This is a genomic window from Microbacterium sp. NPDC078428 (genome assembly GCF_044542535.1).
GTDB lineage: Bacteria > Actinomycetota > Actinomycetes > Actinomycetales > Microbacteriaceae > Microbacterium > Microbacterium limosum.
In genome coordinates this window covers 1-228,169 of the sequence record NZ_JBITUP010000004.1, presented here as the reverse complement: position 1 = coordinate 228,169, position 228,169 = coordinate 1, and the positions used below count along the sequence as shown (strand labels likewise).

Annotated in this window: 215 protein-coding genes (1 of these 215 cut by a window edge); 110 read left to right on the top strand and 105 right to left on the bottom strand. The window is 70.4% G+C overall.

What is annotated here, in order from left to right; translation table 11 throughout:
* The 3 genes from ACIGCK_RS09540 to ACIGCK_RS09530 form a co-directional block, all read left to right on the top strand.
* Positions 1-143 carry the final stretch of an AAA family ATPase gene (locus ACIGCK_RS09540; RefSeq protein ID WP_396665636.1) on the top strand. Its footprint begins 682 nt before the window's first position, so 143 of the gene's 825 nt are visible here — the last part of the coding sequence; its start codon lies off the left edge, out of view; it ends in the stop codon at positions 141-143.
* Complete coding sequence (locus ACIGCK_RS09535; protein ID WP_396665635.1) at positions 140-805, top strand: hypothetical protein; 666 nt, start codon at positions 140-142, stop codon at positions 803-805. Before ACIGCK_RS09540 ends, ACIGCK_RS09535 begins: the two co-directional genes overlap by 4 nt.
* 279 nt (positions 806-1,084) lie before the next feature.
* The gene (locus tag ACIGCK_RS09530) at positions 1,085-1,981 is read left to right on the top strand and encodes a hypothetical protein (protein ID WP_396665633.1); all 897 of its coding nucleotides are present in this window, start codon (positions 1,085-1,087) and stop codon (positions 1,979-1,981) included.
* 151 nt (positions 1,982-2,132) lie between these two features.
* Here the strand turns inward: ACIGCK_RS09530 and ACIGCK_RS09525 are convergent.
* Together ACIGCK_RS09525 and ACIGCK_RS09520 are read right to left on the bottom strand one after the other, a co-directional pair.
* Positions 2,133-3,027, bottom strand: a protein-coding gene (locus ACIGCK_RS09525) for an IS5 family transposase (RefSeq protein ID WP_363566422.1) whose coding sequence is annotated in 2 segments (ribosomal slippage) — positions 2,133-2,675 and positions 2,677-3,027 — 894 coding nt in all. Because the reading frame shifts where the segments join, the coding sequence is not laid out codon by codon here.
* 46 nt (positions 3,028-3,073) lie between these two features.
* Entirely contained in the window at positions 3,074-3,451 is a 378-nt protein-coding gene (locus ACIGCK_RS09520) for a hypothetical protein (protein ID WP_396665631.1), read from the bottom strand.
* A gap of 517 nt (positions 3,452-3,968) precedes the next feature.
* Between ACIGCK_RS09520 and ACIGCK_RS09515 the strand changes: the two genes are divergently transcribed.
* The gene (locus ACIGCK_RS09515; protein ID WP_396665629.1) at positions 3,969-4,919 is read left to right on the top strand and encodes a hypothetical protein; all 951 of its coding nucleotides are present in this window, start codon (positions 3,969-3,971) and stop codon (positions 4,917-4,919) included.
* Positions 4,920-5,087: 168 nt separating this feature from the next.
* On the opposite strand, the gene ACIGCK_RS09510 is transcribed toward ACIGCK_RS09515, so the two are convergent.
* From ACIGCK_RS09510 to ACIGCK_RS09490, 5 genes are all read right to left on the bottom strand, one after another.
* A protein-coding gene (locus ACIGCK_RS09510) for an IS3 family transposase (protein ID WP_396665627.1) occupies positions 5,088-6,265 on the bottom strand; the annotation gives its coding sequence in 2 pieces (ribosomal slippage) (positions 5,088-5,996 and positions 5,999-6,265; 1,176 coding nt in all).
* Between the two features lie 415 nt (positions 6,266-6,680).
* Positions 6,681-7,076 carry a hypothetical protein gene (locus ACIGCK_RS09505; RefSeq protein ID WP_396665626.1) on the bottom strand — a complete coding sequence of 132 codons (396 nt, stop codon included), beginning with the start codon at positions 7,074-7,076 and terminating at the stop codon, positions 6,681-6,683.
* 86 nt (positions 7,077-7,162) lie between these two features.
* Complete coding sequence (locus ACIGCK_RS09500; protein ID WP_396665624.1) at positions 7,163-8,596, bottom strand: ThiF family adenylyltransferase; 1,434 nt, start codon at positions 8,594-8,596, stop codon at positions 7,163-7,165.
* On the bottom strand, positions 8,593-8,994 hold the full coding sequence (locus ACIGCK_RS09495; protein ID WP_396665623.1) for a hypothetical protein: 402 nt from the start codon (positions 8,992-8,994) through the stop codon (positions 8,593-8,595). The genes ACIGCK_RS09500 and ACIGCK_RS09495 overlap by 4 nt, the downstream gene beginning before the upstream one ends.
* Before the next feature lie 2 nt (positions 8,995-8,996).
* Positions 8,997-9,257 carry a multiubiquitin domain-containing protein gene (locus ACIGCK_RS09490; protein WP_396665621.1) on the bottom strand — a complete coding sequence of 87 codons (261 nt, stop codon included), beginning with the start codon at positions 9,255-9,257 and terminating at the stop codon, positions 8,997-8,999.
* A gap of 95 nt (positions 9,258-9,352) precedes the next feature.
* Between ACIGCK_RS09490 and ACIGCK_RS09485 the strand changes: the two genes are divergently transcribed.
* Positions 9,353-9,703, top strand: coding sequence for a helix-turn-helix domain-containing protein (locus tag ACIGCK_RS09485; RefSeq protein WP_396665619.1), 351 nt, complete (start codon positions 9,353-9,355; stop codon positions 9,701-9,703).
* Between the two features lie 26 nt (positions 9,704-9,729).
* Positions 9,730-10,293, top strand: coding sequence for an ImmA/IrrE family metallo-endopeptidase (locus tag ACIGCK_RS09480; RefSeq protein WP_396665617.1), 564 nt, complete (start codon positions 9,730-9,732; stop codon positions 10,291-10,293).
* A gap of 75 nt (positions 10,294-10,368) precedes the next feature.
* Here the strand turns inward: ACIGCK_RS09480 and ACIGCK_RS09475 are convergent, their stop codons facing one another.
* Positions 10,369-10,548 carry an excisionase family DNA-binding protein gene (locus tag ACIGCK_RS09475; protein ID WP_396665615.1) on the bottom strand — a complete coding sequence of 60 codons (180 nt, stop codon included), beginning with the start codon at positions 10,546-10,548 and terminating at the stop codon, positions 10,369-10,371.
* A gap of 118 nt (positions 10,549-10,666) precedes the next feature.
* Between ACIGCK_RS09475 and ACIGCK_RS09470 the strand changes: the two genes are divergently transcribed.
* Positions 10,667-11,284 (top strand): hypothetical protein, encoded by a 618-nt coding sequence (locus ACIGCK_RS09470; RefSeq protein ID WP_396665613.1) that lies wholly within the window; start codon positions 10,667-10,669, stop codon positions 11,282-11,284.
* Between the two features lie 303 nt (positions 11,285-11,587).
* On the opposite strand, the gene ACIGCK_RS09465 is transcribed toward ACIGCK_RS09470, so the two are convergent.
* A complete protein-coding gene (locus tag ACIGCK_RS09465; RefSeq protein ID WP_396665611.1) occupies positions 11,588-12,979 on the bottom strand; it encodes a DUF2252 domain-containing protein in 1,392 nt (463 codons plus the stop codon).
* Positions 12,980-13,062: 83 nt separating this feature from the next.
* Between ACIGCK_RS09465 and ACIGCK_RS09460 the strand changes: the two genes are divergently transcribed.
* Together ACIGCK_RS09460 and ACIGCK_RS09455 are read left to right on the top strand one after the other, a co-directional pair.
* On the top strand, positions 13,063-13,506 hold the full coding sequence (locus ACIGCK_RS09460) for an SRPBCC family protein (protein WP_396665609.1): 444 nt from the start codon (positions 13,063-13,065) through the stop codon (positions 13,504-13,506).
* Between the two features lie 70 nt (positions 13,507-13,576).
* On the top strand, positions 13,577-14,242 hold the full coding sequence (locus ACIGCK_RS09455) for an SDR family oxidoreductase (RefSeq protein ID WP_396665608.1): 666 nt from the start codon (positions 13,577-13,579) through the stop codon (positions 14,240-14,242).
* A 67-nt stretch (positions 14,243-14,309) separates the two neighbouring features.
* Here the strand turns inward: ACIGCK_RS09455 and ACIGCK_RS09450 are convergent, their stop codons facing one another.
* The 6 genes from ACIGCK_RS09450 to trmB form a co-directional block, all read right to left on the bottom strand.
* Entirely contained in the window at positions 14,310-15,479 is a 1,170-nt protein-coding gene (locus ACIGCK_RS09450) for an ATP-binding protein (protein WP_396665607.1), read from the bottom strand.
* Entirely contained in the window at positions 15,476-16,537 is a 1,062-nt protein-coding gene (locus tag ACIGCK_RS09445; protein ID WP_396665605.1) for a hypothetical protein, read from the bottom strand. The genes ACIGCK_RS09450 and ACIGCK_RS09445 overlap by 4 nt, the downstream gene beginning before the upstream one ends.
* A complete protein-coding gene (locus ACIGCK_RS09440; RefSeq protein ID WP_396665604.1) occupies positions 16,534-17,694 on the bottom strand; it encodes an ATP-binding protein in 1,161 nt (386 codons plus the stop codon). Before ACIGCK_RS09440 ends, ACIGCK_RS09445 begins: the two co-directional genes overlap by 4 nt.
* Positions 17,691-18,335 carry a LuxR C-terminal-related transcriptional regulator gene (locus tag ACIGCK_RS09435; protein ID WP_396665602.1) on the bottom strand — a complete coding sequence of 215 codons (645 nt, stop codon included), beginning with the start codon at positions 18,333-18,335 and terminating at the stop codon, positions 17,691-17,693. Before ACIGCK_RS09435 ends, ACIGCK_RS09440 begins: the two co-directional genes overlap by 4 nt.
* A gap of 188 nt (positions 18,336-18,523) precedes the next feature.
* Positions 18,524-19,435 (bottom strand): CPBP family intramembrane glutamic endopeptidase, encoded by a 912-nt coding sequence (locus ACIGCK_RS09430; protein ID WP_396665600.1) that lies wholly within the window; start codon positions 19,433-19,435, stop codon positions 18,524-18,526.
* The gene (gene trmB, locus ACIGCK_RS09425; RefSeq protein ID WP_396665776.1) at positions 19,435-20,094 is read right to left on the bottom strand and encodes a tRNA (guanosine(46)-N7)-methyltransferase TrmB; all 660 of its coding nucleotides are present in this window, start codon (positions 20,092-20,094) and stop codon (positions 19,435-19,437) included. Before trmB ends, ACIGCK_RS09430 begins: the two co-directional genes overlap by 1 nt.
* Positions 20,095-20,341: 247 nt before the next feature.
* Here trmB and ACIGCK_RS09420 point away from each other — a divergent pair, with 247 nt between their 5' ends.
* On the top strand, positions 20,342-21,661 hold the full coding sequence (locus tag ACIGCK_RS09420) for a DUF222 domain-containing protein (RefSeq protein WP_396665598.1): 1,320 nt from the start codon (positions 20,342-20,344) through the stop codon (positions 21,659-21,661).
* A gap of 175 nt (positions 21,662-21,836) precedes the next feature.
* Here ACIGCK_RS09420 and ACIGCK_RS09415 read toward each other — a convergent pair whose 3' ends face one another.
* On the bottom strand, positions 21,837-22,679 hold the full coding sequence (locus ACIGCK_RS09415) for a DUF3097 family protein (protein WP_396665597.1): 843 nt from the start codon (positions 22,677-22,679) through the stop codon (positions 21,837-21,839).
* 133 nt (positions 22,680-22,812) lie between these two features.
* Here ACIGCK_RS09415 and ACIGCK_RS09410 point away from each other — a divergent pair, with 133 nt between their 5' ends.
* From ACIGCK_RS09410 to ACIGCK_RS09395, 4 genes are all read left to right on the top strand, one after another.
* On the top strand, positions 22,813-24,882 hold the full coding sequence (locus ACIGCK_RS09410) for a TPM domain-containing protein (protein WP_396665595.1): 2,070 nt from the start codon (positions 22,813-22,815) through the stop codon (positions 24,880-24,882).
* A 61-nt stretch (positions 24,883-24,943) separates the two neighbouring features.
* Complete coding sequence (locus tag ACIGCK_RS09405) at positions 24,944-25,681, top strand: PspA/IM30 family protein (RefSeq protein WP_330169875.1); 738 nt, start codon at positions 24,944-24,946, stop codon at positions 25,679-25,681.
* Positions 25,682-25,734: 53 nt separating this feature from the next.
* Positions 25,735-26,538 carry an arginase family protein gene (locus ACIGCK_RS09400; RefSeq protein WP_396665593.1) on the top strand — a complete coding sequence of 268 codons (804 nt, stop codon included), beginning with the start codon at positions 25,735-25,737 and terminating at the stop codon, positions 26,536-26,538.
* The gene (locus ACIGCK_RS09395; RefSeq protein ID WP_396665591.1) at positions 26,538-27,014 is read left to right on the top strand and encodes a Fe-S oxidoreductase; all 477 of its coding nucleotides are present in this window, start codon (positions 26,538-26,540) and stop codon (positions 27,012-27,014) included. The genes ACIGCK_RS09400 and ACIGCK_RS09395 overlap by 1 nt, the downstream gene beginning before the upstream one ends.
* On the opposite strand, the gene ACIGCK_RS09390 is transcribed toward ACIGCK_RS09395, so the two are convergent.
* From ACIGCK_RS09390 to ACIGCK_RS09380, 3 genes are all read right to left on the bottom strand, one after another.
* A complete protein-coding gene (locus tag ACIGCK_RS09390; RefSeq protein WP_330169878.1) occupies positions 27,001-27,492 on the bottom strand; it encodes an SIP domain-containing protein in 492 nt (163 codons plus the stop codon). The two genes, ACIGCK_RS09395 and ACIGCK_RS09390, sit on opposite strands and share 14 nt — an antisense overlap.
* Positions 27,493-27,558: 66 nt before the next feature.
* On the bottom strand, positions 27,559-28,269 hold the full coding sequence (locus ACIGCK_RS09385) for a tyrosine-protein phosphatase (protein ID WP_330172028.1): 711 nt from the start codon (positions 28,267-28,269) through the stop codon (positions 27,559-27,561).
* A 2-nt stretch (positions 28,270-28,271) separates the two neighbouring features.
* Positions 28,272-28,742, bottom strand: coding sequence for a carboxymuconolactone decarboxylase family protein (locus tag ACIGCK_RS09380; RefSeq protein WP_330169879.1), 471 nt, complete (start codon positions 28,740-28,742; stop codon positions 28,272-28,274).
* Positions 28,743-28,774: 32 nt separating this feature from the next.
* On the opposite strand from ACIGCK_RS09380, the gene ACIGCK_RS09375 reads away from it, so the two are divergent.
* The 6 genes from ACIGCK_RS09375 to ACIGCK_RS09350 all read left to right on the top strand — a co-directional run bounded on the left by ACIGCK_RS09375 (position 28,775) and on the right by ACIGCK_RS09350 (position 34,784).
* Positions 28,775-29,707: an alpha/beta fold hydrolase gene (locus ACIGCK_RS09375; RefSeq protein ID WP_396665588.1), complete on the top strand. Its 933-nt coding sequence runs from the start codon at positions 28,775-28,777 to the stop codon at positions 29,705-29,707.
* A gap of 147 nt (positions 29,708-29,854) precedes the next feature.
* A complete protein-coding gene (locus ACIGCK_RS09370) occupies positions 29,855-31,354 on the top strand; it encodes an ABC transporter substrate-binding protein (protein ID WP_396665586.1) in 1,500 nt (499 codons plus the stop codon).
* 4 nt (positions 31,355-31,358) lie between these two features.
* Positions 31,359-32,309, top strand: a complete 951-nt coding sequence (locus tag ACIGCK_RS09365) for an ABC transporter permease (RefSeq protein ID WP_396665584.1) — start codon at positions 31,359-31,361, stop codon at positions 32,307-32,309.
* Positions 32,306-33,184: an ABC transporter permease gene (locus ACIGCK_RS09360; RefSeq protein ID WP_396665582.1), complete on the top strand. Its 879-nt coding sequence runs from the start codon at positions 32,306-32,308 to the stop codon at positions 33,182-33,184. The genes ACIGCK_RS09365 and ACIGCK_RS09360 overlap by 4 nt, the downstream gene beginning before the upstream one ends.
* Positions 33,181-33,984, top strand: a complete 804-nt coding sequence (locus ACIGCK_RS09355) for an ATP-binding cassette domain-containing protein (RefSeq protein ID WP_396665580.1) — start codon at positions 33,181-33,183, stop codon at positions 33,982-33,984. The genes ACIGCK_RS09360 and ACIGCK_RS09355 overlap by 4 nt, the downstream gene beginning before the upstream one ends.
* Positions 33,981-34,784, top strand: coding sequence for an ABC transporter ATP-binding protein (locus ACIGCK_RS09350; RefSeq protein WP_396665579.1), 804 nt, complete (start codon positions 33,981-33,983; stop codon positions 34,782-34,784). Before ACIGCK_RS09355 ends, ACIGCK_RS09350 begins: the two co-directional genes overlap by 4 nt.
* 6 nt (positions 34,785-34,790) lie before the next feature.
* Here the strand turns inward: ACIGCK_RS09350 and ACIGCK_RS09345 are convergent, their stop codons facing one another.
* From ACIGCK_RS09345 to ACIGCK_RS09330, 4 genes are read right to left on the bottom strand one after another with little or no spacing between them, the layout of a single operon-like run.
* Positions 34,791-35,411 carry a GNAT family N-acetyltransferase gene (locus ACIGCK_RS09345; protein WP_396665577.1) on the bottom strand — a complete coding sequence of 207 codons (621 nt, stop codon included), beginning with the start codon at positions 35,409-35,411 and terminating at the stop codon, positions 34,791-34,793.
* 38 nt (positions 35,412-35,449) lie between these two features.
* Positions 35,450-36,142, bottom strand: coding sequence for a uracil-DNA glycosylase (locus ACIGCK_RS09340; protein ID WP_396665575.1), 693 nt, complete (start codon positions 36,140-36,142; stop codon positions 35,450-35,452).
* A 3-nt stretch (positions 36,143-36,145) separates the two neighbouring features.
* Entirely contained in the window at positions 36,146-36,631 is a 486-nt protein-coding gene (locus ACIGCK_RS09335; RefSeq protein WP_396665574.1) for a phosphoribosyltransferase, read from the bottom strand.
* Complete coding sequence (locus ACIGCK_RS09330) at positions 36,628-37,413, bottom strand: SDR family oxidoreductase (RefSeq protein ID WP_396665572.1); 786 nt, start codon at positions 37,411-37,413, stop codon at positions 36,628-36,630. The genes ACIGCK_RS09335 and ACIGCK_RS09330 overlap by 4 nt, the downstream gene beginning before the upstream one ends.
* Positions 37,414-37,573: 160 nt before the next feature.
* Between ACIGCK_RS09330 and ACIGCK_RS09325 the strand changes: the two genes are divergently transcribed.
* From ACIGCK_RS09325 to ACIGCK_RS09295, 7 genes are all read left to right on the top strand, one after another.
* A complete protein-coding gene (locus ACIGCK_RS09325) occupies positions 37,574-38,896 on the top strand; it encodes a bifunctional o-acetylhomoserine/o-acetylserine sulfhydrylase (RefSeq protein ID WP_396665570.1) in 1,323 nt (440 codons plus the stop codon).
* A 148-nt stretch (positions 38,897-39,044) separates the two neighbouring features.
* The gene (locus ACIGCK_RS09320) at positions 39,045-40,535 is read left to right on the top strand and encodes a recombinase family protein (RefSeq protein ID WP_396665569.1); all 1,491 of its coding nucleotides are present in this window, start codon (positions 39,045-39,047) and stop codon (positions 40,533-40,535) included.
* 513 nt (positions 40,536-41,048) lie between these two features.
* Positions 41,049-41,231: a hypothetical protein gene (locus ACIGCK_RS09315; RefSeq protein WP_396665567.1), complete on the top strand. Its 183-nt coding sequence runs from the start codon at positions 41,049-41,051 to the stop codon at positions 41,229-41,231.
* 179 nt (positions 41,232-41,410) lie between these two features.
* Complete coding sequence (locus ACIGCK_RS09310) at positions 41,411-42,865, top strand: hypothetical protein (RefSeq protein WP_396665565.1); 1,455 nt, start codon at positions 41,411-41,413, stop codon at positions 42,863-42,865.
* A gap of 308 nt (positions 42,866-43,173) precedes the next feature.
* On the top strand, positions 43,174-44,085 hold the full coding sequence (locus ACIGCK_RS09305) for a hypothetical protein (RefSeq protein ID WP_396665563.1): 912 nt from the start codon (positions 43,174-43,176) through the stop codon (positions 44,083-44,085).
* 98 nt (positions 44,086-44,183) lie between these two features.
* The gene (locus tag ACIGCK_RS09300) at positions 44,184-44,570 is read left to right on the top strand and encodes a hypothetical protein (RefSeq protein ID WP_396665561.1); all 387 of its coding nucleotides are present in this window, start codon (positions 44,184-44,186) and stop codon (positions 44,568-44,570) included.
* A 141-nt stretch (positions 44,571-44,711) separates the two neighbouring features.
* The gene (locus tag ACIGCK_RS09295) at positions 44,712-45,017 is read left to right on the top strand and encodes a hypothetical protein (RefSeq protein ID WP_396665559.1); all 306 of its coding nucleotides are present in this window, start codon (positions 44,712-44,714) and stop codon (positions 45,015-45,017) included.
* A gap of 527 nt (positions 45,018-45,544) precedes the next feature.
* Here the strand turns inward: ACIGCK_RS09295 and ACIGCK_RS09290 are convergent.
* Both ACIGCK_RS09290 and ACIGCK_RS09285 read right to left on the bottom strand, forming a co-directional pair.
* Positions 45,545-45,967, bottom strand: coding sequence for a hypothetical protein (locus tag ACIGCK_RS09290; RefSeq protein WP_396665557.1), 423 nt, complete (start codon positions 45,965-45,967; stop codon positions 45,545-45,547).
* A 182-nt stretch (positions 45,968-46,149) separates the two neighbouring features.
* A complete protein-coding gene (locus tag ACIGCK_RS09285) occupies positions 46,150-46,602 on the bottom strand; it encodes a toll/interleukin-1 receptor domain-containing protein (RefSeq protein ID WP_396665555.1) in 453 nt (150 codons plus the stop codon).
* A gap of 1,070 nt (positions 46,603-47,672) precedes the next feature.
* Between ACIGCK_RS09285 and ACIGCK_RS09280 the strand changes: the two genes are divergently transcribed.
* Positions 47,673-48,878 carry a homoserine O-acetyltransferase gene (locus tag ACIGCK_RS09280; protein WP_396665553.1) on the top strand — a complete coding sequence of 402 codons (1,206 nt, stop codon included), beginning with the start codon at positions 47,673-47,675 and terminating at the stop codon, positions 48,876-48,878.
* Positions 48,879-48,896: 18 nt separating this feature from the next.
* On the opposite strand, the gene ACIGCK_RS09275 is transcribed toward ACIGCK_RS09280, so the two are convergent.
* From ACIGCK_RS09275 to ACIGCK_RS09260, 4 genes are read right to left on the bottom strand one after another with little or no spacing between them, the layout of a single operon-like run.
* Entirely contained in the window at positions 48,897-50,189 is a 1,293-nt protein-coding gene (locus tag ACIGCK_RS09275; RefSeq protein WP_396665551.1) for an MFS transporter, read from the bottom strand.
* Positions 50,190-50,238: 49 nt separating this feature from the next.
* Entirely contained in the window at positions 50,239-50,562 is a 324-nt protein-coding gene (locus ACIGCK_RS09270) for a thiamine-binding protein (protein ID WP_330169893.1), read from the bottom strand.
* Positions 50,563-50,604: 42 nt separating this feature from the next.
* The gene (locus ACIGCK_RS09265; RefSeq protein WP_396665549.1) at positions 50,605-51,831 is read right to left on the bottom strand and encodes a glycosyltransferase 87 family protein; all 1,227 of its coding nucleotides are present in this window, start codon (positions 51,829-51,831) and stop codon (positions 50,605-50,607) included.
* A 31-nt stretch (positions 51,832-51,862) separates the two neighbouring features.
* A complete protein-coding gene (locus tag ACIGCK_RS09260; RefSeq protein WP_396665774.1) occupies positions 51,863-52,657 on the bottom strand; it encodes an NAD(P)H-hydrate dehydratase in 795 nt (264 codons plus the stop codon).
* Between the two features lie 94 nt (positions 52,658-52,751).
* Here ACIGCK_RS09260 and ACIGCK_RS09255 point away from each other — a divergent pair, with 94 nt between their 5' ends.
* Entirely contained in the window at positions 52,752-53,831 is a 1,080-nt protein-coding gene (locus ACIGCK_RS09255; RefSeq protein WP_396665547.1) for an NADH:flavin oxidoreductase/NADH oxidase, read from the top strand.
* Between the two features lie 42 nt (positions 53,832-53,873).
* Here the strand turns inward: ACIGCK_RS09255 and ACIGCK_RS09250 are convergent, their stop codons facing one another.
* From ACIGCK_RS09250 to ACIGCK_RS09240, 3 genes are all read right to left on the bottom strand, one after another.
* Positions 53,874-54,920, bottom strand: coding sequence for a hemolysin family protein (locus tag ACIGCK_RS09250; RefSeq protein ID WP_330169896.1), 1,047 nt, complete (start codon positions 54,918-54,920; stop codon positions 53,874-53,876).
* Positions 54,917-56,299 carry a hemolysin family protein gene (locus tag ACIGCK_RS09245; RefSeq protein WP_396665545.1) on the bottom strand — a complete coding sequence of 461 codons (1,383 nt, stop codon included), beginning with the start codon at positions 56,297-56,299 and terminating at the stop codon, positions 54,917-54,919. Before ACIGCK_RS09245 ends, ACIGCK_RS09250 begins: the two co-directional genes overlap by 4 nt.
* A 111-nt stretch (positions 56,300-56,410) precedes the next feature.
* Positions 56,411-57,865 carry a GuaB1 family IMP dehydrogenase-related protein gene (locus ACIGCK_RS09240; RefSeq protein ID WP_396665544.1) on the bottom strand — a complete coding sequence of 485 codons (1,455 nt, stop codon included), beginning with the start codon at positions 57,863-57,865 and terminating at the stop codon, positions 56,411-56,413.
* A gap of 136 nt (positions 57,866-58,001) precedes the next feature.
* Between ACIGCK_RS09240 and ACIGCK_RS09235 the strand changes: the two genes are divergently transcribed.
* Positions 58,002-61,763, top strand: coding sequence for a multifunctional oxoglutarate decarboxylase/oxoglutarate dehydrogenase thiamine pyrophosphate-binding subunit/dihydrolipoyllysine-residue succinyltransferase subunit (locus ACIGCK_RS09235; RefSeq protein ID WP_396665772.1), 3,762 nt, complete (start codon positions 58,002-58,004; stop codon positions 61,761-61,763).
* 60 nt (positions 61,764-61,823) lie between these two features.
* Here ACIGCK_RS09235 and ACIGCK_RS09230 read toward each other — a convergent pair whose 3' ends face one another.
* The 3 genes from ACIGCK_RS09230 to ACIGCK_RS09220 are packed head-to-tail and all read right to left on the bottom strand — an operon-like array spanning position 61,824 to position 64,095.
* Positions 61,824-63,128 (bottom strand): GNAT family N-acetyltransferase, encoded by a 1,305-nt coding sequence (locus tag ACIGCK_RS09230; protein ID WP_396665542.1) that lies wholly within the window; start codon positions 63,126-63,128, stop codon positions 61,824-61,826.
* A gap of 56 nt (positions 63,129-63,184) precedes the next feature.
* Positions 63,185-63,430, bottom strand: coding sequence for an anti-sigma factor family protein (locus ACIGCK_RS09225; protein ID WP_396665540.1), 246 nt, complete (start codon positions 63,428-63,430; stop codon positions 63,185-63,187).
* Complete coding sequence (locus tag ACIGCK_RS09220; protein ID WP_396665538.1) at positions 63,427-64,095, bottom strand: sigma-70 family RNA polymerase sigma factor; 669 nt, start codon at positions 64,093-64,095, stop codon at positions 63,427-63,429. The genes ACIGCK_RS09225 and ACIGCK_RS09220 overlap by 4 nt, the downstream gene beginning before the upstream one ends.
* A 35-nt stretch (positions 64,096-64,130) precedes the next feature.
* On the opposite strand from ACIGCK_RS09220, the gene aroA reads away from it, so the two are divergent.
* The 3 genes from aroA to bcp are packed head-to-tail and all read left to right on the top strand — an operon-like array spanning position 64,131 to position 67,067.
* Entirely contained in the window at positions 64,131-65,483 is a 1,353-nt protein-coding gene (aroA, locus tag ACIGCK_RS09215) for a 3-phosphoshikimate 1-carboxyvinyltransferase (protein WP_396665536.1), read from the top strand.
* Positions 65,484-65,505: 22 nt separating this feature from the next.
* Positions 65,506-66,561: a ribosome small subunit-dependent GTPase A gene (gene rsgA / locus ACIGCK_RS09210; protein ID WP_396665534.1), complete on the top strand. Its 1,056-nt coding sequence runs from the start codon at positions 65,506-65,508 to the stop codon at positions 66,559-66,561.
* 29 nt (positions 66,562-66,590) lie between these two features.
* Positions 66,591-67,067: a thioredoxin-dependent thiol peroxidase gene (gene bcp / locus ACIGCK_RS09205; RefSeq protein WP_396665532.1), complete on the top strand. Its 477-nt coding sequence runs from the start codon at positions 66,591-66,593 to the stop codon at positions 67,065-67,067.
* Positions 67,068-67,095: 28 nt separating this feature from the next.
* On the opposite strand, the gene ACIGCK_RS09200 is transcribed toward bcp, so the two are convergent.
* Positions 67,096-67,494: a histidine kinase gene (locus tag ACIGCK_RS09200; RefSeq protein WP_396665531.1), complete on the bottom strand. Its 399-nt coding sequence runs from the start codon at positions 67,492-67,494 to the stop codon at positions 67,096-67,098.
* Positions 67,495-67,750: 256 nt separating this feature from the next.
* Between ACIGCK_RS09200 and ACIGCK_RS09195 the strand changes: the two genes are divergently transcribed.
* A complete protein-coding gene (locus tag ACIGCK_RS09195) occupies positions 67,751-67,999 on the top strand; it encodes a WhiB family transcriptional regulator (protein ID WP_036295594.1) in 249 nt (82 codons plus the stop codon).
* A 21-nt stretch (positions 68,000-68,020) separates the two neighbouring features.
* On the opposite strand, the gene ACIGCK_RS09190 is transcribed toward ACIGCK_RS09195, so the two are convergent.
* The 3 genes from ACIGCK_RS09190 to ACIGCK_RS09180 form a co-directional block, all read right to left on the bottom strand.
* Positions 68,021-69,541, bottom strand: coding sequence for a sensor histidine kinase (locus ACIGCK_RS09190; RefSeq protein WP_396665529.1), 1,521 nt, complete (start codon positions 69,539-69,541; stop codon positions 68,021-68,023).
* A gap of 61 nt (positions 69,542-69,602) precedes the next feature.
* Positions 69,603-70,919, bottom strand: a complete 1,317-nt coding sequence (locus ACIGCK_RS09185; RefSeq protein ID WP_396665528.1) for a CpaE family protein — start codon at positions 70,917-70,919, stop codon at positions 69,603-69,605.
* Entirely contained in the window at positions 70,916-71,542 is a 627-nt protein-coding gene (locus ACIGCK_RS09180; protein ID WP_330169907.1) for an SAF domain-containing protein, read from the bottom strand. Before ACIGCK_RS09180 ends, ACIGCK_RS09185 begins: the two co-directional genes overlap by 4 nt.
* Positions 71,543-71,679: 137 nt before the next feature.
* Between ACIGCK_RS09180 and ACIGCK_RS09175 the strand changes: the two genes are divergently transcribed.
* Positions 71,680-71,961 carry a helix-turn-helix domain-containing protein gene (locus ACIGCK_RS09175; RefSeq protein WP_330169908.1) on the top strand — a complete coding sequence of 94 codons (282 nt, stop codon included), beginning with the start codon at positions 71,680-71,682 and terminating at the stop codon, positions 71,959-71,961.
* An 11-nt stretch (positions 71,962-71,972) separates the two neighbouring features.
* Here the strand turns inward: ACIGCK_RS09175 and ACIGCK_RS09170 are convergent, their stop codons facing one another.
* Positions 71,973-72,572 (bottom strand): hypothetical protein, encoded by a 600-nt coding sequence (locus ACIGCK_RS09170; RefSeq protein ID WP_396665525.1) that lies wholly within the window; start codon positions 72,570-72,572, stop codon positions 71,973-71,975.
* A gap of 125 nt (positions 72,573-72,697) precedes the next feature.
* On the opposite strand from ACIGCK_RS09170, the gene ACIGCK_RS09165 reads away from it, so the two are divergent.
* Positions 72,698-73,129: an Rv3235 family protein gene (locus tag ACIGCK_RS09165; RefSeq protein WP_330169910.1), complete on the top strand. Its 432-nt coding sequence runs from the start codon at positions 72,698-72,700 to the stop codon at positions 73,127-73,129.
* A gap of 22 nt (positions 73,130-73,151) precedes the next feature.
* On the opposite strand, the gene ACIGCK_RS09160 is transcribed toward ACIGCK_RS09165, so the two are convergent.
* Positions 73,152-74,378 carry a pyridoxal phosphate-dependent aminotransferase gene (locus ACIGCK_RS09160; RefSeq protein ID WP_330169911.1) on the bottom strand — a complete coding sequence of 409 codons (1,227 nt, stop codon included), beginning with the start codon at positions 74,376-74,378 and terminating at the stop codon, positions 73,152-73,154.
* A gap of 66 nt (positions 74,379-74,444) precedes the next feature.
* Complete coding sequence (gene secA / locus ACIGCK_RS09155) at positions 74,445-77,252, bottom strand: preprotein translocase subunit SecA (protein ID WP_330169912.1); 2,808 nt, start codon at positions 77,250-77,252, stop codon at positions 74,445-74,447.
* A 203-nt stretch (positions 77,253-77,455) separates the two neighbouring features.
* On the opposite strand from secA, the gene ACIGCK_RS09150 reads away from it, so the two are divergent.
* Complete coding sequence (locus ACIGCK_RS09150) at positions 77,456-79,066, top strand: stealth family protein (RefSeq protein ID WP_396665522.1); 1,611 nt, start codon at positions 77,456-77,458, stop codon at positions 79,064-79,066.
* Here ACIGCK_RS09150 and ACIGCK_RS09145 read toward each other — a convergent pair.
* Complete coding sequence (locus tag ACIGCK_RS09145; protein ID WP_396665520.1) at positions 78,993-79,949, bottom strand: phosphodiesterase; 957 nt, start codon at positions 79,947-79,949, stop codon at positions 78,993-78,995. The genes ACIGCK_RS09150 and ACIGCK_RS09145 overlap by 74 nt on opposite strands.
* A gap of 94 nt (positions 79,950-80,043) precedes the next feature.
* Entirely contained in the window at positions 80,044-80,571 is a 528-nt protein-coding gene (locus ACIGCK_RS09140; protein ID WP_396665519.1) for a ribonuclease H, read from the bottom strand.
* Between the two features lie 90 nt (positions 80,572-80,661).
* On the opposite strand from ACIGCK_RS09140, the gene ACIGCK_RS09135 reads away from it, so the two are divergent.
* The gene (locus ACIGCK_RS09135; RefSeq protein ID WP_330169915.1) at positions 80,662-81,258 is read left to right on the top strand and encodes a PadR family transcriptional regulator; all 597 of its coding nucleotides are present in this window, start codon (positions 80,662-80,664) and stop codon (positions 81,256-81,258) included.
* A gap of 10 nt (positions 81,259-81,268) precedes the next feature.
* Positions 81,269-82,597, top strand: a complete 1,329-nt coding sequence (locus ACIGCK_RS09130) for a hypothetical protein (RefSeq protein WP_330169916.1) — start codon at positions 81,269-81,271, stop codon at positions 82,595-82,597.
* Between the two features lie 109 nt (positions 82,598-82,706).
* On the opposite strand, the gene hpf is transcribed toward ACIGCK_RS09130, so the two are convergent.
* From hpf to mtrA, 5 genes are all read right to left on the bottom strand, one after another.
* Positions 82,707-83,369 (bottom strand): ribosome hibernation-promoting factor, HPF/YfiA family, encoded by a 663-nt coding sequence (gene hpf / locus ACIGCK_RS09125; RefSeq protein WP_396665518.1) that lies wholly within the window; start codon positions 83,367-83,369, stop codon positions 82,707-82,709.
* A 94-nt stretch (positions 83,370-83,463) separates the two neighbouring features.
* A complete protein-coding gene (locus tag ACIGCK_RS09120) occupies positions 83,464-84,153 on the bottom strand; it encodes a ComF family protein (RefSeq protein ID WP_396665516.1) in 690 nt (229 codons plus the stop codon).
* Positions 84,154-84,243: 90 nt separating this feature from the next.
* The gene (locus tag ACIGCK_RS09115; protein ID WP_396665515.1) at positions 84,244-85,920 is read right to left on the bottom strand and encodes an LpqB family beta-propeller domain-containing protein; all 1,677 of its coding nucleotides are present in this window, start codon (positions 85,918-85,920) and stop codon (positions 84,244-84,246) included.
* Positions 85,917-87,617, bottom strand: a complete 1,701-nt coding sequence (gene mtrB / locus ACIGCK_RS09110; RefSeq protein ID WP_330169920.1) for an MtrAB system histidine kinase MtrB — start codon at positions 87,615-87,617, stop codon at positions 85,917-85,919. Before mtrB ends, ACIGCK_RS09115 begins: the two co-directional genes overlap by 4 nt.
* 8 nt (positions 87,618-87,625) lie before the next feature.
* A complete protein-coding gene (gene mtrA / locus ACIGCK_RS09105) occupies positions 87,626-88,306 on the bottom strand; it encodes an MtrAB system response regulator MtrA (protein ID WP_396665513.1) in 681 nt (226 codons plus the stop codon).
* 231 nt (positions 88,307-88,537) lie between these two features.
* Here mtrA and ACIGCK_RS09100 point away from each other — a divergent pair, with 231 nt between their 5' ends.
* The 8 genes from ACIGCK_RS09100 to ACIGCK_RS09065 all read left to right on the top strand — a co-directional run bounded on the left by ACIGCK_RS09100 (position 88,538) and on the right by ACIGCK_RS09065 (position 96,957).
* Positions 88,538-89,785: a glycerophosphoryl diester phosphodiesterase membrane domain-containing protein gene (locus ACIGCK_RS09100; protein WP_396665511.1), complete on the top strand. Its 1,248-nt coding sequence runs from the start codon at positions 88,538-88,540 to the stop codon at positions 89,783-89,785.
* Positions 89,782-90,438 carry a DUF4129 domain-containing protein gene (locus tag ACIGCK_RS09095; RefSeq protein ID WP_396665510.1) on the top strand — a complete coding sequence of 219 codons (657 nt, stop codon included), beginning with the start codon at positions 89,782-89,784 and terminating at the stop codon, positions 90,436-90,438. Before ACIGCK_RS09100 ends, ACIGCK_RS09095 begins: the two co-directional genes overlap by 4 nt.
* Complete coding sequence (locus ACIGCK_RS09090) at positions 90,435-91,622, top strand: DUF4350 domain-containing protein (RefSeq protein WP_396665508.1); 1,188 nt, start codon at positions 90,435-90,437, stop codon at positions 91,620-91,622. The genes ACIGCK_RS09095 and ACIGCK_RS09090 overlap by 4 nt, the downstream gene beginning before the upstream one ends.
* Positions 91,623-91,657: 35 nt before the next feature.
* Entirely contained in the window at positions 91,658-92,614 is a 957-nt protein-coding gene (locus tag ACIGCK_RS09085) for an AAA family ATPase (RefSeq protein ID WP_396665771.1), read from the top strand.
* Between the two features lie 13 nt (positions 92,615-92,627).
* Positions 92,628-93,947: a DUF58 domain-containing protein gene (locus tag ACIGCK_RS09080; RefSeq protein WP_396665507.1), complete on the top strand. Its 1,320-nt coding sequence runs from the start codon at positions 92,628-92,630 to the stop codon at positions 93,945-93,947.
* 64 nt (positions 93,948-94,011) lie between these two features.
* Entirely contained in the window at positions 94,012-94,473 is a 462-nt protein-coding gene (locus ACIGCK_RS09075; RefSeq protein WP_396665769.1) for a Fur family transcriptional regulator, read from the top strand.
* Entirely contained in the window at positions 94,470-95,984 is a 1,515-nt protein-coding gene (locus tag ACIGCK_RS09070; protein WP_396665505.1) for a catalase, read from the top strand. Before ACIGCK_RS09075 ends, ACIGCK_RS09070 begins: the two co-directional genes overlap by 4 nt.
* Positions 95,985-96,126: 142 nt before the next feature.
* Positions 96,127-96,957 (top strand): aquaporin, encoded by an 831-nt coding sequence (locus ACIGCK_RS09065; RefSeq protein WP_396665503.1) that lies wholly within the window; start codon positions 96,127-96,129, stop codon positions 96,955-96,957.
* A gap of 11 nt (positions 96,958-96,968) precedes the next feature.
* On the opposite strand, the gene ACIGCK_RS09060 is transcribed toward ACIGCK_RS09065, so the two are convergent.
* Positions 96,969-97,958 (bottom strand): stage II sporulation protein M, encoded by a 990-nt coding sequence (locus ACIGCK_RS09060; RefSeq protein WP_396665501.1) that lies wholly within the window; start codon positions 97,956-97,958, stop codon positions 96,969-96,971.
* Between the two features lie 17 nt (positions 97,959-97,975).
* Here ACIGCK_RS09060 and ACIGCK_RS09055 point away from each other — a divergent pair, with 17 nt between their 5' ends.
* The gene (locus ACIGCK_RS09055) at positions 97,976-98,821 is read left to right on the top strand and encodes an RDD family protein (RefSeq protein WP_396665500.1); all 846 of its coding nucleotides are present in this window, start codon (positions 97,976-97,978) and stop codon (positions 98,819-98,821) included.
* 36 nt (positions 98,822-98,857) lie between these two features.
* Here the strand turns inward: ACIGCK_RS09055 and ahcY are convergent, their stop codons facing one another.
* The 7 genes from ahcY to manA all read right to left on the bottom strand — a co-directional run bounded on the left by ahcY (position 98,858) and on the right by manA (position 107,578).
* Positions 98,858-100,339 (bottom strand): adenosylhomocysteinase, encoded by a 1,482-nt coding sequence (gene ahcY, locus ACIGCK_RS09050; protein WP_396665498.1) that lies wholly within the window; start codon positions 100,337-100,339, stop codon positions 98,858-98,860.
* A 47-nt stretch (positions 100,340-100,386) separates the two neighbouring features.
* Positions 100,387-100,593 carry a DUF3499 family protein gene (locus tag ACIGCK_RS09045; protein WP_330169932.1) on the bottom strand — a complete coding sequence of 69 codons (207 nt, stop codon included), beginning with the start codon at positions 100,591-100,593 and terminating at the stop codon, positions 100,387-100,389.
* A gap of 61 nt (positions 100,594-100,654) precedes the next feature.
* Positions 100,655-101,104 (bottom strand): hypothetical protein, encoded by a 450-nt coding sequence (locus ACIGCK_RS09040; protein ID WP_396665496.1) that lies wholly within the window; start codon positions 101,102-101,104, stop codon positions 100,655-100,657.
* Between the two features lie 48 nt (positions 101,105-101,152).
* Positions 101,153-102,562 (bottom strand): DUF5719 family protein, encoded by a 1,410-nt coding sequence (locus ACIGCK_RS09035; RefSeq protein WP_396665494.1) that lies wholly within the window; start codon positions 102,560-102,562, stop codon positions 101,153-101,155.
* Positions 102,559-105,879, bottom strand: coding sequence for a glycosyltransferase (locus ACIGCK_RS09030; RefSeq protein WP_396665493.1), 3,321 nt, complete (start codon positions 105,877-105,879; stop codon positions 102,559-102,561). Before ACIGCK_RS09030 ends, ACIGCK_RS09035 begins: the two co-directional genes overlap by 4 nt.
* A 57-nt stretch (positions 105,880-105,936) precedes the next feature.
* On the bottom strand, positions 105,937-106,257 hold the full coding sequence (locus ACIGCK_RS09025) for a WhiB family transcriptional regulator (RefSeq protein WP_330169936.1): 321 nt from the start codon (positions 106,255-106,257) through the stop codon (positions 105,937-105,939).
* Positions 106,258-106,390: 133 nt separating this feature from the next.
* Positions 106,391-107,578, bottom strand: coding sequence for a mannose-6-phosphate isomerase, class I (manA, locus tag ACIGCK_RS09020; RefSeq protein ID WP_396665491.1), 1,188 nt, complete (start codon positions 107,576-107,578; stop codon positions 106,391-106,393).
* Positions 107,579-107,649: 71 nt separating this feature from the next.
* Here manA and ACIGCK_RS09015 point away from each other — a divergent pair, with 71 nt between their 5' ends.
* The 4 genes from ACIGCK_RS09015 to ACIGCK_RS09000 all read left to right on the top strand — a co-directional run bounded on the left by ACIGCK_RS09015 (position 107,650) and on the right by ACIGCK_RS09000 (position 113,401).
* Positions 107,650-109,053, top strand: coding sequence for an O-antigen ligase family protein (locus ACIGCK_RS09015; RefSeq protein ID WP_396665489.1), 1,404 nt, complete (start codon positions 107,650-107,652; stop codon positions 109,051-109,053).
* Positions 109,050-110,384 (top strand): O-antigen ligase family protein, encoded by a 1,335-nt coding sequence (locus ACIGCK_RS09010; RefSeq protein ID WP_396665487.1) that lies wholly within the window; start codon positions 109,050-109,052, stop codon positions 110,382-110,384. The genes ACIGCK_RS09015 and ACIGCK_RS09010 overlap by 4 nt, the downstream gene beginning before the upstream one ends.
* 117 nt (positions 110,385-110,501) lie before the next feature.
* Positions 110,502-112,412 (top strand): glycosyltransferase, encoded by a 1,911-nt coding sequence (locus ACIGCK_RS09005; protein WP_396665485.1) that lies wholly within the window; start codon positions 110,502-110,504, stop codon positions 112,410-112,412.
* The gene (locus tag ACIGCK_RS09000) at positions 112,409-113,401 is read left to right on the top strand and encodes a glycosyltransferase family 2 protein (RefSeq protein WP_330169941.1); all 993 of its coding nucleotides are present in this window, start codon (positions 112,409-112,411) and stop codon (positions 113,399-113,401) included. Before ACIGCK_RS09005 ends, ACIGCK_RS09000 begins: the two co-directional genes overlap by 4 nt.
* 69 nt (positions 113,402-113,470) lie before the next feature.
* On the opposite strand, the gene ACIGCK_RS08995 is transcribed toward ACIGCK_RS09000, so the two are convergent.
* From ACIGCK_RS08995 to ACIGCK_RS08980, 4 genes are all read right to left on the bottom strand, one after another.
* Complete coding sequence (locus ACIGCK_RS08995) at positions 113,471-114,430, bottom strand: CAP domain-containing protein (protein WP_396665767.1); 960 nt, start codon at positions 114,428-114,430, stop codon at positions 113,471-113,473.
* A 208-nt stretch (positions 114,431-114,638) separates the two neighbouring features.
* Positions 114,639-115,379: an ABC transporter ATP-binding protein gene (locus ACIGCK_RS08990; protein ID WP_330169942.1), complete on the bottom strand. Its 741-nt coding sequence runs from the start codon at positions 115,377-115,379 to the stop codon at positions 114,639-114,641.
* Positions 115,379-116,167, bottom strand: a complete 789-nt coding sequence (locus ACIGCK_RS08985) for an ABC transporter permease (protein WP_396665483.1) — start codon at positions 116,165-116,167, stop codon at positions 115,379-115,381. The genes ACIGCK_RS08990 and ACIGCK_RS08985 overlap by 1 nt, the downstream gene beginning before the upstream one ends.
* A 37-nt stretch (positions 116,168-116,204) precedes the next feature.
* A complete protein-coding gene (locus ACIGCK_RS08980; RefSeq protein ID WP_396665482.1) occupies positions 116,205-116,666 on the bottom strand; it encodes a hypothetical protein in 462 nt (153 codons plus the stop codon).
* 120 nt (positions 116,667-116,786) lie between these two features.
* Here ACIGCK_RS08980 and ACIGCK_RS08975 point away from each other — a divergent pair, with 120 nt between their 5' ends.
* Both ACIGCK_RS08975 and ACIGCK_RS08970 read left to right on the top strand, forming a co-directional pair.
* Complete coding sequence (locus ACIGCK_RS08975) at positions 116,787-117,275, top strand: nucleoside deaminase (protein WP_396665480.1); 489 nt, start codon at positions 116,787-116,789, stop codon at positions 117,273-117,275.
* Between the two features lie 30 nt (positions 117,276-117,305).
* On the top strand, positions 117,306-118,202 hold the full coding sequence (locus ACIGCK_RS08970; protein WP_396665479.1) for a hypothetical protein: 897 nt from the start codon (positions 117,306-117,308) through the stop codon (positions 118,200-118,202).
* Here ACIGCK_RS08970 and ACIGCK_RS08965 read toward each other — a convergent pair.
* A complete protein-coding gene (locus ACIGCK_RS08965) occupies positions 118,195-119,196 on the bottom strand; it encodes a glycosyltransferase domain-containing protein (protein ID WP_396665477.1) in 1,002 nt (333 codons plus the stop codon). The two genes, ACIGCK_RS08970 and ACIGCK_RS08965, sit on opposite strands and share 8 nt — an antisense overlap.
* A 122-nt stretch (positions 119,197-119,318) precedes the next feature.
* Between ACIGCK_RS08965 and ACIGCK_RS08960 the strand changes: the two genes are divergently transcribed.
* The gene (locus ACIGCK_RS08960) at positions 119,319-120,284 is read left to right on the top strand and encodes an NAD-dependent epimerase/dehydratase family protein (RefSeq protein ID WP_396665475.1); all 966 of its coding nucleotides are present in this window, start codon (positions 119,319-119,321) and stop codon (positions 120,282-120,284) included.
* A gap of 10 nt (positions 120,285-120,294) precedes the next feature.
* On the opposite strand, the gene ACIGCK_RS08955 is transcribed toward ACIGCK_RS08960, so the two are convergent.
* From ACIGCK_RS08955 to glf, 3 genes are all read right to left on the bottom strand, one after another.
* Positions 120,295-121,515, bottom strand: a complete 1,221-nt coding sequence (locus ACIGCK_RS08955; RefSeq protein WP_396665473.1) for an ABC transporter ATP-binding protein — start codon at positions 121,513-121,515, stop codon at positions 120,295-120,297.
* A gap of 1 nt (position 121,516) precedes the next feature.
* Positions 121,517-122,422: an ABC transporter permease gene (locus ACIGCK_RS08950; RefSeq protein ID WP_396665471.1), complete on the bottom strand. Its 906-nt coding sequence runs from the start codon at positions 122,420-122,422 to the stop codon at positions 121,517-121,519.
* An 83-nt stretch (positions 122,423-122,505) separates the two neighbouring features.
* The gene (gene glf, locus ACIGCK_RS08945) at positions 122,506-123,642 is read right to left on the bottom strand and encodes a UDP-galactopyranose mutase (RefSeq protein ID WP_396665469.1); all 1,137 of its coding nucleotides are present in this window, start codon (positions 123,640-123,642) and stop codon (positions 122,506-122,508) included.
* 118 nt (positions 123,643-123,760) lie between these two features.
* Here glf and ACIGCK_RS08940 point away from each other — a divergent pair, with 118 nt between their 5' ends.
* Genes ACIGCK_RS08940 through ACIGCK_RS08910 form a run of 7 tightly spaced genes read left to right on the top strand, consistent with a single transcriptional unit; the run spans position 123,761 to position 133,544 of the window.
* The gene (locus ACIGCK_RS08940; RefSeq protein WP_396665467.1) at positions 123,761-125,734 is read left to right on the top strand and encodes a DUF6541 family protein; all 1,974 of its coding nucleotides are present in this window, start codon (positions 123,761-123,763) and stop codon (positions 125,732-125,734) included.
* An 11-nt stretch (positions 125,735-125,745) separates the two neighbouring features.
* The gene (locus tag ACIGCK_RS08935; protein ID WP_396665466.1) at positions 125,746-126,945 is read left to right on the top strand and encodes a glycosyltransferase family 4 protein; all 1,200 of its coding nucleotides are present in this window, start codon (positions 125,746-125,748) and stop codon (positions 126,943-126,945) included.
* Positions 126,929-128,128, top strand: coding sequence for a glycosyltransferase family 2 protein (locus ACIGCK_RS08930; RefSeq protein WP_330169954.1), 1,200 nt, complete (start codon positions 126,929-126,931; stop codon positions 128,126-128,128). Before ACIGCK_RS08935 ends, ACIGCK_RS08930 begins: the two co-directional genes overlap by 17 nt.
* 4 nt (positions 128,129-128,132) lie before the next feature.
* The gene (locus tag ACIGCK_RS08925) at positions 128,133-129,251 is read left to right on the top strand and encodes a glycosyltransferase family 1 protein (protein WP_330169955.1); all 1,119 of its coding nucleotides are present in this window, start codon (positions 128,133-128,135) and stop codon (positions 129,249-129,251) included.
* Complete coding sequence (locus ACIGCK_RS08920; RefSeq protein ID WP_330169956.1) at positions 129,248-130,492, top strand: hypothetical protein; 1,245 nt, start codon at positions 129,248-129,250, stop codon at positions 130,490-130,492. Before ACIGCK_RS08925 ends, ACIGCK_RS08920 begins: the two co-directional genes overlap by 4 nt.
* The gene (locus ACIGCK_RS08915; RefSeq protein WP_396665463.1) at positions 130,489-131,388 is read left to right on the top strand and encodes a glycosyltransferase family 2 protein; all 900 of its coding nucleotides are present in this window, start codon (positions 130,489-130,491) and stop codon (positions 131,386-131,388) included. Before ACIGCK_RS08920 ends, ACIGCK_RS08915 begins: the two co-directional genes overlap by 4 nt.
* The gene (locus ACIGCK_RS08910) at positions 131,385-133,544 is read left to right on the top strand and encodes a glycosyltransferase (RefSeq protein WP_396665462.1); all 2,160 of its coding nucleotides are present in this window, start codon (positions 131,385-131,387) and stop codon (positions 133,542-133,544) included. Before ACIGCK_RS08915 ends, ACIGCK_RS08910 begins: the two co-directional genes overlap by 4 nt.
* Positions 133,545-133,552: 8 nt before the next feature.
* Here ACIGCK_RS08910 and ACIGCK_RS08905 read toward each other — a convergent pair whose 3' ends face one another.
* From ACIGCK_RS08905 to rfbA, 3 genes are all read right to left on the bottom strand, one after another.
* On the bottom strand, positions 133,553-135,490 hold the full coding sequence (locus tag ACIGCK_RS08905) for a rhamnan synthesis F family protein (protein ID WP_396665460.1): 1,938 nt from the start codon (positions 135,488-135,490) through the stop codon (positions 133,553-133,555).
* The gene (locus ACIGCK_RS08900) at positions 135,477-137,375 is read right to left on the bottom strand and encodes a rhamnan synthesis F family protein (RefSeq protein ID WP_396665458.1); all 1,899 of its coding nucleotides are present in this window, start codon (positions 137,373-137,375) and stop codon (positions 135,477-135,479) included. Before ACIGCK_RS08900 ends, ACIGCK_RS08905 begins: the two co-directional genes overlap by 14 nt.
* A gap of 78 nt (positions 137,376-137,453) precedes the next feature.
* Positions 137,454-138,326 carry a glucose-1-phosphate thymidylyltransferase RfbA gene (gene rfbA, locus ACIGCK_RS08895; RefSeq protein ID WP_396665456.1) on the bottom strand — a complete coding sequence of 291 codons (873 nt, stop codon included), beginning with the start codon at positions 138,324-138,326 and terminating at the stop codon, positions 137,454-137,456.
* 79 nt (positions 138,327-138,405) lie between these two features.
* Here rfbA and rfbB point away from each other — a divergent pair, with 79 nt between their 5' ends.
* From rfbB to ACIGCK_RS08880, 3 genes are read left to right on the top strand one after another with little or no spacing between them, the layout of a single operon-like run.
* Positions 138,406-139,404: a dTDP-glucose 4,6-dehydratase gene (gene rfbB, locus ACIGCK_RS08890; protein WP_396665454.1), complete on the top strand. Its 999-nt coding sequence runs from the start codon at positions 138,406-138,408 to the stop codon at positions 139,402-139,404.
* Positions 139,401-140,819 (top strand): sugar nucleotide-binding protein, encoded by a 1,419-nt coding sequence (locus tag ACIGCK_RS08885; RefSeq protein ID WP_396665453.1) that lies wholly within the window; start codon positions 139,401-139,403, stop codon positions 140,817-140,819. The genes rfbB and ACIGCK_RS08885 overlap by 4 nt, the downstream gene beginning before the upstream one ends.
* On the top strand, positions 140,816-141,271 hold the full coding sequence (locus ACIGCK_RS08880) for a GtrA family protein (protein ID WP_396665452.1): 456 nt from the start codon (positions 140,816-140,818) through the stop codon (positions 141,269-141,271). Before ACIGCK_RS08885 ends, ACIGCK_RS08880 begins: the two co-directional genes overlap by 4 nt.
* Here the strand turns inward: ACIGCK_RS08880 and ACIGCK_RS08875 are convergent.
* The 6 genes from ACIGCK_RS08875 to ACIGCK_RS08850 form a co-directional block, all read right to left on the bottom strand.
* Positions 141,238-141,648, bottom strand: a complete 411-nt coding sequence (locus tag ACIGCK_RS08875; RefSeq protein WP_396665450.1) for a DUF2304 domain-containing protein — start codon at positions 141,646-141,648, stop codon at positions 141,238-141,240. The genes ACIGCK_RS08880 and ACIGCK_RS08875 overlap by 34 nt on opposite strands.
* Positions 141,645-142,373, bottom strand: a complete 729-nt coding sequence (locus ACIGCK_RS08870) for a glycosyltransferase family 2 protein (protein ID WP_396665448.1) — start codon at positions 142,371-142,373, stop codon at positions 141,645-141,647. Before ACIGCK_RS08870 ends, ACIGCK_RS08875 begins: the two co-directional genes overlap by 4 nt.
* Positions 142,370-143,863, bottom strand: coding sequence for a DUF2142 domain-containing protein (locus ACIGCK_RS08865; protein WP_396665446.1), 1,494 nt, complete (start codon positions 143,861-143,863; stop codon positions 142,370-142,372). Before ACIGCK_RS08865 ends, ACIGCK_RS08870 begins: the two co-directional genes overlap by 4 nt.
* Positions 143,864-143,906: 43 nt before the next feature.
* Positions 143,907-145,817 carry a hypothetical protein gene (locus ACIGCK_RS08860; RefSeq protein ID WP_396665445.1) on the bottom strand — a complete coding sequence of 637 codons (1,911 nt, stop codon included), beginning with the start codon at positions 145,815-145,817 and terminating at the stop codon, positions 143,907-143,909.
* 292 nt (positions 145,818-146,109) lie between these two features.
* Positions 146,110-147,009 carry a glycosyltransferase family 2 protein gene (locus tag ACIGCK_RS08855; RefSeq protein ID WP_396665443.1) on the bottom strand — a complete coding sequence of 300 codons (900 nt, stop codon included), beginning with the start codon at positions 147,007-147,009 and terminating at the stop codon, positions 146,110-146,112.
* A 21-nt stretch (positions 147,010-147,030) separates the two neighbouring features.
* Positions 147,031-148,110, bottom strand: a complete 1,080-nt coding sequence (locus ACIGCK_RS08850; protein ID WP_396665441.1) for a glycosyltransferase — start codon at positions 148,108-148,110, stop codon at positions 147,031-147,033.
* Positions 148,111-148,378: 268 nt separating this feature from the next.
* On the opposite strand from ACIGCK_RS08850, the gene ACIGCK_RS08845 reads away from it, so the two are divergent.
* The 3 genes from ACIGCK_RS08845 (at position 148,379) to ACIGCK_RS08835 (ending at position 151,384) form a co-directional block, all read left to right on the top strand.
* Positions 148,379-148,894: a hypothetical protein gene (locus ACIGCK_RS08845; protein ID WP_396665439.1), complete on the top strand. Its 516-nt coding sequence runs from the start codon at positions 148,379-148,381 to the stop codon at positions 148,892-148,894.
* A 16-nt stretch (positions 148,895-148,910) separates the two neighbouring features.
* The gene (locus tag ACIGCK_RS08840) at positions 148,911-150,710 is read left to right on the top strand and encodes a DUF4012 domain-containing protein (protein ID WP_396665437.1); all 1,800 of its coding nucleotides are present in this window, start codon (positions 148,911-148,913) and stop codon (positions 150,708-150,710) included.
* Between the two features lie 110 nt (positions 150,711-150,820).
* Positions 150,821-151,384: a hypothetical protein gene (locus ACIGCK_RS08835; RefSeq protein WP_396665436.1), complete on the top strand. Its 564-nt coding sequence runs from the start codon at positions 150,821-150,823 to the stop codon at positions 151,382-151,384.
* A 96-nt stretch (positions 151,385-151,480) separates the two neighbouring features.
* Here ACIGCK_RS08835 and ACIGCK_RS08830 read toward each other — a convergent pair whose 3' ends face one another.
* From ACIGCK_RS08830 to ACIGCK_RS08810, 5 genes are all read right to left on the bottom strand, one after another.
* Positions 151,481-152,911: an LCP family protein gene (locus tag ACIGCK_RS08830; protein ID WP_396665434.1), complete on the bottom strand. Its 1,431-nt coding sequence runs from the start codon at positions 152,909-152,911 to the stop codon at positions 151,481-151,483.
* Complete coding sequence (purE, locus tag ACIGCK_RS08825) at positions 152,908-153,423, bottom strand: 5-(carboxyamino)imidazole ribonucleotide mutase (protein WP_396665432.1); 516 nt, start codon at positions 153,421-153,423, stop codon at positions 152,908-152,910. Before purE ends, ACIGCK_RS08830 begins: the two co-directional genes overlap by 4 nt.
* Before the next feature lie 71 nt (positions 153,424-153,494).
* A complete protein-coding gene (locus ACIGCK_RS08820; protein WP_396665430.1) occupies positions 153,495-154,628 on the bottom strand; it encodes a 5-(carboxyamino)imidazole ribonucleotide synthase in 1,134 nt (377 codons plus the stop codon).
* A gap of 55 nt (positions 154,629-154,683) precedes the next feature.
* Positions 154,684-155,259 (bottom strand): PH domain-containing protein, encoded by a 576-nt coding sequence (locus ACIGCK_RS08815; protein WP_396665428.1) that lies wholly within the window; start codon positions 155,257-155,259, stop codon positions 154,684-154,686.
* A gap of 102 nt (positions 155,260-155,361) precedes the next feature.
* Positions 155,362-156,150: a biotin--[acetyl-CoA-carboxylase] ligase gene (locus ACIGCK_RS08810; protein ID WP_396665426.1), complete on the bottom strand. Its 789-nt coding sequence runs from the start codon at positions 156,148-156,150 to the stop codon at positions 155,362-155,364.
* A 189-nt stretch (positions 156,151-156,339) separates the two neighbouring features.
* On the opposite strand from ACIGCK_RS08810, the gene ACIGCK_RS08805 reads away from it, so the two are divergent.
* Both ACIGCK_RS08805 and ACIGCK_RS08800 read left to right on the top strand, forming a co-directional pair.
* Positions 156,340-157,926, top strand: coding sequence for an acyl-CoA carboxylase subunit beta (locus tag ACIGCK_RS08805; RefSeq protein WP_396665424.1), 1,587 nt, complete (start codon positions 156,340-156,342; stop codon positions 157,924-157,926).
* Positions 157,923-158,159, top strand: a complete 237-nt coding sequence (locus ACIGCK_RS08800; protein WP_396665422.1) for an acyl-CoA carboxylase subunit epsilon — start codon at positions 157,923-157,925, stop codon at positions 158,157-158,159. The genes ACIGCK_RS08805 and ACIGCK_RS08800 overlap by 4 nt, the downstream gene beginning before the upstream one ends.
* A 310-nt stretch (positions 158,160-158,469) precedes the next feature.
* On the opposite strand, the gene ACIGCK_RS08795 is transcribed toward ACIGCK_RS08800, so the two are convergent.
* The 4 genes from ACIGCK_RS08795 to ACIGCK_RS08780 are packed head-to-tail and all read right to left on the bottom strand — an operon-like array spanning position 158,470 to position 162,717.
* Positions 158,470-159,492 (bottom strand): hypothetical protein, encoded by a 1,023-nt coding sequence (locus ACIGCK_RS08795; protein ID WP_396665420.1) that lies wholly within the window; start codon positions 159,490-159,492, stop codon positions 158,470-158,472.
* Positions 159,489-160,757, bottom strand: coding sequence for an ATP-binding protein (locus ACIGCK_RS08790; protein WP_396665419.1), 1,269 nt, complete (start codon positions 160,755-160,757; stop codon positions 159,489-159,491). The genes ACIGCK_RS08795 and ACIGCK_RS08790 overlap by 4 nt, the downstream gene beginning before the upstream one ends.
* Positions 160,747-161,409, bottom strand: coding sequence for a response regulator (locus tag ACIGCK_RS08785; RefSeq protein WP_396665418.1), 663 nt, complete (start codon positions 161,407-161,409; stop codon positions 160,747-160,749). The genes ACIGCK_RS08790 and ACIGCK_RS08785 overlap by 11 nt, the downstream gene beginning before the upstream one ends.
* A gap of 45 nt (positions 161,410-161,454) precedes the next feature.
* Positions 161,455-162,717, bottom strand: a complete 1,263-nt coding sequence (locus tag ACIGCK_RS08780) for a class I SAM-dependent RNA methyltransferase (RefSeq protein ID WP_396665416.1) — start codon at positions 162,715-162,717, stop codon at positions 161,455-161,457.
* 36 nt (positions 162,718-162,753) lie between these two features.
* On the opposite strand from ACIGCK_RS08780, the gene ACIGCK_RS08775 reads away from it, so the two are divergent.
* Both ACIGCK_RS08775 and ACIGCK_RS08770 read left to right on the top strand, forming a co-directional pair.
* On the top strand, positions 162,754-163,401 hold the full coding sequence (locus ACIGCK_RS08775) for a Maf family protein (protein ID WP_396665766.1): 648 nt from the start codon (positions 162,754-162,756) through the stop codon (positions 163,399-163,401).
* Between the two features lie 78 nt (positions 163,402-163,479).
* Entirely contained in the window at positions 163,480-165,246 is a 1,767-nt protein-coding gene (locus tag ACIGCK_RS08770) for a biotin carboxylase N-terminal domain-containing protein (RefSeq protein ID WP_330169984.1), read from the top strand.
* A 45-nt stretch (positions 165,247-165,291) separates the two neighbouring features.
* Here ACIGCK_RS08770 and ACIGCK_RS08765 read toward each other — a convergent pair whose 3' ends face one another.
* Complete coding sequence (locus ACIGCK_RS08765; RefSeq protein WP_396665413.1) at positions 165,292-166,740, bottom strand: NAD(P)H-quinone dehydrogenase; 1,449 nt, start codon at positions 166,738-166,740, stop codon at positions 165,292-165,294.
* Between the two features lie 81 nt (positions 166,741-166,821).
* Here ACIGCK_RS08765 and ACIGCK_RS08760 point away from each other — a divergent pair, with 81 nt between their 5' ends.
* From ACIGCK_RS08760 to ACIGCK_RS08750, 3 genes are all read left to right on the top strand, one after another.
* Complete coding sequence (locus tag ACIGCK_RS08760; RefSeq protein ID WP_330169986.1) at positions 166,822-167,655, top strand: purine-nucleoside phosphorylase; 834 nt, start codon at positions 166,822-166,824, stop codon at positions 167,653-167,655.
* On the top strand, positions 167,652-169,334 hold the full coding sequence (locus ACIGCK_RS08755) for a phospho-sugar mutase (protein WP_396665412.1): 1,683 nt from the start codon (positions 167,652-167,654) through the stop codon (positions 169,332-169,334). Before ACIGCK_RS08760 ends, ACIGCK_RS08755 begins: the two co-directional genes overlap by 4 nt.
* Before the next feature lie 186 nt (positions 169,335-169,520).
* Entirely contained in the window at positions 169,521-170,474 is a 954-nt protein-coding gene (locus ACIGCK_RS08750; RefSeq protein ID WP_396665410.1) for a hypothetical protein, read from the top strand.
* Positions 170,475-170,650: 176 nt separating this feature from the next.
* Here the strand turns inward: ACIGCK_RS08750 and ACIGCK_RS08745 are convergent, their stop codons facing one another.
* Both ACIGCK_RS08745 and ACIGCK_RS08740 read right to left on the bottom strand, forming a co-directional pair.
* Positions 170,651-170,908: an HPr family phosphocarrier protein gene (locus ACIGCK_RS08745; RefSeq protein ID WP_330169989.1), complete on the bottom strand. Its 258-nt coding sequence runs from the start codon at positions 170,906-170,908 to the stop codon at positions 170,651-170,653.
* 44 nt (positions 170,909-170,952) lie between these two features.
* On the bottom strand, positions 170,953-172,872 hold the full coding sequence (locus ACIGCK_RS08740) for a BglG family transcription antiterminator (protein ID WP_396665408.1): 1,920 nt from the start codon (positions 172,870-172,872) through the stop codon (positions 170,953-170,955).
* A 159-nt stretch (positions 172,873-173,031) separates the two neighbouring features.
* Here ACIGCK_RS08740 and ACIGCK_RS08735 point away from each other — a divergent pair, with 159 nt between their 5' ends.
* The 11 genes from ACIGCK_RS08735 to ACIGCK_RS08685 all read left to right on the top strand — a co-directional run bounded on the left by ACIGCK_RS08735 (position 173,032) and on the right by ACIGCK_RS08685 (position 183,688).
* Complete coding sequence (locus ACIGCK_RS08735) at positions 173,032-173,358, top strand: PTS sugar transporter subunit IIB (protein WP_396665407.1); 327 nt, start codon at positions 173,032-173,034, stop codon at positions 173,356-173,358.
* Positions 173,359-173,375: 17 nt separating this feature from the next.
* Positions 173,376-173,660, top strand: coding sequence for an HPr family phosphocarrier protein (locus ACIGCK_RS08730; protein ID WP_396665405.1), 285 nt, complete (start codon positions 173,376-173,378; stop codon positions 173,658-173,660).
* A 2-nt stretch (positions 173,661-173,662) separates the two neighbouring features.
* Positions 173,663-175,339 carry a phosphoenolpyruvate--protein phosphotransferase gene (gene ptsP, locus ACIGCK_RS08725; RefSeq protein WP_396665403.1) on the top strand — a complete coding sequence of 559 codons (1,677 nt, stop codon included), beginning with the start codon at positions 173,663-173,665 and terminating at the stop codon, positions 175,337-175,339.
* Between the two features lie 17 nt (positions 175,340-175,356).
* Positions 175,357-176,961 carry a PTS mannitol transporter subunit IICB gene (locus ACIGCK_RS08720; RefSeq protein WP_396665401.1) on the top strand — a complete coding sequence of 535 codons (1,605 nt, stop codon included), beginning with the start codon at positions 175,357-175,359 and terminating at the stop codon, positions 176,959-176,961.
* 143 nt (positions 176,962-177,104) lie between these two features.
* A complete protein-coding gene (locus ACIGCK_RS08715; protein ID WP_330169995.1) occupies positions 177,105-177,545 on the top strand; it encodes a PTS sugar transporter subunit IIA in 441 nt (146 codons plus the stop codon).
* Positions 177,542-178,693, top strand: a complete 1,152-nt coding sequence (locus ACIGCK_RS08710) for a mannitol-1-phosphate 5-dehydrogenase (protein WP_330169996.1) — start codon at positions 177,542-177,544, stop codon at positions 178,691-178,693. Before ACIGCK_RS08715 ends, ACIGCK_RS08710 begins: the two co-directional genes overlap by 4 nt.
* 51 nt (positions 178,694-178,744) lie before the next feature.
* Positions 178,745-179,677 carry a siderophore-interacting protein gene (locus ACIGCK_RS08705; protein WP_396665400.1) on the top strand — a complete coding sequence of 311 codons (933 nt, stop codon included), beginning with the start codon at positions 178,745-178,747 and terminating at the stop codon, positions 179,675-179,677.
* Between the two features lie 84 nt (positions 179,678-179,761).
* The gene (locus ACIGCK_RS08700) at positions 179,762-180,796 is read left to right on the top strand and encodes an iron-siderophore ABC transporter substrate-binding protein (protein ID WP_396665398.1); all 1,035 of its coding nucleotides are present in this window, start codon (positions 179,762-179,764) and stop codon (positions 180,794-180,796) included.
* Complete coding sequence (locus ACIGCK_RS08695; RefSeq protein ID WP_396665396.1) at positions 180,793-181,842, top strand: FecCD family ABC transporter permease; 1,050 nt, start codon at positions 180,793-180,795, stop codon at positions 181,840-181,842. Before ACIGCK_RS08700 ends, ACIGCK_RS08695 begins: the two co-directional genes overlap by 4 nt.
* The gene (locus tag ACIGCK_RS08690; RefSeq protein ID WP_396665394.1) at positions 181,839-182,894 is read left to right on the top strand and encodes a FecCD family ABC transporter permease; all 1,056 of its coding nucleotides are present in this window, start codon (positions 181,839-181,841) and stop codon (positions 182,892-182,894) included. The genes ACIGCK_RS08695 and ACIGCK_RS08690 overlap by 4 nt, the downstream gene beginning before the upstream one ends.
* A complete protein-coding gene (locus ACIGCK_RS08685) occupies positions 182,891-183,688 on the top strand; it encodes an ABC transporter ATP-binding protein (RefSeq protein ID WP_396665392.1) in 798 nt (265 codons plus the stop codon). Before ACIGCK_RS08690 ends, ACIGCK_RS08685 begins: the two co-directional genes overlap by 4 nt.
* Positions 183,689-183,809: 121 nt before the next feature.
* On the opposite strand, the gene ACIGCK_RS08680 is transcribed toward ACIGCK_RS08685, so the two are convergent.
* The 8 genes from ACIGCK_RS08680 to ACIGCK_RS08645 all read right to left on the bottom strand — a co-directional run bounded on the left by ACIGCK_RS08680 (position 183,810) and on the right by ACIGCK_RS08645 (position 193,243).
* Entirely contained in the window at positions 183,810-184,925 is a 1,116-nt protein-coding gene (locus ACIGCK_RS08680) for an adenosine deaminase (protein ID WP_396665390.1), read from the bottom strand.
* A gap of 33 nt (positions 184,926-184,958) precedes the next feature.
* Positions 184,959-186,272 carry a thymidine phosphorylase gene (locus ACIGCK_RS08675; RefSeq protein ID WP_396665388.1) on the bottom strand — a complete coding sequence of 438 codons (1,314 nt, stop codon included), beginning with the start codon at positions 186,270-186,272 and terminating at the stop codon, positions 184,959-184,961.
* Entirely contained in the window at positions 186,269-186,673 is a 405-nt protein-coding gene (locus ACIGCK_RS08670; RefSeq protein ID WP_396665387.1) for a cytidine deaminase, read from the bottom strand. Before ACIGCK_RS08670 ends, ACIGCK_RS08675 begins: the two co-directional genes overlap by 4 nt.
* A 1-nt stretch (position 186,674) precedes the next feature.
* Positions 186,675-187,973 carry an ABC transporter permease gene (locus ACIGCK_RS08665; protein WP_396665385.1) on the bottom strand — a complete coding sequence of 433 codons (1,299 nt, stop codon included), beginning with the start codon at positions 187,971-187,973 and terminating at the stop codon, positions 186,675-186,677.
* Complete coding sequence (locus tag ACIGCK_RS08660; protein ID WP_396665384.1) at positions 187,970-189,226, bottom strand: ABC transporter permease; 1,257 nt, start codon at positions 189,224-189,226, stop codon at positions 187,970-187,972. The genes ACIGCK_RS08665 and ACIGCK_RS08660 overlap by 4 nt, the downstream gene beginning before the upstream one ends.
* Entirely contained in the window at positions 189,223-190,743 is a 1,521-nt protein-coding gene (locus ACIGCK_RS08655) for an ABC transporter ATP-binding protein (protein ID WP_396665382.1), read from the bottom strand. Before ACIGCK_RS08655 ends, ACIGCK_RS08660 begins: the two co-directional genes overlap by 4 nt.
* 101 nt (positions 190,744-190,844) lie before the next feature.
* Positions 190,845-191,954, bottom strand: coding sequence for a BMP family protein (locus ACIGCK_RS08650; protein WP_396665381.1), 1,110 nt, complete (start codon positions 191,952-191,954; stop codon positions 190,845-190,847).
* A 176-nt stretch (positions 191,955-192,130) separates the two neighbouring features.
* Positions 192,131-193,243: a mannose-1-phosphate guanylyltransferase gene (locus tag ACIGCK_RS08645; RefSeq protein ID WP_396665379.1), complete on the bottom strand. Its 1,113-nt coding sequence runs from the start codon at positions 193,241-193,243 to the stop codon at positions 192,131-192,133.
* 173 nt (positions 193,244-193,416) lie between these two features.
* Between ACIGCK_RS08645 and sdhC the strand changes: the two genes are divergently transcribed.
* The 15 genes from sdhC (at position 193,417) to ACIGCK_RS08570 (ending at position 207,737) form a co-directional block, all read left to right on the top strand.
* Complete coding sequence (sdhC, locus tag ACIGCK_RS08640; RefSeq protein ID WP_396665377.1) at positions 193,417-193,845, top strand: succinate dehydrogenase, cytochrome b556 subunit; 429 nt, start codon at positions 193,417-193,419, stop codon at positions 193,843-193,845.
* On the top strand, positions 193,845-194,306 hold the full coding sequence (locus tag ACIGCK_RS08635) for a succinate dehydrogenase hydrophobic membrane anchor subunit (protein WP_396665375.1): 462 nt from the start codon (positions 193,845-193,847) through the stop codon (positions 194,304-194,306). The genes sdhC and ACIGCK_RS08635 overlap by 1 nt, the downstream gene beginning before the upstream one ends.
* A gap of 40 nt (positions 194,307-194,346) precedes the next feature.
* The gene (sdhA, locus tag ACIGCK_RS08630) at positions 194,347-196,173 is read left to right on the top strand and encodes a succinate dehydrogenase flavoprotein subunit (protein ID WP_396665374.1); all 1,827 of its coding nucleotides are present in this window, start codon (positions 194,347-194,349) and stop codon (positions 196,171-196,173) included.
* Complete coding sequence (locus ACIGCK_RS08625) at positions 196,173-196,949, top strand: succinate dehydrogenase iron-sulfur subunit (RefSeq protein ID WP_396665372.1); 777 nt, start codon at positions 196,173-196,175, stop codon at positions 196,947-196,949. Before sdhA ends, ACIGCK_RS08625 begins: the two co-directional genes overlap by 1 nt.
* Positions 196,949-197,707 (top strand): YqjF family protein, encoded by a 759-nt coding sequence (locus tag ACIGCK_RS08620; RefSeq protein ID WP_396665370.1) that lies wholly within the window; start codon positions 196,949-196,951, stop codon positions 197,705-197,707. Before ACIGCK_RS08625 ends, ACIGCK_RS08620 begins: the two co-directional genes overlap by 1 nt.
* Positions 197,704-198,918, top strand: a complete 1,215-nt coding sequence (locus ACIGCK_RS08615) for a YihY/virulence factor BrkB family protein (protein WP_396665368.1) — start codon at positions 197,704-197,706, stop codon at positions 198,916-198,918. Before ACIGCK_RS08620 ends, ACIGCK_RS08615 begins: the two co-directional genes overlap by 4 nt.
* 59 nt (positions 198,919-198,977) lie before the next feature.
* Positions 198,978-199,826 (top strand): exodeoxyribonuclease III, encoded by an 849-nt coding sequence (locus ACIGCK_RS08610; protein WP_396665366.1) that lies wholly within the window; start codon positions 198,978-198,980, stop codon positions 199,824-199,826.
* Between the two features lie 60 nt (positions 199,827-199,886).
* Positions 199,887-200,903, top strand: a complete 1,017-nt coding sequence (gene trpS, locus ACIGCK_RS08605; RefSeq protein WP_396665364.1) for a tryptophan--tRNA ligase — start codon at positions 199,887-199,889, stop codon at positions 200,901-200,903.
* 191 nt (positions 200,904-201,094) lie between these two features.
* Positions 201,095-201,970: an Fpg/Nei family DNA glycosylase gene (locus ACIGCK_RS08600; protein ID WP_396665362.1), complete on the top strand. Its 876-nt coding sequence runs from the start codon at positions 201,095-201,097 to the stop codon at positions 201,968-201,970.
* A 287-nt stretch (positions 201,971-202,257) separates the two neighbouring features.
* On the top strand, positions 202,258-203,310 hold the full coding sequence (gene ribD / locus ACIGCK_RS08595) for a bifunctional diaminohydroxyphosphoribosylaminopyrimidine deaminase/5-amino-6-(5-phosphoribosylamino)uracil reductase RibD (RefSeq protein ID WP_396665360.1): 1,053 nt from the start codon (positions 202,258-202,260) through the stop codon (positions 203,308-203,310).
* Between the two features lies 1 nt (position 203,311).
* Positions 203,312-203,944: a riboflavin synthase gene (locus ACIGCK_RS08590; RefSeq protein WP_396665359.1), complete on the top strand. Its 633-nt coding sequence runs from the start codon at positions 203,312-203,314 to the stop codon at positions 203,942-203,944.
* Entirely contained in the window at positions 203,941-205,215 is a 1,275-nt protein-coding gene (ribA, locus tag ACIGCK_RS08585) for a GTP cyclohydrolase II (protein WP_396665357.1), read from the top strand. The genes ACIGCK_RS08590 and ribA overlap by 4 nt, the downstream gene beginning before the upstream one ends.
* Entirely contained in the window at positions 205,212-205,685 is a 474-nt protein-coding gene (gene ribH, locus ACIGCK_RS08580) for a 6,7-dimethyl-8-ribityllumazine synthase (RefSeq protein WP_396665355.1), read from the top strand. Before ribA ends, ribH begins: the two co-directional genes overlap by 4 nt.
* Positions 205,686-205,864: 179 nt before the next feature.
* A complete protein-coding gene (locus ACIGCK_RS08575; RefSeq protein ID WP_396665353.1) occupies positions 205,865-207,322 on the top strand; it encodes an MFS transporter in 1,458 nt (485 codons plus the stop codon).
* 61 nt (positions 207,323-207,383) lie between these two features.
* Positions 207,384-207,737, top strand: a complete 354-nt coding sequence (locus tag ACIGCK_RS08570; protein ID WP_396665351.1) for a Fe-S protein — start codon at positions 207,384-207,386, stop codon at positions 207,735-207,737.
* Between the two features lie 9 nt (positions 207,738-207,746).
* Here the strand turns inward: ACIGCK_RS08570 and ACIGCK_RS08565 are convergent, their stop codons facing one another.
* Genes ACIGCK_RS08565 through ACIGCK_RS08555 form a run of 3 tightly spaced genes read right to left on the bottom strand, consistent with a single transcriptional unit; the run spans position 207,747 to position 210,408 of the window.
* A complete protein-coding gene (locus ACIGCK_RS08565; RefSeq protein ID WP_396665349.1) occupies positions 207,747-208,571 on the bottom strand; it encodes an ABC transporter permease in 825 nt (274 codons plus the stop codon).
* Positions 208,568-209,461, bottom strand: coding sequence for an ABC transporter permease (locus ACIGCK_RS08560; protein WP_396665764.1), 894 nt, complete (start codon positions 209,459-209,461; stop codon positions 208,568-208,570). Before ACIGCK_RS08560 ends, ACIGCK_RS08565 begins: the two co-directional genes overlap by 4 nt.
* Positions 209,462-209,466: 5 nt before the next feature.
* Positions 209,467-210,408, bottom strand: coding sequence for an ABC transporter ATP-binding protein (locus ACIGCK_RS08555; RefSeq protein ID WP_396665347.1), 942 nt, complete (start codon positions 210,406-210,408; stop codon positions 209,467-209,469).
* A 108-nt stretch (positions 210,409-210,516) separates the two neighbouring features.
* Between ACIGCK_RS08555 and ACIGCK_RS08550 the strand changes: the two genes are divergently transcribed.
* Positions 210,517-211,533, top strand: coding sequence for an amidohydrolase family protein (locus ACIGCK_RS08550; RefSeq protein WP_396665346.1), 1,017 nt, complete (start codon positions 210,517-210,519; stop codon positions 211,531-211,533).
* A gap of 159 nt (positions 211,534-211,692) precedes the next feature.
* Here the strand turns inward: ACIGCK_RS08550 and ACIGCK_RS08545 are convergent, their stop codons facing one another.
* Genes ACIGCK_RS08545 through ACIGCK_RS08530 form a run of 4 tightly spaced genes read right to left on the bottom strand, consistent with a single transcriptional unit; the run spans position 211,693 to position 215,610 of the window.
* A complete protein-coding gene (locus ACIGCK_RS08545; protein WP_396665344.1) occupies positions 211,693-212,796 on the bottom strand; it encodes an NAD(P)-dependent alcohol dehydrogenase in 1,104 nt (367 codons plus the stop codon).
* A gap of 13 nt (positions 212,797-212,809) precedes the next feature.
* On the bottom strand, positions 212,810-213,802 hold the full coding sequence (locus ACIGCK_RS08540) for a VOC family protein (RefSeq protein WP_396665342.1): 993 nt from the start codon (positions 213,800-213,802) through the stop codon (positions 212,810-212,812).
* Positions 213,803-213,848: 46 nt separating this feature from the next.
* A complete protein-coding gene (locus ACIGCK_RS08535) occupies positions 213,849-214,919 on the bottom strand; it encodes a PrpF domain-containing protein (protein ID WP_396665340.1) in 1,071 nt (356 codons plus the stop codon).
* Positions 214,909-215,610: a 4-carboxy-4-hydroxy-2-oxoadipate aldolase/oxaloacetate decarboxylase gene (locus ACIGCK_RS08530; protein ID WP_396665338.1), complete on the bottom strand. Its 702-nt coding sequence runs from the start codon at positions 215,608-215,610 to the stop codon at positions 214,909-214,911. The genes ACIGCK_RS08535 and ACIGCK_RS08530 overlap by 11 nt, the downstream gene beginning before the upstream one ends.
* A 169-nt stretch (positions 215,611-215,779) precedes the next feature.
* On the opposite strand from ACIGCK_RS08530, the gene ACIGCK_RS08525 reads away from it, so the two are divergent.
* Positions 215,780-217,183 carry an aminomethyl transferase family protein gene (locus ACIGCK_RS08525; protein WP_396665336.1) on the top strand — a complete coding sequence of 468 codons (1,404 nt, stop codon included), beginning with the start codon at positions 215,780-215,782 and terminating at the stop codon, positions 217,181-217,183.
* A 68-nt stretch (positions 217,184-217,251) separates the two neighbouring features.
* Here the strand turns inward: ACIGCK_RS08525 and ACIGCK_RS08520 are convergent, their stop codons facing one another.
* A complete protein-coding gene (locus ACIGCK_RS08520) occupies positions 217,252-218,184 on the bottom strand; it encodes a LysR family transcriptional regulator (protein ID WP_396665334.1) in 933 nt (310 codons plus the stop codon).
* 118 nt (positions 218,185-218,302) lie between these two features.
* On the opposite strand from ACIGCK_RS08520, the gene ACIGCK_RS08515 reads away from it, so the two are divergent.
* On the top strand, positions 218,303-219,667 hold the full coding sequence (locus tag ACIGCK_RS08515) for an aminomethyl transferase family protein (RefSeq protein ID WP_396665332.1): 1,365 nt from the start codon (positions 218,303-218,305) through the stop codon (positions 219,665-219,667).
* 61 nt (positions 219,668-219,728) lie between these two features.
* On the opposite strand, the gene ACIGCK_RS08510 is transcribed toward ACIGCK_RS08515, so the two are convergent.
* Both ACIGCK_RS08510 and ACIGCK_RS08505 read right to left on the bottom strand, forming a co-directional pair.
* Positions 219,729-220,628 (bottom strand): IclR family transcriptional regulator, encoded by a 900-nt coding sequence (locus tag ACIGCK_RS08510; RefSeq protein ID WP_396665330.1) that lies wholly within the window; start codon positions 220,626-220,628, stop codon positions 219,729-219,731.
* Positions 220,629-220,690: 62 nt separating this feature from the next.
* Entirely contained in the window at positions 220,691-222,067 is a 1,377-nt protein-coding gene (locus tag ACIGCK_RS08505) for an aminomethyl transferase family protein (RefSeq protein WP_396665329.1), read from the bottom strand.
* Positions 222,068-222,332: 265 nt separating this feature from the next.
* Between ACIGCK_RS08505 and ACIGCK_RS08500 the strand changes: the two genes are divergently transcribed.
* Genes ACIGCK_RS08500 through ACIGCK_RS08480 form a run of 5 tightly spaced genes read left to right on the top strand, consistent with a single transcriptional unit; the run spans position 222,333 to position 227,028 of the window.
* Positions 222,333-223,115 carry an ABC transporter ATP-binding protein gene (locus ACIGCK_RS08500; protein WP_396665328.1) on the top strand — a complete coding sequence of 261 codons (783 nt, stop codon included), beginning with the start codon at positions 222,333-222,335 and terminating at the stop codon, positions 223,113-223,115.
* The gene (locus ACIGCK_RS08495) at positions 223,102-223,812 is read left to right on the top strand and encodes an ABC transporter ATP-binding protein (protein WP_396665326.1); all 711 of its coding nucleotides are present in this window, start codon (positions 223,102-223,104) and stop codon (positions 223,810-223,812) included. The genes ACIGCK_RS08500 and ACIGCK_RS08495 overlap by 14 nt, the downstream gene beginning before the upstream one ends.
* A gap of 2 nt (positions 223,813-223,814) precedes the next feature.
* On the top strand, positions 223,815-224,696 hold the full coding sequence (locus tag ACIGCK_RS08490) for a branched-chain amino acid ABC transporter permease (protein WP_396665325.1): 882 nt from the start codon (positions 223,815-223,817) through the stop codon (positions 224,694-224,696).
* Positions 224,696-225,766, top strand: a complete 1,071-nt coding sequence (locus tag ACIGCK_RS08485) for a branched-chain amino acid ABC transporter permease (protein ID WP_396665323.1) — start codon at positions 224,696-224,698, stop codon at positions 225,764-225,766. The genes ACIGCK_RS08490 and ACIGCK_RS08485 overlap by 1 nt, the downstream gene beginning before the upstream one ends.
* Entirely contained in the window at positions 225,763-227,028 is a 1,266-nt protein-coding gene (locus tag ACIGCK_RS08480; RefSeq protein WP_396665321.1) for an ABC transporter substrate-binding protein, read from the top strand. Before ACIGCK_RS08485 ends, ACIGCK_RS08480 begins: the two co-directional genes overlap by 4 nt.
* Before the next feature lie 117 nt (positions 227,029-227,145).
* On the opposite strand, the gene ACIGCK_RS08475 is transcribed toward ACIGCK_RS08480, so the two are convergent.
* The gene (locus tag ACIGCK_RS08475; protein ID WP_396665320.1) at positions 227,146-227,805 is read right to left on the bottom strand and encodes a GntR family transcriptional regulator; all 660 of its coding nucleotides are present in this window, start codon (positions 227,803-227,805) and stop codon (positions 227,146-227,148) included.
* A gap of 182 nt (positions 227,806-227,987) precedes the next feature.
* Between ACIGCK_RS08475 and ACIGCK_RS08470 the strand changes: the two genes are divergently transcribed.
* Positions 227,988-228,169, top strand: a 182-nt coding sequence (locus ACIGCK_RS08470) for a hypothetical protein (protein WP_396665318.1), incomplete at its 3' end; no start/stop codon positions are given.

Sequence of the window (228,169 nt, the reverse complement as noted above, 5' to 3'; positions counted from 1 at the left end):
CCGTGATCCCGACTACGCGGCGCTCACACTGCGTCTCCGGAATGCGGGCGATCGCGAGCGTGCGCTGGTGGTTGCGGACGAGCTTGCCGGAGACGGTCACGTCGACCGAGTCGTGCATCACGACGCGGCGCGTGAGCGGATGATCGACGCGTACTTCGACTGGCACGCACGCGGCAAGCGGGTGACGCTGGTATCCGGCACGAACGCCGAGGCGGATGCGATCAACGAGGCCATCCAGCAGCGGCGCGTCGATCGGGGCGAGCTCGACGTCCGGGTCACCGCGTGGGGAATCGGGCAGCAGCGCATCCTCGTGGGCGACACTGTCCAGACCCGTCGCAACGACTGGCTCGCGGGAGTCGAGAATCGCGCACAGTGGATCGTGCGCGGCATCGGCGACGAGTACCTGTCACTTGTCTCCGTGAGCGACAGCGGCGAGGTGACGTGTGTGTCCAGCGACTACGCGCGCGAGCACCTGCAGCTCGCCTCCGCGTCCACCGTGCACGGCGTGCAGGGCGACACCGCCGAGGCGTCGGTAGTCGGGCCGGATGTGGATGCCGCGGGACTCTACGTAGGCCTCACACGCGGGCGGGTGCGCAACGTCGCGATCGTCGTCGCGCTGACGGATGCTGGGGCCCGCGAATGCCTCGCCGAGTCGATGCAGCGCGGCACTCCGGAGTTGACGATGCAGGCTGCGGTGCATGCGGCCCAGGCGGAGATGCGCCGCGCGGCGCGGAGCCGGGAGGCGGCGATGGCTGCGGGGCCGGTAGTTGAGGGGCCGAGTGCGGGGCACGGGATGGGGTTATAGAGAGGTGCTCGATGGTCGCGCGCAACCCCCACGAGATCGGGCCGGCTGCGGGTCGATCAGCGCCGGTTTCCTTCTCGCTCATCGGATCCCGCCGCTCGTCCGTATGAACGACCCCATCCGAGCGGCATATCTCGGTAGTGCCCCCGGCGCGCACAAGGTGGGCCCCGCAAAGTCGGTGTGATCGTCACGGACGCAGCGTCATCCGCTAGGGCTACAGAAGCTACGTTTTCAGCCCACGCATTCCGCGTTCTCCCCTTCCATCGCGGTACCCTCGCAGTCATGACGGCAGAGCAATCATCGCCACCTCCTACTCTGGTAGCTCTCGTCCTCCCGTCGCTGGTACCGGTGCCGCCGTATCCCGCCACTCTGCGAGAGCAGAAGATCTCTGAGATCGCCAGGGAACTCCAGAAGACATCTGGCAGTTCTGATTTGGCCGGGATGGCTGGCCTCATTCACCTCGGGCCGGAGTGGGTGGATCGGATCGCTGAGATCCTGGGTCGCATCGGATCGGCCGGCGAGCAGCTGGCTCTTGCGCTTGCGACGAACAGAGACGCCCGGCGTTGGACCGCGGCGGATGCGGCTGCCTCGGATCCGCAGCACGCAACGATGGGGGTGCGCGCGCAAGCCGAGATGACGGCCATGTGGACTCTCAGCGCCGCACACGGGTTGGCGAACGCACTTGTACGCCTTCTTCGGCTGAATGATGACGCCAGGAAGAGCATCGACGCCGTCTTCCCGAAGGCTGGAGGATTTCCACCGTTCAGCGAGAACCCGTCGGCATGGGTCTCCTTCGAACCGAATGTCATGAAGGCAACACGTCAGGCGGCGACCGCATCCGGGTCGCCTGCGGCTATCAAGGTCGCGAAGACACTTTCCGACCTGTTTGGCGACAATCGCTGGGCCAAGTTCCTCGAGCTCCGAAACGTCGGTTTCCATAGGTGGCGTCCGCAGAGCGTCGACGGCGGCACACCTAAAACGTCCTCCGTAACTGTGTCAGGCGGCAGCCACTCAATCGAAATTGGTATCGGGCCCATGAATATCGCGCCTGACATGGAGACAGTCCTGCAAGTCGCAGAGGCCGGGCTCGACCTGTTCAGCTCGGCTGCAAAGACCATGGATGATAACGTGCATGCGGCTATCAACGAGTTGACCGGGAAGCCCCTCTTCCAGGTTTGAGTGCTCCCTTCGTGTCGCGCCTACGAGCCGTCGCGGGCAGTCTCGTCGATGGAATCGCTGTCCACCGCACGCGGTGGCCACATCGAGTCGCCCACTGATGGATTGGTCTCCGCGCAGTTCGCCGCGGCTTTCAAACAGCGCGCTCTGGGGCCTAGGGCGTGTCTGATAATTGCTGGACCCATGCGATGACGGAGTTCAGGACGACGGCGGCGCGGTAGGTGACGGCGTGTTTGTCGTATCGAGTGGCGAGTCCGCGCCACTGCTTGATGCGGCAGTAGTTGCGCTCGATCACGTTCCGATGCTTGTAGTCGGCGGCGTCGAGGGCGACGGGCCGGCCGCCGCGTGATCCGCGGCGTCTCCGGTGTCCCTTCTGATCGTCAGGTTCGGGGATGACGGCCTTGATTCCGCGGGAGCGGAGATGCGCGCGGATCGCACGGGACGAGTACGCCTTGTCGGCGCGGACCGCGTCCGGTCGGGTGCGCGGCCGTCCGTGATCCCGTCCGACCCGCAGGTGCTGCATGAGGGGCATGAACATCGGTGAGTCCCCGGCCTGCCCCGGCGTGATCAGGGTCACCAGCGGCAGCCCGTTGCCGTCCACGAGCTGGTGAATCTTCGTCGACAAGCCGCCGCGGGAGCGGCCGATGCCGTGATCAGGCGGCTCTTCCTGCAGATTCTTGTAACTCGATCCAGCCCCCTGTGAGGCGGGTGGTGTTCGTCGCGTGCTGATGCGCGCGGGCGATTGTCGAGTCCACCGACAGGGACCAGTCGACCAGTCCGGCCGCGTCCGCCGCGGCCGTGATCCTCGCGAGCACTCGATCCCAGGTCCCCTCGGCGGCCATCCGGTGATGCCAGGTCCAAACCGTCTGCCAGGGGCCGAACACTTCGGGCAGATCCCGCCACGCGATGCCGGTTCGGTACCGGTAGACGATGCCCTCGACCATCACCCGTGCATCCGCGAACGGCCTCCCCTTACGCCCTGTCGGACGCGGCAACATCTCCTCGATCAACGACCACTGCGCATCCGAAAGCATCTGAAACCGCGACATGAGCCCAGGCTCTCAGCGAACCACCGAACTATTTGTCAGACACGCCCTAACTCGCCCCTTCGGCGAACTCAGCGTGTGCTCGCCGTAGCTGCTCAGCTCGCCGCTTCTCCTGCACGGCACGAAGCGCCGCCACATCGGCTGAGGTCAGCGTCACATCGTTGACCGACACGACCTCGTCACCGATCAACCAGAACGTCTTGCCTAAGCGTTGCGACGTGTCCAGCAATCGTGGCTCCATCGCGGACGCAGCCACTGCCGTCCCGCTCAGGAGGTGGATCGTCTGCACATCCCACGCACCCCGCATCCGCGGCAAGGTCACCAATACAGCCCCCTGACCACGATCGGCCCGCTGAACATACCGGCGCTCCTCCCGATCGGTGAGGTGCTTTACCTGAGCGCTGACGCGCGTGAGCCGAAGCGTCATGCGGTCGAAGATAGCGCTTCGCGCGTGCAGGGCAATCACCGAGCGGCGGCTCGGTGGCGAATGTGAAGCGACTCCGTCTCGCTGGGTACTGCGCTTGGCCAACTCCGGCGGTGTCCGCACAATGAGACTCAGCCGCCCGCTCGACGACCGCCACGCGTGCCGACTCGTGATTGCTCTCGATCTGCGGGGGACGGCCCGCGTCGAATCCATATCCCCAGCCCGCGCATTCCGTTCGCGGTGACAAAGAGCGGGGCGCGACCCGACGACAGCGCTCGATCGCGAGCCGCCAATCGCTAGCCAAGCATCCCGGCCATGGCCCGTGACGTGTGTCATACTCGCCGTATGGCACGGGGAACCACGACGACGAACGATGCACCCCAAGATGTCTCGCCGGACGGTTACGTTGAGTACCTGCGGCTAGCGGAGCTAGGGAGACAGTCGGACGACCTCCCGGCGTACTGGGCGCCGGCGCCCGATTCCTTGCTTGTTAGCGCATCGATCTGAGGCGATCTAGTACGTGAGTACCTGGAACGCTCTCGTCGACGAGAGCAATGCCGTGGAGGGCGCCGAAAAGGACGCCTGGATCAACGACAAGCTGAGCGAGTGCGTCAGGGCCGTGAGTGAGGCGCGCGAAGGGCGCAATGTCCTCGTGTACTTCTCGGCCTTCCTGCAGAAGCCAGCGGTGCCTGCGACTCACACCATGATGATGCCGGAAGACATCAATGGGTTCATGGCTGCCTTTCACGGCATGGACTGGGACAAGGGGTTGTCGGTGGTCATGCACACTCCGGGCGGTGCGACAATGGCCGTCCAGTCCCTCGTCGACTACACCCGATCAAAGTTTCGCGATGTCGAACTGTTGGTGCCGGCATACTCAATGTCGGCGGGCACAATGTTCGGGCTCGCTTGCGAGCGGATTTATCTCGGTCGACAGAGTCAGCTTGGCCCGATCGATCCTCAATTAACGATCAATGGTCGTCAGCAGTCGGCGCGCTCCATCGTGGAACAGTTCGAGCGAGCTCATGACGAGATCCTGGGCAACTCGAAGAAGAAACAATCACCGAACCCCGCGGCCGCTGCCGTTTGGGCGCCACTCCTCGGCTCCTTGGGGCCGTCCCTCCTTCAGACGGCGCAAGACCAACTCGATTTCTCCGAGTCGATGGTCGCACGTTGGCTCGCGTCCTACATGTTCGCGAACGAGCGCGACGCGGCGAAGCGTGGCAAGAAGGTCGCCAAGTACTTCAACGACGCCTCGTCTCACAAGAGTCACGACAAGCGCATCTCCTACGACGAGGCCCGCAAGCAAGGGGTCGTAGCCGTGCGCCTCGAAGACGACCAGGGATTGCAGGAAGCAGTGCTCACGCTTTATCACCTCCTAACGATCATCGTCGGTCAGACCAGCGTGACGAAACTCATCAGCGCTAACAGTGGGGTCGTTTGGGCGAAGAACTGGACCGGAACCACCTGAGCAGACGCCGCTTCATCGGACGCAAACGCCCGTGTGCGCGGAGCCCGTAGGTCGACAGCGCAGACCTGCACCGGTGGAGCTCGCCCGCACGCCGTGTGACTGCGGTCCATCACGACGGGCACTTAGACAGCGCTGGGGCGTGAGGAACGGACCGGTGACAGGTTCGGTTTAGGCCGCGAGTGTGAGCGGCTCGGTTAGCTTGGCTTCGAACTCGATGGGCGTCAAGCCGCCGAGGGTGTCCTGGGCGCGCTGGCGGTGATACTTCCGCTCGATCCAGACGACGATCGCGAGCCGCAGCTCCTGCCGCGTTGTCCAACGCTGCTGGTTGAGCACGTTCGTCTGCAACAGCGACCAGAACGACTCCATGGCCGCGTTGTCTCCCGCGGCGCCGACGCGCCCCATCGATCCGACCATGTCGTGACGGCGCAGTTCGCGGGCCATCGCCCGGCTGCGAAACTGGCTACCCCTATCGGCGTGCAGGATGCAGCCGGCGACCTCACCGCGGCGGGCGACGGCGTTTCGGACGGCGTCGACGGCGAGCTTCGCGGTCATCCGATCCGAGATCGAGTAGCCGACGATCCGGTTCGAGAACACGTCCTTGATCGCGCAGCAATAGAGCTTGCCTTCGCTCGTCCAATGCTCCGTGATGTCCGTGAGCCAGAGCCGGTTCGGCGCGTCCGCGCGGAACACCCGCTGCACGTGATCGTCGAACACCGGCGGGCCGGCCTTCTTGCCCTTCCCGCGCCGCCGGCGCTGCGCGGACGAGAGAATCCCGGCCTGCGAACACAGCTTCCACGCCGTGCGCCTGCTCATCCGCCACCCCGCTCGACGGGCTTCGTCCGCGAGGTATCGGTAGCCGAAGGTCGGGTCGTCGTGATGCGCGTCATGCAGCGCGTTGATCCGATACGCACGGAGCACGTCGGCATCCCTGACGGGGTCGTTTCGCCACCGGTAATAGGGCTGTCTTGCGAGCTTCAGGACCCGGCACGACACCGTCACGGGAATCCCCGCGTCGGCGAGCTCAGACACGAGCGGGTACGTCATTTTGGGGAGCCACCGAGTTTCAGGTTCGCCTGCGACAGATACGCCGCCGCTCGCCGGAGGACCTCGTTCTCCTGCTCAAGGAGGCGGATCCGCTTCTTCAGTTCACGAGCCTCGGCAGCGTCCGCGGCGGTCTGACCGGGACGGTTGCCTTCCTCGACGACGGCCTGACGGAGCCAGTTCTGCAACGTCGCCTCGCTGATACCGAAATCCGTCGCAATCTGCTTGATGGTGACGCCGCCCTCACGGCTACGAGCGACAGCGACGACGTCCTCGCGGAACTCTCTGGGATAGGGGCCGGGCATGATGACATCCTTCCCGCCAGCGCCTCCCGGCACTAACGATCAGTTGTCACCGATTCGTTCCTCACGCCCCTGCGGCCCCACGAACGCTGCTAGCGCCGCACATAAGGGACGTGCGGTCTCTCGTGCGATCACCTCCCGGACGGGCAGTGCGTCCGATCTTCGGGCGACTCGCCCTCAACCACGCAATGTCAAGGTCGACCTTGTCCCACCCGCCGATGCTGATCATTCTTCTCGCAGTCGAACGCTCCCAAACGGTCGCTCTCGACACCCGCACCGCGGTCGTCGCCGAAGTACGCCAAAAAGTCGTCGACGTGCGTACGGGTGACCCGACAGTCGCCCTCTGCCGATGATCACCTGGGATTCCCGGACCACTCAACTGCCTGGCGAGCTGGGGCGTACTAGCGGCCGCTATCCGTCAGTGGACCCGTTTCCACCGCCGGGCCGCACGCCCTCGTTGCCGGTGATACCGAACAAGCTCATCTTCGAACGCTCGAAGCCAGATCACCGCGCGTTCCCGGTGGGCTGAGTCACGCGCGCTGAGAATCATGGCCGGCGCCAGGGCCACCAGAACGATGACCGCCATCACAACGCTCATCGTGAGGAGGACGATCCACCCGGAGAAGGCGTCTATAGTCACACCAGCAAGAAGGGGAGGTGCCGGTACGGTCAGGGCGATCAGGAACGCCACAGCGATGCCTCCGAAGCTGAGTGACATCGCGTTGCTCTCGTCAGCCGCCGCTGCCCGCAACGTTGCGATCGTCCTCACCTGCTCCCGGTGGGTGTCTAGCGCAAAGAGCTGCAGTCGCTCCATCGTCACATCCGTGTCCGTATAGATGTGCGCGACTTCGTTCTTGCGGCTGTTTCGCGTGCGGCCATTCGTGTCACTAGCTCTCATCTCTAGCGAACCTTCGTGGGGAGGCGTTTCCCATCGCCTCGTGCGAAGCGTGCGGGGCCGCAACTGGGGCAACGCGGGTCGCGGCGTTGGCTGTACTCGACCACTTCGTCGGTGAGCGGGTGAATCGTGATCCATCGGTCCGGTTCAACGAGATCTGACGTCAGCCCAGTGACCATCATCATCCAGTCGTTCACCGCATGCGCGGCGGCGACAGCGTTGAGCGTGATGACACTCGGTGCATGAACGTCGTCGTCTTCGAGATAGCGCTGTCGGCGACGTTCGCCATGGCTCTTTGCTTCCTCTTGCAGGAGGACGGGACTTATCAGTTGCGCGCAGCGCAGACACCCGTCTCCCGGAACGCTGGCGCGGACGGCGGAGAAGATGTCGGCGATCTCGCCGGTGTCTTTCACGAGTGAGACCTTCGCACCGACCTGCGTGCTGGGAATGAAGTACTGGTGAGTAACGGCGTCGACGAGCCGACGCGCGGAGTGTGAATCCGCGGCGAGGAAGATGTGGTCGCAGTCCTTCAGCAGCTGTGCGACTTCGGGCTCGAGGACGTCGTCGAACACGGTCGTAACGGTGACGATCTTCGAGGCTTTGCGCGCCACGCGCGCCGCGATCTTTACTTTGGGCGCGGCGAGCCGCCGGCCGATCCGCCTCAGCCACTCGGGCCGACCTTCCGCCGTGAGGAGGCTCCTGGCATCCCACCGCTGGGCGCCGACGATGCGAGACAGGTTGGATATCTCGATCCGGTCGGGGTCGATCAGAAGGATATGCCCGACTCCAAGGTGCGCGAGGTACTCATTAGCCAGGGACCCCGCGCCTCCGAGCCCGATGATCGCAACGCGTTGGCTAGCGAGGATGTGCTGCCCTCGGTCGCCGAAGATCCGCGACTGACGGTCGTACGCCTCGTCGGCCCGGGCGGGGCGACGCGGCTCTGGGTGCAACTGCAGTTGCGGGCGTCCCATCACTTGGAGGCGATCGATGGGCACGCGGGTGCCATCGGCGAGCCAGATGTCGCCGGCTACGGCGTTGCGCGCGAACACCAGCGCTCCCACGGCGGGGCGCTCAGTGATATCCAGGAGGGCCGGGTAGACGCGTTCATGCGACGCCAGGTCGATGTCGGAGAATTCGACTCGATCGCTGCCGCCGTGGCAGTGCACCGAGATATAGATGAGCTCGTCATCGGCGCAGGACTCTGCCGTATTCAGCGTGAAATCCGCGGTGAGCTTGCGGTATCCCCGATCATCGGGGATGTAGTCGGTCCCGTCGACGGCGTAGACGACATCGTGTACCAGAAGCCGACTGCCTCGGGACGTTCGGGCAAGACCACAGCGGAGGACCGCGGCGTGCTCGTCCTGGTCTCCGGGGTACAGGTGCGCGGCCAAGGTATGCCAATCGTCCTGAGTGATGTGGACCGACCAGGGCGCGTTCATCCGCGCAGCCAATCCAAGATGCGGTGAAGCTTTGACGCCGCGGTGTCATTCTCGGGGTCCCAGTTCCGGCTGCTGCGGGAAAGCTGCGTGACCGGTTCGGTGTCTCCCTCAGGGCCCCAGGTCGTCTGCTGGAACCCGTCCTCAGCCCGCAACGCGGTGCCGTCAATCATGGTTAGTCCAGGCCCGCAGACGTGCGGGTATACCTGAGCGTCCGGGTAGCTGAAGGCCAGGTGGAATCCGATCCAAGATGACCGGAGATTGAACCGGTTGCCGAGCGGGAGCGGGCCGACTTTCACGAACGCTCCCCCGGCGCAGTCCTCACGATGAGTGACAACGGCGTCGGGGAAGGTCGCCACGAGCTGCTCGAGCGCCTCGGCAACTTCGTCGGAGAGCGCCATGGTCAGGAGTTGTCCTCGCCGGTGACAGCGCGGAACTCGTCGCCGGGCTTGACGGTCACTCGGTCGTCGTCGGCAACGGGATGAAACTTCGCACCCTTCTTCTCCGACAGCTGGAAGTCGAGCTGGATCGCCACGCCCTGTGCGATTGCTACCTGCTTGATTTCGAGGCCGGTGACGTGCTTGCCGGGCAGGTCAACGGGCTTGCGGTTGACGGTGACCGTAATCACCTGGTTCTTGATCTTCTCTGTGGCGGACGTGGACACTTCGGCTCCTTGCTTTAGTCTGGAACTCCTGCGATTGCAGTAGTCAAACCCTATTCTAGCATGCAATTGCACAAGTCGAATTGGACGGGACCCTAATGACCAAAGGCACCTTCGACGCCGCCGCCTTCTACGCCGCTCTCAACCAGACACGAGAAGCAAGACACCTGACCTGGAAGCAGGTCGCCGAGCAAGCCGGGGTCAGCGCGTCCACGCTGACGCGCATGGCGCAGGGTAAACGCCCCGACGTCGACGGACTGGCAGCGCTCACCTCCTGGAGCGCCCTCAAGGCCGACACCTTTGTGAACCGAGGCGAGACGGATGGCGAACCAGAAACGATGGCCATGATCTCCACCTACCTCCGCGCCGACAAGAACCTCTCCGCGGACGCCGCCAACGCGCTAGAGAGCATCATCGCGACCTCCTACAACCAATTGAGGAAGAAGTAGACCCACAACCCTGTTGGAGCGCCCCGATGCCGTCGACAGCCGGATTCGTCAAGAAGCACGTCACCGATCTCGCGTGCGAGACTCGGGTGGAGTTGGGCCTGAGCCCGTTCGACCGGCTCGACCCACATGCCCTGGCAGAACATCTGGCGATCCCCGTTCGCAAACTCTCAGAGTTGAGAGACGAGAACCCTCGGGCCGCGGAGTACTTCTTGTCGCGCGACCCAGGCGCGTTCTCCGGTGTGACGGTCTTTTACGGCACCGAGCGCATCATTATCTACAACGATGCGCACTCCCCCGCCCGACAAGCCAGCAACATTTGCCACGAGCTCGGTCACGGCCTCTTGTTGCACAACCCCACGCCGGCAGTTGACGGCTCAGGCTGCCGTGAATGGGATCAGGTGATGGAGGATCAGGCGCAATGGATGGCTGGCGCACTATTGATCCACGAAGTAGGCCTCGTCACTGCACTTCGTCGCGGGAAGGACGTAGGCGACATCGCAAGGCGATACGGCACCAGCAAAGACATGGTCACTTGGCGAATCAACATGACAGGGGCCTATCGGCGTGCACGACAGCCCGCTCGAAAATGATCGCTGCCCTCAGTGGGATCGCGACGCGCCTGCCCCGCTGCCCTTACCTTGAGCCGCATTACCCGTCGCGCACGCTCAGGCGTTGATCCCGAAATGGCGCAGCAGCGGCACGCGCGGGATCATTCGGCGCGGGCCGAGTTGGACCGTCGGGATTGTCCCATTTTCGATGCCGAGCTTGATCGTGCGGTAGTCGACGCCGACGAGCTTCGCGGCATCCTTCGTTGTCAGTGCTAGCGAATGCTGTGATCGGTTCATGGTTCTGCCTCCTGTGAGCCAGCAGTGTCAGTCTCCCTTCGTCGCAAGGTATCACATTCATGGGCCAAGATCGACAGTCTTCTTCGCGAATCTTCGATCCCCTGGAATAGTGGGCTTCATGGCAGACGTTGAGGCGTATGACTTCAGCGACGAACGCGTTGATCTCGGGAGCGGGGTAACGCTCCCGAGATCCTGGAGTGCGCGCGTGTCGGGGGAGCAGGGCGTGCCCGGCACGATCACCCTCCGCGTCGAATGGGATGACGCGCTCGGGCGCACGGCCGTCGTGTTCGCTGCGCTCGAGCGCGAGTCGGAGGGCGTCGACATTACTAGCCAGCTGCTCCGCGAGGTGCGGACGCACTGGATCATGACGAGGTCAGCGCTCGATGTCGTCACCGTCGACGTCGGTCCTGAGGATGGGCACCAGCACACCCGCATACCCGTGCGGGAGTTTCTCAGCCGCGTGCGGGAGCGTGAGGAGCGCGAGCCCCTGGAGTCGCTGTACGCCGCGATCTCTGTCTATCGCGTCGCGACCGCACTCAGCTATCCGCCGCTGAAGCTCGTCGCGGACACTCTCCAGATCAGCCAGAGCACCGCGACCCGCCTCATGAGTCGCGCACGCGACTCGGGTCTGGTTCCCGAGGTCCGCATCCAGGAGCCCCGGCGCGCGCCAGCGGTAGATCCCTATAGCCCGCACCAGGGGCCGGCTCAGCCCGGAGGTCCGTCACTCGGACGCTGAGTGTCCTGCTGCCACCTGACCCCCACCCGGCAGCAGGGTTAGTCGGCTGAGTGGCGGCCGCGCAGGGGGCGTCCACCACGAGCCCCAATTTGCCCACATTTTGCCCACACTTGGTGAGATTTCTTGTGTTTTCGGGCGAAGCCAAACGCACCCCGGACCCTCAGAAACCCGCATGATTCCGCGGGTATTGCTGGTATCTGCAGGTTTCGGAAATCGCTCTCCGACATTTCCGGTACCAAAGGTCGCGGGTTCGACTCCTGTCGAAGCGCAACAATCCCCAGCCGAGAAGCACCCGGATCCGGCTCAGACGCCGGTCTCGGCCGGGAACCGTCCGGAAGCGACGGCTTTGCGAAGCCCCTCGAAGTCGGCCTCGGCGACATCGGCGTAGGCGGCCGACCACGCGGCGGTCGCCTCGGCGAATTCCGCGGAGCGGCCGAGGTATCCCACGACCGCGGCCGAGGCGGGTGACTGCCCGTGCGCCCGAGCCAGCAGTGCGGCGCACAGCGCACCGTATGAGCGGAACTGTTCGGCGTCGAGCGTGTCCGGCTCGATCGACCCCTTCATATCTCGGAACTGCCGCCAGTAGTAGTCCACCCGGTGTCGGTCCGCGGTGTCACCGGCCCAGCCGCGCATCCATCCCACGAAGAGGTCGGAGTTGGCCTGCAGGATCCGCTGGGCGGCGACGACGCGGTGGCCCTCGATGAATTCTGTCGTGCCGGGGCGACCCGGTATGAGCGACCGCCGTCCCCCGTACGTCGACAGGACCGACGGCGGGGCCTCCTTGGCTTGAAGGAAGAGGATGTCGCCGGTGGGACCCTCGACGGCGATCAGGTAGCAGCGGGTGCCGACGCTCCCGACACCGACGACCCGCAGGGCGAAGTCGACCACGCGATACTGCTCCAGCAGGAACGCGATGTCCTCGCGCAGGGTCGCGCGGTACTGGGTGAAGAGGTCGGTGACCTCGCCCAGGGTCGCGTGATCGACGTGGCGCAGGACGGGAGGTTGGTCGACGATGCGGATGCCGCCGTCGACCGAGACCGTCGTCAGACGCTGCAGGAGCCGCTCGGACGTGCGTGCGCGGGCCTTCTTCGCCGCTTTCTTCACCGTCCGCTCGCCTTTCTTCCCGAGGTGACGCGCGACCGCCGACATGTCGACCCGCGTGTAGTAGCGCTCTCGTGTGGAGAGACGGCAATACGTCCGCAACGTCTCGCGGTACGCGTCGGCCGCGATGAAGGCGGCGTCGCGGCACGCGTCCTCGCTCAAACCGATGTCGCGCCCGCTGATGTGCACACTCGCGGTGAGCCGGCGCACGTCCCACTCCCACGGCGCCACGCCGCCCTCGTCGAAGTCGTTCAGGTCGAACACGAGCGCGCGTTCGGGCGAGGCGAAGAAGCCGAAGTTCCGGATATGGGCATCGCCGCAGGAGACGACCTCGAGGTCGGTGGTGGGTGCGCCACGCAGGTCGGCAGCCATCACGGCTGCCGTGCCCCGGTAGAACGCGAACGGCGATTGCAGCATCCGTCCCACCCGCACCGGTACGAGATCCTTCAGTCGCGACGCGTGCTGTTCCTCGAGGATGCCGAGGGGATCCCGGTCGTCGGGGAGGACCAGCTCGGCCAACCCTGACCGCGGCAGACGCTTGCGCACCCGTCGACCGGCCATGTTCGCGGCTGACCGCCGCTCACCGTCGCCCATGTGCGCAGGCTACCGCGTCCGGGCGAGCGATCGTGGGCCCCCGGCTACCGCGCAGGTGTGCGGGCAGCGCGCAGAATGAGAGCATGCCGTCAACGTTCGTGGTCGTGACCGACGCCGATGTGAGCGCCCGGAAGCTGTTCGAGATCTCTCTCGACATCGACGCGCATGTGTCATCCATGCAGCAGTCAGGCGAGCGTGCGATCGCCGGCACGACCTCCGGCGCGATCGGTCTGGGCGAGACCGTCACCTGGCGCGCACGCCACTTCGGCATCTGGTTCACGATGACCTCGAAGATCACAGAACTCGAGAGGCCGACGCGATTCGTCGACCAGCAGCTGAGCGGACCCTTCAAGACCTTCGCGCACGAGCATCGTTTCGAGTCGGTGGGCGACGGATGCCGGATGACCGACACCATCACCGTCGGTTCGCCCGTCTTCGGGCGGCTTGCCGAACGCTTAGTCCTCGTCCCCTACTTGCGACACCTCATCACCACGCGCAACCGTCACCTGCTCGCAGAACTCACCTGAAGCCGCCCGCTGTCCGACTGCCGGTCGATCCGTTCGACGGAGATGACCCGCTTCGCCCTAGCCTCGAACCATGCCCCTTGCCCTTGTGACCGGAGCCGCTCGAGCCAACAGCATCGCTGCGAGCATCGTTCCGCGGCTCGTCTCGGACGGCTGGGATGACGTCACGAGCGACATCGACACCGGCGATTATCCGTGCGATCTGTCTGACGCCTCGGCGCCGACGGCACTCATCGAGCGGATCACGCGCGAACGGGGACCACTGTCCGCGCTCGTGCTGAGCCGCGCTCACGACATCGAATCCGGCATCCTCGACACCACGGCCGAGAGCTTCGACAAACACGTTGCCGTCAACGCGCGGGCGACGCTCCTCCTCATCGCCGCGTTCGCTCGACACATCGACGCGGACGGCGGAGCGATCGTCGCGTTCACGAGCGATCACACGACCGGCAACCTTCCCTATGGGGCGTCCAAGGGCGCGCTCGACCGGATCGTCATATCCGCGGCCCGCGAGCTCGGGCCGAGGCAGATATCGGCCAACGTCGTCAACCCCGGACCGGTGGACACAGGATGGATGGACGACGACACCCGGGCGGCGCTGCTGGCGTACCAGCCCCTCGGCAGAGCGGGAACACCGAAGGACATTGCGGGAATCGCATCCTTCCTCCTTTCGACGGAAGGACGATGGATCAGCGGTCAGCTGCTCCACACCGACGGCGGCTTCTCCGCACGATTCTGAGCAGCATCCGCCCTCTGACCGGCACAAGATCCTCGCTCGGCCCGCGAATGCGGTTGCAGACCCGCGCCTAACCCGGGAGCACGACGCTGACGCGCGCACCGCCGAGGGGCGAATCGTCGATCGAGATCGTGCCTCCGTGCGCCTGCACGATGCGACGGCACGTCGAGAGACCGATGCCCAGGCCGGGAACGTGGTCGTCGGTCCCTCGGGCCATGAGCGCGAAGACGCGCTCACGATCCGATGCGGGCACCCCGGGGCCGTTGTCGTCCACGCTCATCCGCACGGCGCCGTCCACCGGTGTCGCGGTGAGCGTGACCCGCGGGGCATCCCCGTTTACCGATGCGAACTTCACCGCGTTCGCGACGAGATTCTGCACGAGCGCGCGCAGCTGCGTCTCGTCGCCGCGCACGGGCAGGTCGGCATCGACGGTCACATCGGCGCCGCTCGCGCGGATCTCGGGGCCCAGATCCTCCAGCACCGCGGCGGTCACCGCGTCGAGGCGCACCTCCTCGCAGAGGGAGACGGCTCCCCCGACCCGCGCGTACTCCAGCAGATCGTCCACCATCGTCGTCATCCGGTCGGCCGCCGCCTCCGCGCGCGCCAGGGCCTCGGCCGCGTGCGGCGCGTGCGCCATCTCGGGGCTGCCGGAGGCCAGCTCGAGGAAGCCCGCGAGCGCGGTCAGCGGGTTGCGCAGGTCGTGGCTGACCTGGGCCGCGAATGCCGCCAGCTGTTCGTTGGACCTCGCGAGCTCGGCGGAGACGCGCCTCAGCTCGAGGAGCTCGACGACCTGATCCGCCAGGAGCGCCAGGTCGGCGGACTGCTGGGGGGAAAGCTCGCCCGGCTCCTCGTCGAAAACGCACAGCGTTCCGATCGTGATGCCCTGCGGCGTGGTGAGGGGGCTCGCCGCATAGAACCGGATGTGCGCGATCTCGCCCGTGACGAAGGGGTTCGCCGCGAACCTCTCGTCGAGCCGAGCGTCGCGCACACTCACCTGCGTGCGGCGGGAGAGCACTGCCGCGCACATCGAGTCCTCGCGCTCGCACAGGGCGGGCTCGAAGCCGACCGCCGCGATCTGATGCTGCCAGCGGTCGTCGATGACGTTGATGACCGCGGTCGACACGCCGCAGATCGAGGCCGCGAGACGGACCAGCCGCTCCAGATCGGGAGAGGGTGCGTCGTCGATGAGCCGGTACGCCGCGATGGCGTCGCGACGTGCGGCGTCGTGGATGGTGCTCATGTGCTCCCCTTCTGCTCGATGGGTCCGCTTTGAAGGGATGGGTCCAGCCTATCCGGCGCCGTCGGCGCGGCGATGTCGACCCGCACGGGGCCCGTCGCGGTCTCCCCCCGGATCGTCGCGAGCATTCCTCGGCCCGACGGCAGCACCCGCACGACGACGTCGCCGTCGCGCTGCGCGCGCAGCGCCCGCGACACGGTCGCGTCGAGCAGGGCGCGCGCCGCGGCATCCATGCCCGATTCGCCCCGGTCATCGAGCAGGGTGACGTCGACGCCGCGGGATCGCGCATCTCGGGCGGCTGTGAGGATCGGCTCGGTGGCGAGCCCATCCGCCCTCAGCCAGTCGCGCAGCGTCGCCTCGAGAAGACGGAACTCCTCCCTGTCGGCATCCGTGAGCGCGGCGTCCGACGCCAGCAGGCGCAGGGCCGGGTCGGTGAAGGTGCGAAGGCGCTCGACACGCGCACGCTGCTCGGCCATGGCGGCACGCGCCGCCTCCTGCTCCCGCGAGCGCATCAGCTCCGCCTCCTGCAGACGGCGGATCTGGGATGCCGCGCCCCGCAGATATAGCGCGAAGAACGTTCCGACCAGCAGCATCGCGCCGTGCCGGATGACGAACATGATGCCATCGAGCGCCGACAGCCCCGCCGCCAACTCCCACCACACCGCGACGCCGACCATGACGGTGAACCCGGTCCACGCCAGGATGATGCGGCCGCGCAGGGCGACCATCAGCAGCACCAGCCCCGACGCCCCCCAGAACCAGGCCGACCAGCCGGGCGTGGAACCGGGCGGGATGTTCCAGGTCGTCAGCGCCGCCGTCGTCGTCAGAGCGAGCACGAGGAGGGTGAGCCGGAGGGGGTACGGGTCGGGCGCAGGCAGGAGGAGGATGAGCCCCGCGATGGTCACGCAGGCCAGGGCCAGCACGGCGATCGCGGGCGACCCGACCTCGTCGAGGGTCGCGAAGGTGTTGAAGGCGTTCGTCGCCGTGAAGACGGCGAACACGACGTACGCCGGCCACTCGGTGAGCCGGAGCATCGCGGAGACGTCGACGCGATCGCTCACGTGGCCTCCCCCACGGGCCAGCGCAGTTCGACCCGCGCCCCGCGCCCGGGAGCCGCCGTGATGTGGGCGGCGCCGCCCGCGGCCCGCATCCGATCGATGATGCTCACCCTCACGCCGAGCCGGTCGGGCGCCAGGCGGCGCAGCGAGAACCCCACCCCGTCGTCCTCCACGACGATCGAGAGGTCGCCGTGACGCATCCTCACCGTGACGCGACGGTCGACGCCGACACCCTCGGGGTCCGCGTGCTTCTCGCTGTTGCGCAGCGCCTCGGCCGCCGCCTCCACGAGTGCCGCCGCCGCCTCAGCCGGGACCGATACGCCGGGGGCGACGGAGACGTCCCACTCCACGGGCATTCCGCCGGCCGCCGACCGGATGCGCGCGGCGACCTCGTCGGCGCCGATCCGGTCCCTCTCGTCGGCGGGAGCGAGGGCGAGCAGGGCGGTCCTCGCTCCCTCCCGCACCCCGTCTCGATCCGAGTTCGCCCGCGCTGCCGCGAGGAGCACCGAGAGCACCCGGTCGTGGATCAGCGCGTTGAGACGCATCCTCTGCTGTCGCGCGCTGGATTCCCGGGCCTCGCGGGATGCCTCGGCGCGAGCGCTCGCCGCCACCGTGTCGAGGCGGCGACCGGCCGTGCGCGATACCTGGATGATGGCGACGACGATCACGCTGAAGCTCAGCGCGTAGACGAGATCGTGCGCGGCATTCAGCCACCCCAACTCCGGCGAGGAGACGTACGTGACGAATCCGGTCGCCACGGCGACCGCCACGAGGTAGACCCACGCAGCCGTGCGGTGCCACGCGATCGCCGCGGCGCTCGCCGCGATCGTGACGACGTCGAAGGTCCACGGGGGCGCGAGCCCCGGGACGCTCCGCGCCGTCATGAGCGGGAACCACAGGGCCAGGGTCAGCGCGAAGGCGATGCAGTGCGCCGTCGCGATGCCGGAGAGGAGCCGAAGCGGGGCGAACGGACCGAGCACGGCGAGCGATGTGGACAGCAGCGAGCAGATCACGTACGCGCCCACACCGAACCCCGGCACGAAGGCGCCGAACTGACCGACGGCCGACGGGATGCCGAGCAGCGTGTACGCGAGGGCGGCAACGCCCAGGGATGTGTACAGCGCGCGCTGGATCCGCGCCGCAGCGCTCGGTGTGCTCACTCCCACGGGCTCAGAAGCCGGTCCTCGGCGGCGCGACGGTAGAGGTCCACCTTCGTGGGGGCGGGCCGGCCGACGGCGGCGTACTTGTGGCGGATGCGCGTGATGTAGTTGGCGACGGTCGGGGTGGAGATTCCCATCTCGGCCGCCACCGCCTGCGCCTTCTCCCCCGCGGCGTAGAGGGCGAGCACTTCGCGCTCCCTGGGGCTCAGTCCGGCGTCGGCGAGCTGCGGGTCGGCGTCGAGCGCGGCGGCCCAGTCGACCGAGGCGACCGGCTTTCCCGCGATGGCGTCGGAGACGGCGGCCCGGATCTCGCCCTCCGGCCGCGACTTGCGCACGATCCCCAGCACGTCGCTGCGCGCCGCCTCCCGCACGAGATCCGCGCTCTCTCCCGAGGTGAGGACGAGGACCGGGATGCCGGCCGCCCGCAGCGCGGACACGTTGTCGCTCACGCTGGAGCCGTCCGCCAGACGCAGGTCGAGGATGGCGAGGGCGAACTCGCCGCCCCGATCGAGCAGGTCGCGGACGGTGGCGGCGACCTCGACGTGGAACCCGCCTCCACCGAGCACTTCGATGACCCCGAGCGCGACGAGGCGGTGGTCCTCGATGAGGCCGACCCGCGGCATCCCGCCGACACTCGCCATGGGGGTGATCCTCTCACTCTCACGTGTGGTTAGAAATACATCTATCGCGCCCCGCAGCACATTGCTTGACTGATTGAGCACATCACGTGCGATCTCACGATGGTCAATTGTTCGGCCATCTCCGTGGGGGTGGCGTTCTGGGGGGTCCGCCACCCCCACGACCATGTTCTGGCCGGGTCGGGGCGCGTTCAGACCAGGAAGAGCCCGTCGAGCAGTCCGGGGTTGTGCGCGTGCACGAGCACCGCGAAGACGACCGCGTCGAAGAGAAGATGCACGGTCACGACGTAGCTGAGCGAGTGCGTCCTGAGGAAGATGAAGCCCTGCAGGAGCGCGAAGGGGATCGTCAGGAGCGGGCCCCAGGCCTGGTAGCCGAGCTCCCACAGGAACGAGACGAAGACGATTGACTGCAGGATGTTCGCCTGCACATCCGGGAAGTGCCGCCGCAGCAGCGCGAACACGGTGCAGATGAAGAAGAGCTCGTCCCAGATGCCCACGGCACCGACCCCGACGAAGAGCCGGGCGATGAGGTCCGGAGTGTCGACGACGGGCCAGTTCGTGTACACGCCGGACGTGATGAAGTAGAACGGCAGGATCAGCCAGCCGAGCACGAGCACGAGCCCAAGCCACGTCCACTGGAAGGCACTCCAGCGCCGCCCGCCCCCGCGCCACGGGAACGAGATGGCCCGGTCGCGGTAGACGTATCGCGAGATCAGGTACGGAACCGCGACGGCGCCGCCGAGAGCGACGGTGAACCGCAGCATCGAGAGGTTGTCGAGTTCGGCCTTGAGGTCGATCACGCTCACGATGAGCATGCCGATCGCGATGAGCGAGAGGTCGCGGACGAGGCTCGGGCGCCGGCCGTTGGTGGCGAGCCCGGTGCCTTCGTCGTGTTCGCCGGCCTGAGCGTTCGCGCTGCTCCCGCCGTTCTCGCGCGAGCGCAGCAGCCAGGCCACCAGCATCCCGGCCGCCAGCAGCACCCACCCGAGCCACGCCAGCCGCACCACGAAGAACGCCGGCGCGGCGGCGCAGACGAGCAGCGCCGGGATCAGGCCGAGGGATGCCACGGGTCGCGCCACGGTGAAGGTGGCCGTCTCCGCCATCAGCGCACCCGCCGATACGTGAGGTCGCGGATCTCTCGGCCGCGTTCGATGCCCTTGCGTTCGAAGGCCGTCATGACGCGTCCCTCGTAGCGCGGAGCCCAGTCGCCGTCGAAGGCCCGCTCGAGCCCCTCGGCGCGATCGAGCACCTCCCGCATCTGCCGTGCATAGTGCTCCCAATCGGTTGCGAGGCGCAGGAAGCCGCCCTCGGCCAGCGCACGACGCGCGATCGGCGGGAAGTCGTCGTCGACCAGCCGTCGCTTGTTGTGCTTGGACTTGTGCCACGGGTCGGGGAAGAACACCCAGATCTCCTGCGCCGACGCCTCGGGCAGGTACGAGGCGAGCACCTCGGGCGCGTTGGCCTCGATCAGGCGCAGATTGCCCGCTCCGGCGCGCGCGGCATCCAGCATCGTGCGGGCGAGCCCGGCGCGGAAGACCTCGACGGCGAGGAAGTCCTCGTGCGGGCGCTGCGCGGCGGCGTGCACGATCGCGTGCCCCTGGCCCGATCCGATCTCGACGACGAGCGGGGCCGCCCGACCGTACTCTTCCGCGGGGTGCAGGCGCGCCCCGGGGTGCACCGAGGTCGCCGCCTCGGAGCGCTCGACCTCGAGGAGATACCGCGGCGCGAACTCCTCCCAGGCGCGCTCCTGGCCGTCGGACATGCGACCGCTGCGCCGCACGAACGAGACGGGCCGCGTACGGAAGCGGGAATCGGGTGGGAGGTCCGTCACCACACCAGCGTACGGGGGCGCGGTCGGGTGAGCCGCCCGGGGGTGTTGCGCGGGTGGCGACGGGCGGAGGGTGACGGGCGGGCGAGGCGCGGGGCCGCAACTCGTCGGGGCGGCCGGCGGGAGCACGCCCCGGGTGGATGCCGGGGCGATGTCGGAGGCTGGTTCTATAGTTTCGAACATGCATTCGAACCCGGTGTCGGCGCCCACCCCGTGGGGCGACGACGTGGATCTCGCGGCGCGGGAGCTCGCCGAACGGTACGTCGCGGCGCGGCGGGCGGAAGCGGTGGCTCAGGCCGCGGTGGCACGGGTGCTGGCGGAGGCGGCCGAGCTGGCGGCGTCGCGGGTGGCGGCGCTGCCCCGGGCGTCGGCGAAGGACGCCGAACTTCCCGTGCGGGCGGTGGCGGCGGAGCTGGCGGTCGCGGCGCGGGAGCCCGACGGGGCGGTACAACGCCAGATGGGCGAAGCGGCCGTGGTGGTGCGGGAGTTCCCGGCGGCGATGACCGCGTGGGGTGAGGGACGGATCGGGGCCCGGCACGTAAGGGTGATCGCCGGACTCGGAACACCACTGGCAGACCCGGTCGCGCGGGCGGCGTTCGAGGCGGAAGCCGTCCGACAGGCCGAATCGACCACTCCCCGGCGGTTACGGGCGGCCCTGGCGCCGGTGGCGGAAGAGTTGCAGCCCGGGTCGCTGACCGAGCGGCACCGGGCCGCCCGGGAACGGCGGGGCGTGTGGACGACCATGCTGGAGGACGGCATGGGATCGCTCACGATCGTGCAGCCGGCGGTGCTCGTGGACGGGATCCACGACCGGCTCACCCAACAAGCCCGAGCGGTGAAGAACCTCGACCCCACCGACCCCCGCACGTTGGATCAGATCCGGGCGGACCTCGCCGCCGACATGCTCCTCACCTCCACCCCCGACGTGGAGACCGGGGAAGGACTGGCCGACGGGTACGGCGGGTTGGGGGCGATCACCGCGATCGTCAACGTCACCGTCCCCGCCCTCACCCTCGCCGGGGTCACCACCGAACCCGGGGACCTGGTCGGGAAAACACCCATCGACGCCGACACCGCCCGCGAACTGGCCGCCCGGGCACCCGGATGGGACCGCATCCTCACCGACCCCATCACCGGATGCGTCCTCGCCGTCGACCGGTACACGCCCTCGGCGGAGATGAAACGGTACCTCCGCGCCCGCGACCGGCACTGCCGATTCCCCGGCTGCCGCCAGCCCGCCCACCGATGCGACCTCGACCATTCGATCGACTACGCCCACGGCGGGAAAACCAGCACCGGGAATCTTGCCCACTTGTGTCGAAGACACCACACGTTGAAGGGCGAAACGGCATGGAAAGTCACCCAACACGGCGGGGGCGTGCTCGAATGGACCTCACCCGGCGGACTCACCTACACCGACCAACCACCCACACCACCACGCGTACGATTCACGCCCGACGATCATCATGCGAACGCGCACGGCGAACCACCACCGTTCTGACGACGGACACCGTGCCTGACGACGGACACCGTGCCTGACGACGGACACCGTGCCTGACGACCGACGCCGAGCGTGACCACGATCGCCGAGCGTGACGACGAACGCCGTGCGTTCGCGAGAAAGGGCGCGGGTCCCGCGAGAGGCATGCGCGTTCTCGCGACGAGCGTGCAGGTCCTCAGGCGGTCACGAAGTCGATGAGCTCCTCGACGCGTCCGAGCAGGGCGGGCTCGAGATCGCGGAAGCTCGACACGCGGGAGAGTATGTGCTGCCAGGCACGCGCCTTGTCGGCCTGCGTCTGCGCGGGCCATCCGAGGGCGCGGCATACGCCGGTCTTCCAGTCCTGGCCGCGAGGCACCTCGGGCCAGGCCGGGATCCCCAGCGCCGCGGGGCGCACGCACTGCCATACGTCGACGAACGGATGCCCGACGATCAGCGTGTGGGGGCCGTGCCGTCCGGCCGCAACCGACCGCGCGACGCGCTCCTCCTTCGAACCGGGCACAAGGTGATCGACGAGCACGCCGTACCGGCGCTCGGCGGTCGGCGGCTCGGCGTCGAGAAGTTCGCCCAGCAGGTCCACCCCCTCGAGGTACTCGACGACGACGCCCTCGACACGGAGGTCGTCGCCCCACACCTTCTCCACGAGCTCGGCGTCATGCCTGCCCTCCACGAGGATGCGGCTCGGGCGTGCAACCCGGGCACGGGCATCCGCGACGGCGTACGAACCCGAGGCGGTGCGCCGCGGCGCGGAAGCGGCCGCCGTGCCCGCCTTCACGGGCGGGTCGAGCTGAACGAGCGCGCCCTCGAGGAGAAACCCCGGGCCGAGCGGGAAGAGGCGCCGCCGACCGAGCCGGTCCTCGAGTTCCACGTGGCCGCCGCGCACGTCGGTCACGGCACCGCACCAGCCGTCGCCGGCGACCTCGAGCACCATGTCGCGCTCGACGGGCACCCGCGGCACCTTCTTCGCGTTGCGCTCCCGCCAGCCGGCCGCCAGCACATCCGTCCCGTATCGATCGTCCACGACACCTCCTGCGGCGGCTCAGCCTACGGACCGCGACCCCGCACGGCGGCTCGGCACGCGCGCGCCCGCCGTTTCGCTTCCGGCGCACCGGCCCGTCCTATCGGGCATGCCCCGCCCTGCATAGACTGGGGGCGTGGGGAGAACACGGTACCTCGCAGGTGTGAATGCGACGCGAAAGACCGGATCCCGCCGAGGGCGATGGGTCGCATCCGCCGTGCTCGCCATCCTGCTCTCCGTCATCGCCGCACCCGCCCTGGCCACTCCCCCCGTGACCCTGGGTGCCGGATACGTGCTCGACGAGGCGGGCGTGCTCAGCGCAGACGACGCGAACGCCGCGCAGGAACGCCTCGAGGCATTCCGCAGCGACACAGACCTCGACCTCTGGGTCGTCTTCGTCGACGAGTTCACCGAGCCCTCCTCCGCCGAGGAATGGGCCAACGAGGTCGCGACGCAGAACGGGCTAGGCCCCACCCAGTACCTCCTGGCCGTCGCGGTGGACACCCGCCAGTACTACATCTCGGCCGATTCCGCCGGGCCCGTATCGTTCGACGAGCTCGGCACGATCGAGCAGACGCTCGTGCAGCCGCGCCTCGCGGCATCCGACTGGGTCGGCGCCGTCGACGCGGCAGCCAACGGACTCGGCGACGCCGTCGGGGTCTCCTCGGGCACCGGGGATGCCGCGTCCGGCGGTTTCCCCGCGTGGACCGCGCTGCTCCTCCTCGCCGCCGTCGCGGCCGCCGTCGTCGTCTGGCTCGTCATCCGATCGCGGAAGAAGCAGCAGCACGGCGCCGTGACAGCGGGCCCGACCGGTTCGCAGCCCGCGATCTCCGACGAGGAGCTGGCGCAGAACGCCGCGCGCGCCCTGGTGGAGACCGACGACGCCATCCGCACCAGCGAAGAGGAGCTCGGGTTCGCCCGGGCGCAGTTCGGCGAGGAGGCGACGGCGGAGTTCGTCGCGACCCTCGCGGCGGCCAAGGCGTCGCTCACCGAGGCCTTCGCCCTGCAGCAGAAGCTGGATGACGGCATCCCCGACGCCGCCGGAGCGCACCGCGCGTGGAACGAGCGTATCCTCGAGCTGTGCCGCACGGCCAGCGACGCCCTCGACGAGAAGGCGGCCGACTTCGACGCGCTGCGGGAGCTCGAGCAGAACGCCCCCGCCGCCCTCGCGCGTGTCGAGGAGCAACGACGCCAGGCCGTCGACGCCATCGACGGGGCCGACGCCTCGCTGGCCGATCTGGCCGCCCGCTACGCACCGGACGAATTCGCCGCCGTTCAGGGGAACCCCGCACAGGCACGCACCCTGCTCGCCTTCGCCGCCGAGGAGCTGAGCGAGGCGCAGCAGCGGATCGCGGCAGGCGACGGCGGTGGCGCCGCCGTCGACATCCGGGCCGCCGAGGAAGCCGTCGCGCAGGCCGCACGACTCGAGGCCGCCGTCGACGCGGCGGCCGCCGAGCTCGGAAAAGCCGAGCGCGCCGCAGCCGACCTGCTCGCCGACCTCGAGGCGGACATGGCGGCGGCCGCCGCGCTGCCCGACGCCGACGGCGGACTCGCCGCGACCGTCGCCTCCACGCGGGAGCGGGTCGACACCGCCCGCGCGCAGCTGACCGACGCCCCGACGCGCCCGCTCGCCGCCCTCGCCGCGCTCACGGCCGCCAACACCGAGATCGACGCGCGCCTCGCCGCCGTTCGCGACGCGCAGGAGCAGACTCGCCGAGCGTCCCAGGCGCTGGGCCAGACGCTGGCGCACGCGCGCGGGCAGATCGCCGCCGCCGAGGACTACGTCACTACCAGACGCGGCGCGATCGGTGCCCCCGCGCGTACCCGCCTCGCCGAGGCCGGCGCCGCCGTCGCACGCGCGGAGAGCCTGCAGAGCACCGACCCCGCCCGCGCCCTCGAGGAGGCGCAGCGGGCCTCCCAGCTCGCGTCGCTCGCCATCCGCGACGCGCAGAACGATGTCGGATCCTTCGAACGCGACGGGGCTTCCGGCGGCAGCAGCTCCATGGGCGCCGTCCTCGGCGGCATCGTCCTCGGCTCCCTGCTCGGCGGCAACCGCTCCTCGGCGGGCGGCTTCGGGGGCATGCTGGGCGGCATGGGCGGCGCAGGCTTCGGCGGCGGCTCCCGCGGTGGCCGCGGCGGCGGCTTCCGCGCCGGCAGCTTCGGCGGCGGCGGCACCCGCGGCCGCCGCGGCGGGGGCCGCTTCTAGAACCCGAGGGCGCCGCACCCGCGGCATCCCACCACCCGTCCACCCAGGAAAGGAAACCGATATGGCAAAGCAGTCCATCTTCGGCCGCATCTCGACGCTCGTGAAGGCGAACATCAACGCGCTGATCGATCAGGCCGAGGATCCGCAGAAGATGCTCGATCAGCTGGTGCGCGACTACACCAACAACATCGCCGACGCGGAGGCCGCGATCGCCGAGACGATCGGCAATCTTCGCCTGCTGGAGCGCGACCACCAGGAGGACGTGCAGGCCGCGACCGAGTGGGGCAACAAGGCCCTCGCCGCGAGCCGCAAGGCGGACGAGCTGCGCACGTCGGGACACACCGCGGATGCCGACAAGTTCGACAACCTCGCCAAGATCGCCCTGCAGCGCCAGATCAGCGAGGAGAACGAGGCCCGCGCCGCCGAGCCGCAGATCGCCGCGCAGTCCGAGGTCGTCGCCAAGCTGAAGGACGGCCTCAATGGAATGAAGCAGAAGCTCGAGGAGCTCAAGTCCAAGCGCAGCGAACTGCTCGCGCGCGCCAAGGTCGCCGAGGCGCAGACCAAGGTGCACGACGCGGTCAAGTCGATCGACGTGCTCGACCCCACGAGCGAACTCGGCCGCTTCGAGGACAAGGTCCGCCGCCAGGAGGCCCTCGCACAGGGCAAGGCCGAGCTCGCCGCCTCGAGCATCGACGCCCAGTTCGAGAGCCTCGAAGACATCGGCACCCTCACCGAGGTCGAGGCGCGCCTCGCCGCACTGAAGTCCGGCGGCTCCTCGCCGCAGGCGATCGACTCCTGACATCCCGGGGCGCTCGCCGGATACTTCGGCGAGCGCCCCCGACGGAGGTTCGCATGACCGATTTCGTGGTGGTCCCGCAGTGGCAGGGGTCCGCGTCCTCACGCGCGATGCGTCTCATCGACGGCGCCCTCGCCATCGCGGGTGACCTGCCGCGGGGCGCGACGACGATCGTCGCCGCCCCCGAGGAGGCGGGCGATGCCCTGGGCACCGGCATCCGGCGCCTGAGCGCGCTCCGGGCCGCGGCCCGCGCCCACGCCGAAGCGGCGCGCCCCGCGACGGGCCGGGTCGTCACGATCGGAGGAGACGCGGGGGTCGGGACGGTCGCCGCCCTGCACGGCGCCGGCGAGGGCTCGGCGGTGCTCTGGCTGTCCGCGCAGCCAAGCCTGCACGACGTCGCATCGAGCCCCACGGGCGCCTACGCGTCGATGGCCGCGCGCGCCCTCGTCGATCCGGCGATTCCGCCGCTGGATGCGTCGGCCGTGCTGCCGGCGACGCACGTCGTGATCGCGGGCGCACGCGACGCCACCCCCGCCGAGATCGCGTCCGCCGACACGCTCGGCGTCACGCTGCTTCCGACCGTGGAGATCGAGCCGATCATCACGGCGCTCTCCGCGGCCCGCCCCTCGTCTCTGCACATCCACGTGGGCGTGGACGTGCTCGATCCGGCGGCGATCGCGGGCGTCACCGACCCCGTGCCGTTCGGACCGGACACGGCGGCCCTGATCGGCGCGATCCGCGCCGCGCGCGACGCCGCCCCCACGGGGTCGGCGTCGCTGACGGGATTCTCCCCCGCCACACCCGACGCGGCGGCGGATGACATGGGCACACTGCTGCGCATCATCGGGGCCCTGGCCTGATGCCCGCCGAGCCCCCGCCCGGATGGCGCGAGCGCGCCGACGCGGCGGTGCGCCGCGGACGGGCCATCGACCGCTTCATCCCCGCCTTCCTGCTGGATTCCCCTCTCAGCGCGATCGGATACGCGTGGGGAACACTCGTCGGGCTGGTCTGGGGATCGCTGTGGAGCACGGGCCGGGTCGAGCGGCGCGACGGCCTCTGGGTGTTCCGCGGCATGCCCGAGTGGACGTTCGCCCGCGGGGGCGTCTGCGTCGGCCGCTGCTTCCTCACCGGCTCGCGGCGCATCCCCGCCTCGCTCGTGCGACACGAGTCCGTGCACCGCCGTCAGTGGCGACGGTACGGAGCGCTCATGCCGCTGCTGTATCTGGCCGCCGGACGCGACCCGCTGCGCAACCGCTTCGAGATCGAGGCGGGCCTGGAGGATGGCGGCTACGTGCCGCGGCGACGGCGGGCTTCCCGGTCCGTCAGCGAGCGGTGAGGATGCCGAACCGCTCGGGCGTGTGAATCGACCACGGCGAGACGCCCAGGCGCTCGACCAGGTGGTCGACGATGTCGGCGGTGCCGAGGTAACCACCCAGGAGGTGGATGCGGGTGTGGTCCTCGTCGGCGCAGAACATCTCGTCGGCCCATGCGGTCACCGCGCGGGTGACGGCGGCACCGGGCGCGCACGGGCGGCCGGAGCCGGGCTGCCCGGAGCGGCGGGACCGGTCGAGCCACGTGACGACCATGCGCGAGGGGGCCTGGACGTGCGCGAACCACGTGTCGTCGGGCACCTCGATGAAGACGCGGCCCGTCGAGCAGATCGGCAGCGTCGCGAGGAGGGCCTCGAGTTCTGCGAGCGACGTTTCGTCGGCCGTGATCAGGTGCTGCACACGGGTGTGCCGCGATGCGCGGCACGCGGCGGCGCTGTGATCTGCGGAGACCGGCGCGGAAGCGGATGACGTGTGAGTGGCCATGACGTTTCCCACTATACCCGTAGGCAAGGCACACCTAACTTCGTTGGCCGTGAAAATGCCCTGCGCTCAGCGATTCCCCACCAGCACGCGTCGCAGTTCGACGATCTCGTCGTCGCTCATGCCGTGGGCCCTCAGATAATCCGTCGGCGATCCGAACACCGTCTCCACCCGGTCGATCAGCGCCCGCATGACGGGTGCGGGCGACTTCGTGGCGAGCTCTTCGATGCGCGTCGCGCCGGGGTACACCTCCCGGATGCGCGTGATCACGGCATCGTTGCGCGAGGCGGGCAGCAGTGTCTCGGTGCGGGCGTAGTCCGCCACGACGGCATCGGGGTCGACGCCGGCGGCCAGCAGGGAGAGCGCCACCGTGACGCCGGTGCGGTCCTTCCCCACCGTGCAGTGCACGAGCACGGGCTGGTCGCCGATGACGGCGCGCACCACGTCCACGACGCGATCGGCGGAGTCGTCGATGATCGCACCGTACAGTTCGCCGAGGCTCATGTCCCGCTCGAAGAACGACGCGACGGAGCCCAGGAAGAGCGGGACCCGGATCGTCTCCAGTCCGTCGACGCCGCGCGACGGCGACCGGACGACCTCGTCCTCGTCGCGCAGATCGACGATGCGTCGAAGGCGGAGGCCCCGCATCGCGACGAGGCCCTCGGCATCCACGTTCGCGAGGTTGCCCGAGCGGAAGAGCACGCCGTGCCGTGTCGTGCCGCCCAGCGCCGGCAGTCCACCGGTGTCGCGGAAGTTGTACGCACCCGAGACGAGCGACATGGTCACGGGGTTCCCCTGCGCGGGGCCACGGCGTAGCGACCGGCGATGGCGACGCGGTTGAAAGCGTTGATCGACACGCACAGCCACGACAGCGCCGTGTACTCCTTCTCCGAGAGCACCCCGCCGACACGGCCGTACACGTCGTCGGAGATGCCGTCGCGGTGGATGAAGGTGAACGACTCGGCGAGCTCGAGCGCCGCGCGCTCGCGGTCGCTGAACACCCCCGACTCGCGCCAGACCGGCAGCTGCGCCGCATCGTCGGGGGTCGCCCCCGCCGCCAGCAACCGGTCGAGATGCACGCGCACGCAGAACGCGCAGCCGTTCAGCTGCGACACGTGCAGCAGGACGAGCTCCTTGAGCCGATCGTCCACGCCGTTCTCGCGCGCGATGCGCCCCACCGTCTTCGAGAACTCCTCGAGCGCGCGGTAGGCGTCGGGTTCCGAACGGGACAGATGCACGCGGGTTTCGCTCACCCGATCACTCTAACGGCGGCAGAATGGGCGCCATGGGTGCCGACGACGAGTTCTCCTTCCTCCCCGCCCAGGCGGCGGATGCCGGCCTCTCGGTCCCCACCCTCCCCCACGTCGAGAGGGTCGGTCTCAGCCTCGAGGACGGGCGCACGCTGAGTGCGCTCCGGTGGGGCCACGGACGCCCGCGGATCACCCTGCTGCACGGCGCGGGACTGAACGCCCACACGTGGGACACGACGCTGCTCGCCCGTGCCGCGGCGACGGGGTCGCCCGACGCGCTCGCGATCGACCTGCCCGGCCACGGCGACTCCTCGTGGCGCGGCGACGCCGACTATCGCGCGGAGACGCTCGCGCCCGACATCGCCGCCGGGATGACGGCGTGGACGGACACCGCCCAGGTCGTCGTGGGGCATTCCCTCGGCGGGTTGACCGCCGCCCGCGTCGCGGCCCTCGCGCCCGGACTCGTGAGGGCGCTCGTCATCGTCGACATCACGCCGGGCATCGACACGTCCGCGGGCCCCGCGCGGCTGCGGGAGTTCTACGCCGGGCCGACGGACTTCCCCGACCGCGAGACCCTCGTGGACAGGGCGCAGGAGTTCGGACTCGGCGGATCGCGCCGGCAGACCGAGCGGGGCGTCTTCTTCAACTCCCGGGTGCGGGCCGACGGACGCGTGGAGTGGAAGCACCATTTCGCCCACCTCGCCACGGTCCTCGCCGGCGACACGGGCGGGGGCCCCGACCGCTCCGTCGTGTCCGCGGCGGGATGGGAGGACCTCGCCGCCGTCTCCTGTCCGATCACGCTCATCCGGGCGGCATCCGGCTTCGTCTCCGAGAAGGACGCCGCGGAGTTCACCCGGCGCCTCCCCCGCTCCCGCGTGATCACCGTGGCGGGCCCGCACAACCTGCAGGAGGCCGCACCCGCAGAGCTCGCCGGCATCCTCGGGGACATCGAGGATGAGGCGGGCTGACCCTCCTCGTCGGCCGGGATCGCCCGTGTCGCGCCCGCAGCGGGTGCGCGCAATAGGCTGGAAGGTGCGCCACGGCGACCGCCTCGGTAGAGCGGTCGCGGCGGAATCCGCCTCGGATGCCCCGGCGCGCCCGAAAGGACCCCCTCTATGCATCGCCGTCTCACCCTCGCCTCCGCGGGCGTCGTCGCGGCCCTCCTGCTCACCGCGTGCACGGGTGGGGCGAGGGACGCCGAGCCCGAACCCGCCGGTTCGCCCGACCCCGACGCCTCGGTGTCGGTACGGCTCGTCCTCGAACCCGGCAACCTCAACGTCCGGGAGACCTCCGGCGCCGCCCTGGACCAGATCCTGATCGACAACATCTACCAGGGCCTCGTGACGCGCACGCCAGAGCAGGAGATCGAACCCGCACTGGCCGACGACTACACCGTGTCGACAGACGGCCTGACCTACTCGTTCACGGTGCGCGAGGGCGTGACGTTCCACAACGGCCAGGAGCTCACGCCGCAGGACGTGGTGTGGTCGCTGCAGACCGCGAAGGACACTCCCGCGTACGTCGACTCCGAGCGGCTCGCGAAGGTCTCGAGCATCACGGCCGAGGGCCAGGTCGTGACGCTCACTCTCACCGAGCCGGACTCGCAGCTGCTGTGGACGCTGACGGGGCGCGCGGGGCTGATCTTCAAGGAGGGCGACGACACCGACCTGGCCACGGCGGCCAATGGCACGGGCCCCTTCACGCTCGCCTCCTGGCGACAGGGCGACAGCATCGTCTTCGCACGCAACGACGCCTACTGGGGCGAGCCGGCGACGTCGGCCGAGATCGTCTTCTCCTACATCCCCGACACGAGCGCCGCCGTCAACGCCGCGCTCGCGGGCGAGGTGGACGTCCTGACCGGCTTCGACGCGACGCTCGCCGAGCGGGTGGAGGCGAACGGAGACTTCGAGGTCGTGACCGGCCCGTCCACCGACAAGGGGACGCTGGCGATGAACAGCCTCACGGCACCGCTCGACGACATCCGCGTTCGCGAGGCGATCCGCCGCGCGATCGACCACGATGCGATCATCGAGGCGCTGGGGGCCGGCGAGACGCTCTACGGCCCGATCCCGCCCCTGGATCCCGGGTACGAGGACCTCTCGGATGTCGTCCCCTACGACCCGGAGGCGGCCCGCGAACTCCTCGCCGAGGCCGACGCGGAAGACCTCGATCTGACCCTGACGATCCCGTCCTTCTACCCGACCACGATCCCCCAGGTGCTCGTCTCGCAGCTGGCGGAGGTGGGCATCACCCTCGAGGTCGACTCCGTCGAGTTCCCGGTGTGGCTGCAGGACGTCTACACCAACCGCGACTACGAGCTGAGCTTCGTGCTGCACACCGAGTCGCGGGACTTCGAGAACTGGGCGAACCCCGACTACTACTTCACGTACGACGAGCCCCGTGTGCAGGAGCTGTACGCCCAGTCGCTCGTCGCCACCGACGAGGACGAGGTCTCGGAGCTGCTCAGCGAGGCCGCGCGCATCGTCTCGGAGGACATGGCGGCCGACTGGCTCTACAACGGGGCATCGGTGCTCGCCGTCGCGAACAACGTGTCGGGGATGCCGACGACGAACGTGAACTCCCGCCTCGACGCGGCGGAGCTCGGCAAGAGCTGACGGCGTGCTCCGGTACGCGCTCGCCCGGCTGGCCCTCCTCCTGGTGGGGCTGGCCGTGGCGAGCGTGCTGATCTTCGCGACGCTTCGGGTGCTGCCGGGCGACGTCGCGCAGCTCATCGCCGGCACCCAGGGGACGCCCGAGCAGGTCGCTGCGATCCGCGACCGGCTGGGGCTCGATGCCCCCGCCGTCGTGCAATACCTCGACTGGATCGGCGGCGTCTTCTCCGGGGACCTCGGGTCCTCCCTCCTCACCGGCACTCCCGTGTCGACGGAGCTGCTCGAGAAGGCCCAGGTGACCGTCCCCCTCGGACTCCTCGCCCTCCTCGTCGCGCTCGCCGTCGCACTGCCGTTCGGGGTCCTCTCCGCGCTGTGGCGCGCTCGCGCGGCCGGAACGGCGGTCAACGTCGCGGCGCAGACGCTCGCGGCGGTCCCCGTGGTGTGGGCCGGGATGATGCTCGTCGTCGTCTTCGCCGTGTGGGTGGGGGTGCTGCCGGCGCAGGGCTTTCCCCGCGCGGGGTGGTCGGATCCCGCGGCCGCGCTGCGCGCACTCGTGCTGCCGGCGCTCACGATCGGCGTCGTCGAGGGCGCGCTGCTCCTTCGTTTCGTGCGCAGTGCGACGCTCGACGCCCAGGGCAGGGACTACGTGCGCACCGCGGCCGCGAAGGGGCTCACACGCACGCAGGCGCTGCTACGCCACGGACTGCCCAACGTGGGGTTGTCGGTCGTCACGGTGCTCGGGCTGCAGGTGGCGGGCATCATCGTGGGCTCCGTCGTCATCGAGCAGCTGTTCTCGCTCCCCGGCATCGGGCGGATGCTGGTGGCCGACGTCGCCGCGCGCGACCTCGAGAAGGTGCAGGGTTCGCTCCTCGTCCTGACCGGCTTCGTGCTCATCGTCGGATTTGTCGTCGACCTGGCCCACCGGGTGATCGACCCGCGCCAACGGGAGGCGGCATGAGCTGGCTGCCCCGCCTCTGGGCCCGCGCCGCGGGCCGGTTCGCACTCATCGTCGTCGTGGTGATCCTCCTCTGCGCCCTCGTCTCGCTGTTCTGGACCCCGCTCGATCCGGCGCGGGTCGACATCTCCGCCCGCTGGGCACCGCCCGGGTGGCCGCATGCGTTCGGCACCGACAACTCGGGGCGCGACATCCTCAGCCTGCTGATGGCCGGTTCCCGCACCACGGTCGCCGTCGCCGTGGGCTCCGGGATCGTCGCCACGGTCGTCGGGATAGTCCTCGCGGCGCTCGGGGCTCTCACCGCGCGCGGGATCCGCGAGGGCGTCGCGGTGCTCGTCGACATCCTCATAGCCTTCCCCGTGCTGCTGATCGCGATGATGATCTCCGCCGTCTGGGGCGGCTCGCTGTGGGTCGTCGTATGGTCGGTCGGGATCGGCTTCGGCGTGAACATCGCGCGGGTCACGCGTCCGGAGCTGCGCCGCGTCCTCCGCTCCGACTTCGTGCTGGCGGGACGGGCGAGCGGACTCTCGCCCCTGCAGAACCTGCGGCGCCATCTGCTGCCCAACGTCGCGCCGGTGTTCATCGTGCAGCTGTCGTGGTCGATGGCGGTCGCGGTGCTGGCGGAGGCGGGCCTGTCGTACCTCGGCTTCGGGGCGTCGGTGACCGATGCCTCGTGGGGGCGCCTGCTCGCCGACCTCCAGGAGTACATCACCATCCACCCCCTTTCCGTGATCTGGCCCGGCGCCGTGATCACGCTCACCGTGCTCGCCCTGAACATGCTGGGCGACGCGCTGCGCGAGGCGACCGACCCGACGCTGCGCACCGCGGGCGCCACCGCACGACGCGCCCCCACGCATGTACCGGGGACGACCGCGTGAGCCTGTCGGTGGAGGGCCTCGTGGTCGAGATCGACGGCCGCCGTGTCGTGGACGGCGTCTCGTTCGAGGTCGCCGACGGGTCCCGGCTCGGTCTCATCGGCGAGTCCGGATCCGGGAAGTCGCTCACAGCCCTCGCCATCATGGGGCTTCTGCCGGACGGGGCTCGGGCGAGCGGCAGCATCCGCTGGCACGGGCGGGAGCTGCTCGGGATGCCGGAGCGGGAGATCGCTCGCCTGCGCGGGGACGAGATCGGGCTGGTCTTCCAGGAGCCGCTGACCGCACTGAACCCCATCCGCACCGTCGGCCGGCAGATCGCCGAGTCCGTGCGCATCCACGAGGGGCTCCCCCGCCGCGCCGCGTGGGAGCGGGCGATCGCCGAGGCCGACCGCGTGCACCTTCCCGAGCCGGAGCGCATCGTGAGGCGTTACCCCCATGAGCTCTCCGGCGGGCAGCGGCAGCGCGTCGCGATCGCGATGGCGCTCGCCTGCCGGCCGCGGCTGCTGATCGCCGACGAGCCCACGACGGCCCTGGACGTCACGATCCAGGCCGAGATCCTCACCCTGCTGCGCGCGCTCGTCGACGGCGAGCGGATGTCGCTGATCTTCATCACCCACGACCTGGCCGTGCTCGGGCGCATCGCCGCCGAGGGGGTCGTGCTCGCGCACGGCCGGGTGATCGAGCAGGCGCCGGTCGCCGAGTTGCTGAGGTCGCCGCGCACCGACGTCACGCGCGGGCTGCTGCGCGACGCGGCCGCCACCCGCTGGCGTCGCGAGGATCCGGGCGAGGGGCGGATGCCGTGAGCGCCGTCCTGCTCTCCGGTCGCGGCCTGACCCGCCGGTACGCCGGGCCCCGCCGGGCCCCCTTCGCCCGGCGCCCCGTCACGAGCGCCCTCGAGGACGCCGACATCGACGTGCGCGAGGGAGAGGCCGTCGGGGTCATCGGCGAGTCCGGGTCGGGCAAGTCGACGCTCGTGCGCCTGCTCATGGCCCTGGACCGGCCGACGGCGGGCCGGATCGTCTTCGACGGCCGAGACGTGGATGCCGCGGCATCCGCCCGCTCGCTGCACTGGCTGCGCCGCCAGACGGGCGTGGTCTTCCAGGACCCGTACGCGTCGCTCGATCCCCGCATGAGCGTCGGGCGCATCGTCGGCGAGCCGCTGTGGGCCCTCGACATCCCCGGCGCCCGGCGGGCGCAGGTGCGGTCGGCGCTGCGACTCGTCGGGCTGGAGGCCGACATGGCCGACCGTTTCCCCCACGAGTTCTCGGGCGGTCAGCGGCAGCGGATCGCCCTCGCGCGCGCCCTCGTGCACCGACCGCGGCTGATCGTCGGGGACGAGCCGATGTCGGCGCTGGATGTGAGCGTGCGCGCGCAGATCCTCGAGGTGCTGCGCACGCTGCGCCGGGAGGAGGGGACGGCGCTGCTGCTGGTCTCCCACGACATCGGCGTCGTGCAGAACCTGTGCGACCGGGTGCTCGTCATGAAGGACGGCCGCGTGGTCGAGTCCGGCCCCATCGCCGGCGTCCTGCAGCGGCCGCAGGACCCCTACACGCGGCTGCTCCTCGACGCCGTGCCGTCGATCGACGACCCCGGGGTCGGCTGAGCGGGCTCAGTCGTGGCGCGCGCGGCCGAAGAGTCCGCGCTTCTTCTTCGGCGACAGCGACTTCTGCAGGTAGATCGTCCCGAGCCACCGGCCGAACTTGAAGCCGACGCGGCCCATCCGGCCGACCTCGGTGAAGCCGAGCTTCTCGTGCAGGACGATCGACCCCTCCGCCCCCTTGTCGCTGATCACGGCGACCATCTCGCGGATCCCCTTCTCCTCGCACGCCGCAATGAGCGCCTCGAGCAGCGCGCGGCCGAGGCCCTTGCCGGTGGCCGCCTGACCCAGGTAGATCGAGTTCTCGACGGTGTAGCGGAAGGCGGACTTGCCGGCCCAGGGCGCTACGAGCGCGTAGCCCAGGATCTGCCCGCTCGGGCTCTCCGCGACGAGGAACGGCAGCTCGAGCTTGGCCAGGTGCTGGAACTTCTCCCGCCACTGCCGCAGGCTCCAGCGCTTCTCGTCGAAGGTCACGACCGAGTTGGTGACGTAGTAGTTGTAGATCTCGCGGATGTCGGGGATGTCGCGCTCCTGCGCGGGGCGGATCGTGTAGCTGAAGGGGCGCTCGGGAGGTTCGGTGCGTCGCAGATGCCGAGGCAGCCGGCGCCGTCGCTCGTATTCCTCTTCCAGCATGCCGTCAGCCTAGAGGCTCGGTACGGCGCGGGGGCGGGTCATTCGGGGAGGTTCCAGTCGACGGCGTCCGCGCCCTGCGCGACCAGCAGCTCGTTGACCCGCGAGAACGGGCGGGAGCCGAAGAACCCGCGGTTCGCCGACAGGGGGGACGGATGGGCCGAGGCCACGATCGGCGTCCCGGCGAGCATCGGGCGCAGGCCCGCGGCATCCCTTCCCCACAGCACCGCGACGAGCGGACGCTCGCGGGCGACGAGCTCGCGGATGGCGTGCTCGGTGACCGTCTCCCAGCCCCAGCCCCGGTGGGACGCCGGCGCGCCCGGCGCCACCGTGAGCACGCGGTTGAGCAGCATGACCCCCTGATCCGCCCACGCCGAGAGGTCCCCGTGGGAGGTGGGCGGGATGCCGAGGTCGTCGGCCCGCTCGCGGTAGATGTTGGCGAGGCTGCGGGGCAGCGGCCGGACGTGGCGCTCCACCGCGAAGGAGAGCCCGATCGGGTGCCCCGGAGTCGGATACGGGTCCTGCCCCACGATCAGCACCTTCACGCCGTCGAAGGGCGCGGCGAAGGCGCGCAGCACGTGGTCGCCCGCGGGAAGGTACCGCCGTCCCGCCGCGACCTCCTCCCTCAGGCGGTCGCCGAGTGCGGCGATCTCTCCCGAGACGGGCGCGAGGCGATCCGCCCACGCGGCATCGATCAGCCCGTCGCGTGCGAGATCGTCGAGGCTCCGGGGCATCGCTCAGGCCGCGTCCTCGTCGATCACGGAGCCCTTCGCCGACCACGGGAAATCGATCCACAGCGGAGTGTCGCGCCACGCGTAGTCCGGGGTGATGATCGTGCCGGGCTTGGTGTAGATCGTCGCGGACCGCACGTCCGCGCCGCGCTCCCGGAGGAGCCGGACGGCGAGATCGAGCGTGCGGCCGCTGTCGGCGACGTCGTCCACGAGCAGCACCCGGCGTCCGTCCAGATAGGCCATGTCGAGCTCGGGCGGCAGCAGCTCGGGGGCGTCGAGCACCGTTCCGATACCGGTGTAGAACTCCACGTTGAGGGCCCCGCAGTTCTTGATTCCGAGGCCGTACGCGATCGCGCCCGCCGGCAGCAGCCCACCACGGGCGATCGCGACGACGACCTCGGGAACGAATCCGTCGGCGAGGATGTCGCGCGCCATCTCTCGGCATGCCCCGCCGAAGCCGTCCCAGGTGAGGATCTCGCGTTCGGCGCTCACGCCTGGTCCCCCCGCGTGCGCAGGGGTCCCCGCGCCAGGAGGTGCTGGGCGGACTGGGCGACCGGGCGCATCGTCACCAGGTCGAGGTTGACGTGACCCGGGGCATCCACCGCGTACACGATGACGTCGGCGACATCCGCGGCGACGAGCGGCGCCTCGACCCCCTCGTAGACGCGATCGGCGGCGGCGCTGTCGCCCCCGAGCCGGTTGAGCGTGAACTCCGGCGTGTTGACCATGCCCGGCGCGATCTCGACGACCCGGATCGGCTCGCCGTTCAGCTCGAGTCGCAGTGCCTTGACGAGCATCGACTCCGCCGCCTTCGCCGCGTTGTAGCCCCCGCCGCCCGGGTACGCCACCTGAGCCGCCGTCGAGGTGACGAAGACCGTGTCGGCGTGGCCGCCCGCGCGGGCGGCGCTTCGCAGCTGGGGCAGCAGCGCCTGGACGATCATCTGCGTCGAGAGCACGTTGACCTCGAACATCCAGGTCCAGTCATCCTGCGAGCCGCCCTCGACGGTGTCGGTGCCCCGCGCGCCGCCCGCGACGTGCACGAGCGCGTCGACGGGGCCCGTCTCGGACAGCCACAGGGCGAGCGCATCGATGTCGGCGCGGCGGGTGAGGTCGGCGGCGAAGACCGCGGCGCCCGTCTCGCGCTCGAGCTGCTGCAGCCGGTCCGCACGGCGCGCCACGCCCACCACGTCCCATCCCGCGGCGCGCAGCGCACGCGCCGTCGCCTCTCCGATTCCGGAGCTTGCTCCCGTGACCACTGCTCGCCTGTTCGCCATGGGACAACGCTAACGCGCCACCGCGGGATGCCGCTGCACGCGCTCTGGCCGCCCTGTTACGTCACATTTCCCGGCCCTTGTCGCCGTCGAGGCCGCCTGCCTAGTCTCGCCTCAGGCCCGGCGACCGCCGCAGGCCGCGAGCATCAACCAGGAGGACGACATGTCCGCACCCGAGAACTGGCGCTTCGAGACCAAGCAGGTCCACGCGGGCGCGCAGCCCGACCCCACCACGAAGGCGCGCGCGACGCCCATCTACCAGACCACGTCCTACGTGTTCGACAACACCGACCACGCCGCGAACCTCTTCGCGCTGGCCGAGTTCGGCAACATCTACACGCGCATCATGAACCCGACGACGGACGTCGTGGAGCAGCGCCTCGCGGCACTCGAGGGGGGCACCGGCGCCCTTCTCGTCGCGAGCGGCCAGGCCGCGGAGACGTTCGCCGTGCTGAACATCGCGCAGGCGGGGGATCACATCGTCTCCTCGAGCTCCATCTACGGCGGAACGTACAACCTGTTCAAGTACACGCTGGCCAAGCTCGGCATCGAGACGACGTTCGTCGAGAACCAGGACGACGCCGAGGAGTGGCGCGCGGCCGTCCGCCCCAACACGAAGCTCTTCTTCGGCGAGACCGTCGGAAACCCGAAGATCAACATCCTCGACATCCGCAAGGTCTCGGACGTCGCCCACGAGGCCGGGGTCCCGCTGATCGTCGACAACACGATCGCCACGCCCTACCTCATCAAGCCGTTCGAGCACGGCGCCGACATCGTCGTCCACTCCGCGACGAAGTTCCTCGGCGGTCACGGCACCGTCATCGGCGGCGCGATCGTCGACGGCGGGACGTTCGCGTGGTCGAAGAACGTCGAGAGGTTCCCCGGCCTGACCGAGCCCGACCCGTCGTACCACGGCGCGAGCTACACGACCGCGGTCGGCGATCCCCTCGCCTACATCATCAAGGCGCGCGTGCAGCTGCTGCGCGACCTCGGATCCTCGATCTCGCCGCAGAGCGCCTGGCTGCTCATCCAGGGCATCGAGACGCTGTCGCTGCGTATCGAGCGCCACGTGCAGAACGCCCAGGAGATCGCGGAGTGGCTCGAGGAGCACCCGGACGTCGCCTCGGTGAACTACTCGGGCCTGCCCTCCTCGCCCTGGTACGCGGCCGCCAACACCTACGCCCCCAGGGGCGTCGGCGCGGTGCTGTCGTTCGAGCTCAAGGGCGGCGTCGAGGCCGGCCGCGAGTTCGTCAACTCGCTGCACCTGTTCAGCCACCTGGCGAACATCGGCGACGTGCGCTCCCTCGTCATCCACCCCGCCTCGACGACCCACTCCCAGCTGACCCCCGAGCAGCAGCTCACGGCGGGCGTCACGCCCGGGCTCGTGCGCCTCTCGGTCGGCATCGAGAACGTCGACGACCTCAAGGCCGACCTCGAGCAGGCGCTCGCGGCGGCCCGCAGCGTGAGCGAAGCCGCCCGCGCGTAACCCTGTGCGATGGATGCCCCGGACCGGTGACGGCCGGGGCATCCATCGTTCGGGGCCCGTAACGTGTCCGACGTCGCGCGCGGGACACGGAAGAATGGACGGATGGACTGGCAGAGCTCCGAGGCCTGCTAACTGCTACCTTTAACCCATGGCTGACCAAGTCACCCGCCGCCCCGCCGTCGTCTACACCCGACTCAGTGTGATGGATGACGCGTCGTCGTCTCTCGCGGGTCAGGATGCCGAGCTCACCGCCCGCGCCGTCGCCGAGCAATGGCAGATCGTAAAGGCGTTCGCAGACGAGGGCGTGTCGGGCGGCAAGCAACGCGCGAACGCCGACGCGGCGCTCGCAATGCTCGCCGACGGGCGCGCCGATGTGCTCGCGGTCTACGCATACGACCGATGGAGCCGTCAGGGCGTCGAGTTCCTCGCCGACCTCCTCCGCGTACTTCGCCAGCGTCGAGAGAGCGGCAACCCAGCCCGCTTCGTAGCGATCCGAGAGGGCGTCGACGGCGACGGGTCCGAGGATGGCTTTGACCTCCGCCTCTCGATCAGCGCAGACCTCGCCCGCGCCGAGCGCGACCGCACCGCCGCACGCATGAGGGCCGCGGTTGCGTACCGCCACACGGTCGGCAGACACACGGGCGGTCCCGCCCCGTTCGGGTACCGCACCGCCGACGCGCCCGACGGCGGCAAGGTGCTCGTCGTCGACGAAACCGAGGCCGCGCTCGTTCGGCGCATGGCCGACCGCCTCCTCAAGGGCGTTGGCGTGTCGACGCTGGCACGGGAGCTCCGAGACCAAGGCATCGCCACCGCCAAAAGTGACGCGCGCGTTGCGGCGCTCAAGGGCCAATCCGTCGAGGGCCTCGACAGGGGCATCTGGGACGCGACCACCGTGCGCCGCTTACTCACGTCCGACCGTATCGCCGGGCGCGTGACGCACAAAGGGCGCCTCATCACTGACGAGGATGGGCTGCCGGTCACTCATTTCGAGCCTGTCCTCGACGCCGACACTGTGGAGCGCATCCGCGCCCGGCTGGCTCCGGCGACGCGTCCCACCCCCGCACGTCGAGCCGAGCGGCTCCTCTCCGGCGTTGCCTTCTGCGGAACGTGCGACGGTCGCCTGTGGGCAGGGACAGTCCGCAACGGCATTCCGATCTACCGTTGCCCGGGACGCGGATGCGGTCAGCCCGCCAGCATCCGAGCCGAGGCGCTTGAATCGCACGTCACCGAGGCGTACCTCTCCATAGCGGGCGCCTGGCCCGAACTAGAGGAGGTTGAGAGCGTCGACGGCTCCCCGGCATCCGCGCTCGCCGATGTCGAGCGCGCCATCGACCAAGTGCTTGCCGACATGCGCGAGCGTGGCGCCGACCGGGTCGCTCTCGCAGCAAAACTCGACGAGCTCGACGCGCGGGCCGACACGCTCCGATCCGTGCCCGTGACTGTGACCGTATCGCTTGTTCCTACCGGACGCACCCTCGGCGAGGCGTGGGAGGCGGCGGAGGACGATGGCGAACGCCGCCGTTCGCTCCTCCGCGCTCTCGACCACGTCGCGGTCGCCGCCTCCCAGACGCGGGGGCGCCGCATCAACCTCGACCGCGTCGCGCTGAACTGGCGCGCGCCGCGATTCGATTTCGAGTAGCGCCCCACCCCCACACTGCCCAGGCCCCGAGCTCTTCGCGTGAGTTCGGAGGCCTTTCGGCGTTGTCGGAAATGCCCGCCGCGACGGCGTCCCCCCACCCGTGGGCAGTGCCACCCGCTAGAGGCGGTATCTCCTCGCGTGACAAGGTGACCGCTCGCGCGACCGTCGTGGCGCACGAGGACAGCCGCACCCTGTCGCACCTGTCGCACCGGCGCTCGTCGCCCGCGAGGTCAGGCCCGAAAGAGGGACGATGCTCTCGGGGCACCGACCCTGGAATAGGGACGGTGCTTGAGGGGCACCGACCCTGCCTACTCCGCATATTTCCGCGGGATAGGGACGCTGGTCGATGCTCAGGGACCACTCCCTTCTACGGGCGCTCAGCGACATCCCGCAAATCGGCGAGATGTTGCACCTCGCCCAGTCCTCGCTACCGATCTGGGCAGGGCTGGGCATCCGGGCGGTATATACCAGCGCCACCAAGTGTTCGACACGTATGCCGAGAGGAATGGCCCCATGTCTAACCCCCATCGCCTCGTGTGCCGGTCATGCGGACACGCGTTCACCGCCGCCCGCCGTGACGCCCTGACGTGCTCGGGCGCATGCCGCTCTCGTTGGCACGACACGCGCCGGGCCGCTCTCACCGCGGACCTCACCGCCATCGCTCGCGAGGAGTTCACCCTCAAGCTCGCCGCCTGACACGGCAACCACCCACCGACCTCCGAGTCGTGGCGCGGGAATAGGCCCCCGCGAGCCGTGGCCCGCCCGCTTGCGCTTCCAGTCGCGTAAGCGGGCGCCCGGCGCCTTCCTCGCCCCTCTCTGACTGGACACTTTCGCGCGCTGCTAGCCCTGACGCCGACTATCTGACTGGACACAACATGACTGCCCCCACCGCCTCCGTTGACCCCGCCGACATCGTTAACACGGTGCTCAACTCCTACGAGTTCGCGCTCGCCGAGGGCTCGCTCGTCACGATCCCCCGTGACCCGGGCGAGCCTCACCGCGCTAGTCCCGTCAAGGACGTGTCAGCGGCCGTCACGCGCCTCGCGTGGGAGTGCGTGGGCTCTGGCGCCCCCACGCGCGACCTCGTCGCGGCTACCGCAACGCTCGCGGCTATCGCCAGCGCGGCACCCGCTCGCGACGTCGCGCTCCGTGCCGTCGAGCAACCCGACGCCCTCGTCCTCGACCTCGCCCGGCCCGGCGAGGTCCGTGGCGCTGTGCATGTGACAGCGTCCGGCTGGGCGATCGTCGAGCCGCGCACCGTCGGCGTACTGTTCGGGAGCTCCCGGGCCACCGAGCCCCTGCCGGTGCCCGTGCGCGGCGGCTCCCGCGACATCCTCGCCGGAATCCTCGGCCTCTCGCCGCGCTCCGCCGCGTTTCGCCTCGTGTGGGGCTGGCTCGTGTGCGCTCTGTTCTCATCGATGCCTCGCCCTGTGCTCGCCGTGACCGGCCCGACCGGCGCGGGCAAGTCCACCCTCGCGCGCATGGTCAAGTCGATCCTCGACCCGGCCCTCGGCGCATCGGGCCGCGAGGGCGTGCTCGGCGCCGCGCCAACCGACGACCACGCCGCGAACACCGCGAGCGCCGCGTCCCATTTCGTGCCGACGTGGGACAACGTCACCCACGTCGCCGCCGACGTCGCCGCGTGGTTCGCCTCGCTCGTGACTGGCGTCGCCTCTATCCGCGAGAGCCGAGGCACGGGCCTTCACTGCTCGACGCTCCGACGCACCGGAATCCTCACCACCGCGACCCTCCCGGAGGGTCTCGGCGCGGATATGCGCGAGCGACTCGTCACCGTCGAGCTCCCCCGCATCGCCGCCAGCGCTCGCCGCACCGAGCGCGCGCTCTGGGAGGAGTTTCGAGCCCAGCACCCGGCCATCCTCGGTGCCCTGCTTGACGATGTCGTCGGCGTGCTCGCGCTCCTCGACCACGCTGGTACTGAGCCCACCGAGCTCGCCCGGATGGCCGACTACCACGAGCACCTCGTCGCCCTCGACCTCCACCTCGACACCGACCCAAGCAACGCCGACAGCTACGCCGCGACCTACGCCGACAGCGTCGCCGACGGGCGCAAAGGCGACCTCTTCGCCACCGCTATCGCCCGCCTCGCGGCAGACGGCTGGGAGGGAACGGCCACCGAGCTGCGTGACGCGCTCGCACTCGTCCGCCCGCGCGACGCGGGCGCACACTGGCCGAGCGGGCCCTCACAGGTCGCACGCGCGCTTACGCAACACTCCGACGCGCTCACCGAGCACGGCGTCACAGTCCACCGCATCACCCGCGATAGCGGACGACGCCGCCTCTACCTCCTCGACTTCGACCCGACGCCCTAACCGGCGCCGCCGTCGAGCTCGCACAGCCCTCCCGCGCCGCCACCCGGCGACGCGTTCTGCCCGCCCGCCTCGCCACCGTTCGCGACGACACGAGGGACAGCGGGCACGCTCCCAGCCGGTCGCTACGGCATGGGGCACCTCGACGCTCTCGGCGCCGCCCAAGGGGCCAACTGAGCGCGCCATCCGCACAACGCAACACCCGACATCCGACCTCAAGGAGCGAGGACGTCACCCACCGCAAGACGCGGTCTCCACCCACCCACCCCCGCGTGACCTTCGCGCCACCACTCCTAAGGAGACCCGCCACCATGGCAAACACCTTCAACCTCGACATCAACCACGTCGCCGTCATCGCCGCAAAGCTCGTCGGTAAGGACTTCAACCTCGCCTCGCTCATCAGTCGCGACGTCGAGGCCGAGTTCGCACCCGGCAAGGGCAACAAGGTTCGCGTCCCGGTCCCCGCGGCCATCCCGACGCGCACCCGCGGCGTGTACGACAAGGCCACGGCACTCGTGGCCGATGAGCTCTCCGAGCAATTCATCGAGGTCACCCTCGCGGACCACATCTACAACCTCGCCATCCTCTCCGAGGGCGACCTGTCGCTCTCCCTCAAGGACTACGCGAGTCAGGTGCTGGCCCCGCAAACGCGCGCCATCGCCGCCAAGGTCGAGGCACTCACCGCCGCGACCATGACCGCAACCCCCGCCGCCACGGGCATCACCTACGCGGCAGCCACCCCGGCCAAGGCGTTCACCGCGGCTCGCCGCATGCTCCGCGGCAACGGCGTCCCCGGCGACGCGATCCTCCGCGCCGCGGTCGGCTCGTCCGTCTACGCCGACCTCCTCGACGCACCCGTCGGCCAGGGCTTCGACGCCGACGGCAAGGTCCGCGGCTTCGAGGTGATCGAGTCCACCCGACTCGACGCCGAGGACATCGTCGCGTTCATCCCGCAAGCGTTCACGCTCGTCGCCCGCGCCCCCATGGTGCCCCAGGGCGCCGCGTATGGCGCGAGCATCGTGACGCCCGTGCTGGACGACGAAAACGGCGCCCAATTCGCCGTGCGCGTCGTGAACGACTACGACAGCAGCGTCGCCGCCGACCGCTCCCTCGTGGGCACGTTCGCCGCGGTACAGGCCATGCCGCTCCCCGTCGACAACGAGGACGGCACCGTCGACCTCGTCGAGCACGGCGGCGCTGTCCGCATCGCAACCGGCGCTTAACACCCCCGGCGCCCCGGCGCCAACCCGCGAGCTCGTCCCCGGCCCCACCGGCCCCGGGCGAGCTCGCGCCCCCGCCCTTAACGACTGGACAGAACTCTATGACTTCCGTTGACTTCCCGCTGACCGACCCGACCGGAACCCGGCGCGAAACGTTCCTCAGACTTATCCGCGACGAGGACATCATGCGCTCGCTCGACACCGTCGACGACGCGACCCTCGTGACCGTCGGCGCCGGCCTCGCCGTCGAGGCATTCGAGGGCCGATGGATCGGCACACGCGATCTCGCAGCCGCCCGGTTCGGCATCCCCCTCGACGTCGTCGAGCTCCTCGCCGCCGCCGCCCTGGCCGTCCTCACCCCCACCATGGGCGCGCTCGTCCTCGCCCGCCCCAACGAGGCCACTATCGCCGAGCTCCGCATCTGGCTCGCCTCTCACGGCTACCGAGCCACCCCGGCGCACCGCTCCAGGAAGGGCCGCCGCCCGTGAGCCGCCGCACCAACACCTCCCGGGCAGAGCGAGCCGTCCGCGCCGCCCGCCGCGACCGCCTCCGCACCGTTGCCTCACAACGCGGCGAGGCACCCGTCGCCCGCGCCGCGCGCCTCGCCGCCCTGCGAGCCCGAATCGCCCATGTCTAGCGGGCTCCCGCCCACGCTCGCCGAGCTCATCGCGCTCGTCGAGGGCGAGCCCGCCCGGTCTCAGGCGCGCGACGCTGAGCTCGCCCTCGGCGACGCCACAGGCCTCGCCCTGGCCGACGTGCCCAGCCGCACCGCCCAGACATGGCGCACGTGCGCCCCCGAGCTCGTGCGCCTCATCGTCATCCACGCGGCCCGCCGAGCCGTCGGCAACCCCCGCGGCGTCTACCTCACGTCGCGAGAGCGCACGCTCATCCGCCGCGCGCACACACCCACCCGCCCCCGCTCGACCCCGGCCTGAGCCGACGCCACCCACCTTCACCCCTACACCTCCCCGCGCCCACCGCGCGGCGAGCGTGACCGCACGATGACGCCACGCCATGGGCAATCATCGTGAGCTTGCGGCCCTACTCCTTTCGGGGGCGCGGCGAGTGCACACGGCGGACTGATTACCCGCGTGGTGTGAGCCCGTGGCCGGTTGGGAACCGGCACGACGGGCGCTCCGTCGAAAGCGGCGCCCATCGGCGCCAACCGACAGCGCGCGGCGAGGCTAGTGACCTCGCGCGGCACGCACATCCGCCCTGACCGACGAGGGCACCCCGGCCCCGCGGCACGTGTAAACGCATGTGCCTGCGCGAGCCGACGGGGGTGGGGGGTGACTCCCCCACCCCCGTCCCTTCCCTCCCGGTGCGGCATAGCGTCTGCCATTGGGTACGTATCGCCCGTCTGTTTTTGCGGTACACGTAGGCTCTACTTTTCGCGGCCTCAGCGCGCACCTTCGCCCCCGGTCCGCTCCACTTAGGAGCGGGCCGGGGGCGTTTCGTTGTTTCAGGCTCGCGATGCCGCGAGCCTCGGCTCGCGTCGAGTACCGCACCTCTCCGCCGCGACCGCCGCGATGGCGTCGAGGTCGCTCGCTGACAAAACAGTCTGCGGAAAAGACGAGGGAGCACCGCTGTGGGTATCGAGCGCCTCAACGCAACGTGACCACCGCGCGACCGCATCGTCGAGCACGTTGGCGCGCGTTGCTGGACCCTCAACCCCGTGCACGATCCTCTTTGCAAGATCGCGGAGCCCGTAGACGCCATCCGCCGCGACGAAGTCGTCAACCACATCGGCAACCGCACGGCGCCAAGCGCCGACAAGCGCCGGACAGCCCTGCTCCGGTCGGCGCAATCTACCCGCCCAGGTGAACGCAGCCGCTTCGACTTTCTGCCATCCATACCGCGCAACGGCGAGCTCGAACTTTGACACAGACCTACCCCGCTTCCCACTGCCGACCATCGGCTGATATGACGAAGCTAGCACCCCTTTTTACCTGATCAGACCACGTAAATTGACTTGCGCGAGTCGACCTACGTGGCGTCATAAGGCCCTCTCGACAGAGAACGCCCATCGCGTATAGCGATGAGCGTTCTCTGTTCGAACGAGGTCCCTCAGTCGATGAGCACGGTGTCAGCGATCATCGCGGCGACCACGTCAAGCGAGTCGTAGTCCGCGGTGGTCAGCCCTGCGTGCGACGCGAGCATCGGGCTCACGTCGAGCAACTCAGCAAACGTGGTGTCATGCACGACCGGGATGACACGACCGGAGTTCAAAAGCACCGACAACTCCCGATCCGCGACGCCTTCCGCATCGAGGCTCTGAAGCAATGCCGGGGTGACGAGCACGATCCCGGCTCGCGAGTTCTTCAAGCCCTTGTCAATCTGCCGCATCAGCGGCGTACCCAAAGGAACGTCCTTCTCACTAAACCAGACCTTCACGTCGAGCCCGGTCAACAGGTTGTAGAAGTCCAGGGCGGCGCCTCGACGGTCCCCCCAGGCGTGGCAGAGGAACAGGTCGCGACGCTCGCTAGCTGTGTTCGCGAGGCGCACGACCTGCTCGCGCACAGGGTTGAGCGTTCGATACTCGGCCGCACTGTACGTGACCGTCGAGCGCCGGGAGCGACTCGAAGTACCCCCGCCACCCCCGGAGGACTTGCTCGCGTAGCTGGCGTGCCGACGAGGCGGCGGCGTGTATACGGGCGGCGGGGTGTATGTGGGACGCGAGTAGCCGCCATAGCGGTACCCCGACGAGCGGCCATGCACGGGACAGTCGGCGCCTCCCCCTCGAATATGGCCTCGGACAGGTGCGGTGCAAAGGGACATTGCGGTTCCCCCTCGGAACCTCACGCCAAAGACCTAGAGCCCCGCGGCGAGTCCCTGGTGGACTCACCCTCTTACGGTGGGACTAAAGTTGATCACACCATCCCTCCTACAGTTTGGTGCTCTCAACCCCGACCCGGCTCCCCCGGAATCGGGGTTGTCGTGCTTTGACTGGGCCATCGCTGACCTTGCTTCGAATACTACATATGGGTACCGACATTGGCGGCGACCCCAAGGGGTAGTAGTTACACGGCTGTAGTTATCCACCGCCGACGCGCCACAGAACACGGGTTCATCCACAGGCTCGCGCGGCCCCCGCGACGCTCGTTACGCGGAATCCCGCGGGTATTCGAACCTATCTACGATCTCATCCACAGCATGCCCGGTCAGAGACGGCTTTCTTGCTCCACACCTGTGGATAACTCTCTTCGGCGTGTCGAGGTCATCGTCGGGTGACATTTTGTGTGCTTTTTGCGTCGATGGGACCCCATCGGCTAGCGCTCTCCGCCCAGCACCGACCAGCATCGGTCATCTCTCCTCGTGGCGGCGCAGTTGACCCACGCACAAGTGCGCCGCGACTCGACACGCCGCGGCCCGAATCGCGCGGCCGCTTCCGTAAGCCCCGATATTTTCGCTCCTCTCGGTCACAGAGAGTCGGCGACCTACATGAACGTAGCACTAGTTTTTCCCCGATCAGAGGTCGTAAAAAGACGCTCGCTGGTCGACTTTCGCGACCCGTAACAACGCTCGCACCGCTCGGCGGTGACGGTAGCGTTTGATGAACACACCCAATCCGAAGAAAAGGATGTTGTTTCGTGGACTGGCAGAGCTCCGAGGACACGGCGCCCGCGGCACCCGTCACGGAGGCCGACGCGCGCATGCTGCTCGGCCGTCCCCCCGCCACCGGGGCGTGGCGCGACGGCGATCCCCTCGGCGAACGGCGCTTCGCGGCGTTCGGGGCCTTCCGCACCGAGGGCGGCGCGGAGCTGCCCTCGATCCGCATCGCCTACGAGAGCTGGGGCGAGCTGAACGCGGCACGCGACAACGCCGTGCTCGTCCTGCACGCCCTCACGGGCGACAGCCATGTGCGCGGCGAGGCCGGACCGGGCCATTCCACCGACGGCTGGTGGCCCGACATCGTCGGCCCCGGCGCGCCGATCGACACCGACCGCTGGTTCGTGATCGCCCCCAACATGCTGGGCGGATGCCAGGGCTCCACCGGCCCGGCCAGCATCGCCCCCGACGGCTACGAATGGGCGGCGCGGTTCCCGTACCTCACGATCCGCGACCAGGTGCAGGCCCAGGTACGCCTGGCCGACGCGCTCGGCATCGACACGTGGGCAGCGGTCGTGGGCGGATCGATGGGCGGCATGCACGCCCTCGAGTGGGCGGCGGGGCACCCGCACCGCGTGGAGCGGGCGGCGATCATCGCGGCCCCGCCGCTGGCGAGCGCCGACCAGATCGCGCTCAACTCCGTGCAGCTCGAGGCGATCGCGATGGACCCGCGATTCGCGCGCGGCGAGTACTACGACGCCGGCGACGGCGACGGCCCCCACCGCGGGCTCGCGCTCGCGCGGCGCATGGCCCTGCTGAACTACCGCAGCCCCACGGAGCTCAATCAGAGGTTCCAGCGGTCCTGGCAGTCGGGCGTGAGCCCGCTGGGCCGCGGGGGCCGGTTCGCGGTGGAGTCGTACCTCGACTTCCACGGCAACCGCTTCACCCGCCGGTTCGACGCCAACAGCTACATCACCCTCGTCAACGCGATGAACTCCCACGACGTGGGACGCGATCGCGGCGGCGTCGAGGAGGCCCTCCGGGCCGTCACCGCCCGCACCCTCGTGCTGGGGATCGACAGCGACCGGCTGTTCCCCGTCGAGGGGCAGCAGCGCATCGCCCGCAGCATCCCCGACACGCTCGACGGCGACCACGCGACGATCATCGCGAGCGACTTCGGGCACGACGGCTTCCTCATCGAGACGCCCGTCGTGGGCGAGCACCTGCGCCGGCTGCTCGAGGACTGAGCCCCGCGGCGCGCCCGATCAGCCCCGGCCGATCGGGCCGGTCGCGACCCCGACGGCCTCGGCGGGCGGGTTCGCGGGGTCCTCGGCGCCGACCCGGCGGGTCGCCCTGCCGCCGTCGCGTTCCAGGCGGAAGCTCAGCAGCGCGATCCCGACCCCCAGGATCGCGAGCACGACGCCCGTCCAGGCGGGCATGACGAAGCCCCACCCGGCTGCGATGACGACGCCCCCGAGGAAGGCGCCGAGGCTGTTGCCGATGTTGAGCGCGGAGTGGTTCAGCGCCGCCGCGATGGACTGGTTGTCCCCCGCGACATCCATGAGGCGGGTCTGGATGGCGGGGCTCGTGATGGCGGAGGTCGCCCCCACCGCGAAGACGAGGATGACGAGGGGCACGATCCACGCGGCGGACAACGCCAGCAGCGACAGGACGAGGGCGAGGACGATGAGCGAGACGATGAGGGTCGCACGGAGGTTCGCGTCGGCGAGCCGCCCCCCGAGGAGGTTGCCGACGGTCATGCCGACCCCCATGACCACGAGCACGATCGGGACGACCCACTCGGGGCTGCCGGCCACCTCCGTCACGAGCGGGGAGACGTAGCTGTAGACGGCGAAGAAACCGCCGAAGCCGATCGCCCCGATCGCGAGCGCGAGCCACACCTGACCCATGCGGAAGACGCGCAGCTCGGCGCGGAAGGTACGTGAGGGATCCCCCGCATGCGGAGGCGTGAAGAACGCGAGCATGACCGCGCAGACGACGAAGATGGCGGCGACGACCGCGAAGGCGGAACGCCATCCCGTCACCTGGCCGAGCCAGGTACCGAGGGGCACACCGACGACGTTCGCGACCGTCAGGCCCGTCAGGACGATCGCGACGCCCTGCGCACGCTTGCCGGGGCCGAGCAGGTCGGCGGCGATGAGTGCGCCCATGCCGAAGAACCCGCCGTGCGGCAGACCCGCGAGGAACCGCGATACGGCGACCAGCTCGAAGGTCGGGGCCAGTACCGTCAGCACCGAGAAGACCGCCATGGCCGCGGCGAGTCCGACGATGACGCGATTGCGCGGGAAGCGCGCCACGAGCCCCGAGACGGTCGGCGCGCCCACCACGACGCCGAGCGCGTAGAGAGTGATGAGCCATCCCGCGGCGGCGATGGCATCGTCCGGGGAGCGCGTCCAGAGCTCGGGCAGCAGGTCCTGAGCGATCTGGGGCAGCAGTCCCATGACGACGAACTCGGTCATGCCGATGCCGAAGCTTCCGACGGCGAGGGAGAGGAGCGCCCACGTCGCCGCCCCCCGACGAGGATGTGCGGGGGTCATGGTCGCCTACTCTAGCGCAGGCGTCGAAACGATTCGAAGTGCGGCGCGCTCAGATGACCGGGTCGTCGTCGACGCCGCCGAGCGCGCGCTCGAGGCGCTCGAGCTTGCCGTCGAGCTCTCCCGAGTACCCCGGCCGGATGTCGGCCTTGAGGACGAGCGAGACGCGCGAGCCGAAGGGCATGACGGCCTCGGTGGCCGCGCGTACGACGGCGAACACCTCGTCCCACTCCCCCTCGATCTCGGTGAACATCGACGACGTGCGGTGCGGCAATCCGGACTCGCGCACGACCGTGACGGCGGCGGCGACGGCGTCGTGCACCGAGGCGTCCGCGCGTCCGGTGCCGCTGGGTGCGACCGAGAATGCGACGATCATGGGTTCTCTCCTTCGTTTGCGGGGCTGCTTCGTCTTGCAGGGCTACGGCGTCGGCAGCGGGACGTGACCCGCCTCCCGCCGCCGCGTCGGGACGGGCACGCCGACCAGCCGCACCAGGACGACGACCAGCAGCGCGATCTCGGTGGCGTTGCGCAGCGTGAGGAGCAGGACCGGCAGGAACTGCGCGCCCAGGAGGCCGCCGTACACCATGGGGTAGATCGCCTGCGTCAGCGCGGCGACGATCCCGGCCAGCACGGCGGGGGCGGCGGCGCGCCGGCGGTCCAGGACGAGCCAGAGCACGAGGGGCGCGATGAGCCACGTCTGGAACTGCGGCGACCCGACCTTGTTCGTCACGATCAGCACGAGCACGAGTGCGAGCGCCAACGGCGGGAACAGGCGCAGGAACGAGGCACCGCGGCGGGCCTTCACCGCCCCGACGAGCACGATGCCGACGACACCGGCGATCAGGACGGGCGTCATGAGCGCGATGACCGTGTCGACACCGGGCCCCGTGACCTGGAACGTGAGGATGTCCGGGTCGTAGAAGATGAAGGACCCGTCCACGCCGAACACCGCGCGCCACAGGTAGACCGTGCTCACGGGCGCCTCCAGCTGCAGCCCGCGCCCGGTCTGTGCGCCGATGAAGCCGGCCAGGTGCGCCGCGCCCCCCGCGGAGACGACGAGAAGCACCACCGCCGCCGAGACCGCGAGCGCCGTCCCGAGCACCTCGAGGCGGCGGCGCAGCGCGACGAACGCCGCGGCCAGCAGCGCGACGGGCCACACCTTGATCCACATGCCCACGCTCAGAAGGGCCGCGGCGATCCGCGGTCGTCGCGCGAGGAGCAGGAGCCCCGCCACCGCGAGCGGCACGGTCATGGCGTCGATGCGGTAGATCGCGACGGGCCCGAGGAGGGCGAGGTACGCCATCCAGAACCAGCCCGCCACGGTGCGGCCCGCCGATCGGCCGTCCCCGAGGAGCAGGGCGAAGGCGACGGCATCCAGCGCCGTGACGACGATGGCCCAGGCGACGATGTAGCCACCCACCCACGACAGCCCGAGCGCGGCGAGCATCGGCAGCAGCGCGAGGTGCGGATAGACGAAGGTCTCGGTGATGCCGACGACGGCCGAGCCGGATGCCGCAGCGCGCGCCCAGTGCTCGTAGACGAGGTAGACGTCGCCCATCGGCTGGTTGGGTAGGAACCACCCGAACGCGGCCACCGCGACGTGGACGACGGCGAACGCCGCCCACAGGAGAGCACGCGCGGACACGCGATCATCCTAGGCGCGCCGCCGCCGTCCCTCACGTCACGCGCAGCAGCTCCCCCACGACGGCGGGCACTGCATCGGCCACGTCCAGTGCGACGAGCGGGTGCCCGGGTCCGCCCTCGCCCTGGCCCGCCGCACCGCGGCCCGCCGCCCCGTGTATCCAGGCGGCGGTGGCCGCCAGGGACGCCAGCAGCCGGCGATCCGCCGCGGCGGCATCCGAACGGGCGGCGACCAGCGCGCCGATCACACCCGCCAGCACGTCCCCCGTGCCCGCCGTGGCGAGCCACGGGGTTCCCGCCGCGACGGAGGCGACCCAGCCCTCCCCGGTCGCGACGAGCGTGCGGGAGCCCTTCAGCAGCACGACGGCACCGAGCGCCGCGGCGGTCTCGACCGCGGCCTCGGCCCGGTCATCGCCCGCGGGAGCAAGGCCCAGGGCCTCGCGAAGACGGGCGAACTCGCGGCCGTGCGGCGTCACGACGAGCGGCGCGCGGGAGCCCGCGACGAGATCCAGGGCCCCGGCATCCGCGACGACGGGCACGTCACCCGCGAGGAGCTCGCGAAGAGCGGCGGTCTCCCCGGTATCCCGCACCGAGGCATCCGTGCCGGAGCCGATCACCCACGCCTGCACCCGGCCCTCGCCGCGCACGGTCTCGGGGCGACGCGCGAGCACGGCGTCGCCGACGGCATCGGGCCCGACGTAGCGCACCATGCCCGCACCGGCCCGCCAGGCGGCCTGGACTCCGAGGACCGCGGCGCCCGGATACGGCACGGAGCCGGTGCGCATGCCGACCACGCCGCGGGAATACTTGTCGTCGTCGTCGGTTGGCATTCGCAGATGGGAGGCCGCTCGCGCGGCGTTCCACTCGAGGGGCGTGATCACGCCCTCACGCTACCGGCGGACCCCCCGCCCGCGAAGGAGAACCGTGAGCCTGCTCTTCCAGCCCCTCGCCGTGCGCGGCGTGCAGATGCGCAACCACCTGTGGGTCGCCCCCATGTGCATGTACAGCTCCGAGGAGGGCATGCCGAACGATTGGCACCACGTGCACCTCGCGCAGTTCGCCTCGGGCGGGGCGGGGCTGGTGATGGCCGAGGCGACCGCCGTCACGCCCGAAGGGCGCATCTCCCCGCGCGATGTCGGCATCTGGAACGATGCACAGGCGGATGCCTGGGCCCCCGTCGTCGCCGCGATCCGCGCCCGCGGCGCCGTCGCCGGCGTGCAGCTCGCGCACGCCGGGCGCAAGGCCTCGACCTGGTGGCCGTTCTCCGGCGAGCGCGGCTCCGTGCCCGAGGCGCAGGGCGGGTGGCGCACCCTCGCGCCCTCGCCGATCGCCTACAGCGGTTACGCCGACCCGCTCCCCATGGACCGCGCCGAGATCGAGCGGACCGTGACCGCCTTCGCCGACGCCGCGCGACGGGCGGTGGGCGCGGGGTTCCAGGTGCTCGAGATCCACGCGGCCCACGGGTACCTGCTGCACGAGTTCCTCTCCCCGCTCAGCAACACGCGCGACGACGAGTACGGCGGCACGCTCGGCAATCGCGCCCGCCTCCTGCTCCGGGTCGTCGGCGCCGTGCGGGACGCCGTCGGCGACGGCGTCCCCGTGTTCGTCCGCTTCTCGGGCACGGACGCCGCCGAGGGCGGATGGGGCATCGAGGACACCGCGACGGTGGCCCGGTGGGCCGCCGACGCGGGCGCGGACCTCTTCGACATCTCCAGCGGAGGCCTGGTCGCCCACCAGCGGATCACGGCGGGCCCGGGCTACCAGGTGCCGCTCGCCGCGCACGTGCGCCGCGAGACGGGACTGCCCGTCAGCGCGGTGGGCGTCATCACCGAGGGGGCCCAGGCAGAGCGGATCCTCGCCGCCGGCGACGCGGACGCGGTCTTCGCCGCGAGGGAGTGGCTGCGCGACCCGCACTTCGCCCTCCGCGCCGCTGCCGAGCTCGGCGAAGGGCTCGAGCTGTGGCCCTCGCAGTACGAGCGCGCGGCCCGCGTCCGCGCGTCCTGACGCACGCGGGCGCGCCGCCCGACCGATGACGCGTGCGGCGACCTAGCGCCGCCGCGTCGCGTCCTGCACCTCGCCCACGAGCTCCTCGATGATGTCCTCGAGGAACACCACCCCCGTGGTCGCGCCCTGCTCGTCGCGCACGCGCGCCAGGTGGCGTCCGGCGCGGCGCATCGTGGCGAGCACGTCCTCGAGGTCGGTGCTCTCCTGCACGGGGATCATGTGGTGGATGCGCTTGGCCGGCACCGGCACGTCGGCCCCGGCATCCGGCGACTCGGTGGCCCTCAGGATGTCCTTGAGGTGCACATAGCCGATCGGCTCCCCCTGGGCGTCGACGATCACGTACCGCGAGTACCCGTGCGATGCGACCGCCCGCTCGACCTCGGCGGGCGTCGTCGTCTCGGGCAGGGTGACGAGCGCGTCCAGCGGCACGGCGATGTCACGGGCCTTCTTGTCGGTGAACTCCACCGCGGCCACGACGGCGCCCGTGCGGTCCAGCAGCACCCCCTCCTGCGTCGACTGCGCCACGATCGTGGCGACCTCGTCGAGCGTGAAGGTCGACGCGGCCTCGTCCTTGGGCTCCACCTTGAACAGCCGCAGTACGTGGTTGGCGATCCAGTTGAGCGTGAAGATGATCGGGTGGAACACGCGCGCGACCCACACGAGCGGCGTCGCGAGGATCAGGACCGCACGGTCGGGCAGCGAGAACGCGAGGTTCTTCGGCACCATCTCGCCGAACACCACGTGCAGGTACGACACCACCAGGAGCGCGACGACGAACGCCGTGACATCGACGGCGGCCTCGGGAAGCCCCGTCAGCCCGAACGGAACCTCGAGCAGGTGGTGGATCGCGGGCTCCGAGACGTTCAGGATCAGCAGCGAGCAGATCGTGATGCCCAGCTGCGAGGTGGCGAGCATGAGCGTGGCATGCTCCATCGCGTACAGCGCCGTCTTCGCCGCACGGGATCCCCGCTCGGCGAGGGGCTCGATCTGGGAACGGCGCGCCGAGATCACGGCGAACTCGGCGCCGACGAAGAAGGCGTTGGCGATCAGCAGCACCACGAGCCAGACGATTCCCGCCCAGTCGCTCATCGCTCACCCCGCTCGTTCTGCCCGCGCGCACGCAGCAGCCGCTGCGGCCCCGTCTCGGCGGGGGGTTCGAGCCCGGTGTCCTCCGGAGGTCGCGGAACGTAGCGCACCCGATCGACCCGCCTACCGTCCATGCGCAGCACGGAGAGCGCTCCGTCCTCGAGCTCGATCTCGTCCCCCGCGACGGGGATCCTCTGCAGGCGGCTCATGATGAGACCCCCCACGGTGTCGTAGACCTCGCCCTCCGGCACCCGGATGCCGGTGCGGTCGAGCAGCTCGTCGGGACGCCAGGCTCCGGGGAACGTCAGGGAGTCCTTGCCCCGCACGAGTCCCGTGCGGCTGCGATCGTGTTCGTCCGAGACCTCGCCGACGATCTCCTCGACGAGATCCTCGAGCGTCACGACGCCGGCCGTGCCGCCGTACTCGTCGACCACGATCGCCAGCTGGTAGCCCCGCGCCCGCAGCTCCGCGATGAGCGCGTCGAGCCGCACCGTCTCCGGCACGCGCAGGGGCTCGCTCGCGAGCGCGGCGGCCGGGACGTCGGCGCGCCTGTCGCGGGGAACGCTCACGGCGGCCTTCAGGTGGACGACGCCGACGATGTCATCGAGCGACTCGCCGAACACGGGGAACCGGCTGTGACCGGTCCGCCGGGCCAGCTGGATGACATCGTCCGCGGAGTCGTCGCGGGCGACGCAGTGCATGCTGGGCCGCGGGGTCATCACATCCGCCGCGCTCAGCCGCGAGAACGTCAGGGTGCGGTTCAGCAGCGACGCGGTGTCCTGCTCCAGGAGGCCGGCGCTCGCGGAGCGCCGCACGAGGGACGACAGCTCATCGGCCGTGCGCGCCCCGGAGAGCTCCTCCTTGGGCTCGACGCCGAGCGAACGCAGGACGGCGTTGGCCGACCCGTTCAGCACCACGATCGCGGGCCGGAAGACCGTCGTGAAGGCGACCTGGAAGGGCATCACGAGCTTCGCGGTCTGGCGCGGCAGCGCGAGCGCGAAGTTCTTGGGGACGAGCTCGCCGATGATCATCGACAGCATCGTCGCGACGGTGACCGAGACGATCACGGCCAGCGGCGAGACCAGCCCCCCGGGCAGACCCCAGCCGGTCAGCACCGGCCGGAGCAGGTTCGAGAGGGCCGGCTCCATCGTGTAGCCGGTCAGCAGCGTCGTCAGCGTGATGCCGAGCTGGGCGCTGGAGAGGTGCGTCGACGTGATCCGCAGCGCGCCGATCGTCAGCGACAGCCTCGACTCGCCCTTCTCGCGGCGTGCCTCGAGATCGGCACGGTCGAGATTGACGAGCGCGAACTCGCTGGCGACGAAGAGTCCGGTGCCGACGATGAGCAGGAGCCCCACGCCCAGCATGAGGTACTCGTACGTCATGCGTCACACCCTCGTTCGAGGGGGTGCGGGCGGTGGGGCGAGGGTCTGCGACTAGGAGGGTCGTCCATTGTGCCGCTCAGTCTATCGGCGGTCTCCCCCGCGCCGCGCGCGTCACCAGCTGACGGGCAGGGCCTTGCCCTCCTCGTACCCCGCCGCGGACTGCAGCCCCACGAGCGCCCTCTCGTGGAACTCCGGCACGTCCGACGCCCCGGCGTAGGTGAAGGAGGAGCGCACGCCGGAGGTGATCATGTCGAGGAGGTCCTCGAGGCCCGGCCGGAGCGGGTCGAGGTAGATCCGCGACGAGGAGATCCCCTCGGCGAAGAGCTCCTTGCGGGCACGCTCATAGGCATCCAGCCGCCCGAACCGCTCCTGCACCGCCTTCGTGGAGGCCATCCCCCACGACTCCTTGTAGGGCCGGCCGTCGGCATCGGTGAGCAGCTCGCCGGGCGCCTCGATCGTGCCGGCGAACCACGACCCGATCATGACGGATGCCGCACCCGCGGCCAGCGCGAGGGCGACGTCTCGCGGGTATCGCACCCCGCCGTCCGCCCACACATGGGCGCCCATCGCGCGGGCCGCCTCCGCCGTCTCCAGGACCGCGGAGAACTGCGGCCGGCCCACGGCCGTCATCATGCGGGTCGTGCACATCGCGCCGGGCCCCACCCCGACCTTGAGGATCGTGGCGCCGGCGGTGACGAGGTCGTACACGCCCTCGGCCGTGACGACGTTCCCCGCGACGAGGGGGATGCGCAGGCCGAGGTCGGCGACGGCTCGGAGGGCCTCGAGCATGCCCTCCTGGTGCCCGTGAGCGGTGTCCACGACGAGCACGTCGACTCCGGCGGCGGCCAGCGCGCTCGCCTTGCCCGCCGGATCCCCGTTGATGCCGATCGCGGCGGCCACCGCGAGGCGTCCCGAGCGATCCAGCGAGGGACGGTACAGCGTGCCGCGCAGCGCACTCCGGCGGCTGAGCGTGCCGACGAGATGGCCGTGCTCGGTGACGCACATGATCTCGGCGCCGGCGGCCTCGATCACGTCGAAGGCCGCACGCGGGTCGGACACGTCCTCCGCGTCGAGCGCGGGGACATCGTTGCGTGCCAGGTCGCCCAGGCGCGCATCCGGCAGCGCCGTCGCGAGACGCGACGCGGGGACGACGCCCCGGATGCCGGCCGCGTCGATCCGATCCGCCGGATCCGCGACGACGATGCCGTGACCCGACGTCGGCGGGAGCAGGCGCAGGGCATCCGCGACCGTCGCCCCCGGCGGCAGGACGAGCGGCGTGTCCCATGCGACCGGCTGACGCTTGACCCACCGGATCGCCGCATCGAGCTCCTGCAGCGGCATGTCCTGCGGCAGCACGCCGATCCCGCCGCGCCGCGCCAGCGTCGCAGCCAGCCGCGCACCGGTCACCGAGTTCATGTTGGCGGAGACCAGCGGGAGGGTCGCGGGGGTGCCGTCCCGGGGTGCGAGGTCGACCTGGAGCCTGCTCGTCACCGCGGAGCGGCGCGGGACGAGGAAGACGTCGGAGTAGGTCAGATCGACCTGCGGGGCAGGTCCGTGAAAGTCCATGTCGTTAACGTATCCGTCGCCCTCCGCGCTCACGCCGACCCGCCGGGCAAACTGGGTTAGGCTTGACAGTCGTGCACGGGCGCCACCGGATGCCCGCGCGAACCAATCTGCACCGATGAAAGTGGGCGATCGAGCCGTGTCGAGCCAGGTGACGGGCGTCGGGACTTCGAGCGAGGGTGAATTCGGGGCCAACGAATGGCTCGTCGACGAACTCTACGAGCAGTTCAAAGCAGACAAGAACTCCGTCGACAAGGCATGGTGGCCGGTCCTCGAGGCCTATCACCCCGTCGACGAGCACGCGGACCCGGCGCCTTCGACGCCCGCGCGTTCCGAGCAGGTCTCGGAGGCTGCGCCGCCCAAGGCGGATGCCCCGGCCGCCGCACGAGGCGAAGGCTTCGGCGAGCCGCGCCCCGTCACCGCCCCCGTGCCCGTGATCGGCGCGCAGCCGGTCGCGCGCACGACGGCGCGGCCCGCGTCGCCGCAGCCGATCCCCGCGCAGGCGCCCGTCTCCACAGCGGGCGGCTCGGACGAGGCGCTCGAAGACGACAAGGTCACGCCCCTGCGGGGAATGCCGAAGACCCTCGCCGCGAACATGGACGAGTCGCTGACCGTCCCCACCGCGACCAGCGTGCGCACCATCCCCGCGAAGCTGATGATCGACAACCGCATCGTCATCAACAACCACATGTCGCGCACGCGGGGCGGCAAGATCAGCTTCACCCACCTCATCGGCTGGGCCATCATCCAGACGCTCAAGGCGTTCCCCAGCCAGAACGTCTTCTACGCCGAGATCGACGGCAAGCCCTCCGTCGTCGCTCCCGCGCACATCAACCTCGGCATCGCGATCGACCTGCCCAAGCCGGACGGCACGCGTGCGCTAATGGTCCCGAGCATCAAGCGCGCCGACACGATGACGTTCGGCGAGTACCTCGCCTCCTACGAGGACCTCGTCGGCCGCGCCCGCGCCGGCAAGCTCTCCGCGGCCGACTTCCAGGGCACGACCATCTCGCTCACCAACCCCGGCGGCATCGGGACGGTGCACTCCGTTCCCCGCCTCATGAAGGGCCAGGGCTGCATCGTCGGCGCCGGTGCCCTGGAGTACCCCGCCGAGTTCCAGGGCGCGAGCGAGAAGACGCTCAGCGAGCTCGCGATCGGCAAGACGATCACGCTCACGAGCACCTACGACCACCGCGTCATCCAGGGTGCCGGGTCGGGCGAGTTCCTCAAGAAGATCCACGAGCTGCTCACGGGGCACCACGGGTTCTACAACGACATCTTCGCGGCCCTGCGCATCCCCTACGCCCCGATCCACTGGGCGAGCGACATCAACGTCGACGTCGCCGAACGGATCGACAAGACGGCTCGCGTGCAGGAGCTCATCAACTCGTTCCGCGTCCGCGGGCACCTCATGGCCGACATCGACCCGCTCGAGTACGTCCAGCGCACCCACCCCGATCTCGAGATCGAGAACCACGGGCTGACGTTCTGGGACCTCGACCGCGAGTTCGTCACGGGCGGCTTCGGCGGCAAGCGCGTCATGAAGCTCCGCGACATCCTCGGCGTCCTGCGGGACTCGTACTGCCGCACCATCGGCCTCGAGTACATGCACATCCAGGACCCGGGTCAGCGCCGCTGGTTCCAGGAGAAGGTCGAGGTGAAGTACACCAAGCCCGGCCACGACGAGCAGCTGCGCATCCTGTCCAAGCTCAACGAGGCCGAGGCGTTCGAGACCTTCCTGCAGACGAAGTACGTCGGGCAGAAGCGGTTCAGCCTCGAGGGCGGCGAAGCGCTCATCCCGCTGCTCGACGAGATCCTCCAGGGCGCCGCCGAGGCCCGGCTCGACGGCGCGGCCATCGGCATGGCGCACCGCGGTCGCCTCAACGTGCTGACGAACATCGCCGGCAAGACGTACGGCCAGGTCTTCCGCGAGTTCGAGGGAAGCGTCGCCCTCGGCAACAAGCGCGGGTCCGGCGACGTGAAGTACCACCTCGGCACCGAGGGGACGTTCGTCGACGACCGCGGCACCGAGCTTCCCGTGTACCTCGCAGCGAACCCCTCCCACCTGGAGACCGTGGACGGCGTGCTCGAGGGCATCGTCCGCGCCAAGCAGGACCGCCGCCCGATCGGGTCGTTCTCGTGGCTGCCGATCCTCGTCCACGGCGACGCGGCCTTCGCCGGTCAGGGCGTCGTCGTCGAGACGCTGCAGATGTCGCAGCTGCGCGGCTACCGCACCGGCGGCACCATCCACGTCGTGGTGAACAACCAGGTGGGCTTCACGACCCTCCCGCAGGACGGCCGCAGTTCGGTGTACGCCACGGATGTCGCGAAGACGATCCAGGCGCCGATCTTCCACGTCAACGGCGATGACCCCGAGGCCGTCGTCCGGGTCGCCCAGCTCGCCTTCGCCTACCGCGAGGAGTTCCACCGCGACGTCGTGATCGACGTGGTGTGCTACCGCCGACGCGGACACAACGAGGGCGACGACCCCTCGATGACGCAGCCGCTGATGACGAATCTCATCGAGGCCAAGCGCTCGGTGCGGCGCCTCTACACCGAGTCGCTGGTGGGTCGCGGCGACATCACCGAGGAGGAGTACGAAAGCGCCAAGCGCGATTTCCAGGACCGCCTCGAGGTCGCGTTCGCCGAGACCCACGCCGCCGAGACGGGCTCGCACGACATCGTCACCGACGGCACCGTGGACGGCGCCGAGGAGGAGCTGAACTGGGGCGAGCTCGAGACGACCGGCGTCTCCGGCGACGTCGTGCGCCTGATCGGCGACGCGTTCGTCAACAAGCCCGAGGGCTTCACGGTTCACCCGAAGATCCAGCAGCTGCTCGACAAGCGCCTCGACATGAGCCGCAAGGGCGGCATCGACTGGGCGTTCGGAGAGCTCCTGGCGTTCGGCTCCCTGCTGCTGGAGGGCACGAACGTCCGCCTGGCGGGACAGGACTCCCGTCGAGGCACGTTCGTGCAGCGCCACTCGGTGCTCCACGACCGCGCCAACGGGCAGGAGTGGATCCCCCTCGCCAACCTCAGCGATCGTCAGGGCCGCTTCTGGGTCTACGACTCCCTGCTGAGCGAGTACGCCGCGATGGCGTTCGAGTACGGCTATTCCGTGGAGCGTCCCGACTCGCTCGTGCTGTGGGAGGCGCAGTTCGGCGACTTCGCCAACGGCGCCCAGTCGGTCATCGACGAGTTCATCTCCTCCGCCGACCAGAAATGGGGCCAGCAGTCGAGCGTCACGCTGCTGCTCCCCCACGGCTACGAGGGTCAGGGCCCCGACCACTCCTCCGCCCGCATCGAGCGCTACCTGCAGATGTGCGCCCAGGACAACATGATCGTCGCCCGGCCGTCCACTCCCGCGTCGTACTTCCATCTGCTGCGTCGTCAGGCCTACGCGCGGCCCCGGCGCCCCCTGGTGGTCTTCACCCCGAAGGCGATGCTGCGGTTGCGCGGCGCGACCAGTCCGGTGGAGGACTTCACGCAGGGACGCTTCGAGCCCGTGCTGGACGACAACCGCCATCCCGACGCTTCGGCGGTGAAGAAGGTGCTCCTGCACGCGGGAAAGATCCACTGGGATCTGCGCGGCGAGCTCGACAAGAACCCCGACCCCGCCATCGCCCTGGTGCGCGTGGAGCAGTTCTATCCGGCACCGATCGACGAGCTGAAGGCCGTCATCGACCGCTACCCGGACGCACAGCTCTGCTGGGTGCAGGACGAGCCCGAGAACCAGGGCGCCTGGCCGTTCATCGCGCTCGAGATCGTCCGCCATCTGGGTGGCCGTACGATCCGGCCCATCACGCGCGCCGCGGCCGCCTCGCCCGCCACCGGCTCGCCGAAGGTGCACGCGCAGGAGCACGCCGAGCTGATGAAGAAGGCGCTCGCTCCGGCCGAGTGAGCCCGCATGCGAAGAGGGGGGATGCCGCGGCATCCCCCCTCTTCGCTTTCGTCCTCGTCGTCAGTACCAGATGCCCAGCGAGGGAGCGACGGGAGACGCGAAGGCGCGGTCGAGGGCGGCGACGGTCTCCGGGGAGCCGCCGACCATACCGGCCCACCGCAGCGTCGACAGCCGCACGCCACCGAGGTAGACGGCGCCCAGCGCCCGGACGCTCAGCGTCGCCTGCGGGCTCTCGTCGGTCGGGGTGAGCGTCGCCGATCCCGAGTCGTCGACCGAGAGCCGCCACACGCCGTCGGCGAAGCCGAGCGGGTCCTCCACCGCGATCACCACATCGACGGGCGCGGAGAACGAACGCGCCTGCAGCGCCGTCGGCACATCGAGGATGCGCACCCAACCGTGATCGCGCACCGTCGCCTCCAGGCCGCGCTCGTCGCGCACCAGCCAGGGCAGCGGCTCATCCACCGACCGAAGACGCGCCCGCACGCGATGGACGAGGTCGTGCTCGACGACGAAGCGCCAGAGCGCCGCGTAGGCCTCACGGGTCTCGGCGAGCAGCACCCGGACGTCCAGGGTGTTGCGAGCGAAGTCGGAGTCGTCCTCCGTGATGCGGTACACCAGGACGCCGCGGTGCTCGCCCTGCGCATCGCTGTAGGCCACGATGCGGATGCGTCCGGCGTGCTCGGTCCCCCGCGCCACGCCCGCGAACTGGCGCCAGCGGCCCTCCCAGCCGTCGACCTCTCCGGGGGTTGCGCGTCGCACCCGCTCGTGGACCTCTCCGAGCACCGCCACGGCGCTCTCGCGGTCGACGTGGTCCAATCGACCGGTCGTCTCCGGCCCGGCCCACCCGGCGCGCCGGGTGTCGATCTCCCAGTTCGCGACCCGGACGGCCGGCGCGAAACCGTATCGACCGTAGATCGTGGCCTCCGAGACGGTCAGACCGGCCACGGGGATGCCGGCGGCCGCCGCCGTGCGCAGCTCGCCCTCCAGCATCGCTCGGGCGATCCCCTTTCGGCGACGGGTGCCGGAGACAGTGACGCCGCTGATGGCCCAGAACGGGACGGTGCGTGCGCCAGGCACGCTCATCTCGCCGACCCAGGAGTTGATCGTCGCCACGGGCGTCGCGCCCGCGCTCGCCGGGGCGTCGAACACCCCCGTCCACCGTCGGTAGCCGAGCGCCTCGCGGAACTCGGCGATCTCCTCCTCGGTGTTCTCGCCGCCGAGGAAGCCGCGGCTCTCGGCCTCGGTGTACGCGCGGGCGGACGCGGGATCGGTGGAGTCCACGAGCCGGTACTCGAATCCGCGACGCTCGAGCGCGGCGAGCGATTCGGCGTCAAGGGGCAATGTGCGTGCGTCGGGCTGAGGCATCGTTCCAGGCTATCGGGCCGACACCGCCGCCCCCCGCGGCCCCCGAGACCGTGTGATCAGTGGTGCGTCGCCTGCGCGGTGCGCAGACGAGCGAGCACCTGGTCGCGGAGCTGCTCCGGCGCGGTCTCGCGGCACGCCCGCGCCACGACCTCCGTGAGCGTCTTCGCGACGAGCGCCTCGTCGCGGCACGCGGGGCATTTCGCCAGATGCTCGGCGATGTCCGTGTGCTCGGTCTTGCACACCTCGTCGCGCAGGTACTCCTCGAGGTCGCGACGTGCCTTCTCACATCCGCAGTCCGTCATTTTCCGCTCCTGGGGCCGGCGGGGGCGATGCCCCGTTCCTTCGCATAATCGGCGAGCAGGTCACGCAGCATGCGCCTGCCACGATGCAGGCGACTCATGACCGTGCCGATCGGGGTCTTCATGATGTCGGCGATCTCCTGGTAGGCGAACCCCTCGACGTCCGCGAGGTACACCGCGAGGCGGAAGTCCTCGGGGATCGCCTGCAGGGCGTCCTTCACGGCCGACGAGGGCATATGGTCGATCGCCTCCGCCTCCGCCGAGCGGCTGCTCGTCGCGGTGGTCGATTCGGCACCGCCGAGCTGCCAGTCCTCGAGATCGTCGATCGTGCCCTGGTAGGGCTCGCGCTGCTTCTTCCGATACGTGTTGATGTACGTGTTGGTGAGGATGCGGTAGAGCCACGCCTTCAGGTTCGTGCCCTGCTGGAAACTCGCCCACGATCCGAACGCCTTCACGAACGTCTCCTGGACGAGGTCCGCGGCGTCGGCCGGGTTACGCGTCATCCGCATGGCGGCCCCGTAGAGCTGGTCCATGAAGGGAAGCGCCTGCTCCTCGAATTGATCGCGGGCGGTGGCGCCCGTCGCGGCGTCCTCGCGGGGCTCGTCGTCCATGACCACCCAGTCTAGGCTGGCGACGTCCTCGCGGCCGCGCTCCAGTGTCTGGATCATGTCGTCCTCTCGTGTGCTCGATAAGGTGGAACCCGATGACACACGACGGATATTCCCCGCACCCCGACCCCGGTGCCGTGGTCGCGCGGGATGCCGTCGCCTGGCGTGCGCCGCAGGCGGATGGACCGTTGAGGGCCGAGTTGACGCTTCCCGGCTCGAAGTCGCTGACGGGGCGCGAGCTCGTCCTCGCCGCGCTCGCCGACGGGCCGAGCACCCTTGCCGCTCCCCTGCACTCCCAGGACTCCGCTCGGATGGTCGACGCGCTCCGCACCCTCGGCGTGACGATCGAGGAGAGCGAGCACACCGGTCCCTACGGACCGAACCTCGTCGTGACCCCGCCGGCGTCGTTCCGGGGCGGCGCGGAGGTCGACTGCGGGCAGGCGGGCACCGTGATGCGCTTCGTCGCCCCGCTCGCCGGGTTCGCGCGCGGCGACGTGCGGATGACCGCCCACGAGACCGCCCTCCACCGCCCGATGGGCGAGATGATCCACGCGCTGCGCGAGGTCGGAGTGGACGTGGACGACGGCGGCAACTGGTCCCTGCCGTTCACCGTGCGGGGGCACGGACATGTGCGGGGCGGCGAAGTGCATCTCGACGCCTCCCGCTCCAGCCAGTTCGTGTCGGGCCTGCTGCTGTCGGCGGCGCGCTTCGACGTCGGCCTTCACCTGATCCACACGGGTCGGCGCCTGCCGAGCATCCCGCACATCGACATGACGATCGAGTGCCTCGCCCACCGGGGCGTGCGCGTCGAGCGCCCGGCCCCGAACGAATGGGTAGTCGCCGCGGGCCCCCTGCGAGCGAAGGACGTCGCGATCGAGCCCGATCTCTCCAACGCCGCGCCGTTCCTGGCGGCGGCGATGATCGCCGGCGGCACCGTGTCGGTGAAGGGCTGGCCGGCCCACTCCACTCAGCCGGGTGCCATGCTCACCGAGATCCTCCACGACGCTGGTGCGCGCCTTCATCGGCGCGGCGGGGTGCTGACGCTCACGGGCTCCGGCGTCCGCGCGTTCGACGTGGACCTCTCCGCCGCCGGGGAGCTCGCGCCGACCATCGTCGGCCTGGCAGCGCTTGCCGACGGCGTCTCGACGATCACGGGAATCGGGCACATCCGACTGCACGAGACCGATCGCATCCGTGCCCTGGTGGACGGCATCAACGCCCTCGGCGGCGATGCGCAGGAGCTTCCGGACGGCATCCGGGTGACCCCGCGTCCCCTGCACGGCGGCGTGTGGCGCTCTCATCACGACCACCGCATGGCCACGACCGGCGCGCTCATCGGGCTCGCCGTGCCCGACGTCGTCATCGACGACATCGGGGTGACCGCGAAGACACTTCCCCAGTTCGCACAGCTGTGGCGGCAGATGCTCTCGGAGGGCGCGACCGCATGACCGGGACGGTGCGGGTTCGCGCATGACCGGCGCCGCCTGGTGGGACGACGACGCGGACGACGACGAGCCCGAATACGACGAGGCGGATGTCCGGGTCCGGCCGAATCCGAAGGGAAACCGGCCGCGGACCAAACGGCGCCCGAGCCACGACGACGCGGTCATCGGCCGAGTCCTGGGGGTCGATCGCGGGCGCTACGCCGTGCTCCTGCACGAGGACACCGTCGATGAGCGCGAGGTGGTCGCCACCCGGGCCCGCGAACTGCGCAAGCAGCCGATCGTCACGGGGGACGCCGCTCGTGTGGTCGGAGACACCACGGGCGACGAGGGCACCCTCGCCCGCATCATCGGGGTCGAGGAGCGCAGGACCCTGCTGCGGCGCTCGGCCGACGACACCGATCAGGTCGAACGGGTCATCGTCGCCAACGCCGATCAGATGCTGGTGGTGGTGGCCGCGGCCGACCCCGAACCGCGGGCGCGCCTCGTGGACAGATATCTCGTCGCCGCGCTCGATGCCGGCATCCGGCCGCTTCTCGTCGTCACGAAGGCCGACCTCGCCGACCCGACCGACTTCCTGTCCCACTTCGAGGGGCTCGACCTCGAAGTCATCACGAGCGCCCGCGGCGAGATGCCTCTCGAGCGCATCGGCGCCGAGCTCGTGGGTCACTCCACCGTCTTCGTCGGGCATTCGGGAGTGGGCAAGTCCACCCTCGTCAACGCCCTCGTGCCCTCGGCGCTTCGAGCCACGGGCCATGTCAACCAGGTGACGGGACGCGGGCGCCACACCTCCTCCTCGACGGTGTCCCTGCGCTACACCTCCCCCGCCGGCAACGGCTGGGTCATCGACACCCCGGGGGTGCGATCGTTCGGGCTCGGCCACATCGACCCGGCCAACATCCTGCGCGCCTTCACCGACCTGGCGGAACTCGCGGAGCAGTGCCCTCGCGGCTGCACCCACCTGCCCGACGCACCCGACTGCGCCCTCGTGGAGGCCCTGCACGCCGGCCGCCTCGGGCCGACGGCCGCCGCGCGGCTGGATTCGCTCCAGCGCCTGCTGACGACGTTCGGAACCTCCGTCTGAACCGGTCTCTCGCTCGCTAGGCTGACGGGGTGAACAGCGCCAGACTAGAAGCCGGTATGACCGCACCCGATTTCACCCTGAACGACCAGGACGAGCGCGAGGTCGCCCTGTCGAGTCTTCGCGGACGCCGCGTCATCCTCTACTTCTATCCCGCCGCGATGACGCCCGGATGCACGACGCAGGCCTGCGACTTCCGCGACAGCCTCTCGTCCCTCCAGGGCGCGGGCTACACCGTGCTCGGCATCTCGCGGGACACCCCCGCGAAGCTGCGCGAGTTCCGCGACAACGACGCCCTCACGTTCGATCTCCTGAGCGACCCCGACCACGCCGTCCACGACGCGTACGGCGCCTGGGGCGAGAAGACCAACTACGGCAAGACCGTCGAGGGGGTACTGCGCTCGACGTTCGTCGTCGACGAGGAGGGGACCCTCACGCACGTCCTCTACAACGTCAAGGCCACCGGCCACGTGGCGCGGCTGCGGGCGACGCTCGGCCTGGACGACTGAACGTCACGGGCGGCCGCATCGCCGGCCGTCACTCCTGCGCCTCGTCACCCGATCGCGGGCGGGCGGCGGCACGAGCCGCGGCGATCACGAGGGCGAGCGCGAGGATCGCGGGCGCCGCGAGAACCACCGCCGTGGCGAGGCTGCCGTAGGCCCCCGTCGCGGCCCCGAGTGCGACGGCGAGGATGAGGAGTTGCGCAACGATCGCGCCCGAGCGCGCCCACCCGTGCCGCCCGAGGATCGCGACCGCGAACGCGACGAGCGCCGCCGATCCGGCGGCGGTCATCAGGATCAGTGCCAAGGCGCTGGGGCCGTCCCCCGCGCCCCCGGTCACGAGCGCGGCGATCATCCACACGGCCGTCGCCGCGAGTGCGATGCCCTCGACGGCCACGACGACCGCTGCTGCGACGGTGACGGGGTCCTTGCGCATAGATCGGCTTCCCTCCCACTCACCGGGGAGCAGGTTGTAGGATTCCTCCAGCGCTGACCGGGAACACGCAGCATCCTGCACACAATGGTGACGTCGAACTCTTGATCCCACCGCCGCGCTTGTGGGACGATAGAGGAAGCCATGTGCTCCCACAGCGCCGTGGGGCGAGCAGTCGCTCGCACCTCACCAGGGTACCGGACCCGAACCGAACTCTGAGCACTCGCTCATTCCCCCCACTGCAACAAGGAGCATCTGCATGGATTGGCGCGACAAGGCCGCCTGCCTCACGGTCGACCCGGAACTGTTCTTCCCCGTCGGAAACACCGGACCTGCGGTCGACCAGATCGAGAAGGCGAAGGCCGTCTGCGCCCGATGCACCGTGACCGAGATCTGCCTGCAGTACGCTCTCGAGTCCGGTCAGGACTCGGGCGTGTGGGGCGGACTCTCCGAGGACGAGCGCCGCGCCCTCAAGCGCCGCGCCGCCCGCGCCCGCCGCGCGTCCTGACCTCTCCCGCGCCCCGTCGCCTCAGTGACCCAGAGGCACGGGGCGCGTGTCTGCCCGCGAGCGGTCGATCCACCGGAGTGGGATGTCGATCGTGACCTCGGTTCCGCTGCCGACCAGCGTGTGCCAGTCGATCGTCCCGCCCAGCTCGCCCTGGATGAGGGTGCGCACGATCTGCGTGCCCAGGCCGCGACCCACCTGACCCTCCGGAAGGCCCGAGCCGGTGTCCCGGACGCTCACCTTGAGGCGTGACGTGCTGCGCATCGCCTCGATCTCGACCTGACCCTCGCGCCCCGCGAGTCCGTGCTCCACGGCGTTCGTGACGAGCTCGGTCAGGGCGAGGGCCAGCGGCGTCGCATACTCGCTGGGCAGCTCGCCGAACGTGCCGATCGAGCGCGTCTGCGCCCTTGTCCCGGCACCCGCGGCAACCTCGGCCACGAGCTTGAGGACCCGAGCGAACACCTCGTCGAAGTCGACGGACTGGGCGAGCCCCTCGGAGAGGGTGTCGTGCACGACGGCGATCGCGGAGACGCGCCGCATGGCCTGCGTGAGAGCGTCGCGCGCCTCCTCGGAATGCGTCCGACGCGCCTGGATCCGCAGCAGCGAGGCCACCGTCTGCAGATTGTTCTTGACGCGGTGGTGGATCTCGCGGATCGTCGCGTCCTTGGTGATCAGCTCCTGCTCCTGGTGCCGGATCTCCGTCACATCGCGGCAGAGGATGATGGCGCCGATCCGCTCGCCGCGGGCCCGCAGCGGGATCGCCCGCAGCGACACGGCCACTCCCCGCGCCTCGATGTCGGAGCGCCACGGGGCGCGGCCGGACACCACGAGCGGGAGCGACTCGTCGATCGTCTGCTTCGTCGGCAGGACCTTCGCGGTCACCTCGCTGAGCGATTCGCCTTCGAGCTCGTCGTCGAATCCGAGACGCCCCCACGCCGAGAGCGCGTTCGGGCTCGCGAAGGTGGTGATGCCGTTGACGTCGAGGCGGATGAGTCCGTCGGACGCGCGCGGGGCGCCGCGCCGCGGTCCGGTCGGCGCCGAGAGATCGGGGAAGTCCCCCGAGGCGATCATCCCGAAGAGGTCGTCTGCGCAGTCGTTGAATGTGATCTGCTGACGGCTCGGCGCCCGCGCCTCCCCGAGGTTCGTGTGGCGGGTGAGCACCCCCACCACGGTCGGCTCGCTCCCCTCGCGGCGGTCGTCGCGCACGATCGGCACGGCGCGCACCCGCGTGGGGGTCTCCTCGAACCAGTCGGGCGACGCCGAGTCGACGATCGCGGCGGTGCGGAATGCCTCACGCACCTGGGTCCCCCACTGGGGCCGCACCCGGTCGCCGACGATGTCGCGGTAGAAGAGGGTGGCGGCGCCGGACGGTCGGGTGTGGGCGACGGCGACGAACGAGTCGTCGGGCGTAGGGACCCAGACGACGATGTCGGCGAAAGCGAGGTCGGCCAGCAGCTGGCCGTCGCCCGCGAGGCGGTGCAGCCATTCCACGTCGGCATCGCTGGAGAGCGCCTGGGCGTAGACGAGATCGGTGAGCGTCGACACTCCCCCAGCCTAGGCGCACCCGGAGACCGCATCCGCTGCCGCACGGGGCGGCGCCGCTCCCCTACGCCGTGCGCCGGCGGACGCGCCGTGGACCGCGTCCGCTCGCGAGCTCGTCGCGCACGCCCGCCGCGGGCTCGCCGCCGATCGAGGCCATCACGCCCTCGCCGACCAGCCGCCGGACGCCCGTGACGAGCGGGGAGCGCGGCGCGACCTCGGCGAGCGGGCGCGCCTGCAGCACCGCCGCGTCCGTCGCGCGCGGATCCTCGGGAAGGAACCAGACCCGGTCCACCCCCGCGAACCTCGCGAGCGCGCGCCGGACCTGTCCTCGCCCGTCGAAGCCGAGTCCGCCCGGGCGCAGGCGGTTCACGGCGATCAGCACGGGCACGGGTCCCACGACCTGACGCAGGTCCGCGTATGCGCGCAGGAAACGGGCCACGCCCACCGGTTCGGCGGCGCACACGGCCACGACGACATCGGCCGCGCGCAGCGCCGCCAGCGTCGCGGCGTTGCGGCGGGGTCCCTCGAGGTCCGAGGTGATCTCGTCGTCCTCCTCCAGCGAGGGCGCGACATCCACGACGGTGAACCGCGCCCAGCGCCGGCACTCCTCGAGCGCCGCCGCGACCCGCGAGGCCGACAGCTCCGGCCAGCGAGCGGGCCGATTGATGCCGCACAGCACATCGACCTGCGCGTCGCGGTGTTGCACGGGGATGCTGATGCGTAGAAGCTCTCCCGCATCCAGATCGCCCGCCTCTGCGTGGCGGCAGGCTGCGGCGAAACCAGGTCCCTCGTCGGGCAGCCCGAGCGCGAGCGCCTGCGAGGGCGCCCGCGTGTCGGCGTCGACGAGCGCCGTCACCCCGGCGCCGCGCGCGAGCTCGAACGAGAGCGCGGCAGCGAGCGTTGAGCGCCCCGGGGCACCCTCGGGCCCCCACACGGCGATCACGGAACCCCGAGGGTCTGAAACGTCGCGCCCCCGGGCGGTCACCGGAGCGAAGAGGGGGTCGGGCGCGAAGCGGCGCACCGCCTGGACGACCGCCTCGGCGTCGCCCGGATCCACCGGCTCGTCGAGCCCGAACGCCGCCGCGAGCCGATCGGCGTCGGCACCGGAGCCGACCGCGACGATCCGGGCTCCGCCCCGATCGCAGAGGGTCACCAGCTCCCGCGTGAGCACGGACCGATGAGCCCACACGATGACGGTGTCGGCGCCCTGAAGCAGCGCTGGGGCGGCCGCACCGCGCGGATCGCCGGGCCCGACGACGGCCCCTGCGGACAGCGCGAGCGGATCGAGCAGCGCGACGGCCTCGAGGCCCGCGCGGTGAAGGGCCTCGGCGAGCACGCCGTCGTGCGGTGCGCCGACGGCCACCGCGACGCGAGCGCTCATCCGGGCACGCCCGAGGGCACGACCGACAGCGCGGCGCCGGACGAGACCGCCGCGAGCACGGCCGCGACGTCGGCTCGCGGGATGACCAGTTCGGTGCTGGCGCCCGCAGACGCGAGCACGCCCTGGTCGGCGTCGACCCGCACGACCGTCGCGTCCGGCACGAGGATGGCGGGCGTGCCGAATCCGCCGTCCTCGAGCGGCGGTGCGGACCACAGCTCGACGACGCCGCCCGCACCGACGGATGCGGGCACCTTCGTCGATGTCGTGACGACGACCGAGGCGGTGGCGGATGCCGCGGCATCCGTCACCGCCTCGGTCGCGATCAGCTCGCCCCGCGGAATGGTCCTCGCCGCCACCGCGCCGGGCCCCAGCTCGCCACCCGCGAGGTAGCGGTCCGAAGCGACGCCGAGCGAGACGTCAACGACCCGCAGGTCCGCCTCTGCGATCCGCTCGCCGGCGACGATCGTCCGTGACGCGGCCAGCACCGGAGTGGTCGTCCGCGCCGCGGCGATCGTGGCCCACACCCCCGCCACCGACAGGACCACAAGACCCAGCCCGACGAAGAATCGGGCGTCCGACCAGAAGACGCGTGGCCGGGCGCGCACCGAGTGTTCGGCATCCATTGGCTCCCCCAGAAGCGGTCTCGGGAACCTCTCCCCGCGACCTCCCGTCCCATCGTGGACCATCGCGCGGGAGATCGTTCTGGATTATCCACAGCGAAGCGCGCCCGAGCGTCGTCGGCGGGGGCCATAATGTCAGCATGTCCGAAAGTCCCCCCTTCGGCGTGCGTTACCTCGCCCCCTCCCAGGTGGCCGAGCTCCTCAGCATCTCCGTCGACGAGGTGCTCGACCTCGTCCACGAAGGTCGGCTTCGCGGCGCCCGCCTCGGCTCACCCGCGAAGTGGCGCATCGAGGAGGAGAGCCTGCGGGGGTACATCGACGACCAGGTCGAAGAGGCCCGGCAGATGCATCTGTGGCAGCAGTCGCAGGCCGCGAGCTTCCCCGAGGTGTGGAACCCGGGCGGATCCACCCGCCCCGAGTAGCAGCCGCACCCTCACAGCATGCTCGGAGTGTGCATTCCGCTCCACCGCACGCACGCGACCGACGCGAACGGAAGCAGCCGTACGCCCCTCACCTCGCTGGGACGCCGAGGTATCCCGGCATCGTGCAGCGCGATGTCCAGATGATCGGCACCGACCCGATCGATCGTTCCGGTCACGAGCGTCCCCGCGGCGGTGTCGATGCTCACGCCCAGGCGCCGGCGCGACACGTCGCGCAGCACGAAGCCGAGCGTCAGGCGCTCGGCGACCGGTGAGGGGGCCGTCGATCCATCTCCCGCTCGCATCGCCTCCACCGGCATCGTCACGGATCGGACCGCCGGCGCCGGGATGAGCGCGAAGACACGGGATCCGTCGACGCGGAGGGCGATGAAGTCCGCTCCCACCGCGCAGATCTCCCCGCGCACGGTGGTGTCCTCTGCGACCTCGACCGCGACGGACGCCGCCGCGCCGCCGGCCATCGCCCGCAGCCGCTCGCGCAGCGTCAGGCGAGCGACCCGCAGTCGCTCGGACTCCGCGTCGAGCGCGACGCGCTCGGCCTCCGCGTCCGCGGCGAGCTGGTCCTCGAGGTCCTCGAACAGACGTTCCCAGCGCACATCGCGACTCTAAGGCAGAATCATCGGCCACTCCCGAGTTATCCACAGCAACGACTCGGCTCTCCCGCGGCGGGACGCCCTATGTTCTACTCGACTCCACCCGGTCCCTTGACAGATTGGCCAGCATGGTCGCGTCCGCTTCCGGCACAGCAGCCGAACCCCGCCACGCCCACATCGCCGACGACTACTTCTCGCGGCAGCGCACGCCCAGCTCGGCGCTGCCGGATCCGGAACCGCTCCTGCTCAATCTCGCCCGCGGCGTGCTGGAGGTGCTCGCCGGGGCGCGGGAAGCGGATCAGTTCGCCCGGTGGCTCGCCGAGGACGCATACCGGAAGCTCGTGATCCGCAGCAACCTCGCCGCCCGCGCCCGCAGCGCGCGGGGTGTGCGCGCTGCTCGGCCGCATCACACGATCCTCGCGCTGCGCCAGATGAGTCCCGCGGACGGCGTCGTCGAGGCGGTCGTCGTCATCGCGGGACCGCATCGGACGCGGGCCATCGCCATCCGCCTGGAAGGCATGGACGGCCGCTGGCGCGCCGCCTCGCTCGCGCTGCTCTGACGCGGCACCGCGCCCGCGCGCCTCAGGGGCGGTAGGACGCGAGGAAGTTGCCCAGCCGTTCGATGGCGTCGGCGAGCACGCGGGACTCCGGCAGCGTGACGATGCGCAGGTGATCGGTGGTCGGCCAGTTGAAGCCCGTCCCCTGCACGAGCAGCACACGCTCCGCGACGAGGAAGTCGTAGACGAACTTCGCGTCGTCGGGTATCTCGTACACGTCGGGATCCAGTCGCGGGAACGCGTAGAGCGCACCGCGCGGCTTGACGCAGGACACCCCGGGAATCGCCTCCAGGCCCTCCCAGGCGACGTCGCGCTGCTCGTGCAGCCGCCCCGTGGGCGCGATGAGGGAATCGATCGACTGCACACCGGACAGGGCCGCCTGCACGGCGTGCTGCGCGGGGACGTTCGGGCACAGCCGGGTCGACGCGAGCAGATTGATGCCCTCCAGGAAGCCCGCGGCGTGCCGCTTCGGGCCCGTGATGACGAGCCACCCGGAACGGTATCCGGCCACACGATAGGTCTTCGACAACCCGTTGAACGTCAGGCACAGCAGATCGGGCGCGACGCTCGCGAGCGGGATGTGCTGGGCGTCGTCGAACAGGATGCGGTCGTAGATCTCATCGGACAGAAGCAGCAGCGAGTGCTCGCGCGCGATCTGGACGATGCCCTCCAGCACCTCACGGGAGTAGACCGCGCCCGTCGGGTTGTTGGGGTTGATCACGACGATCGCTTTCGTGCGCGGGGTGATCTTCGCCCGGATGTCCTCGAGGTCGGGCTGCCACTCGTGCAACTCGTCGCACACGTAGTGGACGGGCGTACCGCCGGCGAGGCTCGTCATGGCGGTCCACAGCGGATAGTCCGGCGCGGGGATCAGCACCTCGTCGCCCTCGTCGAGAAGCGCCTGCATCGTCATCGTGATCAGCTCGGAGACGCCGTTGCCGAGGAAGACGTCGTCGGGGTCGACGCGCGGGAAACCCGCCTCCTCCTCGTACCGATAGACGACGGCGCGCCGCGCCGACAGGATGCCGCGGCTCTCGCTGTAGCCGTGCGCGGTGGGGATCGCGGCGATCATGTCGCGGACGATCTGGTACGGCGCCTCGAACCCGAAGGTCGCCGGGTTGCCGGTGTTGAGCTTGAGCACCGTGTGCCCCTCGGCCTCGAGCCGTGCGGCCTCGACGAGGGCGTTGCCGCGGATCTCGTAGAGGACGTTCTTCAGCTTCGAGGACTGATCGAGGGGACGGAGGCTGCTCATCGGCTCAGGATACCGGCGGCTGCATGAGTCCAGCCGCCGCCGGCTGGCCTGCGCCGTGTCGCCGCTCTACTTCTTCTTCGACGCCGCGCGGCGTTCGGCGCGGTTGCCCGGCGCGGCCCCCGCGCCATCCGTGGGCTGACCGAACGCGCCCCGCGCGGCGGCCGCGGGCGCCGGGGCGTCCTGGCCCTGAGCCCGCGCCGCCGCGGCGCGCTGCAGCTTGGCGGTGGCCGCCTGCTGCACCTGTCCGCGCTCGTTGCGCACCTCGATCTCACCGGCGTCGTTCGGCGCGGAGAACTCGAGCTTCTGATCGCCGGGGCCCTCGGACAGGCCCTTCGCCTCGACCTCGGCGTGCGCCTGCTCGCCCTCGCCGGCACGACGCACCTCGACCTCGAGGTTGAAGAGGTAGCCGACCGACTCCTCCTTGATCTGCCCCATCATCGACTGGAACATCTGGAAGCCCTCGCGCTGGTACTCGATGAGCGGGTCGCGCTGGGCCATCGCCCGCAGGCCGATGCCGTCCTTCAGGTAGTCCATCTCGTAGAGGTGGTCGCGCCAGCGGCGGTCCAGCACCTGGAGCACGACGCGTCGCTCCAGTTCGCGCATCGCCTCGGCGCCCAGGGTCTCCTCACGGGCGGCGTAGGCGATCTTCGCGTCGGAGACGAGCTCGCGGGTGAGCCCGTCCGTCGTGATGCGGCCCTTGGCACCCGCCTCGGCGACGACCTCTTCGATCGTGACGCCGACGGGGTACATCGTCTTCAGCTCGGTCCACAGCGCGTCGAAATCCCAGCCCTCGCTGTGACCCGACCCCGTGTGCTCCGCGATGACCGCCGTGACGGCGTCCTCGATGAAGTGCTGCACGCGATCGGCGATGTCATCCCCCGCGAGGATGTGGCGCCGGTCGGAGTAGATCGCCTCGCGCTGCCGGTTGAGCACATCGTCGTACTTCAGGACGTTCTTGCGCGTCTCGGCGTTGCGGGACTCGACCTGGGACTGGGCGCTCTTGATCGCGCGGCTCACCATCGAGGACTCGATCGCGACATCGTCGGGGAAATTCGCCCGCGCGAGGATCGCCTCGGCCGCGCCCGACTGGAACAGGCGCATGAGGTCGTCGGTGAGGGACAGGTAGAAGCGGCTCTCGCCGGGATCGCCCTGACGGCCGGATCGGCCGCGGAGCTGGTTGTCGATCCGTCGGGACTCGTGGCGCTCGGTGCCCAGGACGTATAGGCCTCCGACCGCGACGACCTTCTCGGCCTCCTCGGCGACCGTCGCCCGGGTGCCCTCGAACACCTCGTCCCAGGCGGCCTCGTACTCCTCCGGCGTCTCCACGGGGTCGAGTCCGCGCGCCTTCATCTCCTGCACCGCAAGGAACTCGGCGTTTCCGCCCAGCATGATGTCGGTGCCGCGTCCCGCCATGTTCGTCGCCACGGTGACGGCGCCGAGGCGACCGGCGCGGGCGACGATCTCGGCCTCACGGGCGTGGTTCTTGGCGTTGAGGACCTCGTGCTTGATGCCCTTCTTGGCGAGCATGCGGGAGAGGTACTCGCTCTTCTCCACGCTCACCGTCCCGACGAGGACCGGCTGTCCCTCCTCGTGGCGGCGCGCGATGTCCTCCACGACCTGCACGAACTTCGCCTGCTCGTTCTTGTAGACGAGGTCCGGCTGATCCTTGCGCACCATCGGCCGGTTGGTGGGGATCGGGACGACGCCGAGCTTGTAGGTCGACATGAACTCGGCGGCCTCGGTCTCCGCGGTTCCCGTCATGCCCGAGAGCTTGTCGTAGAGGCGGAAGTAGTTCTGCAGCGTAACGGTGGCGAGGGTCTGGTTCTCCGCCTTGACCGGAACCCCCTCCTTCGCCTCGATCGCCTGGTGGATGCCCTCGTTGTAGCGACGCCCGGCGAGGATGCGACCGGTGTGCTCGTCGACGATCATGACCTCGTCGTTGATGACGACGTAGTCGGCGTCGCGCTTGAACAGCGCCGTCGCCTTGATCGAGTTGTTGAGGAACGAGATCAGGGGCGTGTTGGCGGATTCGTACAGATTGTCGATGCCGAGGTAGTCCTCGATCTTCTCGATGCCGGGCTCCAGGACGCCGATCGTGCGCTTCTTCTCGTCGACCTCGTAGTCGACCCCGACCTCGAGCGTGCGGGCGATCTTCGCGAATTCGGTGAACCAGCGGTTGGCCTCGCCGGAGGAGGGACCCGAGATGATGAGCGGCGTGCGCGCCTCGTCGATGAGGATCGAGTCGACCTCGTCGACGATCGCGAAGAAGTGTCCGCGCTGGACGAGGTCCTCCTTGCGCCAGGCCATGTTGTCGCGCAGGTAGTCGAAGCCGAACTCGTTGTTCGTGCCGTAGGTGATGTCGGCGGCGTACTGCTCGCGGCGCTGCGCGGGGGTCTGCCCCGCGACGATGACGCCCGTGGTCATGCCGAGCGCACGAAAGACGCGCCCCATCAGCTCGGACTGATACGTCGCGAGGAAGTCGTTGACGGTGATGACGTGCACGCCCTCGCCGGCGATCGCATTCAGATACGCGGGAAGGGTCGCCACGAGGGTCTTGCCCTCACCGGTCTTCATCTCGGCGATGTTGCCGAGATGAAGGGCCGCACCGCCCATGATCTGCACGTCGTACGGGCGCATCCCGAGCGTGCGCTTGGCCGCCTCGCGCACCGCGGCGAAGGCCTCGGGCATCAGCTGATCGAGCGTCTCCCCCGCCGCGTACCGGGCGCGCAGCTCCGCGGTCTCCCCGCGCAGTTCCTCGTCGGTCAGCTGCGCATAGTCCTCCTCGAGGGCGGCCACGGCTTTGACGACCTGCTGGAGCCTCTTGAGCACACGGCCCTCACCGGCACGCAGCAGTTTCTCGAGGGGATTGGCCACGGGGAGATCTCCATCCGTTCGGGCGTCGGCACGGCGAGCCGCCGTGCGACTGGCACATCCCTCTCATGTTACCGACCCGTGACCTGGGATCGCCCTGGATGACGCGGGGGATCTCCGCGCGGTCCGCAACACGCGCGACACGGGGGAGGACGTACAATTCCCTGCGGTCTCGATGAAGGTCATCGGAGCGGGACGGGGCTTGAATGGCGCAGACAGGTCTGCCGACGACGGGCATCACGACGGTATCGGACCGGGGCGTGGCGGATGCCGCGCCGACGACGCTGGTGGGAGGCATCCCCCATCTGGTCGCCGAGACGACACCGGAGCAGGCCCAGACGGACGATCTGCTGCGCCTGGCCGAGATCCTCGATCTCGCCGGAGTGACCCACTGGCTCCTCCGCCGTGCGAACGGCCGGCCCGGCCTCGCGATCGATCGACGCGATCGTGCGCGGGCGTTCGAGGCGCTGACCGCCGCCGCCGAGCCCTGGGCCGCACGGCGCCGAGGGGGCGTCGAGCTCCCCCTCCAGGGAGATGCCCGCCGCGCGTTCGGGCACAGGGATGCCGCGACCCTCTACCGCCCGCGGGTGCACCCCAACGGCACCTTCACGCTCGGGCACACCACCGGCGTCCGCCTCGAGCTGTGGCGCACGCAGGGCGGGGTGATCACGGCACCGCACGCCAACGCACTCACCCGCCGCATCATCGCGGTCGACGACGTGACCGTGACGAGCGTGCGCCGGTACGGGCGCACCTGGCGCACCCTCGAGGGGATGTTCACCCCCGGTGCGGGTGAGTTCACGGAGGACGTGGACCTCGTCTTCTCCTGGGTCGACGGCTCCTCCAGCGAGTTCCAGCGCGAGCGCGCACGGCGCATGAGCCGCTACGTCGTCGGCGACGGCGACGACCACGCGGCGCGATACCGGCACGTCGACGAGATCCGCTACGCCCTGCGCAGCGTCCACATGTACGCGCCCTGGATCCGCCGCATCTTCATCGCGACCGACAGCCCCGCTCCCTGGTGGCTCGCGGAGCACCCGAAGGTGACGATCGTGCGCAGCGAGGAGTTCTTCAAGGACCCCGGCACGCTGCCCACGCACAACTCGCACGCCGTCGAGGCGCAGCTGCACCGCATCGAGGGCCTCGCGGAGCACTTCCTCTATGCCAACGACGACATGTTCTTCGGTCGGGCGGTGCGCCCCGAGCTGTTCTTCACGCCGGGCGGCGTGTCCCGCTTCGTCGAGTCCGGCGTGCGCATCGGCGTCGGCGGTCCGGCCCCTCACCGCAGCGGCCACGACAACGCGGCGCGGGTCAACCGCGCCCTTCTCGAGGAGCGGTTCGGGCGCACGATCACCCGCGACCTGGAGCACTGTGCCGCGCCGCTTCGGCGCAGCGTCATGTACGAGATGGAGGAGACGTTCGCGGACGACTTCTCCCGCACGGCCGCGGCCACGTTCCGCTCCGCCACGGACATCTCGGTGACGAACTCGCTGTACCACTACTACGCGCTCTGCACGGGCCGGGCGATCGCGACGACGGAGCCGCGCACCAGGTACATCCAGACGACCCTGCAGCCCGGGCTCATCCAGATGCAGAAGCTGCTCGCCCGGCGCGACGTCGACATGTTCTGCCTCAATGACGGGAGCACTCCCGAGGTCGACGAGGATGTCCGCGAGCGGGTGCTCCGCGAGACGCTGGAGGCATACTTCCCGGTGCGCGCGCCGTGGGAGCGTGCCGAGCCCGTCAGCGGACGAGGCGGAGAGGCATCGTCGGGGGCTGCGCCTCTCGCGGTTCCCGGTGCGCTGATTCCGGGATGACGACGCCCGCATCCGCCAGGCGCCGCTCGGTCTCGGTCGCGTCCACGTAGGCCAGCGCGGGGGATTCCGCCACGGGGACGACCGAGTGCACGATCGTCTCGTCGTAGACGTGGACGAGGTTGAAGGACTGCGCGGCATCCCACGGCCGCGTGCCGCCGGCCGGCACGCCGAGATCCTGCGTGTAGCACGTCGCGGAGGCGACGGAGACGGGGATGCCCGCGAAGCTCGCCGAGGTCGAATAGTGCAGGTGGCCGGCGAGGATCGTGCGCACATCACTCCCCCGGAGCACGTGCGCCAGCCGTGGCTGCGCGCGCAACTCGACCGTCACGGCGAGGTCGAGCACGCACGGCACCGGCGGGTGGTGCATTACGAGAACGGTGCCGTGGGGCGCGGGAACGACCAGTTCGAGCGCGAGCCACTCGAGCTGCTCGTCCCGCAGCTCCCCGTGGTGGTGCCCGGGCACGGTCGTGTCGAGCACGATGACCCGCAGACCGTCGATCTCGTGCACCGTGTCGACCGGGGCCGTCGCCGCGGCACCGTCGTCGGAGAGCCTCGCGCGGAACGTCGCGCGGTCGTCATGGTTGCCCATGGCCCAGATGACGGGCGCCTCCAGACGAGCGGCCACGGGCTCGACGATCGCGCGGAGATCGTCGTAGGCGGCCGCCTGGCCGTAGTCGGCGAGGTCGCCGGTGAAGATCAGCGCGTCGGGGCGGGCATCGGATGCCTCGAGCTGCGCGAGCGCCCGCGCGAGCCTGTCCCCGGCATCGATCGTGCCGTAGAGACGGTCGCCGTCGGCGCGGAGATGGGTGTCGCTGAGATGCACCAGGCGGTGGCTCGGGCGACCGTATTCCGCGATTCGGATGTTGCCGATCGGGTTCGACATGCCCGGAATGTTACCGGCATGTTTCCTACTGCTGGGTAACGACGCGTGAACATTCCCGTCATATTCAGCGACGGGGCGGCGAACTCCCCCGTGGTCAGCGGCCGTTCGCGGGCGCCGCGGAGACGTCGAGCCGCGGGTGCGGGCCCCTCGACGACCAGGCGCTCGCGACGCCCCGCGCCCCATGCTCGGACGCCCGGACGGCGCGTTCGTCCGCCCACGCGTTGAGCACGTGGCCGGAATGGCCGCGCACGTGTTCGAGGACGACGTCCGGCAGCCCGAGCGCTCGCCGGGAGTCGCGGGCGCGGATCAACTCCTCGAGAAGTTCCCGGTTCTTCGTCGGCGCGCCCGTCGACGTCTTCCACCCGCGCCGGCGGTGGGCGTCCATCCACGTCGAGTAGGTGCGGATGGCGTACGTCGAATCGGCCTGCACCACGAGGGCTCCGACGTCGGCGTGGTCGACGATCGCGCGGAGCAGCCCCAGCAGCTCGCCGACGTTGTTCGTGCCGAGCAGCACGGATCCCGCAGCCCAGTGACCGTCCTGCGCCACCCAGGCCCACCCGGCGGGACCCGGATTGCCCTTGCATGCCCCATCGGTCGCGACGATGTAAGGGGCGGCGGTCACTCCCCGAGGTTACGCGCTTGTGCGCATGCTCCTAGAATCGAAGTGCATACCCGGAATCGTTTTTCCGGCACCGACCCGGGAGGCCCGCGCATGTCCGTCAGGCAGAGCCTGCTCGCCATCCTCGACCAGGGCCCCTGCTACGGCTATCAGCTCCGCGCCGAGTTCGAGCGCCGCACGGGGTCGGGCCCGGCCCTGAACGTGGGTCAGGTGTACACGACGCTCGAGCGCCTCGAGCGCGACGGGCTCGTCGTCAAGGGCGGCGCCGATGAGCACGGGCACGTCCACTACGAGATCACCCCCGACGGGCGCGAGCAGGCGCGCGCCTGGCTGCGCAGTGCCGACTCCCCCGGGTCCGGCGCCCGCGACGACCTCGCCACTCAGGTCACGCTCGCCGCCACCCTGCCCGGCGCGGACGTGGACACGCTGATCCGCCGCCACCGTGCGCGGCTGATGCGCGACCTCGAGCGGATCGAGCGAGGACTCACCGATGCCGACGACGCCGCAGACATCCCCTCACGACTGTCTGCCTCCCGGCGCGATTCGCGTGCGCGGGCGGATCTGGCGTGGCTCGACAGCGTCGAGGCGCAGCTGACGAAGGGCCCGTATGCGGCCTTCCCCCTGTCCGGCGCATCCGACCGTCCCCGCCGCGGACGTCCCCCCAAGGCTCTGTCCGACGCGGCGAATTAGGATCGAGGGTATGGCCGGATTCTGGGGCAAGAGGAAGCGCGAGCAGCAGGCCGAGCAGGACGCCGCAGACGCGGATCTGGCCCGCCGGGCGGGTGCCGCCCTGGTCGCCGCCGACGAGCGGGTGCGATTGACCGCCGACGAGTTGGACTTCGCGCGCGCCGAGCTCGGTGAAGGCGCCACCGGCGACCTCCGCGCCGCGCTCGAGGCGGTGCGCACGCACCTGAGCGAGGCGTTCCACCTGCACCAGCTGAACCACGACGAGATCCCCGACACCCCCGACGAGGTGCGCATGCGCAGCGCACGGATCATCCAGCTGAGCGAGTGGGCCGAGGAGCTGTTGGAGGAGCGCCTGGGCGCACTGTCGGAGACGATCGAGAAGGTGCGGCGCGCTCCCGAGATCCTCGAGCGGGTGCGCCGCGACGCGCGCCGGCTGCGCGAGCGGGTCGAGCCCGCCCGGGACGCCGTCGTCCGGCTCTCGGCTCGCTACTCCGACGCCGCCCTGCGTCAGATCTCCGCGAACCCCGGCGAGGCCGACCAGCTCCTGGCCTTCGCCGAGCACAGCGCCGACGTGTCCACGAGGCGTCGCGAGGCGGGGCAGCGCGAACAGGCGCACGTCGCGCTCGAGGCCGCGACCGAGGCCGTGCGCCGGGCGGAGACGCTGCTGGATGCCGTCGACGGGTGGGAGATCGAGGCGCTGCGCGCCGAGTCCACCCTGGCCGAGGTGATCGACGACTCGCGGGGAGACATCGTCGCCGCGCGCACCGCGCCCCAGACGCCCGCCGTGCAGGCGGCGGTCGGCGCGCTCGAGCGCGCGCTCGGCGCGCTGCCCGCGAGCGGCGCGAAGACCGACCCTTTCGACGACCTCTCCCGGCTGCGGGAAGCGAACGCGGCGCTCGACGCCGCTGTCGACAAGGCACGCGAACGGGCGGCGCGGCCGCTGCCGGACATCGCCCACGTCCGTCACGCGATCGACGACTCCGACAGGCAGCTCTCGGTCGCGCGCAGCGTCATCGCGGGCCACCGCGGGTGGATCGGCGCCGACGCCCGCACGCGTCTGGCGGAGGCGGAACGGGTGCGCGCCGACATCGACCGGCTCCCGGACGAAGAGGACTCCCGCGAACCGGCGCTCGCGATGGCGCGCCGCGCCGGTGCGCTCGCGAGCGAGGCGCTCCACCTCGCGCAGCGCGACATCGACTCCTCCCGTCCGGACGGCATGAACGGTCCCGGGGGCTGGGGCGGGGGCCGAGGCGGACGCGGTGGCGGCATGGGGGACATGATGGGCGGCGTGCTCGGCGGACTCGTCATCGGCGGGCTCCTGGGCGACATCTTCGACGGCTGACACGCCCCCACCGGCGGCGAACGCGCGCCGGCGGCGGATCAGGCGCACATACGCAGGATGCCGGGGAGCCGACCCGGTCGGCGTCCCCGGCATCCTGCGTGCTCCGGTGTCAGGAAGCGAGCGCCTCCTGCGGGGGCGCGGCGGCCTCGAGGGAGATCACTCCGTAGTCCCAGCCCTTGCGGCGGTAGACGACGCTCGGATGATCCGTGCGCGCATCGATGAAGAGGAAGAAGTCGTGGCCGACGAGCTCCATGCGATCGACGGCCTCCTCGACGGTCATCCATTCTGCGCCGAACTTCTTCACCCGGATGACGACCGGGGTGTAGTCCTCCTCCGGCTCGCCGTCGCCCACGACGGGAACCTCGCCGGTGGCGACGGCGCGGATCATCTCGACCGAGGCGGGCTGCACGTCGATGCCCTCGAGCGACCCGCTCCCCTTCTCGAAGTGGGCGCCGCGCGGGTGGTTGCGCGCGTCGACGCGCTTGTCCTTCGCACGTCGCAGCTGCTCGCAGAGCTTGTCGATCGCGAGATCGAGGGCGACGAACTTGTCGCCGTCGGTGGCCTCGGCGCGGACCACGGGCCCCTTGCCGACGAGCGTGAGTTCGACCGTGTCATCGGGGATGCGCCCATTGCGGTACGCACGGTGCGTCACCTTGACGTCGAGGGACTGCGCACGGGGAGCGAGGTGCTCGATCCGTGCCGCCTTCTCCTCGACCACCGACCGGAAACGGTCGCTGACGCCCACACCCACGCCGACGATGTTGGTGTCCATCTTCAGACCTCCTTGCTCGGGGCGATCAGCCCAGACAAGGGCTGACCGCCGGTCGCCGTTGTGCCCACAACCGTAGCCGCACGCTCCACCCGTGTCACGCACGGAATGAGCGCGTGTCGCCCCGATCGGCGCGTCGCCGGGGCGTGGCGGCGATGGTCGCCGCCGCGACCACCTCGCCGCCGGCGGCCGCGACGGCCCGGGCCGCCTCGCGCAGCGTCGCCCCCGTCGTGATCACGTCGTCCACGACGATCACGCGCCGGCCCGCCACGCCCGCGGCGCGCATGCTCAGCGCCTGATTGACGGCGCGCTCGCGACGGTCGAGGCCGCGCTGGTCGGCGGTCTGACGGGTCAGGCGCAGCAGGCGACGGGGTCTCACGCCCGCCGCGCGCATCACCCGTTCCACGACGCGGTACCCGCGTGTGCGCAGGCTCCGTGCGCGCGCCGGGACGGGGACGGCGACCAGCGCGACGGACCCCTCCCTCTCGCGCGCACAGGCAGACAGGGCGGCGGCCAGCGCCGGTGCCATGATGCGCGCGAGGGCGGGACTGCCGTCCTTGAGGGCGCGGATCACCCGCGCCGCCTCACCGGAGTACTCCAGACCGCTCCAGACGGTCAGGCCGCCCTCGTGCGTCGAGCGGGGCGCCGCTGCAAGGCGCGGAGCGCACCCGCCGCACAGGGGGCCGCCGTCGCCCCCGCACCCGGCGCACGCCACGGGAGCGAGGAGGTCGGCGAGGTCGGCCGCCGCGCGTCGGAAGCTGCGCACCGCCTCGTCGAGAGCCCCCATGGGGACAGCGTCGCAGGCGTCGGCCGTCGGGGCCGTCGACCCGAGGCAGCGTCGTGCACGGCGCGACCGGCACCCGCCCGGGGAGGAGCGTCAGCCCGAGCCCATCTGCGACGCCAGCACGGCGACGTCGCCCGTGACGATCTGCCACGCGCTTCCGCGCCGCACATACAGCTCGCCCGAGGCCGTGAGCAGCCGGGCGGAGGTGGAGGTGGCCCCCGCCGCCACCGCGATCGGGTCGCTCGGCGCTGCGAGCACGGTGCCCACACCCCCGACCGTGTGCGAGACGATGGCCGATGTCTGCCCCGCGCCGACGACCACGCCCACCGTCTGCTCATCGAGCCAGGCGATGTCGATCCCGGACGCCTCCAGACGCGTGACCCGGCGGGTCTCGCCGAGCGAGACCGGCCGGCCCTCCGCGTCGCGGACGATGCCGGCCACCACGATCGCGTCGCGGCCGCCCTGGGTCACGATCGCGGCCATCCGTGTGCCGTCCCGCGAGACCTGCAGCGCCTCCACGCGCGTGACGCCGGGGAAGGCCCCGGTGATCTCGACCGGGTCGCCCTCCGCGGGAACCGCACGCAGGGCCGAGGGCTGATCGCGGGGAACCGTCCAGATGGTGCCCGCCGGATCGATGACGGGGTCGGCCAGCCCCGCGCGCGTGTCGACCGTGGTGATCTCCGCCGCGGCATCCACGCGCACGACCCCGCCCGTCGCCACCGCCACCGCGGCGACGTCCTCGCCGCGGCCCGCCGCGATCGCCGTCGTCCCGAGCCCCTCTATCGCGTCGCTGAGCCCGGGGATCGGCTCGAGCTCGTCGTCGGTCACGAATCCGAAACCCGAGGCCGTGAGGGCGAGCGCGCGGGGATCGATCGCCGTGCTCTGCGCCTGGGCGGGCTCGACGGCCAGGGGTGCGCCGTCCACCGCCAGCTCCACCCCCGCGACCCCCGTGCCCATGAGGCTCGCCTGCAGCTGCCGGAGCAGTCGGCCGAGGGTCACGGGGTCGGCCTCGACGGCGTTGCCCGTGAGGTCTACCTGGGCGACGCCCTGCTCGCTCGTGACGCGCGCGATGCCCACCCCCTCGGGCACGGCGGAGACCACCGAGGACGCCAGCCACGGGCTCGGCGAGCCCTCGATGATCGCCTGCGCGATGCGGGTCGCGATGTTGGTGCGAGCCGGGTACCAGCGCACGTCCGGCGCCAGGAAGCTCCAGGTCGGGTCGAAGTACATCACCGAGTAGGGACGGTAGACGGTCTCGAAGGCGTCGGCATCGAGCACGATGCCATCCGGTGCCGCGGTGATGCGCCACTCGCCGTCCTCCTGCTCGGCCAGCTCGTACGACAGGGCCGCCTCGCCCTGCTCGGCCGAATAGTAGGCGCCGCTCGCGTCGACATCCGCCGTCGTGGTGGTCTCCATCTGGATGACGCCGTCGGTCACCACGCTGAAACGGCGGGAGCCCGGCACGTCGACGATGACGCCGGCCTCGGGAGCCCACTCGGTGCGGAACTCCGGAGCGAGGAAGAGGCTCGCCGTCGCCCATTCACCCGCGGGGCTGGTGGCGGCCGCGACGAATCCCTCCACGATCTGCTCGGGGCTCGCGCCCGGCTGGGGGCGGTCGGGCTGGAACGAGAAGTCGGGGATCTCGGGGGCGTCACCCGCCACGAGCCCCGGGTACACCGGACCGCTCGTCGGCAGGCCCGAGCACGCCGACAGCACGATCGCACCCACCGCCAGGAGCGCCGCCAGGACGGCCCGTCGCGCGCGGATCATGTGCGCCCCCCTTCCGCGACGTCGATCGGCTGCGTCACTCCGAGGGTGTCGAACGCCGTGCCGTCGTCTTCTCCGTCGAGGCGCAGCGGCGATGCCTCGATCGGAGCGCCCTCCTGGCGGGGAAGCGTGAGCACGAAGTGGGACCCGCGTCCGAGCGAGCTCCAGACCGCGAGGGAGCCGCCGTGAAGGCGCGCGTCGCCGAGCGCGATCGACAGGCCGAGGCCGGTTCCGCCGATCGAGCGCTTGCGGGATGGATCGGCACGCCAGAACCGGTCGAACACGCGCTCCACGTCGGCCGGCGACATCCCCAGCCCGAAGTCCCGCACGCCGATCGCGACCGCCGAGGAGTTGCTGTCGACGGTCACGACGATCGGTCGCCCCTCCCCGTGCTCGATCGCGTTGCCGAGCAGGTTCCGCACGATGCGGCGCACACGGCGGGCATCCATCTCCACCGGGGAGTATCCGCCGGGCGCCACGAGGCGCACGTCGCTGCCGTGCTGGTCGGCGAGCTGCTGCATCGACGCGATGACGTCCTCCGCGAGGTGCGCGAGGCTCGTCGGCTCCCACTCCAGCTGCACCGAGCCCGCGTCGTAGCGGCTGATCTCGAGCAGGTCGGTGAGGAGCGTCTCGAATCGCTGCACCTGGGCGTGCAGCAGTTCCGCTGCGCGAGCCGTCGCGGGGTCGAACGCGTCGCGCTGGTCGTTGATCATGTCGGACGCGAGGCGGATCGTCGTCAGCGGCGTACGCAGCTCGTGCGAGACGTCGGAGACGAAGCGCTGCTGCACGAGGGAGAGATCGGCGAGCTCCCGGATCTGCGTCTGGATGCTGTCGGCCATCGCGTTGAAGGAGCGCCCGAGCGTGGCGAGCTCGTCCTCGCCCCGCACCGGCACGCGCACCGCGAGGTCGCCGGCGGCCAGGCGCGCGCTCGTGTCGGCGGCCTCCGTGATGGGCGTCGACACCGAGCGCAGGACGAACCAGGCGATCGCCCCGATCAGGACGACGAGCCCGAGCCCCACGATCCAGAGCGTCCCCTGCACGAACCCGAGCGTCTGCGAGGCGGCGGCGAGATCGTACGCGAGGTAGAGCTCGTACGCGCCCACGTCGGGGAAGTCGATCTGCTGGCCGACGACGATTCCCGGCACGGTGCGGCCCGCGGCATCCGTCAACGGCACCGACTGCCACCACTGAGTCGTCTCCCCCGCCTGGACGCGCTCGCGCAGGCCCGCCGAGATGAGGGCGGCGGTCAGCCCTCCCGAGCTGACGTTCTGCGGCGCGATCGACGAGGGCGCGGTGTCCACGCGGATGAGCGCGATGCGATCGCTCGCCGACTGCTGCGCGATCTCCCGGAGGCTCTGGGTCATGAGGTTCTGCAGGCGCACCCGATCGCCCTGCGGGACGGCGGCATCGAGCGTCTCCTGGGCGACGGCGCTCGCTCGCTGCGAGCTCGAGAGCACCTGGTTCAGGCGCGACTGGAAGAGGTCGTTCTGGATGGCCAGCGCCATCCACACGCACGCCACCATGATGACCAGCGCCGTCAGCGCGAGGGTGATCAGCAGCGTGCGGAACCGCAGGGACGTGCGCCACAGCGACGTGCTGCCCTCGAGCCACGTGGCGGGATGTCGCCACGAGAACGCGACCGCCGTCCGGGCGGTCCCCGTCGCGGGCGCGGGGTCGGCTCCGCGCTCGCGCACCGACATGGCGTGCCTCAGCCGACGGCGCCGGCGCGGTAGCCCACGCCGCGCACCGTCGTGACGATCCGGGGGTTGTCGGGATCCTGCTCGACCTTCGCCCGCAGCCGCTGCACGTGCACGTTCACGAGGCGGGTGTCGGCCTTGTAGTGGTAGCCCCACACCTGCTCGAGGAGCATCTCGCGCGAGAAGACCTGCTGCGGCTTTGCCGCAAGGGCCACGAGCAGCTCGAACTCCAGCGGGGTCAGGGCGATGATCTCGTCCCCCCGGCGCACCTCGTGCGCGGTGACGTCGACGGTGAGGTCCCCGATGCGCAGCGCCGCCGAGGCGACTTCGGGCGCCGGGCGCAGACGGGTGCGGATGCGGGCGACGAGCTCCTTCGGGTTGAACGGCTTCACGATGTAGTCGTCGGCACCCGATTCCAGGCCGCGCACCACGTCGGCGGTGTCGGTGCGCGCCGTGAGCATGATGATCGGGACCCCCGACTCGGCGCGCACGCGCGTGCAGACCTCGATGCCGTCCATTCCCGGCAGCATGAGGTCGAGCAGGATGAGGTCGGGGCGCTCAGCGCGGAAGGTGTCCACAGCGGCGGCCCCGTCGGCGCAGAAGGCCGGCTCGAAGCCCTCCGTGCGCAGCACGATGCCGATCATCTCGGCCAGAGCGGTGTCATCGTCGACGACCAGGATGCGTGATGTCATGGAACGGCGTTTCGTCCTTCTGCGACCGGGTTGCGCGCACGGGCATGCGTGCGACCAGGTACTCAGAGTAGTCGAGGCCGCCGCGGACGGCTCGAAGCGGTGCGCGCGTCCGGTGGATGCGCTCCGGCCCCACCGCGGTCCCCGCAACGACCTGTGACACGATGGACTCGCGCGCCCGCCCGGACGGCGGCCGCGCACCCGCGGGGGCGGATGAAGCGGACGGAGGACCCGGTGAGCACGAATCCTACGTGGACGCCCGCCCCCCGGCCCGGCATCATCCCGCTGCACCCGCTCACGTTCGGAGCCATCCTCGGCCGTTCGTTCGCGGCGCTGCGCCACAATCCGCGCGTGCTGCTCGGGTTCGCCCTCGGCGTGCAGGGCCTGGTCTACCTGCTCCTCATCGTCGGGGTCGCCGGCATCGCCTTCCTGAGCTTCTCGCGCCTGGACACGTTGCAGCCGGGCACCGACGACTTCGACGCCGTGGCGGCGGGCTCCACACTCATGACGGCGCTGTCGGGCCTCGTGCTGGGGCTGCTCGCGATGGCGATGCAGATCGTCGTCCAGGCGGTCGTCGTGGGCGAGGTCGCTCATGCGGTGCTCGCCGAGAAGCTCACGCTCGGCGCGCTGTGGCGTCGCGTGCGCCCCGCGCTCGGGCGGCTGATCGGCTACGCGGCCCTCGTGTTCGTCGCCATCGCACTCTTCGTCACGGCCGTGGGCGCCGCGATCGTCTTCGTCGGCACCGTCGTCGCGCCGGCGCTCGCGGTCGTGCTCACGATCCTCGCGTTCCTTGCCGCCATCCCGCTCTACCTCTGGCTCTCGACGAAGCTGCTCCTCGTTCCGAGCACGCTCATCCTGGAGGGGGCGCGGATCCGGGGCGCCGTAGCGCGCTCGTGGCGGCTCGTGCGCGGCCGGTTCTGGCCGGCGCTCGGCATCATCGTCGTCATCGGGCTGCTCTTCGGCACGATCAGCCAGGTCGTCAGCGTCCCGTTCTCGCTCCTCGGCGGCGGGCTCACGACCGTCTTCTCCCCCACGGGCGAGCCGACGACAGGAGCGATCGTGGGCCTGGTCATCACCCTCGGGCTCACGTACGTGGTCACGCTGCTGATCCAGGCGGTCGCGGTCGTCGTGCAGGCCACGGCATCCGTGCTCATCTACATCGACTGCCGCATGCGCCACGAGGGGCTCGACATCGATCTGCTGGGCTACGTCGAGGCGCGCGATGCCGGCGCGACGCACCTGCCCGACCCCTGGACCGCGCACGTGGGCAGGCCCGCCCCGCCCCGCGCCGCGGCGCCCACGGCCCCCGACCAGCCCTCGCCCGCACACGCCGGGCCGCCGGCCCCTGCCGCGATGCCCGCGCCGCCTCGCCCGCCCATGCCGCCCGCCCCGCCGTCGGGCCCCGTCGAACGCCCCGCCCGCTCCGCGACGGACTGGGCGGCACCCGGCGCCGAGGTGGACGGAGCGGACCGGTCGCCGTGACGATGCTGCCCTTCGAGCCGCCGCTGACCCCCGACGGCGACGAGGCCAGGCGCCTCGCCGAGAGCGAGCTCGCCGATCCCGTGTATGCCGCGGCGCAGCCGACGCCGCTCGACCGCATCGCCCAAGCGGCCGGCGATCTGCTCGACTCGCTGTTCGGCGCGGCGGCGCCCCCCGGGCTCGGTCCCGCCCTCCTCGTCGCCGCCGCGGTCGTCGTCGTCGGACTCGTCGTCGTCGCCTTCGTCGTGTGGGGACGACCACGATCGATCCGCCGCGAGAGCACACCGCTCGGTCTGCTGTTCGACGACGACGACGGCAGGGATGCCGCGGCGCTGCGACGGGATGCCGCGGCGGCCGCCGCCCGCCGGGAGCACGGATCCGCCAGCATCCTCCGCTTCCGCGCCATCGCGCGCGGCCTGCAGGAGCGGGGCGTCGTCGACCTGCCCCCCGGCGCGACCGTGCACGCGTTCGCTAGGGGCGCCGCCGCCGCCTTCCCCGCACACGGCGAGCGCCTCGACGCAGCCGCCGACGAGTTCGACGCCGTCCGCTATCTCGGATCCCCCGGGTCGGCCGAGGGGTACGAGCGGATCGCGGCGCTCGACGACGACATCGCCGCCGCGCGGCCGGCACGTGCAGAGGGAACGGGAGCCCGGTGAGCGTGTCCCCCGCAACGGCGGCACCGGCATCCGCCCCGGCGGCGCCCCGGCGGCGCGCATGGGGCTGGGCTGCCATCGCCGGCTTCCTCGTCGTCGTCGGGGCGGCGGGAGCGGCGCTCTCCGGCATCGGCGGCTGGGCCCAGCGCGACGCGCTCGACCCCGACGGCGCGGGCCCCGAGGGCACCCGAGCCCTCGCGGAACTGCTGCGGGAGGGCGGGGTGGAGGTCACGGTCGTGCGAGAGCGCGCCGCTGCCCTCGACGCGCTGGACGCCCGGCCGTCGACGCTCGTCACCGCCGACTCTCCCCTGCTCTCGGACGACTCGCTCACCGAGCTCTTCTCCGGGGCCACCGATGTCGTGCTGATCGATCCGCGGGCGCGTGCCGTCGACCTCCTGCTCCCCGGCGCGACCGCCGGCGGGTACGGGACCGGCGAAACCGTGGAGCCGGGATGCGCCCTCGGCGATGCGCAACGCTCCGGGGCCGTCGTCCCCGGGCGCCTCCTCACGCCTCCCGCCGGCTCGACGGCGGACGCCTGCTACCCCGACGGCGACGGGTACGGGCTGCTCTCCTCGGCGCGGGGCTCCGGACGCGTCTCGATCCTCGACGCCCGCGGGGTGCTCACGAACGAGGTCCTCACCGAGGACGGCAATGCAGCGCTCGGCATGAATCTGCTCGGGCGTCTCCCGCACGTCGTCTGGTACGTGCCGGGCGACGGCGACGCGGACTTCTCCCCCGATGCGACGCTCGGTGAACTGACCCCGGGATGGGTGACACCCGTCCTCGCGCTGCTCGCCCTGACGGCGGCGGCCGCGGCCCTCGCCCGCCGGCGGCTGGGCCCCCTCGTCGTCGAGCGGCTGCCGGTCACGGTCCGGCTCACCGAGACCATGGAGGGCCGCGCGCGCCTCTACGCGCGGGGACGCGACCACGGCCACGCCGCCGATGCCCTGCGCATGGGCGCGACGACACGATGGGCGCAGCTGCTCGGCCTGGGCACGGCGGCGGGCGCGCACGACGTCGCGGACGCGGTCGCCGGCATCCTCGGGTTGCCGCGGGAGGGCGTCCGCGGCGTCCTCGTGGACCGCACCCCGCAGACGGATGCCGAGCTCATGCAAATCAGCGACGCGCTGCGCGACATCGAGTCGGCGCTGGAGGCGGCCACCCGCAGCAACGGACACGACACATGACGAGCGCCCGCACCGGGCAGGAGAAGGAGAACGGGATGACGGATGACGCGCTTCGCGAGGCGATGAACCGGGTTCGCGGCGAGGTCGGCAAGGCAGTCGTGGGCCAGGACGGCGCCGTGACGGGCCTGCTGATCGCCCTGCTGGCCCGGGGGCACGTGCTGCTGGAGGGCGTCCCCGGTGTCGCCAAGACCCTGCTCGTGCGCTCGTTCAGCCAGGCCCTGGGCCTTCGGACGGCGCGCATCCAGTTCACGCCCGACCTGATGCCCGGCGACGTGTCCGGCTCTCTCGTGTACGACGCGCGCTCCGGCGAGTTCGAGTTCCGGGAGGGACCGGTCTTCACTCAGGTGCTGCTGGCCGACGAGATCAACCGGACTCCCCCGAAGACGCAGTCCGCACTCCTCGAGGCGATGGAGGAGCGGCAGGTCTCGGCGGACGGCGTCACGCGACCGCTTCCGGACCCCTTTCTCGTGGCCGCGACGCAGAACCCGATCGAGCACGAGGGCACCTATTCCCTTCCCGAGGCGCAGCTGGACCGCTTCCTCCTCAAGCTCGTCATCGACGTGCCCGGCCGCGATGCCGAGGTCGACGTGCTCCGCCGCCACGCCGGCGGCTTCTCGCCGCGCGATCTCGCCGGGGCGGGCCTCGCGTCCGCCGTGGGGGTCGAGGAGATCCACGCCGCTCAGCGTGCCGCGGCATCCGTGGACGTGTCGGACGACCTGCTCGCCTACGTGGTCGACCTCGCCCGCGCGACGCGCTCCGCACCCTCGGTCCAGCTCGGCGTGAGCCCGCGGGCGTCGACGGCTCTGCTCGCCGCCGCGAAGGCGTGGGCGTGGCTCGGCGGGTACCGCGCGATCACGCCCGACCACGTCCAGACGATGCTCGTGCCGGTGTGGCGTCATCGCTTGCGCCTGCGACCGGAGGCGGAGATCGAGGGCGTCTCGGCGGATGCCGTGCTGCGGTCCGTGCTCGCGCAGACGCGCGTTCCGATCTGACGCGGCGAAGATCATGGTGATCACGGGCAGGCTCGCGATGCTGACGGCGCTCGGCGTCGTCCCGATCGTGCTGCTCTCGAGTGCTGCCGGCGGCTCGGCGCCGGTGGCCTGGGCGACGGGCGCCGGATGGCTCGGGCTGTGCGCGGTGCTGGCGGTCGTCGACCGCGTCGCCGCCGCCGACCCGCGGCGCGTCGACGTCGAGCGGGACGTGCCCGCGCGCGCCCGCCTGGGCGAGGCGGTCCCGACGACGCTCCGCCTGCGCAACCGCGGCACGCGACCCCTGCGGGGGGCGCTCCGCGACGCCTGGGAGCCGACCGCGGGCGCGCAGCCGTCGCGCGCGAGCGTCGAAGTGCCCGCCGGGGAGTCGCGGCGCGTCGCGATCACGCTCATCCCGCGGCGCCGCGGCGAGCGTCGCAGCGACTTCGTCGCCCTCCGCACGCTCGGCCCGCTCGGGCTCGCGGGGCGGCAGCGCGTGCTGCCCGCCCCCGCCCGCATCAGGGTTCTTCCACCTTTCCATTCCCGCCGCCACCTCCCCTCCCGGCTGGCGCGCCTCCGGGAGCTCGATGGGAGCACGAGCGTTCAGGTGCGCGGTCGTGGCACGGAGTTCGACTCGCTGCGCGAGTACGTGCGCGGCGACGACGTGCGCTCGATCGACTGGCGGGCGAGCGCACGCGCGCGCACCACGATGCTCCGCACGTGGCGCCCGGAGAGGGACCGCCACATCGTCATCGTCATCGACACCGGGCGCACCTCCGCCGCCCGGGTCGGCGACGGGACACGCCTGGATGCCGCGATGGAGGCGACGCTCCTCCTCTCCGCCCTGGCCGATCGCGCCGGAGACCACGTGCACGTCCTGATGTTCGACCGGGTCGTGCGCGGGCGGGTGACCGGCAGCCGCGGCGCGGCCCTGCTGCCCGCGCTCGTCGACGCGATGTCCGCCGTGGAGCCGCAGCTGATCGACACCGATTGGGACCAGGTACTCGTGCAGGCGGCCCGGCTGACGAACCGGCCCTCGCTCGTCGTGCTGCTCACCGCCGCGGACGCCCCGGCATCCGCTCGCTCGCTGCTGGGCGCCGTGCCGTCATGGACGGGACGCACCCGTGTGATGATCGGGTCGGTGACGGACGAGAGCCTCGCCGACGTCGCCCGGGACCGCTCTTCCAGCGAGTCGGTGTGGCGTGCGGCCGCCGCGGAGCGGACCCTGCTCGATGCGCGACGGATCGCGGACGCCTTCGCCCGGCTCGGCGCGGACGCCATCGCCGGGGGCCCCGACCGCCTGCCGCCCGCGATCGCTGATCGCTATCTCGAGCTGAAGGCCGCCGGCCGGCTCTGAGTCGCCGCGGCGACCCGCTCCTTGTTGCGAATCATTCAGATGTAGCTAGACTGACGGGGTGACCATGACACCCCTCGACGACGCCGCGGGCATGCCCGCGGCGTTCGAGGCCGCGCCCGAGCTCCGGGCCGCGGGGCTGCGCGTCACGGCCCAGCGCGCCGCGGTGCTCGAGGCCCTGCACGCCTCCCCGCACGCCGCGGTCGATCTGCTGCACGCAGCCGTGCGAGAGCGGGTCCCCGGCATCGCCCTGCAGACCGTGCACGGCGTGGTCAACGACCTGACCGATGCCGGCCTCATCCGGCGCGTGAGCCTGCCCGGCGCGCCGAGCGCCCTGTACGAGCTGCACCGCGCCGACGACAACCACCACCACGTGCAGTGCATCTCCTGCGGGCGCGTCGAGGACGTCGAGTGCGCCGTCGGCGCCGCCCCCTGCCTTCACCCCTCCCATGACCACGGCATGCGCGTCCTCGAGGCGAACGTGACGTTCCGAGCCATCTGTGCCGAGTGCGAAAGGAATCAGCAATGACCGATCCGAACTACACCACGAAGGACAACGGCGCCCCCGTCGCGTCCGATGAGTTCTCGCGCACCGTGGGGTCCGACGGACCCACCGTCCTGCACGACCACTACCTCGTCGAGAAGCTCGCTCAGTTCAACCGCGAGCGCGTGCCCGAGCGGGTCGTCCACGCCAAGGGCGGCGGTGCCTTCGGCACCATGACGATCACCGAGGATGTCTCGGAGTTCACCCGCGCCGCGCTCTTCCAGCCCGGCGCGCAGACGCCCCTGCTGCTGCGCTTCTCGTCGGTCGCCGGCGAGCTCGGCTCGCCCGACACGTGGCGGGACGTGCGCGGATTCGCGCTGAAGTTCTACACCTCCGAGGGCAACTACGACCTCGTCGGCAACAACACGCCGATCTTCTTCATCCGCGACGGCATCAAGTTCCCGGACTTCATCCGCTCGCAGAAGCGACTGCCCCACACGCACCTGCGCGATGCGGACATGCAGTGGGACTTCTGGACGCTCTCCCCCGAGTCGGCGCACCAGGTCACCTACCTGATGGGCGACCGCGGACTTCCCACCTCGTGGCGCCACGTCAACGGGTACGGCTCGCACACCTTCCAATGGATCAACGCCGCGGGTGAGACGTTCTGGGTGAAGTATCACTTCCACTCCCAGCAGGGCGTGCACAACATCACCGCAGAGCAGGCGCAGCAGATCGTCGGCGAGGACACCGACTACTACCTGCGCGACCTCTACGACGCCATCGAGCGGGGCGAGTACCCCAAGTGGGACGTCGCGGTGCAGATCATGACGAACGAGGAGGCGAAGACCTATCGCTTCAACCCGTTCGACCTGACGAAGATCTGGCCGCACAAGGACTTCCCGCTGCGCAAGATCGGCGAGTTCGAGCTGAACCGCAACCCGGTGAACTACTTCGCCGAGATCGAGCAGGCGGCCTTCGCGCCGTCGAACTTCGTGCCGGGCATCGACGCCAGCCCCGACAAGATGCTGCTCGCGCGCATCTTCTCCTACGCCGACGCCCACCGCTACCGCATCGGCACGAACTACAACGAGCTGCCGGTCAACCGCCCTCACGCCGAGGTGCACTCGTACGCCAAGGAGGGCGCGATGCGCCACTTCTACTCCGGCGGCGAGCGTCCGGTGTACGCGCCGAACTCCCTCGGAGGACCGCGCGCCGACGCCGTGCGAGCGGGCGAAGGCGGCTGGCAGAACGACGGCGACCTCGTGCGCACGGCCTACACGCTGCGCGCCGAGGACGACGACTTCGGCCAGGCCAGCACGCTGGTGCGTGAGGTCTTCGACGACGAGCAGAAGGCGCGCTTCGTCGAGACCCTCGTCGGTCAGTACGAGTCGCTCACCCGCCCCGAGGTGAAGGAGCGCTTCCTCTGGTACTGGGGTCAGGTCGACCAGGCGACGGCCGACAAGGTCCGCGCACAGGTCGAGGCCAACGCCTCCGCCGACTCCCCCGGCGCCCCCTACAGCAAGGAGCCCGAGGCGGAGCCCGTGAACGCCTGACGTCGATCGACGTCGCGAGGGGCGGTCGGGGTGTTCTCATCCCGACCGCCCTTCGGCGTTTCCGCTTCCGTGGCCCCACCCTCTCCTGCGATGATTCGGGAGGCGGGCCGAAGCCGGGCCGGCCGGACGTAAGGAGAGGGCGATGTCCCCTGCGCGCAACGACGACCCGTATCCCGACACCCCGATCGACCCGACCGAGCTGGCGCACACGCCGGAGGTGGAGCCGGAGGGTCCCTCGACCGGCGCGAAGCTGGCCGCCGAGGGCTTCGGCACCTTCCTCCTCGTCTTCGGCCTGATCGGCACCGCGCTCTTCGGCTCGCATCTCGCGAACGAGTCGGGCGCGTTCGCCCCGGGGATCGTCTACGTTGCGGCATCCGTCGCCGTCGGGCTCGCCGTCGTCATGGGCGCCTACGCGTTCGGGCCCATCTCGGGCGGCCACTTCAACCCGGCGGTCACGCTCGGCCTGGCCGCCGCGGGCCGCTTCCCGTGGCGGGAGACCGGCGGCTACATCGCGGCGCAGGCGGTCGGCGGCGCGGCCGCCACGACCGCCATCGTGCTCGTGGGCCTGTTCGGCCCGGAGGGGTGGCTCGCCGCCGCCCAGGACGGCGGCTTCGCGAGCAACGGCTGGGGCGTGCTCTCGCCCGGCGGCTTCGGCATGGCCGCCGCCATGGTGATCGAGGTCATCCTGACCTTCCTCTTCCTCCTCGTCATCCTGGGCGTGACGCACTCGACGCGGGGCACGGCCTTCGCGGGAGTGGCGATCGGCCTCTCCCTCACCCTGATCCACCTCGTGAGCATCCCCGTCGACAACACGTCGGTGAACCCCGCGCGTTCGCTCGCGACGGCGATCTACGGCGGCGCCGACGCGCTCGCACAGCTGTGGGTCTTCATCGTGTTCCCGATCGCGGGCGCGCTGCTGGCCGGGTGGTCCTACCGCGCGCTGTTCGACGGCGCGCAGAAGCCGAGGGCGTAGCGCGTCGGAGGTCAGCCCGCCACGAGAGTCGTGGCGCCGCGATCGGCCTCGGCGAGGTCGCCGGTCTCGCCCGCACGGGCCGCCCGGCCGCCCACCCGGATCATGTAGAAGAGGAACGCGCCCAGGGCCGCCGCTCCGATGCCGATCTTGATCGGCCAGGGCCACGGCTGGCCCGTGACGAAGCCCTCGATGAGCGCCGAGACCAGCAGCACGAGCACGAGCCCCATCGCCACGGTCGCGAGCGAGCGCCCCGCGTGGGCCAGTGCCTGGCCGCGCGTCCTCGCTCCGGGCACGATCCACGCCCAGAAGATGTGCAGGCCCGCGGCGCCCGCGACGAAGATGCACGTCAGCTCGAGCATCCCGTGCGGCAGGATGTAGAGGACGAACACGTCGCCGCGGTCGAAGGAGAAGAGCACCGCTGCCGCGGTCCCCACCCCGATCGCGTTCTGCATCAGCATCATGACGGGCCAGATGCCGGTGATCCCGAAGAGCACGCACTGCGCGGCGATCCAGGCGTTGTTCGTCCACACCGTGCCGGCGAAGGATGCCGCGGGGTTGTAGTACTCGACGAACTCGTTCTCCGCGTAGCGCTCCAGCCCGGCCTCGTCCCCGAGCGTCGCGACGAGCACGGGATCGCCCGAGATCCAGGCGGCCACGAGGGCGACGATGGCCACGAACGCGGCGGCGATGACCAGCGTCGTCCAGCGCAGCCGGTACAGCGCGGCCGGCAGCTGGAGGACGAAGAAGCGGGGAACGGCACGCAGCGGGTTCTCGGCCCCGCGCGTGAGCCGCAGGCGGGCGCCCGCGATGAGGGTGGAGATCACATCCGCCTGGGGCGTGCGGCCCGCCGCGGTCTTCGCCTCGGCGAGATCGGCGGATGCCGCCTGGTAGCGCTCCACCAGTTCGTCCGCCTCCCGGCCGCTCAGGCGACGGCGGCGCTCGAGCTCCCGCAGCCGTTCCCACTCGTGGCGCCGGGCGGTGGTCAGCGCGTCGAGGTCCACGCGCCTAAACTACCCGCATGGCAGGCTCCGCGACGCCCCAGCTCACGCGCGTCCACCAGGACGAGGTGCTCACGGGAGAGGCCGTCGCCCTCGATGTCCAGCCCGCGGGCCTGTTCATGCGGGCCCTGGGGGCCGTCATCGACCTGCTCCTGGGCATCATCCTCCTCATCGTCGTGCTCGTGCTCGGGTACGGGCCCCTCGCCCAGGTCGTCCCTCCCGACGCGATGGGCATCGTCGTCATCGCATCGGTCGTGGCGATCACGATCATCCTGCCGACGACCGTCGAAACGGCATCTCGGGGGCGCAGTCTCGGGCGCCTCGCCGTCGGCGCGCGCATCGTCCGCGAGGACGGCGGTGCGTCGGGGTTCCGTCAGGCGTTCATCCGGGCGCTCGTGGGCGTCTTCGAGGTGTATCTCACCGTCGGCGTCGTCGCGGTCGTGACGGGCGCCTTCACTCCCCGCGCGCAGCGACTGGGAGATCTGCTCGCCGGCACCTACTCCCAGCGCACGCGGGTCCCCGCCCTGCCCTCCGCCCTTCCCCCCGTGCCGCCCGCGCTCGAGCAGTGGGCCCTCGTCGCCGACGTGGTGCGGCTGCCCGATCGTCTCGCCCGCAGGCTCGCTCAGTTCCTCCGCCAGGTCGACAAGCTCGCACCCGCCGCGCGGGAGCGCATCGCGGGCGAGCTGCTGGCCGAGGCATCCGCCTTCGTCTCGCCGCCTCCGCCCGCCGACGCCGTGTCGGCCCTGTTCGCGCTCTCGGCACTTCGGCGCGACCGGGAGCTGCGGGCGCTCGAGACGCGCCGTCGGCGCGTCGAGGCCATGGCCCCCTCGCTCACCCACCTCCCGCACGGCTTCCCCGACCGGTAGAGCGGATGCCGCGGCATCCGCACCGGTCGGATCGGCTCAGTATCGGTAGTGCTCGAGCTTGTACGGCCCCTCCACGGGGACGCCGATGTAGGCGGCCTGCGAGGGCGTCAGCGTGGTCAGCTCGACGCCCAGCGCGTCGAGGTGCAGGCGCGCGACCTTCTCGTCGAGCAGCTTGGGAAGCGTGTACACGCCGGTGGGGTACTGCGCGGTGCGCGTATAGAGCTCCATCTGGGCGAGAACCTGGTTGGTGAACGACGCGCTCATGACGAAGGAGGGGTGCCCGGTCGCGTTCCCGAGGTTCATGAGCCGGCCCTCGCTGAGCACGAGCACGCTGCGGCCGTTCGGAAGGCGCCATTCGTGCACCTGCGGCTTGATCTCGACCTTCTCGACGCCCTCGATCGCCGCGAGGCCCGCCATGTCGATCTCGTTGTCGAAGTGACCGACGTTGGCGACGATCGCGAGGTGCTTGAGGGCGAGCAGGTGCTCGGTGCGCACGACGTCGGCGTTGCCGGTGCCCGTCACGAGGATGTCCACCTGCGGCGCGACGGTCTCCAGGCGCGCCACCTGGTATCCGTCCATGGCGGCCTGCAGGGCGCAGATCGGGTCGACCTCGCCGACGATCACTCGGGCGCCCTGGCCGCGCAGCGCCTCGGCGGCGCCCTTCCCCACATCCCCGTACCCGGCGACGAACGCCGTCTTCCCGCCCATCAGCACGTCGGTGGCCCGGTTGAGGCCGTCGGGAAGCGAATGGCGGATGCCGTACTTGTTGTCGAACTTGCTCTTGGTGACCGAGTCGTTGACGTTGATCGCCGGGAACAGCAGCTCTCCCGCGGCGGCGAGCTCGTAGAGCCGGTGGACGCCCGTGGTGGTCTCCTCGGTGACCCCGAGCAACCCGTGCGCGAGACGTGTCCAGCGCTGCGGGTCGGCCGCGAGGCTCGCGCGCAGCGTGTCGAGGATGACGTGATACTCGTGCGGGTCGGATGCCGCGGCATCCGGGACCCGGCCGTCCTTCTCGAACTCGACGCCCTTGTGGACGAGCAGCGTGGCGTCTCCGCCGTCGTCGAGGATCAGGTCGGGTCCGTCGAAGCCCTCGCGCGACCAGTCGAAGATGCGGTCGGTGCAGGCCCAGTACTCCTCGAGCGTCTCGCCCTTCCAGGCGAAGACGGGCACGCCCCGGGGGTCGTCGGGGGTTCCCGTCGGTCCGACCACGACGGCGGCGGCGGCCTCGTCCTGGGTGGAGAAGATGTTGCAGCTGGCCCACCGAACGCGGGCGCCGAGCGCGACGAGCGTCTCGATCAGCACGGCCGTCTGCACCGTCATGTGCAGCGAGCCGGCGATCCGGGCCCCGCGGAGGGGCTGGGCCGGACCGAACTCCTCGCGCAGCGCCATGAGGCCCGGCATCTCGTTCTCGGCGAGCCGGATCTGATGACGACCCGCTTCGGCGAGCGAGAGATCGCGCACGTCGAAGTCGAGTACGGAGGTGGGTACGGCGGCAGGGGCGGCGGTCTGCGTCGGCATCCCGCCATTGTCCCACGCGCCTTCGGCGCGGCGCGCAGCCGGCGGGGTCAGGCCCGCATCGTCTCGTGGCGCACGACGACCCATCCCCTGGGCACCGACATCCGCTCCGTGTGGATCGCGCACAAGTCGTGCGCGTGCGGGTCGCCCGGCGCGCCGAGCGGGCCGAGCGCGGCCATCTGGTCGCCGTAGTCGTACGTCAGCGTCGCGACCGCCTCGCGGGCGCAGGCCACCTTGGAGCAGAGTCTTCCGTACATCGCGGGCCAGCCTATCCGGCGGGCGTCCCCGAGGCGCCGCGCCGCGCCCACGGCGCGCTGGTCAGAAGTAGCGGAACCGCTCGGGGCCGAGATCCCACGGGTCGCGATCGAGGTACTCGGCCGCGGCACGGAACACGGTGCCCTCGACGGCCATGCGCCGGTGGAGGTCGTCGTCGCGGTGCAGGTGACCGAGCCGCTCGACGGGGATCCGGTAGAGCACGATCCGGCGCGCGTCCCGGTCGATGTGCCATCGCGGGATGCCGTCCGCGTCGCTCTCGGGCGGCATCGACGCGATCTCGAACGACACGTCGCGCAGATCCGTCCATGCCGACCGCAGGAACTCCGCCGCGGCCCCGACGGCGATGTCGAACCGGTCGAATCGCGTCTCGAGCGGACCTATCGGCGGCCGGACGACGGCGCTGCGACCGACCCGGCCGTGCCGATCGTGCCGGTTCGGGCGACGAGCACCGGGCGTCGCGTGACGGGGAACCCTGCCGCGCCGAGACACCATGAGACGATCCTACGCGCGGCGGCGCATCGGTCGTGGCGCCCCTGGAGGTCAGGGAACGACGCGAACGGCGGATGCCGCGGACGGTGCCGGCTGCACGCCGTAGCCGGCGAGCGCCGTCGTGGCGGCGTACGACACCGCCGCCACGATGGGAGCGGTCGTCTCGATCCGCCACGTGGTGCCCGCCGGCACCGACAGCGCGCCGGCGTCGCCGGGCCCCAGCGCGAGGGTCTGAGGATCGCCGCCGACGACGGGCGTGAGGGTCACATCGGCCGCCGTCTGGAGTGTCGCGATGTGAATCCGCACGGGCACTCGGTCGGGCGCTTCCGCGACGGCGACGAGCGTCGCACCGTCGATCTGCTCGGGCGCGGGCAGCCAAGAGAAGTCGCGCTGGCCACCGAGCGCGGACGTGGTCCACGCGGACGCCACCACCGGTGCCGGCGCATCCACCCGCACCGTGTAGGCGCCGGCGGCGAGGCCCGGAAGCTCGAGCTCGATCGGGATCCCGGCCTGCAGCTGCGCGGGCGCCGGTGCGATCGCGGGAGTGTCGGATCCCTCGGCGAACACCGTCACCGTGGCCGTCGTCGCCTCGCTCGCCGACAGCAGGCGGACGCGGGCCGTGACGGAGCCCGCGACAGCGGGGTCGGAGGCGGTCGTGGTCACGACGCCGGGTATGGTCTGGCTCAGGGCGGGCGGCGCGGCGGGGCCGGACACGTCGAGCCCCACCGGCTCGAGCGTGACCGTGCGGCTGGACTGCAGCGAGACCACGACGGGTGCGCCGATCGCCTGGATCCGCAGCACGGGGGCGAGCTCGCCGAGCGCGAGACCCGCGAGGGGCAGGGTCACCTGCGTTCGCGCGGCGACGACGACGCCCTCGCCGCCCGGCGGGACCACCGGACCGGACTGCCCGAACACCGTGATGTCGACGGTCGCCGTGACGTCCCCCGGGTTGGCGATGCTCACGAGATCGGCGGCGCCGGTGGACGTGGCACCGGCGGCGAGCCAGCCGTCGAAGCGCGGGGAGGTGCAGGCGGATGCCGCGAAGCCCGACAGGTCGTCCGCCGCGGTGGCTGTCGACTGCGCCGCGGCGAACTCGGCCGCCCGCCCTTCGACGGGGGCTGCGCGCAGGAGCGTGTCCGCGACATCCTCGCCTGTCGCCGACGACCGGAGGCTCTCGGACCGGGCCTCGACGCCGCCACGCGTGACCTGCGCACCCGCCGCGACGGAGAGCTGCCCCGCCTGACCGATCACCCGCCCCGCCGCCAGGAGCGGACCGGGGCAGACCGCGACGGTGTCGGAGGGGGTCGGGGTCTGCACGAGCGCGACGGCATCGCGTTGCATTGTCGGGATGGGCGCGGGGATCGCCAGGACGACGGCCACCACGAGGGCTACGGCGACGGCGGCGCCCACGATGAGGCGCGTGCCGGTACCGAGGGCCCGAAGGGCGCGTGCGGGGTTCATCGTGCCTCCTCGTCGCGGTCGCGTGCGGGCTCGTCGCGGTCGCGTTCCCCGGCCGACCCGACCGCCTGGTGCGCCCCAGGGCCCGGAGCGGCCTCGGGATCCGGATCGGCGGTGAGATCCTCATCGGCCTCGAGATCCTGACCGGCCTCGAGATCCTGATCCGCGACCGTCTCGGATCCACTTTCGGCTTCCGGGGTCGCCTCAGGCTCGGATCCGCTTTCGGCTTCCGGGGTCGCCTCAGGCTCGGATCCGGTTCCGGCTTCCGGGGTCGCCTCGGCCTCGGATCCGGTTTCGGCTCCCGGGTTCGCCTCGATTTCCGGGCTCGTCTCGGCCTCGGCCTCGGCCTCGGCCTCCGCGGGGGCGTCCCCGGGGGGCGGGATCTCCGCCGAGGTGGACGCCGCTCCCCCGGCGGCGGGCGCGACCTCACGCCGGCGCGGCTCGCCCCGGCGCCGACGCGAACGCTCCGCGCGACGGCGGCGCTCCCCCGGCACCCCCACGAGCCGCGACCTGCTGCGCGCCGCGCGCCGGGACGCCACGGTGGGGAAGGCCAACAGCACGGCGATCGCGACGATTCCGAGCTGGGCGAGAGTGATGCCGCGCTGCAGCGCGAGCTCACCGGCCGCGAGGCCTGCCCTGGGTTCGGGATCCCCCGTCACCCGCCACAGCTGGCCGCGGGTGGTGTCGCCGACGGACTCGAGCCCGGCGCGCGCGTCGAGCGATGCCACGGCCTGCAGTCGCAGCGCCGTCGCCGCCTCCGACTGCTCGCCGGGCGTCAGCAGCACGAAGCCGATGGCCCGCTCGCGGAGCGACGCTCCCAGATCCGCCGAGCTCGGCGACACCAGGTCGGCCACGAGGGCGGCGGTGTCGCGATCGGAGGCCGTCGGCTGCGTGCGCACCCCCAGCGCGGTGGTCTGCGCCGTGAGCGTCTCGCCCGCGCCCCAGACCACGCGCGAGGCGACCGAGCCGTCGTCGAGGGGCGTCAGCACGATGGTCGCGATGTCCGGGTCGTCACGGCCGACGGCGGCGACGTAGGCGGGGAGCGTGCTCGCGGGACCGTTGGTCAGCTCGGTCTCACCCCGGACCGGCGCCGTCACTTGGGGAACCGCGAAGGCGATGATGCCGAGCAGCACGGCCGCGGCCGCCCAGGGCCGCAGGGCCCGCACAGGCACGGGAAGCGGGGTGTCCAGGGTCAGCAGCGCGGCCCCGCCCACCCCGAGCCACAGCAGGCTGAGCGCTGGCCCGGGCCACAGGGCGATCGGCTCGCCCGCGGAGGTCTGCACCGCGATGCCGACGACGGCGAACGCGGTCGCGAGCCCCAGCACTGCCGTCCCCAGCAGGGACAGAGCGGCCGCCCATCTCGGCGTGAGCAGCGCGGCGAGCGCGACCAGGGCGAGGGGCGCAAGCAGCAGGGCGATCCACGGGGTGGAGCCGGGTGCCAGGCTCGCCCAGCCCGCGAGATCGGGCGCGGGGACGCCGAGCGCGAGCAGGGCTCGGGATGCCGCATCCGCGCCCATCGACGAGGAGGTGACCAGGCCGGGGTCGGCGAGCAGACCCCACCAGTCGCCGCCGCGGATGCCGCGCTCCCAGATCAGGGGCCCGAAGAGCGCGATCGCCGGCAGGGGCGTCCAGACGACCCGCAGCGCCCCGCGCCCGCCGGTCGCGATCGCCGCGAGCCACAGCACCGCGAGCGCGGGGGCGAGCGACGGCGCGCACGCGAGCACCGCGGCGAGCAGGAGCGAAGCCGCACCCGTGGATCCCCACGAGCGCTTGGCGACCGAGCCGGCGTAGAACAGCCAGGGCAGGAGCAGGTGCGCCAGGACGGGCGCCGGGCGCCCGTCGGTGAGCGCGACGAGGAACGGCGGCGCGAGCGCCCACAGGCTCGCGCCGACGATGCGCACACCGGCGCGCGGCGAGAGGCGGGTCGCGGCGAACCACCCGCCGAGCGCCGCCGCCGGAATCGCGAGCACCCACAGGATGACGAGCGCCTGCGAGGGGCGCCACGGGGTGAGCGATCCCAGCAGCGCGAGGACGGCGGAGAAGGGGTCGGCGGCCCCCGTCGTGTCGAGGCCGAGACCGCGGCGGCCGTACGCGGCATCCATCCACAGACCGTCGAGGCGGTCGTGCAGCGGAAGCAGCCCGCCGCCGCCGAGGGTCGACCACGCCAGGAGCGAGAAGAACGCGCCGATGCCGACGGCGAAGGCGGCCAGCACGACCCAGGCGCCCCCGCCGGTGAAGAAGTGCAGCTCGCCCCGTCGGTCGACGTCATCGCCCTGCTCGTCGCTGTCGTCGAATCGCCGGACCAGCTCGGCGCGCCGCACCCGCAGGGGCGCGAGCTGGCTCCACGGCACCCGGATGCCGCCGGCACGGCCGGCATCCGTGATCCGGCGCCGCGATCGGGCGATCGCGCCGAGACGCACGAGCACGACCATCGTCGCGCGCCATTCGGCACCCACGAGGCCCGGCTGCTTGCGCAGCAGATGCATGACCGTGCGTCCGAACGCGAGGGGCAGCAGGGAGAGCCAGATCAGGGGGACGAGGAAGGAGCGCGCGTACGCCAGCCGGCGGTGCAGCTGCGCGACACGGAGGGGCGCCGCGCGTCGACCGCGGCGACGGACGTCGCGCGGGTCGGGAAGCGCGGCTACGCCGTCGCCCGCGACCGCGATCCGCGCGCCCGGGACGAGACCAACACGACCGCCCACGAGCCGGGAGCGCACACCGAGATCGAGTCCCTCGTCGGCGCCCCACAGGGCGGGGTCGAGCCCCCGCAGCAGATCCCACGCCTCCCGGCGCACGAGGAGGCCCCGCACGTCGGCCCCGAGCGCATCCTCGCGGATGTCGTGCTGGCCCTGGTCGAGCTGGCCGTCGACGAGCCCCACCGATCGGCCGAGCCGCGTCATCGACACGCCGAGCGAGACGATGCGGTCGCTCTCATCCCATGCGACGAGCTTCGGGGCGACCATCGACACCGACGGGGCGAGCTCGAGCGCACCCGCCAGGCGGCGAAGCGCCGCGGGGTCGGGCGCGGTGTCCTGCGCGAGGAGCCAGACGGCGTCGGCGCGTCCCAGCCGCACGCTGCCCATGCGCAGCGCCGCGGCGTAGCCGGTGCTGCGGGGCGCCTCGATGACCGCCTCGGCTCCGGCGCGCGCGACGAGCTCGTGCAGGCGCGGGCGCGCTTGACCTATGACGACGACCGTCAGGGCGTCGACGCGCCGCGATTGGGCGGCGAGCGCCTCGATCGTCCGTTCGAGGTGGGCCATCGCCCGATCACCGGCTCCGTCGGAACGCGCGACGAGAAGAGCATGAACACGGGCTGGCATGACGTCGTCAGCCTAGGCGCGTCGCGCCCGCGCCGCGGGCGCACGCGCCGAGCAACCTCAGACCGCGCGTCGCTTCAGCTTGCGACGTTCGCGCTCCGACAGTCCCCCCCAGATACCGAATCGCTCGTCGTTCTGCAGCGCGTAGTCGAGGCACTTCCCCCGCACCTCGCACGACGTGCAGATGCGCTTGGCGTCGCGCGTCGAGCCGCCCTTCTCCGGAAAGAATGCTTCCGGATCCGTCTGCGCACACAGCGCATCCGTCTGCCATGACAAAGGATCTTCGCCGTCAACCGGTCGTCGAACCCCCGGGACCCCCAGCTTCACCGGGTCGACGAACCAATTGTCGGGTACACCGGAACGGAATTCCGAGCCCGCCATATCGTCTCCCACCTATAGCCCCCCGCGCGCTCGCGCAGTGCACCAATTACACCCGTGTAATTCCCTTCAGGTCAAGCGCGGAATCGTAAACCCTCAATCGAGGGATGAACCTTCGCGACGCGCCGGACGAAGATCACGATCCGATGAGGGCTCCCGGCTGCGCCAGGAAGACCTCTCCCGCCCCACCCACGAGCACGCTTCCCTCGTCGGGCGTGACGAAGAGCGCCCTCCCGGGCGCGAGGGTGCGCGCGTGCTCCGTCCCGGTGGCGGCGCCGCCGACCCGCGGCGCTCCCGCGGTCGCGAGGGCGATGGCGGGGCCCGCGAGCGCGATGCGCGCATCCGCCCCGGCCGTCGCCCGCACCCGGGTGAGGGAGAAGTCGGACACCGGCGCCTCGAACACGTCGACTCCCGCGGCACGAGCCTGCGCAACGAGCAGCGGTGCGGGCGCCGGGGAGGCGTCGAGGATCTCCACGAGCTCCGGCACGTCGATGTGCTTGGGCGTCAGCCCGCCGCGCAGGACGTTGTCGCTCGCGGCCATCAGCTCGACGCCGAGGCCCGAGAGATACGCGTGGGGCACCCCGGCGGGGACGAAGATCGCCTCGCCGCGGGAGAGCACGACGCGGTTGAGCAGCAAGGCGACGCCGACCCCCGGATCGCCCGGGTAGGCCTGCTCGAGGCGCGCCAGCGCGGCGACGTCGTCGGCGAAGGGCCCCCCGTCGGTCTCCGCGACGGCGCGCGAGACCTCGGCGGCGAGCTCGGAGGCATCGCCCGACAGGAGGTCGCGCACGGCCTCGCGGAGCGTCGCGGCGGGGTCCCCCGTGAGGAGGCGGGAGCGCAGGCTCGCGATCTCCGAAGCGACCCCGGCCAGCGACGACAGGAGCGAGTCCAGATCGGCGACGGAACGGAATCCCGCGAGCGCCTCGAAGGTGTCGCTGAGCGCGACGATGACCTCCGGCTTGTGGTTGGCGTCGCGGTAGTTGCGGTGCGCGGCATCGCGCGGGATGCCCGTCGCCTCCTCCCTCGCGAAGCCCCTCCGCGCCTGCTCGAGCGACGGGTGCGCCTGGATCGACAGCGGCGAGCCGGCCGCCAGGAGCTTCAGCAGGTAGGGCAGCGGCCCGTCCACGCCGTGCTCCGCGCCGTGCGCGGCGATCCACGCATCGAGCGTCGACCCGTCCTCGAGCTCCGCGGGATCGCCCGCGTGGTCGCCGAACCACACCTCGGCCTCGGGAGCGCCGGAGGGCTCCCGACCCTCGAGAGCGGCGATCGCATCGGCGGAGCCCCAGGCGTAGGCGCGGGGCGTGTTCGACAGCGGCACCAGCATGCCTCCAGCCTACGGGCGGCGGGTCCGGCATCCCGGTCGTCCCGCCCCGGCACGGGTACCCTGAAGTCACCATGGCCGTGCACACGCGACACCCCGCCGGGGCTCCCCCCTCGGCGCCGTCGCGCGAGTCGACCGGCCACCTCCTGCTGCGCGGCTACGCCGTGCTGCTGCTGTTCATCGCTCTCGCGACGAGCTTCTGGTTCAACCTCCTGGGCGCCGCGGGGCTCGGCGTGCTCGTCGGCGTCACGACGATCGTCAGCATCGCGCTCTGGATCGTGCTGCGTCCGCCCATCGTGTGGCGCCTGCTCCCCTGGCTCCCGCTCACCTACGTCGTGTGGGCCGCGGCATCCGTGCTGTGGTCGGCGTGGCCCGACGCGACCGCCCTCACGTGGGCCCTCCTCGCCGCGACGACCGTGCAGGCGCTGTTCCTCGCCAGCGTGCTGACGTGGCGGGAGCTGGTCGCCGCGATCTCCTCCGCGCTGACGTGGATCGTGGGGCTCTCCCTCGCGTTCGAGCTCTGGGTGTCGCTCGTCGTGCACGGGCCCGTGCTTCCGAACTTCCTGCTCTGGGACGGCGAGCTGGTCACCGAGCTGTACTGGTCGCGCGACAATCTCTTCGACGGGGGTCGGATCCAGGGCATCGTGGGCAACGCGCATCTGCTTGCGATCGCCTGCCTGCTGGCTCTCATCGTGTACGCCATCCGCATCGCGAGCAGCCCACAGCGCCGAGCCTGGTTCATCGGGTGGAGCGTGGTATCGGCGTTCCTGCTCTGGCGCTCGAGCTCGGGCACCGTATGGCTCGCGCTGGCGGCCGTGGCGGTCGTGCTGGCGACGATGCTGCTCATGCGCACGACACGGGCGCCCGGCGAGCGCACGAAGTACTACGTCGCCTACGCCGGCCTCGGCATCCTCGGGGGGATCGTCCTGTGGCTCTGGCGCGACGATCTACTGGAGTTCCTGGGCAAGTCGAGCGACCTCACCGGCCGAGGGGGGATCTGGCAGGCGGTGGCGGAGCGCGCCGCGGAGCACCCGTGGCTCGGCTGGGGGTTCTCGACGCCGTGGCTTCCGTGGGTGCCCGAGTTCGACGGGTGGATCATCGTCAACGACCTCACGGTTTTCCACGCGCACAACGTGTGGCTGGATGCCTGGATGCAGCTGGGCATCGTCGGCGTCGCCCTCCTCGGCCTGTCGTACCTGGCCGTCATCTGGCGCGCCTGGTTCTTCGCGATCGACCGGCCGCGCTGGGATCTCCGCGCCGATCGCCCGTACCAGGCCCTCACCCTGCTGCCGACCCTCGTCATGACGGTGCTGCTCGTCCAGGGGCTCGCCGAGTCCCGCCCGCTGGGCGAATGGGGGTGGCTGTTCCTCGTCCTCTTCGCGCACAAGCTCGCGCAGTCCCCGCACGTCGGCGAGGGGCCCGCCGAGCAGAGCCTCGCGATCGAGCGCGGCGAAGCCCTGCGGCGGATGCCGCGATGACGGATGCCGCGGGCTACGGCTCGCACCCGCTGCGGACCTGGGTGAGCGAGACGCTCGACTCCGCGGTGTTCGCCCGCGCGTTCACGCTCGCCGCCTTCGGCGCGGTGCTCTCCTCCTTCGCGATCCAGCGCCTGTCGGGCGGCGTCGTCTACGCCACGATCGTCGCGGGGCTGTGCCTGGTCGGCGCCGCGATCCTCGTGCGTCGCCGCCGCGAGGTGAACCTCGTCCGGCTGCTTCCGTCGACGCTCGTGCTCTTCGTCGCGTGGCTGCTCGTCACCACCGTGTGGAGCTCCGACCGCGGGGAGACGCTCTCGGGATGGGGTCACACCGCGGCGCTCGCGTTCCTCGGGATCGTCGTCGGTCACGTCCGGGACACTCTGCAGACCGCACGCGCGCTCGGCGACGTGCTGCGGGTGATGCTGGCGATCTCGCTCGGGGTGGAGGTGCTCTCCGGCATCCTGCTCGACATGCCGTTCCGGTTCCTCGGGGTCGCGGGCAACATCGCACTCGGCGGACCCGTGCAGGGAGTCTTCGGCACGCGCAACATGCTCGGCTTCATCGCCGTGATAGCCCTCATCACCTTCGTCGTCGAGTGGCGCACGACGTCCGTACGGCGCGGCGTGGCGATCTTCTCCATCTCCCTCGCGGCGCTCATGGCACTTCTCTCGGCCTCCCCCACGGTGTTCGTGCTCGCGCTCGCGGTCGCGGCCGCGACCGGTGCGCTCGACCTCATCCGCCGCACCCCGGAGCCCCGTCGTCGTCCCCTCCAGGCCGCCCTCGCGGGAGTCGTGGTGGTCGGCCTCACGATCGCCTACGCGTTCCGGCACCTGATCATCGGCCTGCTCAACGCGGGTTCCGACTTCGCGACCCGCGCCGAGCTGTGGGACACGATCCTCGTCTACGTGCGCGTGCGCCCGGTCCAGGGCTGGGGCTGGTTCGGCCCCTGGCCGGTGCAGGAGTTCCCCTTCGTCTCGATCAACATCATCACGACCGATCGCCACGCGTCGGCCCTCAACGCCTACTTCGACGTCCTCCTGCAGGCCGGCTGGGTGGGGCTTCTGCTGTTCCTCGTGATGTGCGGGATCGCGCTCGTGCGTTCGTGGCTCGTCGCGAGCGCCCGCCGCTCCGTCGTGTACGCCTGGACCCCGCTCGTGCTGGTCACGCTGCTGGTCGACTCCGCCTTCGAGAGCTTCACGCTCTCCGGGTTCGGGTGGATGCTGCTGACCGTGTGCCTCGTGCGCGCGGGGCTCTCGCGCTCGTGGCGCGAGCGCATGCGCAGCGCCGAAGAGGCGGAGGGCTCGGGAGAGCTTCCGCACGACGCGCGTGGGTGATCCGCGCGGCGGATCCGGCGGGCCCGGCGCTTCCCCAGGAGTCGCCACGCTCTCCGGGGTAGGCTTCCTTCTCGGCTCGACGCCTCGCGCCCGCCGACCCCCTTCGGAGATGCCCCTGTGACACACGTCCTCCAGAATGTCGTCTTCCCCCTCGAACGCGACCCCGACCTGCTCCCCCTCTACGCCGACCCCGAGACCTGGTCGGTCATCGACGAGGAGCCCGTCCGCGTGTCCAGCGTCGCTCACCTCGGCAACGTGCTGGGGCGATCGAGCGCCCGCATCGTCGCCGGCCGCCGCGTGTCGTTCGGCACGTACTTCAACGCCTTCCCGGCGTCGTACTGGCAGCACTGGACGGGTGTGCGCGAGGTGCGGCTCACGGTGCGCACCGACGGGCCCGCGACGATCCTCGTCTACCGCTCGAACGGCGGCGGCACCAAGCAGCGGCTCGAGACGCGTGAGGTCACCGGCAGCGCCGAGACCTCGGTCGACGTCGCTCTGACGCAGTACAGCGACGGCGGCTGGATCTGGTTCGACATCGTCGCCGACGAGGCGGCGGTGACCTTCCAGGGCGCGGAGTGGACCACCGAGCAGGAGCCCGTGCGCTCGGGGCGCGCCTCCCTCGGCATCACGACCTTCAACAAGCCCGATTACTGCGTGTCCACTCTCGCGGATCTGGCCGACGCGCCCGGGGCCCTCGAGGTGATCGACCGCATCTACCTCATCGACCAGGGCACGCATCTCGTCGCCGACGAGCCGGGCTTCACGGAGGTCGCCGAACGCCTGGGCGAGCGGCTCCGGGTCATCCGCCAGCCGAACCTCGGCGGATCGGGCGGGTTCGCGCGCGCGATGCTCGAGACCCTCGACGCCGGAGAGAGCGACTTCGTGCAGCTGCTCGACGACGACGTGCGCATCGAGCCGGAGTCGATCCGGCGGTCGGTGACCTTCGGTCGCTACACGAGCATCCCGACGATCGTCGGCGCGCACATGTTCGATCTGCTCGACCGGCCGCGCCTCCACGCCTGGGCGGAGGTCGTCGACGAGACGCCCTTCATGTGGCGCAACCTCTTCCAGGAGAAGATGCCGCACGACTTCTCCGTCGCGAACCTGCGCCAGTCGCCTCTCCTGCACATGCGCCTCGACGCCGACTACAACGGCTGGTGGATGTGCCTCATCCCCACGCAGATCCTGCGCGAGGTGGGGCTGTCGCTTCCCGCCTTCATCAAGTGGGACGACGCGGAGTACTGCCTGCGTGCGCGCGAGGCCGGCTACCCGACGGTGTCGCTGCCCGGCGTCGCGCTGTGGCACGTGTCGTGGGTCGGCAAGGACGACTCGATCGACTGGCAGGCCTACTTCCACGCCCGCAACCGCATCGTCGCGGCGCTCCTGCACTCGAACGCACCCGCGGGCGGCACGCTCCCCCGCCACAGCCGCAGGGTCGACCTCAAGCACCTCATGATGATGCAGTACTACCCGGTCGCGCTGCGGCACCGTGCCCTGCGAGACCTGATGCAGGGCCCCGCGCACATGTGGCGCACGCTGGCGACCGCGATGCCCGCGGCACGGGAGCTCGCGGCCGAATTCCCGGAGACGGTCGTGCACCGCGACACGGGTGTGCCGATGCGTTCGCGGCGCGGGCGGCAGGTGTTCAAGAAGCTCCGGTTCAACGTCTACGACAACCCGACCGGCATCCGGCTCCGCTTGTTCACCGCCCGGACCCTCGTCGCGCACTGGTTCCACGACCCCAAGCCCGAGAACCTCGCGCAGCCGGAGGCCGAGTTCGGAAAGCTCGATGCGCACTGGTGGCGTATCCCGCGTTACGACAGCGCGATCGTGAGCGCTGCCGACGGGTCCGGGAAGAACATCTACACGCGCGACCGCGCGAAGTATCGCCGGATGCTGACGGATTCGGTCCGACTACACCGCTCGCTCGTGCGACGCTGGCCCCAGCTTCAGCGCGAGTACCGCGCGGCCCTGCCCGACCTCGTCTCGACCGAGGCCTGGCGCCGCCGTTTCGAGGAGGCCGCGTGACATCGCCGGAGACCACACCCCAGAGCCGCACCGGCTCCGCGTTCGATCCGGCCTCGGCGACCATCGCGATCGTCACGTACAACCGCTCGGGCCTGCTCTCCCGGCTCCTCGAGTCAATCGCCTCGATGGACCCGCAGCCCGGCCACGTCGTCGTGATCGACAACGCATCGGTGGATGACACGACGGACGTCGTCGAGTCCTTCCGCGACCGGCTCGGAACGGAGCTCGTCTACCGCCGCCTCGACACCAACACCGGCGGATCGGGCGGGTTCAGCGAGGGCATGCGCACGGCGTACGACCTGGGGTCCACGTGGATCTGGCTCATGGACGACGACGTCGAGGTCATCCCCGACGGTCTCGCGCGGATGGGAGCCTGGGCGCCGCGCTTCAAGAGCGTCCAGGGGCGCCGTTACGACTACGACGGCAGCGAGTTCTACTGGCAGTACCGCCTGTCGATCCCTCTCGGCATCCCGATCCCCTTCGCCCCCGCGGATTTCGACGAGCGCGGGTACCGCGAGATGAACTCGGGATGCTTCGAGGGCATGTTCATCCACCGCGACATCGTCGAGAAGATCGGCCTGCCGGACCCTCGCTTCTTCATCTACTGGGACGACTCGGTGTACGGCTGGCTCGCCTCGCAGCACACCACCTCGGTGATCGTGAACGAGTTCGTCCTCAAGCGCACGCGCGAGATCAAGCAGTGGGATATGGGCATCCGTCATCTCAACGCCTCGAGCAACGCGTACCGGTACTACATCATGCGCAACCGCGGGCACATGAAGCACTACTTCCAGACCCACGGCGCGTACCGGCCGGTCAGGTTCGCGGCAGGGACTGCTCTGACCTTCGCGAAGGAGCTCATCCGGCTGTTCTTCGTCGAGCGCACGGTGCGCGGCACGAGCAACCTCTTCCGAGGGATGCGCGACGGGCTCCGCCTCGCGCGTGACCGCTCGTGGTCGCCGATGCCGCCGCTCACGCCTCGAGGCTGAGCGCCAGCGCCGCGCCCTCTTCCTGCCCGCGAGACGGACGGAGTCCCCCGCGGCGAGTGACCGTGGGGTTCAGCGCGGCGGGGCGCCGGCAGCAGGAACCCGAAAAGCGGTCGATTCGTAGACCCAGGTCGACGACCAGTTCTGGCGAACGTAGTCGCTTTCGCCGGGGCTCGCGGTGTAGAAGTGATGCCGAACGGTCGGGCCCCAGAAGCGTGCGACGGGCACGGTCTGCGGCACAGTCGATTCGGACGGATAGACGTAATAGGCCACACCCTCGTACGACCAGACGTCCGGCCACCTCCGGATCACTTCGTCTCGCTCGCCCGCATGAGCCGTGTAGAAATGGCCGGCGTACTCCGCGCTCCAGAACCGGAAGAGAGGAACGGTCCCGGGCACCTGAGTCGTGAACGCTGTATAGGCAGAACCCTCGTAGTTCCAGACATCGGCCCACCGCTCCCGGATCATGTCGCGCTCGGCTGCGCTGGCTGTGTAGAAGTGGCCGCGATACGCGGGGCTGTAGAAGCGGAAGATCGGCACCTCGGCGGCCACACCGACCGCTCGCGGGTAGCTGGCGAAGTTCTGCGTGTAGTACGGGCGTCCGCTCGAAGAGACCGCATAGCCGATGCCGAGATGCGTCGCATCTGCACGCAGGATGTTCGCCCGATGTCCCTCGGAATTCATCCATCCATCGACGACGGACTCGTCCGAATATCCCATCGCGACATTCTCGGAGGCTGCAGTCCATCCGACCGGGTACCGCGACTGATAGCCCGTGCAGTGAGCCATGGCGTCGTTCGCAGCCTGCTTCTGCGAACACGACTGCGCCACCTCGTTCAGCACCTCATGAGCCGACACCGGAGCCAACCCCGCCGCGGATCGCGCTTCGTTGGTCTCCGCGAGAATGTACCGGCGCGCCGCTTCCTCGCCTAAGACGACTTGCGCCCGCGCGACCGCCGGGCCCGCGGTGGAGACGGAGGGGGAAGCGTGGGCCTGGTGCGGAAGACTGATCGCACAGATCAAGAAGACCATCACGCCGAGAGTGGAGTGCCTGCCACGGAGCACGAGAACCTCACTTGAATACCCCGCCGCTCCCCAGCGCAACGGATATTACGGCAACGCCTCTCGAGCACCGAATCGGATCTCTGCGTGCCCTGCATCGCCGGAGCGAATCCCGCAAGAGGCCCCACCCCGTCGCGCCCAGACACCGCTGCCGACCTCGTCGGCGGGCCGATCGCAGCTAGGGACTGCTGTGGTCGGAGTTGTACCGCGCCAGCACCTCGTCGATCGGCGCGTCCATCGCGAGGTGATGCTTGCTGAGGTACAGACCACGGGTGCAGAAGCGCCGCAGGTCGCGCTCGTTGTGAGAGACGAAGAAGAGCGTGCGCCCGTCGGCCAGCAGCTCGTCGATGCGCGTGTAGCACTTCTCGCGGAAGGCCTTGTCCCCCACGGCGAGCACCTCATCGACGAGGAGGATCGGCTCCTCGAGCTGTGAGACGACGCTGAATGCGAGCCGCACCTTCATCCCGTTGGACAGGTGCTTGTACGGAGTGTCCACGAAGTCCTCGAGCTCCGCGAAGTCGATCATCCCGTCGAAGCGGCGATCCACCTCGGCGCGATTCATCCCGTGGAGTCCCGCCGTGAGCTTCACGTTCTCCCGTACCGTCAGGTCGCCGACGAACCCACCGGTGATCTCGATGAGCGGGGCCACTCCCCCATTGACCCGCACATGGCCCTCGTCGGGGAGCATCACCCCCGCGACGAGTTTGAGAAGAGTGGACTTGCCCTGGCCGTTGCGCCCCACGACGCCGATCGATTCCCCGGGTTGCACGTCGAAGGAGACGTCGCGGAGTGCCCAGAACTCTCCTGGGCGCGCTCGCCTCGACGAGTCGGAAAAGAGGTCCTTGAAGCTGCGCCGCCCGCGCCTGTTGCGTCGGAAGCGGACGCCGAGGTCGCGGACCTCGATCGCGGGGGGTGCCATCACAGCTCCTTCAGCACGGGTCGCTCGAGCGCCCGGAAGACCACGAGCCCGAGGAGGAGGAACAAGATGCTCATCGCCGCGCCGACCGCGACGGCGAACGTGTCCCACTGGTCGGGGAAGAACGCGGCGCGGTAGAGGATGAAGATCCCGGAGAGCGGATTGAAGGCTGCCAGCTGGGGGAAGATGCCCGGCAGGTCCCCGACGCTATAGATGATGGGTGACGCGTAGAAGAGCGCGCGGAGGATCAGCTTCGTCGTGCGCTCCAGGTCGGAATAGAGCACGCAGAGCGGCGCCACGATCAGCCCGAGCCCGACGAGCAGCGAGACCTGCAGGGCGACCGCGAGGGGGAAGAGCAGGATGCCCCACCCGACCGCGGCGCCGGACACGATCGCGAAGATCGCGAGCACCGGCAGCGAGAAGAGGAACTCGATGCCCTTGCTCAACACGATGCGGCCGACCCAGATCGATCGCGGGATCGCTGTCGAGCGCACGAGCTTTGCGTCCTTGTTGAACGCCCGCGTGAAGTCGCCGACGGCGGCGTTGAACCATACCCAGGGCAGCAGCGCGGTGATGAGGAAGACGATGTACGGGTCCTCGCCGACGGAGCGCTGGAACACCTGGGTGAAGACGAACCAGTAGATCGCGCTCATGACGAGCGGGTCGAGGATCGACCAGAGATACCCCAGCGCACTCGTGGCGTATCGCACCTTCAGATCGCGCGCGGAGAGCAGCCACAGCGCGTGGAGGTAGCGCCGCGGCGATCCCGGGGCTCCGACGGCGGTGGTCACCGGATGAGTCTATGGCCGCCCGCGACCCCTATGAGCCTCACGCCAGTGCGGCTCGGATCCGATCGATCTGCCCGCGATCGGTGGGCGCGACGGCGTAGAGACCCACACGGACGAAGTCATCGATCGTGATCCCGTAGGGCGCCACCGAGTCCAGATACGTGAGGAAGTCGTCCTCAGAGGCGAACTCGTACACGCGGACTTCGCTGCCCTCGAGAAGTCCCACACCCCACTGGGCGATGTATTCGGCGTCGCCCTCGAAGCGGAAGTCCGTCAGTCCGAGCGTGGCGACGATCCGCTCGATCTCGCTGTCGGGGGTGGGAGAAGCCGTCGGCGTCGGCGAAGCGGACCCCGACGGGGTGGCCGGTGCACCCGGCTGAGACGGCGCCGCCGAGTCCGACGGAGACCCCGTCGCGCCCGGCGAGGCGGCCTGGTCGGGAGCGCACGACGCGAGGACGACGACGAGCACGACGGCAGCGAGGGGAAAGATACGTCGGGACACAGCGACACCTTACGTCGGCAGATCGCGTCCGCGCGCTCACCACGCCCGCCGCCCGGGGACGTCCGTGTGCGACCGCTCGTACGATGAAGCTTCCCCACCGCCGCGAAAGGGCACAGCAGGATGACGGACGACCTCACAGCCAGTGACAGAGCGCATCTGCGCGCCGCGATCCATATCGCCGAGCAGTCACGCGAGGACGGAGCACATCCCTTCGGCGCGATCGTCGTCGACGCCGGCAGACGCACCGTCGCATCGTTCGGCAACAACTCCCTCCCGCCGGAGGGCGATCCGACTCAGCACGCAGAGATGCGCGCGGTTGCCGCGGCGTCACGGACGCTCGGTACCGAGGCCATGGCGGGCTCCACGCTCTTCACCAGCGCCGAACCCTGCGTCATGTGCGCCGGCGCCGCGTACTGGAGCGGCATCGACCGCGTCGTCTACGCCCTCTCGGAACGGCGACTGCTCGAGCTCACCGGCGCGCATCCCGAGAACCCCACGTTCTCGCTCCCCTGCCGCGAGGTGTTCGCCCGGGGACAGCGCGAGATCGCCGTGGTCGGTCCGGTCCTCGAAGACGAGGCCGCGGCCCCTCATCGCGGCTTCTGGCGGTAACCGTACGCCTGCGTGGGGTTGAATCGTTCCGTGCTCCTGTTCCGACGGCCATCGCGCCGCTCCGTCGTCTTCGTCGTCGAACCGCGCTTCGCGGAATCGGGGACATCCGTCATGCGCGGGCAGCAACTTTCCGAGATCGCACAGTCGTCGGGTCTGTCGTCCCGGACGATCTCCTGTGCGCCGGTCGACCCGAGCATCAGGCGCAGTGACATCTTCCTCACGAAGGGTGTGATGAAGACGGGTGACCTCGACCTTTGGAAGCGCTGGCGACGACAAGGCAACAGGCTCTTCCTCGACCCGGTCGACGAGGGGATCAATGACGCGCTCATAGACGCAGTCGACGTCGTCGTGGCCGCGTCGATGAGCGCCTACGACGCCTATCGCACCGAGTTTCCCCGAGCAGACATCCGGCTTCTGAATCACCATGTAGATCCGCGCGTCGCGGAGGCGCTTCAGCGCCACAGCGACAAGCCACGGCAGACGGGCATCGGCTACTTCGGGGAACCCGTCAACACCGTCCGCACAGATCGAATCGCGGATCACGTGACCTTCGTTCCCGTGAGCACCGCTCGGCAGGACACCGGGTGGTTGGAATCGATCGCGGCCTTCGACATGCACTACGCGATACGCAGGCCTCGCGCGCTCGACCACCACAAGCCCTTCCTGAAGGGATTCACCGCTGCGGCCTGCGGCGCCAACATCCTCATCCAGCGCGGCCAACCCGAGGCGGCCCGATGGCTCCCACCCGAATATCCGTTCTGGGTCGAGACCGATCCGGACGAGGCGGCGATCCTGCGAGCCATCGAGCAGGCCGAGGCGTCGCGTGGGGGTCCCGAATGGCGCGCCGGCCTCGACGCGATGCGGTCGATCGCCTCCCGCACCTCCCCCGCGGCCATCGGGTCGGAACTCGAAGCGCTCTTCAGCTAGGTCGTTTCCGGGTACCCCGCTGCAGGCGCATCCCGACCGCCCGGACAAGCGCTCGCGCGGAGGAGGAGATGCCCGTCGAACGCGCCAGCTCAACCTCCCTCTCCCAGACCTGACGCCGCAGCGCGTCGACCTGAGCTTCGAGTCTCGAGCGCTCCGCGACTCCCTCAGAGATCTCGTTGGTGAGCTGCTCGACCCGGTGACGAAGGGTGTTCACCGTGTCGGCATCGAGCTCCTCCAGCGCGAGCTCGAGCTCCTCGATCCGCGCGCGCGCTCTTCTGAGGTCGGCGATGAGCGGACCACTCGGCAGCGCGGGTGCTTTACCCCGCTCGACCTTTCTCCCCGCGACGACCGGCCATTCGTGATACACGGAGTCGAAGTTGTCGACCTCGAGCGTGCGAAGCGCGACGTCCTCCTCCAGGAGGCCGACGAGCAGCGACAGCTGGTCGCGTCGGGAGTATCGAAGAACGTGGTCGAACCACGTACGCATGGCTCTGTCCACGGACTCCGACCGACGGCGGACGATCATCCCTCCCCAGCGGGGCCTCATCGCCAGGACATCGGGGTATGAGACGGCGTAGTCGTTGAGCTGTTCGTAGACCCGGAAGCGGTCGTCGTAGTTGAGCCGGATGACCTCGTCGAACTCCGCCAGCACCGATTCGCGGAAGCTGTGAGCCGCCATCGCCACGTCGACGCCGTCCTCGAGCCAGTCCTCGATGATCTTCTCGGGCGTTGCCCGGAGCTTTACGGAGGCGTCTATGCAGAGGGTCGCATCGTATTCGCGCAAGAGCTCGTGCCCCAGGATCTTGTAGACCCGGGAACTGCGGTGGATATCCTGCGGGTACCGCGGAGAGACGAGGTGGGTGCGCCACGTCTCCGACCGAACGTCCGCGTCGTCGGTGAAGCAGATGAAATCCGCCTCGCTACCGGCGGCGACGTCCTGCTCGAGCAGGTCATCGTACCCCCCGAGGAGTGTTGTGTAGACGCACACCTTCATGACGTTCCCGTCCCTCTCCGAGGTCGGGCGCCACGGAGTCGTCCTCCACACTATCCGCGGACCCTTGCCCGCGGCGACGACGCAACACGAGGGGTAGGCTTTTCCGGTCCAGAAGGGAACGCATGACAGCTCTCGTCACCGGCGCGGCCGGCTTCATCGGTAGCACGCTGGTCCGGTCGCTGACGAGCCGAGGCATCACGGTAAGAGGGGTCGACAACTTCGACAGCTACTACGACCCGAGCCTCAAGGAGCGGAACGCGGCTTCGCTCGCGCACCCCGACTTCACGCTGGTGCGAGCCGATCTGAGCAAGGACCCTCTGGAGGACGTGCTGGAGGGGGTGAGCGTCATCTACCATCTGGCCGGGCGACCCGGGGTGCGAGGATCCTGGGGGCGGGACTTCGACTTCTACACGGCAGCGAACATCACGGCGACACAGCGGCTCCTCGAGTACGCGACCGCATCGGCACGCCCACCCCGTATCGTCTACGCATCCTCATCCTCCGTGTACGGCGACGCCGAGATCTACCCGACCCACGAGACGGCTCGCCCGAGCCCGCGCAGCCCATACGGGGTGACGAAACTGGCGGGGGAACACCTGTGCTCGCTGTACGCGGCAAACTTCGGCGTTCCCACCGTGGCTCTGAGGTTCTTCACCGTGTATGGTCCACGACAGCGGCCCGACATGGCCTTCACGCGCTTCCTCCGCGCCGCGTTGACCCGGGAACCCGTCCCCCTCTACGGCAGCGGCGAGCAGGTGCGCGACTTCACCTATGTCGGAGACATCGTCCGTGCAATCGCCGCCGCGGGCGAGGCAGATGTCCCCGCGGGAAGCGTTCTGAATGTCTCGGGCGGCGGGAGCCACTCCGTCAACGAGGTTCTCGACGTCATCGAGCGTCTGGTCGGCACGAACGTCCCCGTCGACCGAAGGGCACGGGCGGACGGGGATGTGATGCGCACGGGAGCGGATACCCGGTCAATCACGGAACTGCTCGGCTGGAGACCGAGGGTCTCCCTCGAGGACGGCCTGGCAGCGCAGCTTGCCTGGGTCCGCGAGGCGGTATCGAACGGATCCCTCGCCGCCGTGTGAGTCCGTGTCGTCAGCCGTCGACACGGATGTTGACGGCGGCGTGCACGGTCCCGGTCTGAGCGAAATCGAGGGGCACGAAGAAGGTCGCTCCCTGCCACATGACGTCCAAAGGAGCACCTTCGGCGTCACTCACCTCTGCGTTGATGAAGTACTGACCGCCCGCCAGCCTCAGATCGGGGATCTCGTAGTCGACGACATGCGGACCGCTTGCTGCATGCCCGTGCGCGTGCTCCTGACGGCGGGTTCCGGTGCCGAACACCTGCTGGCCTTGAGGTGTATCGATGCTGATGCTGGTGTTCCAGGAGTCCAGAGGACGCACGTGCTCGAGCCGCAAGCGCACGGTCACCCTGTCGCCGGGGCTGATGGTGCGGACAGCCTTGCCTTCACCATCCAGGAGTTCGATCCCCACGAGCGAGGATTCTGCGGCAAGGGGCTCGTCGTGGTGCGCGTCCTCCTCCGCACGCTTCCGCTTGCCCTCGAGGATCTCACGGTGGACCTTCGTCGCCTCGGCCGCCGACCCCTCGTAGACGAGGGCACCGTTGCTGAGCACGACCCCGCGATCGCACACCTCCATGACCTGCGCCGCGGAGTGAGAGACGAGGATGATCGTTCGACCCTCCGCCTGGAACTGGCGGATCTTGTCCATGCACTTGCGCTGGAAGGCCTCATCTCCGACCGCCAGCACCTCGTCGACGAGAAGTAGGTCCGGGTCGGTGTGAACCGCCACGGCGAAAGCGAGCCGCACGTACATGCCGGACGAGTAGAACTTCACCTGCGTGTCGATGAAGTCGCCGATCTCGGCGAACGCGACGATGTCGTCGAATCGCGCGTCCGTCTCCTCCTTGGACAGGCCCAGGATCGACGCGTTGAGATAGACGTTGTCCCGCCCGGAGAGATCGGGGTGGAACCCGGCCCCGAGCTCGAGTAGCGCCGCCATGCGACCTCTTCGCTGGACGGTACCGGAGGTGGCGTCGATGATCCCGCCGATCACCTTGAGCAAGGTGCTCTTGCCCGAGCCGTTCGGGCCGAGGAGGCCGATCGACGACCCGGCGGGGATGCGGAGGGAGACATCCTTGAGGGACTCGAACTCCTCACGATGCGCCCTCCCGCGGCGCCCCATGGTGACCATGCGCTCCTTCAAGGAATTGTCGCGCCGGATCACGAACTTCTTGTGCACGCGATCGACCACCACCACATCGGGTGCGTCGGCGAAATCGGACGAATCGTTCATCTCAAAGCTCCTGCGCGAAGTTTCCCTGCAGCCTCGAAAACAGTCTCTGTCCGAGCCACAGAAGAAGAATCCCGACCAGCAGCGCGATCCCCATCCGCATCGCGAGGTCCGGTGGGTAGTCGGCGGGGGTTCCGGCGATCCAGAACGCTTTGTGGAATCCGAGGACGGCGAGCGTGAGCGGGCTGTTGGTGTACACCTCTAGGAGCCAGGCCGGGAGTCCGAACTGGTCGAAGACCGTGTTCACCATGGTCCACCCGTAGACGATCGGCGAAGACCACATCGCGAGCATGAGAAGCACCTGCGTGAGGTACTGCACGTCGCGCAGATACACGTTCAGCGCAGAGAGCGCGAGGCCGATCGCCGCGCCGTACACGATGATCAAGAGGACGGACGGCACGAAGTAGACGAGGCCGAGGCTGATCGGCGCGGCCCCCAGGATGATGCAGGCAAGGATGAGGACGCCCAGCTGCACGGTGAAGGTGAACATCGCGGCTCCGAGAGCGGAGAGCGGGAAGATCTCGCGCGGGACGTAGACCTTCTTCACCAGCCCCGCGTTGGCCACGATGGAGCCCGTGGACCCTGTGAGCGCCTCGCTGAAGAGCGCGTAGATGGTGAGCCCGGAGAAAATGTAGATGGCGAAGTCGGGGATGCCGCGTGCCGCACCCAGGAACTGTCCCATCACGACGTAGTACACCGTGAGCTGGACGATCGGGTTGATGAGCGTCCACAGCAGGCCGAGGACGCTGTCCTTGTAGCGCGCCTTGATGTCGCGACGGACAAGCAGACCGAGTAGGTGACGATGCCCGACGATGGCGCGCACCGACGGCCAGAACCGAGCGGCGGACGCCACTTGAGTCAACGGCTCTTGAGCCAGTCGCGCGAGGCGCAGTCGGGCGCTGTCATTCACGCTGCGGGGTCCATTCCGTCATTGCCAGGAGAAGCAGAGAACAACCTACCGGCGCGCACCTGGGCGTCCGCCGAGGCGCGCGCTCAGGCGAGCTGGTTGTTCCACATCGACAGCGCGGCACCGATCGCCATGTGCATGTCGAGGTACTGGTAGGTGCCGAGGCGTCCGCCGAACTGCACGTCCTTCTCCCCCTTCGCCAGGTCGCGGTAGGCCAGCAGGCCCGCGCGGTCCTGCGGAGTGTTGACGGGGTAGTACGGTTCGTCGTCTCGCGTGGCGAAGCGGGAGTATTCACGCATGATGACGGTCCGGTCGGCGGGATAGCGATCGGCGCGCTCGGGATGGAAGTGCTTGAACTCATGGATGCGCGTGTACGGCACGCCGGCATCCGCGTAGTTCATGACGCTCGTGCCCTGGTAGTCGCCGACGTCGAGCACCTCTTCCTCGAAGTCGAGGGTGCGCCACGACAGAGCGCCCTCGGCGTAGTCGAAGTAACGATCCACGGGTCCGGTGTAGACGACCGGCAGCTGCCCGACCGTGGCCGCCTTGTTGAGCGGCTGCGCGGTGTCGAAGAAGTCGGTGTCGAGCTTCACGTCGATGTTCGGGTGGTCGGCCATCCGCTCCAGCCATGCGGTGTATCCGTCCGTGGGCAGACCCTCCCACGTGTCGTTGAAGTAGCGGTTGTCATACGTGTAGCGCACGGGCAGTCGGCTGATCACCTCGGCCGGCAGGTCCTTCGGGTCGGTCTGCCACTGCTTGGCGGTGTAGTCGCGGATGAACGCCTCGTAGAGGGGGCGGCCGATCAGCGCGATCGCCTTCTCCTCGAGGTTCGCGGCATCCTTCGCGTCGAACTCCCCGGCCAGCTCGTGAACGAGGGCGCGCGCCTCGGTCGGCGAGTACGCCGCCTGGAAGAACTGGTTGATCGTGCCGAGGTTGATCGGGAGCGGATACACGACGCCGTTGTGGTTCGTGTACACGCGGTGCACGTAATCGGTGAAGGTCGTGAAGCGGTTGACGTACTCCCACACCGTGGGGTTCGACGTGTGGAAGAGATGGGCGCCGTAGCGATGCACCTCGATCCCGGTCTGCTCTTCGTCCTCGCTGTAGGCGTTCCCGCCGATGTGGTGGCGACGGTCGATGACCGTGACCTTCCGGCCGGATGCCGCAGCCCGTTCGGCGATGGTGAGGCCGAAGAATCCGGAGCCGACGATGAGCAGATCCATAGCGGTGTCGCTCCTTGAATTCACGAGACGTGGGACGCGGCGCCGTTCACGAACGCCCCCCTCACCCTACCGAGCGCGCGTTGCGGGCTTCTCAGCGGGGCTCGGATACGATGTCAGATTGCTACTGAGGACGACGGACGGGACGCACATGGTCGGGGCATGGTGGGATGCTGTGCCCGCTTTCCTCATCGCGGTGGGCATCCTCGTCGTCCCCGGTGCAGCCGTCGTGGCGGCGGGCTGGGGCGTTCGACGCGTCGGTCCGCTCCTGTTCGCCCCCGCCCTGTCCGTGTCGATCGTCGGCGTGTCCGCGGTGCTCGCCCCGTTGGTGGGCCTTCGCTGGGGACTGCTGCCCGTCGCGGTGGTGGCAGCGGTCGCCGTCGGGATCGCGGGGGCCATCCGACTCATCCGCGAACCCCAGAGGCCCTCAGCCGACCGGACCGCCCTGCGCGTCACGGCGGCGATCGTCGCCCTGGTCGCCTGCGCCGTCATCGGCATCCAGTTCGCCACCGCCTTCGGCGCGCCCGATACGATTGCTCAGCGTTTCGACAACATCGTTCACTTGAATACCGTGCGGTACGCGATCGAGACCGCGAACGCTTCCCCCTTCTCCATCGGCGCGACCTCCGACATCCCGTTCTACCCGAGCGGTTGGCACGCGCCGGCCGCACTGACCGCGGCTCTGTCCGGGGCCTCCGTCCCGATCGTTGTGAACGCGGTGAACCTGGCGATCGTGGCCGTCCTGTGGCCCACGGGCAATCTCGCCCTCGCCGCGCAGCTCTTCCCCGGACGGCGGATCGCGCTCGTCGCCGCGGGAATGCTCGCCACCGGTTTCGGAGCCTTTCCCGCGCTTTTCTACAACTGGGGGGTGCTCTACCCGAACGCCCTCGGCTACGCCCTGATCCCCGCAGCCCTCGCGTCGCTGGTCCTCCTCCGCCACGTCTCAGGTGGCCGGCAGCGTGTCCTGGCGGCGCTGTTGCTGGCGGCCATGATGGTCGGTGTCTTCCTCGCACACCCCAACGCCTTCGTCGCCACCTTCGCCTTCGCCGGCGCGTATCTCGTCGCCGATCTCGTCGTCGTGGCCGTCCGCCGCCGCACCCGGCTCGCGATCGCGCTCGCCGCGGCCGCCCCCGTCATCCTGCTCGCCGCGGGCGCCGCACTGTGGCGCGTCGCCACCACCAACGCCGCGGTATGGGGGTGGACGCCGTGGGAGAGCACGTCCTCGGCCCTCTACCACGCCCTAACGGTGACCCCACGCGGGTACGTGCCGACGGCCGTCATCGCCGTGAGCCTCCTCCTGGGGTTCGTCGCCCTCGTACGGCGCCCACAGCGGATCCCGCTTGCCATGCCGTTCGCCGTCGCGACCCTGCTTTACGTGTTGGCAGCGGGAACGTCGGTCGACAACCCGCTGCGCGCGGTCCTCACCGACCCGTGGTACAGCGACCCGAACAGGCTCGCGGCACTCCTCCCCATAGCGGCCATCCCGATCGCCACGCTCGGCATCACGGATCTGGCCTCGGCCATCCCCCGGTGGACCCGGACGTGGTGGGTGAGCGCGCAGGCCTCTCGCAGGCCGACGGCGTGGGCCAACGCAGGCCTCGTGGCGGCCGGCGCCGTGCTGGCGAGCGCCGCTCTCGGCCCCAACGTGTCGATGGCCCTGGCACAAGTGCACGAGGCTCATCAGTACCGGGACGACGCCCTCCTCCTCACGGCCGAGGAACGCGCCGTGCTCGAGCGTCTCAGCACATACGCCGAACCGGAATCCCTCATCATCGCCAGCCCGCGCACCGGAGCGAACCTCGCCTACGCCTTCACCGGCATACCCGTCACGGAGCCGCACATCTTCGGCCTCCCGGACGGGGACGAGACCTTCCTCGCGCAGAACCTCTCGCGCATCGACGCCGATCCGGCCGTCTGCGCAGCCGTGAGCCGCGTCGGCGTGGACTATGTCGTGGACTTCGGAAGCCGGGATGTCATGGGCACGACCGACCCGGCCGGTCACGGGGGCATTGTGAACCTCGACGAGGGGCAGCACCTCACACTGGTCGATGCAGAGGGACCCGACGCTCGTGTCTTCCGGATCCGAGGATGCTGACGGTGTCCCCCTTGAGCATCGCCATCGCGTACGACTGCCTCTTCCCCGCCACCACCGGAGGCGGGGAGCGGCAGTACCGTGCGTTCGCCGAGGACCTCGTCCGCCGCGGTCATCGTGTCACCTACCTCACTGCCGATTGGGGGTCCGCGGCCGACGATGCTTCCTTCGACGTGGAGAAGGTGTGCGGACGACTTCGTCTCTACGATGAGCGCGGCGTGCGCCGCACTGCCGCCGCCCTCTCGTACGCCTTCGGGCTCTACCGCAGGCTGAGGCGCGACCGTGACCGCTTCGACGCGGTCATCGTGAGCGGGCTGCCCGTCTTCAACGTGTTCGCCGCCCGGATGGCTCTGCGCGGATCCACCACCCGGGTCCTCATCGACTACCTGGAGGTCTGGGGTCGCGCTCAGTGGCAGGAGTACGCGGGCCCGCTGACCGGAACCGTCGGGTGGGTCCTCCAGCGGACCGCGATCGCACTCACACCCGTCGCCACGTGTCACTCGCAGCTCTCCGCGCGGCGACTGCGCGCCGAACGCCTGCGTGGGGAGCTGCTCGTCAGCCCCGGGCTCATCGACAGGGCGCTCGAGGTGACCCCGCGACTCGAACGGACCGACCCGCCCTTCGCCCTCTACGTCGGCCGCCACATTCCCGACAAGCGTGTCGAGCACATCCCCGCCGCCGTGGCAGCGGCGCGACAGAGCGTTCCCGGTCTTCACCTCGTGATCCTCGGTGAGGGGTCGTCCACCCCCGCCGTCCGTCGCGCTATCGATTCCGCAGCGTCCGAGGAATGGACGGACATGCCGGGATTCGTATCGGAGCGGGAACTCCACGACCTCCTCGCCCGCGCAGCATGTCTCGTGCATCCGTCCCGCCGGGAAGGCTACGGCCTCGTCGTCGTCGAGGCCGCCGCCCACGGCACGCCGTCCGTCCTCGTGGCGGACGAGGGCAATGCCGCCACGGAGCTCATCGAACCCGGGGTGAACGGCTACATCGCGGCATCGGTCGAACCGGGTACCCTCGGGGAGGCGATCGTCCGCGCCGTGCGGCAGGGCGACGAGCTCCGGCGCACCACCCGCGCCTGGTACGAAGAGGCCGTGGAAGACCGAACGATCGCGCGCACGGTCGACGCGATCCTCGACGCGATACAACGACCCCATACATCACGCCGGCGCGCGCGCCGCGCAGGAAAGGACCCCGATGGACGGTCTTCCTGAACGGAATTCTCTCGAACTGACCATCCTGATGCCGTGCCTCAACGAGGCGGAGACCCTCGAGGTGTGCATCCGGAAGGCACAGGGATTCCTGGAGCGCACAGGCATCGCCGGTGAGGTCCTCGTCTCCGACAACGGCAGCACCGACGGCTCGCAGCACATCGCGCGTCGTCTGGGCGCCCGTGTCGTACCAGCCAGCCGTCGCGGGTACGGCGCCGCGCTCATCGAGGGCGTCGAGCAGGCCCGCGGCCGCTACATCATCATGGGCGACGCCGACGACAGCTACGACTTCACCTCCCTCGAGCCGTTCGTCGACCGGCTCCGCGGCGGCGCCGACCTCGTGATGGGCAACCGCTTCCGGGGCGGCATCGCAGACGGAGCCATGCCTCCCCTTCACAAGTACCTCGGAAATCCCGTGCTCTCGGGAATCGGCCAGCTCTTCTTCCGTCCGAACATCGGCGACTTCCACTGCGGCCTGCGCGGGTTCAATCGCGACCGCATCGCGGCGCTCGACCTGCAGACGACCGGCATGGAGTTCGCCTCCGAGATGGTCGTCAAGGCCTCGCTCTCCCGCTACCGCATCGAGGAAGTGCCGACGACGCTGAAGAAGGACGGACGCTCTCGACCCCCGCATCTGCGCAGCTGGCACGACGGATGGCGACACCTCCGTTTCCTCCTGCTCTTCTCGCCGCGCTGGCTCTTCATCTACCCCGGTCTCGTCGCCTTCCTCCTCGGAGCCCTGGCCGTCGGCATCCTGGCGGTCGGCCCGGTGCGGATCGGCGACATCGGCTTCGACGTGACGACGATGGTCTACGCGACGGCGCTGTGCGTCATCGGATATCAATCGCTGCTGTTCGCCTGGTTGACCAAGCTCTACGCCACGCAGGAGGCCTTCCTACCCGCGAGCCCCCGCTACCGGTCGATCATCTCGAGGTGGTCGTCGGAGCGCGGCCTGTTGGTCGGTCTCGCGCTCTTCGTCGCGGGCATCCTCGTCGGGATCGTGCAGGTCATCCGCTGGGGCGGCCTGGACTTCGGGGCGCAGGACGCCGCCGAAGTCGTACGGATCGCGCTCCCCAGCGCACTCGGACTCATGCTCGGGTTCCAGACGATCATGATGAGCTTCTTCGCCGGTGTGCTGACGATCCCGCGACGCGAGTCGCCGCCCGAAGCCATCATCGAGTCCTGAGCCCGTGCGGATCGTCGTAGACCTTCTCGGTTACACGGGCGGGCGAGGGGGGACGGAGACCTACGCCCGCGAGCTTCTGCGCCGCCTGCCCGATCGCGTTCCCGAGGCCGATTGGGTTGCGCTCGCCAATGACGTCGGGGCGGAACGCGTGGAGGCCTTCTTCCCCGGGACCGTGCGTGTCTCACGGTCTGTGAGGGACGGAAAGGTCGGCTGGGCGGCCGGCGAGGTCTTCCTGGCGGAACGCACGGCGCGGCGGGTCGGAGGCGACCTGCTGTGGACCCCTCAGAACTTCGGACCCGTCGTGCGGGGGATGCCCCGCGTCGCCACCATCCACGATGTCATCTACGACGAGGTGCGCGGCGCCGCCGCGGAGCGGATCTCCCGCGGGGTCACGTCATGGCTCATGGGAAGATCGGCCCGCACCGCCGACGCGGTCATCACCATCTCGCAGGCCGCACGCCGGTCGATCATCGAGCGTCTGAAGGTCGACCCGAGCCGGATCCGGGTCGTGCACAACGGCGCCAGCGCGCCCCCGCTGCAACCCGGCCCCGACGCGCCGAGCGCGTGGGAGATCCCGGGCCGCCGCTCGGTCGTGCTGAGCGTCGGAAACCGCATGCCCCACAAGAACTTCGACGGTCTGCTCCGAGCCATCGCCGCGATCGACCCTTCGCGGCGCCCGTACACGGTGATCCCCGGCGCGGACCCGAGCAGCGACCCCCTTCGCCCGCTGATCGAGACTCTCGGCCTGCAGGCCGATGTGCTCCTGCCCGGCTGGGTGTCGGACGCGGAGCTGGAGGCCCTGTATGCCGTGGCGGACGTATACGTCTGCCCGTCCCTGGCGGAAGGCTTCGGACTCCCGATCATCGATGCGATGGCACGGGGCTGCCGCGTCGTGGCTCATGACATCCCTGTTCTGCGCGAAGTCGGCGGGGACGTCGCGACGTACGCGGATGCCCGACGGCCCTCCGCGCTGGCCGAAGCGATCCTCGGCGCGACCGGCACCCCACCGTCCGTCGCGGAGAGGAGCCGCGCAGCGGCGCACGCAGCGACGTTCAGCTGGGACAGCGCCGCCGCGGAGACGGCCGAGGTCCTCACCGAGACGTGCACGAGTGCGCGCCGATGAACCCTCCCCCTCCCCTGTGGCGACGGCTTGCCGGCTTCACAATGCTGCCGGCGATCGCCGCGGTGTCGCCCCTCCTGGTTCTCCCCGCCGTCTCACGAAGTGCCGGCCCCGACGGGTGGGCGAGCGCGATCGCCGGCGAGGCGGTCGGAACGTTCGCGGCCATCGCCGTCGCCTACGGGTGGACCACGATAGGTCCCGCACTTGTCGCGATCGCGCCGGATGACCCTGCTCGCGGCACGCTCTACCGAGAGGCGCTGGTCGTACGCCTCCTGACCGCCCTCGTCGTCCTTCCCCTCATGGCCGTGGTCTGTGTGCTGGTCGCATCGCCGGGGTGGGAGCTGCTGGCCGTCCTGATGGGTCTGCAAGGCGCCCTCATCGCACTTTCGTTCACGTGGTTCGCCGTCGGCATCGGTTCGCCCGGAGCGATCGCCGGGTTCGATGCGCTGCCGCGTCTCGGCGTCGCGATCATCGCAGCGATCGCGATCGCGGCGCAGGGGCCGGTCGAGCTCTACCCCGTGGCGGGGATCGTCGTCACCGTCGCGGGGACGGCCCTGTATACGCGACGCATTCTCCGCGACTACCGCGGACGGTGGCCCGCTGCCTCGCGCATCCCCTCGCTCTTCCGCACCGGCGCGCCCGTGGCGCTCAACGATGCCGCGCTCGGCGCCTATTCAGCGGTCCCCACTCCGCTGGTGAACGTTCTCTCGCCGGGGGTCGCCGCCGCCGGCTTCGCCTCCGCCGACAAGTTGCTCAAGCTCGGCACGTTCCTGCCCTACACGCTTGCGAACGCTCTGCAGAGCTGGAGCGCCGAAGTGAGCGGCCCCGCCCGTGCCCGGCGCCTGAAGATCGCGCTGTCGGCCCATGGGGCATTCGGGCTGGCCGGATGGATCGTGCTCGGCGCGGCGGGGGCCGCCGTGAGCGGTCTCCTCTTCGGCGAGCAGGCGGCAGCCTCCACCGACGTCGTCGTCGTGCTGGGCTTCGCCTTCGCGCTGTTCTCGCTGCGTACCTCGATGACGCGCCACGTGCTCTTCCCCGCGGGCGGGGCGCGTACGGTGATGACAGCCACGCTGGTGGGTACGGTCATCGGTGTGCCGGCGATGGTCATCCTGACCATGACCGTAGGTCCCCTGGGCGCCGCGGTCGGCTACGCATTGACAGAACTCATCTCGACGGCTCTGCTGGCGTACCCCACGGCCGTGCACGTACGCCGCACGGAGAAGGAAGGACAGGAGAAGACGTGACCCCGCCTCAGGGCTTGCCCATCTCATTCGTCGTCACGACCCTCGGCCGAGTGGACTCACTCGAGCGTCTGATGCTCTCCCTGGCACCGCAGATGGGCCCCGACGATCAGTTGATCATCGTTGCCCAGGCACACCTGCCCGATGTCGAGGCGCTCGTCGAATCCCGCCGCAACCTCTTTCCCCGTGACATCATCCTCGGGGAGTCCGCCCGGGGTGCGTCCCGAGGGCGGAACGTGGGCGTCGCGATGGCTGATGCCGACCGCGACCGCCTCTTGATGTTCCCGAACGACACGTCGCACTTTCCGGACGGCGCCGTCGAGACGATCCGGCAGGCGATGGGAACCGCGGGGGCGGGCGCCGTGACGGTACGCACTGCCGGCGGCGACCGCTTCTCCCTCCCTTCACCCTCGGCACCCCTGGACTCGCGATCCGTCTGGCGGGTGATCGAGATGGGCCTGATCGTGCGCCTGTCGGTGTTCGCGAACGCCGGGGGTTTCGACGAGCAACTCGGTACCGGCGCCGTGACGCCGTGGCAGGCAGGAGAAGTGACCGACCTCCTCATGCGCATGCTGCGATCGGATCCGGGGCTCGAACGGTCGTTCGTGTGGATTCCCGCCGAGCGTGCATATGTCGGCGGAATCGAGGAGACCCGCGGACTCACCGGCACCGAACGCCGTCGAAAGCTGCGCGCCTACGGCCGCGGCGTCGGCCGGGTGTTCAGCATCCACCCATTCCCCGTCTGGCATCGGGTTCGGTTTCTCGTGGCGGGACTGGTCATCGGCATCCTGCGACGCGACGAGTACGCGCTCGGAGACGGGTTCACGGCGTTCGCGGGCCGGCTCGAGGGCTTGTCAGGGCGAGTCGTCGGCGGTCCTCGGACGGCGGTGACCCGGTGACGGGACGCGACACGCTCCGAGATGCCGTCGTTGCGGCACGATCGACGCTGAGAAGAGCGCGCAATCACGCACTCACACGTCCTCTCGTCGAAGCACTCGACCGGTTCTGGTGGGCCCGGACCATCCGACGCTCGCACCTCGTCGACCTCGACGTCGCGCGGATGCAGGGAGGCTACCGCTCACGAAGAGCCGCCGTTCGAGCCTACGTACGCGGCGGATTCCGCCGCGGCATGGTCATCAACCCCCTTCTGTCCGAGGAGCTCGTAGCGGGCCAGTTCTCAGACGTCGGGCGCGTTCCCGCACTCTATGCGTACCTGGTGAACGACGCCACGCGAATCCGGCTCAGCGTGAACTGGTCGCCCGACCGCGGCGTGCGGGAGGAGGACCCGGGATCATCTCCTGCCCGGCCGCTGGAAGAGGCATGGCGCGAGGGGCGTTCGGGCGGGCGGATGGCGCTCGGCACGGACGGTCTCCGGAGGGACATCCCCTGGAGCGACATACTCCTCGCGGCGCGCGCGGCGGCCGACCGCCGCCGGTTCGTGCAGTTGCAGTCGGCCGGGGATGCACCGTTCACCCTCGTGTTCGAGGTCGGGGACCGCGAAGACGACCTCGCTTACATGCTCGATCAGGTCGTCACTCTCGTGGCCGACACAAGCGCCCGGGTGATCTTCGCGCACCGCGGCACCTCGTTCTCGGCCTGGCTGGACACGACGCTGCTGGCGCTCTGGCTTCCCGGTGTCGAGGTGGTTCGATGGGATTCAGATGTGGTCGACGAGGCTCGAACCTACGCCCCGGTCGTCGTGCGCGGGGCGGGCGCGGAGGTGACGGCAGCTGATCTCGGCGCGCTCGCGGACGCCGCCCGCACCAGGGAATGCGCACCCCTGTGGCTCGCTCCCGATGGGACCATCGTCTCGGCGGGCGTTGTCTTCGACGGCGGCGAGCGGGTCCACCTGCTCGCGGGGCACCCTTCGGAGGATGCGTCCGTCCTACCGGAGTCGACCGAGGTCGCTCGGATCGTCGGCACCACCTACGGGGCGCCGCGCACGGGTCATGTCGGGTCAGCGCCCACGACGCTGACACGCGTCCGGGTGTTCGCCGCCGGGCAGCCACCCGCCGAAGCCCCACCCGGCCGCCACCCGACGGGGCCGGATGTTCGCTCGCTGCTCGCACCCGCCTTCGTCCTCGGCCGACGAGGACAAGCGGGCCCCGCGCTCGTCCGAACCTCGTCTGAGCACACCCTGGCGGATGGGACGGTCGTACCGCGCTTGCGCTGGGCCATCAAGACCGCCGCACCGGCGGGGCGAAACGCCGAGTACTGGGGAGACACTCACTTCGCGAGAGGAATCGCCGCGGCGCTCAGACGACTGGGGCAGGAGGTCGTCGTGGACTCGTACGCCGCTCGGGCGCGGCGCAGTGCGTACCTGGACGACGTCGAACTCGCCCTGCGCGGCCCGGAGCCCTTCGACGCACCCCGCGCACCTCACTCCATACTGTGGATCATCAGCCACCCGGACGAGGTGACCCACCAGGAGGTCGCGGCCTTCGACCATGTCTTCGCGGCATCGCATTCGTGGGCGGAGTCGGCGACGCGCAGCTTCGGTCGGCGGATCGAACCGCTGCTCCAGTGCACGGACCCGCGGCGGTTCGCACCGTCGGGAATCGCGCGCACCTCGGAGATCGTCTTCGTCGGAACGGCGCGGGGAATAATCCGCCCCTCCGTCGTCGAGCCGATCCGTGCCGGGATTCCCGTCTCGGTCTATGGGCCCGACTGGACCGGGTACATCCCCGCCGCCAACGTCCGGTCTCGCAGCATCCCGAACGATCTGCTGCCCCGCGTATACGAGTCGGCCGGAGTCGTGCTGAACGATCACTGGCCGGCGATGAAGCGTGCCGGATTCGTATCGAACCGTCTCTTCGATGTCGTTGCGGCGGGCGGACGAGCGGTGAGCGACGAGGTCGCCGGAATCACAGACCTCTTCGGGGGCGCGGTCGTGACCTATCAGCGGATACCGGAGCTCCTGAGCATCCTGCGGGAGGATCTCTCCACGGTCTTCCCGAATGCGGAGCGCTTGGCCGCGATCAGCGAGAGCATCCGTCGAGACCACAGCTTCGACGCGCGGGCGTCCGAGATGCTCTCCCGGGTTCTCGAACGCTGAAGGCGCCCTCAGCGCCGATGGAACCAGGTCCGTGGGTGGCGAAGTCGCCAGAATGCGCTGCGCACGCGTTCCGTACGGTCGTACATCGACAACAGGCGAACTTCCTCGTCCGGCCGGTGGAGACGCGCGTAGATACCGATGAAATCGCGGGTCGTTCCGTACTCGAAGTCGCCCGCGCGCTTGAGGAACTCGATCTGATGCATCGTCGATTCGGGCATGGTCGCCGACATCTGGTCGACGTTGTAATCCAGGGCCGTGTAGCTCGCGGCGACGTAGTCCGCACAGGCGATCGTGCGGGAATGGAAGCCCCGTTCGCCCGCAGCGTAGACCGGGAGCCGTTCCAGCACATGGGCCAGTCCACCGTCGACGTATGCCTCGGCTCCTCCGAACTTCTCGTACGTCCACCCCGCGTCGACGAGCAATGCAAGCGCTTCGGGGCGTGCGAAGAACATCGATCCGTAGGGAGCCAGCGGGCTCACCTCGTCGAGCGGCACGGCGATCCCCAGCCCGGCGGCGAGTTCCTCGACGCCGGGCCGGTTCTGCCACCACGCGTGACCCAGAGTCGGATGTCCGAGGTGCACCATCGGGGGGAAGGCCAGGCCGAGTCCCGGCTCCCTCTGGAACAGTGCGAGCGCGTTGGCGACATAGTTCGCGCTGTGCAGCAGGTTCTCGAACTGCTGGCGCTTGAAGTGCCGCCCGACGGCGAACCCGTCCTGAGGGGTCTTCTTGCTGTGGACCTTCAGAACGACGTCGTAGTCGCCGCTCGTCAGGATGTCGCGACAGCCGATGTAGAAGGCCGCCTGATCCCTGCCGTTGTTCGACTCCACGACTCGGACCTCGGCGGCGCCTGGCAGCGAGCGCTCGGTCAAGATTCGCCTGATCGCAGTGGCGCGCTCCTCATCGGGCGTCGTGATGACCAGGTCGTAGCTTCCCGGCAGGAACCCGACGCGCTCGAGGATCTCTTCGGTCATGTCGACGTAGAAGACATGGGCGAGGACCACCACACGCAGGGCTCGTTCTGGATCGTACGTGGAATCGGCATCGCTGAGCACATCGAAGAGAGCCGCGTCGGCATTGAGCGTCCGCGGCTCGACGTTCCGAGCGAGGTCCTGGTAGATCAACTCCATGGGGTAGCCGTATCGCTCGGCCGCCTGCAGGGTCCACTTGCCTACGACGGCGAGGCGGTCCATGAACGGCGGCCATTGGAAGAACGGACGGCGCTTCAGCGTCGGGCATCCGGCATCCAGAAGCTGTTCGGCATAGAGGACGGCGTGGTTCTCGATCTTGTCGGTGAGCGTAGGGAAGGCCACTTCGCCCGAGAAGCCGAGCTCGACGAACCGCTCCGTGAAGACCGCCTCATGCTTGGCTACGGCGTCGGAGTACGTGGTCAGCGGAGGAAGCTCACGCCAGTACTGCTCCCATTCGGGAGAGAGGAACATGTCCTTGCGGACGGCCATCCAATAGGACTGCAGGTGGTAGGCGAGGTGGTCCGAGTCTGTGAACGGGTTGGGCTCCACGCGTAGGTGGTCCGTCATCCCCCAGAAATGCAGCGGTCTCTTGTCCATCCGCTCGAAGAGGGGGCCGAACGGTCGCACCGGGCCGAACCACGTGTCGTTCGCGAGGACGACCTCGTCGAAATCCGCGATCCTCGGTCCGAGAAGATCGAGCCCGTGCTTGTACCCCCAGATGTCGTAGCCGACGTTCTCCCGTTCGCTGAGGATGTCCGAGACCGTTTCGAGCGTGCGACGACCCCGGTCGGTCAGGTTCCCATTGACGACGACGATGATGTGGTCGCAATGTTCGCGAAGCTTTTCGAGCGCGTAGGGGATGTATGCCTCCACGTCGCCTCGCGTGTCGTACACGACATACACGAGGGCGCGGCGCCCCCCTGCCGGGTACGGCCGGCTCGAGCGCTGGTGGGAAGTGACCAGTTCAGCGGTCTTCACGGCTCTCGGTCCTCACTCGTCTTGCACGGACCACGCTCGCGCGGACGCCCCGCCGGGCCATCGCGACGAGCGGGAAGATGCGCAGCCCGACTCGGTAGAGCGGCGCCGTTCGGCGCGCAATACGAGGATGATTCAGGCGTAGGTACATGCGCGTCAGCGCGACCACTCCCCCGTACCCCGTCCACCCGGCCCGGTGGAGGAGCTGAATCTGCTCGACGGGCCAGCCACGCGTGGTCGAGAGCAGCTGGTCCGCCTTGTACTCCAGGGCCGAGTATGAGATCGAGGCATGCTCAGACGTCAGGATCGTGCGCATGTGGTAGCCGTCCTGGGCGGCGGCGAGGGGCAACAGCCGCTCCTGCAGACGCCCGAGTCGCTCTCCCATTCCACGGCGGTCGTAATCTCGATGCGACCACGTATGCGAGGCCAATCGGCGCAGCGCATCCGGTCGCGCGATCCACATGCCTCCGTACGGCGCAAGAGGAGAGACTCGGTCGAGCGGGACGGTGATGCCCAGCTTCGCTGCAAGGGTCGCCGCCTGATCGCGCAGGCCCGCCCACCCCTTGCCCATCGTCCCGTAGCCGATATGCATCATCGGGGGGAACACGGCACCGAGCTGGGGCTCGTCTCGGAACAGGTCGATCGCGTTGCGCACATAACCCTCCGTCTCGAGCAGATTCTCCAGCTGATACCGGCGGAAGTACCTCAGCGCGTTCATGGTCTTGTGGGGAGCGGCACGGGCGTGGACCTTCAGGAGCAGGTCGTACTCGCCTCCGAGCACGATGTCGCGGCAGCCCACGAACAGGTCGCTCATGTCCCGGCCCGGGCTCTTCGGCGTCACCCGCACCTCGAGCCTGCGCAACCGAGGGCTTTCCCTGGCTTCGATCAGCCGCTGGAGGCGCGCCGCATCGAGCCCGTTCCCCGTGGTGACCACCAGGTCGTAGCCGGGGGGCAGATTGTCCACCTTCCCGAACAGATCCTCCGCGCCGGGGAGGTCTGAGACATGAGCCAGGACCACGATCCGCAGCGCCGATTCCGACTGCTTCTGCCCGGCTGAATCCGGGAGCACCTCGAGCATCCCACCGACGGTGTTCAACGCCTTTGGCGGGACGCTGCCGACGAGCCCGTCCCAGATGAGGTCGCTCGGATAACCGGCGGCCTCGGCCGCGGCGACGATCTCCCGGCCGACGACGGCGAAGCGATCGAGGTAGGGCGGATAGAGGCGAAAGGGCAACCGGGACAGCAGAGGACAGCCCGCCTCGAGGAGCGCGTCCGGCACGAAGACACTCGGATCGGCATGAATGCGGTCCCCGATGTCGAACGCGATCCCCACGGACCGCCCCGACTCGGACAGACGTTCGTAAAGCTCCCGCTCGCGCTCGGTCGGGGGGACGCCGTCTGCTGCCCAAAAGCGCTCCCACAGCGGCGACCGCACCACATCCGTACGGACACTCGTCCAGAGCCACGGCGCGTCGGGGCGGGGGAAGCCCTCGTCCGCGAACTCCTCCGGCGGCGTGGATCCCATGCGCACCATCTGCCAACTGTCGTGCCCTCGCGCGGTCATACGATCGATCGTCGCCCCGAGGTCGCCCGCCGGGCCGAACCAGGAATCGCCGGTGAGCACGACTTCGTCATAGCCCGACAGATCCGTGATTCGTGCGACCATCGCACCATAATCGGCCGCCGACTCCGTCGACGGCCGCTGCACGACGGAGTCAGCCAACGAGGCCAACGCCTCTCGAACCTCGCCGGGGGTCTCATCCGCAACGAAGACCCACACTGTCGCCGACGACGACAACGCCTGCAGAGCGGTGACGACGTATCGGGGTAGCCGCGACAGAACCCCTTCGACCGAGTACACGACGATGCGCTCGTGGGGGCGACTCACGGGGCTCGTTGTCATTCCCTGCGAACTCCGATCACGACGTCGTCCGGCCCTCACCGGCCGTTCAACTCTACCCCGCGGTCACCGCGTGCCCTGCTGAAGCGCCTTCAGCAGGTAGGCACCATAGCCGCTCTTGCTTAGTTCAGCCGCGCGGGCCCGAAGTTCGTCGTCCGTCAGGAAGCCGAGGCGCCAGGCGACCTCTTCGGGACACCCGATCGACAGTCCCTGACGCTTCTCGACGGTGCGGATGAAGTCGGTGGCTTCCGCCAGCGAGTCGAATGTGCCCGTGTCGAGCCATGCCGTACCCCGCGGAAGGATCTCGACCTTGAGGGTGCCGCGGTCGAGGTACGCCTTGTTCACATCGGTGATCTCGAGCTCGCCGCGCGGCGACGGTCGGAGGTTCTTCGCGATCTCCACGACATCGTTGTCGTAGAAGTAAAGCCCCGGCACCGCGTAGTTGCTCTTGGGCTGCGCGGGCTTCTCCTCGAGGGAGACGACGCGACCGTCGTCGGCGAACTCGACGACCCCGTACGCCGTGGGGTCATCGACCCAGTACCCGAAGACGACACCACCCTCGAGCGTGCTGTACTGGCGGAGTCGGGTGCCCATCCCCTGCCCGTAGAAGATGTTGTCCCCCAGCACGAGCGCGACGGAGTCGTTGCCGATGTGCGACTCGCCCAGGATGAACGCCTGCGCGAGCCCGTCCGGAGACGGCTGCGACACATAGCTGATGGATACCCCGAACCGCGATCCATCACCCAGGAGCCGCTGGAACTGCTCCGCATCCTGCGGTGTCGTGATCACCAGGATGTCTTGAATTCCCGCCAGTATCAGCGTGGAGAGCGGGTAGTAGATCATGGGCTTGTCATAAACGGGCACCAACTGCTTGGAGATGCCCTGGGTGATGGGGTGAAGCCGGGAGCCCGTGCCGCCGGCGAGGATGATGCCACGCATGACCACAAGTTTCGACCATACGCAGCCCCCGGCAAAACGCTCGCAGGGGAGATCGGGCGACGGCCGATAATCTGGAGCAATGTCAAAGCTTCTCGTGACCGGCGGTGCCGGATTCATCGGATCGAATTTCGTGCACCACGTGGTATCCCACACCGACCACCACGTCACGGTCCTCGACAAGCTGACTTACGCCGGCAACCGCGAGTCGCTCGCCGGTCTTCCGCAGTCGCGCGTTCGCTTCGTGCAGGGCGACATCGCCGAACCGGCGGTCGTCGACGACCTGATGGCATCGGTGGATGCCGTTGTCCACTACGCCGCCGAGTCCCACAACGACAACTCTCTGGACGACCCTCGACCTTTCCTCGATACCAACATCATCGGCACGTACACCCTTCTCGAGGCTGCGCGCCGTCATGGCACTCGCTTCCACCACATCTCGACGGACGAGGTGTACGGCGATCTCGAGCTCGACGATCCCTCCCGCTTCACCGAGACGACGCCGTACAACCCCTCGTCCCCTTACTCGTCGACGAAGGCGGGGAGCGATCTCCTCGTCCGCGCGTGGGTGCGCTCGTTCGGCGTACGGGCCACCATCTCGAACTGCTCGAACAACTACGGTCCTTACCAGCACGTCGAGAAGTTCATCCCGCGTCAGATCACGAATGTCATCCGCGGCATCCGCCCCAAGCTCTACGGAAAGGGTGAGAACGTTCGCGACTGGATCCACGCCGACGATCACTCCTCTGCCGTGTTGACCATCCTCGAGAAGGGCAGGATCGGCGACACCTACCTGATCGGTGCGGACGGAGAGAAGAACAACAAGGACGTGGTCGAACTGATCCTCGGTCTCATGGGCGAGCCGACGGACGCGTACGACCACGTGACCGACCGGGCCGGGCACGATCTGCGGTATGCCATCGACTCGAGCAAGCTGCGCAACGAGCTGGGGTGGCAGCCCCAGTATCGCGACTTCGAGGAGGGGCTCGCCGCGACGATCGACTGGTATCGCGACAACGAGCCGTGGTGGGCGGGCGCGAAGGACGCCACCGAGGCCTTCTACACGGCGAAGGGTCAGTGAACGTGGCCGAATACGGGAAACCGCTGCAGCGCACGGAAACCCCCATCCCCGGCCTCACGGTCTGGGACATTCCGGTCCACGGCGACAACCGCGGCTGGTTCAAGGAGAACTGGCAGCGCGAGAAGATGGTCGCCGCCGGGCTGCCGGATTTCGCTCCCGTCCAGAACAACGTGTCCTTCAACGAAAGCGTGGGAACGACGCGAGGACTGCACGCCGAGCCGTGGGACAAGTGGGTATCCGTCGCGACCGGTCGTGTCTTCGGCGCATGGGTCGATCTCCGCGAGGGCCCGAGTTTCGGCACGAGCTTCACGGTCGAGATCGATCCGTCGGTCGCCGTCTTCGTACCGCGCGGTGTCGCCAACGGCTTCCAGACGCTCGAGCCGAACACGGCGTACAGCTATCTCGTGAACGACCACTGGTCTCCCGACGCGTCGTACGCGTTCGTAAACGTCGCCGACCCCGCCGCCGCCATCGAGTGGCCGATCCCGCTGTCGGATGCGATCCTCTCCGAGAAGGACCGCGATCACCCAGCGCTCGATGCGGCCCTGAGTGTGCAGCCGAAGCGGATGCTCGTCGTCGGGGCGGGCGGGCAGCTGGGCCAAGCGCTGCGGGAGGCGTACCGGGGCGACGACACGGTCGAGTTCGCCGAGCGGGAGGAGCTGCCACTGGATGCGGCGTCGTTGTGGTCGGCTCGCCGATGGAACGACTACTCCACCATCGTCAATGCCGCGGCCTACACGGCCGTCGACGCGGCGGAGAGCGCCGACGGCCGCGCCCAGGCATGGGCGACGAACGCCTCGGCGGTGGCTGAGCTGGCACGCATCGCGCAGGCTCACGCGATCACGCTCGTCCATGTATCCAGCGACTACGTCTTCGACGGCTCGTCGACGCGACCCTACCGAGAGGACGATCAGCTCAGCCCGCTCGGCGTCTATGGTCAGAGCAAGGCGGCCGGAGACATCGCCTGCCGCCTCGCGGAACGCCACTACATCGTCCGCACCTCGTGGGTGATCGGGTCGGGCCGCAACTTCGTCTCGACGATGCGGTCGCTCGCGGAGAAGGGTGTCGACCCGCGCGTCGTCGACGACCAGCTCGGACGACTGACATTCACCACCGAGATCGCCCGCGGCATCCGGCACCTGCTCGAGGTGGGTGCGCCGTTCGGCACGTACAACCTGACAGGCGCAGGACCGGTGCGGAGCTGGGCTGACATCGCCCGCGAGGTCTTCGCAGCGACCGGCCACTCCCCCGATCGCATCACGGGCGTCAGCACCGCCGACTACTTCGCTTCGGCGACGGCACCTGTGGCCCCCCGCCCCTCGAACAGCACGCTGGACACGAGCAAGATCGAGGCCACGGGTTTCGTCCCCGCCGACGCGCTCGAGAGCCTGCACGCCTACCTGCGCAACCGGTGAGCGTCCCTCTTCCGCCCGATGACGGGTCTGCGTCGGCACGACGTCGCGGCCTCGGCCGCGTGCTCGGCCTCTGGTCGCTCGGTCCCGTCCGTTACCTGGTCGTCGGAGTGGGCGCGTTCCTCATCGACATCGGTCTCCTCTTCGTGCTCTACGAGCTCGTGGGGATCCCGTTGGCCGTGAGTACCCCTGTCGCGTTCCTCCTGAGCTTCGCGATCACCTTCCTGATGCAGCGTGCGTTCGCCTTCGAGTCGGGCGGTCGCCTGGTGTCCAGTGCGGTTCGATACGGCTTGCTGGTCGCGGCGAACACTGTCGCGACGACGCTCATCGTGACCGCCGGCGCCGCGTGGGGCCTGCCGTGGGAGTTCGCCAAGGTGATCGCGGTGGCATCGACGACGGTGTGGAACTACTTCGCCTACCGCTACTGGATCTTCCGCCCGTCCTCGGCGTCCTGATCGCCCTGATCCGTCGGACGATGGGATGCCGCCGGGAGCTGGGAGATCACGGCATCGAGATCCGCGCGGAGAATGGCGGTCTCCTCCGCCAACCGCCGGATCTCATCCTCGGCCCGTGAGAGCTCCCAGGAGAGGTGGAGCGCGACGCCCACGAGAAGGACGATCGCCATCGCGAAGAGGAGGTTTGCGGGAACCTGCACGCCGAGGAGGCGTGTCATTCCCACGAGCAGGCCGGGGAAGAGCGAGATCACGAGCAACGAGATCCCGATGACCAACCAGAGTGTGGCGTACTTCTCGCGGAGCTGGCGTCGAAGCAATAGCACGACGATGAACGCCAGGACGAGGATGGCGAAACTGATACCTGCGGCGACGATCATGCGGGCGAATCCTCCGCTCGGCGACGGCCACGCATGAGCGCCAGGCCTAGGGCGAAGGTCGACCGCAGAAGATAGAGCGCCGCACCGAAGGGATTCTGGCTCGGTCTTCCGAAGGCCCGCGGTCTCATGGCGACCGGAACCTGCGTCACCGTCAGCCCGGAATGCAACGCGCTCACGAGGGAATCAACGGTGTCTCCCAGGTACTCGGCCGGGTAATAGTGGACATACTGAGCGATCGCTCGGGCGTTGGCCGCACGGAACCCGCTCGTCACATCCGTCAGGCGCGTCTTGGCGATGCGGGAGAGGACGGACGCGAGAAGCTTCATGGCCCACCTCCGCGGACCCGTGGCGACGTACTCGCCGACCTCTGCGAACCGCGCGCCGATGGAGATGTCCGCGACGTCGAGCCCCGCCAGCACGGCATCGATGTCCTGCGGGTTGTGCTGGCCGTCTGCATCCACCTGGATGGCCCGAGAGTATCCGTGACGCTGCGCGAAGGTGAATCCCGTGCGCATCGCTCCGCCGACACCCATGTTGAACGGCAGGATCAGCACGCGGGCACCAGCGGCCCGTGCGATGGCAGCCGTGTCATCCGTCGAGCCGTCGTCGACGACAAGAACGTCATACCCCGGTGAGTGCCCGAGGATCTCGCGCACGGTATTGCCGACGTTCTGCGCTTCGTTCCACGCGGGCACGATGACGAGCGTCCGCGGAACGGCGGTCACCGCTCGACCCCCTGGGTTCGCTCCTCCGGCAGGCTGACCGTTCTGGTAGCGGTTTCACCGACGCGACCCACCTGCCATGCCAGGAAGATGAGCAGGGTGGCCGCGCACACCGAACCGATTATCCACACGGTGAGGGGCGAGGCAACGCCCGACCACCACCACTCGGCGTCCGCCCCGGGATCAACTGCCGCGTCCTCCAGACCGGTCGTGTAGCGGCGGATGTTGATGTGCAGGGAAACGGCGGTGGCGACAGTGAGTAGTGCCGCCGCGAGATATGCTCGCCCCCCGGCCCACCACTCGGAAGATCGCGCCGTCGCGGCGCTGACGCCGAGAAGGATGATCAGCAGGGGCAGAATGTACCGCGGTTGCACCTGCAGGCCGACAACGGCGTTGGTTTGAGCGAGCAGCACGAAGGGAACGACCACGAGGGCAGCGCCTGCGAATGCGGTCGCAAGTCCGCGGCGCAGCCTTAGCCCCCTGATGGCGAGGAAGACAGCGGCGCCCATGACGACGGTTGTCGAGACCCAGACGACAGAGGGCATGGGTGTGTCCAACCACCCGAGCCCCCAGCCCCCGATGGCACCGACCCAGAGCGACGGCAACTCGAGCAGGTTGCTCACGTGCTGCGCGGCCGTCAGCGGTGGATCCTCGTTCTGAAGACCATTTACCACGGATGCACTCTGATCCGCTCCCAGGTAGAAGAGCAGTGAGATGACCACGATGACGAGACTCGTCGCCGCAGGGGCGAGCCAGCGGACGCCTCGTCGCCACCCAAGGATCGCCGCGAGCATGACCGCAAAGACAGCGAATGCCGCAGCATCCGCACGCGCACCAGCACCCATCGTCGCTGCGACCAGGCTGACCCCCAGGAGGGCCCAACGCCGACGCGGCGAGGATCCGTACGACGCGGTCAGGGTCACCCACAACGTTGCGGCAGACAGAAGCGCCCATGAAGACGGATTGGTTGAACCGAGCAGAAACAACCCGAGGGGCACCAAAGAGGCGGCGAGGGAAACCGCGAAGGCCGTCCTGAGCCGTTGTGGCAGCAACCAGAAGGTGGTTGTCACTAAGGCGACGGCGATCAACCCATTGATCGCGCGCATCACGAGCACCGATGTCGCCACGTCGGGAGTGGAGAAAGCTGAGAAAAACGCGTAGAAGACCGGTGGATAGACCCCGGTCGCATCCACCCGCTCCGTACGCTGAAGACCTTCACCGAGGTCGACGCATGCACCGCTCTGGTCCACGAGGTAGGTGTAACAACGCGCGCTCGAGATGGCCGACGGCACCTCTCGCGAGGCATCGCTGTTCGTGCCCTCGCACAGGCCCTCCCGCTCGCCCTGCGCGCACCAGATGGAAGCGAGATGGAAATCGTCGTCCGGACTGGACCCTACCGGGGACGATAGGGCCCACGCGAGAATAACGCCGAACAAGAGCGCCGGCGGGACCAAGAGCTTCAAGAGGCGCGAGCGATTGATCGATCTTGGCACTCGCCAAGGCTACCGCGGCGCCGTGAGCTGTCCCGTCTGCCCATCAAGGTACGACGACGCTCGTGCACGAGATCAAGGCGTTAGGGCCCCACGCGTCGTTGATTCCGTACACGCAGACACGCTTCGTGCCGGAGCTCCCAGCGGGGAGCGTGATGTCGAAGCCTCGGGGCAGGCTCGGCCCCCCGAACGCCGCATTGACATCGGCACGCCAGATAGTGGTGTCGGTCGCCTGACCGGCATCGTCGACGTATACGTGCACTGGGGTCGTCTTCGCTGCGTCTCGATCCATGACCCAGCCTGAGACGCGGATTCCCTCTGGCCGAAGAGCAACCATCTCCACGTTGCCGAACGGTGCGGCGGAGGTCGGGCGTTCGTAGACGATGGTCTTGCAGCCCAGGACAGTGTTCATCCCACCAACCGAATCGATGGCATAGACACAGACCGAATGCTCGCCGTCCGGGATGTCGCTGACGAGCGTGTAGCCGTGGGGTTGCCCGTAACTCGCGTACACGCGTCCCACGTCCGGTCGGCGCTGGTCCGCGCGAAGCGCGGTTCCCACGCCGTTGACGTATACGTGCACACTGATGGAGTCGGCGGTATCAGGATCGATAGCCCATCCGGAAACAGTCAGCTTCCCGTCCTTGGCGGAGATCGCATCGACCGCGCCGAACGGCGCGCGCCCCTTCTCCGGCAGCGGCTGGACCGTGACGTCTCGGCAACCCAGGTTGGTGTTCGCTCCGCCAGCGGAATCGATGCCATATGCGCACACCCGGTGCGGCCCGGGAGTCGCGCCGAGCACGATGTCGAAGCCCCGGTTGCCCCCGTGTCGCGGGAAGAGCGTCGCCAGGTCACGTCTGGGCGAGGTTGCGACCATGCTGTAGCCCAAGTCGTCCACATAAAGATGAACGATGCCCGGGTTCGTCGTGTCCGGATCGAAGGACCAGCCCGAAACTCTCACGCCGCCTTCCACGGGCACGACGGCATCCAGCGACCCCAGCGGAGGGCCGGTGACCGGGGTACTCATCGAGCACGACAACAAGGTGTTCTGCCCCACATCGACGTTGATGCCGTACACGCACACGTTGACCTGTTCGCCGGGATTCGCCGGCACTCTCACATCGAACCCGTGAGCCGCCCCCACATCGGGAAACGCTGCAGCCACATCCGGTCTGTCGAGAGATGCGATGAAGGGGATCCCCGCGCTGCCGACATAGACGTGCACCTGAATCGATGCCTTCGTGTCGGGGTCCGCGGCCCAGCCCACTACGCGGAAGCCGCCGGCGATGGGCTCCACCACTTCGACATTGCCAAAAGGCCAGCCCTCGCGGCTCGAGGCGCCGAACCAGTCCGTGTAGAAGTTGACGAAGTTGCGGTTGCCGTAGCTCGAACAGGAATCGCCCATCCCGTACCCCGCTGCGAGAGCCGCGGGGTTCGGCTGGTACGGCGTGTAGTTGTAGAGCGCTGCTGTCGCGTAATTCGAGACGTTGAGGTTCGTCCCGCCGCACGACGTCGACGGGTGATAGCCGATGAAGTGCACTCCCGGCTGACGCGCGAATCGACCTGCCGAGTAGTTCTTGAGCGATGTGGTCCCGGCGAGGATCTGCGGCCCGATCCCGGAATAGGCGGGATCGCACGGTGCGGTGTCGGGGCAGTTCGCGCCCATCGCGAAGTTGAGATTGCGCTCCGTCGGAGTGCGGCCCGTCACGAGGCTCTGCTCCTTCTCCAGCGTCACGATGATCACCTTGGCGGAGATCCCGCACGCCACCTGCACCCGGTAGATCAATTCAGAGATCCGCATCGTTCCGCCCTCGATGGCGTTGCACACGACGTTGCCCGTGCGATGCGAGACGACCGCCGCTCGCGAGGAGATGCTCGCCGTTCCCGTGTTGATGCACCGGGTGTTGGTGCACCGGTTCCTGTCGTCGAGGAACCGCTGGATCTCTGCCGCCGTCATCGCCGCGCCGTCGTAGAAGAGCGCGTCATCGATGAGGTTCTCGGGGTTGAAGCCCGCGAGCGTCGCCGGCTTGATCTGAGTGTCGGCGCTCGCCGCCGCGAGCGCATCCGCGCCGGAGGGCGCCGCGACGGCGGCGGGCACGACCCCGCCGGCGGTGAGGACGAATGCGACGACGGCTGCGAGAACGATCCTCAGCCCGTCGACGGACCCGCGCGGACGGGGAAGGGCAGGTCGGCGCATGGGTCCATTGTTACTGAAGTGCACCCGATTTGCCGCATGTTATTTCGCGGCGTCAGCGATGGCGTCGCGCGAGGCGGCGGATCCTTCGCCAGATCGGATGCGATTCGTGCACGCCCCTCACGATTTCCTCCCCCAAAGCGTCGAACCGCGCCATCAGCCGGTGCTCCGCATCCCGGTGGAGTCGGGCGATATACAGCGGCAGGCCGGGACCGTTGGCCCCGACCCAGCGCCGCAGTTCGCGATCCCGAACCTCCAGGTCGTCGCGATCGTGTTCGGAGGCGAGCTCGAACATGCTGTTGCCGGCCGCCCCCTTCGCGTCAGGTCGCTGGGTCCAATAGGCCAGCGGAGTTCCGCCGAGGAACGCGATCGGGTATCGGGCCGCCACCCTGAGGTAGAACTCCCAGTCCTCCACGGCGTCGAGCGTCTCGTCGTAGAAGCCGACATCGTCGTGCAGGCTGCGGCGGTACAGGAAGGAGATCGGCACCGCCCTGTTGACCTCGAGGAGGCTCGTGAAGGTGACTCCCGTCATTCCCTCCCAGAAGGGAGCACGGCCGGTCTCCGTCCAGCCATCGCCGTCCTGCCGCTCGTACACGATCTCCGTCGCGACCATCACTCCCGCGTCCTCGGGAGACGCGTCGAGCACGGCCGCCGTCTTGGCCAGGAAGTCCGGATGCCAGAGATCGTCGTCGTCGTGGAGAACGACGTACTCGCCGGCAGCCGCCCGTATCCCGGCGTTCGCGGCGGCGCACCGTCCGCCCCGGCCGGGTGGCTCGATCACCGCCGCACTGACTCCCGAGTCCGAGAGAGCGACATCGACCATGGAACAGTCGCCGTCGTTGACGACGATGATCTCGAGATCGTCGAGTCGCTGCCGCGCGATATCCGCGAGCGCACGGCGGAGAAAATACGGTCGATCTTTGGTTCTGACGACGACCGACACCTTCGGGGGCATAAGAGAGAGCCTAGGGCGCACTCACAGTTCGGCGTGGAGCTGCCACACCCGATCGGCGGAATCCCGCCACGAGAACGCCCGCGCTCGGTCCCCCGACAGCACCCGCGAGCGCCGCGCCGAGGCCTCGTCCTCCCTCACCGACGCGATCGCATCGACCACCGCTGCGGAGTCGTCGGCGTCGACGACGACGCCCGCGTCGGCGAGCACCTCGATGTTCTGCGGTGACCGCGCCGCGACGATGGGAACACCGGCCCGGAGAGCGTCGAGCATCCGCCACGGATACGCGTAGCCCGCCGCGGGGTCGACGAAGACGGATGCCGCGGCGAGCGCCTCGGCCCGCGGGCCCTCGTCCGCCGGGGCGATCTCCCGGAACCGGTGCTCCGGAAGGCCGGCCGCGGAGGCGAGCTCGCGAACGGCCGCATCGTCGCCGCGCACGAGCGCGACGACCTCCGCGTCGACCACTTCAGAGAGCGCGGCGAACATGCGCGAGAGCTCCTCGGCCGACGCCCGCTCGGCGTCCAGGAGGATCGCGCGACCGTCCCCTACCCCGTGCGCCGGCTCAGCCGCCACCGCCCCCGTCGGCGCGCCGGCGATCACGCGCACGCGGTCGCCCAGCTTCGTCCGCTCCCCCAGAACCGCGGCCATCGCATGCGTGGGAACCACGACGGCGTCGGCGTGGCGCTGCGCGCGCTTGATCATCGTCTTCTGCCACGCGAGCGCCTGCTTCGACAGCCGCTGCGGGGCGGTCAGCGCGTCGAGGTCCCACAGGGTCACGACGGTCTGGTCGTTATCGTGCACCCGATCGTGGCGCACGAGGGGCGCGAGCAGGGAGGACGAGTGGATCATCCCCCCACCGATTCCGGGGATCATCCCGAGCGCGCACGCGGCCACGAACTGCGCGCGCTTGAGCGGGAGGCGGTGCACGCGGGCGATCCCCGGCACGGATGCCGCGGCCTCCGCGCCGTCGGCCGACACGATCGCCTCGACCTCGCAGCCGCGCGGCGCGGCCACCACGAGCTCCCGCGCGAGAGCGAGGCTCGCGGCATCCGGATCGGAGGGAGGTACGGCGTGATCGAGCACGACGCGCAGAGTCGCGGTCATGATTCCAGGCTAGTCGGCCGCACCTCTGCGACCGAGGGCGGCACGGCGCGAGCGCCGCGGGGCTCAGCCGCCTCACAGCTTCACGCGCGGGGCATGACACGAACGGCGGATCGTGCCCTAGACTGCACGAGTCAGCTGGGGTAGTTGACACAATTGGGGAAGTCGGTCCGTACGCCTGGGGAGGGCGCGGACCGTTCACGCGGAGCATTGCGACCGGGGGGTCGCCGGCATCCGCGGCTTCGCATGAATCTCTTTGGGGGGAGAAACCATGCTCAAGAGAGCAACTGCCGTGTGCATCGCCGCCGGCATCCTGGCCTTCGCGCCGACCACCGCGCACGCCGAGACCGGTGAGTACGCTCAGCCGTCCGGCGTCACGATCGAATCGCCGGTCATCGAGCCGTGCGAGACGGCGACCGTGGTCTTCGGCGCCCGCTACTGGGGGTCCGGAGAGCCGATCTCCGTCACGGCCCAGGGCGCCCGCGCCGGCGCGGCAACCTTCGATCCCGCCGTGACCGCGGCCGAGGACGGCAGCCTCGTCGCCGCCTTCTCGCCGCCGAGCGACGGCGTCGGGGTCTACCAGCTCACCTTCGCGGGCGCGTCGGGCAACTACACCGCGACGGTGTCGGTGACCGACCCGGTTCTGTGCGAGGTCGACCCCGGCGTCGCCCTGGCAAGCACCGGCGGAGGTGTCGAGTCGTGGCTCATCGCCGGCGGGGCGGGTCTCGTCGCGATCGGCTCCGGCGCCGTCATCGTGGCGTCGCGGCGTCGTGCGGCCGGCTCCTGACCGGTCGCGCGCGGCGATGGTGACGCACCGACGATCGACGGCGACGACCGACGCCCGGAGCACGCGAAGGTCTCGTCGTGCGCTCTGGATCACGCTCGCGGTGGTCGTGGTCGTGGTCCTGCTCCTCGCCGCGGCGGCGTGGCTGGCATTCCGCGCCCTCGCGGCGCGGGATGCGCTGGCCGCGACCGCCGATGAGGCCGCCCTGCTCCAGCAGAGCGTCCTCGCGGGCGAGCATGACGACCTCGATGCCCGTGCGCGGTCCATCTCCGCCCACGCCTCGGACGCGGCCCGCGCAACCGGCGACCCCGTGTGGCGCGCGGCCGAGATCCTGCCGTGGGTCGGGGCGAACCTGCGGGCGGTGAGGGACATCAGCGAGATCGCCGACGAGCTCGCCCGAGACGGAGTCCCCGCGCTGCTCGACGCGGCGGATGCCGTGGATCTGGACTCGCTCGGGGTGACCGGCAACACCGTCGACCTCGCTCCGCTCGACGCGGCGCGACCCGCGCTGGAGTCGGCGGACGGGGTGTTCTCCGCCGCCGCGGAGCGTGCGGCAGCCATCGACACCGGTTGGACGCTCCCGATCATCACCGACGCGGTCGACGAGGTGCGACAGACCCTCGAACCGGCGGCGTCCACCGTCGACGGCCTCGCACGCGCCGCCTCGCTCCTGCCGAGCATGCTCGGCGCCGACGGTCCGCGCGACTACCTCCTGCTCATGCAGAACAACGCCGAGGTGCGCTCCTCCGGCGGCATCCCCGGCGCGTTCGCGGTCCTGCACGCCGAGGACGGCGCGATCAGCCTCACCGGCCAGGCGTCCACCGCCGATTTCCGCAAGTTCGACGAGCCGATCGCCGAGCTGGATGCCGCGACCGTCGCGCTCTTCGACGACCAGCCCGGCCAGTACGTGCAGCACGCGCTGCAGATACCGGACTTCCCGAAGGCCGCGGCGCTGGCCGCGGAGTTCTGGGCCCAGACGATGGGAAGCCGGGTCGACGGCGTGGTCGCGGTCGACACCGTGACGATCGCCGACCTGCTTCGCGCCACGGGCCCGGTGTCCGCGGGGGAGTACGAGCTCACGCCGGACGACGCCGTAGACATCCTGCTCTCGCGGGTGTACGCCGATGAGCCCTCCCCCATCCAGCTGGATGCCTTCTTCGCCGGAGCGTCGAGCGCGGTGTTCGAGGCCGTCACCGACGGGCGCGCGAGCCCTGCCGCTCTCGTCGAAGCGCTCGCCGCCGCCGGCGACGACGGCCGGATCCGGATGTGGAGCGCCGATCCGTCGGAGCAGGAGCGCCTCGCCGAGACGACCCTGGCCGGCGCGCTGCCGCTCGACGGCGCGGAGGAGGTCTTCGCAGGAGTGTTCTTCAACGACAGCACGGGCGGCAAGATGAACTACTACACCGCCGCCGACATCACCGGGACGTTCGCGTCGTGCGGCGACGAGAGCCGCGTGAGCGTCGACGTCGTCTGGGCCAACACGCTCGATCCCGCGCGGGCGGAGTCGCTTCCGCACTATGTCACGGGCAACGGCTCGTCGAAGGTCGACCCGGGGCAGGTGCGCACCCGCATCGCGGTCTACGGCCCGCAGGGCTGGACCGCGAGCGGCTCCACGCTCGACGGCGCCGCCGCGCCCGGACAGGCCACCATCGACCAGGACCGACCCGTCATCCAGTACGAGATGACCCTGTCGCCGGGCGAGTCGACGACCGTGTCCGTCGACTTCGCGGGCGCCGCGGACGAGGCGCAGCTGGGCCTCGTCTCGACGCCGCTGCTCCGCGATCCGAACGTGCGGGTGACCACGACGGGATGCGAATGATCGTGCCCCTCGCGGTGGCGCCGGGCCGGCCCTATAGTGAGAACGTTGCTTGGGGCAACATCGCCGTCGTGGGGACGGCGAACACACCGTGATTTTCTGGGGGAGATCGCATGCTTAAGAAGTCTGTCCTTGCCGTCCTTGCCGCATCCGCTCTCCTTCTCGGAGGAGCGAGCGCCGCGAACGCACAGCCCGATCTGGGCGACTATCCCGACGATGTCAGCGTCACGGTCTTCCCGACGGTGATCCGCCCGCTCGAGACGTCGACCATCACCTTCTCCGAGGATTACTTCGAGCCCGGAGAGATCGTCGACATCGACGTGACCGGCGAGAGCGGGGCCGAGGCCGGGCTGGCCGCCATCGCTCCGGCGGCGCGCTCCACGCTGACGACCTCCAAGGCCGCCAGCTCGGACGGCAGCCTCGTCGCCGTGTTCACGGCACCCGCCGACGGCGACGGAACCTACGACGTCTCCTTCAGCGGCAGCCGCGACTACACCGCGGTGATCACCGTCGTCCCGTTCGGCGTCGCCCTTCCGAGCGACGTCAGCGTCGGCGACTCGTCGCTGGCCAACACCGGCGGCGGTGTCTCACCCGTCGCGATCTGGGTGGGCCTCGGAGCGCTCGGCCTCGGCGTCGTCGCCCTCGTCGCGAGCATCCTTCGCCGCCGCCGCGCCTGACTCACGCGCCACAGCGGCGCGAATGCCCGCCCGGAGCACTCCCGGGCGGGCATTCGCGTATTCGGCGACGGGTACGGGCGGCGGCCCGCGGACCGCTCACTCGCTGGGCGAGGGCGACGGCGGGTGCAGCGCCTGCTGCACGAGCTCGCGGATGTATGCGAAGTCCGGCTCCTCGGGATCGACGCCGCCCTCCGGCGTGAGCTCGATCGACGTCATCGGCAGATCCTTCGTCTTCATCGCGAGCTCGACGAAGTACGGCAGCATCGTCTCGGGGATGTCGGTCTCGACGATGTCCTCTCCCGCCGCCGCGATCCCCTGGAAACGCTGCAGCACGTTGGCCGGGGTGAACTGGCGCAGGATCGCCTCCTGCAGCTGACGCTGCCGCTTCATGCGGTCCCAGTCGCTCGTGGTGTAGCGGGACCGCGCGTACCACTGGGCGGTGTCGCCGTCCATCACCTGGGTGCCGGGCTCGATCCACCCGATCGCCCAGTCGTCCGCCGGCTGGCCGGGGTATGAGGGGCCGCCGCCCTCCGGCAGGCGCTGGTCGACCGTGATCTCCACACCGCCCAGGGCGTCGATGAGCGAGGCGAAGCCGTTCATGTCGATGAACACGTAATAGGGGATCTCGATGCCGAGCGTTCCGGCCGCGGCATCCTTCACCGCCTCGATCGCCGGAGTGGAGTTGACCGCCGCGGCGCCGGGATAGAGCGTCGCGCCGTCGCGCAGGACGCCGACCTCGGTGAAGATCTCGTTCACCGCGCAGTGGGCGGTGCCGCACTCGGGCCCGCCGTAGCCGTCGGGGAACAGGTCTTGCATGGGCCCCTCGGAGAACGGCACGCTGACCATGTCGCGGGGTATGCCCGTGATGGTCGCGGCGCCCGACTCGGCGTTGATGGAGACCACGGAGATGCTGTCGGGACGCATCGAGTCCCGGCCCTCGCCGCTGTCGGCGCCGAGGAGCAGGATGTTGTAGTAGCCATCGGAGGGCGGCACGGCGGCGCCGCCGGAACCGAAGATCGAGCCGATCGTGCCACGCGCGGTGCCGACGGCGGTGGCGGCGTACACCGCGCCGCCCGAGACCACCAGCAGCGCGGCGAGGGCTGCGGCGGGGATCGCCACGCGCGCCCCCGGACGCAGCTTGACCAGCCGCACCAGGCGCAGGGTGTCGAACGTGAGCACGATCCAGAGGATCGCGTAGAAGACGAGGATCGCCTGGACGGTCAGCAGGGCGAACCAGTTGGTCGTGACGACGTAGATGGCGAACGGCCACAGCAGGAAGACGACGGCGCCCACGACGGCGAGCGCCCACAGCGCGAGGGTCGCCCCGAGACCGAACCGGCCGAGCCGGCGGCTTCCGGCGAGCACCTGCGCGGACCCCGGGATGAAGAGGTTGCAGGCGACGAGCCACCAGGCGCGGCGGCGCATCGCGTCACGATCGCCGCTCTGCGGGTACCGGAGGGGCTTCTCGTTGACGGCCGGCGGCACGATCCGCGCGGCCGCGGGGCGTGCGGCCGCGGCGACGCTCACAGGCTCTCCTTGAGGCGGCGGTTCTTCTCCCCCACCTGCTCCTCCAGCTGACGGGCGTAGGCCTCGACACGGTCGGCGACGGCGGCGTCGGATGCCCCGAGGATGCGCGCGGCGAGCAGACCGGCGTTCTTCGCGCCGCCGATCGACACGGTGGCTACGGGGATGCCGGCCGGCATCTGGACGATGCTCAGCAGCGAGTCCATGCCGTCGAGGGTGGCGAGGGGCACGGGGACGCCGATGACGGGCAGCGCGGTCAGGGACGCGAGCATGCCCGGCAGATGCGCGGCGCCGCCGGCCCCGGCGATGATGACCTTGAGGCCGCGAGCGCGCGCCTCGCGCCCGTACGCCATGAGCTTCTCGGGTGTGCGGTGCGCCGAGACGACCTCGACCTCGTGGGGGATGAGGAAGTCGGTGAGCGCCTGCGATGCATCGCTCATCACACGCCAGTCGGAGTCGGAGCCCATGACGACGCCGACCTCGGGCGCCTCGGAAGAATGCAGCGGCCGGGTCACCCGTCCAGGCTAGGGCTTCCGGCTGCGAGAACGCCGTTGCGGCGCGCGTCCGAGAGTCAACCCGATGGGGGTCAGTCGAACTGCGCGGCCACCGCTCGCGCGTCGTAGCAGACCTCGTCGAGGTCGGAGCCGACGGCGGTGACGTGCCCGACCTTGCGTCCGGGTCGCGGATCCTTGCCGTAGGTGTGCACCTTCGCGCCCGCGTGCTCCGCCAGGGCTGCCGGGAGACGGTCGGCCATCGTGCCCTCCGTGGGCCCGCCGAGGATGTTGACCATCACGGCCCACGGCTGTCGCGGCGAGGGATCTCCGAGCGGCAGGCCCAGAACGGCACGCAGGTGCTGCTCGAACTGGCCGGTGACCGCGCCGTCCTGTGACCAGTGACCGCTGTTGTGCGGGCGCATGGCGAGCTCGTTGACGAGCAGGCGCTCGTCCTCCGTCTCGAAGAGCTCCACCGCGAGCATGCCCGTCACCCCGAGACCGTGGGCGATCGCCAGGCCGATCTCGCGCGCGACGAGCTCCAGGCGCGCGGCCGTGTGGGGCGCCGGAGCGATCACCTCCGCGCAGACCCCGTCGCGCTGCACGGTCTCCACGACGGCGTACGAGGCCACATCCCCCGCAGGGGTGCGCGCCACCTGCTGCGCGAGCTCCCGCCGGAACGCGACCAACTCCTCCACGAGCAGTGCGTCGCCCGCCCCGGCTTCGGCGAGCGCGCGGATCCAGTCCTCCGCCTCCTCGGCGGAGCGGACGACGCGCACCCCCTTACCGTCATAGCCGCCGCGCGGGGTCTTCACGACCGCCCGGCCGTCGTGCGCGTCGAGGAAGGCCTGCAGGCCGGCCGCGTCGGTCACCGCGGCCCAGTCGGGCTGCGGCATCCCGAGCTCGGCGAGCCGGGCGCGCATCAGCAGCTTGTCCTGGGCGAACTGGAGGGCATCGGGGCCCGGATGCACCGCGACCCCCGCATCGACCAGCGCGCGCAGCACCGGCTGCGGCACGTGCTCGTGGTCGAAGGTGATGACATCCACGTCGCGCGCGAACGCGCGCACCGTGTCGATGTCGCGGTAGTCGCCCACCGCGGTCGCCGCCAGCGCCGCGGACATGCCGGGCTGCTCGGCGAGAACCCGCAGGTCGAGCCCGAGCTCGACCGCGGGTGCGATCATCATGCGGGCCAGCTGCCCACCGCCGACGACACCGATGCGCACAGACATCCGACTCCCTTCGCCGCCTCCATCATGGCATCCGCGGCCGCGCGACACCGCGGCGTCAGAGCAGCGGGTCGGGAGGCCGCGGCGGGATGACGGCATCGGCGCCCGGCTGCGCGTCGCGGTGGGCGAGGATCTGGCTGACCTCCACCTGGTCGGCGAGGGTCTCGTGCAGCAGGGCGGCGTCGGGCACGTCCACGAGCCGCAGCGGCTGGTCGATGCCGTTGCTGAGAACCACCGTCCCGGCGCCGAACAGGCGCTGGATCGGACCCCGTCGCACCGAGATCGTGTAGCCCCGCGCGTGGGCGAACTCCCGCGTCCGTCGAGCGAGCAGCCCCGAACGGACGATGACGCGACGCGTCGTGATCACGTAGCTGCGACTGAGCCAGACGAGCCACGGCAGCACGACGAGCAGCAGCACCACGATGCCGGCGACGGCCAGCAGCATCCAGTCCTCGAGGGGGGCGGGCAGGTTGTCGTAGAACCATCCCGTCGCCCCCGCCACAGCGATGAGCACGAGCGCCGACCACGTGAGCCTGCGGGCCGAGCCGTGCACCTTGACGACCAGCCGCTCCGGCGCGGCGACACCCGGCGGAGGCGTCGCCAGGCGGTTGCCGAGCGTCGTGGGCTGTGTCATGCGCCCATTCTGCCCGTGGGCAGCGGGGAGCGGCTCATCCCACGCGGGGCGTGTGACCGTGGATGACGGGGCATGGCGCGTTCCGGGCCGGCATCGGATCGCTCAGCGCACGTGGACGACGTCTCCCGCGACGAGCGAGGTCGTGCCCACGGCGGTCCGTACGAGCAGGCCGCCGTCGGCGCCGATGCCGACGGCTTCGCCGATCAGCTCGCGGGCTTCCGGGAGGATCACGCGCACGGCGCGTCCGACCGTGTCGCAGAGGGACTCGATCTCGGCGTGGATGCCGGCGACGACCGCGTCGCCGGCGGCTCGCGCGAGCGCGTCGATGTGCTCCCGCAGGGCATCGACGTAATCGGCCAGCAGCGCATCGGCATCGGCCGTGACCCCGAGCGCGGCGAACGAGGTCGCCGTCTCGACGGGGAGCTCCTCGACCGGCATTCGCGTGTTGATCCCGGCTCCCACGACGATGCGGTGCGTGCCGCCGACCCCCTCGGCGAGGATGCCGCTGATCTTGCGTCCGTCGACGAGAACGTCGTTAGGCCACTTCAGGCGAGCCGTGTGCACGCCCGCCAGCTGCGGCGCGATGGCGCGGGTCAGGGCCGCACCCGCCGCGAGCGGGATCCACCCGCGCGCGCTCGGCGGGACGCCCGATGCGTCGATGACGATGGATGCCGCGAGGGCCGTCCCGGGCGGCGCCGTCCAGACACGACCGAGCCTGCCCCGGCCGGCGGACTGGTCGTCCGTGACGAGCATCGACAGGTGGGGCCACTCCCCCGGGTCCGCGGATGCCGCGGCCACGAGGTCCGCGTTGGTCGACCCCGTGCGCGGTGTGCACTCGAGGCGGGGCACGAGCGCGGCCGTGCGCGGGAGATCTGCGGCGGTCAGCGGCATCCGCCCACCCTACCCGCGCGAGGCCGTTTCATCCGGAGGAGGACCGCACCCCGGGGAAGGTCCTCCGGGCGCAGACACCTCACCACGCTGAGGGTCACGGCGCCTGAGCAGATGCACAGCACATCACGCCTGTCGTTGTCGCTCTCCTCCAAGCGATCGGGCGCGGCACCCCCGGATAGAGTGAAGTCCGTGACTGAGCAGCCCGACCTGACCACCGCAGGGAAGATCGCCGATCTGCGCGCCCGCTACGACGAAGCGGTCGTCGCCGCCGAGCAGAAGGCGCGCGAGAAGCAGCACGCGAAGGACAAGCTGACGGCCCGCGAGCGCATCGAGCTGCTGGTCGACAAGGGCAGCTTCGTCGAGTTCGACGAATACGTGCGGCATCGCACGACCGCGTTCGGGATGGACAAGGCGCGCCCGTACGGCGACTCCGTCGTCACGGGCACCGGCACGATCCACGGCCGCACCGTCGCCGTCTACGCGCAGGACTTCTCCACCTTCGGCGGCTCGCTCGGCGAGGTCGCCGGCGACAAGATCATCAAGATCATGGAGTTCGCCCTGCGCGGGGGCATGCCCGTCGTCGGAGTCCTCGACTCCGGTGGTGCACGCATCCAGGAGGGCGTGGTCGCGCTCGGCAAGTACGGCGAGATCTTCCGCCTGAACACCGCGGCATCCGGCGTCATCCCCCAGATCTCGATCATCATGGGGCCCGCCGCCGGCGGCGCGGTCTACTCCCCGGCCCTCACCGACTTCGTCGTCATGGTCGACAAGACGAGCCAGATGTTCGTCACCGGCCCCGACGTCATCAAGACCGTCACCGGCGAGGACGTCGGCATGGAGGAGCTGGGCGGCGCCCACACCCACAACACGCGCTCGGGCGTCGCGCACTACCTCGCCGACGACGAGGACGACGCGATCGACTACGTCCGGACGCTCCTGGGCTTCCTGCCCGACAACAACATGGCGGAACTGCCGACCTACGAGTCCGGGTTCGAGTTCGAGACGACGGATGCCGATCGCGCGCTGAACGCCGTGATCCCCGACTCGCCGAACCAGCCCTACGACATCCACCAGGTCATCGAGCGGCTCGTCGACGACGGCGAATTCCTCGAGGTGCAGCCGCTGTTCGCGCCGAACATCGTGATCGGATTCGGCCGCGTCGAGGGTCGCTCGGTCGGAATCATTGCGAACCAGCCGTCGCAGATGGCGGGCACCCTCAACATCGACGCCGGCGAGAAGGCCAGCCGCTTCGTGCGGTTCTGCGATGCGTTCTCGATCCCGATCCTCACCCTCGTCGACGTTCCGGGCTACCTGCCGGGGACCGACCAGGAGTGGACCGGCGTCATCCGTCGCGGCGCCAAGCTCCTGTACGCCTATGCCGAGGCGACCGTTCCGCTCGTCACCGTCATCCTGCGCAAGGCCTACGGCGGCGCCTACATCGTGATGGGCTCGAAGCAGCTGGGCGCCGATGTGAACCTCGCGTGGCCGACGGCGGAGATCGCCGTGATGGGAGGCCAGGGCGCCGTCAACATCCTGTACCGCGGCGAGATCAAGCGCGCCGAGGCCGCCGGCGAGGACGTCGCCGCCGTGCGCACGCGCCTGGCGAACGAATACACGTACAACGTGGCCTCTCCCTTCCTCGCGGCAGAGCGCGGTGAGCTCGACGGGATCATCGAGCCCGCCGCGACCCGGGTCGCGATAGCGAAGGCGTTCCGCGCCCTGCGGAACAAGCGCGCGAGCCTGCCGCCCAAGAAGCACGGGAACATCCCGCTGTGAGCGGCGACGCCGCCCCGGAGGACCGACCCGCACCCTCGATCGAGGTGCGTCGGGGCACCCCCACGGTCGACGAACTCGCCGCCCTCATGGCGGTGGTCTCGGAGGCCTACGCCGACGAGGCCAGCTCTGCGACGGCGCCGGAGGAGACCCGTCCCTCGGCCTGGGCACGCAGCGCGCGGGGCCTGCGGCGCCCCCTGGACCGCGGTGCGGGCTGGGCCGGATTCGCCGGCTGAGACCGGCCGGAACGCCTCCCCGCGTCGTCGGCGGCCGAAACAACGGATGCCGCGACGCACCGCCATGCCGCCTGTCCCCCAAAGTACCTACAGACGGCGCCGGGGGGCCGACGCATACTTGTAGAGCGTGACGCGATCATGCGTAGGGTTGCGACCCCCGACTCTCGGGACAGCGGCCTCGCGGACGGTTTTCGGGTAACCTGTCCGCAACCTGGAGAGGGGCGGGCGGCTTCGCCGCCCCTCTCCTTCTTCATCCGAACGCGTCGCTCCGGTTCGTCCCCCCGCCGGAGCGCCGCTTCGGGGTGTCCGCCTACCGGCCCGGATGCCTGATCTCGCGCCACAGGTCGACCGCGTCGTCACCCGACTCGTCCACGAGGAGTCGGCCGACGACCGTCACCGCGATCTGCGCATCCGGCGAGGTCCTGATGATGATGCGGCTCGAGGTCGAGCCCCGTAGTGTGTCGGCGAGCTCCTGCCTGATCGCACGGAGCGCGTCGTCCGTGACGCCCTCGAGGCCGCCCTCGTCGAACACGCTCACCTGGGCACCGCGGCGCCGGGCCGCGTCGATCTCGGCTCGCACGGCGTCGTCGAGAAGCCGCGGACCGCGCAGTTCGTCGCGCAGTCGAGCCTCGGCGATCGCCGCTTCCCGCCTCTCGTCGTCGGAGAGGACGCCGTGCATCGCGATGACCCGTGTGAGGATTGGTCCGCCCACCGCGAGCGCCCGCTGCACCTGCACGCGCCGCTCCCGCTCGCGTCCCTCCTGCGCCGCCTCCCACGAGGACGTGACGGCCTGGAGCTCGGCGAGCTGGTCGGCGTCCCGTTCCGCCCGATCGATGAGGAAGACCAGGAGGTGCGCGACCCCGATCCACACGATGGAGCCGACGAGCCCCTGCCCGAGGGCATCGAGCGGTCCGAGCCACACCATCGCCCCGACCGAGAGCAGGACCGCGCCGATCCACGCGGACGCGGTGCGCCGCCGCACCATGACGACGACCATGAGAGCCCCGAGCCCGCCGACGTACCACGTGCCGTAGGTCGCCGTGCGAGCGCCCCCGTCGCCGAGGGCCAGCCCGGTGGCCGTGGGAACCACGCCGGCGACCACGAGCGCGAGGATCGCCGCCCACCATGGCATGGGCTCCGCCCGGCGCGGCTCGCCAGGGGGCGTGCGCGGAGTGACCGCGACGCAGACCGCAGTGGTGACGAGATACAGCGAGATGGCCGCGATCAGCAGCCACGGACGATCCGGCATCTCCGGCGTCCAGATGATGCCCCTCGCCGCCTGGTAGGCGGCGAAGGCTATGGCGAGGACGGATAGCACGGCGCGGACGGTCACGACGCCTCCTGCCGCCACGTCAGCGTGACGATGGTCCCGCGCGGCGAGGACTCGATACGGGCGGTGCCGCCCACGGCTGCGACACGGGCGAGGATCGAGGCGCTGATCCCCAGCCGGTCGTCGGGGACCGCGTCGATGTCGAACCCTGCGCCCGTGTCGGAGACGACGATCTCCACTCCCGGCATTTCGGGGGCGAGCGACTCGGGCCGCCGCACGAGCGCGGTGAGCCCCTTCCCTTCGGCGTGCTGAACGGCGTTCGCCGCGGCCTGCGCGCTCGCGCGGACGAAGGCCGCGGCCACCGCACCGGGGATGGACGGCTCGTCGCCGTCGCCCTCCACGCGCACCACGAGCCGCACCCCCATGTCCGCCATGGAGACCTGGATGCCGCGGGCCAGCCCTGCGAAGCTCTGGGTCTGGGCGGCGGCTTCGGCCTCTGGGGAATCCACTTCCGCGAGCCCCTCCAGCGCCTCTCTCGCCATCGACACGGCGAGGGAGCGCGCCCGCGGCCCGTCGGCCCGCTCCGCGGCGATGAGCGCCGCGAGCACGCTGTCGTGCATGAGGGCGGACACCGCGACCCGCTCCTCCTGCGCCGCCTCCGCCGCGGCGGCCTTGGCGTAGCCCTCGACGGTGCGCGCCCGCTCGCGGTCCACGCCGGAGGCCATGCGCCGGAAGATCGTCACGAGCGTGAGCAGGAGCACGCCGAGGATCAGCGAATAAGGCACTTCGAAGAGCAGCGCTATCCAGAAATCGGGGGCGAAGTCGCCCTGCACGATGCGAACCACGCCGTAGAGCAGGGGCGTCGCGATCGTCCAGCCGATCTGCAGCGCCGGCGGAAAGGCGATGACCGCCGCGATCGTCGCGACGTTGATGAGATACCACGGCCACGGTTCGGGGGTGGGGCTGATGGGCACCCCCGCGGTCGCGATCGGCCACACCGCGAGGAGCCCGACGAAGAGGATCGCGAACGCGCCCGCGACGACCCGGGCGGTGCGCTCGAACATGCACGCGACGACCATCACCGCGAGCGACCCGAACGTGATGACCAGCAGGGGGATCTTCCACCCCGGTCGCAGCCCGCCGTCGTTCGAGATCGCGAGGATCAGCGACTGGATGCCGAGGGCCAGGCTCGCGACCGCCACGGCGATCCCGGTGATCCGTTCGATCCGCCGCCGCGTGAAGGTCCCCTGCCATGCCGCCGCGAAGCGGCCCTGGGGGATGTGCCCCCAGGCGCGGTCCGTCGGGGGAGCACCGGCGTCAATCGACACCGGAGCCCTCCTCCGAGGGCTGAACGAGTCCGTCCTCCATCGCCCGGCGCAGCAGATCCACCTTCGTCGGGGCGGGGCGGCCGACCTCGACGTACTTGACCCGCACGCGGGTGATGTTCTCCTTGGCCGTGGAGTAGGCGACCCCCAGCCGGTCGGCGACGACCTTCAGCGGCAGCCCCGCGGCGTACAGGCGGAGCACCTCCCGCTCCCTTGCCGACAGCTGCGCGTCGGCGAACGCACGATCGCCCTCGATGGCGCTCGCCCATTCGACGTTGTCGAGACTCTCGCCGCGCGCGACCGTGCCGATCGCATCCATCACGCCGCCGGTGGGCGAGCTCTTGCTCACGACCCCCGCCGCCCCGGCCATGAGGGCCTCGCGCACGGCCGCCGGCCGGTCGGCCACGGAGTGGATGATGACGCTCGACCCGTCGGAGACCACGCGCGTCACGTTCTGGGTCACGGTGGAACCGTCGCCGAGGCTCAGATCCAGCACGACCACATCGGCGGGAGCCGAGCGCTCGCGATACCGCCACTGCAGGTAGTCGTCCACGGTGGCCCCGGAGAAGACGAGGTCGTGGCCGACGCGCTCCAGCGCGGCCTCCAGTCCCAGGCGCACGGATTCGTGATCATCGATCAGCGCGACCCTCGTCATGCGACCAGACTAACGGGCCGGGCGAGGCCCGCCACGGTCGGGCCGTCAGCGTCGCCGCTGCAGCACCGCGAGCGCCTCGACGTGGTGTGAGTTGGGGAAGAGGTCGAAGGCCCTCACGCTCGTGGGCTCGTAGCCGTGCAGCCCGAAGGTGCGCATATCGCGCGCGAGCGCGACGGGGTCGCACGCCACGTAGAGGACGGTGCGCGGCTCCCGGGCGGCGATCGCCTCCACGACCGCCGTGCCGGCGCCTGCCCGCGGCGGGTCGAGGAGGACCGTCGCGGCTTGGCGCTCGGCCCGTGGAGCGGGTTCCGCGCCCGCCAGATACCGATCCACCCGCGCCGTGACGGCCTCGACGCCGGCGGCGTCGGCGAGGTTGCGGACGGCGTGCGAGGTGGCGCGCGGGGCCGACTCGACGGTGACGACCCGTGTGCCTGGGCCCCCGACATCCGCCATGACGCCGGCGAAGAGCCCCACTCCCCCGTACAGGTCGAGGTTGGCCGCCTGCGGCTCGAAGGAGGCGCCGCGCAACGCCTCCGCCACGGCGCCCGCGAGCGTGCGTGCCGCACCGCGGTGCACCTGCCAGAAGCCGCCCGCGTCGAGGGCGAAGGATCGGCCCGCCGCCTCCTCCACGACGACCTCGCTCCCCGCGTCATCCGTGCCGCGTCGTGGGGAGTGCCGCGACCTGCCCGGTCGGTCGGGTCGCGGGACGATCCGGACTCGGCCGTCGCCGGGCTGCACCAGGTCCACGCGGCCCGGCGCGGCAGGCGGAAGCGCGGCCGCCGCGGCGGAGATCTCGGGCGTCGCGAGGGGATGGGTCGCCACGGGGACGACGCGGTGGCTGCGCGCCGCGACGGGGCCGACGGCGCCCTCGGCGTCGACGTGGAGGCTGAGTCTCGTCCGCCACCCCCGCCCCTCGGCGTCCTCGCCGCTCACCGGCTCCACCTCGACATCCCACCCGACGCCGCCGAACCTGCGGAGCGCATCGCGCAGCACGTCGGCCTTCAGCGCGCGCTGCCGCTCGAGCGTGATGTGCCCGAAATCCGCGCCGCCCGGACGGTCGCGAGGATCGCGGGCCAGATCAGCCTCCGGCCACACATGCCGTGCCCGCCGGTCGGGGGAAGCCTCGAGCACCTCGAGCGTGTCGGCGCGCCAGAACGACGCCTTGGAGGCATCCGCCACCCGCGCCCTCACGCGCTCGCCGGGGATCGCGTCGGAGACGAAGACCACCCGCCCGTCGTGGCGCGCGACGACGATCCCTCCGTGCGCGACGTCGGTGATCTCGAGCTCGAGGACGGCTGGCTCTTCCACGCGTCGAGCATTCCACAGCCCGGCTACGGTAGCCCCATGCGTCTCTGCCTCGCCTCCACCTCGCCCGCACGCCTCATGCTGCTGCGCCAGGCCGGCATCGAGCCCCTCACGATGGCGCCCGACGTCGACGAGGAGGCGGTCATCGCCGCCGTGGAGGCGGCCGAGTCCCGCATCCTCGAGCCGGCCGAGCACGTCCTGCTGCTGGCACGGCGCAAGGCGGCGGATGTCGCGGCGCGCCTCGCCGAGGAGGACCCCTCCTTCGACGGCCTCGTCGTGGGAGGCGACTCGATGTTCGAGCTCGACGGCGAGGTGCTCGGAAAGCCGCACACCCCCGCGAACGCCCGCGCCCGCTGGGAGGGCATGCGCGGACGCACCGGCGTGCTGCACTCGGGGCATTCCGTGTTCCGCATCTCCCCCGGCGCCGGCGCGCGCGAGGAGCACGCCGTCGCCGAGGCATCGGTGACCTTCGCCGACGACGTCACGGACGACGAGATCGCCGCCTATGTCGCGACCGGTGAACCCCTGAACGTCGCGGGTGCGTTCACGGTCGACAGCCTCGGGAGCGCGTTCATCACGAGGGTGGAGGGAGACCCCTCCACGGTGGTCGGGATGTCGCTGTCCACGCTGCGGAGGCTGGTGCGCGAGCTGGGAGTGGACTGGACCCGCCTGTGGCGGGACTTGTAGGGATCTCCCCACGCCTCCGGGAGTGTTTTGTGGGAGTGGCGCAAAGGAGGGACCCCGCGCGTCGGTAGGCTGACACTCATGCCTCAGATCGGCAAGGTCCTCATCGCCAACCGCGGCGAGATCGCCGTCCGTATCATCCGAGCCACCCGCGACAGCGGAATCGCCTCGGTTGCCGTCTACGCCGACCAGGATCGGGATGCGCTGCACGCGCGGCTCGCCGACGAGGCGTACGCCCTCGGGGGTGCCACCAGCGCCGAGACGTACCTCTCGATCGAGAAGATCCTCTCCGTCGCGAGACGCTCCGGCGCCGATGCGGTGCACCCCGGCTACGGCTTCCTCGCCGAGAACGCCGCGTTCGCGCGCGCCGTGATCGAGGCGGGCCTGACATGGATCGGCCCCTCGCCCGACGCCATCGACGCGCTGGGCGACAAGGTCACCGCGCGCCACGTCGCCGAGAAGGTGGGGGCCCCCCTCGCTCCCGGGACCCCCGGCCCCGTGGACTCGGCCGACGAGGTCGTCGCCTTCGCCCGCGAGTACGGCCTGCCGATCGCGATCAAGGCCGCCTACGGCGGCGGCGGGCGCGGCCTCAAGGTCGCGAGGGAGTTCGACGAGATCGCCGAGATGTTCGAGTCGGCGACGCGCGAGGCGGTCACGGCCTTCGGGCGCGGCGAGTGCTTCGTCGAGAAGTACCTCGACAAGCCGCGCCATGTCGAGACGCAGTGCCTCGCGGATGCCGCGGGCAACGTGGTCGTCGTCTCGACCCGCGACTGCTCGCTGCAGCGCCGCCACCAGAAGCTCGTCGAAGAGGCGCCCGCCCCCTTCCTCACCGAGGAGCAGACGCGCGTGCTCTACGACGCGTCGAAGGCGATCCTCCGCGAGGTCGGCTACGTCGGGGCGGGGACCTGCGAGTTCCTCATCGGCGCCGACGGCACGATCTCCTTCCTCGAGGTCAACACCCGCCTGCAGGTCGAGCACCCCGTCTCGGAGGAGGTCACGGGGCTCGACCTCGTCCGCGAGCAGTTCCGGCTCGCCGAGGGCGGGCTGCTGGACTACGACGACCCCGAGGTGACGGGCCACTCCATCGAGTTCCGCATCAACGGGGAGGACCCGGGCCGCGGCTTCCTGCCCCAGCCCGGCCCCATCCACGTCTTCAAGACGTTCGGCGGCCCCGGCATCCGGCTCGACTCCGGTGTCACGGCCGGCGACAGCGTCAGCGGGGCCTTCGACTCGCTGCTGGCGAAGATCATCGTGACCGGCCGCGACCGCGCCGAGGCGCTCAGCCGCGCGCGGCGCGCCCTCGACGAGTTCGAGGTCGCCGGCATGCCCACCGTGCTGCCGTTCCACCGCAAGGTCGTGCGCGACCCCGCCTTCACCGCCGAGGACGGCCGGTTCGGCGTGTACACGCGCTGGATCGAGACCGAGTTCGACAACGACATCCCGCCGTGGGACGGCGAGCTCGGCGACACGGCGCCCGACCAGGGCCGCCACACCGTCGTCGTCGAGGTCGGCGGCAAGCGCCTCGAGGTGAGCCTGCCCGACCGGGTCGCGCAGCCCGTCGGGACGGCCGGCCGGCCCGCCGCCGTGCCGCCGTCACGGCGCAGCCACGCGACGAGCGTCGTGGCGGGGGCATCCGGCGACGCCGTGCGCTCCCCCATGCAGGCGACGATCGTCAAGATCGCCGTCGCGGAGGGCCAGCAGGTCGTCAAGGGCGACCTCGTCGTCGTGCTCGAAGCCATGAAGATGGAGCAGCCGATCCAGGCCCACAAGGACGGCACGATCGGCGCGATCGACGCGAGCCCCGGCACGACCGTGTCGGCCGGCCACCAGCTTCTGACGATCTCCTGACGCACGGGCGTCCCGAGCGGACGCCAGGCCCGCGGATGCCGCGGGTCAGTACTGCTCGTGGTCGCGGTCGACGATGTGCATCGCCCGCGCGGCATCCGTGATGCTGCCCGTCAGGGAGGGATAGACGGCGAAGGCGCGCGAGAGCTGATCGACGCTCAGGCGCCGGTCGACGGCGACGGCGATCGGGTAGATCAGCTCGGAGGCCTTCGGGCCGATGATCACGCCGCCGATGACGGTGCCCGAACCCTTGCGGGCCATGATCTTCACGAACCCGTCCTTGATGCCCATCATCTTCGCGCGCGGGTTGGCCGACAGCGGCAGCTTGTGCACGACACCCTCGATGCGGCCCTCGACGATGTCGGCCTCCGACCAGCCGACCGTGGCGATCTCGGGGGCGGTGAAGATGTTCGCGGCGATGCGGCGGCGCTCGACGGGGATGACGACATCCCCGAGCGCGTGGAAGACCGCCGTGCGGCCCTGCATCGAGGCCACCGAGGCGAGCGGCACGAACGTCGTGCAGTCGCCGGCGGCGTAGATGTTCGGCACCGACGTGCGCGCGACGCGGTTGACGCGGATGTGACCGGAGTCGGTGAGCTGGACCCCCGCCTGCTCCAGCCCGATCCCCGCCGTGTTGGGGATGGATCCGACCGCCATGAGGCAGTGGCTGCCCTCGATGCGGCGGCCGTCGGCGAGCGCCACGACGACGCCGTCCCCCTCGCGGGTCACCGACTCGGCGCGGGCCTTCGACAGCAGCGTCATCCCGCCGCGCTTGAACACGTTCTCGAGCACGGCTGCGGCATCCGCATCCTCCCCGGGGAGGACCTGATCGCGACTCGAGACGAGCGTGACTTTCGCACCCAGGTTCATATACGCGGAAGCGAATTCGGCTCCCGTCACACCCGATCCCACGACGATGAGGTGCTCGGGCAACGAGGGCATGTCATACAGCTGGGTCCACGTGAGGATGCGCTCCCCGTCGGGCATGGCGTTCGGGAGCTCGCGCGGCGACGCCCCGACCGTCACGACGAAGGTGTCGGCCTCGACGCGGTCGAAGTCGGTGCCTCCCGGACCGGTGGACACGATGACCGCATCGCGGCCCTCGAGACGCCCGTGGCCGGAGATGATGCGAACGCCCGCGTCAGCGAGGCTCTGACGCATGTCCTCGGACTGCTGCCGAGCCAGCGCCAGGAGCCGCTTGTTGATAGCGGAGAGATTGATGGCGACCTCGGGCCGGCTCGCCTTCCCGTCGCCGCCGCGCGTGTAGAACTGCACGCCGAGGTCGCTCGCCTCCTTGATCGCCGACGCGGCATCCGCCGTCGCGATCAGGGTCTTCGACGGCACGACATCGGTGATCACGGCAGACCCGCCGACGCCCGCGCGCTCGATGAGCGTCACCTCCGCCCCCAGCTGCGCCCCGGCGAGCGCCGCTTCGTACCCGCCCGGCCCCCCACCGATGATCGCGATCCGCTGTGTCGTCTCGAACTCACCCGGCATGCACCCCATTGTGTCATCCGACACACGGGGCACCGTGCGGCGTGGCTGGCCGGTGGCTCCCGCTGTTCCTAAAGTGGACCCATGCCAGAGCACATCATCAATCCGCTGGATGACCCGACCGCCGACCCCTTCGAGGTCGCCGGACGCGCGGCGGACGACATCGCGCGCCTGACGGGCGTGGAGCAGCACGACATCGCGCTCACGCTCGGGTCGGGCTGGGGGAAGGCCGCAGAGCTCATCGGCGAGACCGTGGCCCAGTTCCCCGCCACCGAGGTGACCGGCTTCTCGCGCCCCGCGCTGGAGGGGCACGGGGGGACGCTCCGAAGCGTCGTCACCCCGCGCGGCAAGCGCGTGCTCGTGATCGGCGCGCGCACCCACTACTACGAGGGCCACGGCGTGCGTCGCGTCGTGCACAGCGTGCGCGCGGCGGCGGCGACCGGCGCGCGCACCATGGTGCTCACCAACGGCGCCGGAGGCATCAAGGGCGCCTGGAAGCCGGGACAGCCCGTGCTGATCAGCGACCACATCAACCTCACCGCGGCGTCCCCGCTCGAGGGTGCGACGTTCATCGACCTGACCGACCTCTACGCGCAGCGCCTGCGCGACCTGGCGCGCACGATCGACCCCTCCCTCGACGAAGGCGTGTACTGCCAGTTCCGCGGACCCCAGTACGAGACCCCGGCCGAGGTGCGTATGGCGAAGGCGATCGGCGGGCACATCGTGGGGATGTCGACGGCGCTCGAGGCGATCGCGGCACGGCAGTCGGACATGGAGGTGCTGGGCTTCTCGCTGATCACGAACATGGCCGCCGGCATCCAGAGCACGCCCCTGAGCCACCAGGAGGTCATCGAGGCCGGCCGCGAGGCCGAGCCGGTGATCTCGTCCCTCCTGGCCCGCGTGATCGGGGCGATGTGAACGGGGCGGATGCCGCGGCATCCCTCGCGGCCGCGCACGCCTGGCTCGCGCAGGATCCCGACCCGCAGACCCGCGCGGAGCTGGAGGCGCTCATCGCCGCCGCCGACGCGGGTGACGCCGCGGCATCCGCGGACCTCGCCGACCGGTTCGGCGCGCGTCTGGCGTTCGGGACGGCGGGCCTGCGGGGGGCGCTGGGGGCGGGCAGCAACCGGATGAACCGCGTCCTCGTCGCCCAGGCCGCCGCGGGGCTGGCCGCCTATCTGCGCGAGCGCGCCGACGACGGCGCGACACCCTCCGTCGTCATCGGCTACGACGGGCGACGCAACTCCGACGTCTTCGCCCGCGACTCGGCGGAGATCTTCGCCGGCGCGGGGCTGCGCGCCATCCTCCTGCCCCGCCTGCTCCCGACGCCGGTGCTCGCCTTCGCGGTGCGCCACCTCAGCGCCGATGCCGGCGTGATGGTCACCGCGAGCCACAATCCCCCGGAGGACAACGGATACAAGGTCTACCTCGGGGGCGCGGACCGGGGCGCCCAGATCGTCTCGCCCTCCGATGCCGAGATCGCGGCGCACATCGAGCGGGTCGCGACCACCGAGCGGGTGCCGCTTCTCCCGCGATCCACCGGATACGAGACGGCGCCCGAGTCCGTCGTCGACGCCTACGCCCGCGCCACGGCCGCCGTCGCCCCCGCGCCCGCCGGGGCGGACGCGCTGCGGTGGGTGTACACGGCGATGCACGGCGTCGGGTGGGAGACGCTCTCGCGGATCGTCGAGCGCGCCGGATACCCCGCGCCGCACCCCGTCGAGGCCCAGTTGCACCCGGACGCCTCGTTCCCGACGGTCTCGTTCCCCAACCCGGAGGAGCCGGGCGCCATGGACCTCGCCCTCGAGGAGGCGCGGCGGGTCCGCGCCGACCTCGTGCTGGCGAACGACCCGGACGCCGACCGGCTCGCCGTGGCCGTTCCGGTGGACGCCGAGGGCGGCTATCGCGTGCTCTCCGGCAACGAGGTCGGCCTGCTCCTGGGCTGGCGGGCGGCACGCGCGGCACGAGACGCCGGTGCGACCGCCGGGGCATCCCTCGCCTGCTCGCTCGTCTCGTCGCCCGGACTCGGGGAGATCGCCCGGCACTACGGGCTCGACTTCCACGAGACGCTCACGGGCTTCAAGTGGATCTCGCGAGCCCCCGGCATCGTCTTCGGCTTCGAGGAGGCGCTCGGGTACCTCGTCAACCCCGAGACCGTGCGCGACAAGGACGGCATCTCGGCCGCGGTCGCCGTCCTCGGCCTGGCCGCCGCGGCGCGGGCGGAGGGGTCTTCGCTCGCCGGCATGCTCGAGGAGCTCGCGTCGCGCTTCGGTCATTTCCGCAGCGGCCAGGTCTCGGTGCGGGTGACCGACCTGCGCATCATCGCCGACGTCATGGCGCGGCTGCGTGCGCAGCCGCCGTCGGAGTTCGGCGGCGTCGGCATCCTGCGCGCCGACGACCTGCTGCGCCCCACCGACGGGACGGTGCCGGGCGACGTGCTGCGCTACACGCTCGACGACGGGTCGCGCGTCATCGTGCGCCCGAGCGGCACGGAGCCCAAGCTCAAGATCTACCTCGACGTCCGGGCGGATTCCGCAGAGGACGCCGCGGGACGCCTCGCCCGCCTCGAGGAGGCCGCCCGGGCCCTGGCGTCCTGAGCCCGGGCCCCTCGCGCTGCGGGGCAGATTGTGTGCTGTGGGGCACGACATAACCTGCCCCACGGCACACAATCTGCCCCAGAGCTACCGGGTGCGGCCCTCCTCCCCCGTACCTCCCTCGTCGATCGATCCCGGGGAGACGCCGCGCGGGAGCCGCCGTCGCGCCGAAGGCCCCACAGTGATCGGATGATCGATCCCTTCACGGCTGAGCTGACACCCTCACGCACCCTCCACCGGGCCGGAACGACCACGCGCCAGGTACGCCGGCTCGTGGATGACGGGGTCTTCGTGCGGGTTCGCCGAGGGGTGCTCGCGCGCGGGGACGAGTGGCGCGCATTGCGCCCCGAGGGCCGGGCGATCGTTCGGGCACGCGCATGGGCGTCGGTTGCCGGCGACGAGCCGCTCTTCTCCCACACCACCGCGGCGGCCGTGCACGGCCTGCCGCTGTTCCGGACACGCAGCGACACGGTGCACACCGTCATCAGCGAGTCGCGCAAGGGTCAGACGCCGGGTGTCGCCCGTCACCGCGGCGAGCTCGATGCGGGCGTCACGCGGGTGAGGGGCCTGTTACTGACCGACCTCGCACGCACGATGGCGGACGTCGCGCGCTCCGAGTCGGCGGAGACCGCCGTGACCGTCGCGGATGCCGCGCTCCGATCCGCATCGCGAAGCGCGGATCACCCGCGTGTCGTGGTCCTGAGGCAGCGGGCGCTCGACCATGCCGCGGCCCTCGCGCGCGGTGGGAAGCGCAGCGCCCGCATCATCGAGTTCGCCGACCCGCGGGCGCAGCTGCCCGGCGAGAGCGTCAGCCGCCTCTATCTCCTCCGGCTGGGCTTCGCCTCCCCGCGGTTGCAGGTAGAGGTTCCCGGGCCGCGCGGCATCCGATACTTCGTCGACTTCGGGCTCGACGACGTCGACGCCTTCGGCGAGTTCGACGGCGAGGGCAAGTATCTCGACCCGCGATACCTCAACGGCCGCACGAGCGAACAGGCCCTCCTCGAGGAGAAGTGGCGCGAGGACTGGATCCGGGGCACCACCCAGCGACGCTACGCGCGGTGGGGTTCGGCGCACATCGTCACGGCGCAGACCCTCGGTGCCCGCCTCGCGCAGTTCTCCATCGTCCCCGCACGCCGCGCGTGAACCCGGGTCCCGTCCCCGCGCCGCGAACCGGGGCAAGTTGTGTGCTGTGGGGCACGACACAACCTGCCCCGCAGCACACGACCTGCCCCAGAGCAAAGGGCGGCACGCATCGAGTGGCCCGCGGTACGCACCGGCCTCCGCGCACGCCTCGCCGCGCATGCGCGCTGACCGCGCCCTCAGGCGGGGTCGAGCAGCGCTTCCAGCCGGTCCAGGAGCGCCTCCGCGTCGGCGCCCTCGACCGAGACGACGATGGATTCCCCCCGGTCCACCCCGAGGGTCATGACGCCCAGGATGCTCGCGCCGTCGACCGGCTCGCGACCCGGCGCGCGCACGACGACCGCGCCGGGGTGGGCGTGGGCGAGCCGGACGAATTCCGCCGCGGGGCGCGCATGGAGCCCCTCGGCCGCGGTCACGATCACCGTCCGCTCCGCCATCGTCCTCCTCGCATCGCGCCGCCCCCACTGTACGGGGGCGGCGCTCAGCCGTCGATGACCGCGACGAGCTCGTCGATGAATCCGGCATAGTCGACGCCACGGCGCACGATGCGCTGCACGCTGTCGCGCTCGGAGAACACCTCGACAAGCTGCTCGAAGATCGTCTGGAACGCCGCGCGGTCGCTCTCGCTGAACGCCACGAGCGCGACAACCTGCACGCGGTTCTCGCCCCACCCCGTCGACTGCTCCGACACCGCCACGGCGATCGCCGTGCGCGTCGCCGTCATCGTCAGCGCGTGAGGAACCGCGAGGGCATCCGTGAAGGCCGTCGACGACAGCCGCTCCCGCTCGATCGTGCGCTCGATGTAGTCGTCGTCGATCACGCCGCGGGCCACAAGCAGCGAGCCCAGCCTCCGGATCGCGGACTCCTCGTCGCCCATCCCCTCGAATCCGCGCACGAACGACGCGGCATCCATGTACTGCTCCAGCTCGGCGCGCAGTCGCGCGAGCCGCCGGCCGCGACGCACACGGGCCGCCGCGCCCCGCACGCGCTCCACATCGGACTCGGTCAGGAAGGGCTGCACCTGCACGACGCGGTCGGATGCCGCGGGCGCGGCGATCGTCGTGAGGATGACGTCGGTGCCGAGCGCGGCCCAGTCGGGGTCGGCCCGGGTCTCGACCGAGACGACCTCGATGTCCTGCCCGAGGGAGCGCACGACGCTCGAGCGCAGCAGCTCGTGGAGCTCGTAGTAGCCCGGGCACACGATGGTGGCGGTCACGATCGCGTCGGCGCGGCGGCTGCGCTCGAGACGCCCTCCCACGTGCATGGCGATGTATGCCAGCTCGTCGTCCTGCAGGTCGAGCCCGAGGCTCTCCCGCAGCTGCACGGCGATGAAGACCGCGACCTCGAAGATCATCGGATAGCTCGACTTGATCGAGCGGGTGAGTGGATTGCGCGACCATGCGCCCACCCGCGCGCGGTGCAGCAGGTTCTGCACGTGCAGGGCGAGGCGCAGGACGAAGTCGTCGTGCCCGAGATCGACGGCGAACTCCGCGGCGGCGCGATCGACCGCGTCCCGCACGGCGCCCTCGACCTGCGGATCCAACCGCTCACGCGGATCGTTCTCGCCCTCGGCTGCGGGGGCGACGACACGCGTCAGGAGAAGCGTGGCCAGGTGCTGCGTGTCGGCGGCGCCCAGGCTGACGTCGAAGTGGCTCTCGGCGAGCGCGCCGACGACCTCGGCGATCCGGTCCGCGGGCGGCGAGGCGGCGCCCGGCTCCTCGATCGTGCGCCGCCGACGCGTGCGGTCGACGGCGATGGCCACGTGCAGCAGGACGTCGGTGATGCCGTACTCGTTGACGTAGTACCCGAGCGCGGGCAGTTCCGCCACGAGCGCCGACTTGAAGGCCTGCAGCGCGTCGGGATCGACGTACTCGGCGCCGAGGGAGCGACGCAGCAGGGGCATGTCGAGGGCACCGGCATCCATCTCGTCGTGCACGAGACGGCTCAGCAGGCGCCGCTGCGCCTCCTCCGGCCCCTTCAGCCTCACCCGCGTGCCCTGGCGCTCGAGCACGAGCCCCCCGCCGGCGATGAGCCCGCGCACGCGCGCCAGGTCGCCGTCGAAGGTCGCGTCGCTCACGTAGAGGCGAGCCGCGGTCTCGTGCACGTCGATCCCGTCATCGGCGTCGACGAGGGTGCGGACGAGGGAGTGGAGCCGGTCGCGGGGCGTGCCGGTCTCGGCTCCCGTCTCGCGCAGACGCGGCAGCGCGGCGGGATCGATCCGGTAGCCGTGCGGTCCGGACTCGATCGCATCTGCGGCACCCGCCCGCGCATTCACCGCGGTGACATATGTGCGGATGCTGCGGGGAGTGACGCCGAGCGCGTCGGCGAGAGTCGCCGCGGTGACCCACCCGCGGTCGCGGGCGAGCAGCGCGACGACGCGGTCCTGACGCGCCCTGGTCACTGCGTTGTCCGTCCCTCTCCTCGGGCGCGACCACCCACGCCCGTGGCCCCAGTCAATCACGCGTATGCGAGGCGGTTTCCGCCGGAGCGGAAGACGGTATGCCTTTACCCGCTCCCAGCATCCTCGCAGGATAGGTCTACGGAGGAGGTGACCGGATCGATGAGGATCCTCGTTGTGTGCAGCGCGGGCGCGTCCAGCACGTTCGTCGCCATGCGGCTGCGCCGCGCCGCCCAGTCGCAGGGCATCGCCCTGCACGCGGTCGCCGGAACGCGCGAATCGCTCCCGATCGACATCGACTCGGCCGACATCCTCCTGCTCGGGCCCCACCTGCGGGACGAGATGCCCCGTGTCCACGCCCAGAGCGCTCACCGGAGCGTCCCGGTGCTCGCCCTGCCCGACGATGTCTTCTCCGACCTCGACGGCACCCGAACCCTCGACCTGGTGCGGCCGCTCCTGAGCGGCGCACCCACCGACCCGAACGCCTGACCGGAAGGAACCCCACCATGGCCGAAATCTCCCGCACCGTCCGCATCGGCTCGTCCCATGGACTCCACGCGCGCCCCGCGAAGCTCTTCGCGCAAGCAGCGAAGGAGGCGGGCATGCCCGTCACGGTCGCCAAGGACTCGGGCAAGCCGGTCAACGCCGCCAGCATTCTGGGCGTCATCTCGCTCGGCGTGGAGCAGGGCGACTACGTGACCCTCGCGGTCGAGACCGACGACGACAGCGCGGGCGAGAAGACGCTCGACGCGCTCGCCGAGCTGCTCACGACCGACCACGACGCCGCGTGAGCATGGCCGAGCTGAGAGGCGTGGGCATCGGGCTGGGCGTCGCCCAGGGTCCGGTGGCCCGCATGGCCGAGCCGCTGCCGGCGCCCGCCGACGTCGCGAGCGAGCTGACCGCCGCGGAGGAGACGGCGCGCGTGCGCGATGCCGTCGCCGCGGTGGCACGGGAACTCGAGGAGCGCGGGGCGGCCGCGGGCGGAGCCGCGCAGGAGGTTCTCGAGGCGCAGGCCATGATGGCCGAGGACCCGACCCTCGAGGAGGAGCTCGACGCGCGCATCGCCGCCGGCAAGACGGCGGAGTTCGCCGTGTACGACGCCTTCCACTCCTTCCGCACGCAGCTGGAGGCCGTCGGCGGCTATCTCGGCGAGCGTGCGGCCGATCTCGACGACGTCGCCCAGCGCGTCATCGCGCGCCTGCGGGGGGTTCCCGCGCCCGGGGTGCCCGATCCGGGGCATCCGTTCGTCCTCGTCGCGAAGGACCTCGCCCCCGCGGACACGGCGCTGCTCGACCTGGACAAGGTTCTCGCGCTCGTGACCACCGAGGGCGGACCGACCTCCCACACGGCGATCCTGGCCCGGGAGAAGGCGATCGTCGCGGTCGTCGGCGTCGCTGGCGCGAAGGACCTCGCCGACGGTGAGAACGTGATCGTGGATGCCGCGGCGGACGTCGTCGTGCGGAACCCGACGGCCGAGGAGCTCTCGCGAGCGCAGAACCGTGCCGCTCAGCGCGCGGCCGCGGCCGACGCGCCCGTGACACCGGGCGCGCTCGCCGACGGCACGGCGATCCCGCTCCTGGCGAACCTCGGCTCCCCCGCCGGCGCCGCCGAGGCGGTCGAGCTGGGCGCCGAGGGCGTGGGGCTCTTCCGCACCGAGTTCCTCTTCCTCAGCCACAGCCAGGCACCCACCGTCGCGCAGCAGAGGGCCGCGTACACGCAGCTGCTGGAGGCGTTCCCCGGCAAGAAGGTCGTCGTGCGCGTGCTCGATGCGGGGGCGGACAAGCCCCTGCCGTTCCTCAACGACGCCCACGAGGAGAACCCCGCGCTCGGGCTTCGCGGCCTGCGCGCGCTGCGCGCGAGCGAGGACATCCTGCGCGAGCAGCTCACCGCCCTGGCCGAGGCGGATGCCGCGACATCCGCCGACCTGTGGGTCATGGCGCCGATGGTGTCCACCGTCGAGGAGACCGAGTACTTCGTCTCGCTCGCGCGCGAGTACGGCGTCAAGACGGCCGGCGTCATGGTGGAGGTGCCCTCCAGCGCCCTCCTCGCCGACCGCGTGCTCCCCCACGCCGACTTCGCCTCGATCGGCACGAACGACCTGACGCAGTACACCCTCGCGGCCGACCGGCTGCTGGGGTCGGTCGCCTCCTTCCAGGACCCGTGGCACCCCGCCGTGCTGCGGCTGATCCGCGAGGTCGGTGCCGCGGGCGGCGCCGCCGGCAAGCCCGTCGGAATCTGCGGTGAGGCCGCGGCCGACCCGCTGCTCGCGGTGGTCCTGGTCGGCCTCGGCGCCACGAGCCTGTCGATGGCCCCGACCGCGCTGGCCGACGTGCGCGCGACTCTGCTCACCCACTCCCTCGACGATGCCCGCCGCATCGCCGAGGCCGCCCTGGCCGCGGACGACGCGGCCGCAGCCCGACAGGCGGCCCAGCAGGCCGCCACCCCACACGCGGCCCCCGCCGCTCACTGAGAGAAAGAGACACAGTCATGACGACGACGTCACCTGCCGCGCAGAGGGGCGGTGCCCGGGTCGCGGTCCAGCGATTCGGCACGTTCCTCTCCGGCATGATCATGCCGAACATCCCCGCGCTGATCGCGTGGGGCATCATCACGGCGTTCTTCATCCCGGTCGGCTGGACCCCCAACGCCGACCTCTCCACGATGGTCGGCCCGATCATCCACTACCTGCTGCCGATCCTCATCGCCTACACGGCCGGCTACATGGTCTACAAGATCCGCGGAGGCGTCGTCGCCTCCATCGCGGTGATGGGTGCGATCGCGGGCTCCGACCTGCTCATCGCCAACTTCAACGCCACGCTCCCCGAGGGCGAGGCCCCGCTCGGCCAGATCCACATGTTCATCGGCGCGATGATCATGGGACCGCTCGCGGCCTACACGATGCGCTGGCTCGACAGCCTCTGGGACGGCAAGATCAAGGCCGGCTTCGAGATGCTGGTCAACATGTTCTCGGCCGGCATCTGGGGCTTCGTGATGGCCATCGTGGGCTTCTTCCCCGTCGCCTGGCTGGTCAACGGCATCATGAACGTGCTGAGCACGGCGGTGAACTGGCTCGTCGAGACGAATCTGCTCCCGCTGACCAGTATCATCATCGAGCCCGCGAAGGTCTTCTTCCTGAACAACGCCATCAACCACGGCGTGCTCACGCCGCTCGGCATCAGCCAGGCGGCGGAGGACGGCAAGTCGATCCTGTTCCTCCTCGAGGCCAACCCCGGTCCCGGCGTCGGCCTGCTGCTCGCGTTCACGATCTTCGGGATCGGCGCGGCCCGCGCCTCGGCTCCCGGTGCCGCGGTGATCCAGTTCTTCGGCGGCATCCACGAGGTGTACTTCCCCTTCGCACTGATGAAGCCGGTACTGATCGTCGCGCTGATCGCCGGCGGCATGACGGGCGTCACCACGAACATGATCTTCGACGCGGGCCTGCGTGCGCCGGCCGCTCCGGGCAGCATCTTCGCGGTGATCGCCCAGACGGCCAGCGACAGCTACGTCGGCGTGATCCTCTCGGTCATCCTCTCGGCGGCGGTGAGCTTCGTGATCGCGTCGGTCATCCTGCGCGCGACGCGCAAGCGCGACCTGCTCGCGGAGGGCGACGAGTTCGCCGCGGCGGTTTCGCAGACCGCGGCCAACAAGGGCAAGTCCTCGGCAGCCCTCGACGCCCTGCGGGCGTCCGACGGCCGTGACCGCGAAGCCGTGCGCGAGGCCGGCGAGGCGGTGGACCGCCTCGAAAGCGAGGCCGACACCGGCGGCCGCCTGGACGGCGGAGCCGTCACGACGAGGCAGGTGAGGACGATCGTCTTCGCGTGCGACGCCGGCATGGGCTCCTCCGCCATGGGCGCGAGCGTGCTGCGCAACAAGATCAAGAAGGCGGGCATCGAGGACGTCACGGTGACCAACAAGGCGATCGCGAACCTGGATGCCTCCGCCGATCTCGTGATCACGCAGAACCAGCTCACCGACCGCGCCCGGCACCAGACGCCCGACGCGATCCACGTGTCGGTCGACAATTTCATGAACTCGCCGAAGTACGACGAGGTCGTGGATCTCGTGCGCGATCAGCACCAGGATGGTGCGTAGGCACTGAACGCGGTGGGGTCGGGCGGCGTGACGCCCCCGACCCCACTGCTTCTGTCTCGGCATCCGCTTCCCCGCGGTGCCCGCCGCGTCACCTGCGGCCGTCACGACGGGGATGCGACAGCTCTTCAACGAAAGGCAATGACATGGCACGTGACGTCCTCTCCCTGGGTCAGGTTCGCATCCACGCAGGATCCGCAACGCGCGAAGAGGCGATGAAGGAGGCCGCCGACATCCTCGAAGCGGCCGGGTGCGTCACGACCGCCTACTTCGACGCGATGCAGCTGCGCGAGCAGACCGTCTCGACGTACATGGGCAACGAGCTCGCGATCCCGCACGGCACGAACGAGACGAAGGACGCGATCCTCGAGTCCGGCCTCTCGGTGGTCCGCTACGACGGCGGGATCGATTGGGGCGGCGAGCACGTCACGTTCGTGATCGGGATCGCCGGCAAGGGCGACGAGCACCTGGAGATCCTGTCGCAGATCGCCATCCTCTTCTCCGACGAGGACGAGGTCGCGAAGCTGAAGGCCGCTTCCTCCCCCGATGAGCTCTTCTCGCTCCTCTCGGCGGTGAACGAGTCGTGAAGGCGGTTCACTTCGGCGCCGGCAACATCGGCCGCGGCTTCGTCGGGCTGCTCCTGCACGAGGGCGGGTACGAACTCGTCTTCTCCGACGTCGCGGCGGATCTCGTCGACGCCATCAACGCCCACGACTCGTACACGGTGCACGAGGTCGGCGAGGGCGGCACCGACAAGACGGTGACGGGCTTCCGCGCGATCAACAGCGCCGAAGACCCCCAGGCCGTCATCGACGAGATCGCGGGCGCGAACGTCGTGACCACCGCGGTCGGCCCGACCGTGCTCCGCTTCGTCGCCCCGCTCATCCTCGCGGGTCTCGCACTGCGCGACCCGTCGTCGCCCCCGCTGCAGATCATGGCGTGCGAGAACGCCATCGGCGCGACCGACACCCTGCGGGACCACATCCGGGACCAGGCGGCGGAGGCCTGGGACGCGATCTCCGCGCGGGCCGTGTTCGCCAACACGGCCGTCGACCGCATCGTTCCGGCCCCGCAGGACAACCCCGGGGTGGATGTCACGGTCGAGCCCTTCTACGAATGGGCGATCGAGCGGGGCCCGTTCGGGTCGAACCCGCCGGCGATACCCGGCGCGCACTTCGTCGACGACCTCACCCCGTACATCGAGCGCAAGCTCTTCACGGTCAACACCGGGCACGCCACGACCGCGTACTACGGTGCGCTCGCGGGCGCGGAGAAGATCTCCGACGCGCTCGCGGACCCCGCGATCGCCGAGCGCGTGTCGGCCGTGCTCGAGGAGACCTCGGCGCTCCTGGCCGCCAAGCACGAGCTCGACCCCGCCCACCTGTCGGAGTACCGCGCGACGATCCTGGGACGCTTCCGCAACCCCGCACTCCCCGACACGGTGGGCCGGGTGGGCCGGCAGCCGCTGCGCAAGCTCTCGCGACACGAGCGTTTCGTGGGTCCCGCCGCCGAGGCCGCCGAGCGCGGACTGCCGGTGGACGCCCTCGTCGATGCGATGGGCGCCGCCCTGGCGTTCGACGACCCCGCAGACGAGCAGGTCGCGCAGCTCCAGCAGCTGCTGCGCGATCAGGATGCCGCGGCCGCGACGACCGCCATCACGGGTCTCCCGACGGATCACCCGCTGTTCCCCCGCGTCGAGCGGATCGTGGCACGGCGACAGTCCGAGCTGCGCTGACGGTGGAAACCGAACTGGCAGATCCGCGCCAGTTCGGTTAGCCTGCCCTAAGTGAACACGCTGACCCGCTCCCCCCACATCGCCCACGTGCCGATGCGAGCCTCGGTCGCTCGCATCGAGGCGCTGAGCCCGACGTTCCGGCGCTTCACCCTGACCGGCCCCGAACTGGCCTCGGTCGCCGACAACCGGCTCGACCAGCGGTTCAAGATTCTCTTCCCCGTCCCGGGAGTCGGGCTCGATGCGATGCCCCCCGGCGACGACTGGTATCTCGCGTGGCGGCAGCTGGACAACGCCGTGCGACCGATCATGCGCACCTACACCGTGCGCGAGGTGCGCCCCGAGGCATCCGAGTTCGACGTCGACATCGCCCTGCACGGCCGCATCGGACCCGCCTCCGCATGGGCCCTCGACGCCAAGCCAGGCGACGAACTGATCGTCTGCGTTCCGCACCGCGGATTCGAGGGCGACTTCCACGGCGGCGTGGACTGGCGACCGCCGACCGAGGCGCGTCGCGTGCTCATCGCCGCCGACGAGACCGCGCTGCCGGCCGTCTCCGGCATCTTCGAGCGCCTCGACCCCCTCGTGCAGGGGACGGCCGTCATCGAGGTGCCCCACCCGGACGACGCGGCGGCGCTCAGCCCCGCACCCGCCGGCGTCGAGGTCGTCGTCGTCGCCCGAGGCGATCGTCCCGTCGGGTCGGAGCTCGTCCCCGCCGTGCGTGCGGCCGCCGAGCGCGTGCTCGACGGCACGCGCACGCCCGTCGCGGAGCTCGAGGACGTCGACATCGACAGCGTGATGCTGTGGGAGGTCCCCCACGACGCCAAGGGCGAGCCGCTGGGGCACGCGCCGTTCTTCGCCTGGCTCGCCGGCGAGGCATCCCCCATCAAGGAGCTCCGCCGTCACCTCGTGTCCGAGCGCGGCGTCGATCGGCACGCCGTGGCCTTCATGGGGTACTGGCGCGCCGGCCGGCCCGAGATGTCCTGACGGGATCGCCACACGCGGACCGTTGAGGTATGGTTAGGCTTGCCTAAGCACACGCCTGGCAGCACAGCCCCTGAAGGAATCCCGATGACCCTCTCCCGTCGCGTCGCGCCCGTCGCGCTGGCCGCCGTCGCCGCACTCGCCCTCACCGCCTGCTCCACCCCCGCCTCCGACTCGGCCGCCGAGTCGACCGAGTCCGGGTCCGGCTTCCCCGTCACGATCGAGCACGCCTACGGCGAGACCGTCATCGAGGACAAGCCCGAGCGGGTCGCCACGGTCGCATGGGCCAACCACGAGGTCCCCCTCGCCCTGGGCGTCGTGCCGGTCGGCATGAGCGAGGCGACGTGGGGCGACGACGACAACGACGGCGTGCTGCCCTGGGTCGAGGATGCGCTCGACGAGCTGGGCGCCGAGACGCCGGTGCTCTTCGACGAGACGGACGGCATCGACTTCGAGGCCGTGGCCGACACGCAGCCCGACGTGATCCTGGCCTCCTACTCCGGCCTGACGCAGGAGGAATACGACACGCTGTCGCAGATCGCTCCCGTCGTGGCCTACCCCGACGTCCCGTGGGGCACCTCGGTCGAGGACATGATCCGCATGAACTCCGAGGCCATCGGACTCGCCGAGGAGGGCGAGCAGCTCATCGCCGATCTGCAGGCGGAGGTCTCCGACGCCCTCGCGGCCAACCCGGCACTCGAGGGCAAGAAGGTGCTCTTCTCCTACATCGACCCGACCGACCTCAGCCAGATCGGGTTCTACACGAGCCACGACACGCGCCCCGGATTCCTCGAGTCGATCGGGCTGCCCACGCCGGAGATCGTCGCGGAGGAGTCCGCCGGCACGGAGGAGTTCTACCTGATGGTCAGCGCGGAGGAGGCCGACCGCTTCGCGGACGTGGACCTCTTCGTCACCTACGGCGAGGCCGACGGCGCGCTCGTCGAGGCGATCAAGGCCGACCCGCTGCTGTCGCAGATCCCCGCGATCGCGAACGGGCAGATCGCCGTGCTGGAGAACTCGACGCCGCTGGCCGCCTCGGCGAACCCCTCCCCGCTCTCGATCGGCTGGGGCATCGGCGACTACTTCGCGCTGCTCGCCGCTCCCCTCTCGCAGAACGGGTGAGCACCGCCACCACGGCACCCGGACGGCCGCCTGGCACCGCCGCACTGCGGCGACCGGCGGCCGTCCGTCTGGCGTGGCTCGGCGCCGGCGTCGCGCTCCTCGCGGTGCTCTTCGTCGCATCGGTCGCCTTCGGCGTGCGGGATGTGTCGCTGACCGAGATCCTCGCGGCGATGCGCGGGGATGCCGGGGGCATCGGCGAGGCCGCCGTCGTGCTCCGCGTCCCCCGCACGGTGCTCGCGATGCTCGTCGGCGCCGCGCTCGCGCTCTCGGGCGCGGCGATGCAGGCCGTCACGCGCAATCCGCTCGCAGACCCCGGCATCCTCGGCATCAGCCCCGGCGCCGCGCTGGCGGTCGTCATCGGCATCGCGTTCTTCGGCCTCAGCAACCCCTACTCCTACATCGGCGTCGCGACGATCGGAGCAGCCCTCGCCGCCGTGTTCGTCTATGCGGTCGGCTCGGCGGGGCGCGGGGGCGCCACTCCCCTCAAGCTCGCCCTCGCGGGGGCGGCGTCCGCGGCGGCGTTCACGTCGCTCGTGAGCGCCATCCTGCTGCCCCGCGTCGACATCCTCGAGACGTTCCGCTTCTGGCAGATCGGCGGGGTGGGGGGCGCCAGCTGGGACCGCATCGCGATCGTCGCCCCGTTCCTCGCGTTCGGCGCGTTCATCTGCCTCGTCAGCGCCCGGAGCATGAACTCCCTCGCGCTCGGCGACGACATGGCCGCCGGTCTCGGCGTACGGGTGGGCCGGGCACGGCTGCTCGCCGCCGTCGGCGCCGTCATCCTCGCCGGCGCCGCCACCGCGATCGCGGGGCCGATCGGCTTCGTAGGCCTCGTCATCCCCCACCTGTGCCGCCTGCTCGTGGGAGGCGACCACCGCTGGCTGCTACCGTTCTCGGCGATCGCGGGCGCGGCGTTGCTCACCTTCGCCGACATCGTCGGTCGCCTCATCACGCGCCCCGAGGAGATCGAGGTCGGGATCGTCACGGCCCTCATCGGCGCCCCCGTCTTCATCTGGATCGTCCGCCGGCAGAGGGTGCGCGAGCTATGACCGTCGACACCGCCCCCACCGCCACGACGACCGTCGGCGCCGTCGTGGCCGGACGCCGCCACCGGGCCCGTCGACGCGCCGTCGTGATCGGATGCCTCGCGGTCGCCGTGCTCGCCGCCTACGCCGCGACGCTCATGATCGGGCAAACGTTCTACTCGCCGGGCGAGGTCATCGCCGTCATCCTCGGGCAGCAGGTGCCGGGTGCCTCGTTCACCGTCGGCACGCTGCGGCTTCCGCGCGCCACGCTCGGGCTCTTCGCGGGCGCGGCCTTCGGCCTCGCGGGCGTGACGTTCCAGACACTGCTGCGCAATCCGCTCGCCTCGCCGGATGTCATCGGCATCAGCGCGGGAGCGAGCGCGGCCGCCGTCTTCGCGGGGGTAACCCTGGGGCTCGGCGACACCGGGGTGTCGGCCTTCGCGCTCGTCGCCGCACTCGCCACCGCAGGCGCCATCTACCTGCTCTCGTACAAGGCGGGCTTCGCGGGGACGCGACTGATACTCATCGGCATCGGCGTCGGCGCGATGCTCGACAGCGTCGTGACCTACCTGCTCTCCCGCGCCGCGGCGTGGGACCTCCAGACGGCCATGCAGTGGCTCACGGGAAGCCTCAACGGGGCGACGTGGGAGCGCATCCTCCCGCTCATCCTCGTCGTCGTGGTGTTCGGATCGCTCCTGACCGGCGCGGGGCGCTCCTTCGGCGCCCTCCACCTCGGCGACGACTCGGCTGCATCCCTCGGCGTGCGCACCGACCGCACCCGCCTGCTCATGATCCTGGCCGCCGTCATCCTGCTGGCCTTCGCCACCGCGGCGAGCGGCCCGATCGCGTTCGTCGCGTTCATGGCCGGCCCCATCGCCGCCCGCCTGGTCGGCCCGGGCGGCTCGCTGCTGCTGCCCTCGGCGCTCGTCGGCGCGCTCCTGGTGCTGCTGGCAGACCTCGTCGGGCAGTTCGCCTTCGGCACCCGCTACCCCGTCGGGGTCATCACGGGCGTGCTCGGCGCGCCCTTCCTCATCTACCTGCTCATTCGCACCAATCGCGCGGGAGGCTCCCTGTGATCGAACACCACCGCCTTGCCGCCGAGGGGCTCACCCTCGCCTACGGCGATCGCGAGGTCGTGCGGAACATGGATCTCACGGTCCCCGAGGGCCGCATCACCGCGATCGTCGGCGCGAACGGATGCGGGAAGTCCACGGTGCTGCGGGCGCTCGCGCGCCTGATCCGCCCGCGGGAGGGCGCCGTCATGCTCGACGGGGAGGAGATCCACCGCCTCTCCTCCCGCGAGGTCGCGCGACGCCTGGGGCTGCTCCCCCAGAGCCCCACCGCCCCCGAGGGCATCGTCGTGACCGACCTCGTCGGCCGCGGCCGGCATCCGCATCAGCGCTTCCTCGCGCGTTGGAGCGCCGACGACTACGCGGCCGTGGCCGAGGCGCTGGATGCCACGGGCATCGCCGATCTCGCCGACCGCGCGGTCGACGAGCTCTCGGGCGGGCAGCGTCAGCGGGTCTGGATCGCGATGGCGCTCGCGCAGCAGACCGATATCCTGCTGCTGGACGAGCCGACCACCTTCCTCGACGTGACGCACCAGATCGAGGTGCTCGACCTGCTCACCGACCTCAACCGCACCCGCGGCACGACGATCGTCATGGTCCTGCACGACCTCAACCTCGCCGCCCGCTACGCGGACCATCTCATCGCCGTGCACGAGGGCCGCATCCACGCGTCGGGAAGCCCCGCCGAGGTCATCTCGCCGAAGATCGTGCGCGAAGTGCTCGACCTCGACTGCACCGTCATCCCCGACCCGGTCTCGGGCGCCCCGCTCGTGCTGCCCCGCGGTCGCCACCACAGCTGACGCCCCCGCCCCTTGCCGCGCCCCCTCTCAGCGAGACACCACATCCGCGCCGAGACACCACCCGACGGCCGGTGTCTCGGCGCACGTATGGTGTCTCGCGGTGCGCTCGGCGCGCGAGACGCTACAGGTCGAAGCCCTCGGCGATCAGCTCGATGAGCTCCTCCCGCTCCTCCACCGTGAGGAACGCCCCCGCCGCCGCATTGAGCTGGAACGCCTGCAGGTCCTCCAGGTCGTAGTCGAAGGCGCGGGCGAGCAGGGCGAGCTCCTTCGTCAAGGACGTGCCGCTCTGCAGACGGTTGTCGACGTTGACCGTCACGGAGAAGCCGAGTTGGTACAGCAGGTCGAACGGGTGGTCGGCGAGCTCCTCGCCCCACGCCTCGATCGCCCCGGTCTGCAGGTTGGAGGAGGGCGAGAGCTCGAGGGTGATCTCCCGGTCGCGCACCCAGCGGGAGAGGTCGCCGAAGGTCACCAGCACCTCATCGCCCGAGCGCGAGACGACATCGAGGTCGGACGCGAGGCGCACGCCGTGCCCGAGGCGCAGGGCACGACCGTCGATGAGCGCCGATCGGATCGAGTCCAGGCCCGCCGCCTCCCCGGCGTGCACCGTCACGGGGAAGAACTGCGTCGCGAGGTAGTTGAAGGCGGCGCGGTGGCGCGACGGGGGGAAGCCGTCCTCGGGGCCCGCGATGTCGAACCCGACGGCACCGCCGTCGCGGTGGCGCACGGCGAGCTCGGCGATCTCCAGCGAGCGGTCGGTGTGGCGCATCGCCGTGATCAGCTGACCCACGCGGATGCTGCCGCCGTCGGCGTCGATCGAGTCCTCGCCATCCTCGATCCCCGCCTGCACGGCCTCGACGGCCTCGTCGAGCGTCAGCCCGCCCGCGAGGTGCTGCTCGGGCGCCCACCGCACCTCGCCGTACACGACGCCGTCCGCGGCGAGATCCTCCACGAACTCGCGCGCGACGCGGCGGAGCCCTTCCGCGGTCTGCATCACGGAGGTCGTGATGTCGAAGGTCTTCAGGTACTCGACGAGCGAGCCCGAATCGCTGCGCTCGGCGAACCAGTCGGCGAGGGACGCGGCATCCGTCTCGGGCAGGTCGATACCCGCCTCATCGGCCAGCTCGATGACGGTCGCGGGACGCAGCGCCCCGTCGAGGTGGTCGTGCAGGCTCACCTTCGGCAGCGAGCGCACCGAGACGCCGTCGATGGTGTAGTCGCCGTGGGCGTCGAGGATCATGGGGGTCTCGCCTTCTGGAGGGGTCGTGGGGGGTCAGGCCGTGATGCGCTCGACGACGAGCGGGGCGGATGCCGGGGCCGTCTCGCCGACGCTCCACGCTCCGTCCAGCGCGTCCAGCGCCCGCGCGAACCGCGCCGGGTCGTCGGCGGAGAGCGTGAAGACGGGCTCGCCGGCGCGCACCGCGTCGCCGGGTTTCTTGTGCAGGTCGATCCCGGCGGCGTGCACCACGGCGTCCTCCGCGCGCGCACGTCCGGCGCCCAGGCGCCACGCGGCGATCCCGAACGGCAGCGCCTCCATCCGGTCGACGATCCCGTCGGCGGCCGCCCTGACGACGTGCGTCTCGCGCGGCGCGGGGAGCGCCGCATCCGGGTCGCCGCCCTGCGCCGCGATCATCCCGCGCCACGCGTCCATGGCGCGCCCGTCGGCGAGGGCGGCCTCGACGTCGGCGTCCGGGCGACCCGCGAGCGCGAGCATCTCGCGCGCGAGGGCGACGGTGAGCTCGACGACATCGGCCGGTCCTCCCCCTGCGAGCACCTCCACCGACTCGCGCACCTCATTGGCGTTGCCGATCGCCCGCCCGAGGGGCGTGTTCATGTCGGTCAGCAGCGCGGTGGTCGCAACCCCCGAGTCGGTCCCCAGGGCGACCATCGTCCGTGCGAGCTCGCGCGCCCGACCGATGTCCTTCATGAAGGCGCCGGAGCCGAACTTCACGTCGAGCACGAGCGCGTCGGTCCCCTCCGCGATCTTCTTCGACATGATGCTCGACGCGATGAGCGGGATCGCCTCGACGGTGCCGGTCACGTCGCGCAGCGCGTAGAGGCGCTTGTCTGCGGGGGCGAGCCCGGAGCCGGCCGCGCAGATGACGGCGCCGACGCCCTGCAGCTGCTCGAACATCTCGACGTTCGACAGCGCCGCGCGCCATCCCGGGATCGCCTCGAGCTTGTCCAGCGTGCCGCCCGTGTGACCGAGACCGCGGCCCGAGAGCTGGGGGACCGCAACTCCGAACGAGGCCACCAGCGGCGCCAGCGGCAGGGTGATCTTGTCGCCCACCCCGCCCGTCGAGTGCTTGTCGACCGTGCGCTTGCCGAGCCGCGCGAAGCTCATCCGCTCGCCGGAGGCGATCATCGCGTCCGTCATGACCCGGATCTCCTCCCGCGTCATCCCGTTCAGCAGCACGGCCATCGCGAACGCGGCCATCTGGGCGTCCGAGACGTAGCCGCGCGTGAACGCGTCGACCATCCAGCGCAGCGCGTCGTCCGCGACCGCGCCGCCGTCGCGCTTGCGGCGGATGACGTCGACGGCGTCGAAGGGCTCTATGCCGGATGCCGCGGCATCCGCCCCGCTCACGGCCGGCCCGCCTCGTCGAGGTTGCGCGGGCCGAAGGCGTCGGGGAGGACCTCGTCGATCGTGCGGATGCCGGAGACGGTCTCCAGGAGCATGCCGGGAAGCGCGTGTTCGTAGAGCAGCTGGCGGCACCGCCCGCACGGCATGAGGGTCCGGCCGTCGCCGTCCACGCACACGAAGGCGACGAGCTGCCCCCCGCCCGACATCGCCAGCTCCGACACGAGGCCGCACTCGGCGCAGAGCGTGACGCCGTAGGAAGCGTTCTCGACGTTGCAGCCGGCCACGATGCGGCCATCGGTCACGAGCGCGGCGGCGCCCACGGGGAAGCGCGAGTACGGCACGTACGCCCGGCGCATCGCCTCGGTGGCGACGTGGCGCAGCTCGTCCCAATCGATATCGGTCATGTCATCCCTTGATATACGGCCTGCCCGCTGCGGCGGGTCCGCGGGCGCGACCCACGAGGCCCGCGACGGCGAAGATCGTCACGACGTACGGCAGCATGAGCATGAACTCGCTCGGCACGGGCGAGCCGATCACGCCGAGCGTGTTCTGCAGGTTGGAGGCGAAGCCGAACAGCAGCGCCGCGAGCGTCGCCTTGATCGGGTCCCACTGCCCGAAGATCACGGCGGCGAGCGCGATGAACCCCGCGCCGGCGGTCATCTCCTTGTTGAACGCGCCGACCGAGCCGAGCGTGAAGAAGGCGCCGCCCAGGCCCGCGATCGCGCCGCCGAGCGAGACGTTCCAGAACCGGGTACGCGCGACGTTGATGCCGACCGTGTCCGCCGCCTGCGGGTGCTCGCCCACCGACCGCAGACGCAGGCCCCACTTGGTGTGGAACAGGCCGATGTATACCAGCACGACGGCCGCGTACATGAGGTACACGATGATCGTCTGCCGGAAGAACATGGGCCCGATCAGGGGGATGTCCGCCAGGAACGGGATGTTGATGCGCTCGAAGCGCGGCGGCGAGTTCAGCGTCGCGGCGTTGGGCGCGAGCAGCTGAGAGAAGAAGAAGCTCGTCAGCCCGACGACGAGCACGTTGAGCACGACGCCGACGATCACCTGGTCGACGAAGTACACGATGGAGAAGGCCGCGAGCACGAAGCTCACGAGCACGCCCGCCACCGCGGCGGCGGCGAGCCCGAGCAGGGGCTGGCCCGTCGCGGTCGCGACGACCGCCGACGTGAACGCCCCCGCCAGCAGCTGACCCTCGATCGCGATGTTCACGACGCCGACGCGCTCGCTGATGACGCCGCACAGGGCGCCGAAGATGAGCGGCACCGACAGGCTCAGGGCCCCCGCGAGCAGGCCCGCGAGGGGGATGACGTGGATGGATGCCCCGGCGGCCGCCCACGTGAGGAAGGCCGTCATGAACACCACCGCGAAGACGATCGCGAACCAGATCGGCACGCGGCGCCGTGCACGCACGAGAAGCGCCGACGCGATCGTCACCGACACCAGCAGCACGAGGCAGACCGCCGTCGTGATGCCCGATGCCAGGACGACCTCGGGCAGCTGCACGGCGTCGCCCGCCGCCGAGATGCGGAAGATCGCTTCGCCGTCGTGCGGCGCGAGCACGAACAGCAGCGCGGCGAGGACCGTGATCGCCGCGAAGGCGATGGGCGCCTTCCAGCTGACGACGACGGTCGTGTCGAGCCGGGCGGGAGCGAGTGCGCCATCGGGACGCTCGGCGACGGTGCTCACTGGGCCACCCCCTTCTTGCTGACGATCGGACGTTGCCGGCGCGGAGCGCTGCCGGGTGCGGGCAGGCGGAAGACCGCGCGCACGAGCGGCGGCGCGGCGATGAAGAGGACGATGAGCGACTGCACCACGAGCACGATGTCGATGGGAACGCCCTCCGCAGCCTGCATCGAGAAGCCTCCCGCCTTGAACGCGCCGAAGAGGATGCCGGCGGCCAGCACTCCCCACGGGCTCGAGCGCCCGAGGAGCGCGACGGTGATCGCGTCGAAGCCGATGCCGGCGTCGATGCCGCTCGAGAAGCCCGTCGTGACGGTGCCGAGCACCTGGCTCGTGCCGGCCAGCCCGACGAGGGCGCCGGAGATGAGCATCGCGTAGACGTACATCGCCTTGACGTTGATGCCCGCCACCCGCGCGGCGCTGGGGTTCTCCCCCACGGCGCGGAAGCGGAAGCCCAGGGCCGAGCGATCGAGGATCCACCACACCAGCACGACCGAGGCGATCGCGAAGAGGAACCCGAGGTGCAGGTTGTACTGCGGTCCGAGCAGTTCCGGGAAGACGGCGGTGTCGCGCATCGCCGGCGTCGTGGGGTTGTTCGTCCCCGGGGCCTGCAGCAGGCCCGGGGTGCGCAGCATCCACGTGATGAGGTACAGCGCGACGTAGTTGAGCATGATCGTCACGATCACCTCGTGCGCGCCGGTGCGTGCCTTCAGCAGACCGGCGATCCCCGCCCACAGCGCACCGGCGGCGACGCCTGCCAGCAGCGCGACCAGCATGTGGATGCCGAAGGGCAGCTCGAACGCGAAGCCGACGTATCCGGCGGCCGCGGCGGCCATGAGCATCTGCCCGCGTCCGCCGATGTTGAACATGCCGACACGGAAGGCGAGGGCGACACCGAGCCCGGCCGCGATGAGCGGCGTCGCGAAGGTGAGCGTCTCGGTGAGCGGCCGGATGCCGGCGGCGAACTCGGGGCGGCGGAAGTTGTACACCGCGCCCTGGAAGAAGGCGGAGTAGGCTCCGGCCACGGCCTCCCAGACCGCCACGAGCGTGTCACCCGGCCGAGCGAAGAAGTACCCCGCCGCCTGCTGCACGCCCTCGTCGGTGAAGGCGATCATGACCGCGCCGACGACGAGGGCCATCACGACGGCGAGCACCGAGATGATGGCGTTGCCGGTCGTGATCTCCTGCAGCGCGCGATGCCAGCGCGAGGGCTCCTCCGCCGGCGGCGTCTGCGCCGGCGGGGTGACGGTCTGGCTCATGCCGCGGCTCCCTCGAGATTCGGGGCTTCGCCCGCCATCATCAGTCCCAGCACGTCGCGGGGCGTGTCGCCCGGGACGATGCCCACGACACGGCCCCGGTACATGACCATGATCCGGTCGGCGAGCGCCGTCACCTCGTCGAGCTCGGTCGAGACGACGACGACGGGAACCCCGGCATCCCGCGTCGCCACGATGCGCTTGTGGATGAACTCGATCGAGCCGACGTCGACGCCGCGGGTCGGCTGGGCGGCGACGAGCAGCCGCAGCTCGCGGCTGAGCTCGCGGGCCAGGACGACCTTCTGCTGGTTGCCGCCGGAGAGGCGACCCACCTTGGTGTCGATGGAGGGCGTCCGCACGTCGAACTCCTCGACCTTCTCGCGGGCGAACTCCGACAGCACGGAAAGCTGGAGCACTCCCGCCTTCACGAACGGCTCGCCGTCGGAGCGGTCGAGCATGAGGTTCTCGGTGACGGAGAACTCCCCCACGAGGCCGTCCTCCTTGCGGTCCTCGGGGACGAAGCCGACGCCGGCGTCGAGCACGCGGCGCACGCTCGCACCGACCAGCTGCTTGCCGTCGAGGACGACGGAGCCCCGCACGTGGGGCTGCAGGCCGACGAGGGCCTCCGTGAGCTCGGTCTGGCCGTTGCCCTGCACGCCCGCCACGGCGAGGATCTCGCCGGCGCGCACCTGGAAGCTGACGCGGTTGACCACGACGTGCCCGGTCGGGTCGATCACGGAGAGGTCCTCGACGGCGAGCGCGGGCTCGCCGAGCCGGGGGGCGTCCTTGTGCACGGTGAGCTCGACGGCGCGCCCGACCATCAGCGAGGCCAGCTCGGCGTTGGACGCGGTGGGGGATGCCTCCCCCACGACCTTGCCGAGGCGGATGACGGTGATGCGGTCCGCCACCTCCCGCACCTCGCGGAGCTTGTGCGTGATGAAGACGATGGAGGTGCCGGACTGCTTCAGCTGGCGCATGATCGCCATGAGCTCGTCGGTCTCCTGGGGCGTGAGCACCGCGGTCGGCTCGTCGAAGACGAGAACCCGCGCGTCGCGCGAGAGCGCCTTGATGATCTCGACCCGCTGCTGGACGCCGACGGGGAGATCGTCGACGAGGGCGTCGGGGTCGACGTCGAATCCGAAGCGATCGGAGATCTCGCGCACCTTCGCGCGGGCGGCGGCGAGGTCGAGTCGTCCGCCGAACCGGGTCTGCTCGTGGCCGAGCATGACGTTCTCGGCGACCGTGAAGACGGGGATCAGCATGAAGTGCTGGTGGACCATGCCGATGCCCGCGCGCATCGCGTCGCCGGGGCCCGCGAAGTGCTGCACCTCGTCGTCGAGGAGGATCTCTCCGGCATCCGCCTGATACAGCCCGTAGAGGACGTTCATCAGCGTCGACTTGCCCGCCCCGTTCTCGCCGAGGAGGCAGTGGATCTCACCGGCCCCGACGGTGAGGTCGATGTGGTCGTTCGCCACCAGAGACCCGAACGTCTTCGTAATCCCGCGAAGTTCGAGCTTCATGCTCCCGATCCTAGTTGTGGGTGGGGTGGATCCGGCGAGGGATCCGGTCCAAGAAGAAGGGGAGGCCGGCTCGCGCCGACCTCCCCTCGAAGGTGCCGTGCTTACTCGGCCAGGTACGACTCGACGGCGATCTCGCCGGCGATGATCGCGGCCTGCAGCTCCTCGATCTTGGTGGCGAGCTCCGCGGGAACCCGGTCCTCCCAGTCGTGGAACGAGGCGATTCCCACGCCCTCGTTCTCGAGCGTGCCGACGAACGGGGCCGGGTCGAAGTTGCCGTTGCCGGCCTCCACGATCGCCTCGTGCACCGCGACGTCGATGCCCTTGAGCACCGAGGTCAGCAGCAGGTCGCCGACCGAGGGGTCGGTCTCGTACACGTCGGCGTCGACGCCGATGAGGGCGATCTCACGACCCGAGTCGCGGATGGCGGCGGCGGCCGACTGGTAGATCGGTCCGCCGACGGGGAGGATGATGTCGGCGTTCTGGTCGATCAGGCCCTGCGCGATCTGGCGCGCGGTGTCGTTGGCCTCGAACCCGCCGGTGAACGAGCCGTCCTGCGCCTCGCGGTCCCAGCCGACGACCTGGACGTCGGCGCCCATCTCCTCGTTGTAGTAGTCCACGCCCTGCGCGAAGCCGTCCATGAACACCGAGACGGTCGGGAAGTTCTGGCCGCCGAAGGTGCCCACCACGCCCGTCTGCGACACACCCGCCGACAGGTAGCCCGCGAGGAACGCGGCCTGGGCGGTGTCGAAGATGAGCGGCTTGATGTTCTCGGCGTCGGTTGTGCCGTCGAAGTCCTGGTCGACCGTGTCGTCGATCGAGACGTACTCGACATCGGGGTTCGCCAGCGCGGACTCGAGCGCGGCGGGCGCGAGCGCGAACCCGACCGTCACGATCGTGTTGCAGCCCTGGTCGACGAGGTTCTGCAGGTTCGCGTTGTAGTCGGTCTCGGCCTGCGACTCGACCTCCGTGTACTCGACGCCGAGCTCCTCGGCCGCCGCGACCATGCCCTCGAAGCCGAGCTGGTTGAAGGACTTGTCGTCGAAGCCGCCGAAGTCCGACACCATGCAGGGCAGGTAGTCCAGCGCCTCGCCGCCGTCGCCGTCGCCGGTCTCCTCCGGCGCCGAACCACAGCCGGCGAGCAGCGCGGCGGCGGAAACCAGTGCCAGACCGCTGAACGCGGCCTTCTTGGTGATCCTCACTGTGTCCTCCATAAAGACTCGTGAGACCCCGACCGATCCGGGATCTGCCGACGAAACGTTACCCAATGTTGCGCTTCGTTCCCGCCGGATCGGCCCCGCGAAACCCAATGGTTATAAAAGACGCGATTCCGCGCCACGCAGGACGCAGTATCGCCGGTCCGCGGCGACGGAGGCGCGATCGAGGGCGCTCAGAGCACGTCGCCCCGCCCGGTCAGCTTGAGCGCGTCCACGACGCCCTTCACGCGCTGCGCGTGCTCGCTCGTGGTGACCAGGAGCGCGTCCTCCGTGTCGACCACGACGATGTCCTGCACGCCGATCAGGCTGATGACGCGCGAAGTCTGCGAGACGAGGATGCCGCTGGAGGCGTCCGAGAGCACGCGGGCGTTCTGGCCGAGGATCGCCAGCTCGTTGCGCCCGTGGGAGTTGAGCTTGGCGAGGCTCGCGAAGTCGCCGACGTCGTCCCAGTCGAAGTGGCCCGGGATGACGGCGAGGCGACCGCGCTCGGCGGCCGGCTCCGCGACGGCGTAGTCGATCGCGATCTTCGTCAGCCGCGGCCAGACGCGGTCGACCACGGGCCCGCGGCGCTCGCGGTCGTCCCACGCCTCGGCCAGCTCGATGAGCCCCGCGTGCAGCTCCGGCTGGTTGCGCGCGAGCTCGTCGAGCAGCACGTCGGCGCGGGAGATGAACATGCCCGCGTTCCACAGGTAGGAACGGTCCGCGAAGTAGGAGCGCGCGGTCTCCAGGTCGGGCTTCTCCACGAATCGCTCGACGGTCGCCGCCTCGGGGGCGCCGTCGACATCGAGCTCACCCGACTTCTTGATGTAGCCGAAGCCCACGGATGCCTCGGTCGGCTGGATGCCGATCGTGCAGATGTAGCCGGCGCGTGCGACCTCGACGGCCTGCTGGACGGCGAACTCGAACGTGCGGGTGCCGCGGATCACGTGGTCGGCGGCGAACGAGCCGATGATGACGTCGGGCTCGCGGGCGACGAGGATCGCGGCGGCGAGCCCGATGGCGGCGGCGGAGTCGCGCGGTTCGGACTCGAGGAAGACGTTCCTGTCGGCGATGTCCGGCAGCTCCCGCTCGACGGCGGCGCGGTGCGCACGCCCCGTGACGACGGCGATGCGGTGCTCGCCCGACAGCGGCGCGAGGCGATCCCATGTGTCGCGCAGAAGGGTCTGACCGGAGCCCGTCAGGTCGTGGAGGAACTTGGGGGCGTCGGCGCGCGAGAGGGGCCAGAGCCTGCTGCCCACTCCCCCCGCGGGGATCACGGCATAGAAGTCGTCGAGTGGGTGAGCCATGCAGCCAGCGTAGCGATCGGGGGCGGCACCCACAGTGGGCGAAGGTATCTCGATGTCGAGAGAGTTAGGCGGGCCTAATCGCCATCCGGCGGGCCCGCCGACATAGGATGGCGGGGCGCCCGCGCCGTCCGGCGCTCGCGCGTGGCACCTCGCATCGATCAGGGAGGACGATCGTGTCTTCAGCCACCCGCTTGGCACCGACGGTATCGGAGACCACGTCCAAACGACCCGCGGGCACTCTGTACCGCGGTCGTGAGGGAATGTGGTCGTGGGTGCTGCACCGCATCACCGGTGTGGCGATCTTCTTCTTCCTTCTCGTGCACGTGCTCGACACCGCGCTCATCCGCGTCTCCCCCGAGGCCTACGACGCGGTCATGAGCAGCTACAAGAACCCGATCATGGGGCTCGGCGAGGTCGTCCTCGTCGGGGCGATCGCCTACCACGCCTTCAACGGCCTGCGGATCATCCTCGTCGACTTCTGGTCGAAGGGCGCGAAGTATCAGCGTCAGCTGTTCTGGGGCGTGCTCGGGGTCTGGGCCGTGACCATGGCGGCCTTCACACCGCGCCACCTCATCAACGTCTTCACGGGAGAGGGCCACTGATGACCACCGCCGACGCGCTCGCCGCGCCCCGCTCCCCCCGCCCCGTCGCCCCGCGCCGCCGCGGCGTCAACCTGGAGAAGTGGGGCTGGATCTACATGCGCGCCTCGGGCGTCGTGCTGATCGTGCTGATCTTCGGGCACCTCTTCGTGAACCTCATGCTCGGCGAGGGCATCAGCGGCATCGACTTCGGCTTCGTGGCCGGAAAGCTCGCCAATCCGTTCTGGCAGTGGTGGGACGTGCTGATGCTCTGGCTCGCCCTCATCCACGGCGCCAACGGCATGCGGACGATCACGAACGACTACGTCACCAACCCGACCGCGCGGAAGGTCCTCGTCTGGGCGATCGGGCTCTCCGCGGCGTTCCTCATCATCCTCGGCACGCTGGTCGTCTTCACCTTCGACCCCTGCATCGGCGTGACCCCCGACAGCACCCTGTGGGAGCAGTGCCGGGCCGCAGCCTGACACCGACCGCCCGACGATCAACGAAGAGGCAATCAAGACCGTGACGACCCCAGCCCCGACCGGGACCGCGCCGACCGGCGTGCACCACCACCAGTTCGACATCGTCATCGTCGGCGCCGGCGGCGCCGGCATGCGCGCCGCGATCGAGGCGGGCCCGCACGCGAAGACCGCGGTGATCTCCAAGCTGTACCCCACGCGCTCCCACACCGGCGCGGCGCAGGGCGGAATGGCGGCGGCCCTGGCGAACGTCGAAGAGGACTCGTGGGAGTGGCACACCTTCGACACCGTCAAGGGCGGCGACTACCTCGTCGACCAGGACGCGGCCGAGATCCTCGCGAAGGAGGCCATCGACGCGGTCATCGACCTCGAGAACATGGGCCTGCCCTTCAACCGCACCCCCGAGGGCAAGATCGACCAGCGCCGCTTCGGCGGCCACACCGCCGACCACGGGAAGTCGCCCGTGCGCCGCGCGTGCTACGCCGCCGACCGCACCGGCCACATGATCCTGCAGACGCTGTTCCAGAACTGCGTCAAGCTCGGCATCAACTTCTTCAACGAGTTCTACGTCCTCGACCTCATCACGACGAAGGATGCCGCGGGCAAGACGCAGGTCGCCGGCGTCGTCGCCTACGATCTCGCGTCCGGCGAGCTGCACGTCTTCCACTCCAAGGCCGTGATCTTCGCCACGGGCGGCTTCGGCAAGATCTACAAGACGACCTCGAACGCCCACACGCTCACCGGCGACGGCGTCGGCATCGTGTGGCGCAAGGGCCTGCCGCTCGAGGACATGGAGTTCTTCCAGTTCCACCCCACCGGGCTCGCGGGCCTCGGCATCCTGCTCACCGAGGGCGCCCGCGGCGAGGGCGCGATCCTGCGCAACGTCTCGGGCGAGCGCTTCATGGAGCGTTACGCCCCCACCATCAAGGACCTCGCGCCCCGCGACATCGTCAGCCGATGCATGCAGCAGGAGGTCGCCGAAGGCCGCGGCGCCGGCCCGCACCGCGACTACGTGCTGCTGGACTGCACGCACCTGGGCGCCGAGGTGCTCGAGACGAAGCTCCCCGACATCACGGAGTTCGCCCGCACCTACCTGGGGGTCGACCCCGTCGTCGAGCCCGTTCCCGTCATGCCCACCGCGCACTACGCGATGGGTGGCATCCCCACCAACGTCGCCGCCGAGGTGCTCGCCGACAACGAGACCGTCGTCCCGGGGCTGTATGCGGCCGGCGAGTGCGCGTGCGTGTCGGTGCACGGATCGAACCGCCTCGGCACCAACTCGCTGCTCGACATCAACGTCTTCGGCAAGCGCGCCGGCCGCAACGCGGTCGAATACGTCAAGACGGCCGACTTCGTGCCGCTGCCCGAGAACCCCGCGGGCGCCGTGCACGACATGATCGAGGGCCTGCGCGCCGGCACCGGCACCGAGCGCATCGCCGTGCTGCGCAAGAAGCTGCAGGACGAGATGGACAAGGGCGCCCAGGTGTTCCGCACCGAGGAGTCGCTCACGCACGTGCTCGGCGTCATCGAGGAGCTGCGCGAGCGCTACCGGAACATCCACGTCGACGACAAGGGCAAGCGGTTCAACACCGACCTGCTCGAGGCCGTCGAGCTCGGCTTCCTCCTCGACATCGCCGAGGTCGTCGTCGTCACCGCCCGCAACCGCAAGGAGAGCCGCGGCGGGCACATGCGCGACGACTTCCCGGCGCGCGACGACGAGGGCTACATGAAGCACACGATGGCCTACCTGAGCGGCGACCCGCACTCGTCGAAGGCGGACGACCACATCCGGCTGGACTGGAAGCCCGTCGTCTTCACGAAGAACGAAGCCGGCGAGTTGCGTTACCCGCCGTTGGAGAGGAAGTACTGATGTCCCAGGCGATCGTCGACTCCGCTGAGGCACCGGCCGAGCCCGAGGTCACGGCCGACACCGGCATCCAGTCGTTCCTCGTCACCTTCATCGTGCGCCGCTTCGACCCCGAGGTCGACGAGGAGCCGCGCTGGGTCGACTACGACGTCGAGATGTACTCCACCGATCGAGTGCTCGACGCGCTGCACAAGATCAAGTGGGAGGTCGACGGGTCGCTGTCATTCCGCCGCTCGTGCGCCCACGGTATCTGCGGGTCCGACGCGATGCGCATCAACGGCCGCAACCGCCTGGCGTGCAAGACGCTCATCAAGGACCTCGACATCTCGCAGCCCATCTATGTCGAGGCGATCAAGGGCCTGCCGCTGGAGAAGGACCTGATCGTCGACATGGAGCCGTTCTTCGCCTCCTACCGCGAGGTGCAGCCGTTCCTCATCTCCAACTCCGCGCCGGAGCCCGGCAAGGAGCGCGTGCAGTCGATCGCCAACCGCGAGATCTTCGATGACACCACCAAGTGCATCCTGTGCGCCGCGTGCACGTCCTCGTGCCCCGTGTTCTGGACCGACGGGCAGTACTTCGGCCCGGCGGCGATCGTCAACGCGCACCGGTTCATCTTCGACTCGCGCGACGACGCGGGCGACGTTCGTCTCGACATCCTCAACGACAAGGAGGGCGTGTGGCGCTGCCGCACGACCTTCAACTGCTCCGAGGCCTGCCCCCGCGGCATCCAGGTGACCAAGGCGATCGCCGAGGTCAAGCAGGCGGTCCTGCGCGGCTGATGCCCGCCCACCCGCACGACGGCCCGCCCCTTCCGGGACGGGCCGTCGTGGGTCAGGTCTGGAGCGACCTGGTGTTCCTCCACTGGCGTGCGGACCCCGAGCGCGTCGCGCCCATGATGCCGGCGGGCGTGCGCCCCGACGTCGTCGACGGGGCCACGTGGGTGGGGCTCATCGGCTTCACCCTCGCCGACCACCGGTTCCTGCCGCTGCCCGCGGTGCCCGTCTGGGGCACCTTCGTCGAGATCAACGTGCGCCTGTACTCGATCGATGCCGCGGGGCGCCGCGGCGTGGTGTTCCGGTCGCTCGACGCGTCGCGGCTCGTGTCGGTCCTGGCTGCACGAGCCCTGTTCGGGCTGCCGTACGTGTGGTCGCGCACGCGTCTGCAGCGCTCGGAGAGCGCGTGGGAGTTCACCGCGACACGGCACTGGAGCGGAGCCCGGACGGCCTTCCGGGTCGCCGCGACCGAGGAGCCCGACGACTCCCCCGAAGCGCGATGGCTCACCTCCCGGTGGGGCTTCCACGACTCGCGCCGCGGACGCACGATCTACGCGCGCAACACCCATCCGGCCTGGCAGCCGCTGCGGGGCAGGCTGCTGCACTTGGAGGATTCTTTCGTCGCGGCGGCGGGATTTCCCGGCCTCGCCGACCGGCGTCCCGATTCGGTGCTGGTCGCCCCCGCGCCGATGCCCACGCTCTTCTCCCGCCCCACGACGATGAGACGGACGGATGACGGGGGCGTCGCTAGCCTGGAGCGGTGACCGATCGCCCGAGCCCTGACGCGTCCGCCGAGGACGACGGGGCGACGCAGTGGCGTGCGAGGTGGGAGAGCGCGCAGGATTCGCTGCGCACCCGGCTCGAGGAGCCCGTCGAGGCGGCCACCCGCATCACGCGCCGGACGCTGGCGTGGTTCCCCATCCGGGTGTGGCGGCACTTCCTGCGGCACAACGGGTTCCTCCTCGCGGCCGGCGTGAGCTATCAGGCGCTGTTCGCCATCTTCGGCGTCATCTACCTCGCCTTCGCGACCGTCGGGCTGTGGCTCGGCGCCAGCCGGACGGCGATCGAGGGCCTGATCTCGGTCATCAACGACTACATCCCGAACCTCATCAGCGAGCAGGGTCTCGTCACGCCCGAGCAGGTCGAGGCCGTCGCGACGAACAGCGCCAGCACCCTCGGCATCACCGGCGCGATCGCACTCGTCATCGTCGTGTGGACAGCGATCGGCTTCATCACCTTCGCCCGGCGGGCCGTGCGCGACATCTTCGGTCTCCCGTTCGACACCCGGTCCTATGTGCTCCTGAAGGCGCGGGACCTGCTCGCCGCACTGGTCTTCGGTGTCGCCCTGCTGGTCGGCGCGGTCATCGGGAGCATCGCGACGTGGGCGCTCGGGCTGCTGTTCGCGCTCTTCGGCCTCGAAGACCTCAGCGCGCTGTCGAACGTGCTCGCGCGCATCGCCTCGCTGCTGGTGTCCTTCGCCATCAACGGCGCCGCGCTGGCGGCGATGTTCCGCTTCCTCACCGGGGCGGCCCTGCCGTGGGCGCGCATCTGGCCCGGGTCGCTCCTGGGCGGCGGGGCGATCGTCGTCCTGCAGGTGGGCGCCGGCCTGCTGCTGAGCTACACCCCCTCCAACCCCCTGCTGGCGACCTTCGCCGTGCTCATCGGGTTCCTGCTGTGGTTCCGCCTGAACAGCATCGTCATCCTCGTGGCCGGCGCGTGGATCGCCGTCGCGGCATCCGACCGCGATCTCGAGATCGCCGAGCAGACCGCGCAAGAGCGCGCCCGCGCCGAGCACGACGCCCTGCTGCTGGCCGCCGAGGTGCGGCTGCGCGAGGCGCGCGCCGCCCGCGAGGCCGCGCCCTGGTACCGGTCGTGGGCCGCCGCGAGGCGGGAGGGCCGGGCGGAGGAGGATCTCGCGCGCATCCGGGAGACGCCGCCCCCGCCCGTGCGCACGGGCGGGGTCTTCGACTTCTGAGTGCCGCGACCGTTCGCCGCCGGCGAGGGGGTGTCGCCGGCCGCGCATAGGGTGGAATCATGCCCCGCACCGTCCGCATCGCCTCCGTCAACGTCAACGGAATCCGGGCCGCGACCCGCAAGGGCATGCTCGCCTGGCTCGACGACGCCGGGGTCGAGGTCATGACGCTGCAGGAGGTGCGCGCGTCGGCCGACCACCTCGCGGCATCCCTGCCCGGATGGCACCTCGTCGGCGACGAGGCTCTCGCCAAGGGGCGCGCCGGCGTCGCCGTGGCGACCCGCGAGCCCGTCGCGCGGGTGCGCACGGAGTTCGCCGACGAGAGCCTCGACACCGCCGGCCGCTGGATCGAGGCCGACATCGAGCTCGGGGGCGAGACCCTCACGGTCGTGAGCGCCTATGTGCACACGGGCGAGGCCGACACACCGCGCCAGGAGCAGAAGTGGGCCTTCCTCGACGCCATGGAGGAACGGATGCCGCGGCTGCGCGAATCGGCACCGCTCTCGCTCATCACGGGAGACCTCAACGTCGGCCACCGCGAGCTCGACATCCGCAACTGGCGGGGCAACGTCACGAAGGCGGGCTTCCTCCCGCGGGAGCGCGCGTACTTCGACCGTTTCCTCGGCGCGGAGGGGGAGATCGTCAGCTGCGTCGACGGGACGTCGGGACCGGGGCTCGGGTGGGTCGACGTGGGTCGCCGATTCCACGGCGACGTCGACGGCCCGTACACGTGGTGGTCCAACCGCGGCAAGGCGTTCGACAACGACACCGGCTGGCGCATCGACTACCACCTGGCCACCCCCGAGCTGGCGAGCCGCGTGGAGGACTACCGCGTGGTCCGGGCGCCGTCGTGGGACACCCGGTGGAGCGACCACGCGCCGGTCGTGGCCGACTATCGGATCGGCGGCTGACCCCCGCGCGACGGGGCACCGCACGGCGGCTGGGCGCGGGCGGCGCAGGGCCGGACGCCTATGATCGATCGGGTGAGCAAAGCGCGCCTGTACTCCGGAATGCAGCCCTCCGCCGACTCCCTGCAGATCGGCAACTACATCGGAGCGCTCATGCAGTGGCGCGATCTGCAGGAGTCGTACGACGCGTTCTTCTCGGTCGTCGACCTGCACGCGCTGACGCAGCCCAACGACCCCTCCGAGCTGCGGGAGAAGACCCGCCGCACGGCGGCGCAGTACATCGCCGCCGGGATCGAGCCCGCGAAGTCCACGCTCTACGTGCAGTCGCACGTGCCCGCGCACGCCGAGCTGGCGTGGATCCTCGGCACGCTGACGGGCTTCGGCGAGGCCGGCCGCATGACCCAGTTCAAGGACAAGTCGTCGCGCTACGGCCAGGACGCGACATCCGTGGGCCTGTTCACCTACCCCGTGCTGATGGCCGCCGACATCCTGCTCTACCAGACCGCCGTGGTCCCCGTCGGTGACGACCAGAAGCAGCACATCGAGCTGACGCGAGACATCGCGGAGCGCTTCAACGCGCGCTACGGCGAGACGTTCCGGGTGCCGATGCCGATGATCCAGCAGGAGTCGGCGCGCATCTACGACCTGCAGAACCCCGTGGCGAAGATGTCGAAATCGGCGGAGACCGACGCGGGCGTGCTGTGGCTGCTCGACGAGCCGTCCAAGAGCGCCAAGAAGGTCATGCGCGCCGTCACCGACAGCGAGGGCAGCGTGCGGTACGACCGCGAGAAAAAGCCCGGCGTGTCGAACCTGCTCGTCATCTACGCCGCCCTCACCGGTCGGCAGATCCCCTCGATCGAGGACGAATACGCCGGCCGGGGCTACGGAGACTTCAAGAAGGGCCTGGCCGACGTCGTCGTCTCGGAGTTCGAGCCCGTTCGCAACCGCGCCCTCGAGCTGCTCGACGACCCCGCGGAGCTCGACCGCGTGCTGGCCGCCAACGCCGGGCGCGCCGAGACCGTGGCGATGGAGACGCTCGGCACGGTCTACGACCGCATGGGCCTGCTGCGCCGCCGCTGAGGCTCGCCACTCGGACACCCGCCCCTCCGCACCGAGCCCGCGACGCGTCGAACCGGACAACATTCCGGAAGGATCGCCGCCGAGCGGGCGGAACAGGCCCCCGGCAGGCGCCGGCGCGCACTGTCACCGGAGTGTTGTCGGCAGACCGCCCCGTCGACCCCTGGGTCGATACCCCGTGCCACCATGGAAGCATGCCCGAGATGCCGGAAGTGCAGGGCCTCGTGGACTTCCTCCGCGAGCGCATCGTCGGCCTGCGCGTCACGACCGCGACGGTGCTGCAGTTCGCCGCGCTGAAGACGTTCGATCCCCCGATCCGGTCGCTGGAGGGTGCGGAGCTCTCCGGCGTCACCCGAGCCGGCAAGTTCATCGCGATCGGATGCCGCGGCCCGGGCGATGACGCCCTGCACCTCGTGTTCCACCTCGCCAAGGCGGGCTGGCTGCGCTGGCACGACAGCGCGCCCGCGACACCGGTACGCCCCGGCAAGTCGCCGCTCGCCGCCCGCGTCGTCCTCTCGGACGGGTCGGGGTTCGATCTGACCGAGGCGGGCACGAAGAAGTCGCTCGCGATCTCCGTCGTCCGGTCGCTGGGGGACGTTCCGGGCATCGCCCGCCTGGGGCCCGATCCCCTCGACCCCGCCTTCACACGCGATGTCTTCGCCGCCCTCCTCTCCGGCCGGCGCACGCAGATCAAGGGAGTGCTGCGCGACCAGTCGATCGTCGCGGGGATCGGCAACGCCTACTCCGACGAGATCCTGCACGCGGCCCGGATGTCGCCGTACGCCCTCGCCGCGAATCTCGACGACGACGAGGTCGACCGGCTCTACGAGGCGACGCAGCAGACCCTCCGCGAGGCCGTCGCGACCGCCACCGGACGTCCGCCGGCCGACCTCAAGGACGCCAAGCGGCGCGGGATGCAGGTGCATGCGCGACGCGGGCAGCCCTGCCCCGTGTGCGGCACCGAGGTGCAGTCCGTCTTCTTCGCAGACAACTCGCTCGAGTACTGCCCCACCTGTCAGACCGGCGGCAAGAAGCTCGCCGATCGCCGGCTCTCCCGCCTGCTGAAGTGACGCGGCGGGGCGGGAATGGAAAGCCGTCCCGCGCGCGTTGCTAGACTCCAGAGCATCAACGTGCTCCGGGGTCGGTGAGAATCCGAACCGGCGGTGAGAGTCCGCGAGCCGAGGCACCCGTTCCGACGGGAGCCGAGGTCGATCCGGTGGAATTCCGGAACCGACGGTGATGTACGGCACCTGCCGTACGAGTCCGGATGGGAGGCAGCACGGAGGTGTCGCGTCGTCGCGTGACACCTCGACGTCGCGCACCGTCGACGGCCCCCGGAGCCAAGTAAGGACCGGAAGTGACCGTCAGCGACAGGGAATGGCAGGCCATGGGCCGCGCCCGCGATCTCGCGCTCCTCGGGCCGCGCGGCATCAATCCGCAGGTGGGTGCGATCGTCCTCTCCCCCACGGGAGACGTGCTCGCCGAGGGATGGCACCGCGGCGCCGGCACTCCCCACGCCGAGGTCGACGCGCTCTCCCGGCTCGCCCCGGGTGCCGCCCGCGGCGCGACGATGGTCGTCACCCTCGAGCCGTGCAACCACACCGGGCGCACGGGTCCCTGCGCGCTCGCCCTGATCGAGGCCGGCGTCGCCCGCGTCGTGTACGCCGTCGAAGACCCCGCCGAGGTGTCGGGCGGAGGCGCCGAGCGCCTGCGCGCCCACGGCATCGAGGTCGAGCCCGGCGTGCGCGCCGACGAGATCCGCACCATGATCGCCGGCTGGCTGGACGCCTCGCGCCGGGGCAGGCCGCACGTCAGCATCAAATGGGCGCAGAGCCTCGACGGCCGCGCCGCCGCCGCCGACGGCTCCAGCCGGTGGATCACGGGGCCCGACGCCCGGCGCGACGTGCACCGCCGCCGCGCCGACGCGGACGCCATCGTCGCGGGCATCGGCACGGTCCTCGCCGACGACCCCGCCCTCACCGCGCGCGCCGAAGACGGCTCCCTCCTGCCGACCCAGCCGCTGCCGGTCGTGCTCGGGCGCCGCGGCGTGCCCGCGGATGCCGCGGTGCGGCGTCACCCGCGGGAGCTGCTGCACCTCGACGGCACCGACCTGGCCGACGCCCTCTCCCAGCTGCGCCGCCGCGGCATCCAGCGGGTCTTCGTCGAGGGCGGGCCGACCCTCGCCGCGTCGTTCGTGCGCGCGGGGCTCGCCGACGAGCTGCTGGTGTACGTCTCGCCGATCCTGCTCGGCGGCCCACGCGTGGCCCTCGACGACGTCGGCGTCGTCTCCATCGCCGCGGCCCGCCGCTTCGCCTTCACCGATGTCCGCCCGCTCGGTGCGGACGTGCTCTTCACCGCCGTTCCCGCGGATGCCCCGGCATCCGACCCGTCGCCCCAAGGAGGACGCTGACATGTTCACCGGAATCATCGAGGAGATCGGCGAGGTGACCCGCCTGGAGCCCTCGGGGGACGGCGTGCGGCTCACGCTGCGGGCCCCTCTCGCGGTGGCGGACGCGCGGCACGGCGACTCGATCGCGGTCAGCGGCGTCTGCCTCACCGTCGTCGCCCAGGATGCGCAGACGTTCACGGCGGACGTGATGCAGCAGACGCTCGACATGTCGACGCTCGGCGCCCTGACGGCGGGCGCACCGGTGAACATCGAGCGGGCGATGCCCGTGGGCGCGCGGCTGGGCGGGCACGTCGTGCAGGGGCACATCGACGGCACCGGCGTCGTCGCCGACGTGCGGCCGGGCGACCGCTGGCAGGTGGTCCGGGTCGCGATGCCCCCGCACTTGGCCCCGCTCGTCGTCGACAAGGGCTCCATCGCGGTCGACGGGGTGTCCCTCACCGTCAGCGCCGTGAGCGATGCCGCCGAGACCACGCCGTGGTTCGAGGTGTCCCTCATCCCCGAAACGCTCGAGGCCACGACCCTCGGCCGGCGCTCGCCGGGCGATCCGGTCAACCTGGAGACCGACATCCTCGCGCGTCACGTCCAGCGGATGCTCGCCTTCGCCGGCGACGCCACGGAAGGAGGCTCCAGATGAGCCTGTCCACGATCGACGAGGCCCTCGACGCGCTCCGCGCGGGTCGTCCCGTGCTCGTCGCCGACGATGAGAATCGCGAGAACGAGGGCGACGTCATCCTCTCCGCCGAGCTCGCCACCCCCGAGTGGGTGGCGTGGACGGTGCGGTGGTCGTCGGGATTCGTCTGCGCGCCGATGCCGGCGGAGTTCGCCGACCGGCTCGACCTCCCCCCGATGGTCGAGCGCAACGAGGACGCACGCGGCACGGCCTACACCGTGAGCGTGGATGCCGCGGAAGGCGTCACGACGGGCATCAGCGCTTCAGACCGCGCGCACACGCTCAACGTGCTCGCGAACCCCCGGTCCACCCCCACGAGCGTCATCCGCCCCGGCCACATCCTTCCCCTGCGCGCCGTCGACGGCGGAGTGCGGGAGCGCAGCGGCCACACCGAGGCCGCCGTCGAGCTCATGCGGCTGGCCGGCCTGTCCCCCGTCGGCGCCATCGCCGAGGTCGTCGCGGAGGACGGCAGCATGATGCGCCTGCCCGGGCTGATCGAGCTCGGCGAGCGCGACGGGGTTCCGGTCATCACGATCGAACAGCTGATCGCCTATCTCGAGGAGCACGAGCCCCGCGCGGAGGCCGCGGGCGGCGTGCACCGGCGACGGGTGAGCCTGCGGGCCGAGTCCCGCGTGCCCACCGAGCACGGCGTCTTCCGCTTCCTCGCCTACAAGGACCGCACCACCGGCACCGACCACCTCGCCGTCGTCGCGGGCGATCTGGAGGGCGCACCCCTCGTCCGCGTGCACTCCGAGTGCCTTACGGGCGAGGCCTTCGGCTCCCTCAAGTGCGAGTGCGGACCGCAGCTGGATGCCGCGCTGGAGGCGATCTCGCGCGACGGAGGCGTCGTCGTCTACATGCGCGGGCACGAGGGCCGCGGCATCGGGCTCATCAACAAGCTGCGGGCCTACGGCCTGCAGGAGCGCGGCCTCGACACGGTGGACGCCAACCTGGCCCTCGGCCTGCCCGCCGACGCGCGTGACTACGCCGCCGCCGCCGGCATCCTCGCCGACCTCGGCGTCGAGCGCGTGCGCCTGCTCACCAACAACCCCGACAAGGTGTCGCAGCTGCGCGACCTGGGGCTCGAGATCGTCGAGCAGGTTCCGCTGCTCGTCGGGGTGGGACCCAACAATCATCAATACCTGGAGACGAAGCGAGACCGCATGGGACACGTGATCGACGAAGACGACCTGGCCGAGGCCTTCGCCGAGATGAAGACGGGAAGCGACCAGTGAGCGGCAAGGGGACCCCCGAACGCGCGGGCACGGATGCCGCGGGCCTGAGGGTCGTCGTCGTCGCCGGCGAATGGCACGACGTCATCACCGACGGTCTCATCGCGGGCGCGACGCGGGCGCTCGACGCCGCCGGGGCGGCCCACCAGGTGGTGCGCGTGCCGGGGTCCTTCGAGCTGCCCGTCGTCTGCAAGGCCGCGCTCGAGGCCGGCGCCGACGCCGTCGTAGCGCTCGGCGTCATCATCCGGGGCGGCACGCCGCACTTCGAGTACGTCTCGTCCGCCGCCACGGACGGCCTCACCCGCGTGGCGATCGACACCGGCAAGCCCGTGGGCTTCGGGGTGCTGACCCTCGACGACGAGCAGCAGGGCATCGATCGGGCGGGCCTGCCCGGCTCGAAGGAGGACAAGGGCGCCGAGGCCGCGGATGCCGCGATCCGCACCGCCCTCACGCTGCGCGCCCTGCGGGGCTGAGGCGCCGCAGCGCGCGATCGGGCGCGCGGCGGCGTAGGATCGTCCTTCGTGTGCCGGCGAACCCCGCCGGCGCACACGGTGCCCACCGACGCGCCCCGGCGCGTCACCCTGCGCCGAGCGCTCCCACCGACCCCAGCCGCCACTTCGGCGTCGCCGCGCTCTCCGACAGGTTCTCCCGCATGACCGCTTCAGCCACCTCCGCCGCCGCCCCGGCGCCCGCACCCGCCAACCCCCGCTCGCGCGTCATCGCGGCGAGCCTCGTGGGCACGACGATCGAGTTCTACGACTTCTACGTCTACGCCACCGCGGCCGTGCTCGTCTTCCCGATCCTGTTCTTCCCGACCGGCAACGACACGACCGCGCTGCTCTCATCGTTCGCGGTCTTCGGCGCGGCGATGGTCGCGCGCCCCGTCGGGGCGGTCATCTTCGGGCACTTCGGCGACCGATTCGGCCGCAAGGCCACGCTCGTGGCGTCGCTGCTGACCATGGGGATCGCGACCTTCCTCATCGGCTGCCTGCCGACCTTCGACGACATCGGCTGGTGGGCGGCCCTGCTGCTGCTCGTGCTGCGCCTCGCACAGGGCTTCGCGCTCGGCGGCGAGTGGTCCGGTGCGGCCCTCGTGGCGACGGAGAACGCGCCGCGCGGCAAGCGCGCGTGGTACGGCACCTTCCCGCAGCTGGGCGCCCCCATCGGGTTCATCATCGCCAACTCCGTGTTCCTCGCGATCTACTTCGCCCTGCCCCACCCCGACGGCGGCGCCCAGCGCTCCGAGGAGTTCCTCGCGTGGGGCTGGCGCGTGCCGTTCCTCTTCTCGGCCGTCATGGTCATCGTCGGCCTCTGGGTGCGCCTGAAGCTCGTCGAGTCGACGACGTTCACCTCGGCGTCGACGGCGGGGACGATCCGCAGGTTCCCGCTCGGCGAGGTCGTGCGGCGGCACTGGCGCCAGCTCATCCTCGGCACGTTCATCATGCTCGCGACCTACGTGCTCTTCTACCTCATGACGAGCTTCACCCTCTCCTACGGCACGAAGGCGACCACCGACGCCGCTCAGGCAGCGGCGGATGCCGCGGGGACCGCGTTCGACGCCGCGACCTACGTACCCGGTCTCGGGTTCGGTTACACCGACTTCGTGATCATGCAGATCGTGGGCGTCGTGTTCTTCGGGATCTTCACGACGCTCTCCGGGCCTCTCGCCGATTCCCTGGGCCGCCGCCGCCTGCTGATGTGGATCACCGGGGGCATCTTCGTCTTCGGCCTGCTGTTCAACATCTTCCTGATGCCGCAGGCCGACCCCAAGTTCACCGGCGCTCTCGTGCAGGCCTTCCTCGTGCTCGGCTTCATGCTCATGGGCGCCACGTTCGGACCGATGGGGGCCGTGCTGCCCGAGCTGTTCCCGACGAACGTGCGCTACTCGGGATCGGCGATCTCCTACAACGTGTCCTCGATCCTCGGCGCCGCGCTCGCCCCCATCGTGGCGGTGGCCCTGTGGGCCGCGGCGGGCGGCAGCCCGTGGCTCGTCGGGGTGTACCTCTCGGTCATGGCCGTGCTGACCTTCGTCGCGCTCTGGCTCTCGCCCGAGACGAAGGACATCGACTACGACTCCAACATCGGGACGACCGCCGCCCAGGCGTCGTGACCCCGCTGCTGAGGGCGTCCTTGCTGGCGCTCACGGTGCACGAGCCTCTACCGTGACGAGCATGGAGATCCTGCGCCACCTCGTCGTCCTGGTCCACCTCACCGGATTCGCGCTCCTCTTCGGCGCGTGGGCCGCCCAGGCATGGGGCGGCCGCCGGCAGATAACGCGACTCCAGCACGTCGGCTTCACCGTCGCCGCGGTCGCCGGGCTCGTGCTGGCCGCGCCGTGGGGGATCTCGTACGAGCTCGACTACGCCAAGATCGCCACGAAGCTCGTCATCCTGCTCGTCATCGGCGCGCTGCTCGGCATCGGGCAGGCGCGCCAGCGCCGCTCCGGCGCGGCGCCCTCGGCGATGTTCTGGGGCATCGGCATCCTGACGTTCGCCAACGCGGCGATCGCCGTGCTCTGGCGCTGAGCGGATGCCTCAGTCCAGGAACAGCGCGCGCAGCCGGCGCGTGGTCATGAGCAGGCCCAGCGCGATCATCAGGGCGTAGTAGAGGACGTGCCACAGCATCCCCGGGTGCAGCGCGCCCGTCGTGAGACCACGCACGAGCTCGACACCGTGCCAGAGCGGCAGCGCCTGCACGATCGCCTGCACCCACTCCGGGTAGACCGTGATCGGGTAGAACGTCGCCGAGAACAGGAACATCGGCAGCATCACGAACTGGATCCAGTCCATGTGCTGGAACGCCTTCATGTAGCTCGTGACTGCCATGCCGAGACTCGCGAAGCCGAAGGCGATCAGCATGACGGCCGGCAGTGCCAGCAGGGCCGTCCACGACAGGTTGAGGCCCGCGAACTGCATGATCACGAGGAACCCGCTCGCATAGACGAGCCCGCGCAGCAGCGCGTAGAGGATCTCGCCCAGCGCGACATCGAGCGGCCCGAGCGACGTCGCGAGCATCCCCTCGTAGAGCCGTCCGTAGTTGAGCTTGAAGAAGACGTTCCAGGTGGAGTCGTAGACGGCACCGTTCATGGCCGACACCGCCAGCAGCGCGGGCGCGATGAACGCCGCGTACGAGACCACGACCCCGCTTGAGGTCTCGACGTCGCCGATGAGGGCGCCGAGCCCGATGCCCATCGAGGCGAGGTAGAACACGGGCTCGAAGAACCCGGAGAGCACGACGATCCAGCTCGAGGAGCGCGCCGCGATGAGTCCCCGCTGCACGACGGCACCCGGGTTGCCCGCCCAGAGCGCGCGCACCCCGCCGCGTCGCGCCGCGGCGGGAACCGCCGTCGTCGCGCTCATTTCGCGAGCCTCCGCGTGAAGACGCGCCGCGCGGCGACGTAGCCGCCCGCCGCCAGCAGCGCCAGGTAGACGACGTGGACCATAGTCTGCTCGGCGCTCTGCGGGGAGCCGTAGGTCACGAGCCGGCCGAGCTCGGAGGCGTGCCACAGCGGTGAGATCCACCCGATCCACTGCAGCCAGACGGGGAGGGTGTCGAGCGGATAGAACGTGCCCGAGAAGAGGAACATGGGCATGAACACGAACCGCTGCACGAGCGCGAACTGTCCCCTGTCGTCCTCGATCGAGCCGGCGTAGGCCATGAGCGGCAACCCGAACGCGGCGCCCGCCAGGAGCGCGGTACCGATGCCGATCCAGCCGGTCGCGGGGTCCGGCACCGCGCCGAAGAGCCACAGGAACGCGTAGTACGCCACGGCGGTCACGATCATCCGCGCCATCGCACCGAACACCACGCCGGTGGCGATCTGTCCGCTGGAGAGCGCCGAGGCGCTGAACCCGAAGAAGTACCGGCGCCACTTGAAGCCCGCCATGACGGGATAGGTGAACTCCTCGCTCGCGACCGAGATGGTGGCCGTCATCAGCAGCGCCGGCGCGACGAAGACGAGGTACGACACCTCCCTCCCGCCGTCGGCGATCGGCGCGTCGATCAGTGCGGCGAGCCCCACGGCGAGCCCCAAGAGGTAGAGGATCGGCTGCCCGAGCGCCCCGACGATGATCGTCCACCCGTAGGCGCGCATCGCCCTCACCATGTGCTCCGTGACGTACCAGGAGCCGAACCGCCGCGGCCGGCGACCCGCGGCGAGGGCCTCGGACCGCAGTTCGTCGAGGGAGGGCTGCGGACGCACGCCCCCCGGCGCGGGGCCGGTCCCGGGATCGTGGCCGGCGTGGTCGATGCCGCTCACTCGATCAGCGACCTTCCCGTGAGCCGGAGGAAGACGTCTTCCAGGCTCGAGCGCCGCACGAGCGAGGTCACCGGCGTCAGGCCCTCTGCCGTGATGCGCTCGAGGGCCCGTTCGCCGTCGTGGGTGTAGACGAGGATGCGGTCGGGGAGGACCTCCACCCGCTCCCCCGCCCCCTCGAGCCTCGGTGCGACCTGCTGGTTGCGGTCCGACCCGAACCTCACCTCGAGCACCTCGCGCGTGGAGTGCCGGCGGATCAGCTCGCTCGGGCTGCCCTCCGCCATGATCCTGCCCTCGTCCACGACGATGAGCCGGTCGCAGAGCTGCTCGGCCTCGTCCATGTAGTGGGTCGTCAGCACGAGCGTCGTGCCCTGCTCCTTCAGGCGGAACAGGCGGTCCCACAGCACGTGGCGCGCCTGGGGGTCGAGGCCGGTGGTCGGCTCGTCCAGCAGCAGGATGCGCGGGTCGTTCACCAGAGCGCGGGCTATCGTCAGCCGGCGCTTCATGCCGCCGGAGAGCTGGTCGACCTTGCTGCGCGCCTTCTCCTCCAACTGGGCGAACGCCAGCAGCTCGTCGGCCTTCCGATGGCACACCCGCGCGGGCAGACCGAAGTAGCGACCATAGATGAAGAGGTTCTCGCGGGCGTTGAGCTCGGCGTCCAGATTGTCCTGCTGGGGCACGACCCCCAGCCGCGAACGGATGTCGGGGCCGTGGCGGTCGGGGTCGAGGCCGAGGATCTGCAGCTGCCCGCTCGATCTCGTCGAGACCGCGCCCACCATCTTCATGGTCGTCGACTTGCCCGCCCCGTTCGGCCCCAGCAGGCCGAACGACTCCCCCGGCGCGACCTCGAAGGAGAGCCCGTCGACGGCGACGAGATCGGGCTTGCCCTTCACGCGGTACGACTTGCGCAGATCGACGGCGGAGATGACGGCTTCTGGCACCGCACCACCCTAGTCCGCACCCCGGACATCGCCTCCGGGCTGGACGCCCTCCCCTGATGTCGCCATAATTGGCTACAATTCCTCGACGCAGAGACTCGGAGACCGCACGTGATCATCGACTGCCACGGCCACTTCACCACGACCCCGCCGGGGGTCGCCGCATGGCGGGAGGCGCAGCTGGCGGCATCCACCGCCGACGAGCTCGATGCCGTCGCCGCGCGCGAGTACGAGGTGACCGACGACGAGATCCGGGATGCCGTCGGCGGCGCCCAGCTCGCCCAGCAGCGGGAGCGCGGCACCGATCTCACGATCTTCTCCCCTCGCGCCAGCTGGATGGCCCACCACGTGGGCGACGAGCGCACGTCGCGGGAATGGACCAGGAGGCAGAACGACCTCATCCACCGCGTCTGCACGCTCTTCCCGGGCAGCTTCGCCCCCGTCGCGCAGCTGCCGCAGAGCCCGGGCGCTCCGATCGAGGGCGCGGTCGCCGAGCTGCGGCGCTGCGTCGAGGAGCTCGGCTTCATCGGCTGCAACGTCAACCCCGACCCGAGCGGGGGGCGATGGGACGGCCCCGCCCTGTCGGATGCGTACTGGACGCCGCTCTGGGAGGCGATGGAGGAGCTCGACGTGCCCGGCATGGTGCACGTGAGCGCATCGGACAACCCGACCGTCCACACCACCGGCGCCTACTATCTCGCGGCCGACACGACAGCGTTCATGCAGGCCCTCAGCTCGGGGTTCCTCTCCCGGCATCCCGGCCTGCGCCTCGTGATCCCCCACGGCGGGGGCGCCGTTCCGTACCACTGGGGTCGATTCCGCGGCATGGCGCGCGACCAGGGGTGGGACTTCGAGGCCACCATGGCGCAGATCTGGTTCGACACCTGCGTGTACCACCAGCCCGGAATCGACCTCCTCCTCGAGGTCGTACCGACGTCCCAGGTGCTGTTCGGCTCCGAGATGATCGGCGCCGTGCGAGGCACCGACCCCGACAGCGGTCGGCACTGGGACGACACGAAGGCCTACATCGAGGCGTCCGCACTGGATGCCGCGGCCCGCGAGGCCGTCTTCGAGGGCAACGCCCGCCGGGTCTACCCCCGCATCGAGGGCTGGCTGCCGGCGCGGTAGCGCACGCCCCTCGCCCGGGCAGAGGAGCATTGCCGAGACGAGGGGGCCTTCGCGGGAAAGCCCCCTCGCCTCGGCAGACATCCTCTCCCCAGGCGAGGACGCCACGCGTCGCGACCGCTCAGACGGAACGGTGGAGCGCGCGAGCAGCCGGTGGAGGCATCAGGCGAATACCACCACCGGCTTGACGACCTCGCCGTTCTCCGACGCGGAGAAGGCGTCATTGATGTCGTGGAAGTCGAAGTTCTCCACGAGGCGGTCGAAGGGGAAGCGCCCCTGCCGCCACAGCTCGATCAGTCGAGGGATGAAGACCTGCGGGATCGAATCGCCCTCGATGATCATCTTCAGCGACCAGCCCCGGGTCATGGACAGGCCGGTCTCGACGGCCGTCTCGGTGCCGGGCGCCTGAGCGCCGACGACGCCGACCGTCCCGCGGACGCCGAGAGAGTCCACCGCCTGGCGCAGCACATCGCTGCGCCCCGAGGTCTCGAGCGCGAAGTCCACTCCGTCGCCGGTCAGCTCCTTCACCCGCGCCGCGACGTCGCCCTCACGCGCATCGACCGTGTCGGTCGCCCCGAGCTCGCGCGCGAGCGCGAGACGGTCGGGGTTGACGTCCACCGCGATGATCCGTCCGCACCCGACCGCCACGGCGGCAAGCAGGGCCGACAGACCCACGGCACCCGCCCCGAACACGGCGAAGGTCGTGCCCGCCGCCGGGCGCAGCGAGTTCATCACGGCTCCGGCTCCGGTCTGGATGCCGCAGCCGAGCGGCCCCATGAGCTCGAGCGGCACATCGTCGGGCACCTTCACCACGGCGCGCTCGTCCGCGTTCGCGTATGTCGCGAAAGAGGATTGCCCGAAGAAGTGCGACGAGACCGCCGAACCCCCGGCATCCGTGAGCGCCGTGGAGCCGTCGATGCGGGTCCCGCCGAAGTTCAGGGCGTAGAGCGACTCGCAGTAGGTGCTCGCTCCCTCGAGGCAGTGCCGGCACCGGCCGCACGTGTTCACAGAGAGGACGACGTGATCGCCGGGGGCCACCGACCTCACCGCGCCGCCGACGGCCTCCACGATCCCCGCTCCCTCGTGGCCGAGAACGGCGGGCAGCGGCGTCGGGTAGATCTGGTCGCGGACGACGGCGTCGGTGTGGCACACGCCGGTCGCGACCATGCGCACCCGCACCTCCGTGGGGCGCAGCTCGTCGAGATCCAGCTCCTCGATGACGAGAGGGGCGCCCGCGTCGCGGGCGACGGCTGCCAGCGTCTTCATCTCCGCGCCGCCCTCAGCGGCCCTCGAGGGCCTTGCGGTCGATCTCCTCCTGGTTCTCCACGTACGGAGTGCCGTGCGTGTGGAACGTGGGGATCGTCTTCATGCCCCAGGCCTGGCCCTTGGCGCGCTCGGCCTGCGTCCACTCCACGACCGGCCAGTCGGGATCGAGGATGAGGCGGGCCCCCGCGTTGGCGAACTCGACGCGGTTGCCACCGGGCTCCCACACGTACAGGAAGAACGTCTGGTTGATCGCGTGCTTGTAGGGGCCGTACTCGATGTAGACCTTGTTCTCGAGGAAGATGTCGGCCGCCTTGAGGATGTCCTCGCGCGTGTCGGGGGCGAGGGCGAAGTGGTGGAACCGCCCGCGCTGCTTCGACCAGTCGTCGGAGTAGACCACGTCATAGGACTTCTGGTTGAAGCGGAACCACCACGCGCCGTAGCGGCCGTCGTCGAGGCGAACCCGCTCCGACTCGCGCGCCTTCATGACATCGCGCCAGAACTCGCCCGCCGCGTTGACGTCGCTGGCGAGGTAGTTGATGTGGTCCATGCGGCGCGCGTTGACGCCGCGTCCGGGGAACGCCGAGGCCTGGTTCTTCAGCGCCGGGCGGTCCTCGTCGTCCGCGCGGTAGAGCTCGGTGTCGTAGTACACCGCCATCGTGTGGCCGTCCGGGTCCTCGAACTCGTAGGAGCGGCCGACGCCGACCTCGGGGTCGCGCCAGCCGTGCCCGAGACCCGCGGCCTCGATGGCGGCGACGCGGCGCTCGAGGGCCTCCTGGCTCGACGCCCGGAAGAGGGTGCGTCCGACACCGTTGGTGTCGGATGCCGTGAGCTTGAGCGTATAGAGCTGGTACTCGTCCCAGCAGCGCAGATACGCGGAGTCGCCGATCCGCGCGACCTCGCGCATCGCGCACAGGTCGCGGAAGAAGTGCAGGCTCTCCTCGAACTTCGGGGTGAACAACTCGACGCCGCCCATGTGGGCGATGTCGAAGTTCTCGTATTCGGCCATGTGTCCGTCCTCCTTGACTGTGCCGGATGCCTCGGATCCGGCGGGTTCACCTCCGCGGGCGCGGGAAGACGCGCCCGTCGAAGAGCTTTCGTGCGGTGCGCTCCGACGCGGACGACCCGCGCCAGACACCGTCTTCGGCCTGCGTCACGATCACACGCGCGGCGAAGGTGCCGCCCGGATGCTCGATGAGCGTCTCGTCCCGCGGGCCGAGCGCGGCCAGGGAGTGCCCCACCGCACCGGGAACGCGGATGCCGGCGGCCACCGACGCGGCCATGAGCACCCCGATCGAGGTGTGCACCCGGTGGGGGATGAAGGCCCGCGTGCGAATGGCGCCCCCCGCGGCCGGGGCCGAGAGGAGGAACATCTTCGGCACGGTCTGCCCCGCGGCATCCGCGATGCCCAGGAGCGCCGCGGCGCCCATCCGCACCCGCTCCACCTCGGCGCGCAGCGCGGCGTTCTCCTCGAGCTCGGCGGGCGACTCCGACCCCGTGATGCCGAACTCGGCGGCCTCCATCAGCACCGCCGGCATCCCGTTGTCGACGATGGAGACGCGGTGGCCGGCGACCTCGTCGCGCACGGCGCCGGTCGGGAACAGGGGTGCGGACCGGGTCACCGAGAGCTCGATCGCGCCGGCCGTCCCCGGCACGCCGTCGATCGCGAGATCGCCGTCGTAGTCGACGACACCCCCCGGGGTGGATATCCGAGCGGAGGCGATGTCGTGGGTGTTGAGCAGGCGGATGCGGACGGTCGTGACCGGGTCCTCGGCCCTCACGAGTCCGCGCTCGATCGCGAAGGGGCCGACGCCGGCGAGCAGGTTGCCGCAGGTCTGCGAATCGCTGACGACGGGCTCGTCGACCCCCACCTGGAGGAAGAGATAGTCCACGTCGGCGCCGTCCTGCTCCGACGTCGAGACGATCGCGACCTTCGAGGTGAGGGGGTGCGCCCCGCCCACGCCGTCGATCTGCGCCGGATCCGGTGTGCCCATCACGCGCATCATCAGGTCGTTGCGTGCATCGCGCTCGGCGGGCACGTCGGATGACACGAAGTAGGCGCCCTTGGAGGTCCCGCCGCGCATGAGCATGCAGGGGATCCCCTCGCGGCTCGCATCAGCGGCCATCGAACTCCGCCTGGCTGATGTAGGTGACGCCGAGCGTGTCGAGCACGGGTCGCAGCGCATTCACATCCATCGAGATCTCCCCCGCCGCGTACCGCGTGCGCACCGCGGCCTCGCGTTCGGCCCGCGCCGTGGCGGCCTCGAGGGTCTGCGCGGCCCGCTGCCGGGGAACGATCGTGACGCCGTCGTCGTCCGCGACGACGATGTCCCCGGGATGCACGACGGCTCCGCCGAGGACGACCGGGACGTTGACCGCGCCCGCGGTGTCCTTCACCGTCCCCTCCGCGCTGACGTGGGCGGTCCACACGGGGAAGCCCATCGAGCGCAGTTCCGCGGTGTCGCGGACGCCTCCGCTCGTGACGTAGGCGCGCACGCCGCGCACCTGCATCTGCGTCGCCATGAGCTCCCCGATGAACCCGTAGGGCGAGTCGGTCACGGGCACCACCACGATCACATCGCCGTCCCGCGCCTGCTCGATCGCGGCGTGGACCATGAGGTTGTCCCCCGGCGCGACGGAGACCGTGACGGCGGTGCCGGCGACCGCGGCATCCCGCTGTATCGGCCGGATGCCGGGGCCCGCGTACCCGACGCGGCCCATCGCCTCGTGGACCGTCGCGGAGCCGAGCGGGGCGAGGGCGTCGACGATCGCGCGGTCGGCACGGACGATGTCGGTGACGACGACCTTGTCGGACATGGGGCTCCCTCGAATGGCCAGCGGCTTCCGCCAGAGAACCATACCTCTAGCCGAATGGTCAAGATTCTGTCTACAATCTTGGCTACCGGATATACCTCTGGACATAGTGAAATCCGTTCCGTACGATCGCGGACAGACCCCCACGGACAAGGAAGTCGAGGATCACCTCATGGCACGCAATCTTCAGGAGCTGCTGGATGACAAGGGGAACATCGTCCAGATGCTCCGCGACTCGCAGCTGGGCACGTACATCTACCCCGTCGTTCCCGCCGAGTTCAGCAACTGGCGCCGGGAGCAGAAGGCCTGGCGCAACACCGCGGTGCTGTACGACCAGAGCCACCACATGGTCAACTTCTTCATGTCGGGCCCCGGCGCCATCAAGCTGATCAGCGACACCGCGATCAACTCCGTCGCGAACTTCCCGCTCGACACGGCGAAGCAGTACGTCCCGACGGCGAGCAACGGAGGCGTGATCGGCGACGGCATCCTCTTCCGCGAGGGAGAGGACGACTACGTCTACGTCGGCCGCGCACCCGCCGCCAACTGGCTGCAGTTCCACGCCGAGACCGGGGGCTACGACCTCGAGTTCCGCTACGACGACCGCTCCCCGTCGCGCCCGTACGGCAAGGCCGTGGGCCGCGAGTACTACCGCTTCCAGATCCAGGGCCCCAACGCCTGGGCGATCATCGAGAAGCTCAACGGCGGCCCCATGGAGAAGGTGCGGTTCTTCCACATGGGCCACATGACGATCGGCGGCCACGAGGTGCGCACGCTGCGCCACGGCATGGCCGGCGCGCCCGGGCTCGAGCTGTGGGGTCCGTACGAGCACCACGGCGCCGTGCGCGACGCGATCCTCGAGGCCGGCGCCGAGTTCGGCATCGAGCCCTGCGGTTCGCGGGCCTACTCCTCCAACACCCTCGAGTCGGGCTGGATCCCCTCGCCGCTTCCCGCCATCTACTCCAGCGAGGCCGAGCGCGCCTACCGCGAGTGGCTGCCGGCCGACAGCTACGAGGCGATCAACGCCCTTGCCGGCTCGTTCGTCTCCGACGACATCGAGGACTACTACCTCAGCCCCTGGGAGCTCGGCTACGGCTCGTTCGTGAAGTTCGACCACGACTTCATCGGCCGCGACGCGCTCGAGAAGGTCGACCCGGAGGCCCAGCGCAAGAAGGTCACCCTCGCGTGGAACGACGAGGACCTGAGCAAGATCCTCACGACCGTCCTCGAGCGCGATGGCAAGGAGTACAAGTTCTTCGACCTCCCGAACGCCAACTACGGCTCGTCGAACTACGACTCGGTCATCGACGCCGACGGCAACACGGTGGGCCTGTCGCTGTTCACCGGCGTCACGGCCAACGAGAACCGCGGCCTGTCGCTGGCCACGGTCGACCGCGACGTGCCGATCGGCGCCGAGGTGCGCGTGGTGTGGGGCGAGCCCGACGGCGGATCGAAGAAGACGACGGTCGAGCCGCACGAGCAGATCGCCGTCCGCGCCGTGGTCAGCCCCGTGCCGTACGCCGAGACGGCCCGCCAGGAGTACCAGGGCGGGTGGCGCACGAGCGGCACGCTGTAACCGAACACCGGGAGGGGGTGGATGCCGCGGCATCCGCCCCCTCCTTTCGTATTGTCGCTGCGGCGGGCCTACCCCGCGGCGACGGCGTCGCCGTGGATCACGCCGAACTGGCCGGAGGACCCCCGGATGGCGCCGGCGACCGTGGCGAACAGCCAGTCCAGCGCGGCGGCGTGCTGGGTCGTGGAACGCCGGTAGAGCCGCACATCCACGGGCGCCATCTCGAACGGCAGCGGGCGGACGACCAGGCGCCAGCTCTCGGCCCACCCCGCGGCGATCGTGTCGGGGACCGTGGCCACGAGACCCGAGCGCCCCGCGAGCAGCGGCGGGAGCGCCGCGAAGTGGTTGATGGACACCCGCGGCGGCGGAGGCGCGGCCACGCGTCGCAGAGCGGCGTCGACATTCGCCGCACCCGAATCGCTCGCGACCCTCACGTGCTCGGCGGCGAGGTAGTCGGCAAGGCCCACCTCGCCCCGCGCGAGGGGGTGCCGCTGGGACACCGCCACCCCGTAGGCCTGCGACTTCAGCACCGTCTGGGCGAACTCCCCCGGCACCGGGGCCGGGGTGACGGCGAGATCGACACTGCCCCTGCCGAGCCACTCCGGCAGCTCCGCGACATCCATCGGCACGACCTCGAGACGCATGCCGGGCGCCCGCTCCGCGACGGCGCGGTGGATCGCGGGGATCCACCCGATCTCCCCCAGTTCCGACAGCGCGATCCGGAACAGTCGCTGCGACGAGGCGGGGTCGAACCGGTGCACCGCATCGACCGTGCGATCGATCCCGGCGATCGCGTCGCGGAAGCCCGGGTACACCGAGAGGGCGAGCGGCGTGGGAACCATCTCCCGGCCGGAGCGCTGGAAGAGCGGATCATCCAGGTCCCGCCGCAGCTTCGCCAGCGCCTGGCTGACCGCCGGCTGGGTGACGTAGAGACGGGACGCCGCCGCCGTGAGACTGCGCGTCTCCGCGACCGCCACGAAGACGCGCACGAGGTTCAGGTCCATGTTCTTCGCCCCCTAAGGCATCCTTCGGACCGAATAAGTATCGCTTATCCGCGATCGGGGCGAATATGCAGCTGCCTACTTAGCATGGAACCAGACCCGACCGAACGAAGGAGTTCCCGTGAACACCCCCGCCCCCGAGACCGCCGCCGCCGCGATCGCCCGCGCCGGCGGTCCGGTCGCCCATCTGCGCCACGCGCAGGTACGCCCCACCGTCTTCCCCGTGACGCCCGAGTTCAGCAACTGGCGCAGCGAGCAGCGCGCCTGGCGCGACTCGGTCGCGCTGCTGGACCAGTCCCACCACATGACCGACCTGTTCATCTCGGGGCCCGACGCCCTGTCGCTGCTGCGCGACGTCGGGGTGAACAGCTTCGCCGACTTCCCCGTCGACGCCGCGAAGCAGTTCATCGCCGTCAACCACGAGGGATACCTGATCGGAGACGCCATCCTCTTCCACCTCGAGGAGGACGTCTACGACCTGGTCGGATGGCACATGGTGATCGACTGGGTGCAGTACCACGGCGAGCGCGGCGAGTACGACGTCACCTTCGAGCGCGACGGCAACTCCCTCGTCCGCGAGGGCGATCCCACGCTCTACCGCTACGAGATCCAGGGGCCGCACGCCCTCGCCCTCATGGAGAAGGTGACGGGAGCCGCCGTCCCGAAGACGAGGTTCTTCGGGATGGCCACGTTCGAGATCGCCGGGGTGACGGTGCGCTCGCTCCGCCACGGCATGGCCGGGCAGCCCGGATTCGAGCTCTTCGGCCCGTGGGCGGAGGGCGAGCGGGTGCGCAGCGCCCTGATCGAGGCGGGCGAGGAGTTCGGCCTCGTGCTCGTCGGGTCGCGCGCGTACTCGTCCGCCAATCTCGAATCGGCGTGGGTCCCCTCTCCGCTTCCCGCCATCTTCACGGGACGGGGATCGGCGGAGTACCTGGAGTGGCTTCCCGCGGCCCGTACGGGCTCGCTGGCCGGGAGTCTGGACGCCGCCGACATCGAGGACTACTACCTCACACCGTACGACCTGGGCTATGGCCGCAGCGTCGCCTTCGACCACGACTTCATCGGACGGCAGGCGCTCGAGGCCCACGCGGCGGCACCCCAGCGCGTGAAGGTGACGCTGGTATGGCACCCCGAGGACGTCGCCGCGGCGCAGCGCAGCCTGTACGAGGAGGGGACTCCCGCGAAGTTCATCGACTTCCCGAAGGCGCGGTACGGGCAGCACCAGATGGATCGCGTGCTCCTGGACGGCACGGACGTCGGCATCTCGCACGATGCCGGATACATCGTCGGCGAGCAGGCCTTCGTCTCGCTGGCGAGCATCGCGGCCGAGCACGCCACGCCCGGCACCGAGGTCGTCGTCCTATGGGGAGAGGAGCCGAACACCACCAAGCCCTCGGTGGAGCCCCACCGCCAGGTGGCGATCCGCGCCACGGTGGAGCCGGCCCCCTACTCGCGGTTCGCCCGAGAGAACTACCGCGCCGGCTGACAAGTCTCCGCACGACGACGAACGCCGCCCCCTCTCGTGGAAGAGGGGGCGGCGTTCGTCGTCACCGCGGAATCCCCTCCGACGCTCGCGCATCGCGCGTTCCCGGATCGTGCGGATCGCGCGCGAGGCGCTCCAGATACTCGAGCGACCTGGTGGAGGCGCCCATGAGCGCGCGAAGACCTCGTGCGCCCTCGTCGGCGTCGGGACGATAGGCGCGCGCGAGCTCACGCGCCGCGCCGGCCGCCGCGCGCTGCAGCAGCTCGACGATCGGCTGCGGCGAGGATCCGTCGTTGGGCACGACGACGCCCATCGCGGCGTACACGGAGCCGTCGGGGCCCCGCACGGGCACGGCGACGCCGCGCGACTCCTCGTGGATGTGCCCCGCCAGCTCGGCGTACCCCCTGGCACGCACGCGCCGCAGCTCGGCTCGCAGGCGCGATCCGGACGTGATCGTCTGGTCGGTGTACCGGCGAAGGCCGTGCGCGATCAGCTCGTCGACGACGCCCTCGCCGGCATCCGCGAGCAGCACCAACCCGCTGGATGAGGCGTACAGCGGGATGCGTCCCCCGATGAGCGTGGCGTTGAGCACGGCATCCCGGGCCGACATCCTCTCGATGAAGAGCACGTCGCTGCCGCTGCGGATTCCCAGCTGCGCGTGCTGCCGCACACGTTCGTGCACCGCGCCGAGCCACGGACGCGCGATCTCCCGGAGGCCCAGCGCGCCGGGCGTGCGGCTGGCGAACTCCCACAACCGCACACCCAGGCGATACGACCGGTCGGGCAGCCTCTCGAGCAGCCCCTCCCTCTCGAGTTCGGAGACGAGACGGTGGGCGCTGGATCGGGCGAGGCCCGCGGCATCCGCGATCTCCGAGAGGGTCAGCGTCGGATGCCAGGCATCGAAGGCGTCGAGGATGCGCAGGTGCTTGTGCAGCACGCTCTCACCCGCCGACCCTCTTGCCACCGCGTCCTCCTCGACATCGGCGCCATGCTACCCGCCGGGGACGGGCGCCGACGCCGCCCGAGTCAGTCGTCGGCGCGATATACGGTGCGCGCCCACTCGTGGTACGGAGCCGGTGCGACCGTCGCGCGGATCCGGACCTGGCGGTGCGACGCGTCGACGGAGTCCTTGCGCGAGATCGGGTCCTCGCCCCACACGACCTCGACCTCGGCTCCGTCCGCCACTTCGTTGTCGACCGTGGCGAGGGACATGTAGAGCTGGTCGTAGGCGATGTACCCCGCGTCGGTGGAGATGCCCGCCGGCCGGTCGTGGTAGCGCACCTCGTCCATCTGGAACAGTCCGTAGCGCGCCTTCGGGAAGTCGAGGAACTTCGCCGGCACACCGGGCTCCATCTGCGACCGGACGACCGCCGCGACGTCCTCCGCGTTCCAGAGCAGCGTCACCTTCCGGCGGCGCTGGTCGGCCGCGTGACGCTCGAGGGCCTCGCGCCCGTGGAAGTCGTGGTCGAAGCGCACGGAACGACCGAGCCCCAGGTCGTAGGGCGTCATGTAGTAGTCGTGGATGTCGTCGGAGTACAGCGAACCGGCGACCGATCCGGCGCGTGCGGCCGGCAGCCACTCCCTGTACTCGGCGAAGTCGTCGCCGAAGATCGCGGGGAACGGCGTGGGCACCCAGCCCGACTCCAGCGGCGTGGCGGAGTATGCCTTGGCCCCGACGCGCCGGATGCCGAACTCCTCGCCCGCGGTCAGGATCTCCGCGAGCACGGCATCCGCATCGGCCCAGGGGCCGTAGAACTCGAACCCCGGCTGGCCCGCCATGCCGTGGCGGAGGGCCTTGACGGCCCGACCGGCGATCGTGACGTCGCCGATGTGGAAGAACTTGATCTCGGGGGCGGGCCCCCCGAAGATCTTCTCCATCACCTTGTCCGCCTCGGGGCCCTGCAGCTCGTAGCGGTAGAACGTGGGCGGCCCCTGGCGCATGTGGGAGTTCGCCTCGAGGCGGTGGTGCACATCCTTGCCCGCCGCCTGCGCCTTCTCGACATTGAAGCGCACCCAGTCGATCAACAGGTGGTGACCGATGAGCACAAGTCCCTCGGGCGCGTCCTCGTTGTAGAAGAGGATGCCGTCGCCGATGAGGTAGCCCTCCGCATTGACGCAGATGAGCTGCTTGGCGACGCCCGGCCGGAAGGTCGAGAAGGTGTTGGGCGAGATCGACGCCAGCAGCGGCAGCAGGTCGGCGCCGCCCAGGAAGAGCTGCGTCATGTGGTGCGACTGGTCCATGAGCGCCACGGTGGTGTTCCACGCCCGCTGCTCGTCGCGCCAGTTGGTGAACTCGGGCGCGACGGGGAACGTGAACGCCGGCCAATTCTGGTTGCGCAGCAGCTCCACAGCGGACCCTGAGCGGGCGATCGCCTCGGCGAGGGATTCTTCAGATGTCATCATCGACCTTCCTGATCGTGGGTTCAGCGTCATGGTAGGCACCGCCGGTTCGCCTTCCGCCGATCTGATTCCGTTCATCGGAATCGCGCCGCCGACGCACCCCGACTCCGACCACGATTCAGAGGTCTCGACGGTCTCGGGCATCACGATTCGGACACTGCGTTTGGATCTCACACCAATATCGTTGACAATTTCCACGGGACTCCGTACCGTCCCAGTGACGGGGACTCCCTGTCGACAGCAACGACGCGACGACGGAAGGTGAGCGATGGCCGCTCGGCTCACGCTGCATGAGGTGACCCTGCGCTTCGGCGGGGTCAAGGTGCTCCAGGATGTCGGCTTCACGGTGGAGCCCGGTCAGATCTTCGGCCTGGTCGGCCCGAACGGTGCGGGGAAGACCTCGCTCTTCAACTGCATCAGCGGCCACTACCACCCGAACTCCGGATCGATCACCATCGACGAGACCGAGGTGCTGGGCCACGCCCCCTCCAGCCTCGCCCGACACGGCCTGGCGCGCACTTTCCAGCACCCCGCCCTGCAGCTCCACGCCACGGTGCTCGAGAACGTGCTCCTCGGGGCCCACACGCGTCTGCCCGGCGGCCCCGTCAGCTGGTCCCTGCGGCTGCCCCACACCGGCCGGGCCGAAAAGGACCGCCGCGAGGAGGCCCGCGCACTCCTGGAGCGCAACGGCCTCGGATGGGCCGCCGACCTCCCGGCCGACGAGCTCTCGCACGGGCTCCACAAGGGGATCGAACTCTGCCGCGCCCTGCTGATGAGGCCGCGTCTGCTGCTGCTGGACGAGCCCGCCGCCGGGCTCTCCCACGGCGAGGTGGAGCAGTTCAGCGACACGATCAAGCGTCTGCGCGAGGAGGAGGACATCACGATCGTGATCGTCGAGCACCACATGGGGCTCATCGCGGCGCTCACCGACCGCGTCGTCGTCCTCGACCACGGCCGCGTCCTCATGGAGGGCACGGCGGCCCAGGCGCAGTCGGACCCGCGGGTCATCGAGGCCTACATCGGCAAGGAGGCCACGGATGACGCTGCTTGAGCTGGAGAACGTCACCGCCTACTACGGGCCGGTCCAGGTCCTCGAAGGCGTCTCGCTGAGCGTGCCGGACGGCGGCGCGGTCGGCATCCTCGGGGCCAACGGCGCGGGCAAGACCACGACGCTGCGCGCCATCAGCGGCACCGTCCGGGCGGGCGGGCGGATCGTGTTCGACGGCCAGGACATCCGCGGCATGCGACCCGACAAGGTCGCGGCCCTGGGCATCGCGCACGTCCCCGAGGGTCGCGGCACGCTCGGCAACCTCACGGTGCGGGAGAACCTGCGCGTCGGCGCGTATCTGCGCAAGGATCGCAAGCAGATCGCACCGGACATCGACTATCTGCTCGAGCTGTTCCCCCAGCTGCGGGAACGGATCTCCTCCGCCGCGTCCGCCCTGTCGGGCGGCGAGCAGCAGATGCTCGCCGTCGCGCGCGCCGTCATGGCCAAGCCCCGCCTGCTCCTTCTCGACGAGGCCTCGCTGGGTCTCGCGCCGAGCACCGCCCGCAACGTCTACGACGCGATCCGCCGACTGCGTCAGGACTCCGGGCTTGCGATGCTCGTCGTCGAGCAGAACGCGAACCTGGCCTTCTCCCTCGTCGACACCGCGACGGTGCTCGAGACGGGCCGCAATGTCCTCACCGGAACCTCGACCGAGCTCAAGGGCATGGACGAGATCCGCCGCGCTTACCTGGGAGGCTGACCGTGGGTACCTTCGTGCAGCTGGTCATCGACGGGCTCTCCGCCGGATCGATCTACGCCGCGCTCGCCCTGGCCATCGTGCTGGTCAATCAGGCGACGGGCCTGATCAACTTCGCCCAAGGCGGTATGGCCGTGCTCTCGGCCTACATCGCCTACGCGTTCCTCGGCTGGGGGCTGCCGCTCATCCTCGCGATCGTCGCGGCCGTCGTCGTCTCGTTCGCGATGGGCGCGGTCATCGAGCGCTTCCTCATCCGCCGCTTCGAGGGGGGCGATCCCGACACCGCGATCGTGGTGACGGTGGGCCTGCTGACCCTCATCACGGGCATCGCCGGCTGGATCTGGACGTACAACAACCTCCAGTTCCCGTCGCTCTTCCCCGTCGCGAGCATCGACGTCCTCGGCGCCGTCGTGAGCGTGCGCTCGCTCGGCACCATCGTGGTGATCATCGCGATCATGGTTCTGCTGCAGCTCGTCTTCCTGCGCACCAAGCTCGGGCTCGCGCTGCGAGCCGTCGCCGACAACCCGCAGTCGGCATCCTTCTCGGGCCTGCCGGTCGGCTGGCTCCTCATGGTCGGCTGGGGTCTGGCGGCGGCGCTCGGCGCCATCGCCGGAGCGCTCGTCGCACCTCAGCTCACCCTCACGCCCGGCATGATGGACACCGCCCTGGTCTACGCACTCGCCGCCATCATCCTCGGAGGCATGTCGAGCCCCCTCGGCGTGGTCATCGCTGCCTGGCTCATCGGTGTGCTCGAGAACCTCGCGGCCGTCTACGTGCCCGCAATCGGACACGACCTGAAGATCGCGGTGCCCTTCATCCTGATCTTCGTCGTGCTGATCGTCCGCCCCCAGGGCCTGTTCGGCCGGAAAGTCGTGGTGCGCGTCTGATGTCCACCAGCCTCTCTCTCCTTCGTTCCCCGTGGGTCCGCGGCGGCCTGCTCGTGCTCGTCGCCGCCCTCCTGCTCGTGGCACCCCTCGTGCTGCCGGTGTTCTGGAACCAGTCGCTGGCCCGCGTCGGCGTCTTCGCCGTCGCGGTCCTCGGCCTGAACCTCATCATGGGCTACACGGGAGTCGTCTCCCTGGGTCAGATCTTCTTCCTCGGGGTGGGAGCCTACGTCGCCGCCTACGGGGTCACGAACGACTGGAACATCGTCCTCGTGTTCGTGCTCTCGGTGCTGATCCCGGGTGCGCTGGGGCTTCTGATCGCCCTCGCCGCCGCGCGACTCGGAGGCCTCGCCATCGCGATGGTGACGATCGCGCTGCCGATCGTCGGAGTGCCGCTCGCCAAACGGCTCTCGGAGTTCACCGGTGGTTCGCAGGGTATCTCGGCCCGGTTCTCGGGAGCCCCCGAGTGGACCGGACTCGACAACGACCAGTGGCAGTTCTACATCGTCCTCGTCATCGGGGGCGCGGCGTTCGTCCTCGCGCGCAACCTCGTGCGCGGCAAGTTCGGCCGGGCGCTCGCGATCGTGCGCGACAACGAGGCCGTGGCATCCTCGATGGGCATCTCCCCATACCGCTACAAGGTCATGGCGTTCACGATCGCATCGATGTTCGGGGGCGTCAGCGGGTTCCTCTACCTCGCTGCGGTGCAGTACACCTCCCCGGAGACGATGGCCTTCCACCACTCGATCGAGCTCCTCGCCGCCATGGTGATCGGTGGCGCCGGCAGCATCATCGGATCCCTCATCGGGGGTGCGTACTACGTCTTCGTGCCCCAGATCACCAACGCCATCGCCGCCGACCTCACCGCCGTCATCCAGGGCGCGATCCTGCTCATCGTGCTCTTCGTGCTCCCCGGCGGCCTGGTCAGCCTTCCCCGCACCATCCGGCGCCTGCTCCGCCGCAACAGCGGCTCGGGATCCTCGGGCGCCGATCACACCCCTCCCCCGCGCGAGCCCGCTCCGGCCGGCACGTCGGGACAACCCGGAAACACAGAGAGGCACGGCAACACATGAACATCTCCAGGAAGCACAGCCGAGCGGTCGGCATCGTGGCCGCCGCCAGCGCGCTCGCACTCGTCGTCGCGGGATGCAGCGCCCGCGACGACGGTGGCGACGGCGACGGCGACGGCGCTGCATCGAGCCCCGGCATCACCGACGATTCGATCACGCTCGGCATCACCACGCCGCTGAGCGGCGCGACGGCCGGCCCGGGCACCTGCACGGTCGCGGGCGTCACGGCGTACTTCGGCGCGGTGAACGCCGCCGGAGGCGTCGAGTTCGGCGACGGCGTCACCCGTACGGTCGAGATCGAGACCTACGACGACGCCTACGACCCGCAGCAGTCCCTCGCGAACTTCCAGCAGATGGTCGCCGACGACGTCTTCGCCGTCACGGCCGGGCTCGGAACCCCCACCAACCGGGCGTTCCGCGAGGCCGCGATCGACGAAAAGGTACCCCAGGTGCTCGTCATGACCGGCGACCCGCTCTTCAGCGACCGCGAGGAGAGCCCGTGGCAGCTCGGCTTCGTGCCGATCTATCAGAACGAGGGCGCCGCCTTCGGCGAGCTGCTGGCCACCTCGACCGAGGAGCACAAGGTCGCCATCCTCTCCCAGAACGACGACTACGGCGAGGGCTACGTCGAGGGCTTCAAGGAGGCCATCGAAGGTGCCGACAACATCGAGATCGTCGGGGAGCTCACCTACGAGGCCACCGACACCTCGGTGGACGCGCAGCTCACCGAGCTCGCCGGCACGGGTGCCGACGTCTTCTTCAACGCGATGTCGATCACCCCGCTCGTGATCTCGTCGCTGCAGAAGACGCAGGAGCTCGGCTGGCTGCCCAGCTGGTTCCTCCCCTCCAACACCTCGAGCCCCACCGCGATCCTCCAGCCGGGCAACGCCACGGCCTTCCCCGGCGTCTACTCGGTGTCGTTCTCCAAGGCGCCCGCCTCGCCGGCGTTCGCCGAGGACGAGGACGTGCAGACGTTCCTGTCCGACCTGGCCGAGTACGCCGACTACCCCGACATGCCCGCGTTCCCGCACTGCATGTGGAGCTACATGGTGGGCGCGACGCTCGAGCAGGCGTTCCAGAACATGACCGAGCCGACGCGGGAGAACTTCCTCGCGGCGCTCAACGACATCTCGGACTTCCAGGCGCCGCTGATGCTCGACGGCACGTACGTCGACACCACGGTCGACGGTCAGCCCGCCGTGTCCACGGTCATCGTGCAGAAGTACAACGGCACCGGCTACTCGAACGCCGAGACCTTCGAATGATCCGGTAGGCGACACACGTCGAATCCCCCGTCCGCAGCACGCGGGCGGGGGATTCGACGTATGCGCGCGACACGCCGCCGGCGGCGGCGCGCGACGAGGACCCCCGCGTCGTGCGCGTCAGTCGAGCTGACGCAGCAGGGCGACGATCCCCTGCAGGTGCTCGCGGGTCGCCGCCTCGGCGCGATCCGGATCCCGCGCGACCACGGCGTCGATGATGGCGACGTGCTCGGGCGCCGACTGCACGGCGCGTCCGGGGTGGTAGGCGAGGCGGAACTGGTGACGTGCGGACTGCGCGCGCAGCCGCTCGAGGAGCCGGGTGGCGGTGTCGTGTCCGCTGATCTCACGGATGCGCCGGTCCATGTCCTGATTCAGGCGTGCGTACTCGACGAGGTTCCCCGTCGCGACGGCCGACTCGATCTGACCGCCGAGGAGCCGCAGCTCGGCGGCCTCGTCCTCGGTCACCCGCTCCGCGGCCTTCCGCGCGCACAACGACTCCAGACCCACGCGCACCTCGACGATCTCGATCGCCTCGGCCACGCTGATCGCGCGCACCCTCGCGCCCCGGTTCGGGAGCCGCTCGACGAGCCCCTCCCCCGCGAGATTGAGCAGAGCGGTGCGTACGCCCGCGCGGCTCGCCTCGAAGCGCTCGCTGATGTCGGCCTCGATAAGACGCTGATGCGGGGCGAACTCACCGCCCAGGATGGCGTCGCGGATCTGCTGCGTCAGGTCGGGGCGTGAATGAACCTCCGACTCCATGGTGGCGGGCCCGGAAACCACGTGCCGACCTCCTGATCACTCGAGGACGGCACCCTCGCCGCCCGGCCTTTTCCGACAGTACCGCACGCCTCGATTTTGGCGACGACATTTGCGCCAATCCGGGTTAGCATCGTGGTCACAACGTCGCAATGCCTCCTCCGTCGCACGGGCCGCCCCGGCTCGGCCGCGGCGGGCGTGAGCGGATGGACGAGCGCACCGCCGCATTCTCGACGGCGCACAAGCGCAAGCGAACACAGAGAAGTGGAGTCGATATGTCTGTAGTCGAGACGTCCGCGGGTGTGCGGACGGGGTTGTTCATCGGGGGCGTGGAGCGTCATACCGGTGAGGTGTTGAGTGTGGTGGATCCGGCGAGGCCGGGTGTGGT

Coding starts and splice junctions, on each gene's coding strand:
- ACIGCK_RS09535 (WP_396665635.1), top strand. CDS start 140: ATGATCGACGCGTACTTCGACTGGCACGCACGCGGCAAGCGGGTGACG.
- ACIGCK_RS09530 (WP_396665633.1), top strand. CDS start 1,085: ATGACGGCAGAGCAATCATCGCCACCTCCTACTCTGGTAGCTCTCGTC.
- ACIGCK_RS09520 (WP_396665631.1), bottom strand. CDS start 3,451: ATGACGCTTCGGCTCACGCGCGTCAGCGCTCAGGTAAAGCACCTCACC.
- ACIGCK_RS09505 (WP_396665626.1), bottom strand. CDS start 7,076: ATGGAGCGACTGCAGCTCTTTGCGCTAGACACCCACCGGGAGCAGGTG.
- ACIGCK_RS09500 (WP_396665624.1), bottom strand. CDS start 8,596: ATGAACGCGCCCTGGTCGGTCCACATCACTCAGGACGATTGGCATACC.
- ACIGCK_RS09495 (WP_396665623.1), bottom strand. CDS start 8,994: ATGGCGCTCTCCGACGAAGTTGCCGAGGCGCTCGAGCAGCTCGTGGCG.
- ACIGCK_RS09485 (WP_396665619.1), top strand. CDS start 9,353: ATGACCAAAGGCACCTTCGACGCCGCCGCCTTCTACGCCGCTCTCAAC.
- ACIGCK_RS09480 (WP_396665617.1), top strand. CDS start 9,730: ATGCCGTCGACAGCCGGATTCGTCAAGAAGCACGTCACCGATCTCGCG.
- ACIGCK_RS09475 (WP_396665615.1), bottom strand. CDS start 10,548: ATGAACCGATCACAGCATTCGCTAGCACTGACAACGAAGGATGCCGCG.
- ACIGCK_RS09470 (WP_396665613.1), top strand. CDS start 10,667: ATGGCAGACGTTGAGGCGTATGACTTCAGCGACGAACGCGTTGATCTC.
- ACIGCK_RS09465 (WP_396665611.1), bottom strand. CDS start 12,979: ATGGGCGACGGTGAGCGGCGGTCAGCCGCGAACATGGCCGGTCGACGG.
- ACIGCK_RS09460 (WP_396665609.1), top strand. CDS start 13,063: ATGCCGTCAACGTTCGTGGTCGTGACCGACGCCGATGTGAGCGCCCGG.
- ACIGCK_RS09455 (WP_396665608.1), top strand. CDS start 13,577: ATGCCCCTTGCCCTTGTGACCGGAGCCGCTCGAGCCAACAGCATCGCT.
- ACIGCK_RS09450 (WP_396665607.1), bottom strand. CDS start 15,479: ATGAGCACCATCCACGACGCCGCACGTCGCGACGCCATCGCGGCGTAC.
- ACIGCK_RS09435 (WP_396665602.1), bottom strand. CDS start 18,335: ATGGCGAGTGTCGGCGGGATGCCGCGGGTCGGCCTCATCGAGGACCAC.
- ACIGCK_RS09430 (WP_396665600.1), bottom strand. CDS start 19,435: ATGGCGGAGACGGCCACCTTCACCGTGGCGCGACCCGTGGCATCCCTC.
- trmB (WP_396665776.1), bottom strand. CDS start 20,094: ATGTCCGACGGCCAGGAGCGCGCCTGGGAGGAGTTCGCGCCGCGGTAT.
- ACIGCK_RS09420 (WP_396665598.1), top strand. CDS start 20,342: ATGCATTCGAACCCGGTGTCGGCGCCCACCCCGTGGGGCGACGACGTG.
- ACIGCK_RS09405 (WP_330169875.1), top strand. CDS start 24,944: ATGGCAAAGCAGTCCATCTTCGGCCGCATCTCGACGCTCGTGAAGGCG.
- ACIGCK_RS09400 (WP_396665593.1), top strand. CDS start 25,735: ATGACCGATTTCGTGGTGGTCCCGCAGTGGCAGGGGTCCGCGTCCTCA.
- ACIGCK_RS09395 (WP_396665591.1), top strand. CDS start 26,538: ATGCCCGCCGAGCCCCCGCCCGGATGGCGCGAGCGCGCCGACGCGGCG.
- ACIGCK_RS09390 (WP_330169878.1), bottom strand. CDS start 27,492: ATGGCCACTCACACGTCATCCGCTTCCGCGCCGGTCTCCGCAGATCAC.
- ACIGCK_RS09385 (WP_330172028.1), bottom strand. CDS start 28,269: ATGTCGCTCGTCTCGGGTGCGTACAACTTCCGCGACACCGGTGGACTG.
- ACIGCK_RS09375 (WP_396665588.1), top strand. CDS start 28,775: ATGGGTGCCGACGACGAGTTCTCCTTCCTCCCCGCCCAGGCGGCGGAT.
- ACIGCK_RS09370 (WP_396665586.1), top strand. CDS start 29,855: ATGCATCGCCGTCTCACCCTCGCCTCCGCGGGCGTCGTCGCGGCCCTC.
- ACIGCK_RS09360 (WP_396665582.1), top strand. CDS start 32,306: ATGAGCTGGCTGCCCCGCCTCTGGGCCCGCGCCGCGGGCCGGTTCGCA.
- ACIGCK_RS09345 (WP_396665577.1), bottom strand. CDS start 35,411: ATGCTGGAAGAGGAATACGAGCGACGGCGCCGGCTGCCTCGGCATCTG.
- ACIGCK_RS09340 (WP_396665575.1), bottom strand. CDS start 36,142: ATGCCCCGGAGCCTCGACGATCTCGCACGCGACGGGCTGATCGATGCC.
- ACIGCK_RS09330 (WP_396665572.1), bottom strand. CDS start 37,413: ATGGCGAACAGGCGAGCAGTGGTCACGGGAGCAAGCTCCGGAATCGGA.
- ACIGCK_RS09325 (WP_396665570.1), top strand. CDS start 37,574: ATGTCCGCACCCGAGAACTGGCGCTTCGAGACCAAGCAGGTCCACGCG.
- ACIGCK_RS09320 (WP_396665569.1), top strand. CDS start 39,045: ATGGCTGACCAAGTCACCCGCCGCCCCGCCGTCGTCTACACCCGACTC.
- ACIGCK_RS09315 (WP_396665567.1), top strand. CDS start 41,049: ATGTCTAACCCCCATCGCCTCGTGTGCCGGTCATGCGGACACGCGTTC.
- ACIGCK_RS09310 (WP_396665565.1), top strand. CDS start 41,411: ATGACTGCCCCCACCGCCTCCGTTGACCCCGCCGACATCGTTAACACG.
- ACIGCK_RS09305 (WP_396665563.1), top strand. CDS start 43,174: ATGGCAAACACCTTCAACCTCGACATCAACCACGTCGCCGTCATCGCC.
- ACIGCK_RS09300 (WP_396665561.1), top strand. CDS start 44,184: ATGACTTCCGTTGACTTCCCGCTGACCGACCCGACCGGAACCCGGCGC.
- ACIGCK_RS09295 (WP_396665559.1), top strand. CDS start 44,712: ATGTCTAGCGGGCTCCCGCCCACGCTCGCCGAGCTCATCGCGCTCGTC.
- ACIGCK_RS09275 (WP_396665551.1), bottom strand. CDS start 50,189: ATGACCCCCGCACATCCTCGTCGGGGGGCGGCGACGTGGGCGCTCCTC.
- ACIGCK_RS09270 (WP_330169893.1), bottom strand. CDS start 50,562: ATGATCGTCGCATTCTCGGTCGCACCCAGCGGCACCGGACGCGCGGAC.
- ACIGCK_RS09260 (WP_396665774.1), bottom strand. CDS start 52,657: ATGCCAACCGACGACGACGACAAGTATTCCCGCGGCGTGGTCGGCATG.
- ACIGCK_RS09250 (WP_330169896.1), bottom strand. CDS start 54,920: ATGAGCGACTGGGCGGGAATCGTCTGGCTCGTGGTGCTGCTGATCGCC.
- ACIGCK_RS09245 (WP_396665545.1), bottom strand. CDS start 56,299: ATGACGTACGAGTACCTCATGCTGGGCGTGGGGCTCCTGCTCATCGTC.
- ACIGCK_RS09240 (WP_396665544.1), bottom strand. CDS start 57,865: ATGGACTTTCACGGACCTGCCCCGCAGGTCGATCTGACCTACTCCGAC.
- ACIGCK_RS09230 (WP_396665542.1), bottom strand. CDS start 63,128: ATGCCTCAGCCCGACGCACGCACATTGCCCCTTGACGCCGAATCGCTC.
- ACIGCK_RS09225 (WP_396665540.1), bottom strand. CDS start 63,430: ATGACGGACTGCGGATGTGAGAAGGCACGTCGCGACCTCGAGGAGTAC.
- ACIGCK_RS09220 (WP_396665538.1), bottom strand. CDS start 64,095: ATGATCCAGACACTGGAGCGCGGCCGCGAGGACGTCGCCAGCCTAGAC.
- aroA (WP_396665536.1), top strand. CDS start 64,131: ATGACACACGACGGATATTCCCCGCACCCCGACCCCGGTGCCGTGGTC.
- rsgA (WP_396665534.1), top strand. CDS start 65,506: ATGACCGGCGCCGCCTGGTGGGACGACGACGCGGACGACGACGAGCCC.
- ACIGCK_RS09200 (WP_396665531.1), bottom strand. CDS start 67,494: ATGCGCAAGGACCCCGTCACCGTCGCAGCAGCGGTCGTCGTGGCCGTC.
- ACIGCK_RS09195 (WP_036295594.1), top strand. CDS start 67,751: ATGGATTGGCGCGACAAGGCCGCCTGCCTCACGGTCGACCCGGAACTG.
- ACIGCK_RS09185 (WP_396665528.1), bottom strand. CDS start 70,919: ATGAGCGCTCGCGTCGCGGTGGCCGTCGGCGCACCGCACGACGGCGTG.
- ACIGCK_RS09180 (WP_330169907.1), bottom strand. CDS start 71,542: ATGGATGCCGAACACTCGGTGCGCGCCCGGCCACGCGTCTTCTGGTCG.
- ACIGCK_RS09175 (WP_330169908.1), top strand. CDS start 71,680: ATGTCCGAAAGTCCCCCCTTCGGCGTGCGTTACCTCGCCCCCTCCCAG.
- ACIGCK_RS09165 (WP_330169910.1), top strand. CDS start 72,698: ATGGTCGCGTCCGCTTCCGGCACAGCAGCCGAACCCCGCCACGCCCAC.
- ACIGCK_RS09160 (WP_330169911.1), bottom strand. CDS start 74,378: ATGAGCAGCCTCCGTCCCCTCGATCAGTCCTCGAAGCTGAAGAACGTC.
- ACIGCK_RS09150 (WP_396665522.1), top strand. CDS start 77,456: ATGGCGCAGACAGGTCTGCCGACGACGGGCATCACGACGGTATCGGAC.
- ACIGCK_RS09145 (WP_396665520.1), bottom strand. CDS start 79,949: ATGTCGAACCCGATCGGCAACATCCGAATCGCGGAATACGGTCGCCCG.
- ACIGCK_RS09135 (WP_330169915.1), top strand. CDS start 80,662: ATGTCCGTCAGGCAGAGCCTGCTCGCCATCCTCGACCAGGGCCCCTGC.
- ACIGCK_RS09130 (WP_330169916.1), top strand. CDS start 81,269: ATGGCCGGATTCTGGGGCAAGAGGAAGCGCGAGCAGCAGGCCGAGCAG.
- hpf (WP_396665518.1), bottom strand. CDS start 83,369: ATGGACACCAACATCGTCGGCGTGGGTGTGGGCGTCAGCGACCGTTTC.
- ACIGCK_RS09120 (WP_396665516.1), bottom strand. CDS start 84,153: ATGGGGGCTCTCGACGAGGCGGTGCGCAGCTTCCGACGCGCGGCGGCC.
- ACIGCK_RS09115 (WP_396665515.1), bottom strand. CDS start 85,920: ATGATCCGCGCGCGACGGGCCGTCCTGGCGGCGCTCCTGGCGGTGGGT.
- mtrB (WP_330169920.1), bottom strand. CDS start 87,617: ATGTCGGTGCGCGAGCGCGGAGCCGACCCCGCGCCCGCGACGGGGACC.
- mtrA (WP_396665513.1), bottom strand. CDS start 88,306: ATGACATCACGCATCCTGGTCGTCGACGATGACACCGCTCTGGCCGAG.
- ACIGCK_RS09085 (WP_396665771.1), top strand. CDS start 91,658: ATGACGGATGACGCGCTTCGCGAGGCGATGAACCGGGTTCGCGGCGAG.
- ACIGCK_RS09080 (WP_396665507.1), top strand. CDS start 92,628: ATGGTGATCACGGGCAGGCTCGCGATGCTGACGGCGCTCGGCGTCGTC.
- ACIGCK_RS09075 (WP_396665769.1), top strand. CDS start 94,012: ATGACACCCCTCGACGACGCCGCGGGCATGCCCGCGGCGTTCGAGGCC.
- ACIGCK_RS09070 (WP_396665505.1), top strand. CDS start 94,470: ATGACCGATCCGAACTACACCACGAAGGACAACGGCGCCCCCGTCGCG.
- ACIGCK_RS09065 (WP_396665503.1), top strand. CDS start 96,127: ATGTCCCCTGCGCGCAACGACGACCCGTATCCCGACACCCCGATCGAC.
- ACIGCK_RS09055 (WP_396665500.1), top strand. CDS start 97,976: ATGGCAGGCTCCGCGACGCCCCAGCTCACGCGCGTCCACCAGGACGAG.
- ahcY (WP_396665498.1), bottom strand. CDS start 100,339: ATGCCGACGCAGACCGCCGCCCCTGCCGCCGTACCCACCTCCGTACTC.
- ACIGCK_RS09045 (WP_330169932.1), bottom strand. CDS start 100,593: ATGTACGGAAGACTCTGCTCCAAGGTGGCCTGCGCCCGCGAGGCGGTC.
- ACIGCK_RS09040 (WP_396665496.1), bottom strand. CDS start 101,104: ATGGTGTCTCGGCGCGGCAGGGTTCCCCGTCACGCGACGCCCGGTGCT.
- ACIGCK_RS09035 (WP_396665494.1), bottom strand. CDS start 102,562: ATGAACCCCGCACGCGCCCTTCGGGCCCTCGGTACCGGCACGCGCCTC.
- ACIGCK_RS09030 (WP_396665493.1), bottom strand. CDS start 105,879: ATGCCAGCCCGTGTTCATGCTCTTCTCGTCGCGCGTTCCGACGGAGCC.
- ACIGCK_RS09025 (WP_330169936.1), bottom strand. CDS start 106,257: ATGGCGGGCTCGGAATTCCGTTCCGGTGTACCCGACAATTGGTTCGTC.
- manA (WP_396665491.1), bottom strand. CDS start 107,578: ATGCTGGTGCCGCTGTCGAACACGCCCCGCGCCTACGCCTGGGGCTCC.
- ACIGCK_RS09015 (WP_396665489.1), top strand. CDS start 107,650: ATGGCCGTGCACACGCGACACCCCGCCGGGGCTCCCCCCTCGGCGCCG.
- ACIGCK_RS09010 (WP_396665487.1), top strand. CDS start 109,050: ATGACGGATGCCGCGGGCTACGGCTCGCACCCGCTGCGGACCTGGGTG.
- ACIGCK_RS08995 (WP_396665767.1), bottom strand. CDS start 114,430: ATGGTCTTCTTGATCTGTGCGATCAGTCTTCCGCACCAGGCCCACGCT.
- ACIGCK_RS08990 (WP_330169942.1), bottom strand. CDS start 115,379: ATGGCACCCCCCGCGATCGAGGTCCGCGACCTCGGCGTCCGCTTCCGA.
- ACIGCK_RS08975 (WP_396665480.1), top strand. CDS start 116,787: ATGACGGACGACCTCACAGCCAGTGACAGAGCGCATCTGCGCGCCGCG.
- ACIGCK_RS08965 (WP_396665477.1), bottom strand. CDS start 119,196: ATGAAGGTGTGCGTCTACACAACACTCCTCGGGGGGTACGATGACCTG.
- ACIGCK_RS08960 (WP_396665475.1), top strand. CDS start 119,319: ATGACAGCTCTCGTCACCGGCGCGGCCGGCTTCATCGGTAGCACGCTG.
- ACIGCK_RS08955 (WP_396665473.1), bottom strand. CDS start 121,515: ATGAACGATTCGTCCGATTTCGCCGACGCACCCGATGTGGTGGTGGTC.
- glf (WP_396665469.1), bottom strand. CDS start 123,642: ATGGATCTGCTCATCGTCGGCTCCGGATTCTTCGGCCTCACCATCGCC.
- ACIGCK_RS08930 (WP_330169954.1), top strand. CDS start 126,929: ATGGACGGTCTTCCTGAACGGAATTCTCTCGAACTGACCATCCTGATG.
- ACIGCK_RS08920 (WP_330169956.1), top strand. CDS start 129,248: ATGAACCCTCCCCCTCCCCTGTGGCGACGGCTTGCCGGCTTCACAATG.
- rfbA (WP_396665456.1), bottom strand. CDS start 138,326: ATGCGTGGCATCATCCTCGCCGGCGGCACGGGCTCCCGGCTTCACCCC.
- rfbB (WP_396665454.1), top strand. CDS start 138,406: ATGTCAAAGCTTCTCGTGACCGGCGGTGCCGGATTCATCGGATCGAAT.
- ACIGCK_RS08875 (WP_396665450.1), bottom strand. CDS start 141,648: ATGATCGTCGCCGCAGGTATCAGTTTCGCCATCCTCGTCCTGGCGTTC.
- ACIGCK_RS08860 (WP_396665445.1), bottom strand. CDS start 145,817: ATGACGGCGGCAGAGATCCAGCGGTTCCTCGACGACAGGAACCGGTGC.
- ACIGCK_RS08855 (WP_396665443.1), bottom strand. CDS start 147,009: ATGCCCCCGAAGGTGTCGGTCGTCGTCAGAACCAAAGATCGACCGTAT.
- ACIGCK_RS08850 (WP_396665441.1), bottom strand. CDS start 148,110: ATGACCGCGACTCTGCGCGTCGTGCTCGATCACGCCGTACCTCCCTCC.
- ACIGCK_RS08845 (WP_396665439.1), top strand. CDS start 148,379: ATGCTCAAGAGAGCAACTGCCGTGTGCATCGCCGCCGGCATCCTGGCC.
- ACIGCK_RS08840 (WP_396665437.1), top strand. CDS start 148,911: ATGGTGACGCACCGACGATCGACGGCGACGACCGACGCCCGGAGCACG.
- ACIGCK_RS08835 (WP_396665436.1), top strand. CDS start 150,821: ATGCTTAAGAAGTCTGTCCTTGCCGTCCTTGCCGCATCCGCTCTCCTT.
- ACIGCK_RS08820 (WP_396665430.1), bottom strand. CDS start 154,628: ATGTCTGTGCGCATCGGTGTCGTCGGCGGTGGGCAGCTGGCCCGCATG.
- ACIGCK_RS08815 (WP_396665428.1), bottom strand. CDS start 155,259: ATGACACAGCCCACGACGCTCGGCAACCGCCTGGCGACGCCTCCGCCG.
- ACIGCK_RS08810 (WP_396665426.1), bottom strand. CDS start 156,150: ATGCCGCTGACCGCCGCAGATCTCCCGCGCACGGCCGCGCTCGTGCCC.
- ACIGCK_RS08785 (WP_396665418.1), bottom strand. CDS start 161,409: ATGACGAGGGTCGCGCTGATCGATGATCACGAATCCGTGCGCCTGGGA.
- ACIGCK_RS08775 (WP_396665766.1), top strand. CDS start 162,754: ATGCGTCTCTGCCTCGCCTCCACCTCGCCCGCACGCCTCATGCTGCTG.
- ACIGCK_RS08770 (WP_330169984.1), top strand. CDS start 163,480: ATGCCTCAGATCGGCAAGGTCCTCATCGCCAACCGCGGCGAGATCGCC.
- ACIGCK_RS08765 (WP_396665413.1), bottom strand. CDS start 166,740: ATGCCGGGTGAGTTCGAGACGACACAGCGGATCGCGATCATCGGTGGG.
- ACIGCK_RS08760 (WP_330169986.1), top strand. CDS start 166,822: ATGCCAGAGCACATCATCAATCCGCTGGATGACCCGACCGCCGACCCC.
- ACIGCK_RS08750 (WP_396665410.1), top strand. CDS start 169,521: ATGATCGATCCCTTCACGGCTGAGCTGACACCCTCACGCACCCTCCAC.
- ACIGCK_RS08745 (WP_330169989.1), bottom strand. CDS start 170,908: ATGGCGGAGCGGACGGTGATCGTGACCGCGGCCGAGGGGCTCCATGCG.
- ACIGCK_RS08735 (WP_396665407.1), top strand. CDS start 173,032: ATGAGGATCCTCGTTGTGTGCAGCGCGGGCGCGTCCAGCACGTTCGTC.
- ACIGCK_RS08730 (WP_396665405.1), top strand. CDS start 173,376: ATGGCCGAAATCTCCCGCACCGTCCGCATCGGCTCGTCCCATGGACTC.
- ptsP (WP_396665403.1), top strand. CDS start 173,663: ATGGCCGAGCTGAGAGGCGTGGGCATCGGGCTGGGCGTCGCCCAGGGT.
- ACIGCK_RS08720 (WP_396665401.1), top strand. CDS start 175,357: ATGACGACGACGTCACCTGCCGCGCAGAGGGGCGGTGCCCGGGTCGCG.
- ACIGCK_RS08715 (WP_330169995.1), top strand. CDS start 177,105: ATGGCACGTGACGTCCTCTCCCTGGGTCAGGTTCGCATCCACGCAGGA.
- ACIGCK_RS08700 (WP_396665398.1), top strand. CDS start 179,762: ATGACCCTCTCCCGTCGCGTCGCGCCCGTCGCGCTGGCCGCCGTCGCC.
- ACIGCK_RS08690 (WP_396665394.1), top strand. CDS start 181,839: ATGACCGTCGACACCGCCCCCACCGCCACGACGACCGTCGGCGCCGTC.
- ACIGCK_RS08680 (WP_396665390.1), bottom strand. CDS start 184,925: ATGATCCTCGACGCCCACGGCGACTACACCATCGACGGCGTCTCGGTG.
- ACIGCK_RS08670 (WP_396665387.1), bottom strand. CDS start 186,673: ATGACCGATATCGATTGGGACGAGCTGCGCCACGTCGCCACCGAGGCG.
- ACIGCK_RS08660 (WP_396665384.1), bottom strand. CDS start 189,226: ATGAGCCAGACCGTCACCCCGCCGGCGCAGACGCCGCCGGCGGAGGAG.
- ACIGCK_RS08655 (WP_396665382.1), bottom strand. CDS start 190,743: ATGAAGCTCGAACTTCGCGGGATTACGAAGACGTTCGGGTCTCTGGTG.
- ACIGCK_RS08650 (WP_396665381.1), bottom strand. CDS start 191,954: ATGGAGGACACAGTGAGGATCACCAAGAAGGCCGCGTTCAGCGGTCTG.
- ACIGCK_RS08645 (WP_396665379.1), bottom strand. CDS start 193,243: ATGGCTCACCCACTCGACGACTTCTATGCCGTGATCCCCGCGGGGGGA.
- ACIGCK_RS08635 (WP_396665375.1), top strand. CDS start 193,845: ATGACCACCGCCGACGCGCTCGCCGCGCCCCGCTCCCCCCGCCCCGTC.
- ACIGCK_RS08625 (WP_396665372.1), top strand. CDS start 196,173: ATGTCCCAGGCGATCGTCGACTCCGCTGAGGCACCGGCCGAGCCCGAG.
- ACIGCK_RS08620 (WP_396665370.1), top strand. CDS start 196,949: ATGCCCGCCCACCCGCACGACGGCCCGCCCCTTCCGGGACGGGCCGTC.
- ACIGCK_RS08610 (WP_396665366.1), top strand. CDS start 198,978: ATGCCCCGCACCGTCCGCATCGCCTCCGTCAACGTCAACGGAATCCGG.
- trpS (WP_396665364.1), top strand. CDS start 199,887: ATGATCGATCGGGTGAGCAAAGCGCGCCTGTACTCCGGAATGCAGCCC.
- ACIGCK_RS08600 (WP_396665362.1), top strand. CDS start 201,095: ATGCCCGAGATGCCGGAAGTGCAGGGCCTCGTGGACTTCCTCCGCGAG.
- ACIGCK_RS08590 (WP_396665359.1), top strand. CDS start 203,312: ATGTTCACCGGAATCATCGAGGAGATCGGCGAGGTGACCCGCCTGGAG.
- ribA (WP_396665357.1), top strand. CDS start 203,941: ATGAGCCTGTCCACGATCGACGAGGCCCTCGACGCGCTCCGCGCGGGT.
- ACIGCK_RS08575 (WP_396665353.1), top strand. CDS start 205,865: ATGACCGCTTCAGCCACCTCCGCCGCCGCCCCGGCGCCCGCACCCGCC.
- ACIGCK_RS08570 (WP_396665351.1), top strand. CDS start 207,384: ATGGAGATCCTGCGCCACCTCGTCGTCCTGGTCCACCTCACCGGATTC.
- ACIGCK_RS08565 (WP_396665349.1), bottom strand. CDS start 208,571: ATGAGCGCGACGACGGCGGTTCCCGCCGCGGCGCGACGCGGCGGGGTG.
- ACIGCK_RS08545 (WP_396665344.1), bottom strand. CDS start 212,796: ATGAAGACGCTGGCAGCCGTCGCCCGCGACGCGGGCGCCCCTCTCGTC.
- ACIGCK_RS08540 (WP_396665342.1), bottom strand. CDS start 213,802: ATGGCCGAATACGAGAACTTCGACATCGCCCACATGGGCGGCGTCGAG.
- ACIGCK_RS08535 (WP_396665340.1), bottom strand. CDS start 214,919: ATGGCCGCTGATGCGAGCCGCGAGGGGATCCCCTGCATGCTCATGCGC.
- ACIGCK_RS08530 (WP_396665338.1), bottom strand. CDS start 215,610: ATGTCCGACAAGGTCGTCGTCACCGACATCGTCCGTGCCGACCGCGCG.
- ACIGCK_RS08525 (WP_396665336.1), top strand. CDS start 215,780: ATGGCACGCAATCTTCAGGAGCTGCTGGATGACAAGGGGAACATCGTC.
- ACIGCK_RS08520 (WP_396665334.1), bottom strand. CDS start 218,184: ATGGACCTGAACCTCGTGCGCGTCTTCGTGGCGGTCGCGGAGACGCGC.
- ACIGCK_RS08505 (WP_396665329.1), bottom strand. CDS start 222,067: ATGATGACATCTGAAGAATCCCTCGCCGAGGCGATCGCCCGCTCAGGG.
- ACIGCK_RS08500 (WP_396665328.1), top strand. CDS start 222,333: ATGGCCGCTCGGCTCACGCTGCATGAGGTGACCCTGCGCTTCGGCGGG.
- ACIGCK_RS08495 (WP_396665326.1), top strand. CDS start 223,102: ATGACGCTGCTTGAGCTGGAGAACGTCACCGCCTACTACGGGCCGGTC.
- ACIGCK_RS08485 (WP_396665323.1), top strand. CDS start 224,696: ATGTCCACCAGCCTCTCTCTCCTTCGTTCCCCGTGGGTCCGCGGCGGC.
- ACIGCK_RS08480 (WP_396665321.1), top strand. CDS start 225,763: ATGAACATCTCCAGGAAGCACAGCCGAGCGGTCGGCATCGTGGCCGCC.